At 70.8% G+C, this 188,360-nt stretch carries 189 protein-coding genes, 2 pseudogenes and 1 riboswitch (1 of these 192 only partly in view); of the genes and pseudogenes, 65 read left to right on the forward strand and 126 right to left on the reverse strand.

Annotation, left to right across the window (positions count from 1 at the left end; genetic code table 11):
- A protein-coding gene (locus tag ACGFNU_RS25670; protein WP_392597455.1) for a glutamate--cysteine ligase crosses the window boundary here: on the reverse strand, positions 1-212 show its beginning. It extends 955 nt beyond the left edge of the window; only the first 212 of its 1,167 coding nucleotides appear in the window; its start codon is at positions 210-212; the stop codon falls past the left edge of the window.
- A gap of 407 nt (positions 213-619) precedes the next feature.
- Between ACGFNU_RS25670 and ACGFNU_RS25675 the strand changes: the two genes are divergently transcribed.
- A complete protein-coding gene (locus tag ACGFNU_RS25675) occupies positions 620-1,852 on the forward strand; it encodes a D-alanyl-D-alanine carboxypeptidase family protein (protein ID WP_392597457.1) in 1,233 nt (410 codons plus the stop codon).
- Between the two features lie 119 nt (positions 1,853-1,971).
- On the forward strand, positions 1,972-2,397 hold the full coding sequence (locus tag ACGFNU_RS25680) for a nuclear transport factor 2 family protein (protein WP_392597458.1): 426 nt from the start codon (positions 1,972-1,974) through the stop codon (positions 2,395-2,397).
- A gap of 8 nt (positions 2,398-2,405) precedes the next feature.
- Here the strand turns inward: ACGFNU_RS25680 and ACGFNU_RS25685 are convergent, their stop codons facing one another.
- From ACGFNU_RS25685 to ACGFNU_RS25700, 4 genes are read right to left on the reverse strand one after another with little or no spacing between them, the layout of a single operon-like run.
- On the reverse strand, positions 2,406-3,470 hold the full coding sequence (locus tag ACGFNU_RS25685) for a YihY/virulence factor BrkB family protein (protein ID WP_392597460.1): 1,065 nt from the start codon (positions 3,468-3,470) through the stop codon (positions 2,406-2,408).
- 38 nt (positions 3,471-3,508) lie between these two features.
- Complete coding sequence (locus tag ACGFNU_RS25690) at positions 3,509-4,045, reverse strand: 2'-5' RNA ligase family protein (protein WP_392597462.1); 537 nt, start codon at positions 4,043-4,045, stop codon at positions 3,509-3,511.
- 58 nt (positions 4,046-4,103) lie between these two features.
- A complete protein-coding gene (gene trpS, locus ACGFNU_RS25695; protein ID WP_392597758.1) occupies positions 4,104-5,168 on the reverse strand; it encodes a tryptophan--tRNA ligase in 1,065 nt (354 codons plus the stop codon).
- 18 nt (positions 5,169-5,186) lie between these two features.
- Positions 5,187-6,158 carry a hemolysin family protein gene (locus tag ACGFNU_RS25700; RefSeq protein WP_392597464.1) on the reverse strand — a complete coding sequence of 324 codons (972 nt, stop codon included), beginning with the start codon at positions 6,156-6,158 and terminating at the stop codon, positions 5,187-5,189.
- 88 nt (positions 6,159-6,246) lie between these two features.
- Here ACGFNU_RS25700 and galE point away from each other — a divergent pair, with 88 nt between their 5' ends.
- Together galE and galK are read left to right on the forward strand one after the other, a co-directional pair.
- Positions 6,247-7,218: a UDP-glucose 4-epimerase GalE gene (gene galE / locus ACGFNU_RS25705; RefSeq protein WP_392597466.1), complete on the forward strand. Its 972-nt coding sequence runs from the start codon at positions 6,247-6,249 to the stop codon at positions 7,216-7,218.
- Entirely contained in the window at positions 7,215-8,351 is a 1,137-nt protein-coding gene (gene galK / locus ACGFNU_RS25710; protein ID WP_392597468.1) for a galactokinase, read from the forward strand. Before galE ends, galK begins: the two co-directional genes overlap by 4 nt.
- A gap of 24 nt (positions 8,352-8,375) precedes the next feature.
- On the opposite strand, the gene ACGFNU_RS25715 is transcribed toward galK, so the two are convergent.
- The 6 genes from ACGFNU_RS25715 to ACGFNU_RS25740 form a co-directional block, all read right to left on the reverse strand.
- Entirely contained in the window at positions 8,376-9,302 is a 927-nt protein-coding gene (locus tag ACGFNU_RS25715) for a hypothetical protein (protein ID WP_392597470.1), read from the reverse strand.
- Positions 9,303-9,430: 128 nt separating this feature from the next.
- The gene (locus tag ACGFNU_RS25720) at positions 9,431-12,106 is read right to left on the reverse strand and encodes a hypothetical protein (RefSeq protein WP_392597471.1); all 2,676 of its coding nucleotides are present in this window, start codon (positions 12,104-12,106) and stop codon (positions 9,431-9,433) included.
- Positions 12,103-13,911 carry an HSP90 family protein gene (locus ACGFNU_RS25725; RefSeq protein WP_392597473.1) on the reverse strand — a complete coding sequence of 603 codons (1,809 nt, stop codon included), beginning with the start codon at positions 13,909-13,911 and terminating at the stop codon, positions 12,103-12,105. The genes ACGFNU_RS25720 and ACGFNU_RS25725 overlap by 4 nt, the downstream gene beginning before the upstream one ends.
- Before the next feature lie 179 nt (positions 13,912-14,090).
- A complete protein-coding gene (locus tag ACGFNU_RS25730; RefSeq protein WP_392597475.1) occupies positions 14,091-15,080 on the reverse strand; it encodes a malate dehydrogenase in 990 nt (329 codons plus the stop codon).
- Positions 15,081-15,268: 188 nt separating this feature from the next.
- Positions 15,269-17,488 carry an NADP-dependent isocitrate dehydrogenase gene (locus tag ACGFNU_RS25735; RefSeq protein ID WP_392597477.1) on the reverse strand — a complete coding sequence of 740 codons (2,220 nt, stop codon included), beginning with the start codon at positions 17,486-17,488 and terminating at the stop codon, positions 15,269-15,271.
- 144 nt (positions 17,489-17,632) lie between these two features.
- On the reverse strand, positions 17,633-18,064 hold the full coding sequence (locus tag ACGFNU_RS25740) for a DUF3017 domain-containing protein (RefSeq protein WP_392597479.1): 432 nt from the start codon (positions 18,062-18,064) through the stop codon (positions 17,633-17,635).
- 302 nt (positions 18,065-18,366) lie between these two features.
- On the opposite strand from ACGFNU_RS25740, the gene ACGFNU_RS25745 reads away from it, so the two are divergent.
- Positions 18,367-19,101, forward strand: a complete 735-nt coding sequence (locus tag ACGFNU_RS25745; RefSeq protein WP_392597481.1) for an FHA domain-containing protein — start codon at positions 18,367-18,369, stop codon at positions 19,099-19,101.
- A 231-nt stretch (positions 19,102-19,332) separates the two neighbouring features.
- Here ACGFNU_RS25745 and ACGFNU_RS25750 read toward each other — a convergent pair whose 3' ends face one another.
- Complete coding sequence (locus ACGFNU_RS25750) at positions 19,333-20,187, reverse strand: bifunctional methylenetetrahydrofolate dehydrogenase/methenyltetrahydrofolate cyclohydrolase (RefSeq protein WP_392597482.1); 855 nt, start codon at positions 20,185-20,187, stop codon at positions 19,333-19,335.
- A gap of 23 nt (positions 20,188-20,210) precedes the next feature.
- Positions 20,211-20,298, reverse strand: a riboswitch (ZMP/ZTP riboswitch).
- 81 nt (positions 20,299-20,379) lie between these two features.
- Here ACGFNU_RS25750 and ACGFNU_RS25755 point away from each other — a divergent pair.
- Positions 20,380-20,976: a GNAT family N-acetyltransferase gene (locus ACGFNU_RS25755; protein ID WP_392597483.1), complete on the forward strand. Its 597-nt coding sequence runs from the start codon at positions 20,380-20,382 to the stop codon at positions 20,974-20,976.
- Between the two features lie 5 nt (positions 20,977-20,981).
- Here the strand turns inward: ACGFNU_RS25755 and ACGFNU_RS25760 are convergent, their stop codons facing one another.
- The 3 genes from ACGFNU_RS25760 to purN all read right to left on the reverse strand — a co-directional run bounded on the left by ACGFNU_RS25760 (position 20,982) and on the right by purN (position 23,624).
- Complete coding sequence (locus ACGFNU_RS25760; protein WP_392597484.1) at positions 20,982-21,161, reverse strand: hypothetical protein; 180 nt, start codon at positions 21,159-21,161, stop codon at positions 20,982-20,984.
- Between the two features lie 167 nt (positions 21,162-21,328).
- The gene (purH, locus tag ACGFNU_RS25765; protein ID WP_392597760.1) at positions 21,329-22,879 is read right to left on the reverse strand and encodes a bifunctional phosphoribosylaminoimidazolecarboxamide formyltransferase/IMP cyclohydrolase; all 1,551 of its coding nucleotides are present in this window, start codon (positions 22,877-22,879) and stop codon (positions 21,329-21,331) included.
- A gap of 43 nt (positions 22,880-22,922) precedes the next feature.
- Positions 22,923-23,624 (reverse strand): phosphoribosylglycinamide formyltransferase, encoded by a 702-nt coding sequence (gene purN / locus ACGFNU_RS25770; RefSeq protein ID WP_392597485.1) that lies wholly within the window; start codon positions 23,622-23,624, stop codon positions 22,923-22,925.
- A 151-nt stretch (positions 23,625-23,775) separates the two neighbouring features.
- Here purN and ACGFNU_RS25775 point away from each other — a divergent pair, with 151 nt between their 5' ends.
- Positions 23,776-24,402, forward strand: coding sequence for a DUF4190 domain-containing protein (locus ACGFNU_RS25775; RefSeq protein WP_392597487.1), 627 nt, complete (start codon positions 23,776-23,778; stop codon positions 24,400-24,402).
- Positions 24,403-24,438: 36 nt separating this feature from the next.
- Here ACGFNU_RS25775 and ACGFNU_RS25780 read toward each other — a convergent pair whose 3' ends face one another.
- The 4 genes from ACGFNU_RS25780 to sucC all read right to left on the reverse strand — a co-directional run bounded on the left by ACGFNU_RS25780 (position 24,439) and on the right by sucC (position 30,476).
- Positions 24,439-26,385, reverse strand: coding sequence for a DUF6350 family protein (locus ACGFNU_RS25780; protein WP_392597488.1), 1,947 nt, complete (start codon positions 26,383-26,385; stop codon positions 24,439-24,441).
- A 112-nt stretch (positions 26,386-26,497) separates the two neighbouring features.
- Entirely contained in the window at positions 26,498-28,048 is a 1,551-nt protein-coding gene (locus ACGFNU_RS25785; RefSeq protein ID WP_392597489.1) for a right-handed parallel beta-helix repeat-containing protein, read from the reverse strand.
- 358 nt (positions 28,049-28,406) lie between these two features.
- The gene (sucD, locus tag ACGFNU_RS25790) at positions 28,407-29,294 is read right to left on the reverse strand and encodes a succinate--CoA ligase subunit alpha (RefSeq protein ID WP_392597490.1); all 888 of its coding nucleotides are present in this window, start codon (positions 29,292-29,294) and stop codon (positions 28,407-28,409) included.
- 3 nt (positions 29,295-29,297) lie between these two features.
- Positions 29,298-30,476, reverse strand: a complete 1,179-nt coding sequence (sucC, locus tag ACGFNU_RS25795) for an ADP-forming succinate--CoA ligase subunit beta (RefSeq protein ID WP_392597492.1) — start codon at positions 30,474-30,476, stop codon at positions 29,298-29,300.
- 349 nt (positions 30,477-30,825) lie between these two features.
- Here sucC and ACGFNU_RS25800 point away from each other — a divergent pair, with 349 nt between their 5' ends.
- Complete coding sequence (locus tag ACGFNU_RS25800; protein WP_392597493.1) at positions 30,826-32,466, forward strand: glycoside hydrolase family 15 protein; 1,641 nt, start codon at positions 30,826-30,828, stop codon at positions 32,464-32,466.
- Positions 32,467-32,486: 20 nt separating this feature from the next.
- Here ACGFNU_RS25800 and ACGFNU_RS25805 read toward each other — a convergent pair whose 3' ends face one another.
- On the reverse strand, positions 32,487-33,251 hold the full coding sequence (locus ACGFNU_RS25805) for a TSUP family transporter (RefSeq protein WP_392597495.1): 765 nt from the start codon (positions 33,249-33,251) through the stop codon (positions 32,487-32,489).
- 200 nt (positions 33,252-33,451) lie between these two features.
- On the opposite strand from ACGFNU_RS25805, the gene ACGFNU_RS25810 reads away from it, so the two are divergent.
- Positions 33,452-34,687 (forward strand): Tm-1-like ATP-binding domain-containing protein, encoded by a 1,236-nt coding sequence (locus ACGFNU_RS25810; RefSeq protein ID WP_392597496.1) that lies wholly within the window; start codon positions 33,452-33,454, stop codon positions 34,685-34,687.
- 16 nt (positions 34,688-34,703) lie between these two features.
- Here the strand turns inward: ACGFNU_RS25810 and ACGFNU_RS25815 are convergent, their stop codons facing one another.
- Positions 34,704-35,234 carry a GNAT family N-acetyltransferase gene (locus ACGFNU_RS25815; protein WP_392597497.1) on the reverse strand — a complete coding sequence of 177 codons (531 nt, stop codon included), beginning with the start codon at positions 35,232-35,234 and terminating at the stop codon, positions 34,704-34,706.
- 48 nt (positions 35,235-35,282) lie between these two features.
- Between ACGFNU_RS25815 and ACGFNU_RS25820 the strand changes: the two genes are divergently transcribed.
- The 3 genes from ACGFNU_RS25820 to ACGFNU_RS25830 are packed head-to-tail and all read left to right on the forward strand — an operon-like array spanning position 35,283 to position 38,125.
- Complete coding sequence (locus ACGFNU_RS25820) at positions 35,283-35,873, forward strand: TetR/AcrR family transcriptional regulator (RefSeq protein WP_392597499.1); 591 nt, start codon at positions 35,283-35,285, stop codon at positions 35,871-35,873.
- A 42-nt stretch (positions 35,874-35,915) separates the two neighbouring features.
- Positions 35,916-37,325 carry a BTAD domain-containing putative transcriptional regulator gene (locus ACGFNU_RS25825; protein ID WP_392597501.1) on the forward strand — a complete coding sequence of 470 codons (1,410 nt, stop codon included), beginning with the start codon at positions 35,916-35,918 and terminating at the stop codon, positions 37,323-37,325.
- On the forward strand, positions 37,322-38,125 hold the full coding sequence (locus tag ACGFNU_RS25830; RefSeq protein ID WP_392597502.1) for a tetratricopeptide repeat protein: 804 nt from the start codon (positions 37,322-37,324) through the stop codon (positions 38,123-38,125). The genes ACGFNU_RS25825 and ACGFNU_RS25830 overlap by 4 nt, the downstream gene beginning before the upstream one ends.
- 15 nt (positions 38,126-38,140) lie before the next feature.
- On the opposite strand, the gene ACGFNU_RS25835 is transcribed toward ACGFNU_RS25830, so the two are convergent.
- The 3 genes from ACGFNU_RS25835 to ACGFNU_RS25845 all read right to left on the reverse strand — a co-directional run bounded on the left by ACGFNU_RS25835 (position 38,141) and on the right by ACGFNU_RS25845 (position 40,974).
- Entirely contained in the window at positions 38,141-38,365 is a 225-nt protein-coding gene (locus ACGFNU_RS25835; RefSeq protein ID WP_392597504.1) for a hypothetical protein, read from the reverse strand.
- A gap of 108 nt (positions 38,366-38,473) precedes the next feature.
- On the reverse strand, positions 38,474-40,735 hold the full coding sequence (pcrA, locus tag ACGFNU_RS25840) for a DNA helicase PcrA (RefSeq protein ID WP_392597505.1): 2,262 nt from the start codon (positions 40,733-40,735) through the stop codon (positions 38,474-38,476).
- On the reverse strand, positions 40,735-40,974 hold the full coding sequence (locus tag ACGFNU_RS25845; protein ID WP_392597507.1) for a hypothetical protein: 240 nt from the start codon (positions 40,972-40,974) through the stop codon (positions 40,735-40,737). Before ACGFNU_RS25845 ends, pcrA begins: the two co-directional genes overlap by 1 nt.
- 136 nt (positions 40,975-41,110) lie before the next feature.
- Between ACGFNU_RS25845 and ACGFNU_RS25850 the strand changes: the two genes are divergently transcribed.
- Positions 41,111-42,589 (forward strand): hypothetical protein, encoded by a 1,479-nt coding sequence (locus ACGFNU_RS25850; protein WP_392597509.1) that lies wholly within the window; start codon positions 41,111-41,113, stop codon positions 42,587-42,589.
- Positions 42,590-42,695: 106 nt separating this feature from the next.
- On the forward strand, positions 42,696-43,046 hold the full coding sequence (locus ACGFNU_RS25855) for a protealysin inhibitor emfourin (RefSeq protein WP_392597511.1): 351 nt from the start codon (positions 42,696-42,698) through the stop codon (positions 43,044-43,046).
- Positions 43,047-43,053: 7 nt separating this feature from the next.
- On the opposite strand, the gene ACGFNU_RS25860 is transcribed toward ACGFNU_RS25855, so the two are convergent.
- From ACGFNU_RS25860 to dhaK, 3 genes are read right to left on the reverse strand one after another with little or no spacing between them, the layout of a single operon-like run.
- Positions 43,054-43,434, reverse strand: a complete 381-nt coding sequence (locus tag ACGFNU_RS25860) for a PTS-dependent dihydroxyacetone kinase phosphotransferase subunit DhaM (RefSeq protein ID WP_392597512.1) — start codon at positions 43,432-43,434, stop codon at positions 43,054-43,056.
- A gap of 2 nt (positions 43,435-43,436) precedes the next feature.
- Complete coding sequence (gene dhaL / locus ACGFNU_RS25865) at positions 43,437-44,075, reverse strand: dihydroxyacetone kinase subunit DhaL (RefSeq protein WP_392597513.1); 639 nt, start codon at positions 44,073-44,075, stop codon at positions 43,437-43,439.
- Positions 44,072-45,067 (reverse strand): dihydroxyacetone kinase subunit DhaK, encoded by a 996-nt coding sequence (gene dhaK / locus ACGFNU_RS25870; RefSeq protein WP_392597515.1) that lies wholly within the window; start codon positions 45,065-45,067, stop codon positions 44,072-44,074. Before dhaK ends, dhaL begins: the two co-directional genes overlap by 4 nt.
- A 108-nt stretch (positions 45,068-45,175) precedes the next feature.
- On the opposite strand from dhaK, the gene ACGFNU_RS25875 reads away from it, so the two are divergent.
- The 3 genes from ACGFNU_RS25875 (at position 45,176) to ACGFNU_RS25885 (ending at position 47,444) form a co-directional block, all read left to right on the forward strand.
- Positions 45,176-45,895 carry a PIG-L deacetylase family protein gene (locus tag ACGFNU_RS25875; protein WP_392597516.1) on the forward strand — a complete coding sequence of 240 codons (720 nt, stop codon included), beginning with the start codon at positions 45,176-45,178 and terminating at the stop codon, positions 45,893-45,895.
- 63 nt (positions 45,896-45,958) lie between these two features.
- A complete protein-coding gene (locus ACGFNU_RS25880) occupies positions 45,959-46,903 on the forward strand; it encodes a nucleoside hydrolase (protein ID WP_392597518.1) in 945 nt (314 codons plus the stop codon).
- 88 nt (positions 46,904-46,991) lie between these two features.
- Positions 46,992-47,444, forward strand: coding sequence for an SRPBCC family protein (locus tag ACGFNU_RS25885; RefSeq protein WP_392597520.1), 453 nt, complete (start codon positions 46,992-46,994; stop codon positions 47,442-47,444).
- Between the two features lie 20 nt (positions 47,445-47,464).
- Here the strand turns inward: ACGFNU_RS25885 and ACGFNU_RS25890 are convergent, their stop codons facing one another.
- Both ACGFNU_RS25890 and ACGFNU_RS25895 read right to left on the reverse strand, forming a co-directional pair.
- Positions 47,465-48,094, reverse strand: a complete 630-nt coding sequence (locus tag ACGFNU_RS25890) for an NAD(P)-dependent oxidoreductase (RefSeq protein WP_392597522.1) — start codon at positions 48,092-48,094, stop codon at positions 47,465-47,467.
- 86 nt (positions 48,095-48,180) lie between these two features.
- On the reverse strand, positions 48,181-48,783 hold the full coding sequence (locus ACGFNU_RS25895; RefSeq protein ID WP_392597523.1) for a short chain dehydrogenase: 603 nt from the start codon (positions 48,781-48,783) through the stop codon (positions 48,181-48,183).
- A 165-nt stretch (positions 48,784-48,948) separates the two neighbouring features.
- Between ACGFNU_RS25895 and ACGFNU_RS25900 the strand changes: the two genes are divergently transcribed.
- The 3 genes from ACGFNU_RS25900 to ACGFNU_RS25910 are packed head-to-tail and all read left to right on the forward strand — an operon-like array spanning position 48,949 to position 51,034.
- A complete protein-coding gene (locus tag ACGFNU_RS25900) occupies positions 48,949-49,335 on the forward strand; it encodes a winged helix-turn-helix transcriptional regulator (RefSeq protein ID WP_392597524.1) in 387 nt (128 codons plus the stop codon).
- Positions 49,336-49,346: 11 nt separating this feature from the next.
- Positions 49,347-49,916 (forward strand): hypothetical protein, encoded by a 570-nt coding sequence (locus ACGFNU_RS25905; RefSeq protein WP_392597526.1) that lies wholly within the window; start codon positions 49,347-49,349, stop codon positions 49,914-49,916.
- A complete protein-coding gene (locus ACGFNU_RS25910; RefSeq protein ID WP_392597527.1) occupies positions 49,913-51,034 on the forward strand; it encodes a winged helix DNA-binding domain-containing protein in 1,122 nt (373 codons plus the stop codon). The genes ACGFNU_RS25905 and ACGFNU_RS25910 overlap by 4 nt, the downstream gene beginning before the upstream one ends.
- A 97-nt stretch (positions 51,035-51,131) precedes the next feature.
- Here the strand turns inward: ACGFNU_RS25910 and ACGFNU_RS25915 are convergent, their stop codons facing one another.
- The 3 genes from ACGFNU_RS25915 to ACGFNU_RS25925 form a co-directional block, all read right to left on the reverse strand.
- Positions 51,132-51,806 carry a DUF4190 domain-containing protein gene (locus ACGFNU_RS25915; RefSeq protein ID WP_392597528.1) on the reverse strand — a complete coding sequence of 225 codons (675 nt, stop codon included), beginning with the start codon at positions 51,804-51,806 and terminating at the stop codon, positions 51,132-51,134.
- 278 nt (positions 51,807-52,084) lie between these two features.
- Positions 52,085-52,720, reverse strand: a complete 636-nt coding sequence (locus ACGFNU_RS25920; protein ID WP_392597530.1) for a LuxR C-terminal-related transcriptional regulator — start codon at positions 52,718-52,720, stop codon at positions 52,085-52,087.
- Positions 52,717-53,943, reverse strand: a complete 1,227-nt coding sequence (locus tag ACGFNU_RS25925) for a PspC domain-containing protein (RefSeq protein WP_392597532.1) — start codon at positions 53,941-53,943, stop codon at positions 52,717-52,719. Before ACGFNU_RS25925 ends, ACGFNU_RS25920 begins: the two co-directional genes overlap by 4 nt.
- A 179-nt stretch (positions 53,944-54,122) precedes the next feature.
- Between ACGFNU_RS25925 and ACGFNU_RS25930 the strand changes: the two genes are divergently transcribed.
- The 4 genes from ACGFNU_RS25930 to ACGFNU_RS25945 all read left to right on the forward strand — a co-directional run bounded on the left by ACGFNU_RS25930 (position 54,123) and on the right by ACGFNU_RS25945 (position 57,386).
- Positions 54,123-55,511, forward strand: coding sequence for a PspC domain-containing protein (locus ACGFNU_RS25930; protein ID WP_392597533.1), 1,389 nt, complete (start codon positions 54,123-54,125; stop codon positions 55,509-55,511).
- Positions 55,504-55,737 (forward strand): hypothetical protein, encoded by a 234-nt coding sequence (locus ACGFNU_RS25935; RefSeq protein WP_392597535.1) that lies wholly within the window; start codon positions 55,504-55,506, stop codon positions 55,735-55,737. Before ACGFNU_RS25930 ends, ACGFNU_RS25935 begins: the two co-directional genes overlap by 8 nt.
- A gap of 78 nt (positions 55,738-55,815) precedes the next feature.
- Complete coding sequence (locus tag ACGFNU_RS25940) at positions 55,816-55,908, forward strand: putative leader peptide (RefSeq protein WP_392597536.1); 93 nt, start codon at positions 55,816-55,818, stop codon at positions 55,906-55,908.
- A gap of 143 nt (positions 55,909-56,051) precedes the next feature.
- On the forward strand, positions 56,052-57,386 hold the full coding sequence (locus tag ACGFNU_RS25945) for a dicarboxylate/amino acid:cation symporter (protein ID WP_392597538.1): 1,335 nt from the start codon (positions 56,052-56,054) through the stop codon (positions 57,384-57,386).
- 58 nt (positions 57,387-57,444) lie between these two features.
- Here the strand turns inward: ACGFNU_RS25945 and ACGFNU_RS25950 are convergent, their stop codons facing one another.
- Complete coding sequence (locus tag ACGFNU_RS25950; RefSeq protein WP_392597539.1) at positions 57,445-57,888, reverse strand: cysteine dioxygenase; 444 nt, start codon at positions 57,886-57,888, stop codon at positions 57,445-57,447.
- A 341-nt stretch (positions 57,889-58,229) separates the two neighbouring features.
- Here ACGFNU_RS25950 and ACGFNU_RS25955 point away from each other — a divergent pair, with 341 nt between their 5' ends.
- The 9 genes from ACGFNU_RS25955 (at position 58,230) to ACGFNU_RS25995 (ending at position 68,671) form a co-directional block, all read left to right on the forward strand.
- Entirely contained in the window at positions 58,230-59,768 is a 1,539-nt protein-coding gene (locus ACGFNU_RS25955) for an alkaline phosphatase D family protein (RefSeq protein ID WP_392597541.1), read from the forward strand.
- Positions 59,769-59,977: 209 nt separating this feature from the next.
- A complete protein-coding gene (locus tag ACGFNU_RS25960; RefSeq protein ID WP_392597542.1) occupies positions 59,978-60,469 on the forward strand; it encodes a (2Fe-2S)-binding protein in 492 nt (163 codons plus the stop codon).
- Positions 60,470-60,474: 5 nt separating this feature from the next.
- The gene (locus ACGFNU_RS25965) at positions 60,475-62,895 is read left to right on the forward strand and encodes a xanthine dehydrogenase family protein molybdopterin-binding subunit (RefSeq protein ID WP_392597761.1); all 2,421 of its coding nucleotides are present in this window, start codon (positions 60,475-60,477) and stop codon (positions 62,893-62,895) included.
- The gene (locus tag ACGFNU_RS25970; protein ID WP_392597544.1) at positions 62,892-63,749 is read left to right on the forward strand and encodes an FAD binding domain-containing protein; all 858 of its coding nucleotides are present in this window, start codon (positions 62,892-62,894) and stop codon (positions 63,747-63,749) included. The genes ACGFNU_RS25965 and ACGFNU_RS25970 overlap by 4 nt, the downstream gene beginning before the upstream one ends.
- A 167-nt stretch (positions 63,750-63,916) precedes the next feature.
- Positions 63,917-64,789, forward strand: coding sequence for an SRPBCC domain-containing protein (locus ACGFNU_RS25975; protein WP_392597546.1), 873 nt, complete (start codon positions 63,917-63,919; stop codon positions 64,787-64,789).
- Positions 64,790-64,826: 37 nt separating this feature from the next.
- Positions 64,827-65,591, forward strand: coding sequence for a class I SAM-dependent methyltransferase (locus ACGFNU_RS25980; protein WP_392597547.1), 765 nt, complete (start codon positions 64,827-64,829; stop codon positions 65,589-65,591).
- A gap of 78 nt (positions 65,592-65,669) precedes the next feature.
- Positions 65,670-67,394, forward strand: a complete 1,725-nt coding sequence (locus ACGFNU_RS25985; RefSeq protein WP_392597549.1) for an alanine racemase — start codon at positions 65,670-65,672, stop codon at positions 67,392-67,394.
- Positions 67,395-67,429: 35 nt separating this feature from the next.
- Positions 67,430-68,251 (forward strand): exodeoxyribonuclease III, encoded by an 822-nt coding sequence (locus ACGFNU_RS25990; RefSeq protein WP_392597551.1) that lies wholly within the window; start codon positions 67,430-67,432, stop codon positions 68,249-68,251.
- Between the two features lie 81 nt (positions 68,252-68,332).
- On the forward strand, positions 68,333-68,671 hold the full coding sequence (locus tag ACGFNU_RS25995; protein ID WP_392597552.1) for an STAS domain-containing protein: 339 nt from the start codon (positions 68,333-68,335) through the stop codon (positions 68,669-68,671).
- Here the strand turns inward: ACGFNU_RS25995 and ACGFNU_RS26000 are convergent.
- Positions 68,652-68,993 carry a peptidoglycan-binding protein gene (locus tag ACGFNU_RS26000; protein ID WP_392597553.1) on the reverse strand — a complete coding sequence of 114 codons (342 nt, stop codon included), beginning with the start codon at positions 68,991-68,993 and terminating at the stop codon, positions 68,652-68,654. The genes ACGFNU_RS25995 and ACGFNU_RS26000 overlap by 20 nt on opposite strands.
- Positions 68,994-69,352: 359 nt before the next feature.
- Here ACGFNU_RS26000 and ACGFNU_RS26005 point away from each other — a divergent pair, with 359 nt between their 5' ends.
- Positions 69,353-70,405 carry an NAD-dependent epimerase/dehydratase family protein gene (locus ACGFNU_RS26005; protein ID WP_392597555.1) on the forward strand — a complete coding sequence of 351 codons (1,053 nt, stop codon included), beginning with the start codon at positions 69,353-69,355 and terminating at the stop codon, positions 70,403-70,405.
- 24 nt (positions 70,406-70,429) lie between these two features.
- On the opposite strand, the gene ACGFNU_RS26010 is transcribed toward ACGFNU_RS26005, so the two are convergent.
- The 4 genes from ACGFNU_RS26010 to ACGFNU_RS26025 all read right to left on the reverse strand — a co-directional run bounded on the left by ACGFNU_RS26010 (position 70,430) and on the right by ACGFNU_RS26025 (position 74,695).
- On the reverse strand, positions 70,430-72,181 hold the full coding sequence (locus ACGFNU_RS26010) for a hypothetical protein (protein ID WP_392597556.1): 1,752 nt from the start codon (positions 72,179-72,181) through the stop codon (positions 70,430-70,432).
- Entirely contained in the window at positions 72,178-73,020 is an 843-nt protein-coding gene (locus ACGFNU_RS26015; protein WP_392597558.1) for a hypothetical protein, read from the reverse strand. Before ACGFNU_RS26015 ends, ACGFNU_RS26010 begins: the two co-directional genes overlap by 4 nt.
- 104 nt (positions 73,021-73,124) lie before the next feature.
- A complete protein-coding gene (gene pseI / locus ACGFNU_RS26020; RefSeq protein ID WP_392597560.1) occupies positions 73,125-74,198 on the reverse strand; it encodes a pseudaminic acid synthase in 1,074 nt (357 codons plus the stop codon).
- Positions 74,195-74,695, reverse strand: a complete 501-nt coding sequence (locus ACGFNU_RS26025; RefSeq protein ID WP_392597561.1) for a GNAT family N-acetyltransferase — start codon at positions 74,693-74,695, stop codon at positions 74,195-74,197. The genes pseI and ACGFNU_RS26025 overlap by 4 nt, the downstream gene beginning before the upstream one ends.
- 78 nt (positions 74,696-74,773) lie before the next feature.
- Between ACGFNU_RS26025 and ACGFNU_RS26030 the strand changes: the two genes are divergently transcribed.
- Genes ACGFNU_RS26030 through ACGFNU_RS26050 form a run of 5 tightly spaced genes read left to right on the forward strand, consistent with a single transcriptional unit; the run spans position 74,774 to position 79,511 of the window.
- Entirely contained in the window at positions 74,774-75,007 is a 234-nt protein-coding gene (locus tag ACGFNU_RS26030; RefSeq protein WP_392597563.1) for an acyl carrier protein, read from the forward strand.
- The gene (locus ACGFNU_RS26035) at positions 75,000-75,752 is read left to right on the forward strand and encodes an SDR family NAD(P)-dependent oxidoreductase (RefSeq protein ID WP_392597565.1); all 753 of its coding nucleotides are present in this window, start codon (positions 75,000-75,002) and stop codon (positions 75,750-75,752) included. The genes ACGFNU_RS26030 and ACGFNU_RS26035 overlap by 8 nt, the downstream gene beginning before the upstream one ends.
- 35 nt (positions 75,753-75,787) lie before the next feature.
- Entirely contained in the window at positions 75,788-77,200 is a 1,413-nt protein-coding gene (locus ACGFNU_RS26040; protein WP_392597567.1) for an AMP-binding protein, read from the forward strand.
- Positions 77,197-78,282: an acyl-protein synthetase gene (locus ACGFNU_RS26045; RefSeq protein ID WP_392597568.1), complete on the forward strand. Its 1,086-nt coding sequence runs from the start codon at positions 77,197-77,199 to the stop codon at positions 78,280-78,282. Before ACGFNU_RS26040 ends, ACGFNU_RS26045 begins: the two co-directional genes overlap by 4 nt.
- A complete protein-coding gene (locus ACGFNU_RS26050) occupies positions 78,279-79,511 on the forward strand; it encodes an acyl-CoA reductase (protein WP_392597569.1) in 1,233 nt (410 codons plus the stop codon). Before ACGFNU_RS26045 ends, ACGFNU_RS26050 begins: the two co-directional genes overlap by 4 nt.
- Before the next feature lie 7 nt (positions 79,512-79,518).
- On the opposite strand, the gene ACGFNU_RS26055 is transcribed toward ACGFNU_RS26050, so the two are convergent.
- Genes ACGFNU_RS26055 through pseB form a run of 4 tightly spaced genes read right to left on the reverse strand, consistent with a single transcriptional unit; the run spans position 79,519 to position 84,226 of the window.
- Positions 79,519-81,279, reverse strand: a complete 1,761-nt coding sequence (locus tag ACGFNU_RS26055) for a hypothetical protein (RefSeq protein WP_392597571.1) — start codon at positions 81,277-81,279, stop codon at positions 79,519-79,521.
- Positions 81,276-82,106, reverse strand: coding sequence for a hypothetical protein (locus tag ACGFNU_RS26060; RefSeq protein WP_392597572.1), 831 nt, complete (start codon positions 82,104-82,106; stop codon positions 81,276-81,278). Before ACGFNU_RS26060 ends, ACGFNU_RS26055 begins: the two co-directional genes overlap by 4 nt.
- A 9-nt stretch (positions 82,107-82,115) precedes the next feature.
- Positions 82,116-83,249 carry a DegT/DnrJ/EryC1/StrS family aminotransferase gene (locus tag ACGFNU_RS26065; RefSeq protein WP_392597574.1) on the reverse strand — a complete coding sequence of 378 codons (1,134 nt, stop codon included), beginning with the start codon at positions 83,247-83,249 and terminating at the stop codon, positions 82,116-82,118.
- Entirely contained in the window at positions 83,246-84,226 is a 981-nt protein-coding gene (gene pseB, locus ACGFNU_RS26070; protein ID WP_392597576.1) for a UDP-N-acetylglucosamine 4,6-dehydratase (inverting), read from the reverse strand. The genes ACGFNU_RS26065 and pseB overlap by 4 nt, the downstream gene beginning before the upstream one ends.
- Before the next feature lie 118 nt (positions 84,227-84,344).
- On the opposite strand from pseB, the gene ACGFNU_RS26075 reads away from it, so the two are divergent.
- Together ACGFNU_RS26075 and ACGFNU_RS26080 are read left to right on the forward strand one after the other, a co-directional pair.
- Positions 84,345-85,058, forward strand: coding sequence for a cytidylyltransferase domain-containing protein (locus ACGFNU_RS26075; protein ID WP_392597577.1), 714 nt, complete (start codon positions 84,345-84,347; stop codon positions 85,056-85,058).
- A complete protein-coding gene (locus tag ACGFNU_RS26080; RefSeq protein WP_392597579.1) occupies positions 85,055-86,083 on the forward strand; it encodes a PseG/SpsG family protein in 1,029 nt (342 codons plus the stop codon). Before ACGFNU_RS26075 ends, ACGFNU_RS26080 begins: the two co-directional genes overlap by 4 nt.
- Before the next feature lie 30 nt (positions 86,084-86,113).
- Here ACGFNU_RS26080 and ACGFNU_RS26085 read toward each other — a convergent pair whose 3' ends face one another.
- The 7 genes from ACGFNU_RS26085 to ACGFNU_RS26115 all read right to left on the reverse strand — a co-directional run bounded on the left by ACGFNU_RS26085 (position 86,114) and on the right by ACGFNU_RS26115 (position 95,493).
- A complete protein-coding gene (locus tag ACGFNU_RS26085; protein ID WP_392597580.1) occupies positions 86,114-89,629 on the reverse strand; it encodes a CDP-glycerol glycerophosphotransferase family protein in 3,516 nt (1,171 codons plus the stop codon).
- Positions 89,629-90,513, reverse strand: a complete 885-nt coding sequence (locus ACGFNU_RS26090) for a CDP-alcohol phosphatidyltransferase family protein (protein WP_392597581.1) — start codon at positions 90,511-90,513, stop codon at positions 89,629-89,631. Before ACGFNU_RS26090 ends, ACGFNU_RS26085 begins: the two co-directional genes overlap by 1 nt.
- Before the next feature lie 48 nt (positions 90,514-90,561).
- Positions 90,562-91,779, reverse strand: a complete 1,218-nt coding sequence (locus tag ACGFNU_RS26095) for a glycosyltransferase family 4 protein (protein WP_392597582.1) — start codon at positions 91,777-91,779, stop codon at positions 90,562-90,564.
- A complete protein-coding gene (locus ACGFNU_RS26100) occupies positions 91,776-92,285 on the reverse strand; it encodes a hypothetical protein (protein WP_392597584.1) in 510 nt (169 codons plus the stop codon). The genes ACGFNU_RS26095 and ACGFNU_RS26100 overlap by 4 nt, the downstream gene beginning before the upstream one ends.
- 106 nt (positions 92,286-92,391) lie before the next feature.
- Positions 92,392-93,300 (reverse strand): LysR substrate-binding domain-containing protein, encoded by a 909-nt coding sequence (locus ACGFNU_RS26105; protein ID WP_392597586.1) that lies wholly within the window; start codon positions 93,298-93,300, stop codon positions 92,392-92,394.
- A gap of 27 nt (positions 93,301-93,327) precedes the next feature.
- Entirely contained in the window at positions 93,328-94,896 is a 1,569-nt protein-coding gene (gene guaA, locus ACGFNU_RS26110) for a glutamine-hydrolyzing GMP synthase (RefSeq protein ID WP_392597588.1), read from the reverse strand.
- Positions 94,897-95,004: 108 nt separating this feature from the next.
- Positions 95,005-95,493, reverse strand: coding sequence for a hypothetical protein (locus tag ACGFNU_RS26115; RefSeq protein WP_392597590.1), 489 nt, complete (start codon positions 95,491-95,493; stop codon positions 95,005-95,007).
- A 199-nt stretch (positions 95,494-95,692) separates the two neighbouring features.
- On the opposite strand from ACGFNU_RS26115, the gene ACGFNU_RS26120 reads away from it, so the two are divergent.
- Entirely contained in the window at positions 95,693-96,649 is a 957-nt protein-coding gene (locus ACGFNU_RS26120; RefSeq protein ID WP_392597591.1) for a zinc metalloprotease, read from the forward strand.
- Positions 96,650-96,665: 16 nt separating this feature from the next.
- On the opposite strand, the gene ACGFNU_RS26125 is transcribed toward ACGFNU_RS26120, so the two are convergent.
- The gene (locus ACGFNU_RS26125; protein WP_392597593.1) at positions 96,666-97,403 is read right to left on the reverse strand and encodes a DNA alkylation repair protein; all 738 of its coding nucleotides are present in this window, start codon (positions 97,401-97,403) and stop codon (positions 96,666-96,668) included.
- 139 nt (positions 97,404-97,542) lie between these two features.
- Between ACGFNU_RS26125 and ACGFNU_RS26130 the strand changes: the two genes are divergently transcribed.
- Complete coding sequence (locus tag ACGFNU_RS26130) at positions 97,543-98,199, forward strand: hypothetical protein (protein ID WP_392597595.1); 657 nt, start codon at positions 97,543-97,545, stop codon at positions 98,197-98,199.
- Between the two features lie 83 nt (positions 98,200-98,282).
- Here ACGFNU_RS26130 and ACGFNU_RS26135 read toward each other — a convergent pair whose 3' ends face one another.
- The 3 genes from ACGFNU_RS26135 to ACGFNU_RS26145 form a co-directional block, all read right to left on the reverse strand.
- Positions 98,283-100,040 (reverse strand): GMC oxidoreductase, encoded by a 1,758-nt coding sequence (locus ACGFNU_RS26135; RefSeq protein ID WP_392597597.1) that lies wholly within the window; start codon positions 100,038-100,040, stop codon positions 98,283-98,285.
- Positions 100,041-100,049: 9 nt separating this feature from the next.
- Positions 100,050-101,615 carry a succinic semialdehyde dehydrogenase gene (locus ACGFNU_RS26140; RefSeq protein WP_392597598.1) on the reverse strand — a complete coding sequence of 522 codons (1,566 nt, stop codon included), beginning with the start codon at positions 101,613-101,615 and terminating at the stop codon, positions 100,050-100,052.
- A gap of 112 nt (positions 101,616-101,727) precedes the next feature.
- Entirely contained in the window at positions 101,728-102,552 is an 825-nt protein-coding gene (locus ACGFNU_RS26145; RefSeq protein ID WP_392597600.1) for an SDR family oxidoreductase, read from the reverse strand.
- 92 nt (positions 102,553-102,644) lie between these two features.
- On the opposite strand from ACGFNU_RS26145, the gene ACGFNU_RS26150 reads away from it, so the two are divergent.
- Both ACGFNU_RS26150 and ACGFNU_RS26155 read left to right on the forward strand, forming a co-directional pair.
- Positions 102,645-103,304 carry an HAD family hydrolase gene (locus ACGFNU_RS26150; protein WP_392597601.1) on the forward strand — a complete coding sequence of 220 codons (660 nt, stop codon included), beginning with the start codon at positions 102,645-102,647 and terminating at the stop codon, positions 103,302-103,304.
- Between the two features lie 213 nt (positions 103,305-103,517).
- Positions 103,518-104,240 carry a TetR/AcrR family transcriptional regulator gene (locus ACGFNU_RS26155; RefSeq protein WP_392597602.1) on the forward strand — a complete coding sequence of 241 codons (723 nt, stop codon included), beginning with the start codon at positions 103,518-103,520 and terminating at the stop codon, positions 104,238-104,240.
- Positions 104,241-104,479: 239 nt separating this feature from the next.
- Here the strand turns inward: ACGFNU_RS26155 and glpD are convergent, their stop codons facing one another.
- The 3 genes from glpD to guaB form a co-directional block, all read right to left on the reverse strand.
- On the reverse strand, positions 104,480-106,219 hold the full coding sequence (gene glpD, locus ACGFNU_RS26160; protein ID WP_392597604.1) for a glycerol-3-phosphate dehydrogenase: 1,740 nt from the start codon (positions 106,217-106,219) through the stop codon (positions 104,480-104,482).
- Positions 106,220-106,369: 150 nt separating this feature from the next.
- A complete protein-coding gene (locus ACGFNU_RS26165) occupies positions 106,370-107,479 on the reverse strand; it encodes a GuaB3 family IMP dehydrogenase-related protein (RefSeq protein WP_392597763.1) in 1,110 nt (369 codons plus the stop codon).
- 97 nt (positions 107,480-107,576) lie between these two features.
- A complete protein-coding gene (gene guaB, locus ACGFNU_RS26170) occupies positions 107,577-109,073 on the reverse strand; it encodes an IMP dehydrogenase (RefSeq protein WP_392597605.1) in 1,497 nt (498 codons plus the stop codon).
- 310 nt (positions 109,074-109,383) lie between these two features.
- Between guaB and ACGFNU_RS26175 the strand changes: the two genes are divergently transcribed.
- The gene (locus ACGFNU_RS26175; protein ID WP_392597606.1) at positions 109,384-109,773 is read left to right on the forward strand and encodes a DUF5319 domain-containing protein; all 390 of its coding nucleotides are present in this window, start codon (positions 109,384-109,386) and stop codon (positions 109,771-109,773) included.
- Positions 109,774-109,843: 70 nt separating this feature from the next.
- Here ACGFNU_RS26175 and ACGFNU_RS26180 read toward each other — a convergent pair whose 3' ends face one another.
- The 4 genes from ACGFNU_RS26180 to groES all read right to left on the reverse strand — a co-directional run bounded on the left by ACGFNU_RS26180 (position 109,844) and on the right by groES (position 113,656).
- Positions 109,844-110,686 (reverse strand): hypothetical protein, encoded by an 843-nt coding sequence (locus ACGFNU_RS26180; RefSeq protein ID WP_392597607.1) that lies wholly within the window; start codon positions 110,684-110,686, stop codon positions 109,844-109,846.
- On the reverse strand, positions 110,683-111,285 hold the full coding sequence (locus ACGFNU_RS26185; protein WP_392597765.1) for a sigma-70 family RNA polymerase sigma factor: 603 nt from the start codon (positions 111,283-111,285) through the stop codon (positions 110,683-110,685). The genes ACGFNU_RS26180 and ACGFNU_RS26185 overlap by 4 nt, the downstream gene beginning before the upstream one ends.
- A gap of 326 nt (positions 111,286-111,611) precedes the next feature.
- Positions 111,612-113,240: a chaperonin GroEL gene (gene groL / locus ACGFNU_RS26190; RefSeq protein WP_392597609.1), complete on the reverse strand. Its 1,629-nt coding sequence runs from the start codon at positions 113,238-113,240 to the stop codon at positions 111,612-111,614.
- Between the two features lie 104 nt (positions 113,241-113,344).
- Positions 113,345-113,656 (reverse strand): co-chaperone GroES, encoded by a 312-nt coding sequence (groES, locus tag ACGFNU_RS26195; protein ID WP_392597766.1) that lies wholly within the window; start codon positions 113,654-113,656, stop codon positions 113,345-113,347.
- A gap of 249 nt (positions 113,657-113,905) precedes the next feature.
- Between groES and ACGFNU_RS26200 the strand changes: the two genes are divergently transcribed.
- The 4 genes from ACGFNU_RS26200 to ACGFNU_RS26215 all read left to right on the forward strand — a co-directional run bounded on the left by ACGFNU_RS26200 (position 113,906) and on the right by ACGFNU_RS26215 (position 118,503).
- Positions 113,906-115,162, forward strand: a complete 1,257-nt coding sequence (locus ACGFNU_RS26200) for an SAM-dependent methyltransferase (RefSeq protein ID WP_392597610.1) — start codon at positions 113,906-113,908, stop codon at positions 115,160-115,162.
- Between the two features lie 160 nt (positions 115,163-115,322).
- Positions 115,323-115,529 (forward strand): zf-TFIIB domain-containing protein, encoded by a 207-nt coding sequence (locus ACGFNU_RS26205; protein ID WP_392597611.1) that lies wholly within the window; start codon positions 115,323-115,325, stop codon positions 115,527-115,529.
- Positions 115,530-115,721: 192 nt separating this feature from the next.
- Positions 115,722-117,338 (forward strand): hypothetical protein, encoded by a 1,617-nt coding sequence (locus ACGFNU_RS26210; protein ID WP_392597613.1) that lies wholly within the window; start codon positions 115,722-115,724, stop codon positions 117,336-117,338.
- Positions 117,339-117,552: 214 nt separating this feature from the next.
- On the forward strand, positions 117,553-118,503 hold the full coding sequence (locus ACGFNU_RS26215) for a phosphotransferase family protein (RefSeq protein ID WP_392597614.1): 951 nt from the start codon (positions 117,553-117,555) through the stop codon (positions 118,501-118,503).
- 26 nt (positions 118,504-118,529) lie between these two features.
- Here ACGFNU_RS26215 and tsaD read toward each other — a convergent pair whose 3' ends face one another.
- From tsaD to ACGFNU_RS26265, 10 genes and pseudogenes are all read right to left on the reverse strand, one after another.
- Positions 118,530-119,567 (reverse strand): tRNA (adenosine(37)-N6)-threonylcarbamoyltransferase complex transferase subunit TsaD, encoded by a 1,038-nt coding sequence (gene tsaD, locus ACGFNU_RS26220; protein WP_392597616.1) that lies wholly within the window; start codon positions 119,565-119,567, stop codon positions 118,530-118,532.
- Positions 119,564-120,064, reverse strand: a complete 501-nt coding sequence (rimI, locus tag ACGFNU_RS26225; protein WP_392597618.1) for a ribosomal protein S18-alanine N-acetyltransferase — start codon at positions 120,062-120,064, stop codon at positions 119,564-119,566. Before rimI ends, tsaD begins: the two co-directional genes overlap by 4 nt.
- Complete coding sequence (tsaB, locus tag ACGFNU_RS26230; RefSeq protein ID WP_392597620.1) at positions 120,061-120,843, reverse strand: tRNA (adenosine(37)-N6)-threonylcarbamoyltransferase complex dimerization subunit type 1 TsaB; 783 nt, start codon at positions 120,841-120,843, stop codon at positions 120,061-120,063. Before tsaB ends, rimI begins: the two co-directional genes overlap by 4 nt.
- 90 nt (positions 120,844-120,933) lie before the next feature.
- Complete coding sequence (locus ACGFNU_RS26235) at positions 120,934-121,887, reverse strand: hypothetical protein (protein ID WP_392597622.1); 954 nt, start codon at positions 121,885-121,887, stop codon at positions 120,934-120,936.
- 141 nt (positions 121,888-122,028) lie between these two features.
- On the reverse strand, positions 122,029-122,463 hold the full coding sequence (gene tsaE / locus ACGFNU_RS26240) for a tRNA (adenosine(37)-N6)-threonylcarbamoyltransferase complex ATPase subunit type 1 TsaE (RefSeq protein ID WP_392597768.1): 435 nt from the start codon (positions 122,461-122,463) through the stop codon (positions 122,029-122,031).
- A gap of 38 nt (positions 122,464-122,501) precedes the next feature.
- Positions 122,502-123,584 carry an alpha/beta fold hydrolase gene (locus ACGFNU_RS26245; protein WP_392597624.1) on the reverse strand — a complete coding sequence of 361 codons (1,083 nt, stop codon included), beginning with the start codon at positions 123,582-123,584 and terminating at the stop codon, positions 122,502-122,504.
- Positions 123,585-123,639: 55 nt separating this feature from the next.
- Positions 123,640-124,770 carry an alanine racemase gene (gene alr, locus ACGFNU_RS26250; RefSeq protein ID WP_392597626.1) on the reverse strand — a complete coding sequence of 377 codons (1,131 nt, stop codon included), beginning with the start codon at positions 124,768-124,770 and terminating at the stop codon, positions 123,640-123,642.
- Between the two features lie 57 nt (positions 124,771-124,827).
- Positions 124,828-126,282: an NAD(P)H-hydrate dehydratase gene (locus tag ACGFNU_RS26255; RefSeq protein WP_392597628.1), complete on the reverse strand. Its 1,455-nt coding sequence runs from the start codon at positions 126,280-126,282 to the stop codon at positions 124,828-124,830.
- The gene (locus ACGFNU_RS26260) at positions 126,279-126,677 is read right to left on the reverse strand and encodes a holo-ACP synthase (protein WP_392597630.1); all 399 of its coding nucleotides are present in this window, start codon (positions 126,675-126,677) and stop codon (positions 126,279-126,281) included. Before ACGFNU_RS26260 ends, ACGFNU_RS26255 begins: the two co-directional genes overlap by 4 nt.
- 64 nt (positions 126,678-126,741) lie before the next feature.
- Positions 126,742-127,245: pseudogene (locus tag ACGFNU_RS26265) on the reverse strand (DUF5753 domain-containing protein); the annotation flags it as partial.
- On the opposite strand from ACGFNU_RS26265, the gene ACGFNU_RS26270 reads away from it, so the two are divergent.
- Positions 127,169-127,432, forward strand: coding sequence for a DUF397 domain-containing protein (locus tag ACGFNU_RS26270; protein ID WP_392597632.1), 264 nt, complete (start codon positions 127,169-127,171; stop codon positions 127,430-127,432). The pseudogene ACGFNU_RS26265 and the gene ACGFNU_RS26270 overlap by 77 nt on opposite strands.
- 50 nt (positions 127,433-127,482) lie before the next feature.
- On the opposite strand, the gene ACGFNU_RS26275 is transcribed toward ACGFNU_RS26270, so the two are convergent.
- Positions 127,483-128,151 carry a hypothetical protein gene (locus ACGFNU_RS26275; RefSeq protein WP_392597633.1) on the reverse strand — a complete coding sequence of 223 codons (669 nt, stop codon included), beginning with the start codon at positions 128,149-128,151 and terminating at the stop codon, positions 127,483-127,485.
- A 339-nt stretch (positions 128,152-128,490) separates the two neighbouring features.
- Between ACGFNU_RS26275 and ACGFNU_RS26280 the strand changes: the two genes are divergently transcribed.
- From ACGFNU_RS26280 to ACGFNU_RS26290, 3 genes are all read left to right on the forward strand, one after another.
- The gene (locus tag ACGFNU_RS26280; protein ID WP_392597635.1) at positions 128,491-129,357 is read left to right on the forward strand and encodes a helix-turn-helix domain-containing protein; all 867 of its coding nucleotides are present in this window, start codon (positions 128,491-128,493) and stop codon (positions 129,355-129,357) included.
- 170 nt (positions 129,358-129,527) lie between these two features.
- On the forward strand, positions 129,528-129,743 hold the full coding sequence (locus ACGFNU_RS26285; RefSeq protein WP_392597637.1) for a DUF397 domain-containing protein: 216 nt from the start codon (positions 129,528-129,530) through the stop codon (positions 129,741-129,743).
- A 208-nt stretch (positions 129,744-129,951) separates the two neighbouring features.
- Positions 129,952-130,179, forward strand: coding sequence for a DUF397 domain-containing protein (locus tag ACGFNU_RS26290; protein WP_392597638.1), 228 nt, complete (start codon positions 129,952-129,954; stop codon positions 130,177-130,179).
- A gap of 102 nt (positions 130,180-130,281) precedes the next feature.
- Here ACGFNU_RS26290 and ACGFNU_RS26295 read toward each other — a convergent pair whose 3' ends face one another.
- The 4 genes from ACGFNU_RS26295 to glmS all read right to left on the reverse strand — a co-directional run bounded on the left by ACGFNU_RS26295 (position 130,282) and on the right by glmS (position 135,935).
- Positions 130,282-131,736, reverse strand: coding sequence for an alkaline phosphatase PhoX (locus tag ACGFNU_RS26295; protein ID WP_392597640.1), 1,455 nt, complete (start codon positions 131,734-131,736; stop codon positions 130,282-130,284).
- Between the two features lie 248 nt (positions 131,737-131,984).
- On the reverse strand, positions 131,985-132,965 hold the full coding sequence (locus ACGFNU_RS26300) for an ABC transporter permease (protein ID WP_392597642.1): 981 nt from the start codon (positions 132,963-132,965) through the stop codon (positions 131,985-131,987).
- Between the two features lie 4 nt (positions 132,966-132,969).
- Positions 132,970-134,016, reverse strand: a complete 1,047-nt coding sequence (locus ACGFNU_RS26305) for an ABC transporter ATP-binding protein (protein ID WP_392597644.1) — start codon at positions 134,014-134,016, stop codon at positions 132,970-132,972.
- A 74-nt stretch (positions 134,017-134,090) separates the two neighbouring features.
- Positions 134,091-135,935: a glutamine--fructose-6-phosphate transaminase (isomerizing) gene (gene glmS / locus ACGFNU_RS26310; protein ID WP_392597646.1), complete on the reverse strand. Its 1,845-nt coding sequence runs from the start codon at positions 135,933-135,935 to the stop codon at positions 134,091-134,093.
- Between the two features lie 156 nt (positions 135,936-136,091).
- Between glmS and coaA the strand changes: the two genes are divergently transcribed.
- Together coaA and ACGFNU_RS26320 are read left to right on the forward strand one after the other, a co-directional pair.
- Entirely contained in the window at positions 136,092-137,030 is a 939-nt protein-coding gene (coaA, locus tag ACGFNU_RS26315) for a type I pantothenate kinase (RefSeq protein ID WP_392597648.1), read from the forward strand.
- A gap of 120 nt (positions 137,031-137,150) precedes the next feature.
- Complete coding sequence (locus ACGFNU_RS26320; RefSeq protein ID WP_392597649.1) at positions 137,151-138,890, forward strand: hypothetical protein; 1,740 nt, start codon at positions 137,151-137,153, stop codon at positions 138,888-138,890.
- A gap of 6 nt (positions 138,891-138,896) precedes the next feature.
- Here ACGFNU_RS26320 and ACGFNU_RS26325 read toward each other — a convergent pair whose 3' ends face one another.
- The 5 genes from ACGFNU_RS26325 to ACGFNU_RS26345 are packed head-to-tail and all read right to left on the reverse strand — an operon-like array spanning position 138,897 to position 143,536.
- Positions 138,897-139,613: an ABC transporter permease gene (locus ACGFNU_RS26325; RefSeq protein WP_392597651.1), complete on the reverse strand. Its 717-nt coding sequence runs from the start codon at positions 139,611-139,613 to the stop codon at positions 138,897-138,899.
- Entirely contained in the window at positions 139,610-140,521 is a 912-nt protein-coding gene (locus tag ACGFNU_RS26330) for an ABC transporter ATP-binding protein (RefSeq protein ID WP_392597653.1), read from the reverse strand. Before ACGFNU_RS26330 ends, ACGFNU_RS26325 begins: the two co-directional genes overlap by 4 nt.
- A complete protein-coding gene (locus ACGFNU_RS26335; RefSeq protein ID WP_392597655.1) occupies positions 140,518-141,474 on the reverse strand; it encodes an ABC transporter permease in 957 nt (318 codons plus the stop codon). Before ACGFNU_RS26335 ends, ACGFNU_RS26330 begins: the two co-directional genes overlap by 4 nt.
- On the reverse strand, positions 141,471-142,538 hold the full coding sequence (locus tag ACGFNU_RS26340; protein WP_392597656.1) for an ABC transporter ATP-binding protein: 1,068 nt from the start codon (positions 142,536-142,538) through the stop codon (positions 141,471-141,473). Before ACGFNU_RS26340 ends, ACGFNU_RS26335 begins: the two co-directional genes overlap by 4 nt.
- Positions 142,539-142,573: 35 nt before the next feature.
- Positions 142,574-143,536 (reverse strand): DUF389 domain-containing protein, encoded by a 963-nt coding sequence (locus ACGFNU_RS26345; protein WP_392597657.1) that lies wholly within the window; start codon positions 143,534-143,536, stop codon positions 142,574-142,576.
- 113 nt (positions 143,537-143,649) lie between these two features.
- On the opposite strand from ACGFNU_RS26345, the gene ACGFNU_RS26350 reads away from it, so the two are divergent.
- Together ACGFNU_RS26350 and ACGFNU_RS26355 are read left to right on the forward strand one after the other, a co-directional pair.
- Entirely contained in the window at positions 143,650-144,318 is a 669-nt protein-coding gene (locus ACGFNU_RS26350; RefSeq protein WP_392597659.1) for a DUF1524 domain-containing protein, read from the forward strand.
- Positions 144,319-144,341: 23 nt separating this feature from the next.
- Positions 144,342-144,668, forward strand: coding sequence for a hypothetical protein (locus ACGFNU_RS26355; protein WP_392597661.1), 327 nt, complete (start codon positions 144,342-144,344; stop codon positions 144,666-144,668).
- Between the two features lie 60 nt (positions 144,669-144,728).
- Here the strand turns inward: ACGFNU_RS26355 and glmM are convergent, their stop codons facing one another.
- The 3 genes from glmM to rplM all read right to left on the reverse strand — a co-directional run bounded on the left by glmM (position 144,729) and on the right by rplM (position 147,352).
- On the reverse strand, positions 144,729-146,075 hold the full coding sequence (glmM, locus tag ACGFNU_RS26360; protein ID WP_392597663.1) for a phosphoglucosamine mutase: 1,347 nt from the start codon (positions 146,073-146,075) through the stop codon (positions 144,729-144,731).
- 186 nt (positions 146,076-146,261) lie between these two features.
- Positions 146,262-146,783: a 30S ribosomal protein S9 gene (rpsI, locus tag ACGFNU_RS26365; protein ID WP_392597665.1), complete on the reverse strand. Its 522-nt coding sequence runs from the start codon at positions 146,781-146,783 to the stop codon at positions 146,262-146,264.
- A gap of 125 nt (positions 146,784-146,908) precedes the next feature.
- A complete protein-coding gene (rplM, locus tag ACGFNU_RS26370) occupies positions 146,909-147,352 on the reverse strand; it encodes a 50S ribosomal protein L13 (RefSeq protein ID WP_392597667.1) in 444 nt (147 codons plus the stop codon).
- 670 nt (positions 147,353-148,022) lie between these two features.
- On the opposite strand from rplM, the gene ACGFNU_RS26375 reads away from it, so the two are divergent.
- The 3 genes from ACGFNU_RS26375 (at position 148,023) to ACGFNU_RS26385 (ending at position 151,937) form a co-directional block, all read left to right on the forward strand.
- Positions 148,023-148,781: a CAP domain-containing protein gene (locus tag ACGFNU_RS26375; protein ID WP_392597669.1), complete on the forward strand. Its 759-nt coding sequence runs from the start codon at positions 148,023-148,025 to the stop codon at positions 148,779-148,781.
- A gap of 120 nt (positions 148,782-148,901) precedes the next feature.
- Entirely contained in the window at positions 148,902-150,137 is a 1,236-nt protein-coding gene (locus ACGFNU_RS26380) for a hypothetical protein (protein ID WP_392597670.1), read from the forward strand.
- A 24-nt stretch (positions 150,138-150,161) separates the two neighbouring features.
- Complete coding sequence (locus tag ACGFNU_RS26385) at positions 150,162-151,937, forward strand: hypothetical protein (protein ID WP_392597672.1); 1,776 nt, start codon at positions 150,162-150,164, stop codon at positions 151,935-151,937.
- Positions 151,938-152,188: 251 nt separating this feature from the next.
- On the opposite strand, the gene truA is transcribed toward ACGFNU_RS26385, so the two are convergent.
- The 8 genes from truA to infA form a co-directional block, all read right to left on the reverse strand.
- Positions 152,189-153,040, reverse strand: coding sequence for a tRNA pseudouridine(38-40) synthase TruA (gene truA, locus ACGFNU_RS26390; RefSeq protein WP_392597673.1), 852 nt, complete (start codon positions 153,038-153,040; stop codon positions 152,189-152,191).
- A gap of 197 nt (positions 153,041-153,237) precedes the next feature.
- The gene (gene rplQ, locus ACGFNU_RS26395; protein WP_392597675.1) at positions 153,238-153,741 is read right to left on the reverse strand and encodes a 50S ribosomal protein L17; all 504 of its coding nucleotides are present in this window, start codon (positions 153,739-153,741) and stop codon (positions 153,238-153,240) included.
- A 191-nt stretch (positions 153,742-153,932) separates the two neighbouring features.
- Complete coding sequence (locus tag ACGFNU_RS26400; RefSeq protein ID WP_131741171.1) at positions 153,933-154,946, reverse strand: DNA-directed RNA polymerase subunit alpha; 1,014 nt, start codon at positions 154,944-154,946, stop codon at positions 153,933-153,935.
- 117 nt (positions 154,947-155,063) lie between these two features.
- On the reverse strand, positions 155,064-155,693 hold the full coding sequence (gene rpsD, locus ACGFNU_RS26405; RefSeq protein WP_392597677.1) for a 30S ribosomal protein S4: 630 nt from the start codon (positions 155,691-155,693) through the stop codon (positions 155,064-155,066).
- A 22-nt stretch (positions 155,694-155,715) separates the two neighbouring features.
- Complete coding sequence (gene rpsK, locus ACGFNU_RS26410; RefSeq protein WP_021596710.1) at positions 155,716-156,117, reverse strand: 30S ribosomal protein S11; 402 nt, start codon at positions 156,115-156,117, stop codon at positions 155,716-155,718.
- Between the two features lie 54 nt (positions 156,118-156,171).
- Positions 156,172-156,552, reverse strand: a complete 381-nt coding sequence (gene rpsM, locus ACGFNU_RS26415; protein WP_392597679.1) for a 30S ribosomal protein S13 — start codon at positions 156,550-156,552, stop codon at positions 156,172-156,174.
- Positions 156,553-156,749: 197 nt separating this feature from the next.
- Complete coding sequence (gene rpmJ, locus ACGFNU_RS26420) at positions 156,750-156,863, reverse strand: 50S ribosomal protein L36 (protein WP_018657566.1); 114 nt, start codon at positions 156,861-156,863, stop codon at positions 156,750-156,752.
- 65 nt (positions 156,864-156,928) lie between these two features.
- Positions 156,929-157,150, reverse strand: coding sequence for a translation initiation factor IF-1 (infA, locus tag ACGFNU_RS26425; protein ID WP_018657567.1), 222 nt, complete (start codon positions 157,148-157,150; stop codon positions 156,929-156,931).
- Positions 157,151-157,421: 271 nt separating this feature from the next.
- Here infA and ACGFNU_RS26430 point away from each other — a divergent pair, with 271 nt between their 5' ends.
- Both ACGFNU_RS26430 and ACGFNU_RS26435 read left to right on the forward strand, forming a co-directional pair.
- Positions 157,422-157,970 carry a hypothetical protein gene (locus ACGFNU_RS26430; RefSeq protein WP_392597682.1) on the forward strand — a complete coding sequence of 183 codons (549 nt, stop codon included), beginning with the start codon at positions 157,422-157,424 and terminating at the stop codon, positions 157,968-157,970.
- A 298-nt stretch (positions 157,971-158,268) separates the two neighbouring features.
- Positions 158,269-159,078, forward strand: a complete 810-nt coding sequence (locus ACGFNU_RS26435; RefSeq protein ID WP_392597683.1) for a phosphodiesterase — start codon at positions 158,269-158,271, stop codon at positions 159,076-159,078.
- A gap of 111 nt (positions 159,079-159,189) precedes the next feature.
- Here the strand turns inward: ACGFNU_RS26435 and ACGFNU_RS26440 are convergent, their stop codons facing one another.
- The 32 genes from ACGFNU_RS26440 to ACGFNU_RS26595 all read right to left on the reverse strand — a co-directional run bounded on the left by ACGFNU_RS26440 (position 159,190) and on the right by ACGFNU_RS26595 (position 181,661).
- The gene (locus tag ACGFNU_RS26440; protein ID WP_392597685.1) at positions 159,190-159,627 is read right to left on the reverse strand and encodes a DUF1707 domain-containing protein; all 438 of its coding nucleotides are present in this window, start codon (positions 159,625-159,627) and stop codon (positions 159,190-159,192) included.
- Positions 159,628-159,658: 31 nt separating this feature from the next.
- Positions 159,659-160,468, reverse strand: coding sequence for a type I methionyl aminopeptidase (gene map, locus ACGFNU_RS26445; RefSeq protein ID WP_392597770.1), 810 nt, complete (start codon positions 160,466-160,468; stop codon positions 159,659-159,661).
- Positions 160,469-160,497: 29 nt separating this feature from the next.
- A complete protein-coding gene (locus ACGFNU_RS26450) occupies positions 160,498-161,151 on the reverse strand; it encodes an adenylate kinase (protein WP_392597687.1) in 654 nt (217 codons plus the stop codon).
- Entirely contained in the window at positions 161,151-162,545 is a 1,395-nt protein-coding gene (gene secY / locus ACGFNU_RS26455) for a preprotein translocase subunit SecY (protein WP_392597689.1), read from the reverse strand. Before secY ends, ACGFNU_RS26450 begins: the two co-directional genes overlap by 1 nt.
- Positions 162,546-163,043: 498 nt before the next feature.
- Complete coding sequence (rplO, locus tag ACGFNU_RS26460) at positions 163,044-163,523, reverse strand: 50S ribosomal protein L15 (protein ID WP_392597691.1); 480 nt, start codon at positions 163,521-163,523, stop codon at positions 163,044-163,046.
- Position 163,524: 1 nt separating this feature from the next.
- Complete coding sequence (gene rpmD, locus ACGFNU_RS26465; RefSeq protein ID WP_358412008.1) at positions 163,525-163,707, reverse strand: 50S ribosomal protein L30; 183 nt, start codon at positions 163,705-163,707, stop codon at positions 163,525-163,527.
- Positions 163,704-164,330, reverse strand: a complete 627-nt coding sequence (gene rpsE / locus ACGFNU_RS26470; RefSeq protein ID WP_392597772.1) for a 30S ribosomal protein S5 — start codon at positions 164,328-164,330, stop codon at positions 163,704-163,706. The genes rpmD and rpsE overlap by 4 nt, the downstream gene beginning before the upstream one ends.
- Before the next feature lie 34 nt (positions 164,331-164,364).
- Complete coding sequence (rplR, locus tag ACGFNU_RS26475) at positions 164,365-164,751, reverse strand: 50S ribosomal protein L18 (RefSeq protein ID WP_392597694.1); 387 nt, start codon at positions 164,749-164,751, stop codon at positions 164,365-164,367.
- A gap of 2 nt (positions 164,752-164,753) precedes the next feature.
- Complete coding sequence (gene rplF, locus ACGFNU_RS26480; RefSeq protein ID WP_392597696.1) at positions 164,754-165,290, reverse strand: 50S ribosomal protein L6; 537 nt, start codon at positions 165,288-165,290, stop codon at positions 164,754-164,756.
- Between the two features lie 16 nt (positions 165,291-165,306).
- Positions 165,307-165,705, reverse strand: coding sequence for a 30S ribosomal protein S8 (gene rpsH, locus ACGFNU_RS26485; protein ID WP_151558944.1), 399 nt, complete (start codon positions 165,703-165,705; stop codon positions 165,307-165,309).
- 155 nt (positions 165,706-165,860) lie between these two features.
- The gene (locus ACGFNU_RS26490) at positions 165,861-166,046 is read right to left on the reverse strand and encodes a type Z 30S ribosomal protein S14 (RefSeq protein ID WP_067454638.1); all 186 of its coding nucleotides are present in this window, start codon (positions 166,044-166,046) and stop codon (positions 165,861-165,863) included.
- 2 nt (positions 166,047-166,048) lie between these two features.
- Positions 166,049-166,624: a 50S ribosomal protein L5 gene (gene rplE / locus ACGFNU_RS26495; protein ID WP_392597698.1), complete on the reverse strand. Its 576-nt coding sequence runs from the start codon at positions 166,622-166,624 to the stop codon at positions 166,049-166,051.
- Position 166,625: 1 nt separating this feature from the next.
- The gene (gene rplX / locus ACGFNU_RS26500; RefSeq protein ID WP_392597700.1) at positions 166,626-166,934 is read right to left on the reverse strand and encodes a 50S ribosomal protein L24; all 309 of its coding nucleotides are present in this window, start codon (positions 166,932-166,934) and stop codon (positions 166,626-166,628) included.
- Positions 166,934-167,302, reverse strand: coding sequence for a 50S ribosomal protein L14 (gene rplN, locus ACGFNU_RS26505; RefSeq protein WP_026414311.1), 369 nt, complete (start codon positions 167,300-167,302; stop codon positions 166,934-166,936). The genes rplX and rplN overlap by 1 nt, the downstream gene beginning before the upstream one ends.
- A gap of 67 nt (positions 167,303-167,369) precedes the next feature.
- Positions 167,370-167,639, reverse strand: a complete 270-nt coding sequence (gene rpsQ / locus ACGFNU_RS26510; RefSeq protein ID WP_392597703.1) for a 30S ribosomal protein S17 — start codon at positions 167,637-167,639, stop codon at positions 167,370-167,372.
- A complete protein-coding gene (rpmC, locus tag ACGFNU_RS26515; protein WP_392597705.1) occupies positions 167,632-167,880 on the reverse strand; it encodes a 50S ribosomal protein L29 in 249 nt (82 codons plus the stop codon). The genes rpsQ and rpmC overlap by 8 nt, the downstream gene beginning before the upstream one ends.
- Positions 167,880-168,299, reverse strand: coding sequence for a 50S ribosomal protein L16 (rplP, locus tag ACGFNU_RS26520; RefSeq protein WP_392597706.1), 420 nt, complete (start codon positions 168,297-168,299; stop codon positions 167,880-167,882). The genes rpmC and rplP overlap by 1 nt, the downstream gene beginning before the upstream one ends.
- 7 nt (positions 168,300-168,306) lie before the next feature.
- Entirely contained in the window at positions 168,307-169,161 is an 855-nt protein-coding gene (gene rpsC / locus ACGFNU_RS26525) for a 30S ribosomal protein S3 (RefSeq protein ID WP_392597707.1), read from the reverse strand.
- On the reverse strand, positions 169,161-169,538 hold the full coding sequence (rplV, locus tag ACGFNU_RS26530) for a 50S ribosomal protein L22 (RefSeq protein WP_392597709.1): 378 nt from the start codon (positions 169,536-169,538) through the stop codon (positions 169,161-169,163). Before rplV ends, rpsC begins: the two co-directional genes overlap by 1 nt.
- Positions 169,539-169,572: 34 nt before the next feature.
- On the reverse strand, positions 169,573-169,854 hold the full coding sequence (gene rpsS, locus ACGFNU_RS26535; protein WP_208260164.1) for a 30S ribosomal protein S19: 282 nt from the start codon (positions 169,852-169,854) through the stop codon (positions 169,573-169,575).
- A gap of 12 nt (positions 169,855-169,866) precedes the next feature.
- Positions 169,867-170,700, reverse strand: coding sequence for a 50S ribosomal protein L2 (gene rplB, locus ACGFNU_RS26540; RefSeq protein ID WP_358411999.1), 834 nt, complete (start codon positions 170,698-170,700; stop codon positions 169,867-169,869).
- A gap of 42 nt (positions 170,701-170,742) precedes the next feature.
- Positions 170,743-171,042 carry a 50S ribosomal protein L23 gene (rplW, locus tag ACGFNU_RS26545; protein WP_392597710.1) on the reverse strand — a complete coding sequence of 100 codons (300 nt, stop codon included), beginning with the start codon at positions 171,040-171,042 and terminating at the stop codon, positions 170,743-170,745.
- 13 nt (positions 171,043-171,055) lie between these two features.
- Positions 171,056-171,640: a 50S ribosomal protein L4 gene (rplD, locus tag ACGFNU_RS26550; RefSeq protein ID WP_392597774.1), complete on the reverse strand. Its 585-nt coding sequence runs from the start codon at positions 171,638-171,640 to the stop codon at positions 171,056-171,058.
- Between the two features lie 83 nt (positions 171,641-171,723).
- Positions 171,724-172,374 carry a 50S ribosomal protein L3 gene (gene rplC, locus ACGFNU_RS26555; RefSeq protein WP_392597711.1) on the reverse strand — a complete coding sequence of 217 codons (651 nt, stop codon included), beginning with the start codon at positions 172,372-172,374 and terminating at the stop codon, positions 171,724-171,726.
- 14 nt (positions 172,375-172,388) lie between these two features.
- Positions 172,389-172,697: a 30S ribosomal protein S10 gene (gene rpsJ / locus ACGFNU_RS26560; protein WP_018657599.1), complete on the reverse strand. Its 309-nt coding sequence runs from the start codon at positions 172,695-172,697 to the stop codon at positions 172,389-172,391.
- A gap of 108 nt (positions 172,698-172,805) precedes the next feature.
- Complete coding sequence (tuf, locus tag ACGFNU_RS26565; protein ID WP_392597712.1) at positions 172,806-173,999, reverse strand: elongation factor Tu; 1,194 nt, start codon at positions 173,997-173,999, stop codon at positions 172,806-172,808.
- A 93-nt stretch (positions 174,000-174,092) separates the two neighbouring features.
- A complete protein-coding gene (gene fusA / locus ACGFNU_RS26570) occupies positions 174,093-176,204 on the reverse strand; it encodes an elongation factor G (RefSeq protein WP_392597713.1) in 2,112 nt (703 codons plus the stop codon).
- A 43-nt stretch (positions 176,205-176,247) separates the two neighbouring features.
- The gene (gene rpsG, locus ACGFNU_RS26575; protein ID WP_151558974.1) at positions 176,248-176,718 is read right to left on the reverse strand and encodes a 30S ribosomal protein S7; all 471 of its coding nucleotides are present in this window, start codon (positions 176,716-176,718) and stop codon (positions 176,248-176,250) included.
- A complete protein-coding gene (gene rpsL, locus ACGFNU_RS26580; protein ID WP_019632621.1) occupies positions 176,718-177,092 on the reverse strand; it encodes a 30S ribosomal protein S12 in 375 nt (124 codons plus the stop codon). Before rpsL ends, rpsG begins: the two co-directional genes overlap by 1 nt.
- Positions 177,093-177,746: 654 nt before the next feature.
- A complete protein-coding gene (locus tag ACGFNU_RS26585; protein WP_392597715.1) occupies positions 177,747-179,606 on the reverse strand; it encodes a hypothetical protein in 1,860 nt (619 codons plus the stop codon).
- Positions 179,607-179,880: 274 nt separating this feature from the next.
- Complete coding sequence (locus tag ACGFNU_RS26590) at positions 179,881-180,861, reverse strand: aldo/keto reductase (protein WP_392597716.1); 981 nt, start codon at positions 180,859-180,861, stop codon at positions 179,881-179,883.
- Positions 180,828-181,661: a DMT family transporter gene (locus ACGFNU_RS26595; RefSeq protein WP_392597718.1), complete on the reverse strand. Its 834-nt coding sequence runs from the start codon at positions 181,659-181,661 to the stop codon at positions 180,828-180,830. Before ACGFNU_RS26595 ends, ACGFNU_RS26590 begins: the two co-directional genes overlap by 34 nt.
- Positions 181,662-181,695: 34 nt before the next feature.
- Here ACGFNU_RS26595 and ACGFNU_RS26600 point away from each other — a divergent pair, with 34 nt between their 5' ends.
- Positions 181,696-182,175, forward strand: coding sequence for an Lrp/AsnC family transcriptional regulator (locus tag ACGFNU_RS26600; RefSeq protein WP_392597720.1), 480 nt, complete (start codon positions 181,696-181,698; stop codon positions 182,173-182,175).
- A 60-nt stretch (positions 182,176-182,235) separates the two neighbouring features.
- Here ACGFNU_RS26600 and ACGFNU_RS26605 read toward each other — a convergent pair whose 3' ends face one another.
- On the reverse strand, positions 182,236-182,466 hold the full coding sequence (locus ACGFNU_RS26605; protein WP_392597721.1) for a hypothetical protein: 231 nt from the start codon (positions 182,464-182,466) through the stop codon (positions 182,236-182,238).
- A gap of 177 nt (positions 182,467-182,643) precedes the next feature.
- Here ACGFNU_RS26605 and ACGFNU_RS26610 point away from each other — a divergent pair, with 177 nt between their 5' ends.
- Positions 182,644-183,495 carry a hypothetical protein gene (locus ACGFNU_RS26610; RefSeq protein ID WP_392597723.1) on the forward strand — a complete coding sequence of 284 codons (852 nt, stop codon included), beginning with the start codon at positions 182,644-182,646 and terminating at the stop codon, positions 183,493-183,495.
- A 159-nt stretch (positions 183,496-183,654) separates the two neighbouring features.
- On the opposite strand, the gene ACGFNU_RS26615 is transcribed toward ACGFNU_RS26610, so the two are convergent.
- Together ACGFNU_RS26615 and ACGFNU_RS26620 are read right to left on the reverse strand one after the other, a co-directional pair.
- The gene (locus ACGFNU_RS26615; protein ID WP_392597724.1) at positions 183,655-187,527 is read right to left on the reverse strand and encodes a DNA-directed RNA polymerase subunit beta'; all 3,873 of its coding nucleotides are present in this window, start codon (positions 187,525-187,527) and stop codon (positions 183,655-183,657) included.
- 20 nt (positions 187,528-187,547) lie between these two features.
- Positions 187,548-188,360: pseudogene (locus ACGFNU_RS26620) on the reverse strand (DNA-directed RNA polymerase subunit beta); the annotation flags it as partial.

Genomic DNA, 188,360 nt, shown 5'->3' on the forward strand with positions numbered 1-188,360 from the left:
ACGGTGTGACAGATATCGGTCACGATCTCGACGGTGGACTCCATCAGCTCATGGCGGATCTTGGGGTTGTCGCCGCCCTCGCTGAGCGACGGCAGCGCGGCCAGCACCTCGCGCGCGTCCTGCCGAAGGTGCATCGTCTCCGCGTCGACGAGCTGGAGCTCCCACTCGACGCCCAGCGTCGCGCCGCGGGATGGGTTGAAGTCAATGGCCACGGCCAACCTCCGTCCACAATCCTTGCAGGTCGATGCGTGGCACGTGGCGCAATTCAGCCAGCGGGTCCCTAAGCCTGGACAAACGCCGACCCAGGCGGTTCCAGGGTCGACGTTCACCATGATGGCGCCCTGTGCCCGCCACCCTGCGGAAGTCCATGCCCTTTGCGGATCATTTGACTCGTACGGGCGGCGGCCCATCACGGCCGGTCATTATTTTCGGTCACCTTTACCCGATGATGCCTCACCCGAACGAACTAGTTCTACCCGACCCAAATAGGTGCCGGTCACGCAATGTGACGCGGCGGGCAAGGTGACGCTGGTCACTTCGTGACCGTCCGTCACTCCCGGCCGACACGTCGCGCCCTGGTTCCGATCCCCGGGACGGGTCGCCTAGTCTTCGGTGAATCATGAGGAGAACACGCCGCGCCGCCACCACGTTCACCGTGCCGCTCGCAGCGGCGTCTCTCATCGCCGCGCCCGTGTGCGCGGCCGCCCCCGCGACAGCGAGTCCGGCGACGGCGAGTCCGGCGACGGCGAATGCGGTCGCCGGCGCGGCGGCGGCCGATCCGGTCGGCGGCGCGCAGCTGGGGAGCCGGGGGGTCGTGCTCAACCCGGCCGCGGGCGTGCCCGGCGCTCCCAAGATCAAGGCCGCGTCGTGGATCATCGCCGACGGCGACACCGGTGAGGTGCTGGCCGCCAAGGACCCGCACGGCCAGTACCTGCCCGCCAGCACCCTCAAGACCCTCACCACGCTGGCGCTGATCACCAAGCTGGATCCCAACAAGATGGTGCGGCCCAGCCAGGCGGCCTGCGACGTCGAGGGCACCAAGGTCGGCATGACGCCGAAGATGCAGTACAAGGTGTCCGACCTGTTCCACGCGCTGATGATGATGTCGGCCAACGACGCGGCGGTGACGCTCGCCGAGGCCAACGGCGGCATGAAGAAGACGCTCGCCGACATGAACGCCGAGGCCCGTCGGATCAACGCCCGCGACACCCTCGCCGGCTCGCCGAACGGGCTCGACAAGGACCTCGGCCTGACGGTGAAGACCCAGCACACCTCGGCCTACGACCTGGCGCTGATCCTGCGGGAGGGCCTGCGCAACCCGGCCTACCACGGCTATGTCAGCAAGATCGACCACTGGTTCCCGGCACCGCCCACCAAGAAGCAGAAGAAGAAGGGCAAGAAGACCGGCGGCTACCCGATCCACACCCACAACCGCATGCTGCCGGGCCAGGCCCACGACTACGCGGGCATGCTCGGCGGCAAGAACGGCTACACCGAGAACGCCCGGCAGACCTTCGTGGCCGCCGCCCGCCGCGGCGGGCACACGATCGTCATCTCGCTGATGCGCGCGGACATGCCGCCGTCGACGTACGCCAAGCAACTGCTCGACTGGGGGTTCAAGGCACGCGGCAAGGCCAAGCCGGTGGGCACGCTGGTGCCGCCCGGCGACGCGCCCGCACCGCAGACCAAGAACGACGGCGACGGCGTCCTGCCCGGCGTGAACGTGCTCCCCGGCGACGACTCCGGCAGCGGCTGGGGCCTCATCGCCGCCGGCGGTGGCGGCGGTGTGCTGGCCGCGGGCGTCCTCGCCTACGTGCTCCGGCGGCGCCGGCACGACGATCCGACCAGGTGAACGGCCGGTAAGCCTTCCCTCACTGGCCGCGGGCACCTCCCGGGACTAACCTCCTCGGTGACGCCGGTCGGCAGCGCCGCAGGCTGGACGGCGGGCCGGCGTACTCGGGAGGAAACGCCGTGTCATATCGCCGTTCCCATGCTCCGCCGGACTCCGAGCATCCCAACGTCACCCTGCTGCGCGACGGCTACACCGCCTTCGCCAAGGGCGACATCGACTTCATCCGCGGCCTGCTCGCCGAACACGTCGTGCACCGTGTGCCGGGCCACGGGCCGCTCTGCGGCGAATACAGCACCCCTGAGGAGATCCTCGGCTTCTACGTACGGCTGTTCGAGCTCTCCGGCGGCACCTTCCGGACCGAGCCGTACGCGGTCATGGCCGACGACGAGCACGGTGTCGCGCTCGTCCAGACCTATGCCGAACGGCCGGGCGGCAAGGTGCTCGACAGCCGCGCGGTGGACGTCTTCCGCATCGACCACAGCCGGATCACCGAGATCCGGACGCTGGCCGAGGACCAGTACGTCGACGACGAGTTCTGGTCCTAGGACGCGCCTCAGGCACCGGCGCCCGCGGGCTTCACACTTCTGACGTCGGCGTCCTTCTCCGGCTCGGCGTCCCCCGCGGTCTGATCACGAGCGGTCTGATCACGAGCGGTCTGGTCACGGGCGGTCTGGTCACGGGCGGCCCGCGCATCGGCGGCCTGCTCGTCGGCGCTCAGGATGACCCTGCGGGTCGCGGTCCAGGCCGCGACGAAGAGCAGGAAGCGGGACACGACGTTGATCCACACCATCAGCCCGACGAGCACCGCGAACGAGGCGTAGACCGGGTTCTCGGTCGTCCTGGAGAGCAGCAGGGTGGCGACCTGCTTGAGGAGCTCCAGGCCCACCGCCCCGAACACCGCGCCCTTGATGATGCGCCGCCAGGGCGCGCGGGTGCCGGACAGCCGCGAGAAGAGCACCAGGAAGATCAGCGTGTTGAAGAGGATCGCGACCGTCAGCGACAGCAGCCGCAGCACGGTGCCCGCGCCGGTGACGTGGTCCAGGCCGAGCCAGCCCAGCACCATGTTGGTGGCCTGGGACGTGACCGTGGAGACCGCCACGGAGCAGATCAGGGTGACCCCGAGGAAGATCAGGACGGTGGCGTCGTAGATCTTCTTGAGGAAGAAGTTGGTGTCGCCGTTCGGGTCGTTCCCCCAGATGTCGCGCAACGACTCGCGCAGCACCGACACCCAGCCGAGGCCGGTGAACAGCAGGCCGAACAGCCCGATCAGGCCGACGGCCGTCTTGGAGCTGACGATCTGCTCGACCCCGAGCTCGTCGGACAGCCCGGGCAGCAGCGAGTTGATCGCCTCGACGAAGTAGTCGCGGGCCCGCTCGCTGAATTTGACCAGATAGCCGAGCAGCGCGTACGCCAGCGCCAGCAGCGGGAAGAACGACAGGAACCCGTAGCAGGTGAGCGCGGCGGCCAGCCGGTCGCCGCGGCGCTCCTGGTAACGCTCGTACGCGCGGGCGAGGTGGTCGAAACCGGGCCACCGCCCCCGCAGACCGCGCAACCAGCCCTTGCCCGTCTCCTGCAGCGCGTCGAAGCGGCGCTGCACCCCGGCGATCGCCTGCCGCATGTACCGCACGTACCCGGTGGGGCCGATTCGATGCGCAGTCAGTTGATCACTTGGCGCACGGTCTCGTGAACGGGACCGCCGCCGCCGAACGCGAAGCCGCGCCGAGGCCGCCAGACACCGTCGGCGCCGTGCTCGTACAGCGCGAACCCCTGGACCTCGAAGCTCGCCTCGTACGCCGCCAGCTCCTTGAAGGCCCGGTCCATGGCCTCGTCCGGCAGGTGATGGGCGACCGTCACGTGCGGGTGGTAGGGGAAGTCGAGCTCGCGGGCGAGCGGCCCCGACAGCACCTGCCGCTGGACCCGTTCGCACCCCGCGATGCCGTCGGCCACGGCCACGAAGACCACCGGCGACACCGGCCGGAAGGTGCCCGTGCCGCGCAGCAGGATCCGGAACGGGTGCTCCGCGGCGGCGATCATCCCGAGATGGTCCTCGACGACGTCCAGCTCGTCCTCGCCGATCTCGGTCGGCGGCAGCAGCGTGATGTGCGTGGGGATCGCCGACGCGAGCGGGTCGCCGAACGACTCGCGCCGGCGCTGCAGCTCGGAGCCGTGCGGCTCGGGGATCGGGATGGCCACCCCGATCGCCCGCCGCCCCGCACCCGGACCGCGCGATGTGGCGGCGTCCGGGGGACGCCTAGTAACCACGCCCCACGAACCCCACGCGATCGCGCACGATCTCCATGGTGCCGGCGGCGACCGCGCCGGCGCGGGCCGCGCCGCGCGCAAGCAGCTGCTCCAGCCCGGCCTCGTCGCCCAGCAGCTTCTGGGTGCGCTCGCGGATCGGCCCGAACGTGTCGAGCACGGCCTCGGCGAGGTCCTTCTTGAACTGGCCGTAGCCCGACCCCTCGTACCGCCGCTCGACGTCCTCGACGGAGCTGCCGTCGAGCGCGGCGAAGATGCGCAGCAGGTTGGAGACGCCGGCCTTGTTCTCCTCGTCGAACCTCACTTCGGAGCCGGTGTCGGTGACCGCACGCATGATCTTCTTGCGCATCGGGCCGGGCTCCTCCAGCACGTCGATGATGCCCTGCGGCGACGAGGCCGACTTGCTCATCTTGGCCGTCGGCTCCTGCAGGTCGGTGATCTTGGCGGCGCCCCGCGGGATGTACGCCTCGGGCGGGACGAACGTCTCGCCGAACCGGTGGTTGAAGCGCTGCGCGAGCGTTCTCGTCAGCTCCAGGTGCTGGCGCTGGTCTTCGCCGACCGGGACGTGGAACACCCGCTCGCCCGGCCCCGGCGCGGGCGTGTAGAGCAGGATGTCGGCGGCCTGCAGGATCGGGTACGTGAACAGGCCCACGGTGGTGGCGTCGGCGCCCTGCTTGGAGGACTTGTCCTTGAACTGGGTCATCCGGCCCGCCTCGCCGAAGCCGGTGAGGCAGCCCAGCAGCCAGGCGAGCTCGGCGTGCTCGGACACGTGGCTCTGCAGGAAGAGGGTGGAGCGCTCGGGGTCGACGCCCATGGCGATCAGCTGGGCGGCGGACACCCGGGAGCGGCGGCGCAGCGCCTCCGGCTCGTACTTGACCGTGATGGCGTGCAGGTCGACGACGCAGTAGAAGGCCTCGTGCGTGTCCTGAAGCGCGACCCACTGCCGCAGCGCGCCCAGGTAGTTGCCGAGGTGGAACGAGTCGGCGGTGGGCTGGATCCCGGACAGCACGCGCGGTGCGGTCGTGCCGGCGGTGGGTTGCTGGGGCGCTTCGGACATGTGCACGGACCGATTCTCTCAGGCCTCGCTCGAGGCGGCGTCGTGGGTGGGGGCGGAGCCGCCGGAACCGGTGTCTCCCCCCTCCGGTGGGACGCCCCCGCGGGCGGGCGTGTTCGGACTGACGCGCACCCGCTCGATGCGGCGGCCGTCCATCCGGGCGACCGCGAGCCGGCTCCCGCCGCACTCGACCCAGTCGCCCTCGGCGGGCACCTGCCCGAGGGCGGCCATGATGTGCCCGCCGACGGTCTCGTAGGGCCCCGCGGGCAGTCGGATGCCGGTCTCGGCGGCGAAGTCGTCCAGGTTGAGCAGGCCGTCGACCTCGACCACCCCGTCGCGCAACCGGCGGGCCTGCGCGTCCTTCACATCATATTCGTCGCGGATGTCGCCGATCAGCTCTTCGACAAGGTCTTCGAGAGTGACGATTCCCGCCGTTCCCCCGTACTCGTCCATGACGATCGCCAGATGGTGCCCCTCGCTCCGCATCTCCGAGAGCACCGGCAGCACCAGCTGCGACGCGGGCAGGTATTTCACCGGGCGGACCAGCTCGCCCACCGGGACCGAGCGATCCGCGACCTCCGGCACCAGCAGGTCGCGGATGTGGACGAAGCCGATCACCTCGTCGTGGGAGTCCCGGCACACGGGGAACCGCGAGTGCGGGCTCCCGGCGGCGATCCGGGCGGCCGAGGACAGCGGGAGCGCCGCGTCCAGGAACTCCACCTCGGTGCGCGGGACCAGAACCTCCCGCAGCGGCCGTTTCCCCGCCGCGAACACCTCCTCGATCAGTGCCCGCTCCTCGGCGGTGAGCTGGGTGTTCTCGGCGACCATGGCCCGCATCCGGTCCGCGGTGATCTCCTCGCGGAGAGCCTGCGGATCGCCGCCGCCCAGCCGGACGGCGAGATCGGTGGACTTGGACAGCAGCCAGACCAGCGGCCGGGCGACCCGCCGTGGGGGCTGCGGCGGCGCGGGCTGCCGCGGCTCCATCAGGTGCATTCGTAAAGCCTTCCCAGGTTCTCCTTACGGATAGCCTGTACCGGCATCGCGGCCCCGCCCAGACCCCATCAGCCAGGAGGACTCGCCAGTGAAGCTGCTCGTCACCGGAGGCGCCGGCTATATCGGCAGCGTCGTTTCCGCCCTGCTGCTGGAGACCGGGCATGAGGTGGTCGTGCTCGACGACCTGACCACCGGGCACGAGGACGCGACGCCCGAGGGCGCCCGGCTGGTGCGCGGCACGCTGCGCGACAAGGCGTTCGAGGTGCTCGACGGCGCCGGGTTCGACGCGGTCCTGCACTTCGCGGCCAAGTCGCTGGTCGGCGAGTCGGTGGAGAAGCCGGGGCTGTACTGGGACAAGAACCTGGGCGAGTCGCTGGCGCTGCTGGACGCGATGCGCCGGGCCGGCGTAGCCAAGATCGTCTTCTCGTCGACGGCGGCGACCTACGGCGAGCCGGAGTCCACGCCGATCCTGGAGACCGACCCGACCCGGCCGACCAACCCCTACGGCGCGTCCAAGCTCGCGATCGACACGGCGCTGGCCGAGTACGCCCGGCTCTTCGGCCTGGGCGGCGTCTCGCTCCGCTACTTCAACGTGGCCGGCGCGTACGGGAAGTATGGCGAGCGTCACACCGTCGAGACCCACCTGATCCCCAACGTGCTCAAGGTCGCGCTGGGCGAGCGCGAGTCGGTCAGCCTGTTCGGTGAGGACTACCCGACGCCCGACGGCACCTGCGTCCGCGACTACGTGCACGTCGTCGACCTGGGCGTCGCGCACCTGCTGGCGCTCGACGCGTGCGTCCCCGGCGAGACGGGCGGGCCCGGCGAGCACAAGATCTTCAACCTGGGCAGCGGCAGCGGCTACTCCGTCCGCGAGGTCGTCGAGGTCTGCCGCGAGGTGACCGGCCACCCGATCCCCGCGGTCGTCAGCCCGCGGCGCGCCGGCGACCCGGCGGTGCTGATCGCCTCGTCCGACAAGATCCAGTCGACGCTGGGCTGGAAGCCCGAGCGGGACCTGCGGACCATGGTCACCGACGCCTGGTCCTTCCTCCAGTCGCGATGAGCCCCGATCCCACCACGCTCGCGGCGGCCTTCGACGAGGCCTACCAGCGGGCCCCCGAGGGCGTCTGGCACGCGCCCGGCCGGCTCAACCTGATCGGCGAGCACACCGACTACAACGACGGTTTCGTGCTGCCGTTCGCCCTCGACCTCGGCGTATCGATCGCGGCGGCCCGCCGCGACGACGGCATGCTGCACCTGCGGTCGCTGCAAGCGGCAGACGAAGGAGTCGTCGTGCCGCTGGAGGGCGGCTCGGTCGACGGGTGGGCCGCCTACCCGGCCGGGGTCGCCTGGCTGCTGCGCGAGCACGGCATCGGCGGCGCCTCGCTGCTGATCGACTCCGATCTGCCGGTCGGCGCGGGCCTGTCGTCCTCGGCGGCGCTGGAGTGCGCCGCCGGGCTGGCGCTCTGCGACCTGTACGGGATCGAGATGGACCGGCGCGAGCTGGCGCTGCTCGCCCAGCGGGCCGAGAACGAGCACGTGGGCATGCCCTGCGGGATCATGGACCAGTCGGCCTCGCTGCTGGCCACCGACGGGCACGCGCTCATGCTCGACTGCCGGTCGGGCCTGTCCTCCCAGGTGCCCTTCGCCCCCGCCGAGGCCGGGCTGAGCCTGCTGGTCGTCGACACGCGCGCCGCGCACGTGCTCACCGGCGGCGAGTACGCGCAGCGCCGTGCCGAGTGCGAGGAGGCCGCCCGGATTCTGGGCGTGCCGGCTCTCCGCGACGTCAAGGATCTCGCCGCGGCGCTCGGTTCGCTGGCCGATCCGGTGCTGCGCCGCCGCGTCCAGCACATCGTCACCGAGAACCACCGCGTCGAGGCGGCCGTCGGGCTGCTGCGGGCGGGCGCGGTGACGGAGCTGGGGTCGATGCTGACGGCGTCCCACCTGTCGCTGCGCGACCAGTTCGAGGTCTCGTGGCCGGAGGCCGACGTGGCCGTCGAGGAGGCGCTGCGCGCCGGGGCCCGCGGCGGCCGCATGATCGGCGGTGGTTTCGGCGGCTCGGCGATCGTCCTGACGGCCGCCGACCGTGCCGGCGCGGTGCGGACGGCGATCATCGACGCCTACGCCGCCCGCGGTTGGACGGCTCCCACGATCTTCGAGGGGAACCCCGCTCCGGGGGCCCACCGCGTCAGCTGACGCGGGGTAACCGGCGCGGGCCCGTCAACTGGCGCGCGCCACGCGGACCTTGACGGTGGCGGTGTTGTTGGCCGGGCGGCGCTCGCCGAGCCGCTGCCACGCCGTGACCGCGTACTCCTGAACGCGGACGCGCCGCGCCGAGGCGGAGCGCGCCGGAACGTAGACGGTCCGGCGCGCCCCGACCGCGAGCCGGCCCAGCGAGCATCGCAGGAAGTGGCCGCCGGTCCGCTCGTTCGTCACCGTCACCTGGCAGCCGCCGTTCCAGCGCGGCGACGGTGCCGTGAGGCGGGCACCATGCGCGCCCAGGTTCAGGATGACGTGCCGCGCCGGACGCGGCCCGCGGTTGACGACCGTCACCGCGAGCATGATCTTGCCGTTCGCCGCGGCCCGGCGTGGCGCGGACAGGCGCACGGCCATGTCGGTGCTGGGTGCGATCTTCGTGACCGCGCGGGCCATGTTGTTGCGGAGGACGGGATCCGCCGCGCCGCGCGCGTACACCCTTGCCCGGGCACGGTACGAACCGCGCGCGGACGGTTTCACTATCCCCAGGATGTGGATGGTGCGCGACGCCCCGGCCGCGAGGGCGGCGGGCCGGCAGCTGAGGATCCGGCCGCGTTCGCGGCAGCCGGAGTCGGAGATCTGGATGACGGCGATGCCCCGGGGCAGCCGCACCTTGGTCGTGGCGTCGCGGACGGCCGCCGGCCCCGCGTTGCGCAGCGACACGGTGTAGTCGACGATGCCGCCCGCCTTCACCCGGTGCGCCGGGCCGGTGAGCCCTATCCGCAGGTCCGCCGAGGTCAGGGGCTCGGCGGCCAGGGATCCGGCGGCTTGGGACTCGGCGGTCGCCACCGGGGCGAGGGCCGCCGCCGCGATCGCCGCCGCGACGGAGACGGCCGCGGAGCTGGACAAGCTGACGCCGGCTGAGCCGTGCGTGAACGGAACCCGACGCATGGATGATCCACCCCGACTTGCGAAGGCGGCGGCCGTCCACCGAGGGCAGGAAGGGCCGCCGTCCAAATCCCCGTGTACGGAGTGCAGTCTATTGAACGCGAAGTGTCATTATCGGCGGACACGCAGAGTCATCGGAGTTCGTCCTGGATGCTGGCGCGCAAGCGCAGGGCGGCCTCCGCCGCATCTGTCTCGTCCAGCTCCGTGTAACCCTCGATGGCCTCGTCCACGCTGCGCAGCGCTTCGTCATAGCGGGAGAGGTTCGCGAGCAGACGGGCCTCGTCGTAGGCGACCATCGAGCTCTCCCAGGTCAGGGCGGCCGGATTGTCTCGCGGCAACGCCTCCAGACCGGTCCTGGCCTGCTCGATCTCGGCCAGGGCATCGTCAGCCCGGCCGCTCCACAGGTGACAGAGCGCGCCGCGCCGACGCGTCCGGACGACGCCGAAGGGGTTCCCGGCCTTCGCGAACGCATCGGCGGACTCGGCGAACCGTTCCGCTGCCAGAGCATCCTTGTCGAGCCCCGTGAGCACCTCGGCGGCCGTCTCCAGGAGCTGCGCGGCCGCGCCAGGGTCGTCCTCCTCGCGCGCGAGCTCCACGAAGAGGTCGGCGGCCTGCGGCTCGCCGAGCTCGCGCTGGGAGTGGGCGAGGATGAAGCGAAGGCGGCGTTCGGTGGCGGGGTCGTCGAGCTGGGCGAGGTTGGGCGCCGCTTCCTCGGCGACTTCGGCGGCCTCGAAGTGCCGTCCGGTCGTGTAGTAGGCCGCCGCCAGCTCCACGCGGACGAGGGCGGCCTGGAGGTGCGCGCCGTCGGCGGTGTACCCGGCCACCGCCTCCACCAGATCGGCCACCGCGTCCACCGCCCGCTCGCGCGACAGCAGGAACGTGCCGCGCTCGGCGTGGACGGCGAGCCGGAGGTCGGGCGCCTCCGCGTGCTCCAAGGCCTCGTCGAACGCCGCCAGCGCCTCGTCCAGGCCGGCCGGGTCGTGCGCCAGCAACTGCGCGAGCATGAAGGACGCCTGGGCGAGCGGCTCGCGGTCATCGACGGTCCGCAGCGCGGCGCGGGCCCGTCTGAGCACGGCCACGGCCTCCTCGTGGCGGCCGAGTCTCGCCAGCGCCTGGGCCCGGTGAAGCTCCAGGTCGCCGATGTCGTCCGGTTCGACGGGTTCGAGACCGTCGAGCGTCGCGACGGCCTCCTCCGGCCGGCCCGACTCCAGCTGGTGACCGCTGAGCCGGAGCCGCGCGGTCAGGGCGCGCCGCGTGCCGGGCGCGTGCTCGTCCAGGTAGGCGACCGCCGTCGTGAGCAGCTCGACGCCCTCGGCCGGCTGGTCGAAACCCGCGAGGACCCCGCCGACGCGGCTGAGGACGGAGTGCTGGAGGACGGGATCACCGGCCGCCGCGTACAGCTCCGCGGCGCGGCGCCATTCGGCCAGCCCGGCCTCCGGCTCGCCGCCCATGAGCAGTTCGAGCCCGCGCCCGTCGGCGCGCCGCGCGCGCTGCGCGGTGGTCGGCTCGATGCCGGTCGCGGTCACGATCTCGTCGAAGCGGCGCCAGGCCGCCCGGGCCGCCGGCAGGTCACGGGCCTGCCACCGCTGGTCGCCCGCCGCCAGGAGCGCGTCGAGATCATCGAGGTCCGCGTAGTCCGGGGCGGGCGGCGGAACGGGCGTCTTCGGCCCGGCCGCCGTCCCGGCGGCGGGACGGCGGTCGTGCGCGGTCAGCGGGAGGCGATCGACGAGCGGCTCGGCCGCGAGGATCCGCCCCATGAGCTCGCTCTGGTACGTGGTGCCGTTGCGGGCGTCGAATCGCGCGGCGAGCTCGGTGGTCAGCGCGGCCAGCTCGGCCCGCAGCGCGGCGGCGGGCACGTCCGCGGCCTCCCGGTCGCCGTGCGCGGGCCGGCGGAGCGTGACGCCGGGCGCGTGGCCGGTCTCCTCCAGCCGCCGCAGCAGCGACGCCGACGCGGCGGCGAACCGCATCGCCGCGTGCGGGCTCGGCGCCCGGTCGAGCCAGCCCAGATGCCGCTGAAGGATCTCCAGGCCGCGCGCCTCGTTGCCGGTCCGCGCGCAGAACTCGATGTGATCGGCGATATCGGCGAAGTCCGCGATGTTGGCCCGCATGATCCGGTAGCCGCGCCGGTGCGCGTCCCGCGCGTCCGCCAGCCGGCCCGTGCGCAGGTAGATCGGCAGCAGCGTGGTGAGGATGCCCTGCGGCTGCTCGGTGCAGTTGAGCTCGGCGCTCAGCACGGGCGCCGCGATGGCCAGCGCCTCCTCGTCCCGCTGCCGGCTCGCGAGGTGGTGGACCATCCCGGTCGGGTCGCAGCCCGCGCAGTCCGACAGCTCGTCGCGCGGCGCCGCCCGCCACCGCGCGTACCACTCGTCGGCCGCCGCGACGTCGCCGACGTGGCGCGCGACCACATGCCGGTAGTGGAACACCGCCTGCAAGCTGTGGCCGCTGAGCCGATAGCGGCGCTCCATCTCGTCGAGGATCGCGTACGTGCGGTCCAGAGGGACGTCGGGGAAGAGCGTGAGCGAGTTCACCATCCACTTGAACTGCCACAGCAGCCGGTGCTCCTCGGCGAAGCGGCCCGGGTCGCGGTCGTGCTCGGACAGGCACCGGCTGAACGTGGTGAACGCCTTGGCCGGCTCCCCGCCGTACTGGTAGGCGGTCGTCAACTCCATCCGCACCCGGTACGCCAGCTCGGCGTCGGCCGCGGCCTCGGCCTGCCGGAGGGCGTCCTCCACCAGCACCGTCTTGGCCTCGCCGTACGGGAGCTCCCCCGCGCGCGCCATCAGGTCATAGACGTGGTCGACGCTCACGGCGTGGCCTCCGGGTCGTGCACGGCCCAGTCGAGCAGGCCGAGGAACGAACGGTTCAGGACGGCGGTGTCGGCGGCGCGCAGCGGATGGTGGCCGAGCAGCAGCGCCTGCCCGTACAGCGCCTGGACCGCCAGCTCGATCAGCCCCTCCTCGGCGGGGCCCGGATCCCCCGGCGGGGGCGCCGCCCCGGGTTTGATCATGGTGACGCGGCGGGTGAGGGGGTTGCGGTGGTTGAGCACGAGCTGCGGACGGTCCCGTTCGACCGCGTCGTTCATCGCGCCGAGCACGTCGTTCCACAGGTCGTCGGCCAGCTCCCGAGCCTCCGCCAGCTCCGCCTGGTGGCGGGCGGCGCGGCTGGTGAGGTAGAGGGCGGGCAGCGACGGCGGGTCGAAGTCGCGCAGGACGACCTCGCAGCCGAGCCGGTCGACGGCGCGCTGCGCGGCGGCGAGGAACGGCCGCAGCGCGAGCTCGGCGGCCGGGTCCAGCACCCCGAAGTGGGTGGTCAGCTCGGCCGGATCGAGGCGGCGCAGCGCCACGTCCGGATCGATCTGCGGGAGCCGCTCGATGATCTCGGTGTCGTGGACGTAGCCGCCGTTCACCAGCCCGACGCCCTGCGCGGCGGACACCGCCGACAGCCGCCGGAACTCCTCGACGTTGGTGGTGTACCGGCCACCGGCGTGGCGCTTGCGGAACTCCGCCAAGGTCATCGGGCCCGCGGAGGTCTCGAACTCCAGCCAGCGGTCGACGATGCGCAGCATGTCGTCGTCGTGCAGGGCCATCGCCTTGACGCCGAGCTGGTGCAGGCGCAGGAACCCGCGCAACCGTGCCGGATCGGTCTCCGAGAGGCGCACGAGCCACTGGCGCAACTGCTCGCCCAGCGCGTCCCGGGTCGACTCCAGCAGCTCGTCCTCGTACAGCGCCTCGCGGCTGGCGGTGGGGCGCAGTTCCCCCGCGTCCACCACGCACCGCACGAAGAACGCCCACTCCGGCAGCAGGCCCTCGACGTTCTCGGCCAGCAGCATCCGCTTGAGATAGACGCGGTGCGCGGCGCGGGCACTCGGCGTGACGGGTTGCGGAAGGACGAAGGCGACGCCGGTGAGCCCGGCCTCGGGCACATCGAGCTCGATCACGTCGTACGGCTCGAATCCGTACAGCTCACGGCAGTAGGCGTCGAGCGACCGGCGACGGCGCGCCGGATCGGGGTGCGCGGCCTGCCAGGGCGGGCCGTCCTCGGTGATCGCCACGCCGTCGACGGTGAGGCCTACCGGCAGCAGCGAGCCGTACGCGCGGGCCAGCTCGGCGACGGTGGCCGGGGCGAGGAGATCGGCCGAGCCGGGACGGGGCCGCAGCGTGACGGTGGTGCCGGGCTCGTCGCGTTCACCGGGCTCGACCTTGTAACGGCCGTCGGCGAAGCCGGTCCACCGGACGGCCGCCCCGGTCTCGCTCCTGGCCGAGCGGGTCACGACCTCGATCTCGTCGGCGACCAGGAACGCCGACAGCAGGCCGATCCCGAACTGGCCGAGGAAGTCGTGCCGGGCGAAGCCCAGCTCGTCGCGCTTGGACGAGCGGCCGATGGTGGCGAGCAGCCGGTGGACCTCGTCCTCGGTGAGGCCGATCCCGTCGTCATGGACGCGCAGCAGCCCGTCGCCGGTCTCGATGGTGACCGTCCCGGCTTCGCCGCGGGCTGTGATCGCGTCCACCGCGTTCTGCAACAGCTCGCGCAGGTAGACCCGTGGGCTGGAGTACAGATGGCGGCTGAGCAGGTCCACCACGCCACGTAGATCGACTTGAAACGCCTGCTCCACCCGTGCGTCCTCCCGGCGAACGCCGCCACCCTCGGAACGCGCAACGGCTGACCCGCCACTTTATCGAGTGCCTGCGGGGCATCTCCGACATTTGCGGCACGACGGGGCCGTCCGGAGACCAACGAGCCCCGGGCGGCCGGCCCGGGGCTCGCGTGCCGACCTCGCGATCAGCTGTGGCGTCAGATCAGGCCCAGCTTGCGGACCGCGTCGCGCTCTTCGGCCAGCTCATTGACCGAGGCGTCGATGCGGCCACGGGAGAAGTCGTTGATCTCCAGGCCCTGGACGATCTCCCACTTGCCGTCCTTGGTCGTGACCGGGAAGGACGAGATGAGGCCCTCCGGCACGCCGTAGGAGCCGTCGGAGACGACCGCCATGGACGTCCAGTCGCCCTCGGCGGTGCCGTTGACCCAGGTGTGCACGTGGTCGATCGCGGCGGAGGCGGCCGACGCGGCCGAGGACGCGCCCCGGGCCTCGATGATCGCGGCGCCGCGCTTGGCGACGGTCGGGATGAAGTCGTTCTCCAGCCAGGCCTGGTCGTTCACGGTCTCGGCGGCGTTCTTGCCGGCGATCTCCGCGTGGAACAGGTCCGGGTACTGGGTGGCCGAGTGGTTGCCCCAGATGGTCAGCTTCTTGATGTCGGAGACCGACACGCCGGCCTTCTTCGACAGCTGGGCCAGCGCGCGGTTGTGGTCGAGGCGGGTCATCGCCGTGAAGCGCTCGGCCGGGACGTCCGGGGCGTGCTGCTGGGCGATGAGGGCGTTGGTGTTGGCCGGGTTGCCCACGACCAGGACCTTGATGTCGTCCGCGGCGCCGGCGTTGATCGCCTCGCCCTGCGGCTTGAAGATGCCGCCGTTGGCCTCCAGCAGGTCACCGCGCTCCATGCCCTTGGTACGGGGGCGGGCGCCGACCAGGAGGGCGACGTTGGCGCCGGCGAAGGCCTGGGTGGCGTCGTCGAAGATGTCAACCCCGTCCAACAGCGGGAAAGCGCAGTCGTCGAGCTCCATGGCGGTGCCCTCGGCGGCCTTGACCGCCTGCGGAATCTCCAGCAGGCGCAGGCGTACGGGCGTGTCCGCGCCGAGCAGCCGCCCGGACGCGATGCGGAAGAGCAGGGCGTAGCCGATCTGGCCGGCGGCGCCGGTGACGGTGACGTTGACTGGGGTGCGAGCCATTGCCTTCTTCATCTCCTGTTTCTGACGAGTCCGGCGTGAGCCGCCGCGGAGGTTCTCTCGTCGTCGAGATATTCCACCCGCCAGGTTATCGCGCGCCCGGCGTGCCACATCCGCCAGGTGCGCCGACCGGCATCGAACAATGCCGAAGGCCGCTCCGGATCACCGGAGCGGCCTTCGTCGCACGGGCCTCAGGCGAGGATCGCGAGGGCCTTGTTGAAGGTCTCCGACGGCCGCATGACCGCCTCGGCCTTGGCCGGGTCGGGCTGGTAGTAGCCGCCCAGGTCGACGGGGTCGCCCTGCACGGCGAGCAGCTCGTCGACGATGGTCTGCTCCTGCTCGGCCAGCGTCTGGGCCAGCGGCGCCAGCGCCGCGGCGAGCTCGGCGTCGTCGGTCTGCCGGGCCAGCTCCTGCGCCCAGTAGAGCGCGATGTAGAAGTGGCTGCCGCGGTTGTCGATCCCGCCGAGGCGGCGGGTCGGCGACTTGTTCTCGTTGAGGAAGGTGGCGGTGGCGCGGTCCAGCGTGTCGGCGAGGATCTGGGCCCTCGCGTTGCCGGTGGACGTGGCCAGGTGCTCGAAGCTCGCGGCCAGGGCGAAGAACTCGCCGAGGCTGTCCCAGCGGAGGTAGTCCTCCTTGACCAGCTGCTGCACGTGCTTGGGCGCCGAGCCGCCGGCGCCGGTCTCGAACAGGCCGCCGCCCGCCATCAGCGGGACGACCGAGAGCATCTTGGCGCTGGTGCCGAGCTCCAGGATCGGGAAGAGGTCGGTGAGGTAGTCGCGCAGGACGTTGCCGGTCACCGAGATCGTGTTCTCGCCGCGCCGGATGCGCTCGACCGAGAACTTCGTCGCCTCGACCGGCGACATGATCTCGATGCGCAGGCCCTCGGTGTCGTGCTCGGGCAGGTAGGCCCGGACCTTCTCGATCAGCCGGGCGTCGTGGGCACGGGTCTCGTCGAGCCAGAACACGGCCGGGTCGCCGGTGGCGCGGGCACGGCTCACCGCGAGCTTCACCCAGTCGCGGATCGGCGCGTCCTTGGTCTGGCACATGCGGAAGATGTCGCCGGCGGACACCGGCTGCTCCAGGAGGACCTCGCCGGCCTCGTCGACGACGCGGACGGTGCCGTCGGCGGGGATCTCGAAGGTCTTGTCGTGGCTGCCGTACTCCTCGGCCTTCTGCGCCATCAGGCCGACGTTGGGCACCGAGCCCATGGTGGCGGGGTCGTAGGCGCCGTTGGCCCGGCAGTCGTCGATGACGACCTGGTAGACGCCGGAGTAGCTGGAGTCGGGGATCACCGCGAGGGTGTCGGCCTCCGCGCCGTCCGGGCCCCACATGTGGCCGGAGGTGCGGATCATCGCCGGCATCGAGGCGTCGACGATCACGTCGCTCGGCACGTGCAGGTTGGTGATGCCGCGGTCGGAGTCGACCATGGCGAGCTCGGGGCCGGCGGCGAGCTCGGCCTCGAAGGAGGCCTTGATCGCGGCCCCCTCGGGCAGCGCGTCGAGGCCGGCGAGGATGGCGCCGAGCCCGTCGTTCGGGGACAGCCCCGCGGCGGTGAGGGTCGCGCCGTGCGCGGCGAAGGTCTCGGGGAAGAACGCGCGGACCACGTGGCCGAAGATGATCGGGTCGGAGACCTTCATCATGGTGGCCTTGAGGTGCACGGAGAACAGCACGCCCTCGGCCTTGGCGCGTGCCACCTGGGCGCCGAGGAACGGGGTGAGCTCGGATACTCGCATCACCGACGCGTCGACCACCTCGCCGGCGAGCACGGGCACCGACTCGCGCAGCACGGTCACGCCGCCGTTGGGGGTGTCGAGCTCGATGCGCAGGGACCCGTCGGCGCCGACCACGGCGGACTTCTCGGTGGAACGGAAGTCGCCGCCGCCCATCGTCGCGACGTTGGTCTTGGACTCCGGCGTCCAGGCCCCCATGCGGTGCGGGTGGTTGCGCGCGTACGCCTTGACCGAGGCGGGGGCCCGGCGGTCGGAGTTGCCCTGGCGGAGCACGGGGTTGACCGCGCTGCCCTTGACCTTGTCGTAGCGGGCGCGGATGTCGCGCTCCTCGTCGGTCTGCGGGTCGTCGGGGTAGTCGGGCAGCGCGTAGCCCTGCGACTGCAACTCGGCGATCGCGGCCTTCAGCTGCGGCATGGAGGCGGAGACGTTCGGCAACTTGATGATGTTGGCGTGCGGGGTCTCGCTGAGCCGGCCGAGCTCGGCGAGGGCGTCGTCGATGCGCTGCCCCTCGTCCAGGAACTCGGGGAAAACGGCGATGATGCGGCCCGCCAGGGAGATGTCGCGGGTCTCCACCGTGACGCCCGCGGTCGAGGCGTACGCCTGGATGATCGGAAGGAACGAATAGGTGGCGAGGGCCGGGGCCTCGTCGGTGTGCGTATAGATGATCGTCGAGTCAGTCACCCGGGACACTCCCTCTATTCTGTGCGCCATTGCTCGATATCAAGATAACTGGTGATTCATCGGGCTCATGACAAGAGACGGCGCCCGAACGGCGCCGGATATTGTTACTGGCCAGTGTTACTTGTCAGTTAGGTACGACCCGGGTCATTCGCCGCCGCTTCGGCCGGGGCGTCTCACCAGGAGCACCCTGACGACGCTGACGACCAGGGCGAGGGCGATCAACAGACCGAAGACGCCGACCACCGCCATTCCCGTCGTGTTCGTCGGCGGCACGCTGAGCGCGATGAACGCGACCATCTCCCCTAGCAGCAGCAGCGTGCAGACGTCGATGAACCGGCTGCGCACCGCGAGCAGGCCGACCTGGGAAACCGGGAGTATCACCCTTGCCAGCGCGGCGACCAGCAAGGCCGCCGCGACCAGCAGGGATCCGCGCCGGAAGTAGTTGAGCGAGCAGAGGATCAGGCCGCCCGCCACGCCGCAGAGCACGATCGCGTAGGGCAACTGGGCGAGCCAGCGCGGCGCGGCGCCGCGCCGCTTGGGTGCTTTGCGCCGGCGCCGGTGCAGCTCCGTGCTCATGGGCCTCGATCCGCGGTCGGGCGAACGTTCCGTCGGATCTCACGTTAGCCGCAACGGAGGGCCCTCACGACCGGGCCGATGATGGGCCCGTTTTCGGGGCGCCGGGTCCGGACATTTCTGACGTCCGGCAGGTCCCTCGCGGGAACCACTCACGGCGGAGCTGATACACGTGGGGCCCGATACGTGTGGATGGACACGAAAAGCCTTGTGCCACAGTCCCTACTCGCCAGTAGGAGGGTGTGACGGTGACGCGCCCGGGTAACCCGGCAGACAGGGGTCGCTAACTAGCTGGGAGGACTGCCGTGGAGGGGCCGTTCATGCGGATCGAGGACAGCGGGCTGGTGATGCCGTTGCGCCCCGACGTCACGACGGTCGGGCGAGGACGAGGAGTGGACATTCGTCTCGACGACCCGAGTGTGTCCCGATTGCACGCAGAGATCGTTCGGCGCGGCCCGTACGTATACGTGGTCGACATGGGTCTGTCACGGAACGGAACCCGCGTCAACGGCCGGCCGATCGCCCGCCGCGTACTGGAGGACGGTGACGTCGTGAGCTTCGGCACGGCGCGCTGCCGGATGGGGGGAATCCCCCGCGAGGAGGTCGATCCCGACGTCGAGCTGCGGCGAGCCGTGGCACCCGAACTCACCCGCCGCGAGGTCGACGTGCTGACCTCGCTCTGCCGGCCCGCCCTCTCGGACGAGGCCTTCGTCGCCCCCGCCACCGCGCGGGAGATCGCCGGCGACCTGGTCGTGACCGAGGCCGCGGTCAAGCAGCACCTGCTGCGGCTCTACCAGAAGTTCCGCATCCCCGAGGGCGCCAACCGGCGTACCCGGCTGGCCAACGAGGTCATCGCGATGGGCCTCGTCCGGCCACTGCCCCCGGTGCACGTCCCCCAGCAGAACCGGCCCCCCATGGACGGCCAGGGACCTGGGGGGGTCCGGCGCGCGGCTCCGCCGGGCGCCAACCACGCAGGGCACGCAGCGGGCCCGCGCGGACCGGCCACCACGAGCACGACCGCCGGCCGCAGGGCAAGCTGAGATGAGCTGCGGCCGTCCCCACGGCAGCGCAAACCCAGGGGACGGCCGCAGAACCGCCCGCCGTGATCATGTGGCCGGGTCCACCCCGGCCCCCTGATCACGGCGGGCGACCCCTTTCCCAGACCCTTCGCACTCGCCCCCCGCCCACTCCCCTAGCCCCCGCGTTCACAAGACCAGCGTTCGCAAGACCGCCGCGTTCGCTGGACGGCGCGTTCGTCAGGCGCGGCTTGGTCAGGCGTGGGGGGTGGCTTCCGCGGCTTCGACCACGTTGGCCAGGAGCATCGCGCGGGTCATGGGGCCCACGCCGCCGGGGTTGGGGGCCACCCAGGCGGCCACGTCACGGACCGACTCGGCCACGTCGCCGGCGAGCTTGCCGTCGACGCGGGAGACGCCGACGTCCAGGACGGCGGCGCCGGGCTTGATCATGTCGCCGGTGATGAGGCCGGGGACGCCGGCGGCGGCCACGACGATGTCGGCGTCGCGCACATGGGCGGCCAGGTCGCGGGTGCCGGTGTGGCAGAGGGTCACGGTCGCGTTCTCGCTGCGGCGGGTCAGCAGGAGCCCCAGCGGGCGGCCGACGGTGATGCCACGGCCGATCACCGTGACCTCGGCCCCGCGCAGCGGCACCTCGAAGCGGCGCAGGAGGGCGACGATGCCCTTGGGCGTGCAGGGCAGCGGCGCCTCCTCCATCAGGACGAGGCGCCCGAGGTTGACGGGCTGGAGGCCGTCGGCGTCCTTGGCGGGGTCGATCATCTCCAGCACGCGCTGCTCGTTCAGGCCCTTGGGCAGCGGGAGCTGGACGATGTAGCCCGTGCAGGCGGGGTCGGCGTTGAGCTCGGCGACGGCGCGCTCGACGTCCTCCTGGGAGGCGTCGGCGGGCAGGTCGCGGCGGATGCTCTCGATGCCGACCTCGGCGCAGTCACGGTGCTTCATGTTGACGTAGGCGTGGCTGCCGGGGTCGTCGCCGACGAGCACGGTGCCGAGGCCGACGGATACGCCGCGATCGCGCAGCGCCTCGACACGGACCTTGAGGTCGGCGCGGATCTCCGCGGCCGCCGCTTTACCGTCCAGGAGCTGTGCCGTCATTGGTTCCTCCGTGCGCTCAGGGGCCCGTACACCCAGGCGCGCGGTGTGCGGGCAATCCTTCGCTCCCCGGTGGTCGAATCCACCTTGACTGCGCCAGTCGCGTTGGGCCCCATGGTAGCGGCCGAGAGGTTTCCCGGAATCGCGCCAGAGTGGCTATTTCGGGCACTCCATATCCGGCCCTAGCGTGTGGCCATGACCGATGCGTGGTTCGACCGGCCGGCCTTGACCGGCCGTTATGTACGGCTGGAGCCCCTCTCCGCCGAGCATGCCGAGGGCCTGTTCGCGGCGGGGAAAGACCCGGGCGTCTGGACCTGGCTCAGCCGGCGGCAGCCCGAGAACGCCGGTGAGATGCAGGAGATCGTCGAGGCGAAGCTGGCGGCGTACGAGCGGCGCGTCCAGGTGCCTTTTGTCCAGCTCGACGCCGCGACGGGCGAGGTCGCGGGCACGACGTCGTACTACGACCTCGACCTCGAGCACCGGGGGATCTGCATCGGCTCCACCTGGCTCGGCGCGCGGTGGCAGCGCACCGGTATCAACACCGAGGCGAAGCTGCTCCTGCTGGAGCGCGCGTTCGAGGGTCTCGGCGCGCTGCGCGTGGGCTGGCACACCGACAGCCGGAACGAACGCTCGCGGCGGGCGATCGAGCGCTTGGGCGCCACGTACGAGGGCGTCCACCGCAATCACCGGATCAGGCCGGACGGGACGATGCGCGACACCGCCGTCTACTCGATGATCGACTCTGAGTGGCCCGCCGCCCGGGCGGCGCTGGCGGCGCGGCTGCGGGACTGACCCCGTCAGTCCTGGTCGGTGCGGCCCCGCCAGGCGATCAGGCGGTCGGTGCCGTGCCAGCCGAGCTGGGCGGCCAGCATGGCGGCGAGGAAGGCGGCGACGAGGCCGATCAGCTCACGGGACTCCATCAGCAGGGACGCCGTCTGCACGACGTTCCCCAGGATGAGGGTGGCCAGGAAGTCCATCACGCCTCCTTCAGCGCTTGGGCGCGCCGAAGTCATGAGGGCGTAAAGGCGCGACGATTCCCGAGGCTACCAACGCCTAAACGTAAAACTCCCCACAAGGCGCGAAACGGCCGCGAGATCGTTCTCGCGGCCGTTCCGGTACAGCGGGGACGAGGGGGACCGGCGGGTCAGTGGAAGAAGTGCCGGACGCCCGTGAAGTACAGGGTGATCCCGGCCTTCTGCGCGGCCTCGACGACCTTCTCGTCGTTGACCGAGCCGCCCGGCTCGACGATGGCCCGGACCCCCGCCTCCGTCAGCACCTCGAGGCCGTCGGGGAACGGGAAGAAGGCGTCGGAGGCGCCCACCGAGGCGGCCGCGCGCTCGGCACCCGCGCGGGTCACCGCCAGCCGGGCCGAGTCGACCCGGTTGACCTGGCCCATGCCGACGCCGGTCGTGGCGCCGCCGGCGGCGAGCAGGATGGCGTTGGACTTGACCGCGCGGCAGGCCTTCCAGGCGAACGCGAGGTCGCGCAGCGTCGCCTCGTCGGCCGCGTCGCCGGCCTTGAGCTCCCAGCCGGCCGGGTCGTCGCCGGCGGCGTCGACGCGGTCGACGGTCTGGACGAGCACGCCGCCGTCGATCCGGCGGAACTCGGCCGGGTTGGCCGGGGCGTCCGGGCACACCAGCAGGCGGATGTTCTTCTTCCGGGTGAGGATCTCCAGCGCCTCGGGCTCGAAGCCCGGGGCCACCACGACCTCGGTGAAGACCTCGGCGACCTGGGCGGCCATCGCCGCCGTCACCGGCCGGTTGACCGCGATCACGCCGCCGAACGCCGACACCGGGTCGCACTCGTGCGCCTTGCGGTGCGCCTCGGCGACGTCGGCGCCGACCGCGATGCCGCACGGGTTGGCGTGCTTGATGATCGCGACGGCGGGCTCGTCGAAGTCGTACGCGGCGCGCCGGGCGGCGTCCGAGTCGACGTAGTTGTTGTAGGACATCTCCTTGCCGTGCAGCTGCTCGGCACCGGCGAGCCCGGCGGGGCCGTCGCCGGCGGTGAAGAGCGCGGCGCGCTGGTGCGGGTTCTCCCCGTACCGCAGCACGGCCTTGCGCTGCCAGGTGGCGCCGAGGAAGTCGGGCCAGCGCGCCTCGGCGCCGACCTCGTCGGGCGCGTAGACGTTGGCGAACCAGGAGGCCACGGCCACGTCGTAGGAGGCGGTGTGGGAGAACGCGGCGGCGGCCAGGCGGCGGCGCTCCTCGATCGTGAAGCCGCCCGCCTCGACGGCGGCGAGGACCGTGCCGTACGTGGCGGGGTCGACGACCACCGCGACGCTGGCGTGGTTCTTGGCGGCGGCGCGGATCATCGTCGGCCCGCCGATGTCGATCTGCTCGACGCACTCGTCCGGCTTGGCGCCGGAGGCGACGGTGTCGGCGAACGGGTAGAGGTTGACCACCGCCAGGTCGAACGGCTCGACCGACAGGTCTTCGAGCTGCTGGACGTGGTCGTCCTTGCGCCGGTCGGCGAGCAGGCCCGCGTGCACCTTGGGGTGCAGGGTCTTGACGCGGCCGTCCAGGCACTCGGGGAACCCGGTGAGCTTCTCTACCTTCATCACCGGCACCCCGGCGGCGGCGATCCGCGCCGCCGTGGAGCCGGTGGACACGATCTCGACGCCGGCCCGGTGCAGGCCCCGGGCCAGCTCCGCCAGCCCCGTCTTGTCATAGACGCTGATCAGCGCACGCTTGATCGGCGCTTGCCCCGGGGGGCCCTGGGGGGTCGTCCCCCCAGAATTATTCGCGACCCGACTCACCGGTCGAGCTCCCCTCATCGGTCGGTCCAGCCTCATCGGTCGGTTCGGCCTGGTCGGCCGGTCCACAGGTCCGGCACTTCATGGAGACCCGCCTGCCCCGCGTGGTCCAGCCGTCGCGGGCCAGCCGTCCGACGACGTCGACCAGAAGCCGGCGCTCCACCTGCTTGATGCGCTCGTGCAGGGAGTCTTCGTCGTCGTGCCAGCCCACGGGAACGGTCTCCTGGGCGATGACGGGTCCGGTGTCCACTCCTTCGTCGACGAAGTGCACGGTACAGCCCGTCACCTTCACGCCGTACGCCAGGGCGTCCCGTACGGCGTGGGCACCCGGGAACGACGGCAGCAGCGCCGGGTGGGTGTTGACGATCCGGCCGCCGAACCGCTCCAGGAACCGCTTGCCGAGGATCTTCATGAAACCGGCGGAGATCACCAGGTCGGGCTCGTGGGCGGCGACCGCGTCGGCCAGCGCCGCGTCCCACGCGTCCCGGCTCTCGAAATCGGGGATGCGGGCGGTGAAGGTGGGCAGACCCGCGGCGGCGGCCCGCTCCAGGCCGCCGATCCGCGCGCGATCCGCGCCCACGGCCACCACACGCGCCCCGTAGGCTGGGTCCGAACACGCGTCGAGCAGCGCCTGTAGGTTGGTCCCCGCGCCGGAGACGAGGACGACGAGCCGGGCGGACACCATGACTCCCTGGTGGACGTTGGGGTTGGCAGGGACACCCGAAGCCTACCGGCCGCACGCCGGCGCCCCTTGTTCGACGCCACAGGTCAGACACCACTGACCATCGGACACCACCGATCAGACGCCAGAGTTCAGAAGGGCCAGGAGGACGAACGTGAGCGAGCAGCCCGGTCAGGGCGAGGGCGGGGTCGGCACGCCCGGCCGTCCCGGCCTCTCCGACCGCGACGAGATCCCCGGTCGCCCGGACCTGCCGGAGCGCGGCGACGCTCCAGGCGATGCCGGACGCCCAGACCTCTCCAAGCGCGAGGAGACCCCGGGTCGCCCCGATCTCCCCGAACGCGGCGGTGGCCGGCTCCCCTCCTGGCGCACCCCGGGTCAGGGCCCGGGGCCGCGCCCGGTCGAACGCCTGGGCTGGCGGGCTCTCTGGCTCGGCGCCGGCGCCCTCGTGATCACCCTGTTCTTCTTCCCGGTCGGGCTGGTCCTCGGCGCCGCCGCCCTGTGGGTCGGCGTCAAGGCGCGCCGGAGCGCCCGCCGCCAGCACGGCGTCGCGCCGGGTGCGGTCGCGGGCGTGGTGCTGGGCTCGGTCGCGCTGGCGTTCTCGGCGTTCTCGCTGGTGCTGACGGTGTTCTTGTGGCCGGAGCTGAGCGGCTACCAGACCTGCGTGGGCAAGGCCAACACCAGCACGGACGAGAAGGCCTGCCGGGACGAGTTCTACCCGAAGATCGAGGACAAGCTGAACCTCCCCGCGGGCAGCATGTCGAAGTACGGCGACCTCTTCTGACGGTCCGCTTCGGATGGTCCGGCGTGGGTCCGGTCCTCAGTCCTGGTCCGGCTCGTCCCTGAGCACGTAGATCGCTCCACCGCGGTTCTCGGTGCGTCCCGGGTCGTCCCGGTCACGGGGCTGCGGGACCGGCCGCTGCTCGTCGGCCGGAGCGGGGTCGGGCGGGACGTGGGTCTCGGCGACGACGACCTCGCGTTCGGAGGCCCATCGGGTGTCCGTCACAGGGTCGGGCTCCGGCTCCGGCTCCGCGGGGGCGAGGTCCCCGGTCTCTTCGGCGAGATCGGGCAGCGGGTCGGCGGGCCGCGTCCTGGCCCTGGCCGGTTTGCGGGGCGCCAGCACCGGCTCGGCCTCTTCGAACTCCAGCGGATCGGGCCCGAACGGAGCAGGCTTCCGAGGCGGTGAGGCCGGCGGCTCGGCCGCCGGGGGCGGCGCAGCGGGGGCCTGCACAGCGGCCTTCGCGGCCGTCTTGGCGGGTGCCTTGGTGCCCGCCTTGGCGGTCGCCGAGGCGGGCGCGGGTGAGGCGGTACGGCGCCACCGGCGCTTGTTCCGCTTGCGGGGGGCCGTCTTCGCGACCGGCCGCCGCAGGAACATCCAGTTGGCGATCCAGGCGGCGATGGCCGCGGAGATGCCCACCTCCAGCGCGGCCAGCAGCCCGACCTGCCAGGCGGACGGCCCCATGGTGGCCATCCGCCCGCCGCCCAGCGGGCCGCCCGACAGCGCGGCCAGCAGGGCGGCCACGGCGCCGGTCAGCGCCCCGGAGACGAATCCCCAGAGCGGCGCCGCCTCGTACACCGGGCTCGGCATGTTGCGGACGGTCAGCACGCCGCCGACGGCACCCGCGATGAACGGGGCGGCCAGCGCGAACAGCGACAGCGCGGGCGCCGGGCCGGGCTCGGGCAGGGCCGCGAGGGGCGGGAACGTGGGCACGATGTCGAGGAAGACCCCCGTCGGCGACACGGTCGTGCTCGCGCCGACAGAGAAGCCGGGGCCGATCGCGTACGCCATCCCCCAGATCACCGCGTTCGGCAGGTAGACCAGCTCGACCACGAGCAGCAGCACGCTGCCGATGATCCCCGGCGCCAGCATGTCGTGGAGCCGGGCGGCCTCGGACAGGTGCACGGTCAGCGAGATGCCGACGAGGACCGCGCCGGAGGCGAGGAGCACGGCCATCGAGCCGGTGACGCCGATCACCAGGGAGCGCGGCCGGTCCGGCAGGAGCCGCAGCAGCGCTCCCAGCCCCGACCGGACCCGCGCGTCGGGATCGTCGGCCGAGCCCTGCGCCACCACGGCCCGTGCCGCGCCCATCCCCCCGGCCAGGACGGCCGTCAGGAAGCACGCGACGAGCGCCTGCCAGACGGACGCCTTGACGGCCGTGGAGGCGGCGGCGAGGGCCAGCAGCCCGGCGAGGGCCGCGTAGGGCACCGCCAGCGCGACCGCCACGTGGACGACGCCGACGCGCTGGCGGCGGGCGGAGTTCATGCCGACGGCGCGGACCATCCAGCCGCCGCTGCGGTAGAGCAGCGCCCCCGGGAGGACGATCAGGCCGAGCGGGAGCAGCCCGACCGGGCCGTGGTGCGCCGAGAACCCGGCGTGGTGGGACACGAGCCAGAAGTTGACCGCCGTGCGGAAGACCCCGGGAAGCCCGGGGCCCAGCGCGGTGCGCGGCGCGCCGATCCAGCCGATGAGCGTGATCGTCGTGAGCACCGCGAGCCCGATGCCGATGCTCCACAGCGCGCCCACCAGGCCCGTCACGTACAGCGGGCGGGCCATGCCGCCCGCGAGCCCGCCGGCGGCCTGCGGTGCCGGGGCGGCGCCGCCCCGGTCGACGCTCCCCCGATCGGCGCCGCCCCGGGCGGCGTTCCCCCGGGCGGCGCTCCCCCTGCCCGGCGGTGTCCCGCCCCGGTCGGCGGCCCTCGGCGCGGCGGCCCGGGGCGGCTCCGGTCGTTCCGGTCTCACTCGCCGCGGAGGGCTCACATCGCTCACGGCGTCAATGCTGACAGCCTGGCGGCGCCGCGCGCCCCCGCTCGTCCGGCGTGTCGCCTTTGTCGTGGACGATCAAGGGCTCCCGGCGTGGACGATCAGGAGCGGGCGCGGCTCATGGGCGGCGCGGGGTGTCGAACCAGTCACAGCCGATGGGCCGGGGGTCGTCGCGTCCGTACTGCGAGCACGGCAGGCCTGCCAGGACCTTGAAGGGCTGCCCGAGCCAGGAGAACAGCGAGCCGCCTGAGGGCTTGTCGCATGTGGGCAGGTGAACCGGGTCGGAACGGACGCGGCCGTACGACGAGGTATTGGCCTGCCAGCAGTTGCCCTCCCCCTCCTCGTCCCACCACACGTCCTGGCCGTTGGGTGCTTTCCGGCCGCCGGGAGCGATACCGAAGACGTTGCCCACGTAGCGGTTGCGGTGCGAGGTGTCGCGGAACTTCGCCGGGTCGTTCTCGCCGCGCAACGGGGCCGGCACCCAGATCTGCTTGAAGCCGTGCCGCCAGTTGTCGTACAGGCGGTTGCGCTCGTAGGTGTTGTCGTTGCCGCCACCGAGGAGCAGGCCCGTGCCGACCGGTACGGGCGGGGCCGGGCAGACGACGCCGCGCTCGTGGCCGCGGTCGCGCGGCGGCTTCTTGCAGATGCCGTCCCAGATGTTGCCGTAATAGTTCACGTTGTTGCTGTAGATCAGGTTGTTCCGGAACGTGGCGTGGTTCTGCGGCAGGCCCGGATGGCCGGGGAACGCGCTGTCCATGGACACCCCGGCCGAATTGTGATGGAAGCGGTTGTCGTGGGCGAAGACCGAGTCGCCCGCCGTGCCCGAGTAGCCCAAGGTGTTGTGATGGGAGTCGCAGCGCCGGATCTCCACGGAATGCCGCTTGCCGTTCAGGGGTGACGCCGATCCCGGATAGAGCCCGGCGTCGCCGCTGCCGTAAGCCTCGCAGTCGGTGTAGAGACCGTGGTCGGTGGCGAACGTGAGGAAGCCGTACTCGTCGTTCCAGCGGGCCAGCGCGCGGTCGATGACGAAGCCGTCCTGCTCGATCACGTACACCCCGTTGAACTCGAAGAGCTGGGTGGTGATGTTGCGCAGGTAGAAGCCGTCGGCCCGGTCGGCGCGGATGCCGTTGAGCTTGGCCCACGTCCCGTCGGCCTTGAAGCCGCCCTCGATGACGACGTCCGTCATCGTCCGCCCCGTCCCCTCCATCTGGAGGTCGCAGCGCGGCCCGTCGCACGCGTAGTCGTCGTCGCCCGGCGTCACATCACCGAAAACCGCAATGAGGTTCTGGAGATTGGGGCACGCGTACTGCTGCGCGTACGACAGCAGGTGCTGCGTGGCCAGCTCCGCGCACGCACCGGTCGGCTGGGCCCGGCTGGGCTCCTCCCGGTAGGTGCCCGGCAGCACATAGATCGTCGTGCCGCGCTTCGTGACCGCGTTCACGGCCGCCTGCACATGCTCGAACGCGCACTCCTTCAGCAACTGCTCGTTGAACCGGCGCAGCGCGCCGCTGTAGCGCTTAATGACCGTGCCGGACCCGGGCTTGCAGACCACCAGCCGTGGCCCCGCCCCCGGGGCGCGATAGACGGGCACCGTGCCGTTCCCTGCCGGGAACCGCACCGGCCGCTCCGCATGCCCGAACGCGGGCAGCACCCCCACAAGAAGCGCCACAACCGCCAAAACCGCGACAACGCCACCCCTCCTCCACCACGCCAGCGCGCCACCCGCCCCCAGGCCGCCCGAGGCCGCGCCGCCCAAGGCCGCGCCGCCCAAGGCCGCGCCGCCCAAGGCCGCGCCGCCCGAGGCCGCGCCGTGCGGGGGTGCGTTTCGAGGGGTCGTGCCGCCTGGTTCCATGTCGCGAAATATGAACGACCCTCGCTTTGCCGCCCAGACCCAGGTCACGTCCGGAACAGGCCATGGGGTGGTGGAAACGTTTCCATCGCGGCGACCGGAACGCGAAAGACGCCCGGGCCGCGTGGGGCGGCTCGGGCGTCTTTTCGTCGATCCGTGGTCGGGCGCGGGCCCTGGATCAGAGGTTCTTCATGATGTCGTGCATCAGCCGGGCGGTCTCGCTCGGCGTCTTGCCGACACGGACGCCGACCTTCTCCAGGGCTTCCTTCTTGGCCTGCGCGGTGCCGGCGGAGCCCGACACGATCGCGCCGGCGTGGCCCATCGTCTTGCCCTCGGGAGCGGTGAACCCGGCGACGTAGCCGACGACCGGCTTGGTCACGTTCTGCTCGATGAAGGCGGCCGCGCGCTCCTCGGCGTCGCCGCCGATCTCACCGATCATCACGATCGCGTCGGTGTCCGGGTCGTCCTGGAACGCCTTGAGGGCGTCGATGTGGGTGGTGCCGATGATCGGGTCACCGCCGATGCCCACGCAGGTCGAGAAGCCGAAGTCGCGCAGCTCGTACATCATCTGGTACGTCAGCGTGCCCGACTTGGAGACCAGGCCGATGCGGCCGGGCGTGGTGATGTCGGCCGGGATGATGCCCGCGTTGGAGGCGCCCGGGGAGGCGATGCCGGGGCAGTTGGGCCCGATGATCCGGGTCTTGTTGCCCTTGGACTCGGCGTACGCCCAGAAGTAGGCGGTGTCGTGCACCGGGATGCCCTCGGTGATCACCACGCACAGCGGGATCTCGGCGTCGATCGCCTCGACCACGGCGTCCTTGGTGAACTTCGGCGGCACGAAGACGACGGAGACGTCGGCGCCGGTCTCGGCCATGGCCTCGGCCACGGTGCCGTACACCGTGAGCTCCTTGCCGTCGAAGTCGACGGTCTGGCCGGCCTTGCGGGCGTTGACGCCGCCGACGACGGAGGCGCCGGAGGCGAGCATGCGGCGGGAGTGCTTCATGCCCTCCGAGCCGGTGATGCCCTGAACGATGATCTTGCTGTTCTCAGTAAGCCAGATGGCCATTGCTCATGCACCTGCCGCAGCGAGTTCGGCGGCGCGCTTGGCCGCGTCGTCCATCGTCTCGACCTGCTCGACACCCGGCAGCGCCGCGTCCTGCAGGATCTGGCGCCCGAGCTCGGCGTTGTTGCCGTCCAGGCGGACCACCAGCGGGCGGTTGACGGTCTCGCCGCGCTCGCCGAGCAGTTTGTAGGCGGACACGATGCCGTTGGCGACCGCGTCACAGGCGGTGATGCCGCCGAAGACGTTCACGAAGACCGACTTGACGTCGGCGTCGGAGAGCACGATCTCCAGGCTGTTGGCCATGACCTCGGCCGAGGCGCCGCCGCCGATGTCGAGGAAGTTGGCCGGCTTCTGCCCGCCGAACTCCTCACCGGCGTACGACACGACGTCGAGGGTGGACATGACCAGGCCCGCGCCGTTGCCGATGATGCCGACGCTGCCGTCGAGCTTCACGTAGTTGAGGTCCTTGGCCTTGGCCGCCGCCTCCAGCGGGTCGGCGGAGGCCTTGTCCTCCAGCTTGTCGTGCTCCTGGCGGAACGAGGCGTTGTCGTCCAGGGAGACCTTGCCGTCGAGGGCCTTGACCTCGCCGTCGGCGGTCAGGATCAGCGGGTTGACCTCGACGAGGGTGGCGTCCTCGTCGGTGAAGACCGCCCACAGCCGCTCGATGATCTCGGTGGCGCCGGCCAGCGCGGCCTCGGGGAGGCGGCCCCGCTCGGCGATCTCGCGGGCCTTGGCCTTGTCCACGCCGTCCAGCGGCGAGATCGGGATCAGCGCCAGCTTGTCGTGCGGCACGTCCTCGATCTCGACGCCGCCTTCGACGGTGCAGATCGACAGGAACGTGCGGTTGGCGCGGTCGAGCAGGAACGAGAAGTAGAACTCCTGCGCGATGGCGGAGCCCTCCTCGATCAGGACCTTGTGGACCGTGTGGCCCTTGATGTCCATGCCGAGGATCTGGCCGGCGAGCGTTTCCGCCTCGTCGGCGTCGTCGGCGAGCTTCACACCGCCGGCCTTGCCGCGGCCCCCGGTCTTCACCTGGGCCTTGACCACGACCTTCTTGCTGCCCGCTGCGAAGAGCTCCTCCGCGTATGTCCGGGCTTCCTGGGGAGTATGGGCGACCTTGCCGGTGGGCACCGGTACCCCGTACTCGGCGAAGAGTTCCTTCGCCTGATGTTCGAACAGGTCCACGAGGGCGTCCTTTATACGGATCGACAGCCAAAGACCGCGGGAGTGGGGATCGCACGGGGTCGTCCTCCGCGCGGCCGCCACTCTGCGGTCCGCTCCGTCGATGCAGCCTAGTCAACCAGTGTCCATGGTCATGCCGCCGGGTCCGTTCACCGCCATTCCCGCGGCCTCTACCCCTCTTCCGGCGAAGGCCAACCTGGGCTTACCTCCAGCTTCCTGCCGTTGTGGCGGGGTATGGCTCCTGAGGAGGATGCCGCGTTTGGACCCTGAGGAGGATGAACCACTTGGCGGCGTTTGGTGTACTAATCCTCCACCTTGCATTAATGCGGGGTGTCAAGGGGGAGATAGGCCGGTGACCATTGACCGGGGGCGGCTCGTGGGAGCCGACGACCGGGGGGAGCCCGCGAAGGCCGGACGGGGCGTGCCGGGCCGGCGCGGCACATCCGGTTCGATCAAGCGGGGCGGGGGCTGGCGCAGGGTCCGGCGGGCCGCCGCGCTGCTCCTCGTCGCCTCGCTCACGGCCACCTGCGGCGCCACCCTGCGCGGCCCGTCCGGGCCCGACTGGGCCAGCCCTGGCCTGGTCGGCGGCGGTGGCTGGCCGTTCGCCGGCGAGCCGCTGAGCCCGGTGGACGCCTACGGCGCCGCCTACCTCCCTGACAGTTCGGTGGTCCGGCTGGCCGACGGGCGGGTCCGGTTGATCCCCTTCGGCTCCGACACCCCGATCACCGTCGACGCGTCCGACCCGCGGGTGGCCGCGGCGGTCCGTTCCGACAAGGCCTGGCTCGCGCGGGGCACGGTGCCCGGCGCGAACGCGCCGCTGCCCGGCGACGGCCTGCTGCCCAATGCCGCCCCGACCGGCTCCGCCCCGCCGAGCCCCGGCGTGACCGGCTCCGGCGCGGCGGTGGCGCGGCCGGAAGCGGCCGGATCGATCAGCCCTGACACGCGCGCGGTCTACCGGGAGATGGCGGCCCGGGCGCTGCTCGACCTGCGGCTGCTGACCCGGCCCAACGGCGCCTCGCTGGCGTCCTGGTACGACAAGTGGCGCTACTCCTGGCCGCGCGACTCGGCCTTCGCGGTCGCCGCGTTCGCCGTGACCGGGCACCAGGCCGAGGCTCGGCGGGTGCTGCGCTTCCTGGCCAGGGTGCAGAACGAGAACGGCCTGTGGGCGGCGCGCTACAACCCCGACGGCAGCGCGGTCGTCGACGGCCGGCCGCCGCAGCTCGACTCGCTCGGCTGGGTGCTGTGGGCGAGCTGGTTCTTCCGGACGCAGAGCCCCACGGCCACCACCGACCTGCCCGAGTTCTGGCCGATGGTCTCGCGCGCCGCCGACCGGCTCGCCCGCTCGCTGGACGTCGAGGGGCTCCCGCCGCCCTCGTCCGACTACTGGGAACGCGACCACGCCTCGGAACAGGACCCCCGCCGCCCGACCCTCGGGGTCGTCGCGCCCGTGCTGGCCGGGCTGCGTTCGGCCGCCGCGCTGGCCCGCGACCTGGGCAGGACGCAGCAGGCCGCCCGCTGGCAGCGGGCCACGCACCGGCTGTCGGACGCGGTCGCGCGGCAGTTCACACCGCACGGCTACCCGCGCTCGCCGATCGCGGGCGGCCGGATGGACACGTCGGTGACGTTCCTCGCGCCGCCGTTCGCGCCGGTCGACCCGGGTGTGAGCGCGGCGGTGCGCAACGCCTTCGACCGGCAGGAGCTCTCGAACGGCGGGGTGCTGCCGGGCGAACGCTGGGCCGGTGACAAGAAGGTCGCGTGGACGCCCGAGATGGGCATGTTCACGCTCGCCTCGGCCGCGTCGGGCCGCAAGGACGAGGCGCTGGCGCGGCTGGACTGGCTCGCCGCGCACCGCACCTCGCTGGGCGTCCTCCCCGAGAAGGTCGACGAGGACGGCAAGCCGGCCGGCGTAGCGCCGCTGGGCTGGACGGCCGCCACCGTGATCCTCAGCCTGAGCGCTCTCGAACGTCCCCTGCCGATCCCCAACCCGTCCTGACCGGGGGCCGCGGGCGGGGGTCAGGCGAACTGCTCGTAGCCGAGCTTGATCACGAGAGCGGACACGACGCAGAGCAGGACGACGCGCACGAAGCCCGCGCCCTTGTTGATGGCCATCCGGGCGCCGACCTGGGCACCGACGATGTTGCAGGCCGCCATGGCCAGGCCGATCGCCCACAGCACCTCGCCCTGGATCGAGAAGACGATCAGTGCGCCCAGATTGGTGCCGGTGTTGATGATCTTGGCGTTGGCGGAGGCGTTGACGAAGTCGGTGCCGAGCAGGGTGGTGAAGGCCAGCACCAGGAACGTTCCGGTGCCCGGCCCGACCAGGCCGTCATAGAAGGCGATCGCCAGGCCCGGGATCAAGATGGCCGCGGCCAGTCGCCGCCGGGTCCGCAGCACCAGCTTGGGCACCCGGCCCAGGTTGGGCTTGAGCACCACCAGGGCCGCCACCGTCAGCAGCACGACCATGATGACCGGCTTGAGGACGTCCGAAGAGATCGCCGACGCGCACAAGGCGCCGACGGCCGACGAGCAGGCCGCGATGACGCCCGCCGGAACCGCGACGGGCAGGTCGGGCTTGGCCTTGCGCAGATATGCGACGGCCGCCGACGAAGTGCCCGCGATCGAGGCCAGCTTGTTGGTGGCGAGGGCGGCCACCGGCTGGCCGGGATTGAGGACCAGCAGGGCGGGGAGCTGGATCAGTCCGCCGCCGCCGACGACCGCGTCCACCCAGCCGGCGGCGGTGGCGGCCAGCAGAAGCATGATCACGTGCTCGACCTGCAAGGGGGGCTCCGGGAGTAAGGAGTAAATTCATGGTCACGCATGACCCTACTGGAGCCCGGAGGGCGCGATCGTCGCCGGGTTCGCGGAACCCCGCGGGCGTCACACCTTTCTGTCCGGGTTAGCCCTTAATCCCGTCGCGTCAGAAAAATGGGGCGCCGCCGGAGATTGTTCACCGAAGAAAGCGCGCAAACAGTCAAAATATGCCTTTTGTGATTCTCATCGGGACGTTGGATACCAAAGGACTTGAATATGAATGGTTGCGAGAACGGCTGACCGGTCTGGGGATGGAGGTGATACTCGTCGACACCGGGGTCCTCGACCCGCCGTGTGCTCCCCCCGACGTGTCGCGCGACGAGGTCGCCCGCGCCGCCGGCACCACCCTGGCCGCCCTCCGCGCCCAGGGCGACCGCGGCGTCGCGGTGACGGCGATGGCGCGCGGCGCCGCCCAGGTGGTGACGCGGCTGCACCGGGAGGGACGCGTGCACGGGGTGCTCTCGGTCGGCGGCAGCGGCAACTCCGTGATCGCCACGAGCGCGATGCGGGCGCTCCCGGTCGGCGTGCCCAAGCTGATGGTCTCCAGCATGACCTCGGGCGACGTCTCCCCGTACATCGGCGGGACGGACCTCACGATGATGTACAGCGTCGTCGACATCGCCGGCATCAACCGGATCTCGGTGCGCGTCCTCGCCAACGCGGCCGACGCGATCGCCGGGATGGCCACGGGGTTCGCCGCCGGGACGCCCGCGCCGCCCGGCGACCGCCCCGTCATCGGCGCGACGATGGCGGGCGTCACCACACCCGGCGTGAACGCGGCGCGCGAGCTGCTGAGCGTGCTCGGGTACGAGGTCCTGGTCTTCCACACCACCGGCTCCGGCGGCCGCTCCCTCGAAGCCATGATCGCGGGCGGCATGCTCACCGCAGTCCTCGACACGACCCTGCTGGAACTGTCGAACGCGCTCGTCGGCGGCGTCGGCGTGTCAGGCCCGGACCGCCTGGAGACCGCCGGCCGCCTCGGCATTCCCCAGGTGGTCAGCCTGGGGGCCCTCGACATGGTCAAGTTCGGCCCGGAGGTGCCCGAACGGTTCCGGCACCGCCACGTTCACGTCCACAACCCGTCGGTCACGGTCATGCGGACCAACGCCGACGAGTGTTCCCGGCTCGGCCATCTGGTCGCCGCCAAGCTCCGTCCCGCCACCGCCCCGACGGCCCTGTTCATCCCGCTCCGCGGGCTCTCCACGCTCGGCGCCCCGGGCGGCCCGTACCACGACCCCGACCTCGACGCCGTCCTGTTCGACGCCGTCCGCGAGGGGCTGGCGGGCTCCCCCGTCGAGATCATCGAGATGGACACCGACGTCAACGACCCCGCCTTCGGCCGCGCGATGGCCGACCATCTGCACCTCATGCTGACCTTCGCCGTCCGCGCAGCGGCCTCCTGAACGGCCTCCCGGGCCGCTAGTCCTTCACCAGCGCCCAGATCTCCTCGTCATGCCGTTCGCCCTCGATGATCCAGGTGCTGCGCAGGGTCGCCTCGTGCGTGAAGCCGAGGCGCTTGGCCGCGGCCCGGCTGTTGGCGTTCTCCGGATCGCACCGCCACTCAACCCGCGCCATGCCGCGCACGTTCATCGCCCAGTCGACCATGTGCCGCACCGCCATGGTGACCAGCCCCCGGCCACGGGCCCCGGCGCCCAGCCAGACCCCGACCTCGCACACCCCGATCTCCGCGTTGAAGACGCGGAAGAGCACGCCGCCCGCCAGCACGCCGTCCACCCAGATGCCGTAGATCCGGCCCCCGTCGGCGGCCTGCCGGTCGGCATAGCCCTGCAGGAAGCTCCGCGCGGAGTCGACGTCCACCACCATCCGGGCGAACGGGATCCACGGCAACAGGTCGTCGCGCACCACGTCGACATGCGCGGCGAACTCCTCCGCCTGCCAGGGCTCCAGCGCCCTGAGCACGGCGTTCTCCGCCAGGACATGACCGAGCATGTGACCCTCCAAGATGCATACCAAACGTTCGTTACGTACTATAGCCGCATGCCCGCACGCGGAGATCACGATGCCCGCCGCCGCGACGTGTCCGAGGCCGTCTGGCGCGTCCTGGCCGCACGCGGCTTCGGCGGCCTGACCCTGCGCGCCGTGGCCGCCGAGATGAACGCCTCCACCGGCCTGCTGACGCACTATTTCCCCAGCAAGAAGGCCCTGATCGCCTACGCCCTCGACGTGGCCGACGAACGCACCGCCACCCGCCCCCAGGAGCTTCCACAGAAACCCGGCCTGGACGGCCTCCACACCGCCCTGCAGAACGTCCTCCCCCTCACCCCCGAGGACGCGGCGATGAACCGCGTCTGGGTGAGCTCCTGGGACGGCTCCCTGGCCGACCCCGAACTGGGCGCCCGCGAGAAGAACCGCTACGAGGGCTGGCGCAGCCGCCTCCGCCCTCACGTGGAAGCCGCCGTCAACGACGGCGACCTCCCGCCCGGCACCGACATCGACGAGGTCACCGCGACGGTCGCCGCCTTCACCCACGGCATCGTCATCCAGGCCCTCTTCGACCCCGGCCGCTTCTCGCCCGCCCGCCAGAAAGCCCTCCTTACCAACTTCCTGAACACCCTCAAAGCCCCATAAGACCGTCGCTCGCCCAGCGGAAGAGACTGGGACACTGGCGGCGTGCGGATCAGGGTTCTGGGGCCACTCGAAGTCATCGGCGATGACGGGCCCGTCGACGTGGGCGGGGACCGGGTGCGGGCGCTGGTGGCGCGGCTCGCGCTGGACGCCGGCCATCCCGTGTCCGCTGAGCTGCTCATCGACGATCTGTGGGGCGAGGAGCCGCCGCGGGGAGCGTTGAACGCCTTGCAGCGGCTCGTCTCGCGGTTGCGCGGGGTGCTGGGGAGCGACGCCGTCCGGTCGGAGCCCGGCGGGTACCGGCTGGTGGCCCGGGATGTCGATGCGCTGGAGTTCGAACGGCTGGCCAAGGCGGGGCGCCGTGGTCTGGACGCCGGGGATTTCGAGCTGGCGGCACGTGTGCTGCGGGACGCGGAGGGGCTCTGGCGTGGGGCCGCTCTGACCGGTCTGGGGGACGCGCCGTTCGCGGGGGCCGGGTCGGCTCGGCTCGAAGATCTTCGGGTGCTCGCGAACGAGGACCGGATCGAGGCGGAGCTGGCGCGAGGGCGGCACGCGGAGATCGTGGGCGACGTCGAGCGGCCCGCGGCGGCGCATCCGTTGCGGGAACGGCTGCAGGGCCAGCTGATGAAGGTGCTCTACGCGACCGGGCGCCAGTCGGACGCGTTGGCCGTCTACGAGCGCGTTCGGGGTGCTCTTGAGGACGAGCTGGGCATTGATCCGTCCGCGGAGTTGGCCGATATTCATGTCGCTGTGCTCCAGCAGGCACCTGAGTTGACGCCGGAAAGGCGTGCGCCCGGCATCGCGCCGTTGACAACGTTCGTCGGGCGAGAGAGCGAGCTTCGTGCCGTGCGGGGGCTGCTCGACGAGGGCCGGCTGGTGACCATCGTCGGTTCCGGGGGCGTGGGCAAGACCCGGCTGGCCCTCGAATGCGAGGCGGACTGGTTCGTCGAGCTGGAGCCCGTCGTGGGCTCGATGGATCTCGTCCAGACCCTCCTGGTGGCGCTCGGGGTGCGGGAGCAGGGGCTCGACGCGCTGGTGGAGGCGCTCCGGCATCGGCACGGGCTGCTGGTGCTCGACAACTGCGAGCAGATCATCGATGCGGCGGCCGAGGTCGCCGCGCGGCTGCTGGCGGGCTGCCCCGGCCTGCGGATCCTCGCCACCAGCCGGGAGCCGCTCGGGGTCGCGGGTGAACGGCGGTACGCGATCCCGCCGCTCGGCCTGCCGGATCCCGGCGTGTCCGCGGCTGAGGCGATCACCTTTCCGGCGGTGCGGCTCTTCGTGGATCGGGCGGCCGGCGTGCGTCCGGGCTTCGAGGTGACTGCCGGCAATGTGGCCGCCGTGGTCGAGATCTGCCGGAACCTGGACGGCATGCCGCTGGCGATCGAGCTGGCGGCCGCGCGGCGGAGGGCGACCCGTGGAGCCGGGCGACGGCGCGGATGTTCCGCCGTCTCGTGAGCGACGGCCACGGCGACGCCACGGCGGCGCGCGAGGATCTGACGGCCGCGCACGCCACGTTCGAACGGCTCGGTGACCGCTGGGGATTGTTCCTGAGCTCCCAGGCCCTGGGTCCGCTGCACTCGCTCGACGGCGATCCCGCGCGTGCCGCCGCGAGCTACCGCGAGGCGCTCGCGCGTCTGGAGGCGCTCGGCACCGTCGACAACGTTCCCGAGCTCGTCGGCCAGATCGGCCACGAGCTGTTCCGCGCGGGCGACCGCGAGGGCGCGCTCACCGAATTCACTCGCGCGCTCAGGCTGGCCGAACGCACTGGCAGCCCGACCGCCGTCGCGTGGGTCACCTACGGTCTCGGCAAGCTGGCGACCGACCCCGACGCGGCGCGGAGCCGCTACGAGGAGGCCCTCGCCATCGCGATGCGCGACGTCTCGACGGAGGGCTTGGCGCCGTCCATCCTGGCCGCTCTCGCCGGCGTCGAGATCAGGCGGGGCGGCCTGGACGGGGCTCGCGACCACCTGCGCGACGCGATCGAGCGGACCGTCCGTTCGGCCGACATGCCGAGCCTGGCCACGGCCGCCCACGTCCTGGCGGAGCTCGCTCTTGCGGAGGACGAGCCGGAGCGAGCGGCGACACTGCTCGGCACCGCGGTCCGGATACGCGGCGCCGTCGACCGCGGCGACCCCGACCTCGCGCGGATCGTGGCGGCCGTGCGTGAGCGGCTCGGCGACGACGCGTACGAGAAGGCCTTCCGCGAGGGCACCGAGCTGGCTCGCGAGGACGCGCTCGCGCGCCTCACCCCCTAAGCCCGGCGCGTCCGGTCATCCGTTCAGCCAGAGCTCGACGCGCGCCCACAGCCCGGCGGGCGAGTAGCCCTGGTGGCGGGCGACCAGCAGGAGGCCCACGACCAGCAGCACCACGACCAGTACCTGCCGGACCCCGCCCGCCTGGCGACGTTCCCAGTCGTCTCGTGCCCACTGATCCTTGAACCTGTCGAACGACTCCTTGTGGAATCGATGGGGATCGTTATAGGACCAATGTTTCATGTCCACTCCAGGGAGTCGCGAGGCCGCTACTCCCTGTAGGACGTCCATGTGCTTGGGCTAGTTCACACGCAGCGTCGCCGTCTGATTACCGATCTCCCGGAATCGTGGTCAGAGCTTCTCGACGGGGGCGTAGCGCAGGATCAGGCGCTTGACGCCGTATTCGCCGCCGAAGTCGACGCTGGCGGCGGCCTTCTCACCGGCGCCGTCGACCGTGACGACCGTGCCCAGCCCGAACGCGTCATGGGTGACCTTGTCGCCGGGGGCGAGGCTGGGCACGACGCGGTTGCCCGGCGACCGGGTGCCGGGGCGGGCCGCCATGCGCGACAGCGCCGGGGAGGACGCGGCGGCGGCCTCGCGTTCCCAGTCGAGGAGCGCGGTGGGGACCTCGCCGAGGAAGCGGGAGGGCGGGTTGACCTGGGGGGCGCCCCACGAGCTGCGCATGGTGGCGCGGGAGAGGTAGAGGCGCTGGCGGGCCCGGGTGATGCCGACGTAGGCCAGGCGGCGTTCCTCTTCGAGCTCCTTGGGGTTGCTCATGGCGCGCAGGTGCGGGAAGACGCCGTCTTCCATGCCGGTGAGGAAGACGACGGGGAACTCCAGGCCCTTGGCGGTGTGCAGGGTCATCAGGGTGACGACGCCCTGCTCGGTCTCTTCGGGCTGCTCGCCCGGGGGGACCGGGGCGCTCTTGGCTCCGCCCGGGATGGAGTCGGCGTCGGCGACCAGGGCCACCTGCTCCAGGAAGTCGACGAGGCGGCCCTCGGCCGACTCTCCGTCGAGCCGCTCCTCGAACTCGCGGGCGACGGCCTCGAACTCCTGGAGGTTCTCGATGCGGGTCTCGTCCTGCGGGTCTTTGGAGGCCTGCAGCTCGGCCAGGTAGCCGCTCTTGATCAGGATCTGCTCGACCAGCTCGGCCGGGGTGGCCGACTCGACGGCGGCGCCGAGCTCGTCGAGCAGGGCGACGAACTCGCGGACCGCGTTGATCGAACGGGTCGCCATGCCCGGCACGTCCTCGGGGCGGCGGAGGGCCTGCCAGAACGAGATGCGCTCGCGGGAGGCGTAGGCCTCGACGCACGCCTCGGCACGGTCGCCGATGCCGCGCTTGGGCACGTTGAGGATGCGGCGGAGGCTGACGGTGTCTTCGGGGTTGCCGAGGACGCGGAGGTAGGCCAGCAGGTCGCGGACCTCTTTGCGCTCGTAGAAGCGCACGCCGCCGACGACCTTGTAGGGCAGGCCGACGCGGATGAAGACCTCTTCGAACACACGGGACTGGGCGTTGGTGCGGTAGAAGATCGCGACATCGCCGGGCCGGGCGTCGCCGGCGTCGGTGAGCTTGTCGACCTCCTGGGCGACGAACGCGGCCTCGTCGTGCTCGTTGTCGGCCACATAGCCGATGATCTTGTGGCCCTCGCCCTGGTCGGACCAGAGCTTCTTGGGCTTGCGGTCGGCGTTGCGCTCGATCACCGCGTTGGCGGCCGACAGGATCGTCTGGGTGGAGCGGTAGTTCTGCTCCAGGAGGATCGTGGTCGCCTCGGGGTAGTCGCGCTCGAACTCCAGGATGTTGCGGATCGTCGCGCCACGGAACGCGTAGATCGACTGGTCGGCGTCACCGACCACGCACAGCTCGGCCGCGCCGACGCCCTCGACGGCGGCGGTCAGCTCCCTGACCAGCTCGTACTGCGCGTGGTTGGTGTCCTGGTACTCGTCGACGAGGACGTGGCGGAACCGGCGGCGGTAGTGCTCGGCGGCCTCGGGGAAGATCTGCAGCAGGTTGACCGTCAGCATGATCAGGTCGTCGAAGTCCATCGCGCCGGCCTGCATCAGCCGCGCCTGGTACATCTCGTAGGCCTCGGCGAGCGTCTGCTCCATGTGGGTGGAGGCGCGCGCCTTGTAGGTCTCGTAGTCGATGAGCTCGTTCTTGAGGTTGCTCACCTGCGCGGAGAACGACTTGGGCGGGTACCGCTTGGGGTCGAGGTCGAGCTCGCGGCAGACGAGGGCCATCAGCCGTTGCGCGTCCGCCTGGTCGTAGATCGAGAAGCTCGACGGGAACCCGAGCCGCTTGGCCTCGCGGCGCAGGATGCGCACGCACGCCGAGTGGAAGGTCATCACCCACATGGCCTTGGAGCGCGGCCCGACGAGCGCGTCGACGCGCTCCTTCATCTCGGCCGCGGCCTTGTTGGTGAAGGTGATCGCCAGGATCTGGCCGGGGTGCACGTCGCGCTCGCCCAGCAGGTGGGCGATGCGGTGCGTGAGCACGCGGGTCTTGCCCGAGCCGGCGCCGGCGACGATCAGGAGCGGGCCGCCGGAATGCACCACGGCGGCACGCTGCTGCGGGTTGAGGCCCTCGAGCAGGGGGTGAGCTTCGGTCTTCGACATCACGAGCGAGTGTAGAGCCAGCCGCCGACAAACACGCCCCGCCGCGAGGCAAGACCACCGTTCGCCGCCGCGCGGCGCGGCTGGAGCGACGTATACACACCGCGATGAGTGATCAACAGTCCGAAACCGGTCAAAGGGAGATCGAGGTATTTCCCAGGCCTTGACTGGCCATCCTGACGGGCGGAGCGTAGTCCGCGCAGGGCGACGAGCGCATAGGCCCGGATCAGGACATCGAACAACCACCCCGTGGCTCCGGCCAGTCACGTCCGGGCTCGGTCCGCCGGTCACACATCCGGCCGCGGTCCGCCATGTCCGCCCTCGGCCGCGGTGGGCCGTCAGAGGCTCACACCAAGTGACGGGAGAGGTGGAACGAGGATGATCCACCCGCAGGAACTCCAGCGACAGCAGGAACTTCAACGGCGCGCCCAGGGACTGGAGGTGCCCGAGTCGCGGATCGAGATGATCCCGGTGCAGCTGCGCGTCGAGGGCGCGGCGGCACCGCCCGTGCCCCAGCCGGTCCCGCATCCGGTGCCGATCCCGGTGCCCGTCGTGGCGGGCCACCGCATCCTCATCTACAAGCAGGACCCGACGGTCGCCGCGCTCGGCGTGCGCGCGGTGTTCGTCCCGACGATCGTGCTGAACGGCCCGACCGACGCGCGGATCACCACGCTGCTGCAGGGGACGACGCCGGTGGCGCGCAACACCAACGGTGACTTCATCTTCCAGCCCAACACCGCCGAGTTCGACTGCGCGCACACCTTCGCGGTCGTCCGGCAGACGCTCTCGATGTGGGAGCGGCACAACGGCGGCAACCCCATCCCGTTCGCGTGGAACGTCGGCGGCAACACCGACAAGATCACCGTCCACCCGCACGCCGGGGTCGGCGCCAACGCGTTCTACAGCCGGACCGCCAAGGTCCTGAAGTTCCTGCACTTCGTGCCGCAGGGCCAGCCGCCACAGGCCGAGGTCTTCACCTGCCGGTCGCTGGACATCACCGCGCACGAGTGCGGGCACGCCGTGCTCGACGGGCTCAAGCCCGGCTGGCTGGGCGCCGGCAACCCGCCGCAGACCGGCGGCCTGCACGAGGCGTTCGGCGACCTCACCGCCATCTTCCTGGCGCTGGCGCAGCCGGACCAGGCCGAGGCTCTGGTGGCGCTCACCCGGGCCAACCTGCACGACAAGTCGTTCCTGCCCGCCGTGGCCGAGGAGTTCGGCAAGGCCCTGGGCAAGGACTTCGGCCTCCGCAACGCCGACAACGACTTCAAGCTGAGCGAGGTCAGCAACGAGGTGCACGCGATCTCGCAGGTGTTCACCGGCGCGATCTACGACGTGCTGGCCGACATCTTCATGTTCGAGCGCGACCGGCAACGCAGGATCAAGGACCCGGCGCTGGTCCTCATCGAGGTCGCGGGCAAGCTGGCCAAGCTGCTCTTCGACGCGATCGTCGCCGCGCCCGCCAGCGGCGCCACTTACGTCGACGTGGCCAACAAGATGTTGCAGGTCTCCAGCAGCCAGGGCGACCCGGCCAACTACCGCACGTTCATCCGCAACCGGTTCGCGGTCCGCGAGATCACCACCGCGGCGACGCCGCTGACCGACCTGATGAGCGGCCGCATGAACATGACCGACGCCGACTACACCGGCAACGGCCAGGACGTCACCGAGGTCGAGATGGCCGACGAGCACTCGGCGAGCCTGCGCGCGGAGCAGGATCGTTCGCGCTGCTGCGGCACGATGCAGATGCCGGAGTACACGGCGATCGACGCCGAGAAGCTGGGCCAGCGCGGCTCGCTCGACAACGACGACATCCTGCGCAACGAGCTGGACGAGCTCCGGAGGGCGTTCAACAAGTAGAAGGATCTCCCCGAATCCCGGTCGTCGTGTCCAATGGCGGGCACGACGACCGGAGGACGACGACCGGGCCGGCGGCATGGCCCACGACGACCGGGGAGGCGAGCCCATGCGGGTGAAGATCGAGAGCACCGGCGGTTTCGCGGGCGACCAGGTGATGGTCGCGATGTACGACACCGACGACCTGCCGGGGCACGACGCCGACAGGATCCGCGAGGCGGTGGACGCGCTCGCCGCCGCCAAGGAGAGCGGCGAGCCCGGCGAGATCGGCGCCGACCTGCCCGCGTACCGTGTCACCATCGGGGACGTGGACGGCGACCAGCGAGTCTTCGAGGTCGAGGGCGCGCACCCGGACGCCCTCGACGAGCCGCTCACGGTGCTGCTCCGCGGTCCGAGCGAGCCCGAGGAGCCGCCGGAGGGCACGCCCCCCGGCAAGCCCCCGAGCCCCTCGGGCCTCTGAGGATCTCTCAGGTCTTGCGGTGGTCGCGGGCCGACTCGGCCGCCGCGACCACCGTGTCCAGCCCGGCGCCCGTGGCGGCGATGGACGCCGCCGCGACCGCGCCCTCGACCAGCGGCGCGTCGGCGAGCACGACCTCGCCGTCCGCGTCCTCGGCGTACATCTTGGCGGTCAGCACCGAGCTGCCCAGATCCGCGAGCAGCACGACGCCGTCACCGCCGTCCGCGGCCTGGACGGCCCGCTCGACGAGATCGATGCTCGTTCCGAGCCCGCCGCCGGTGTCGCCGCCCGCGCATTCGACCACCGCCTTGCCGACGCCCATGGCCCGCGCCACCTCCGCGACGCCCTCCGCGAGCAGCCGGCTGTGCGAAATGATCACCAGCCCGACCATGATCAGCTCCCTTCCCCGGCGGCGGCATCGGCCAGGGCACGCAAGATCAGCACGGTGGACGCTGCGCCGGGGTCGAGATGGTCGACGCTGCGCGCGCCGAGATAGCTCGCCCGGCCCTTCCGCGCCTGCATCGGAACGGTCGCCTCGGCCCCCTCCGCAGCGCCCTCCGCCGCGGCCCGCGCGCACTCAGCCAGCGACTCGTCCCTGCCGAGCGCCGCCTGGTACGCCCCGACCGCCGGGATGAGCGCGTCCACCATCGTCTTGTCGCCCTCGGCTGCCTGGCCCAGCTCCTGCACGCCCTCCAGGGCCGACCGCAGCGCCGCGCCGAGCAGCGCGGCGTCGATCTCCGCCGCGTCGCCCAGCGCCTTGCCCGCCCGGCGCAGCGCCGTCCCGTACAGGGGCCCGGAGGCGCCGCCGGTCTTCGACACGATCGCCCGCCCGGCCGCGATGAGGACCTTGCCCGGCGGCGCCCCGTCCGGCAGGGCCTCGACCGCCTCGACGGCGGCGGCGAAGCCACGGCTCAGGTTGAGGCCGTGGTCACCGTCGCCGATCGCGGCGTCCAGCCTGGTCAGCCGGTCGGAGTCCGCGGTGACCACCTCGGCCGCCCGGCGGATCCAGCCGGCGAGCGCGGCCCCGTTCACCGGCCCCACCGCAGGGCCGGGGTCTCGACCGGAGCGTCCCAGAGCCTGGTCAGCTCGGGCGTGAGGCGGCACACCGACACCATGCAGCCCGCCATCTCCAGGCTCGTCACGTACGGGCCGACGAGCGTGCGGGCGACGATCGCGCCATGGTCGGCGAGCCAGTCGGCGGCCGCCGCGTACGCCACGTACTGCTCGATCAGCGGCGTGCCGCCCATCCCGTTCACCAGGACGAGGACCTCGGCCCCCGACAGCGGCATGTCCGCGTCGATCGCCGACAGAGCGGCGTCCACGATCTCGGTCGCGGTGGCGGCCTTGGCGCGTTCCCGCCCGGGTTCGCCGTGGATGCCGATGCCGAGCTCGATCTCGTCCTCGCCCAGCTCGAACGTCGGCGTACCCGCGGCCGGCACCGTGCAGGGCGACAGCGCCACCCCGAACGACCGGCTGCGCTCGTTGACCTCGCGCGCGACGTCCGCGACCGCGTCGAGCGAGCCGCCCTCCTCGGCCAGCGCCCCGGCGATCTTCTCGACGAACAGCGTGGCGCCGGTGCCGCGCCGGCCCGCGGTGAACGTGCTGTCCTCCACGGCGACGTCGTCGTTCACCAGGACCGACGCCACTCCGATGTCCTCGTCCTCGGCCAGCTCGGCGGCCATCCGGAAGTTGAGGACGTCGCCCGTGTAGTTCTTGACGATGTGCAGGACGCCCGCGCCGCCGCTCACCGCCGTCGTCGCGGCGAGGATCTGGTCGGGCACGGGGCTGGTGAAGACCTCGCCCGGCGCCGCGGCGTCGAGCATCCCGTAGCCGACGAAGCCGCCGTGCAGGGGCTCGTGGCCGGACCCGCCGCCCGACACGAGGCCCACCTTCCCGGCGCGCGGCGCGTCGCCCCGGACGATGATCCGGTTCTCCGGATCGACGCGCAGGGACGGATGGGCCGCCGCCAGCCCGCGCAGCGCGTCGACGACGACGTCAGCGGGGGCGTTGATGAGTTTCCGCATGTCTCTGCTCTACCCCGCCCGTGCCTCCAGTCCCAGGCCCAATCCCACGGGAAAGATCACAGCGGCCCTCGAGTCGGAAAGCGGGCGGGGACGCATACAGTTGAAATCGTGACTAACGACGTGCGGCGGATCCTCGTGGTGATGGCCCATCCCGACGATGTCGACTTCGGTGCCGCCGGGACGGTGGCGGGCTTCACCGACCAGGGCGCCGAGGTCGTCTACCTCATGATCACCGACGGTGACGCGGGCGGCTTCGACGACGCCGTGACGCGGGAGGAGATGGCCGCGCTGCGCCGCGACGAGCAGCGCGCAGCCGCCAAGTGCGCAGGTGTGGAGGACGTGCGCTTCCTCGGCTATCCGGACGGCCGGGTGGAGGCGACGCTGGGGCTGCGCCGCGACATCGCGCGGGTGATCCGGCAGGTGCGGCCCGAGCTGGTGATCATGCCGAGCCCCGAGCGCAACTACGAGCGGATCTACCCGAGCCACCCCGATCACCGGGCGGTCGGCTCGGCCGCGCTCGACGCGGTCTACCCGGACGCGCGCAACCCCTACGCGTTCCCGGAGTTGCTGGCCGAGGAGGGCCTGGAGGCCTGGACGGCGCCCAAGGTGTGGATGGTCGGCGGCCCCACGCCCAACCACTACGTCGACGTCACCGAGAGGTTCGACCGCAAGCTCGCCGCGCTCAAGTCCCACGCCAGCCAGACCTCGCACATGGGCGAGGACGCCCTGGAGCAGATGCTGCGCGGCTGGATGACGGCGAACGCGCAGGCCGCGGGCTTCCCCGAGGGACGGCTGGCCGAGGTCTTCCAGGCCGTCGACACCGCCTGACCGGCACCGCCTGATCGCCGGTAGCCTCCACGGCGACGATCACCACCGCCCGAGGGGTTCCGCATGCCCAAGATTCTTTTCGACTGTGACACCGGCATCGACGACGCGATGACCCTGCTCTACCTGGCCTCCCTCGTGAAGGCCGGCGAGGCGGAGCTGGTCGCGGTGGGCACCGTGCACGGCAACATCGACCCCCGGTCCGGCGCGCTCAACACGCTGCGGGTACTGGAGCTGGCCGGGGTGGACGGGGTCCCGGTGGCGATCGGCGCGCCCCGCCCGATGGCCCAGGACGTGCACTACGCGCTGGACTTCCACGGCTCCGACGGCCTCGGCGACACCCGGCAGCCCGATCCGCGCGGCGAGCCGACCGCCGAGGCCGCTCCGGCCCAGATCGTCCGGCTGGCCCGGGAGCACCCCGGCGAGCTGACCCTGCTGGCGACCGGCCCCCTGACCAACCTCGCCACCGCGCTGCTCCTCGACCCCGAACTGCCGTCGCTGCTGCGCGAGGTCGTCATCATGGGCGGCGCGTTCGACCACCCCGGCAACATCACCACCCACGCCGAGGCCAACATCTGGCACGACCCGGAGGCGGCCGAGCTCGTCTTCGCGGCCGACTGGCCGGTCGTCCTCGTTCCGCTGGACGCCACCCACCCGACCGCGGTGGAGGCGCCCTGGCTGGACCGGCTGGCCGCGCACGACTCCGAGCCCGCCCGGTTCGCCAGCCGGATCCTGGAGTTCTACATCGACTCCTACGCCCCGATCCTGAAGCGCCGCGGCTGCGTCATCCACGACGCGCTCGCCGCCATGCTGATCGCCGAACCGGACGTCGGCACGTACGTCGAGCGCCCGGTCCGGGTGGAGCTGCGCGGCGAGCTCACCCGCGGCGCGACGATCTGGGACGCCCGCACCGCCCCGGCCCTGGACGAACGCCGTCCGATCAAGGTCATGGTCGGCGGCGACGTGAGCCGGTTCCAGGAGCGCCTGCTGGCCTCGGTCCTGGCCCTCTGAGAGCGTGACGCGGCCCACATCCGGTCCCGCGCCTTGTCGGCGCGGGACCGGCGTGGCTACGGTGCGGATCACGACCCCGGGAGCCGCCATGCCGTTCGAGATCGAGACGACCGCCACCTCCAGCGCGGCCGCCGAGGTGATCTTCAAGCATCTGGCCGTCGCCGAGGCGTGGGGCGAGTGGGGCAGCTTCCCGACCAGGCCGCGCCGGGAGCGGGCGGGCGACGAGGCGCCCAACGGCGTCGGCGCCATCCGCACGATCCCGCCCGCGCGCGAGGAGGTCGTGGCGTACGACCCGCCCCGGCACTACGCCTACGTCATCCTGGCGGGCCTGCCCGTCCGCGATCACCGGGCCGACGTCACGCTGGAGCCGCGGGGCCTCAACACCGTCATCCGCTGGAAGGCCAGGTTCGAGCCGAAGATCCCGGGCAGTGGTCCGGTCCTCCGGTTCTTCCTCGCCCGCACGCTGGCCTCGATGGCCCGCCGCGTCGCCCGCCATGCCGAACGGTGCGAACCGGGCTGCCCCGCCCGCCTCCCCGACTGACCGACGGTCAAGAGGCGCCGCTACGCCGAGATGCCGAGATGTGTGCGGCTGTGCGCGGGGTCGTCGATCTCGTCCAGCAGGGCGATGGCGAAGTCGGGATAGGTCAACCGGCTCTCGGCGTCGCCATGCTCGGCGATCCGGTAGGACCCCGTCCGCCCGCCGCTGTGGTCGAAGTCTCCGGCCGGGCTGATGTAGAGCCAGTCGAGCCCGGTGTCCGCCAGCGCCGCCAGGCCGGCCGCGTGCCCGAGGAGGAACTCCCGGTACTCCTGCGGGTAGCCGGGTTCGTCCATGAGCGGGACGCCGGACCGGCCCGCGAGCAGGGAGGCCAGCCCGACGAACACCAACCGGCTCACGCCCGCGTCGGCCAGGCCGGCGCCGAGGGCCCGGACCGCGCCGGTGTAGAACTCACTCGGCGGCGCGCTCAGATCGGCGACGCTGGCGATCACGGCGTCATGACCGGCCGCCGCCTTGGCGACGTCCGCCGCGTCGAGGACATCGCCCGCGACGACCGTCACCCCGTCCGTCTCCAGGCCCGCGTGCGCGGCCGGGTCCCGCACGACCGCGGTGACCTCGTGGCCGCGCCGCCGGGCCTCGGCCACGGCCGCCTTCCCCGCCCGTCCGCCCGCTCCGAAGATCACGATCTTGCCCATGGCAGCACCCCACCTCTGACCGGCCGATCCGGATGCCGGCCGCTGCCCGGACGCTATGCGCAAGGGTGGTTTCCGATGGGAAACCGTCACTCGACCACGTAGACCCGGCCCGTCTGTCGGCCCTCGATCGAGCGCACGTACGCCCGCGCCGCCGCGGCCACCGGAACGGGCTGGAAGCCGACGAAGATCTCCCCGTAGGCGGGCATCGACTCGGTGAAGACGGTCGGGCTGACCACGTTGATCCGCTGCCGGTGCGGCAGCTCGATGGCGGCGGCGCGCACGAACGCCTCGATCGCGCCGTTGGCGAGCGAGGCCATCGAGCCGGTGAGCACCGGATCCCGGGACAGCACGCCTGTGACCAGCGTGAACGAGGCGTCCTCCGCGGCGGACGCGGCGCCCTGCCGGACCAGCTCCACCTGGCTGAACGCCTTCCCGCGCAGGCCCGCCAGGACGTCGTCCGGGCCCAGTTCGGTGAGCGGCTTCCAGGGGACCCACCCCGCCGCGTTGGCCACGGCGTCGACCCGGCCGGCCTTCTCGTACATCGCGCGGATCGACTCGGGTTCGGTGATGTCGACCGAGATGTCCGAGCCCTTCCGGGACGCGGTGACGATCTCGTGGCCGCGCGCCCGCAGCGCCTCGTGCACGGCCTTGCCGAGCGTTCCGGTCGCCCCGGCCAGCAGGATCCTCATGGTGCGCTCCTCTCGTTTCCCCACGGTGAGAGCTTCGCCCGGATTCTGCTATTCAGTCCAGCTACTTGTACTTCAGTTCCTTTGAAGGAAATCTATCGCCTTGAACACGAGCCGACCGCGGATCAACGGTCGTCGGCAGAGATCGAGAGGGCTAGGGTGACGCGCATGAGAGAGCCTCTGAGCCCCGACATGTTCGACGAGCTCTGCCCCTCCTCGCTGTCGCCGATCCGCTTCGGCGACAAGTGGGCGGGGATGGTCATCCGGGTCCTCGAACACGGGCCGCGGCGGTTCTCCGAGCTGCGGGTGCCGCTGCGCGGCGTCACCGCGAAGGTGCTCACCCAGTCACTGCGCGGCCTCGAACGGGACGGGCTGATCAGCCGAACCGTCTACGCGGAGGCCGCCCCGCACGTCGAATACCGGCTGACGCCGCTGGGCCGGAGCATGCTGGCGCCCATGGCGGCGGCGTGCGGCTGGGTCGAGGAGCACTGGGAAGAACTCCTCGACGCCCGCGAGTCGTACGAGACCGCCGAACGCCTCGGCCGCGCCGGATAGGCCGCGGCACGATGAGGCGGCCACCGGTACCGGTCCTCGCCTTCCACGTCTCTCTCGTCCTGGTGTTCGTGATCGTGGGCCTCTCGGGCACGCCCGCGTTCCTGCTGGCCCTGACCGTCCTGCCCGTCTACCACCTCGCCACGAACGGGATGGAGGACCTCACTCCGCGCGCCGGCGCGCTGGCCTGCGGGCTGGCCGCCGCGGCCGCGCTGGTCTGGTGGGAGTACGGGTGGTGGTTCGAGATGACCACCATGGACAAGGGCGCGTTCGACGTCGAGCTCACCCTGCGGCGGATCCTCTTCATCGCGGCGCTGGTCCTGGCCTGCGTCCATATGACGATCACGGTGATCCTGCACCAGGGGCGGAACGGGAACCGGGTGGGGCCGCCGTCGCCGGGCCGGGCGATCGACCTGGCCGTGCTCGCCTCCCCCGCCCTCGTCCTGCTCTGCGTCGACGACGGGCAGTCGCGCTTCGATCCCGGCTGGACGGGCTGGCTCGCGCTCGCGGTGGCGGTCGCGGGAGCGGGTGTCGTCGCCGGAGCGGGCGCCGTACGTGTCCCCGCGTGGTACCAAAAATCATGATCTCTTTGCGCGGTCTCAACCGCACTTTGCTCACCCGCCAGTTACTGACGGACCGCGTCTCGCTGGAACCGGTCGAGACGATCAGGCATCTGGTCGCCATGCAGGGCCAGGAGCCCAACTGGCCCTACATCGGGCTCTGGGCGAGGCTGACGGAGTTCCAACACGACGACCTGGCCACGTTGCTGCACGATCGCAGGGCCGTCCGTTCCACCATGTTGCGCCGGACCGTGCACATCGCCGCCGCCGACGACTTCCGCTGGATCCGGCCGACCGTGGCCCCCATCGTGCACGCCGCGTTCAGCTCCCCCTACTTCGCCGACGAGACCAAGGGGCTGGACCTGGCGGAGGTGCACCAGGCAGGCCGCGAGCTGCTGGCCGGCCGGACGCTGACGCGGCGCGAGTTCGGGCGGCTGATGGCCGAACGCTATCCCGGCCGCAACGGCGGGCGGCTCGCCGCGGTGGCGGAGCTCATGTCGGCCATGGCGCACGGCCCCGAGGCCGGGGCCTGGGGACGGTGGGGCAGCCCCTCCAGCGTCTCCGTCACGCTGGCGGAGGAGTGGTCGGGGCTGCCGATGGCCACCGCGCCGGAGCCGGAACGGCTCGTGCTTCGCTACCTGGCCGCGTTCGGACCGGCCACCGTCATGGACGTGCAGACGTGGGCGGGGATCACCCGGCTCCGGGCGGTGCTGGAGGGGATGCGCGACGAGCTTCGCGTCGTGCGGGACGAGGAGGGACGGGAACTGTACGACCTGCCCGGGGCGCCGATCGCCGACCCCGATCAGCCCGTTCCGGTCCGGTTCCTGCCCGCGTTCGACAACGCCCTGCTCGGCCACAAGGACCGGCGGCGCGTGATCGGCGAGGCGGACCGCGGGCGCTACGCGAAGGTCGCGTCCGGCGGGGTGCCGATGTTCCTCGTGGACGGCTTCGTCCAGGGCGTGTGGACCGTCCGGAAGTCGACGTTGACGGTCGCGCCCTTCCGCCCGCTGCCGGACGAGGACGCCGCGGCGGTGCTGGCGGAGGCCGGACGGTTGCGCGGCTTCATCGGCGGCGACCTGACCATCGAGTTCATCGAGGACGGTTCCGCGCCGATCAACAACCTGCAGGCGGGCTCGCGGTGACGGCCGGGCCCGGCGCCCAGGGCGCCGGGCCTGCGACGGCCTGCCGCGGAGGAGGTCCACCGGCGCTCGTGCCCCTGTGACGCGCGCCGCGGACGGCTCAGGCCCGGAGCTTGCGGGTGAGCTTCGTGCCCTGCTTGGAGTGCACGGCGACGCAGGTGATCAAGCGGTCGCCGGACGCCCAGGACTGGACGGTCGGGTAGTAGTAGGAGATGTCGAGCTGGGCGCGCGCGGGGTCGCGGTTGATCCTGCGGGTGACGCGCTGCTGGCAGCCGTTGCCCGCGAGCTTGCCCATCTGGCTCTCACTGGGGAGGGTCGCCGCGGCCAGGCGGAACGTGGCCAGCACCTCGCCGTCGTGCGGGCTCGTGCAGGGGACGACCTTGACGCTGTCCACCTCGACGGGGGCGTCGGTGGCGGTGCTCGCGCCGGAGTTGTCGTTGATGCAGTCGCCGACGCGCATCTTGTTGGCGCGCACGTCCTTCGGCTTGGTCGAGGTCGTCTTGGGCGTCGCGAGCTTGTCCAGGTCGTCCTTGTCGAGCGAGCTGAGGAAGAGGTAGCTCGCGGTACCGCCCACCACCCAGAGCACGGACAGGACGATGCCGCCGAGGGCCAGGCCACGGCCCTTCTGGCCGCGCTCCTTGATCTGCTTCAGGGAGATCACGCCGAGGATCAGCCCGAGGACGCCGAAGCAGCCGAGGAGGCCTGTGATCAGGCTGGCGATGGCGAGCCCGTTGGTGGAGTTGCCGGCCGGCCGGTGCGAGGCCGGTCCGGGCATGGGCGGATCACCGGGCGCGGGATACATGGGGGGTTGGGGTGCGGCACCCGGGGCAGGATCATTGCCCGGAAAGCCGGAACCAGGTGGGTATGTCATGACGAGCGACCATCCCATGCCTGTGATCACCGTGTCGAATTTTGTGATCACGATTGAGTCACGAGGGGCGCCAGGTGCTTGCGGATCACTCGTGGTGACACTAGGGACAATTCAACTAATCGTCAGAACATCACGGGTCGGGTACGGCGTCGGACGGGACGCCGGCCGGGGCGCGCCGGCCCTCAGACGAGGCGGCGGGCGGCGGCCCAGCGCGACAGCTCGTGCCGGTTGGAGAGCTGCAGCTTGCGGAGTACCGAGCTCACATGCGTCTCGACCGTCTTCACCGAGATGAAGAGCTCCTTGGCGATCTCCTTGTAGGCGTAGCCGCGCGCGATCAGGCGCAGGACCTCGCGTTCACGCTGGGTGAGCTGGTCGAGCTCGGGGTCGACCGCGGGCGCGTCGGAGGCGGCGAAGGCGTCCAGCACGAACCCCGCCAGCCGCGGCGAGAAGACCGCGTCGCCGTCGGCCACCCGGCCGATCGCGTCGGTCAGCTCGGGCCCCGAGATGGTCTTGGTGACATAGCCGCGCGCGCCGCCCCGGACGACCCCGATCACGTCCTCGGCCGCGTCCGACACCGACAGCGCCAGGAAACGCGACTGGACGGTGCCGTGCAGCCGGCGCAGCACCTCGATGCCGCCGCCACCGGGCAGATGGACGTCGAGCAGCACCACGTCGGGCTCGGCGGCCTTGATGACCGTGACCGCCTCGTCGACGTCCCCGGCCTCGCCGACGATCTCGATGCTGGCGCCGAGCTCGGCCTTGACCCCGGTGCGGAACATCTGGTGGTCGTCGACGAGGACGACCCTGGTGTCGCTCATGACTTCTTGATCTCCAAACGCACTTCGGTGCCCTCGCCGGGGGCGGTACGGACGGTGGCCTTGCCTCCGTTGCGTTCCATACGTCCGATGATGGACCCTCGCACACCCATCCGGTCCGCGGGGATGGCGTCAGGGTCGAATCCCTTGCCGCGATCCCGGACGAAAATCGCCACCTCGTTCCCCTCCACCTCGGCGTAGACGGAGACCGACGGCGCCTCGGCGTACTTCGCCGCGTTCACCATCGCCTCCCGGGCGGCCTGCAACGCCGAGCCGAGCCGCTCGTCCAGCGTGGTGTCGCCGACGCAGACGACCTCGATCGGCACCCCGTGGTCGTCCTCCACCTCGCCCGCGATCTCCCGGACCGCCGCCGCGAACGTCTGGTCGGGGTCGGCCTTCGGCTGGTAGAGCCAGCTGCGCAGGGTGCGCTCCTGCGACCGGGCGAGCCGCTGCACCTCGCGCGGATCGGCGGCGTTCCGCTGGATCAGGGTCAGCGTGTGCAGCACCGAGTCGTGGACGTGCGCCGCGAGTTCCGCGCGCTCCTGGGACCGGATGCGCTCGTGCCGTTCGGCGTCGAGGTCCTGCCAGAGCCGGACCACCCAGGGCGTCACGATCACGGCCACCCCGGTGAGGATCACCAGCGTGGCGATGAGGACGGAGCTCGCCTGGGCCGGTTCGACCCGCTGGGCGACGACGCCCGCGATGCCGCCGATGACCAGGATCAGGCCCAGCACGCTGCGCAGCCACATCTGGCGGAGCGGGATCCGCGTCAGGCCGACCCACCGCTGCCGCTGGTCGCGGTCCGCCTGCTGCCACAGGATCGCGGCGCCGATGCCACCGGCGATGAACGGCCACAGCGCGGCCTGCCTGAGCCCGGTGCTCAGATTCACCATGGACAGGCCGACCGCGACCGCGGTGTAGGCCAGCAGCTGGCCCCAATCCCGGCGGCGACGGGGCTTGACCGCGGCGCTCTCCACCCCCGGCTCGTCAAGGGCGTCCTCGGCGGTGTCGTGGCGATCGCTCGGCACCAGGACCCAGAACGCGGCGTACGCCGCGACGCCGAGGCCGCTCGCCATGGTCAGCAGGACGAAGGCGGACCTGACGAACAGGACGTCGACGCCCAGATGGGCCGCCAGGCCACGGCACACGCCGGCCACCAGCCGCCCGTCGCCGCGCCGGACCAGCCGGCCGGCGACCGGCACGTCGGGCACGGCCTGTTCGGTCATCGTCGTCCTCACGTCATGTGCGCTGCGTCAGCTGCGATCGATCTCCACCGCAACGATCGTCACACGCGCGGGGTCACCGCGCATCAGGGCAGGCCCCCCATACCCCGCGGAGTTCCTCAGGGTCGGGTCAGGGGTGTCCCGGATTCCCCGGGGCGGCGGCGTCCGCCACGATGGGGACCATGGTCGAGGACCGCAGCGCAGCCAGCCCACCGCCGCCGCCCCCATCGCCGCCGCCCGCGACGTCCCGGCCGGGGGCCTACCAGCGGATGCCCCGCGTCACCGAGGGCCGCATCCTGGCCGGAGTGTGCACCGGCATCGGGCGCGCCACCGGGATCGACCCCGTGGTGATCAGGGTCGGGTTCGGCGTCCTGCTGCTCGCGCACGGCCAGGGCCTGTTTCTCTACATCGCCGCGGCGCTCTTCATGCCCGCCCGCCCCCAGGGCCTGGCGCCGGCGGAGCAGCTGTTCCGGCGGCGGTTCGACAAGGCCGCCGTGCTGTCGGTGCTGGGCGCGCTGATGTGCCTCGGCTTCACGCTCAACATGGCCGGGGGCGCGGTCTTCGGCGACGCCCTGGTGATCTTCACCGTGTTCGGGCTCGTCCTGCTGGTCTCCCACGCGCGCGGCGTGGATCTCGTCGCCGCCGCCCGCACGTTCCCCGAACGGCTCCAGGGCCACCCGCTCGACCAGCCGTACGCGGGCACCGCGGCCGCGGGAACGGGAGCCGCGGAGAGCTCGCGGGTCTCGCTGGACAAGCTCGAACGGGCGCCGGGCGGGCTGCCCGAGGGAATGATCGACCTGGCCACCCTCGGTGGTGGCACCCGGCCGGCGGACACCCTGCCATCAGACGCCCTGCCATCAGACACCCTGCCATCAGACACCCCGCCTGCGGGCGAACGTACCGTCCCGCCGGTGAAGGCGTGGCCGGCGGGGGCCGCCGCGGCGATCCGCAAGCAGCGGGGATCGTCGCCGCTGACGCAGGTCACGCTGCTGGCGGCCATGGCCGCCGCGGCCGGGATGCTCACGGTCGCGAACGGCTACCCGGCGCCGCAGAACGGCATCATCGTCGCGTCGACCGCGCTGGCCGTCATCGGCGGCGGGCTGCTGCTGGGCGGCTGGTTCCGGGCCCGGGGCCTCGCCACGGTCGGCACCCTGCTCACGCTGAGCCTGCTCGCCGGGTCCGCGGCCGCCGAGGTGCCGCGCGACGCCCGCTACGGCGAGATCGAATGGCGGCCCACCGACGCGACCCGGACCCAGCAGGGTTACAAGGTCGCGGTCGGCTCGGCCGTCCTGGACCTCACCGCGCTGCCGATGAAGCCGGGCGGACGCGTCGCGATCGACGTCGAGGTGCTGCTGGGCGGGCTCAAGGTCAAGCTGCCGCGCACGGTCCGGGTCGAGCTCGACGCGCGGATCGGGCTGGGCGACCTGTCGGTGGACCTGCGCACGGTCAGCGGCCCGGGCGCCAAGATCAACGAGATACTGCCGGCCACGGAGGGCACCGCCGCGAACCCGCCGGTCATCACCCTCCGGATCCGCGGCAAGGTCGGCGACATACAGGTGGATCATGTCTGAGCACTCCGAGCAGCACGCCGAGCGGCGGCCCCGCCCTCGGTTCGACCCGGGCGGCGTGATCACCGGGATCTTCTTCCTGGCCGTCGCCGGGGTGTCGCTGGCCACGGGGTTCTCGGGCGAGCCCGTCGTGCCGCTGCGGTTCCTCGTCCCGGCGGCGCTGATCGGACTCGGCCTGGTGGGCATCATCCGGGTGTTCACCCGCGGCCGGCGGCGCACCCTGCGCTGACCCGGCCGGGCCGGTGATCAAGTGTGAGGGGGATCACCGGCCGGATCCGGAACGAACAATCCGGACATTCGGTTAACTATGCCCGTGAGGTTCTCCAAGAAGAGCATTCTGCTCGTGGCCCGGCTGCACGTGGACCTGTGCCGCCTCGCCAGCGTGCTGTGTCGCGGCTGACCCGCCACCACGCCCACCTCTGAGCCTCTCCCGCTCCCCTTCACCTTTCACCCGCTCTGTTTTCCCCCGGCGCACCGCCCTGCCCTGATGTCGCAGGCCGGATGACGCCGTACGGGTGACTCGACTCCTCTGGAGAACCCTCCGTGAACCTGCGTGTCTGGAAATGGCAGTTCTGGCAGCAGATCGTGCTCGCCCTCGTACTCGGCGTGGCCGTCGGCGCCCTGCTCAACAACCTCGGTGACGGTGCCGAGCTCGCCGAGGACTGGCTCGACCCGTTCGGCTCGGTCTACACCAGCCTGCTGAAGGTCGTCGTCGTCCCGCTCGTCTTCACCGCCATCGTGGTGAGCATCGGCCGGCTCCGCAACGTCGGGAACGTGGCGCGGCTGACCGGCAAGACCCTCGGCTGGTTCGTGGTCACCTCGGCCATCGCCACCGCCATCGGCCTGATCGTCGCGCTGATCGTCGACCCGGGCGAGGGCCTCGGCAAGCTCGCCAGCGAGACCGCCGAGACCGAGCCGGTCACCTGGACGCAGATCCTGCAGAACCTCTTCCCGTCCAACATCGTGAACGCGATGGCCGAGGGCAACGTGCTCGGCGTGGTCACCTTCGCCGTGCTGTTCGGCGCCGCCCTGGTCGCGATCGGCGAGCGCGGGCAGCGCCTGACCGACCTGATCGACGACATCTACCAGGTCATGCAGAAGGTCGTCTGGTGGGTCGTGCGGCTCACCCCGATCGGCTCGTTCTTCCTGATCGGCTCCGTCGTCGCCACGTACGGGCCCAGCTCGCTGGAGCCGCTGGTCAAGTTCACCGGCGCGATCTACCTGGCCGTCGCGGTGATGCTGATCGTCGGCTACCCGACCCTGCTGCGCGTCTTCGGCCGCGTCTCGCCGCTGAAGTTCTACCGAAACTCCTGGCCCGCGCTGCAGTTCGCGTTCGTCTCATCGTCCTCCCTGGCGACCCTGCCGATCGCGCAGAAGGTGGCGATCGAGCGGAACGGCGTGCAGCGCGAGTACGCGAGCTTCGCCCAGCCGCTGGGCGCCACGATCAAGTTCGACGGCTGCGGCGCGATCTACCCGGCGGTGGCCGCGGTCTTCGTGGCCCAGTACACCGGCGCCCACCTCGGCCTCGCCGAGTACGCCCTGATCGCCCTGGCCGCCGTCATCGGCCAGCTCGGCACCGGCGGCACCCCCGGCCCGGCGCTGGTCGCGCTGACCCTGACGCTCACCACCGTCGGCCTGCCGCTGCAGGCGATCGGCTACCTGATCGCCATCGACAAGGTCATCGACATGGCCCGGACGACCCTGAACGTCGCCGGCCAGCTCACGGTGCCCGTCCTGGTCGCCCGTTCCGAGGGCCTGCTCGACGAGAAGGTCTTCAACGACACCCCGGCCGACATCACCGGCGGCCCCGCCGTGACCGAGAAGCCCGAGACGGCCGAGACGGCCAAGACCCCGGAGCGCGAGCCCGTCCCCGCCTGACCCTTCGACCGAAGAACGCCCGCCAGCTGTGAGCTGGCGGGCGTTCTCGTCGTCCGGCTCAGGGGGCCAGGTTCGCGTGGAGGCTGATCGCGTAGGCGGGGCCGGGGTTGGTCAGCTCATGGGTGCGGCCGCCGCCGTGCACACGCACCCGGTTGGCGCGCAGCGGGCGCTCGGTGACGCCGTCGGCGGCGATCCGCACCTCGGCCAGCTCGCCGGCGATGACCGTGCTGACCTCGGTGCCCGCGTGGTCGTGCACGTCGGTCCGGTGGCCGGGCGGCCAGGTGGTCAGCCACAGCTGGATGCCGTCGACCTCGTCCAGCCGTACCCGCACCGGGCCGTCGGGGGCGAAGCGCACCAGCGCCCACCAGTCGCCCGGACGGGCCGCGAGGTCGTGGATGCGGGTGGCGAGCTGCCCGACGGTCGGCGGCCGCTCGACGGCGGACCGGCCGTGCGGGTCGTCCTGACCACGCATCGTGATGTCGGGAACCATGTCGAGGTTCACAGGAAGTCCTTCGTGTGCGGCGCTGACGGCCGATGAGCCAAGGGAAGAGTCGAACGGGAGAGCGGGCCGGGGAAGACGTCACCCGGCGGGAAGATCGCTGATCAGCGACAACAGGAAGGACACAGCGCGCTGGCCACGCGGCGGAGCGCCACGGGGCTGCAGAGGGAGATACGCGCTGGCATGAGGTATAGGAGACACTCCGCTACGGAGCGCTGTCAAGTCGATGCCCAAATGATCACCAGATGTCGCGCGTTCACGGAAAAGCCACATTCGGGCCTGGTCGTGTACGCCGCGACGGGAGACCATGCGCACGTCCCGATCTCATGTGAACGGAGTCGTCGATGGCGCTGGACAGGCGGAGTCTCTTGCGTGGTGGCCTGCTGGCGGGCGGTGGAGCGGCCCTGTCGGCATATGGTGGCCTGGTCTCCCCGGCGGCACAGGCGGCACCCGCCCTGATCCGCAGCCGCCCCCGCCTCACCAGCGGCGTCCAGAGCGGCGACGTCACCGCCCACGAGGCGGTCGTCTGGGCGCGCTCCGACCGTCCCGCCCGCATGCTGGTCGAGGTCAGCCGCCGCCCCGACTTCAAGCACTCCCGGCACGTCCGCGGCCCGGTCGTCACGCCGTCCTCCGACCTGACCGGCAAGACGTTCCTCCGCGGCCTTCCCGCCGGCGAGGAGCTCCACTACCGCGTCCGGCTGGCCGATCTCGACGGCCATGCCCTGTCCGCCCCTGCCACGGGCCGCCTGCGCACCGCGCCCCGCCACCGGCAGGACGTCTCGTTCGTCTGGTCGGGCGATCTCGCGGGCCAGGGCTGGGGCATCAATCCCGAGCTCGGCGGCTACCGGATCTTCAAGGCCATGGGCGCGGTCGACCCCGACTTCTTCCTGTGCAGCGGCGACCTGGTCTACTCCGACGGCCCCCTCGCCGAGACCGTCCAGCTGCCAGACGGCCGCACGTGGCGCAATCTGGTCACCCCCGAGAAGACCAAGGTCGCCGAGACGCTCCCCGAATTCCGCGGGCAGTTCCGCTACAACCTCCTGGACGCCGGCCTCAGGGCGTTCAACGCGCGCACGCCGACCATCAACCAGTGGGACGACCACGAGGTCCTCAACAACTGGTACCCGGGCGAGATCCTCGACCTCCCGCAGTACACCGAGAAGCGCGTCGACGTCCTGGCCGCCCGCGCCCGCCAGGCCATGTTCGAGTACACGCCGATCTCGACCGCCAAGAAGGGCCGCGTCTACCGCCGCGTCTCCTACGGGCCCCTCCTGGACGTCTTCGTCCTCGACATGCGCACCTACAAGGACGCGAACGGAGCCAACGACTCACCCCGGGGCCGGATCCTCGGCGCTGAGCAACTGGCCTGGCTCAAGCGCGAACTCCGCGGCTCCCGCGCCACCTGGAAGGTGATCGCCGCCGACCTCCCGCTCGGCCTGATCGTCCCCGACGGCACCGCGTTCGAAGCCGTCGCCCAAGGCGACAATGGGGCTCCCCTAGGCCGCGAACGCGAGATCGCCGATCTGCTCTCGTACGCCAAGAAGAACCACGTCCGCAATATGGTCTGGCTCACCGCCGACGTGCACTACACGGCAGCCCACTACTACGACCCCGCCAAGGCCGCGTTCCAGGATTTCGACCCCTTCTGGGAATTCGTCACCGGCCCCCTCAACGCCGGCGCCTTCGGCCCTAACAACCTGGAATCCACGTTCGGCCCGCAGCTCAAATTCCGCCAGACGCCTCCGCGCGCCAACACCTCACCCGCCGAGGGCTACCAGTTCTTCGGCGAAGTGGACATCAGCGCCAAGAGCGGCCATCTGACCACCCGCCTCCGCGACATCGACGGCAAGGTCCTCTACGCTCAGGAACTCTCGCCGAGCTAGCACTCCCGCACCCGCAGGTCACTCGTTCAAAACGGGTGAAAAAGGCCACGTCAAGGTCTGGTACGCGATTCCGAGTAGGCATACGTTCAGAAGGTCGCCCTCCTTCCTCCGGAGGTGGCCTCGATGCCGCGGCCTGCCCAGCGCGCTCCGCCCCCAGGGACGTTCTCCCCCGTTCAACCCCTGCCCGAGAGACGCCCCTGGGAGATCGAATGCCACGAATCCGCGTCGAGGTCGACGGTGTGACGTACGAGGACGACGTCGAGCCGCGCCTCCTGCTCGTTCACTATCTCCGTGACCGGTTGGGGAAGGTCGGCACCCCGATCGGCTGCGACACCACCAACTGCGGAGCCTGCACCGTCCTGCTCGACGGGATGAGCGTCAAGAGCTGCTCCGTGCTCGCCGTCCAGGCCGACGACCGCGGGATCACCACGATCGAGGGGCTGGGAACCGACGGGACCGACCATCCGATGCAGCGGGCGTTCCATGAGGAACACGCGCTGCAGTGCGGATTCTGCACCCCCGGAATGATCTTGGCGTCGATCGACCTGCTGCGCGAGAAGGCCGACCCGTCCGAGGAGGAGATCCGGGACGGCCTGGAGGGCAACCTCTGCCGCTGCACCGGCTACCAGAACATCGTCCGCGCGGTGCGCAAGGCCGCCGATGAGATGCGGCAGCCGGCGCGGTCGGAGGTGGCGCCGTGAGCGAGATGGGCAAGGCGCGGCTCCGGAGCGAGGACGCGCGGCTCATCACGGGCCGGACGCAGTGGACCGACAATCTTCAGCTGCCCGGACTGTGCCATGTGGCTTTCCTGCGCAGCCCGCACGCGCATGCCCGTGTGACCAGGGTGGACGTCGCGGCCGCGAAGAGCCGGCCGGGCGTGCTCGCGGTGTTCAGCGGCCAGGACTTCGCCGAGGAGCAGGGCAGCCTGCCGTGCGCGTGGCCGGTCACCGAGGACATCCTGATCCCCGACCACCCGTCGATGGCGGTCTCCGAGGTGCGCTACGCAGGCGAGCCGGTGGCGTGCGTGGTGGCGCGCGACCGGTACGCGGCGATGGACGCCCTGGAGGACATCGACGTCGACTACCAGCCCTTGCCCGCCGTGACGGACATGGAGCAGGCGCTGCGCCAGAGCACCGACCTGGTGCACGGCGACCTGGGCACCAACCAGTCCTACCGGATGGTCATCGAGAGCGGCGACGTCGAGGCCGCGTTCCGGGACGCCCCCGTGACGATCGAGCGCCGGTACGTGCAGCAGCGGCTCATCCCGACCGCGATGGAACCGCGGGCCGTGGTCTGCCGGCCGGACGGCGACGAGTTCACGATGTGGTCGGCGACGCAGGTGCCGCACATCCTGCGGCTGATGCTGTCCGCCGTCACGGGCATCGGCGAGCACCGCATCCGCGTGATCGCGCCGGACGTCGGCGGCGGCTTCGGCTCCAAGCTCCAGGTGTACGGCGAGGAGGTGCTGCTGCTGTTGCTGGCCAGGCGGCTCGGCCGTCCCGTCAAGTGGACGGAGTCGCGCAGCGAGGGCAACATGACCGTCCACCACGGCCGCGACCAGATCCAGCGGCTGACGATGGCGGCGGAGGCCGACGGGCGGATCCGCGGCTTCAAGGTCGACGTCCTGGCCGACATGGGCGCCTATTTGATGCTCCTCACCCCGGGCATCCCGACGCTGGGCGCGCCGATGTTCAACTCCATCTACAAGATGGACGCCTACTCGTTCACCTGCACCGGGGTCTTCACGACCAAGACGCCCACCGACGCCTACCGCGGCGCGGGGCGGCCGGAGGCGACGTTCGGCGTCGAGCGGATGATGGACGAGCTGGCCGCCGAGCTGCGGCTCGATCCGCTGGAGCTGCGGCGGCGCAACTGGATCAAGCATGAGGAGTTCCCCTACACGACGATCACAGGGCTCACCTACGACTCGGGCAACTACGAGGCGGCCACCGACAAGGCGCTCGCGCTGTTCGAGTACGACAAGCTGCGCGCCGAGCAGGCCGACCGGCGGGAACGCCGCGACACCGTTCAGCTCGGCATCGGCGTCTCCACCTACACCGAGATGTGCGGTCTCGCGCCGTCGCGCGCGCTCGCCCAGGTGCGGTCGGCGGCGGGCGGCTGGGAGCACGCGACCGTCCGGGTGCTCGGCACCGGCAAGGTCGAGGTCGTCACGGGCACGTCGCCGCACGGCCAGGGCCATGCCACGGCCTGGGCGCAGATCACGGCGGACGCGCTCGGCGTGCCGTTCGAGGACGTGAAGGTCCTCCACGGCGACACGCTCATCGCGCCGCGCGGATGGGACACCTACGGCTCGCGGTCGGTGACGATCGGCGGCGTCGCGGTCCACAACGCCTGCCAGAAGGTCGTCGAGAAGGCCCGCAAGGTCGCGGCGCACCTGCTGGAGGCGGCCGAGGCCGATCTCGACTACGCGGGCGGCTCGTTCAGCGTGAAGGGCGTCGGCGGCGACGGGGCGTCGATGACGCTGGCCGAGGTCGCGGGCGCGACGCTGTCGGCGCACGAGTTCCCCGAGGGCGTCGAGCCGTCGCTGGACTCCGACGCCACGTTCGACCCGGAGAACTTCTCCTTCCCGCACGGCACGCACCTGTGCGCGGTCGAGGTCGACACCGAGACCGGCTTCGTGAAGATCCGCTCGTATGTGGCGGTCGACGACATCGGCTCGGTCGTCAACCCGCTGATCGTGGACGGGCAGGTGCACGGCGGGCTCGCCCAGGGCATCGCGCAGGCGCTGTACGAGGAGGCGGTGTACGACGCGGACGGCAACCTGACGACCACGACGATGGCCGACTATCTGGTGCCGTCGGCGGCCGACCTGCCCACGTTCGTCACCGACCGCACCGAGACCCCCGCGACGTCCAACCCGCTCGGGGTGAAGGGCGTCGGCGAGGCGGGCACCATCGCGTCCACGCCCGCCGTCGTCAACGCCATCGTCGACGCGCTCCGCCAGCACGGGGTGCGGGACGTGCAGATGCCGTGCACGCCCGAACGTGTCTGGCGTGCGCTCCGCGAAGCCTTCGGCGAGGAACCCGAAGGACCCGGCGGCGCGCAGCCCGGCGCGGGCGGCGGGCTGGGCTCGGCGCAGGCAGGCCAGGAAGGGGGCCAGGAATGATCCCCCCGAGCTTCGACTACATCCGCCCGTCCTCGGTCGAGGAGGCGGTCTCGGCGCTGTCGCAGGCGGGCGAGGACGCCAAGGTGCTGGCGGGCGGCCAGAGCCTGATGCCGCTGCTGCGGCTCCGGCTGGCCTACCCGGACGCGCTGATCGACCTCGACCGGGTCGAGTCGCTGCGGCAGATCCGGTCGGAGAACGGCGACCTGTTCATCGGCGCGATGGCAACGCACCACCAGGTGGTGCGTGATCCGCTCGTCCTCGAACACGCGCCGCTGATCGCCAAGGCCACGGCGACCGTCGCCGACCCGGCGGTACGGCATCGCGGCACGTTCGGCGGGTCGCTCGCGCACGCCGATCCGGCCGGCGACCTGCCCGCGGTGGCGCTCGCGCTCGACGCGGTCTTCCTCGTCCGGTCGGTCCGCGGCGACCGGGAGATCCCCGCGGCGGACTTCTTCGTCGACTGGATGACGTCGGCGATGGAGCCCGACGAGCTGCTCGTCGGCGTGCGCGTGCCCAAGCTCGGGCCGGGCTGGGGCGCGCACTACGAGAAGTTCCACCGCACCGCGCAGGCGTGGGCGATCGTCGGCGTCGCGTGCGCCGTCCGGCGCGAGCGCGGCGCGATCGAGGACGCCCGGGTGGCGCTGACGAACATGGGGCCGGCGCCCGTCCGGGCCACCGAGGTCGAACGCTTCATCGAGGGCCGGTCGGTCTCGGAGAACTCCTTCCGCGCCGCGTCCGAACGGGCCGCCGAGGGCACCGAGCCGCCCGGCGACCTGCACGGCTCGGCGGAGTACCGGACCCATCTGGCCCAGGTGCTCACCGCCCGGGCCCTGACCGCCGCGGCGGCCGTCTGACCCCGGTTCCGTGATCATGTGGCCGGGCCCACACGCCCCAGGGCCCGGCCGCGTGATCACTCAGAGCTCCGCCGTGGCCGGGCGAGCCTCACCTGCGCATCTGGCGGCCGCACGGGTGACGGTCGTAGGGTCACGGACAAACCCCCCGACGAGAAGGAATCCCCACCATGGAGCTCGACCACGAATTCACCGTTCCCGTGCCGGTGGATCAAGCCTGGTCGGTCCTGCTCGACGTGGAGCGCGTGGCGCTCTGCATGCCCGGTGCCACCCTGGACTCGGCCGACGGCGAGGAGTACGCGGGCCGCCTCAAGGTGAAGGTCGGCGCCATGACGATCACCTACCGGGGCACCGCCCGGATCGCCGTGGCCGACGAGTCCACGCGCACCCTCACGATCGAGGCCGCCGCCAAAGAGGCCCGCGGCTCCGGCACCGCCTCCGCGACCGTCCAAGCCCGCCTCCATCCTTCCCGAGGGGGGACGACCCCCCACACCCCCCGCGGGCCAGAAGAGCCGGCTTCGCCGGCGGCCACAGGCGAGGCCTCGGACGAAGGCGACGCGACCCGCGTCACCGTCCACACCAAGCTGAACGTGACCGGCCGCCCGGCCCAGTTCGGCCGCAACATCCTCGCCGAGGTCGGCGCCAAGCTCATCAGCCGCTTCGCCAAGGCGCTCGCCACGGAGCTGGAGTCACCCTCCGAAGCGGCCGAGCAGGCGGCCGGTGGGGCGGTCGACCAGCAGGCCGCCGCCGAAGAGGCCGAGCGCCGGATCACCGACACCCGCCCCGACATCCCCGTGGTGGAGGCGCAGCCCGCACCCGCGTCCGCACAGGAGGCGGCGCCCGCCATTCCGGCACAGCGCCCGGCGAGCCCCGCCGAGTCGACCGTGCGGCCGCTGCCCGCACGGCCACGGCAGGAGGAGGACGCGATCGACCTCCTCGAAGTCGCGGGCCCCTCCCTCGCGAAGCGCGCCGTCCCGGCCCTCGTCGCCGCCGTCGCCTTCCTGCTGACCGTCCGCTACCTGTTCCGGCGCCGCCGCGGCTGACCCCGCGCCGGACCATCCGCCGATCAAAAACCGGCCAATGATCCGGCCGGGCGCGGCGGCGGTGATGGCGTCCCGGCGGCCCATCGCGTGGGCTGCTGCCGTGGACACCATCGAGATCCAGCGGGTCGTCGACATCGAGGACGACAACTGGTGGTACCGCCAGCGCCGGGAGATCATCGCTCGCGAGCTGCGCCGCCTCGGCCGCCCGGGCCACGCCGTGGACATCGGTGCCGCCGGCGGCGGCAACACCCGCGTGCTCCTCGACCACGGCTGGCGCGCCACCGCGATCGACAACACCGAGACCGCCGTCGACCTCTGCCTGTCGCAGGGCATCGACGCCTACTACGCCGACGCGTGTTTCCTGCCGTTGCCCTCGGGCACCTACGACCTCGCCCTGGCACTGAACGTCCTCGAACACATCGAGGACGACGCCACCGCCACGGCTGAACTCACCCGTGTCCTCCGTCCCGGTGGCACGGCGCTGGTCTCCGTCCCGTGCGACATGAAGCTCTGGTCCACCCATGACGTGGCCTTGGGACGGGTCCGCCGCTACACCCGCCAGACGCTCACCGACACGCTCGCGACCGCCGGTCTCGCCCTCGACCGGGTGTGGAGCTGCAACGTCATGCTCCGCCCGCTCGTCAGGATGAACCGCCACCGGATGGCCCACTGCGAGGACATGGCGCACCTCCACCCGGCCCTGAACGAGGGCTTGAGCCTGCTCGCCTCGCTCGAACGCCGTCTCCCGCTCAAATCCTGGCCCGGCGTCACCCTCTTCGCCCGCGCCCATCGTCCCGCCTAGCGGCGGCGACTTCTTACGCTCGAAGGCGAGGGGCCGCGGACCGGCGCGGCCCCGCACGAGCTCGTAAGGAGGAAGGCCGTGCCGCGGGTCACGATCAGGCTGGACGTCATCGAGGCCAACGCGCGCGCCGTCACCGGGGCGTGCGCCACGTACGGCGTCGGGGTCTTCGGCGTCACCAAGGGCACCCGCGGGATGCCGCACGTCGCGCGCGCCATGCTGCGCGGCGGCGTGATCGGGATCGGCGAGTCGCGCTACGAGAACATCCGGCGGCTGCGGCAGAACGGCGTCGACTGCCCGGTCCTGCTCCTGCGCAGCCCGCCGCTGTCGCGGATCGACGAGACGGTGCGGCTCGCCGACATCAGCCTCAACTCCGAGCTCGCCGTCATCGAGGAGCTGTCCCGGATCGCCGAGCGCCGGTCCAGGCTGCACGAGGTCATCCTGATGGTCGATCTCGGCGATCTGCGCGAGGGCGTCTGGCCGGACGACCTCATGTGGACGGTGGAACGCGTGCTGCGGCTGCCCGGCGTACGGCTGGCCGGGATCGGCACCAACCTCACGTGCTTCGGCGCCGTCCTGCCGTCCGACCGCAACATGGGCGAGCTGGCCGGGTACGCGACGAAGATCGAGAAGGACTTCGGCGTCGGCCTGTCGTACGTCTCCGGCGGCAACTCCAGCAGCCTGCCCTTCCTCCTGGACGGCCGGATGCCGCCCGGCGTCAACAACCTGCGGATCGGCGAGGCCATCCTCCAGGGCGGCCGGGACACCTTCTTCGACACCCCGTGGGAGCCGCTGGACCGCGACGCGTTCCGCCTCACCGGCGAGCTCCTCGAGGTCAAGGTCAAGCCGTCGGTGCCCATCGGCGAGACGGGGGTGGACGCGTTCGGCGGCCGGCCGGTCTTCGAGGACCGCGGCGACCGGGCGCGCGGCATCCTCAACATCGGCCGGGAGGACGTCGCCGTGGAGGCGCTGCTGCCGGACGATCCGGACGTCCAGGTGCTGGGCGCCTCCAGCGACCACCTGATCATCGACCTGGCGGACGTGCGCCCGCTCCCCCGCGTGGGCGACACCGTCGGATTCCATCTGGGCTACGCGGCGCTGCTCGCCGCGATGACCTCCGAGTACGTGGAGAAGGTGCCCATGCTCGACGACGCGCTGCCGCCGCCGCGCCCGTACCGCCTGAGCGCCGACCCCGCGCGGGCCGGACTCGTCGGCGACCTCCCCGCGCGCCTCGCCGCGCTCGGCTTCGCACAAACGGACCAGGCCGAGGGCGCGATGCCGCTGCGCTTCACCGCCGCGCCCTCGGCGGATCTGCTCACCGCGCTGGCCGAGACGTACGACGCGTACGGCCTCATCTGGCTCAGCGCGCACGCCGGGCTGAACTCGGGCGAGGCGCTCAGCCAGGCCTTCGGCCACGAGCCGCACGGTCCGACGGCCCTTCCTCAGCTCGCACCGGAGAACACCGTTCTCGTCGGCCTCCGCGAGGTCTCCGCCGAGGAGTCCGAGCACATCAAGGACGCCGGGCTGGCCGCGTTCACCATCGTCGACATCGACGTCCGCGGCATCCGGGAGATCATGAGGGAGGCCGTCCGGATCGCCCGCGGCGGCACCCGCGGTTTCGCGGTCGTCTACGACACCTCGGCGACCGGCGGCGACGGCATGTCCTCGCGCGAGACCCACCAGGCCATGGAGCTGGTCGCGGAGTCCGGGGCGATGCTCGCCCTGGAGGTCACCGGGCCGGCGCCGGAGAACGCGAGCGGGGTGACCGCCTACGTCCTCTCGGCGTTCGGCAGGACGATCCTCTGAGCACCGCCACGGCACCGGAATGGCAAGCTGGGGACATGCGCCTGGCGACCTGGAACGTCAACTCGGTCAAAGCACGTCTGCCGCGGATGCTCGAATGGCTGGCCGAGGCCAAGCCCGACGTTCTCTGCTTGCAGGAGACCAAGTGCTCCGCCGGCAACTTCCCGGCGGCCGAGGTCGCCGAGCTCGGGTACCAGACCGCCGCCCACGGCGACGGCCGCTGGAACGGCGTGGCGGTCCTCTCGCGGGTCGGCCTGGAGGACGTGACCCGCGGCTTTCCCGGCGAGCCCGGCTTCGTCAACCCGCCCGAGGAGCCGTCGCCGCTCGACGAGGAACTCCCGCCGCCCGCCGCCGAGGCCCGGGCGATCGGGGCGACCTGCGACGGCGTCCGCGTGTGGTCCCTGTACGCGCCGAACGGGCGCACGGTCGGCTCGCCGCACTACGCCTACAAGCTCGCCTGGTTCGCCGCGTTCAAGGCGGCCCTCGCCGATGAACTACTGGAGAGCCAGGCACTGGTGGCCACCGGTGACTTCAATGTGGCCCCGACCGACGCCGACGTGTGGGACCCGGCCGTCTTCGCCGGCTCCACGCACGTCACGCCTCCCGAACGGGAGGCCCTGGCCGGGCTACGGTCGCTGGGCCTGCACGACGTGGTCCCGACCCCGATGAAGGGCCCGCACCCGTTCACGTACTGGGACTACCGCGCCGGGATGTTCCACAAGAACATGGGCATGCGCATCGATCTCTTCTACGCGGGCGCTCCCGTGGCCGAGCGCGTGCGGTCGGCGTACGTCGACCGCGAGGCCCGCAAGGGCAAGGGGCCGTCCGACCACGCGCCGATCGTGGTCGACCTCGATTAGGGGGGCCGCCGGAGATTCGCCCTTACGCCGTCGAGCAACTCCATCTACCTTGGACCTAGCCGCTTGGACGCGAGGTGCGAAGTGCTCGAGACACTCGGGGTGAAGGTCGAGCGGATCGGCCTGTGGACGGTCATTCACCTGACCGGCGAGCTGGACCTCTGCGGCCGGCCCGTGCTGACGAACGCGATAGACCAGGTCGGCCTTGCCCCCCGGCCGCGCGTGATCGTGGACATGACCGAGGTCTGGTTCATGGACTCCTCGGGACTGGAGTCCCTGCTCCGGTCGAACCGGTGGATCCTCGCCCGCGGCGGGCGGCTCGTGCTGCTGGGCCTGCACCACCGGGTCCGCAAGATCCTCGACATCACCGGGACGTTCCGCGCCTTCGAGATGGTCGAGAGCCTCAGCGACCTGCCGGACTGACCGGCTGCCCCTCGGTCCGGTCCGCCCACTCGAACACCTGCCGCGGCGGCAGCTGCTCGGCGCTCACGATCCGTACCGCCCGGCACGCCTCGGCCAGGGCGTGCACGGTGCGCGGCCCCGCCGCCCCGTCGGGCCGCAGCCCGGCATTGCCCTGGAACTCCCGCACCACCGCCGTCAGGGCGTCCGGCTCCATCGGAACGGTGTAGCCGAGCCCGACCAAGATCTCACGAACCACGACCGGATCCGCCGTGGGCAGCTGCTCGGCGTGCGCGTCCAGGATGACCCGCGCCACCGCCCCCACCGCCGCGATGAATTTTTGCATCTCACCGCCCTCGACTCGACAGCGGACAGGGTCCTGCGAAATTGCCCCCTCAACTGTCGTCTGCCCACTACAAGGCCACTATGAACCATTCCAGGGAATTCGCGACGGCTGGCCGGCGAGTGAGATTCCGGGCCCCTCTACGCCACATACAAAAGACACAATGACATAAAGATCTCCCACTTCTTTGCTATGCGTTCTCCCAGGCCCGGAGATTTGCTTTTGCCAGGCCATGAAAAGCCCATCAATTCGGCGACCACCCGCCGCGATTGATTGCCCGCTGTAACGTTCGCCGCGGTGTCCGCTACGCAGCGTGAGCGGACGGCGCGCGGGCCGGCGCCACGGACGACAGGAGCACCCCGATGTCCCCTCTCATGATCCCCGCGGAGACGACGATCCTCACGGGCGCCGGCGGCTGGTTCGGCCGCGCCTACCTGGCCGCGCTGGCCGGCTCGGGCGACCCCGAACACGCCCGCCAGGGCGCCGTGCGCGTGCTGGTGCCCACCGCGTCCGAAGCCGCGTCCGTGCTGGACGTCCATCCCAAGGCCGAGATCTACATCGGGGACGTGGCCGACCCGGGGATCCTGGAGGATCTGATGCGCTCGGCCGAGGGCGCGAACGTCGTCCACGCCGCCGCAGTGATCCATCCGGCGGCCGTCGCCGACTTCGAACGGGTGAACGTGGGCGGCACGCGCGCCGTGCTCGCCGCGGCCGTCATCGCCGGTGTCCGGCGGGTCGTGCACATCTCCGCCGGCTCGGCGTTCGGCGTCAACCCGCGTCGCGACGAGACCTTCCGGCACGACGAGCCGTACCGGCCCTATCTCGGCTACGGCCAGTCCGCGATGCGCGCCGAACTCTCGGTCAAGGCCGCCCACGGCAAGGGCGGCGTCGAGACCACCATCGTCCGGCCGCCGTGGTTCTATGGCGAGTGGCAGCCGGTTCGCCAGGCCACGTTCTTCACGCTCTGCCGGACGGGTCGTTTCCCCGTCATGGGCAAGGGCGGCATGCGCCGTTCGATGGTCTATATCGGCAACCTGGTGCAGGGCGTGATCCGCGCCGAGCTGCATCCGGACGCCGCCGGAAACGCGTACTGGGTCGCCGACGAGCGCCCCTACACGCTGCGGGAGATCGTGGAGACGGTCCGGCAGGTCATGCGCGACGAGGGTTATCCCCTCTCCCACCGCACCCTGCGCGTGCCGGAGGTCGTCGGCTCCGTCGCCGAACGGGCCGACAGGCTCCTCCAAGCCCGCGGCCGCTACCACCAGGAGATCCACGTTCTCGGCGAGATGAACAAGACCATCGCCTGCGACGTGTCCCGCACCATCGCCGAGCTCGGTTACCGCCCCGACGTCGATCTCGCCGAGGGCATGCGCCGCTCCATCCGCTGGTGCCGCTCCCGCGGCATGGCCCTCTGATCCCCGACGGCGGGCCGGGGCCCGTCAACGACGGCCGGGCGATCGCGTCCAGCCCGCCAAGCCCGCCAGGCGCCGGGCCGGAGCGGTGAGGACGCGGCCGGCGCGGTAGCTCACCGATCCGCGGACGCTCACCAGGTTCGCCTCCAGCTTGGCGATCTTGACCTGCTGTTTGGCCAGTTCCTTGTCCTTGCGCGCGAGCTGGCGTTCGGCCCATCCGGCACGGCTGCGCACGGCCCTCAGGCCGGCGGTCAGCTCGCGGTGCGCGGAGAGGAGCTCGCGGTGGCCCATCGGCGCGGCGGCGACGGCGACCTCGCCGCACGCCAGCGCGTTCGCGAGCCGGTCCCGGGCACTCGCGGGGAGGCCCGCCTGCGCCGCGCCGATCTCCGCTTCGAGCTGGATCGCGACACCGCGCAGCCGGGCGTCGGCGGGGCGCCCGGCCATGACGTGCAGCAGGTCGGTGAGGTCGTGCACCGTCAGCGTCGGCGGCCACGGATGCGAGTGCGCACCGGTCGCCAGCACCGCCGCGAAGCTGAGCAGCATCCGGGCCAGGACCTGTTCCGGCGGCACGGGGCCGGCGAAGGCCCAACCCGGATCCAGCATCGCGAAGCGTTCCCCGTCGAGCACGACGTTGCCGGGAGTCGCGAACGCGGCGCGCCGCCCGCTCGCTTCTTCCGCCAGCCAGTCCGCGTAGCCGGTGAGCAGGGCACGCAGCCGGACGAGGTCGGCCGCCGCGCATGCCTCGACCAGGAGATCGAGCAGCAGGTCGCCTCTGGGGTAAGGCCCGGCCAGATCGGCGGGCACCCGGGTGACCCTGCCGGACGTCCGCGGCTCCAGAGACTCCGGGCACGGCCGTCTCGACCACGGACGATCCAGCACCAGTTCGACGGGCACCGACCACTCGGCGGCACCCGGGCCCTCGGCGACGAGCACGTCGGGCAGCCCGTCCACGGGAGCGGCGGCTCCCCGCGCCACAGCGAACCACGAGGCGGCGAACCGCTCCCCCTGGCCGCCCTGAAACGCCTGACGTACAAGGGCACACGGGTCGCCGAGCAGTTCCCGTCCCGCAAGCCCCTTCCTGCATGCGGACACGGCGACGTCTTTGGCGATGTCGTCGGAAAGCGCTCCGGCGCCCAGCAGAACGCCCGGCTGCTCAGACGACGGGTAGCCCGCGTAGAGCCGGTCGACCCGTAGCCCGGCCTCGGCGACTCCTCCCACGAACAGATCGAACGAGGAAGGAGCGAGCAGGGCTTGGGCAGGCTGCCAATTGCGGACGGAGTCGAACTCGGCCCCGTCGGCGGCAAGCAACCGATGAACGCCGAAGGGGTTCTCCACGCCGAGGAGCAAGGTGCCGTCCACAGCGAGCATGCCGGTGAGCCGATCCCGGAAGCGTGCCCAGGACGACTCCGGGTGTTCGGGTGTGACGAGCCGCCGGAGTCCGTCCAGCGCGATGATCACGTCGTACGGCTCGTGAGAGCCGGAGCCGTCGAAGCGGTCGAAGCCGCCGCACACCACCTCGGCCGAGCCGTACCGGTCCGCCGCCTGCTCCGCGTCCGGCAGGGACCGCAGCACGTATGTGACGTGCCCGGCCCGCTTGACCAGCAGGTCCAGCAACGCCGGATCGTGCGGCCCCACCACCAGCGCGCGGGCCCCGTCCGGCATCGTGCGCCGGACCAGCTCGGCGAGCGGCTCACCACCGGCCGCCGGGACCCCGGAGGCCAGATCGGACCAGCGCGGCATCTCGCCGCCGAGCGCCCTCGGGCCGTTCGGTTCGTTCATCGCGCATCCTCCGTGTGCTCCGGCCAGCGGAAGAGCAGGCGGAGCTCGTCCGGGGGGACCAACTGGTCGGCACCGAGCTCGGTAGCGGTGATCTCTCTGGCCGTCGCAAGGTCGACGTCGGTGCCGTGCAGTTCCGGATACAGGCGGGGAACGAGATCCTTGCCCTCGTACAGCGGGCTCACCCGTTCCATGAGCATGGGGTCGCCGTACACCGCGGGCTCGCATCCCGCCGAGACGCCGTAGAAGACGGCCGTCGTCAGCCGGTTGGAGGCGACCCGCCGATGCTTGCGCAGCTCGGCGAGCTGCCGGGGCAGGAACTCGGGGTTGTCGTCGCGCGGGCCGTGGCAGATGACGCGGAATCCGGCCTTCTCGTAGGCCCGGCGGACACGCCTGCGGCGGTGTTCGAGCCAGTAGAGGCAGACGGTGACCGGGCCGGGCTCGGTGGCCTTGATCTCGTCGATGAGACGCCGGTGATCTCCGTTGAGCTCGTTGCGGTCCCACCCGTGGAACGGATACCAGAGCGTGCCCGACCGCTCCCGGTCAACGGGCTCAGAAGCGTCGGGCTGGAGTGCCTGGAGGTAGTTCCACGGAGCGCCGATGACGCAGAAGTCGCGCCATCCCAGTGCCCGGCCGCGCCGCAGCACCACGTCGGACCACACGAACTTGGGATAGCCGTTGACGACCTTGTGCCCCGCGCCGAAGCCGTGCACGAACGTCCAGCCGTGCTGGACCATCCCGGCGATGCGTGGCGGTGGCGGTCCCGCGTTCAGGGAACGCGTGAGCCCGCAGTACCGCGCGAATACATGGGCATGGCCGTAGTGACGATTGGTCGGATCCATCGCCGCCCTGCATACCCGTGCGCCCAGCGGGCGACGCGCGCCCGGACGTAACGGAAGCCCCAGGTCACGATCTTGGATCGCCCAAGCTCCCGGCCCCCGTCGCGTCAGAAGAGCTCCCAGCTCACCGGCGTGCCCCGGGAGACGTCGCCGGCGAAGACCCGGCCGCGGACGGACTCGAAGGCGTCCGGCGGGAGCCCGCCGGCCGGCCGGATGGAACGGACGTTGTGCTCGGTCACCGGCTGCCCGGCCCGGACGTCCTCGACGACGAAGAGCGAGCGGCGGAAGCGCAGACCCTCGCGTTCGCCGGGCCGCGGCCCGATGCGCGCGGAGCCGAGCGACTGCCAGGCGCGCTCGCTCTCCACCACGAGGGCGCCGAGCTCGGCGGGCTCCAGCGAGAAGGCGGAGTCGACACCGCCGTCCGTCCGGTCGAGCGTCACATGCTTTTCGATCAGGCAGGCGCCGAGCGCCACGGCCGCGATCGGGACGCCGATGCCCGGCGTGTGGTCGGAGTAGCCGACGGGCACCCCGAACGTGCCGGCCAGCAGCGGCAGCGCGCGCAGATTTCCGTCCTCGGGCGCGGCCGGGTAGGAGGCTGTGCAGCCGAGCACGACGAGCTGCGCGCACCCGGCGGACCGGGCGGCGCCGACGGCGGCGTCGATCTCGCCGACGCTCGCCATGCCGGTCGAGATGATGAGCGGCTTGCCGGTGCGGGCGGCCAGCCGGATCAGCGGCAGGTCGACCAGCTCGGAGGAGGCGATCTTGTACGCGGGCACGTCGAGCGACTCCAGGAACTCGACCGCGCTCGGGTCGAACGGGCTGGAGAACGCGAGCAGCCCGTGCCGCCGGGCCCGCTCGAAGATGGGCCGGTGCCACTCCCATGGCGTGTGCGCCTGCTCGTAGAGCTCGTACAGGCTGCGCCCGCCCCACAGGTCGTGACCGTCGCCGATCCTGAACCTGGGCGACTCCACGTCGATCGTGATGGTGTCGGCCGTGTAGGTCTGGAGCTTGATCGCGTGGGCGCCCGAGCCCGCCACCGCGTCGACGATGGCCAGCGCGCGATCGAGGTCTCCGTTGTGGTTGCCCGACAGCTCCGCCACGATGAGCGGCCGGCTGCCCGGCCCCACGGTGTGCCCTCCGATTCGGACGGTGTGCTCCGCGGTGTGCACGGCCCGGCTCATGCGTCCCTCCCGAGTTCCACGCGAACGACCACCTGGTCGTGACCGTCGATCTTCCGTACGTACCGGCCCGACTCGACGAATCCGCAGCGCCGGTGGAGCTGGAGGACCGCCTGGTTGGCCTCCAGCACCTCCCCGCGCAGCACCCCCAGCCCGAGCGGCCCGAAGGCGTAGGCGATCGCCGCCTTCTCCAGGCCGAGCCAGGCGGGCAGCAGCTCGTCCCTCTCGGCGAGCCCGTCGAAGTCGAGATAGAAGCCCCACCAGGCCTCGGGCCCGGCGCCGGAGCCGCCGAGGCCGGAGTAGGTGACCACGCCCGACGGGATCTCCTGGTGCTCGTACACCAGGACGTGCCGGCTCGGGTCGGCGCGCACCGCCGACCACCAGCGCCGGTGCTCGGCCTCGCCGATCTCGTGGGTGGTGAAGCTGGCCTTGCGGACCTCGGGATGGTTGCGCCAGCGCCGCAGGACGGCCAGGTCCGCGTCGGAGGTGTCCCTGAGCATCGAAGCCCCCAATGACCATCGACTCGTCGCTACACTCCGTATTCGACTCAGCACGATACGCCATCACGAGGGGGAGCCGTGATCGATGACGAGAGGCTGCGGCAGGTGTTCCGCAGCGCGCTGAACCTGGGCGACGACTTCGTGGTCGACGCGCTGGAGTACCGCGGCGTCGACAAGTGGGACTCCCTCGCGCACATGTCGCTCATCGCGGCGATGGAGGACGAGTTCGGCATCATGATCGACACGGACGACGTCATCGACATGAGCTCGTTCACCAAGGCGCGCGAGCTCCTGGCGAAGCACCTTGTCTGAGGCGACGTCCGGGGCGCCGGCGGGCGGCCGGGTCGCGCTCGTCACCGGCTCGTCGCGCGGGATCGGCCTGGCCACCGCGCGCCGCCTCGCCGCGGACGGCTACTCGGTCGTGCTGCACGGGCGCACCCACGACGCGGCCGCGGCGGCGGCGAAGGAGTTCGACGACGAGCCGCTGGCCGTCGCCGGTGACGTCGGCGACCCCGCGGAGGTCGCGGCGATGATGCGCGCCGTGTTCGGCCGCCATCGCAGGCTCGACGCCCTGGTGGTCAACGCGGGCGTCCACGACGCGGGCATGCTGGGCATGACGGGTGCCGACAGTGTCCAGCGCCTCTTCGCGGTGAACGCGGCGGGCGCCGCGCACACGCTCCAGTCCGCCCTGGCCCTGCTGCGCCGCGGCATCGCCCCCGCCGTCGTCATGCTCTCGTCGGTGATGGGCACCAAGGGGGCTCCCGGGCAGGCGGTGTACGCGGCGTCCAAGGCCGCCGTCCTCGGCCTGGCCGCCTCCGCCGCCAAGGAGCTCGGACCGGCCGGCATCCGCGTCAACGCCGTCGCGCCGGGCTTCGTCGACACCGACATGCTGGCCGCCCTCGACGACGAGGGACGGGCCGAGCGCGTCGAGGCGACGGCGCTCGGCCGGCTGGGCCGCCCGGACGACGTCGCGGACGTCGTGGCGTTCCTGCTCTCGGACGGCGCACGCTTCGTCACCGGCCAGGTCATCGGCGTGGACGGGGGGCTGGTCCTCTGATCTCCCCCGCGACTCCGCTGATCCGGCCCGCCGCCGTGGCCGCGCTTCGGGCCGACACCCTGCTCCATCCCGGCGCGCGCCTGATCGACGCGGCCACCGGTGCCGGGCTGGCGGGAGCCGCCCTGCGCGCCCGGGTCGACGAGGCGGCCACCGCCTTCCTGTGCGCCCCGACCGGGCTCGTCATGGCGCGGACGCCCATCTCCGTCGACGCCGCGGTGCGCTATCTGGGCGCCATGGCCGCCGGACGCCCGATCGCGCTGCTCGACCCCGCCCTGCCCGCGGCGACGGTGCACGACCTGGCCGCGCGCTACGAGCCCGCCATCCTGGTCGGCGGGTCGACGGCGCCCGAGGGCTACCGGCCGGTGGATCTGCCCGCGCTGGGGCCGGCCTGGACTCCGGAGCGCGCCGTCGAGACGGAGATGCATCCCGATCTCGGGCTGCTGCTCGCCACGTCCGGCTCGACCGGCAGCCCCAAACTCGTCCGCCTCGCCCGCACCGCCGTCCTCGCCAATGCCCGGTCCATCGCGGCCGCGCTCGGCATCGACGGTGACGAGGTCGCGCCGACCAGCCTGCCGCTCTTCTACAGCTACGGCCTGTCCGTGCTCAACAGCCATCTGGTCGCGGGCGCGACGGTGGTCTTCGAGTCCGGCGGCATCGTCGAGCGGCCCTTCTGGGCCGCGGTCGACGAGCACGGGATCACCTCGCTGGCGGCCGTGCCCGCCCAGTACGCGATGTTGCGCCGGTTGCGCTTCGACCCCGCCCGCCATCCCACCCTCCGCACGCTCACGCAGGCGGGCGGTCGGCTGCGCGCCGAGCTCGTCGCCGAGTTCGCTGGCCGCATGGACTCCGTGGGCGGGCGGCTGCACGTCATGTACGGGCAGACGGAGGCGACCGCCCGGATGACCGCGCTGCCTCCGGGCCTGCTGGCGGGCAAGCCGGGCTCGGTCGGGCCCGCCGTCCCCGACGGCCGGATCTCGATCCGGACGGACGGCGGAGAGACGACCACGCCGCAGGTCTCCGGCGAGGTCGTCTACCGCGGCCCCAACGTGATGATGGGCTACGCCGAAAGCGCGGCCGACCTGGCTCGCGGCGACGACTTGGGCGGTGTCCTCGCCACCGGCGATCTGGGACATCTCGACGACGACGCCTGCCTCTATCTGACCGGGCGGCTGAAGCGCATCGGCAAGGTCTTCGGCACCCGGCTCAATCTCGACGACGTCGAACGCATGGCGATGGACGGCCTTGGCACCGTCGCGGCCGTCGGCGCCGACGACCGGGTGATCGTGTGGGCGGAGGGCGCCACGGCGGCGGCCTGCACGTCCGCCGCGTCGGCGCTGGCCGGCGAGCTGCGGCTGCACCACTCGGGGGTCGAGGTCCGCGGCATCGACCGCCTCCCGCTGCTCCCGAACGGCAAGGTCGACTACCGGGCGCTGGAGGTGCTCACATGACCGCCGCCGCCGACTCCTGTGCCTTCGCCCTCACCCAAGGCGAGAAGGACGCCCGGCTCGTTCCCGAGCTCGCCGCGCTCACCCGGCACCACCGGGCCGCGTGCCCGCCGTACGCGCGGATCCTCGACGCGATCGGGCATCCGTCAGGCCGGGAGTACGGCTCCGTCGCCGACCTTCCCTGGCTGCCGGTCAGGATGTTCAAGAACCACGACCTGAAGAGCGTCCCGGACGAGTCGGTGTTCCGGGTGCTGACCTCCAGCGGCACGACGGGCGGTCCCGTGAGCCGCGTCCATCTCGACCGCGAGGCGGCGGCGACCCAGGCGCGCATGCTGTCCCGCACCATGCGCTCGGTGCTCGGCCCGCGCAGGCTCCCGATGCTCATGGTCGACAGCCGGGCGATGGCCCGCTCGTCCAGCGCGCGGGCGGCGGGCGTCCTCGGCATGGCGAACTTCGGCCGCGACCACACCTGGATCCTGGACGAGGACGACCGTCCCGACCTCGCCGGGCTCACTGCCTTCCTCGCCCGCCACGGCGACGCCCCGTTCCTGATCTTCGGCTTCACGTTCATGGTGTGGGAGTTCCTGTACGAGCCGGCGCGGGCGGCGGGCCTCGACCTGTCCCAGGGGATCCTCGTCCACTCCGGCGGCTGGAAGAAGCTCGCGGCGCGGGCGGTGGGCAACGCCGAGTTCCGGAACGCGTTCGCCGAGCACACCGGGCTCACCCGGATCCACAACTTCTACGGCATGGTCGAGCAGATCGGCACCGTCTTCGTGGAGGGGCCCGGCGGCGGCTCGCTGCACTGCCCGGACTTCGCCGACGTAATCGTCCGCGACCCGGTGACCTGGGCCGAGGCCGAGCCCGGCGTGCCGGGTCTCCTGGAGGTCGTCAGCACGCTGCCCCGCTCGTACCCCGGGCACGTCCTGCTCACCGAGGACCTCGGCGTGATCGACGGCATCGACGACGGCGACTGGCCGGGCAAGCGGTTCTCCGTGCTCGGCCGCTTGCCGCGCGCCGAGGCCAGGGGATGCAGCGACACGTTCTCCGGAGAAACCTCAGGAGCAGAGCCAGGGGCGGCGGCATGAGCATCCGGCGGCACTTCCCGGCGGGCGAGCCCGTCCCCGTCGAGCGCCTTCTGGCCGATGTGGCGGCCGTGCCCGACGAGGGGCCGCTCACCGTGGGCGACGAGCGAGTGCGCGCCTTCCTCGCCCGTCTCTCGCGCTCGCTGCTCAAGCCCTCGGTGGTTCGGCGCCACCCCGAGCTGGGCTCGCTCGGCTTCTTCCTACGGCCGAGCGAGCTTTCCCGGATCCTCGACGGGCTGGCCGAACGCTCATCAGAGCGGCTCCGCTTTCCGCGCGGCCTGGTTTTCCACATCCCGCCCGCGAATGTGGACACGGTCTTCGTCTACTCGTGGGCATTGTCGGCGCTCGCGGGCAACGCCAACGTCGTGCGGCTCTCCAGCCGGGGCGGCGGCGTCTCGGACGTGATCCTGGCCGCTCTCAACGAGGCGGCCGAAGACGCGCACCCGGCCGTGGCTCAGACGCAGCACCTCATCGGCTACGAACGGTCCGACGCGACCACCCGGGCCCTTTCGGCGGCCTGCGACCTGCGGGTGATCTGGGGTGGCGACGCGTCCGTCGAGGCGATCCGGCGCCATCCGCTCCAGCCGTCCGCCCGCGATCTGACCTTCCCCGACCGTTCCTCGCTCGCGGCGATCTCGGTGACCGGCTGGCAGGACGCCGACCCCGGCCGGCGGCGGGCGGCCGCCGACGGGTTCGCCAACGACGCGTACTGGTTCGATCAGGCGGCCTGTTCCTCGCCCCGGACGCTCTTCTGGATCGGTGACCGCGCCGCCGCGCAGGCCGCCCGAGTGGAGTTCGAGGAGCTGCTCTCGGCCGCCGTCGCGGCGCGCGGCTTCACGGTCGACGCCGCGATGGCCGTCGAGAAGCGGGTCGCCGCGTACGGCATGGCCGCGACGGGCGACGCGGCCGCCGTGCGGTTCGACGGAAACGCGATCGCCACGCTCGATCTCTCCGAGCCGGGCCGCCTCCCCCGCCGCTGGCTCGGCGCGGGGACGTTCGCGGTCGCCACGGCCGGCACGCTGCACGATCTGGTCCCCTTGATCTGCCGCAAGGACCAGACCCTCAGCGTCTTCGGCTTCGCGGCCGAGACGCTGAGGGACTTCGCCGTCGCGGCGGGCGGGCGCGGCATCGACCGCATCGTGCCGTTCGGATCGGCGCTGGCCTTCGCCGCCACCTGGGACGGCTACGACCTGATGCGCGAGTTCACCCGCCTGACCACGGTGCGCGTCTAAGACGCGGCTAGAGGCGCCGGAGGTTGCGGCGGGCGACCCGCGGCGGCGCGGTGACCATCCGGCCGAACTTGAACGCCTTCGACGCGCGGATGCCCCGGAGCTGCGTCTTGAGCTCCTTGACCTGGGCCCGGCGGTGTTCGGCGGTCTCCTTGGTGCGCGCGAGCTCGTCCTCCTTGGCGCGCAGCTTGGCGTCGAGCCACTCGGCACGGGCGCGCGCCTCGGCGAGCTCCTCGCCGAGCCGGCGCCTGGCCAGCAGGGCCTCGCGGTGGCCGAGCGGCTCGCCGGTCTCCCCCGCCTCCAGCTCCGCCAGCAACCGGGCGTGCTCCGCGGCCGGCAGCCCCCGCCGGGCGGCACCGATCTCGGCTTCGAGCCGCACCGCCGTGCCGAGGAGCACGCGGTCACCGGGATGGCCCGCCATGGCCAGGAGGGTGCTCGCGATCCCGTCGAGGTCGAGGGTGGTCGGCCAGGGATGCCGGTGGCCGCCCCCCAGCAGCCGCGCGGCGAACCGGCGGAGGGCCAGCGCGAGCGCGACGTCGAACGGCTCGTCGTCCGCCAGTTCCCAGCTCGGGTCGAGGACGGCGAACCGGTCGCCGTCCACGATGACGTTGTCCGGGGTGGCGAACACCCTGGCCGTGGCGGGCTGCCCGGCCAGCCATCCCGCGTACGCCTGGAGCAGCCGCCGCAGCCCGGGAACGTCGGACATCGCGCACAGCCGGTGCAGGAGCTCGTCGAGCAGCCGCCCGCCCGGAACGGGCCCGGCCAGCCGGGCCGCCTCGCGCTGAACGCGCCCGGTGGTGCGCAGGCCCGGATCGCGGACGGCGGCGCGTTCCCAGCCGTCCTCGCGGCCGGTCAGCGCGTAGGAGACGGCCCAGTGGCCCGGGGCGTCATCACCGACCACGGCCGCCGGAAGGGCGCCGCCCGGCCTGACCACGACGATCCACGCCGGCGCCAGCCGGGCCCCGAGCCCCTGGGCCAGTGAGCGGCGCGCCAGGCGCCGCGGATCGGCCAGGACCTGGCCGCCCGCCACTTCGCCCGTGAGCGCGGCCGCCACGAGGACGGCCACGACGCCGTCGGCCGCGCGGCCGCGGTCGAGCTCGTCGACGTCGACGAGGAGGCCGGGCCCCGCGAGGTCCGGATAGGCGGCGAAGCATCGGACGGCCGCGGCACCGTCGCCCGAGACCCGGGCGGCCAGCTCCGCCGGATCACCGGGAACGGTCGTGTCGACGCCGTGCGGCGGATGCCACTGCTCGTCGGTCCCGGGCACGTCCGCCGGGGCGGGGTCGACCAGGCGGTGCACCCCGAGCTCGTTCTCCGCGCCGATGACCAGCACGCCCCCGGGTGCGAGCGCGCGGGTCAGCCGTTCCACCCCGTCCGACCAGGCCGGCACGGCGGAGTCCGGGGTGTGGAGGCGGCCGAGCCCGCCCGCGGCGACGACGGCGTCGAACGGGCCGATGTCGCCGAGCTTGTCGAGGCCTCCGCAGAGCACGGTCAGCCGCGCCGAGTCGGCGTGCCGGCGGCCGAGGTCCTGGGCGTCCGGCAGCGACCGCAGCAGGCACGTCACGCGGCCGCAGTGCTCGATCAGCCGGTCGACGAGCTCCGCGCGGTGCGGACCGGCGATCAGGGCGCTCCCGCCGGCCGGGACGGCGCGCAGGACGAGGTCTTCGAGGGCGGCTCCGCCGGGCAGGCGGCCGCCGTCGTCGGACCAGCCGGTCATCTCGCCGCCGACGAGCTGAACACCGTGCGACTGAACACCGGGGATCGGGGTCATGCTGCTGCCTCCTGACGCCAGCCGAAGAGCTCGCGCAGCTCCGCCGGCGTGACGAGATGGTTCGTTCCCAGCTCGGTATCGGCGATCTCCCTGGCGACGGGGAGGTCGATCTCGGCGCCGTGCAGTTCCGGCCAGAGCCGCCGCAGCCGCGCCATGCCGCCGAAGATGGGATGGGCGTTGTCCAGTTCCATCGGGTCGCCGTACACCGCGGGCTCGCATCCGGCCGAGATGCCGTAGAGGATCGCCGTGCTCAGCCGGTTGGACGCCACCCGGCGGTGCCGGCGCAGCTCGGCCAGCTGCCCTGGCAGGAACGCGGGGTTGGACCTGCGGTAGTAGAGGCCGCGGAAGCCGTGCGAGATGACGCGGAAGCCCGCCGACTCGTACAGGCCGCGGATCCGCTCGTCGTCGTACTCCAGCCAGTAGAGGCAGACGGTCACCGGCTCTCGCTCGACCTCGCGGATCTCGTCGATGAGGCGCTGATGGTCGCCGGTGACGTGCTGGTTCTCCCAGCCGTGGAACGGATACCAGATCGTGCCGGTGCGCTCTTCCGGCGCGGACGCGGCGGGTTCGAGGGCGCGGAGGTAGTTCCAGGGGGCGCCGATGACGTAGTAGCCGCGCCGTCCCATCGTCCAGCCGCGCCGGCGGCACGCGTCCGACCAGACGAAGCGCGTCCAGCCGGGCTCGAAGGGCTGGTACGTCCCGTAGCCGTCGAGAACGTTCCAGCCGTGCTGCAGATAGCCGTGGATGCGCGGCGGCCGTCCCTCGGGGAGGCCGCAGTAGCGGGCCAGCACATGGGCGTGCCCGTACCAGTGATTGGTGTGATGCACGTGTCCGCCTCAGGTGAGGATGTCGCGGAGGGACTCGACGACCCGGTCCTGGTCGCCGCGGGTGAGATCGGGGAAGAGCGGCAGGGAGAGCTGCTCGGCGTAGAAGGCCTCGGCGGCGGGGCACATCCCGCGCCGGTAGCCGAGGTCTTCGAAGACCGGATGCCAGTAGGCGGGGATGTAGTTGACCTGGACGCCGATGCCGGCCGCCCGCATCCGCTCGTACACCTCGCGCCTGCGCCCGTCCAGCACGCGCACGGCGTAGAGGTGCCACATCGGGTCCGCGCCCGGCCTGGCGGCGGGCAGCGTCAGCCCTGGCACATCGGCCAGGAGCTCGTTGTAGCGCGCCACCAGCCGGGCCCGCCGCTCCTTGAAGGTGGCGAGCCTGGCCAGCTGGCTCGAACCGAGCGCGCACAGCACGTCGGGCAGCCGGTAGTTGAAGCCGAAGGTGTGCACCTCCTGGTGCCAGCCGCCCTCGTCCGGCGAGCGCAGCAGCCCGGGGTCGCGGACGAGGCCGTGGCGCCGGAACAGGCGTGCCCGCTCCAGCGACGCCGGATCCTTGACCGCCACCGCGCCGCCCTCGCCGGTCGTCGCGTTCTTCGTCGGGAAGAACGAGTACGTCGTGAGGTCGGCCAGCGCGCCCACCGGCGTGCCGTTCCAGGTCGAGCCGAGCGAATGGGCGGCGTCGGCGATCAGCGGCACCCCGAGCCGGCCCGCGACCCCGCCGAGCGCCGGGTAGTCGGCGGGATGGCCCGCGTAGTCGACGGCGGCGATGGCGCGGGTGCGCGGGGAGCCCGCCGCGGCGGCGGCCTCCGGATCGAGGTTGGCGGTGTCGGGCGCCACGTCGGCGAACACCACCTCGGCCCCGAGCAGGACGGCCATCGAGGCGGTCGCGACGAAGGTCATGGGCGTGGTGACGACCTCGGTGCCCGGCCCGACGCCGGCCACCGCGTACGCGACGTGCAGCGCGGCCGTGCCGGAGGTGACGCTCACGCAGGGAACTCCGCCCGTCCGCTCGGCGAGCGCCTCCTCGAACGCCGCGACGGCCGGGCCCGCGGTGAGCCAGTCGCCGCGGAGCACGGCGGTGACCGCCGCGATGTCGCTCTCGTCGACGGACTGGCGGCCGTAGGGCAGCACGCCGGTCACACGCAGGACGCCATGAGCGCCCGCAGGTCGTCGGCCGTCAGCCACATGTCGTTGCCGTCCGAGCGGTAGGAGAAGCCTTCGCTGACGGCCTCGCCGCCCTGCGGGGGCATGTATCCCCACGTCGCGATCGTCGGCATGACGACGTACCGGTCGGCCTGCCGGATCGTGCGGTGGCTGTCGTCGGGCGCGATCATCTCCTCGTGCAGCTTCTCGCCGGGCCGGATGCCGACCTCGTGGACGAGGCTGTCGGGCGCCACGGCCTGGGCGAGGTCGACGATGCGCATGCTCGGGATGCGCGGCACGTAGAGCTCGCCGCCCTGCATCAGGCCGAACGAGTCGACGACGAACCGCACGGCCTGGTCGAGCGTGATCCAGAACCGGGTCATCCGCTTGTCGGTGATCGGCAGGCTCTCGCCGCGCTCGGCGAGCCGCCGGAAGAACGGGATCACCGAGCCGCGGCTGCCCATCACGTTGCCGTAGCGCACCACCGCGAAGCGCGTCTGGTGCTGCGCCGCGTAGTGGTTGCCGGACACGAAGAGCTTGTCGGCGACGAGCTTGGTGGCGCCGTACAGGTTGATCGGGCTGGACGCCTTGTCGGTCGAGAGCGCGACGACCTTGCGCACGCCGCAGTCGATGGCGGCCTCGATGACGTTCTGCGAGCCGCCGACGTTGGTCTGGACGTACTCGAAGGGGTTGTACTCCGCGGTGTCGACCTGCTTGAGCGCCGCCGCGTGCACCACGTACTCGATGTCGTGCATGGCCCGGCGCAGGCGCTCGCGGTCGCGGATGTCGCCGATGAACCAGCGGATGCGCTGGTCGTCGTCGAAGAGCTGGCGCATCTCGTACTGCTTGAGCTCGTCCCGCGAGATCACCACGATGCGGCGCGGGTCGAGACGGTCGAGCGCGTGGCGCAGGAACGCCCTGCCGAAGGAGCCCGTGCCCCCCGTGATCAGGATCGATGCCCCATTCAGTTCCACTGTCGATGACCCCCCGTATCGATTGGTGACTCTGAGTGAGAATCCTGCGGTAGCGTAGCGCCTCGCCTCGATTGCCGTGCTGAGCTGGAGAAATGCCGTGTCTATCCGAATAGTCGGGATGATTCAGGCTCGAATGGGCTCGTCCCGCCTCCCCGGCAAGGTCCTCCGCCCGCTCGCGGGCCGCAGCGTTCTCGGCTGGGTCGTGCGTGCCGCGCTCGAGAGCGGCGTGCTGGACGATCTGGTGGTCGCCACGACGACGCTGGCCGAGGACGACGCGATCACCGCGGAGTGCCGGCGGCTCCGCGTCGCGTGCCACCGGGGGCCGGTGGACGACGTGCTCAGCCGGTTCATGGGCGCGCTGGAGACCCACCCGGCCGATGCCGTCATGCGCTTCACCGCCGACTGCCCGCTGCTGGACCCGGCGGTGGCGCGCACGGCCGCCGCGGCCTTCCGCGCGGTCCCCGGGCTCGACTACCTCAGCACGGGGATCCCGCACACCCTCCCGCGCGGGCTGGACGTCGAGATCATCGGCGCGGCGGCGCTCCACCGCGTGCACGCCCTGGCCACCGACCACCACCGGACGCACGTCACGTCGTACGCGTACACGCATCCGCGGGCGTTCGAGCTCATGGGCCTGACGTTCAGCCCCTCCACCGCCCATCTGCGGGTCACCCTCGACACGCCCGACGACTGGGCGCTCGTCGAGGCGGTGGCCGCGAAGTTCGGCGACGTGCCCGTGCCGCGCCGGGAGCTCGTCGACTGGCTCGACCTCCACCCCGGCGTGCGCGCCCTCAACGCCCACGTCCGGCAGAAGGAGCTCGCGGAGGCGTGAGGGTCGGCATCCGCTGCGACGCGAGGCCCCGGATCGGTGCCGGGCATCTCATCCGGTGCGTCGCCCTGGCCGAAGAGCTCGTCCGCCGGGGCACGGAGGTCGTCTTCCTCGGCGAGGTGGAGGGCCCCGCGTGGATCCGCGCGCAGCTGGACTCCCGCGGCCTGCCCCTGATCCCGGCTCCCGCGCCCGCCACCGAGCTGGCCGCGGCGGCGCGGCGGGCGGGCCTCGATGCCATGGTGATCGACTCGTACGAGACCGATCCGGCGTGCGGACGGGAGCTACGGCGGGCCGGGCTGACGGTCCTCGCGATCGTCGACGGTGACCTGCGCGGCCAGGAGGCCGATCTCTACCTCGACCAGAACCTCGGGGCCGAGGAGACCGCAACCGACCTGCCGCGGGGAGCGGTCCGGCTCGCCGGGGCGGGCTACGTCCTGCTGCGCGACTCGGTCAGGCTGCTGCGCCCCGTCCGCCCTCGGGCGGCGACGCGCGGCCCCGCCCGGATGCTGTGCGTCTTCGGCGGAACGGACACCGCCGATGCCGCCCCGGCGGTCACGAGGCTGGCGGCCGAGACCTCCGCGCCGTTCCGGGCGACGGTCGTCGCCGCCCGGGCCGGGACGGTGGCGGCGCTCGCCGCCCTGCCACTGGCGCCGGGGCAGTCGGTCACGCCCATCCCGCCGACGGACCGGCTCCCGAGGCTGGCCGCCGGAGCCGACCTGGCGGTGAGCGCCGCGGGCTCCGCCACGTGGGAGCTGATGTGCCTGGGCGTGCCGGCGGCGCTCATCTGGGTGGCCGGCAACCAGCGGCTGGGTTACGAGGCCACGGTCTCGCGCGGTCTCACCGCGGGTCTGGGAAACCCGGCCGAGTACGGCGATCCGGCCGTCCGCACGCAGGCGATCGCCACGCTGAGACGCCTCCTCCTCGACCCGGCGGAGCGCGACGCCCTCGCCCGCCGAGGCCACGGCCTGATCGACGGGCGCGGCCGCGAACGGGTGGCCGACGCCCTCCTCGGCCACCCGCGCCGCTGAGCCCGCGCGTTCACGTCCCGCCCCGCGAGGTCACGTCCCGCCGAGCTCGAACATCCGGCGGATCACCCGTCCGGCGGCATGGCCGTCGTCATGGGGGCAGAACTTCGTCACGAACGCCTCGTACGCCTCGGCGTGGCCGAGCCGGACCTCCTCGATGTCGCGGAGCGCCGCGACTACCTCCCCGGAGGTACGCGACACCGGCCCGGGAGCCTCGGCCTCGAAGTCGAAATAGAAGCCGCGTACGTGGTCGCGGTAGACCTCCAGGTCGTACGCGTAGAAGACCATCGGCTTCCGCGTGACCGCGAAGTCGAACATCGCCGAGGAGTAGTCCGTGACCAGCACGTCGGCGATCAGGTAGAGCTCCGCGATGTCGGGATAGGCCGAGACGTCCACGACGAAGTCGTCGGCCTGCGAGGCGATGCGATCGGTGACCAGGTAGTGCGTGCGCAGCAGCAGCACGTGGTCGTCGCCCAGGACGCGGCGGGCCTCCTCCGTGTCCAGCGCGAGCTCGAACCTGCGGCGGCCCGGCGCGATGTTGTGGTTGTCCCGCCACGTCGGCACGTAGAGCACGACCCGCTTGCCGGCCGGGATCCCCAGCCGCCCGCGCACCTCGGCGGCGATCCGATGACGGTCCGGGCTCAGCAGGAGGTCGTTACGCGGATAGCCGGACTCCAGGATCTCGCCCCTGTACCGATAGGCGCGGCGCATGATGGGCGAGGCGAACGGGCTGGGCGACACCAGCAGGTCCCACTGCGGAACCTCCTGCCGGATCCACTGCTCGGTCGCGGCCCGCATGTGCGGCAACGAGGGCACGTCGAGCCCGAGCCGCTTCAGCGGGGTGCCGTGCCAGCACTGGACGTACACCTGGCCCGGCCGCTTCTCGAACCACGTCGGCTGGGCTTCGTTGCTGACGACGTAACGGGCCCTCGCGAGCGCCTCATAGTGATCGCGGCTGCCGGCGAGGACGGTCCGTGCCCCGAGCGGCGCGGTGAACCGGCCGTCCTTCGTCACCCACACGCACTCCAGGGACGTCTCCTGACGCCGTAGCTCCTCATAGATCATTCGAGGGCTGCAGGAGTACTGCCTGCTGCGGTAAGAGTCGAAGACGACGAGGTCGCGCAGCGGGAGGCTCCGGTAGCGGGGATAGTCCCGCTCCTGGAGCCGCTTCTGTGCGTACGGGCCACGTTCGTCCTCGGCCAGGGCCGTGCGGAGCCGGAGGCGGAGGGCGTCCGTGCGCTGCGTCAGCACACTCACCTCAACGGCACCGACCACGCGAGGCCCGGGCAGACCCCCGAGCGCGGTGCGTTCGATCGCCAGCGGCACCTCCTCGCCACCGATAGACGTCAGGAGCTCCCAGCCGCCCACCGCCAGCGGCACGTCCGTCCCGAAGGCCGGCACCGCACCGGGCGCGAGCTCGGCCGTGAAACCGGCGAACCGGTCACCGGACCAGCTCATCTCGACGCGATGCTCCTCGTGGGAACGTTTGTGGCGCAGCAGCACATGGCTCGGCCGCTCGCGGCCGGCGGGGCCGGTGTCGTCGCCGGCGATGCGGAGCCGGTCATCGGCGGTCCACTCCACCCGGGTGACGACGGGCTGGAACGGCCGTTCCAGCCCGCAGAGACTGCCGAACTTGGTCCTGGAGAGCGCGAACTCCCGATCGCATCCGGGGTGGCGCGCCTCCGTGAAGCCCTCGCCGGCCGTCAGCTTGATCCGGTCGGTGCCGTCGGTGAGCAGCAGATCCCAGGCGATCGACTGCCTCGACCGCTCGACCGCGTTCTCCCGTCCGGACACCAGCCGGTCCAGGGGAAGGCGCGCGGTGAACGCGAACCCGCCGTCCGGCCCGGCCTCCCAGTCGACCGTGCCGCGGACCTCTTCGGGGCCGTCCCGGCGAGACGCGACCACCGACGCGTCGTCCCCCAGGTTCTTCAGGATCCACCCGTCGAGTTCGAGCAGGCCCGCGCGCGACCGGTGCGCGGTCACGACGGCCTTCGCCCGCTTGACGCGGAGTTCGAAATGATCGTCGCCCGCCACGGGCTGCACCACGAACCCGTCGCCGGCCTCCAGCGCGGGCACCCATCTCGCCTGCGGCAGCGTGGGCGCGCCGACCGGTCCGGACACCTTCAGGCCCTGGGTGGCGACCTCGGCGTGGAGCTTCCATTCGCCGGGACGCCATTGCCCGCCGGTCCGGAGCAGCGCCGGATCGATCTCCACGGCGAAGCCCGACCAGTCGTAGCAGACGGCCGCGTCCACGGAGCCGGCCGTGACGTCGGGCCTGCGCACGCGCCGCACCGGAAGCTCGACCTTGGTGTTCCGCCGTGTGTCGTGCAGCCGCACGCGGATGCGGGTGTCCTCGGCGGCGGAGAGGTCGACGCGCCCGATGTAGGCGTGGCCCTCGACCACGAGCCGCCCGCGCCGCCAGGCGACGGAGTCGGCGTTCCCCTCGATCGCCAGCTCGCCGGTCACGTCATAGACGTCCCCGGGGATGGGGCGCTCAGGGTCCTCGAAGTAGGGGTACGCGGCGTACCAGCGCGGCCTGAACCGCCCGCGCCGGACGACGGGAGCGGCGAGCAGCCGCTGCCGGTCGAACGGCGCCGACACCTCGATCAGCTCCGGGACCATGCCGTTCTGGAGGAGGTGGAGCCGGAGCCGGGTGAACGCGGGCAGCGGCCGGGCCGTCCGGCGGCCCACCTCGCGCAGGAGCTCCCCCGCCCGCGCGGCGAGGCGCGCCGCCTCGGGCTCCTCCATCTTGGGCAGCGCGTCGGCGAGGACCATGAGGTCGTCGGCGAGGACCGCGCGATGGAAATCCGGCAGCAGGGCCGGCGCGTGCGCGCGCAGGACGTCGCACACCCGCCGGATCGAGGCCAGCCGGTCGGCGAGATCGTGCGGCTGGTCGGACGACTCCGAGGCGTCCCCGGGGCGCGCTCGCCAGTAGTGGACCGTGGTGGCGAGCAGGTCCACCTTGGACGCGCGCACATGCGCGGGAAGCACCACAGAGAGGTTCTCGTGCCTGCCCTCCGGGAAGACGAGCCCGCTGCCCTCCCAGAAAGAGCGCCGGAAGACCTTGTTGCCGATGGTCCGGTCCCCCAGCAGCGCCGGGTTCCGCGAGACGTGCGTCCGCTGGGCCGTACCGTCCGCGAACATGTCCGGGAGCACGGCGGGCGGCTTCGGCTGGTCGCCGTCGATGCGCTGGATCTTCCCCAGGGCGAAGTCGGACCCGGTCGATTCGAGCGAGCCGACGAGCAGCTCGAACGCGTGCTTGGCCAGCACGTCGTCACCGTCGACGAAGGCCAGGTAGTCGCCGGTGGCGAGCCGCGCCCCGGCCTGCCGAGCACCGCCGGGGCCCTGATTGCGCTGCTGGACGAGCCGGAACCGCGGATCCTTGGCCGCCCGCGCCTTCGCGATCACGGCCGCGTTGTCGGGCGACCCGTCGTCCACCACGATCACTTCGAGGTCGCGCACCGTCTGGCGTGCCAGCGACTCCAGGCACTCGCCGAGATGCCGCTCGACGTCGTGGACGGGGACGACGACGCTGATCTTCGGTGCCATCAGCGCTCCACGTCGATGAGCGGCCGGCGCTGCCGCGGCACCTCGGTCGTGCCCGGGACGACCGCTGGCGACGGTGCTGACGTCCGGGGCGCGGTGCCGGCCGTCATGGAGCAGGCGTAGGTACGGCTGGCGCGCCAGAAGCGGTAGATGATCAGGAGTTCGAAGACGGCCAGCATCAGGCCGGCGGCCACCGTGACCGGGAGGATCGCCCCGGTCAGCGGGCCGACGATGAAGGCCGCCATCTGGAACTCGATGCCGCTGATCAGATGCATCCGCACCCGCCGGCGCAGGAGGGCCCTGCGGACGCGGAGGTAGCGCGAGGGCCGCCCGCACCGTCCGCCCGAAGGCTCGGCGGACTCGGCCGGAGCGTCGTCGTCCTCCCCGCCTGCCGCCTCGTCGGTCATCTTGCGCCGCGCCTTGGCGATCTGCGGCCCGTTGAGGTAGCGGATCATGTCCAGGGCGAGGATCGCGAAGCCGAGCCAGAGGAAGGCGGCCTGCCCGGTCGCGAGGAACTGCCCGCCGGTCAGGGCGACGGCGCACAGCGCGTCGCGGATCCGGTCGAGCATGAAGTCCAGCCAGCCGCCGAACGGCGAGCCGGTGCCCCTCAGCCGGGCAATCTTGCCGTCCACGCAGTCGAGCACGAAGCCCAGGTGGTAGAGCAGCGCGCCGAGCGCGAGCCATCCGGCGGAGGCCTGGGCGAAGCAGCCGGCCGCCCCCGTCCCCAGCGCGAAGGCCGCGAGGGTGATCTGGTTGGGAGTGATCGACGTGCGGTTCGCGACCAGCCAGGTCAGCCGGACGGCGATCGGGTCGACGAGCAGCACGGTCCACCACGCGTCGCGGTGCTTGCAGACAGCACGCACGTTTTCCATCGAGAACGTCGCCATGGACCCAAGCATGGTGACAGACGGTGGTTCGTCAGGCGCGCATCGCGATTACAGGACCATCGCCTGGCCCAGACTTGACTTCCTCTGGAGGAGGTCGGCGAGAAGCGTCTCCCAGCGGCCGCGCATCGCCTCGGGTCCGTACTCCGCCGCGGTCTCCCGCGCGGCCGCGCCCAGCCGCCGCCGGAGCGGCTCGTCCTCGATGAGGCGGCAGATCGCGGCGGCGAGACCGGGGCCGTCCTCGGGCGGTACGAGCAGCCCGTTCACACCGTCGACGATGACCTCGCGCGGCCCGGTCGGGCAGTCGAAGCTCGCCACCGGCAGCCCGCAGTTGAGCGCCTCCAGGAGGATCATGGGGAAGCCCTCGAACCTGGAGCTGAGCGTGTAGATCGACGCTTTCGCGAGTTCGGTGTCGAGCTGTGAAGTGGAGCCCATCAGGAGCACGTGGTTGTAGAGATGGTGCCGGTGGACCAGCTTCCGCAGCCGTTTCTCCGCCTTGCCCGCTCCGTAGATGTGGAGCCGCCAGTCCGGATGCCGGGCCGCCACCTGGGCGAAGGCCGGGATCAGCAGGTCGAACCCCTTCTGGGCCGTCAGCCGCCCGGCCGCCGCGACCACCCTGCTCGAATGGCCGGTCCGCGGCACGTCCAGCGAATGCAGCGGGTTGGGGATCCGCTCGGTCCGGACGCGGCCCGCCAGCGCCTCGTCGTACTCGGCCCGGTCCCTGCTCGTGAGCGAGACCACCGCGTCCAGGCGCGGGTAGGACTCGACGATCGCGGCACGCACCTCGGGCTTGTAGCGGCCGAGGTGCATGTGGTCCTGCGCGACGCGAACCAGCCGTTCGGGTGCGTGCCATGCGGCCAGCAGGTTGAGGCCCGGCCTGGTGGTGACCACCACGTCGTCGTCGAGGTCGCGCAGGAAGGCGGCGAACGCCCGCTCGACGGCACGGGTGAACACCTCCTTCGCCGCCTCGCCGGCCGGCACCTCCACACCGGGTTCGGCTTCCGTATCCGCGGCCTCGCAGGTCCGGCGCCACAGCCGGCCCTCCCGCGCCCGCGGGGCCCGCGCGTTCCGCGACGCCTCGCGCTGGTCGACGACGTCGACGAGCCGGACGCGCGGATCGATGGCGAACTGCGGCTCGGTCCTGCGGCGGACGACGCTGGCGAGGCGGACGTCGTGGCCGGCGGCGGCCATGGCGTTGGCCTGGTTGACGACGGTGCGGATCGTTCCGCCCATGCCGTACGCGTGCAGCACCGCATAGGTGATCCTCATCGGGTGCGCCGGCTCTCCAGGACGAGGTCGCCGCCGGCGCGGTAGCCGGGCCGGACCCGGAACCGCTGGCGTCCCTCGACGCGCTGCCACGGGAAGGTGATCGACTCCGCCTTCGGCGGGACGCCGCGGTGGCGGCCGACGCGCAGTTCCAGGATCTCCCCCTCGTCCTCGCAGACCAGGTGAACGTCCCATTGCGCGTCCAGGAGCGGCAGCGGCAGGGCCAGCGACCCGATCGGCACGGTCACCTCGAACCGGTCACCGGTCACCGTCGCGATGAAGGGCCCGGGCTCCCGCCAGAACGTTCTGCGGGCGCTCTGGAAGGGACGGAGCGCGTGCCCGCGCGCCGAGGCCGGCCGGCCGGCGGGCTTGCGAAGGGTCAGGCGCACCCGCCACAGGCGATCGGCGGGGACGGACGGATCCAGGGTGCCGAGGAGCCTGATCTCCTCGTCGCGCGCCCAGATCTCGTCGAGCTCGGCATACCTTCGCCTGGTCGTCGCCGTCCCCATCGTGTCCCCTCGCCGACGCGTCATCACCAGGAGTGAACCGCAGCGGTCACCGGCGACCAGGCGACGGTGACGAAGACTTTGCCTCGGGCTTGGAAGGACCCGACCTTCAGGCGCGCTGGACCCGTACGCGCGCGCCGTCCGCCGCCACGGCGGACCGGACGCTCTGCGCGAGGGCCGCGAACTCGTCGGCACGGGGTGAGGTGGAGCGGTAGCCGAGGCCGACGCGCCGGTGCGGGGCGGGCGCCGTGAAACGGCGGACGGCCAGGTCCGGGGCGCGGCGGGTCTCCACCGGGAGGGCGGTCTCGGGCACGAGCGTCACGCCCAGCCCGCCCGAGACCAGCTGGACGAGCGTCGCGAGGCTGGTGGCGTACGTGGCGGCGGCCGCGCGGGCGCCCGCTTCACGGCAGACGTCCAGGGCCTGGTCGCGCAGGCAGTGGCCCTCATTGAGGAGGATGACGTCGAGGTCGGTGAGCGCGGAACGCGGCAGGGGCTCGTCCGGGTTTCCCAGGTCATAGGCATTCGGGGCGACCAGGACGAAGTCCTCGTCGTAGAGCTTGAGCTCGGTCACGCCTTGGGCCGGGACGGGCAGCGCCAGAAGGACGACGTCCAGCCGGCCCGCGAGGAGCTCGGCCGTGATGGCCTCGGTCTGCTCCTCGTGGACCGACAGCTCCAGCTCGGGGAACTCGGCGGCCAGCCGTGGCAGCACGATGGGCAGGAGGTAGGGCGCGACGGTCGGGATCACACCCAGCCGGAGGGGCCCGACGAGGGACCCGCGAGCGGAGTGCACCTCGTCCACCAGGCGGTCGAGCTCCGCGAGCACGATCTCCGCGCGGCGGGCCACCCGTTCGCCCGCGGGCGTGAGGAGGACCTTGCGCGTCGTCCGCTCGACCAGCCGGGTGTTCAGGGTCTCTTCGAGGGCGGCCACCGCGCCTGACAGGGCCGGCTGGCTCATCCGCAGCGCGGCGGCGGCGTCACGGAAGTGCAGGTGTTCGGCGAGCGCGAGAAAGGCCCGCAACTGGGCGACCGTCGGCCTGCTGATGGCTCACTCCCATTCGATCGTGCCCGGGGGCTTGCTCGTGATGTCGACGGTCACGCGGTTGATCTCGGGGACCTCGTTGGTGATCCGGGTCGAGATCTTCTGCAGGACGTCGTAGGGCAGCCGCGCCCAGTCGGCCGTCATCGCGTCCTCGCTGGTGACGGGCCGCAGCACGACCGGGTGGCCGTAGGTGCGGCCGTCGCCCTGGACGCCCACGGACCGCACGTCGGCGAGCAGCACCACCGGGAACTGCCAGATCTCGCGGTCGAGACCGGCGCGGCTCAGCTCCTCGCGCGCGATCGCGTCGGCCTCGCGCAGGATGTCGAGGCGCTCCCTGGAGACGGCGCCGATGATGCGGATGCCGAGCCCGGGCCCGGGGAACGGCTGGCGCCAGACGATCTCGGCGGGCAGCCCGAGCTGCTCGCCGAGCGCCCGGACCTCGTCCTTGAAGAGCGTGCGCAGCGGCTCGACCAGCTTGAACTGCAGGTCGTCCGGCAGCCCGCCGACGTTGTGGTGCGACTTGATGTTGGCCGCGCCCGTGCCGCCGCCGGACTCGACGACGTCCGGGTAGAGCGTGCCCTGCACGAGGAACTCCACCGGCTCGGCCGACGCCTCACCGACGATTTCCCTAGCTGCCTCTTCGAAGACCCGGATGAACTCGCGGCCGATGATCTTGCGCTTCTCCTCGGGGTCGGTGACCCCGTCGAGCGCCGCGAGGAACCGTTCCTGCGCGTCCACCACGTGCAGGTTGACGCCGGTGGCCGCGACGAAGTCCTTCTCGACCTGCTCGGCCTCGCCCTTGCGCAGCAGCCCGTGGTCGACGAAGACGCAGGTGAGCTGGTCGCCGATGGCCCGCTGGACGAGCGCGGCGGCCACCGCGGAGTCGACGCCGCCGGACAGGCCGCAGATGGCCCGCTTGCCGCCGACCCGGGCACGGACGGCCTCGATCGACTCTTCCGCGATGTTGACCATGGTCCAGTTCGGCCGGCAGCCGGCGCCCTCGTACAGGAACCGGCGCAGCAGCTCCATGCCGTGCTCGGTGTGCAGCACCTCGGGGTGGAACTGCACGCCGTAGAAGCCGCGCTCGCGGTCCTCCATGCCGGCCACCGGCGTGACGTCGGTCATCGCGGTGACCGTGAAGCCCGCCGGGGCCTCGCGCACGAAGTCGCGGTGCGACATCCACACCGACTGGTGGACGGGCAGGCCCTTGAACAGGACGCCCGGGTCGGTCACCGCGATGGTGGCGCCGCCGTACTCGGCGACCTCGGAGTTCTCCACCGTGCCGCCGAGCGCCTGCGCCATCACCTGGTGCCCGTAACAGATCCCGAACGTGGGGACGCCGAGCTCGAACAGCCCGTCCGGGACGACCGGCGCGCTCTCGGCGTAGACCGACGCCGGGCCGCCCGACAGGATGATCGCCTTCGGCTTCTTCGCGAGCATCTCCGCCGCCGGCATGGTGGACGGAACGATCTCGCTGAACACATGACACTCGCGCACGCGCCGTGCGATCAGCTGCGCGTACTGCGCACCGAAATCGACGACGAGAACGGTGTCAAAAGACTGGTCGACGGACACCAACAGCGCCTTTCGCAGGGCAAACAGGGTTTCGGCGAAGGACCACCAGTCTAGAAGCCCTTCCCGAGGTCGCGTGTCAGCCGGGGGGTGACGTGTGCCGAGCCCTCCTCAGGAGGGGATCGCGACGCGCGCGTCGCGGTGGAGGCCGATGTCGGTGACGGCCTGCGCGGTGGCCTGCTCCATGGCCAGCCTGGCGGCCTCGGCACAGAGGGCCGAGCCCGGCGCGACGATCTGCCGCTCCGCGTTCTCGGCGGCCTCCAGGGCGGCGCCGGCGGCGAGCCGCGCGTCGTCGACGGCCTGGCCCGCCACGCACCACTCCTCGTGGGCGAGGGCCTGGAGGATGGCCCGCGAGGCCCAGGCGGAGTCGGTGGCGAGTTCCGAGAGCCTGCGGGCCGTGCCCTCCAGCGTGGAGGCGGGCTCGTCGGGCGCCAGGTCGGCCACGCCGAGAGCATGCATCTGGGCGGCGCAGGCCGCGTGGACGACCCGCTTGGCGGCCGTCGCGGCCGCCGCCCCGTCGGGCCGCGCGCCGGCCTCGGCGGTGTCGCGGGCGAACCGGGCGGCGAGCCTGGTGTAGGCGATGACGTGCTGAATCGGCATAGGGCAGAGACCTTCCTGACGGAATGTCGGTAAGTCATTTGTTTACGCCATATGACCAGATGTGTGAAGCGTTGCCGGCGGTATTTTTCCTCACGTTCACAAGCGATACCGGAACAGATAAAGCGGCTGTCTGATACCTCTTGGTCACGCTGTGCGTTCGCTCGTCTCCCGCCCGCCCCCCGGACCTCCGAGGATCGACGTGAAGCTGCTCGCCGTCGCCGTCGCGGCACTGGTCGCCGCATCCGTGCCCGCCGTCCCGACCCCCGGCACGACCCCCGGCACGACCCCCGGCACGATGAGCGCGCCGCGAGGGCCGGACGGCGGCTGCGCCCGGCCTGACGCCCGGATCCGGCCCGGCGTCCACGGAGCCAGGGAGCGCAACGAGCTCACTCCGGCCCAGGTCGTGAACGTTGAGCGCGAGCTGGGCGGGCTGCTGTCGGCGCTCGGCGCCAAGTCGCCCGGCAACGACCGGACGCGGCGGCGGTCGCTCGGCTGGATCAAGATCCCCGTTTACTTCCACGTCCTGCACGACGGCCGGCGCGGCAACCTGCCCCTGGCCCTGATCGAGCGTCAGATCGGGGCGCTGAACGCCGCGTACGGCGGCCGCCTCGGCGGTGCCGACACCCACGTCAGGTTCGCGCTGCAGAAGGTGACCCGGTCCGACAACGCCGACTGGTACGCCTATCCCGAGACGTACGAGCGCGCCTACAAGTCACGGCTGCGCAAGGGCGGGCCCGGCACGCTCAACCTTTACAGCGCCGATCTCGGCGACGAACTGCTCGGCTGGTCCACCTTCCCCTGGGAGTACAAGAAGGGGCCGCGGATGGACGGCGTCGTGATCCACATCGGCAGCATGCCGGGCGGCTCGATCGAGAACTTCAACCGCGGCTTCAGCGGCGTCCACGAGATCGGGCACTGGCTCGGGCTCTACCACGTGTTCCAGGACGGCTGCGCGAGCCGGGGCGACCGGGTGGCCGACACCGCGCCCGCGCGGGAGTCCACCGAGGGCTGCCCGCGCGGGAAGGACACGTGCCCGCACGGCGGCCGCGACCCGATCCACAACTTCATGGACTACAGCTTCGACACCTGCATGGACCAGTTCACCGCGGGGCAGGGCGTCCGCATGCACAAGATCTGGTCCGCCTACCGCGGCTGACCCGCGACCCGCCGGCTCAGCGCGCCTTGTACGCGGCGAGGAGCCGTTCGGCGTCCGCGGGAGGGAGATGGCGGACGGCCTCGCGGATGGCCACGCCGGAGATCGTGCCGGTCCGGGCCGCCACCCAGTCGCGGACCCAGTCGGCATGGCCCTTCTTGGTCAGTTCGCGGAGCACCCAGCCGAGGGCCTTGCGGATGAAGAACTCGCGTTCCCCGATCAGCGCGTCCCCGTACGCGGAGATCCGGGCGAGGTCGGGGGCGCCGGCGCGCACACCCGCCAGCAGCGCCAGCATCGCGGTCCGGCGGATCCAGAAGTCAGGGTCGCCCACCCACCGGTCGAGCACGGCGGCCGACTCGGGGTCGCGCAGCACCAGGCCGCCGACCACCTTCTCCGCGAGGTGGTCGACATAGACCCAGCTCGCCGAGTCCCTGACGAGGCGTTCGGCGAAGGCGAGATCGTCCGGCTCCAGCAGCGCGACCCGGCGGACCAGGATCTCGATCGCCGCCATGCGCGTCTCGTGGACGGGGCGGCCGGATTCGGTCGTGGTCCACAGCGCCTCGGCGAGTGCGAGCAGGTCGGCACGGCCGGGCTTGGTGCGGAGGGCCGAAACAGCGATCTTGCGAAGCGGCCCCATGGGCACGCCGATGTGCGCGAAGTCGCTCTTGAGGTAGCGCCGCTCGCTCTCCGACCGCACCGGATCGGCCTGGGCGCGCAGCTCTTTCTCGATCCGCGCGGCTTCCCGGGGGACGTCCATGGTGCCACGGTACGACTGATGATCACACTCTGATCACGGCCGTACAAGTTTGTACTAACTGAATCCCGAACGGGCAGATGATCTTGAGTAATGATCATCGGGCCTTCCCCTCGGGGCCCACCCGACGAGAGGACTCCCCATGCCAGGCCTCCGGACCCGAGCCGGCGTGCTGGGCGCGCTCGCCGCCGCGCTCACCACGCTGTCCGTCACCCCCGCCATGGCGACCACCCCCACGGCCGCCGTCATCGCGCCCAAGCCCGCCACCGCCGCTGACGCGGTCAATCCGAACGTCATCCTCTCCATCGCGGAGCGTCCCGACGTCGGCGCGCCCTGGACCGACCGCCAGGCCAAGTCGAAGGCCGACACCCTTCCCTGCGGCGTGTACGAGCGCCCGACCGGCGCCGACGCCGGCCTCACCTACTTCCACCAGGCCACGAACTACTGGGGCTGGGACACCGCGCTGGTGTTCCCGACCGCGGCGAAGGCGGACGCGGCGTACCGGCAGTACCAGGCGGACCTCCTCACCTGCGAGGACCGCAACCCCGAGACCGAGTACCCCGCGATGTACATCAAGGACCTCCGCCAGGTCGACACCGAGGACGGCGTGCCGGTCTACAAGGCGCTCTCGAACCCGAGCGGCTACCCGGGCGCCGGGTACCAGTTCGCCGTCGTCCGCCAGGGCCGGGTGCTCTACTCGCTGGTGACGTGGGACCAGCGCTGGACCGAGCACCCGACCGTCGAGTTCGGGCCGGCCATCAGGAACATCAAGAACCGGATCGCCACCTACTACCCGTGATCCGCACCCGGTGAGATGACGCGCGGCGGGCCGGTGGCCCGCCGCGCGTTCGTCTCTCCGCCGGAAACTCAGGTGATCTCGGCTCAGGTGATCTCGACGATGGGCAGCCGGAGTGCGGCCGGGGCGTCGACCGGAACGGCCGGGTTCTTCGGGGCGACGGCGGGGAGACGCCGGTAGCCGCTCCCGAGCGCCGGTCGGCTGTCGTCCTCTCCCTTGTTGGGCCAGAACGACATCGCGCGTTCGGCCTGCGCCGTGATGGTGAGCGACGGGTTCACGCCCAGGTTGGCCGAGATGGCCGAACCGTCCACGATGTGCAGGCCGGGGTGGCCGTAGACCCGGTGGTACGGGTCGATCACGCCGGTCTCGGACGAGTCGCCGATGACGCAGCCGCCGAGAAAGTGCGCGGTCATCGGGATGTCGAAGAGGTCGCCCCAGGAGCCGCCCGCGATCCCGCCGACCTCCTCGGCCAGGAGACGGGACGCCTCGTGGCCCTCGGGAATCCACGTCGGGTTGGGCTCGCCGTGGCCCTCGGCCGCCCGGACGTCCCAGCCGAACGGCCCCTTCTTCGGCCTGAGGGTGATCGAGTTGTCGCGCGTCTGCATGACCAGGGCGATGACCGTCCGTTCGGACCACGTGCGCACGTCGAAGAGCTGCACCAGGTCCCGGGGCCGCCGCGCCACCTGGCCGAGGAACTTCAGGAACCGTGGCCGGTGACGCTCGCCGGGACGGTCGCCGTCCACCAGGAGCGTCTGCAGCCCTGCCATCAGGTTCGAGCCCTTGCCGTAGCGCACGGGCTCGATATGGGTCTCCGGCGTCGGGTGGAACGACGAGGTGATCGCCACGCCCTTGGAGTAGTCGGGCCCGGGCACGCCGTTCTTGCGGCCCGCGCCCAGGATCGCCTCGGAGTTGGTGCGGGTCAGCGTGCCCAGCCGGTCGGAGATCGCCGGTAGCAGGCCCGTCGACTTCAGCTTGTGCAGCAGCTTCTGCGTGCCGTACGTACCGGCCGCGAACACCACCTGCTCGGTGGTGAAGGTCTTGCGGTCGCGGCCGAACGAGCCGGTCCGCACGATCTCCACCTCGTGGCCGCCGCCCGCGAGCGGGCTCACGCGGGTGACCCGGCTGAGCGGCATCACGCGCGCACCCGCCTTCTCGGCGAGGTAGAGGTAGTTCTCGGTGAGCATGTTCTTGGCGCCGTGGCGGCAGCCGACCATGCACTCGCCGCACTCGATGCAGCCGCGCCGCCGCGGCCCGGCGCCGCCGAAGTACGGGTCGTCGCTCTCGGCCCCGGGCCCGGCGCCGAAGTGCACGCCCACCGGGGTCTTGACGAAGGTGCCGCCCTTGCCCATCCGGTCGGCGATCTTCTTGATCTCCACGTCCGCCGCGGTGGTGGTCGGGTTCTGGACGACGCCCAGCATGCGCCGCGCCTGGTCGTAGTACGGCGCGAGCTCGGCCTGCCAGTCGGTGATGTGGGCCCACTGGCGGTCCTGGAAGAACGGCGCGGGCGGCACGTACAGGGTGTTGGCGTAGTTGAGCGAGCCGCCGCCGACCCCGGCGCCCGCGAGCACCATGACCCGGCTGGCCTTGGCACCGCGGATCAGGTGGATGCGCTGCATGCCGGTGAGCCCGAGGCCCGGCGCCCAGATGTACCGCGAGACCTTCCAGTTGGTCTTCGGCAGCCCGGGGTAGCGCGAGCCCGGCGCGCCGTCCGGCCCGCTGTCGAACCGGCGGCCCGCCTCGATGACGCCGACCTTGTAGCCCTTCTCGGTCAGCCGCAGCGCGGAGACGCTGCCGCCGAACCCTGATCCGACGATGAGAACGTCGAAGTCGTGCCTGCCGGCCACGAAGACCCCCTACTTGATCCGCAGCCGCTTCATGACCTTGACGCCGGTGGACATCAGGTCGGCGAACTTGTCGAACGAGACGTTGCCGGGCGGCTCCAGGTCCATGAAGTGCTGGCTGGCGATGGTCTGCACCTCGGTGAACTTGAGGAGGCCCTCGGCGCCGTGCCGGCGGCCGACGCCGGACTGCTTGAAGCCGCCCATCGGCGCGTCGTAGGAGGCGAAGGCGGCGCCGTAGCCGTCGTTGATGTTGACCGTGCCCGCCTGGATCCTGGCGGCGAGTGCCCGTCCGCGCGCCACGTTCTTCGTCCACACCGAGGCGTTGAGGCCGTACTGGGTGTCGTTGGCGGTGGCGATGACCTCGTTCTCGTCGCGGAACTTGTAGATCGCCACCACCGGGCCGAACGTCTCGTTCGCGCACAGGTCCATGTCGGTGCTGACGTCGGTCAGGATCGTCGGCTCGTAGAACCACGGGCCGATGTCCGGGCGGGCCTTGCCGCCCGCCAGCACCGTCGCGCCCTCCTCGACCGCCTGGTCGACGTGCTTGCTCACCACGTCGAGCTGCCGCTGGAAGGTCAGCGAGCCCATCTCCGCGTCGAAGTTCAGATCCGTGCCGAGCTTCATGCCCTTGGTCAGCTCCACGAACTTCGGCACGAACCGGTCGTAGACGTCCTCGTGCACGTACATCCGCTCGATCGAGATGCACAGCTGCCCGGCGTTGGTGAAGCAGGCGCGGACGGCCCCGCGCGCGGTCCGCTCGACGTCGGCGTCCGCCAGCACGATCATCGGGTTCTTACCGCCGAGCTCCATCGAGTAGCTCACCAGCCGGGGCGCGACCTTCTCGGTGATCGCCCGGCCGGCCCGGGTCGAGCCGGTGAACGAGACGTAGTCGGCGTTGTCGATCAGCGGGTCGCCGACCTCCGCCGGGTCGCCGACGACGATCTGCCACAGGTCCCTGGGCAGGCCCAGCGCGACCATCAGATCCAGGACCCACAGGCTGGACAGGCAGGTCTGGGTGTCGGGCTTGTGGATGACCGCGTTGCCGGCCATCAGCGCGGGGGCGATGTCGCTGGCCCCGAGCGAGAACGGGTAGTTCCAGGGGGCGATCAGCGCGACGACGCCCTTGGGGTGGCGCAGCTCCTGGACGCGGGTGACGCCGGGCATCATGCCCTGGCGGCGGCGCGGCTTGAGCAGCTTCTCCGCCCGCCGGGCGTAGTGGAGCGAGCACAGCGCCACGTCGAGGAACTCCTCCAGCGCGTGGCGGCGGGCCTTTCCGGTCTCCAGCTGGATGACGTCGAGGATCTCCTCGCGGCGGTCCACCAGGGCATCGGCCAGGCGCAGGAACGGCTTGACCCGTTCGCTCACCGGCAGCGCGGCCCAGGCGCGCTGAGCCTCCCGGGCCCGTTCGTAGGCGGTCAGCACATCCTTGGAGCTCGACACCGGGAGGGTGGCGAGGGGTTCCCCGGTGAAGGGCGCGGGGATGGTGGCGGTGTCGGCGCCCTCGGCCACGATGTGGGAGGTCAGCCGCTCGATCAGGGCAGCGGAGAGCGTGCCCTCGGAGGCCTTCGCAGATGCCATGCCAGCAGACTATGACCACCCGGACATTCGACGCTACCCGCAAGTAACGAGCCATTCCCGGTGACGTGCGCCACAGCCCGGCCAGGGCTCGCGCGCTCCGCTCCCGGCGGGGTCAGCCCTTACGCCAGCCCGCGGAGTCGAGCGCGCCGGCGGCCTGCGGTCCCATCAGCCCGAGCGCGCCGTCGACGAACAGCGACGCACCGGTGATGTAGGACGCCCCTGGGCTGGCCAGGAAGGCGATCGCGGCCGCCACCTCGCGCGCGTCCCCCGGCCGGGCGAGCGGGTACCCTGCCCGGCTCTCCGGTCGCGGTGGCTCGTCCGCCTGGCCGGTCATCGGGGTGGCGATCTCGCCCGGCGCGATCGTGTTGACGGTGATGCCGTACTGCGACAGCTCCAGCGCCAGCACCCGGGCGAGCATGCGCAGGCCGCCCTTGGCCGCGCAGTAGGGGCCCGCGCCGACCCGCGGATACTCCTCGTGGACGCTCGTCACGTTGATGATCCGGCCGCCGTGCCCGCCGACGGCCATCCGGCGGGCCGCCTGCCGGGAGCACAGGAACGCCCCGTCCAGGTCGACCGCCACCACCGAACGCCACTCGTCGTACTCCATCTCCAGCAGCGGGCGGCTGCTCCCGGTGCCGGCGTTGTCGACCAGCACGCCCACGCCCCCGAGCTCGTCCGCCAGCTCGTCGATGACCGCCGCGGCCGTCACCGGCTCGGTGAGGTCGTGCTGCCGCACCGCGGCCCGCCGGTCCTTGGCGGTCACCTCGGCCGCGGTCCGCCGGGCCCCCTCCTCGTCGGAGTGGAAGGTGATCCCGATGTCGAACCCGCTCTCGGCCAGGGCCACGGCCGTGGCCTTGCCGATCCCGGAGTCCGCCCCGGTGATGATCGCCACCTGGTCGTACCCGGTGCCTGAGATCGGTGCCTTGAAATCGCTCATGACCGGGCCCTTCCCGCCAGGTCGCCGCTCTACCGTCCGGCCCGGCGCGCGGGGCCGGGCTTGATCACCCCTCAGCGGGGTAGGAGGCGGGCATGTCGCACGCGGTGATCTTCGATGTGGACGGGACGTTGGTCGACACCAACTACCTGCATGCGGTGACCTGGTGGGAGGCGTTCCACCAGCACGACCACACGGTCGCGATGGCCGCGATCCACCGGGCCATCGGCATGGGGTCGGACAAGCTGCTCGATCACCTCCTGCCGGACTCGCGCGACAGGGACGAGGACGACGCGATGCGCGCCGCGCACCGGTCCCTGTACGCCCAGTACTGGACGCGGCTGCGGCCGTTCGACCACGCGGCCGACCTGCTGCGGAAATGCTCGAAGGCCGGCAGCACGGTCGTCCTGGCGAGCTCCGCCGCCGCGACGGAGATGCGTGCGCTCCGCGCCGCCCTCGACGCCGAGGACGCGATCGACTTCGCCACGTCCTCCTCCGACGTGGCGGAGAGCAAGCCGGCGCCGGACATCGTCCAGGCGGCCCTCGACCAGGCCGAGGTCGATCCGGGCGACGCCGTGTTCGTCGGCGACACGGTCTGGGACGCCGAAGCGTGCGGCCGCGCCGGCGTGCGGTGCGTCGGCGTGCTGTCCGGAGGCATTCCGGAGACCGATCTGGTCGAGGCGGGGGCCGTCCGCGTCTATGCCGACGTAGCCCACCTGTTGCGCGAGTTCGACGGCAGCCCGCTCGCCCGCTGAGGGCAATTCCAGAATGGCCCTGTGAATTACCGGACGAATAGGGTCTTGGAAAGACCAAGAACGTTCCATTTCGGTCCTTCTCTCGCAACCGGCGGATTGACCATGACCTCTCGGTGTATTCCGGAAAGCGGAAGTCGAATACGCCGTTGCTCCGGGGGTCTCGCTGCCGCGCCTCGGAGCGGTGGTACCGCGCGCGAGGAGGAGATCGACGACATGATCGATGCCCAGGTGGAACCGGGGCCGGAGAACGGACCCACGGGGCAGGGGAACGGCGGCAGCGACCCACAACATCCGGCACCGCGCCGCGGCGGGCAGGACACCCCCAAGGCACGGCGACGGCAGGAACGCCGCGAGATCACCCGGAGCTCTCTGCTCGGCGCCGCCGAGAAGCTCTGGGCGCAGCGCGGCATCCACGGCGCGTCGCTCGACGACGTCGCGTCGGCCGCGGGCCTGACCAAGGGCGCCGTCTACTCCAATTTCGCGGGCAAGACCGATCTGCTCCTCGCGTTGCTGGAGCGCTACACGCACGAGCGGATCGGCACCGACGTCTGCGACGAGCTCCGCGACCCGGAGCATTCCCTCGAGGAACGTTTCGAGCGGGCCGGGCAGGCCTACGCGCGCCGGCTCGCCGGGGAGGACGCGCGGCTGCTCGCGCTGCTGCTGGTGGAGTTCTGGCTCTACGGCATGCGCGACTACGCCGCGGGCTGGCGCCTCGCCGACTGGTACGCCGAACGCAGGGAGTCCATCGCCCGCGGGCTGAGGCTCGGCGAGACCGACGGCGTCTCCCGGCACGACCGCGCGGCGCTGGCGATGGCGCTCGACTTCGGCCTGGCCCTCCAACACCTCCTGGACCCCGACCGGGCGCCCGCCGAGCTCTACGCCACCGGCATGCGCCTCCTCCTAGGAGACGCCCTCCCCGGCAGTCCGACCACCTGATCCACCACCTGAATACGGCAGAGGCCTCCCAGGAATCGGGAGGCCTCTGCCCGTGAATCGGCTCAGGCGCCTCGGTCCTGTCCCCAAAGGACCCTGGCCACGCACGCGAGCGCGCGACCGGGTCGTGCAGCGAGCCGAAGGCGAAGCTGCACGAGAGATCGCGAAGCGATGTCGCGCTCGCACGCTTTTGCGGTTCGGGTCCGAGCCGCCAGGCGAGGACCCGAGGCCGCGAAAGCAAATTACGGAGTCGCTGTGGGCACGATGTCAGGGGCGCCGCGGCGGCTGGCGTCGGCCTCCTGGTCGCCCTCCTGGTTCTGGGAGTCGCGTTCGGCCTCGACGCGCTTGCGGTAGTACTCCACCTCGCGGTCGGTCTGCTTCTTGGACCAGCCGAGCACCGGCGCCAGCAGGTCGGCGGCCTCCTTCGCGACGCCGATGCCGCGGTCCCAGGCCTCTATCGAGATGCGGGTACGGCGGGCGAGGACGTCGTTGAGGTGCCGGGCGCCCTCGTACGCCGCCGCGTACACGATCTCGGCGCGCAGGTAGTCGTCCGCGCCGTCCAGCGGCTTGCCCAGGTCCGGCTTGTCCTTGATCAGCCCCAGCAGGTCGTCCACGAGCGTCCCGTACCGCCGCAGCAGGTGCTCGATGCGCGCCACGTGCAGGCCGGACTTCGCGGCCAGGCGGTGCCGGGCGTTCCACATCGCCTGGAAGCCGTCGCCGCCGACCAGCGGGACGCGGTCGGTGCACGACTCGGCGACCTTGCCGTCCAGGCCGTGCGCGACCGCGTCGATGGCGTCCTTGGCCATCACCCGGTACGTGGTGAACTTGCCGCCGGCGACGAGGACGAGGCCGGGCACGGGGTGGGCGACGATGTGCTCGCGCGACAGCTGCGAGGTCTCGTCGCGCTCGCCGGACAGGAGCGGCCGCAGGCCCGCGTAGACGCCCTCGACGTCGTCGTGGGTGAGCGGCGTGTTGAGCACCGAGTTCACGTGTTCGAGGACGTAGTCGATGTCGGCGCGGGACGCCGCCGGATGCGCCTTGTCGAGGTTCCAGGCGGTGTCGGTGGTGCCGATCAGCCAGTGCCGTCCCCATGGGATGACGAAGAGCACCGACTTCTCGGTGCGCAGGATGATGCCCGTGGACGAGTGGATGCGGTCCTTCGGCACCACCAGGTGAATGCCCTTGGAGGCGCGGACGTGGATCTGCCCGCGCCCGCCGACGAGCTCCTGGATGTCGTCGGTCCAGACGCCGGTGGCGTTGACCACCTGCTTGGCGCGCACCTCGCTGGTGGTGCCGGACTCGAGGTCGCGGACGCGGAGCCCGGTCACCCGTTCACCCTCGCGCAGGAAGCCCACGCACTGGGTGCGCGAGGCGATCTGCGCGCCGTACTCGGCGGCCGTGCGCAGCGCCATCAACACGAAACGGGCGTCGTCGACCTGCGCGTCCCAGAACTGGATCGCTCCAACGAAGGCGTCCCGGCGCAGGGACGGCGCCAGCTTGAGCGCCCCCTTCCGGGTCAGGTGCTTGTGGTGCGGCACCCCGCGGGTGCTGCCCATCGAGAACGACAGCGCGTCGTACAGCGCCACGCCGGCACCGAGATAACCGCGCTCCCACACTCGCTTGGTCGTCGGCAAAAGGAACGGGACGGGGCGGACCAGATGCGGCGCGATCCGCTGAAGCAGCAGCCCCCGCTCGGTCAGCGCCTCCCGGACGAGGTCGAAGTTGTACTGCTCCAGGTAGCGCAGGCCGCCGTGGATGAGCTTGGACGAGCGCGACGACGTGCCCGAGGCGAAGTCGCGGGCCTCCACGACCGCCACCGAGAGGCCGCGGGTCGCGGCGTCGAGCGCGGCTCCGGCGCCCACGATGCCCGCTCCCACGACCACGACGTCGAACTCCTCCTGGCCCATCCGGTCCAGGGCGGCAGCGCGTTCCGCCGGGCCGAGGCGCGAGCTGCCCAGGCCGGTCACCGGTGATCCCGTCATCGTGATTCCCCCAAGGCGGGTCGGGTCGTTACGTGCCTTACCTACCCAACAGTAGGGACGCCATTACCCTGCGGCCACCCATTCCCCCTCAGCAGGTCCGCGGGCCACCCCTGAGTCGCCCGCGGGTTCCCTCGGTTGCCCGCGGGTTCCTCAGTGGGCCTGCGGGGCGACCACGACCTGAACCCGCTGGAACTCCTTGAGCTCGGTGTAGCCCGAGGTCGCCATCGCGCGGCGCAGCGCGCCGATGAGGTTCATCGAGCCGTCGGCCACGTGCGACGGGCCGTACAGGATCTGCTCCAGGCTGCCGATCGTGCCCAGGTTGAGCCGGGTGCCGCGGGGCACGTCGCCGTGGTGGGCCTCGCTGCCCCAGTGGTTGCCGCGGCCGGGCGCCTCGGTGGAGCGGGCGAACGGCGAGCCGACCATGACCGCGTCCGAGCCGCAGGCGAAGGCCTTGGCGATGTCGCCGCTGTTGGTCATGCCGCCGTCGGCGATGACGTGCACGTACCGGCCGCCGGACTCGTCCATGTAGTCGCGGCGGGCGGCGGCCACGTCGGCGACGGCGGTCGCCATCGGCACCGCCACGCCCAGCACCGTGCGGCTCGTGTGGCCCGAGCCGCCGCCGAAGCCGACCAGCACGCCGGCCGCGCCGGTGCGCATCAGGTGCAGGGCCGCGGTGTAGGTGGAGCAGCCGCCGACGATCACCGGGACGTCGAGGTCGTAGATGAACTGCTTGAGGTTGAGCGGCTCGTGCCGACCGGAGACGTGCTCGGCCGAGACCGTGGTGCCGCGGATCACGAACAGGTCGACGCCCGCGTCGATCACGGCCTTGTGGAACTGCGCGGTGCGCTGCGGCGACAGCCGCGCCGCGACCGTCACCCCGGCCTCGCGGATCTCCTCGATCCGGCGGCCGATCAGCTCCTCCTTGATCGGCTCGGTGTAGATCTCCTGGAGCCGGTGGGTGGCGCGCGCGTCGTCCAGCGAGGCGATCTCGGCCAGCAGGGGCTCGGGGTTCTCGTACCGGGTCCACAGGCCCTCGAGGTCGAGCACGCCGAGCCCGCCCAGGCCGCCGATCGCGATCGCGGTGGCCGGGCTGACGACGCTGTCCATCGGCGCCACGACCAGCGGCATCTCGAACCGGTAGGCGTCGATCTGCCAGGCGACGCTGACCTCCTCGGGGTCACGCGTGCGGCGGGACGGCACGATGCCGATCTCGTCGAAGGCGTAGGCCCGGCGACCGCTCTTGCCCCGGCCGATCTCCACCTCAGCAGCCACTGGTGCTTCCTCTCAAGACTCCGCCGTGACCGCGAACCGGAAAGCCGGTTCTTCGGTCACGGCGGGAAAAGCCGACCTCGTCAGGTTACCGGCCCTGGTAGTTGGGGGCCTCAACGGTCATCTGGATGTCGTGCGGGTGGCTCTCGCGCAGCCCGGCCGCGCTGATCCGCATGAGCTGGCCGTGCTCCTGGAGCTCGGCGATGGTGCGCGCCCCGGCGTACCACATCGACTGGTGGAGGCCGCCGACGAGCTGGTGCGCCACGTTGGCCAGCGGGCCGCGGTAGGGCACCTGGCCCTCGACGCCCTCGGGGATCAGCTTCTCCTCGGCGCTGACGTCGGCCTGGGCGTAGCGGTCCTTGGAGTAGGAGGCGCCGCGCTCGCGGTTGCGCATGGCGCCGAGGGAGCCCATGCCGCGGTACGACTTGTACTGCTTGCCGTGGACGAAGATCAGCTCGCCGGGGGACTCCTCGATGCCGGCCAGCAGGCTGCCGAGCATCACGGTTTCGGCGCCGGCCACGATGGCCTTGGCGATGTCGCCGGAGTACTGCAGGCCGCCGTCGCCGATGACCGGCAGGCCGGCCTCCTTGGCCGCGCGGGCCGCCTCGAAGATCGCGGTGATCTGCGGAACGCCCACGCCCGCGACGACGCGGGTGGTGCAGATGGAGCCGGGCCCGACGCCGACCTTGACGCCGTCGGCACCGGCCTCGGCGAGCGCCTTGGCCCCGGCGTAGGTGGCGACGTTGCCGCCGACCACGTCGACCCGGGCGTTCGCCTTGATCTTGGCGATGGTGTCGGCGACGCCCTTGGAGTGGCCGTGCGCGGTGTCGACGATGATGACGTCCGTGCCCGCCTCGATGAGCGCCTGGGCCCGGCGGACCGCGTCCTCGCCGACGCCGACCGCGGCGGCGACGATCAGCCGGCCATCGGCGTCCTTGGTGGAGTCGGGGTACTGCTCGCTCTTGGTGAAGTCCTTGACCGTGATGAGCCCGCGCAGCCGGCCCTCGCCGTCCACCAGCGGCAGCTTCTCGATCTTGTTGGTGGCCAGCAGGGTGAACGCGTCGTCCTTGGAGACGTCGACCGGGGCGGTCACCAGCGGCATCGGGGTCATGACCTCGCGCACCGGGCGCGAGTGGTCGGTCTCGAAGCGCATGTCGCGGTTGGTCACGATGCCGACCAGCACGCCGCGCACGTCGGTCACCGGCACGCCGGAGATGCGGTAGGTGGCGCACAGCTCCTCGACGTCGGCGAGCGTGGCGTCGGGCAGGCAGGTCACCGGATTGGTGATCATCCCGGCCTCGGAGCGCTTGACCCGGTCGGCCTCGGCGGCCTGCTCCTCGACCGACATGTTGCGGTGCAGCACGCCGATGCCGCCCTGGCGGGCCATCGCGACCGCGGTACGGGACTCGGTCACCGTGTCCATCGCGGCCGACACCAGCGGGATGCGCAGCGAGATGTTGCGGGTGAGCCGGGTCGTGGTGTCGGCCTCACCCGGCTGGAGGTCGGAATAGCCCGGCAGCAGCAGCACATCGTCAAAGGTCAGGCCCTGCGGGAGGAACTTCGCGGACTCGACTGCGGGGTTCATGACGACCTTTCCAGTAGTCGTGGGCGGCATGCGCTTGGGGAACAGTGCAGGTCACGGCGGCCTGCTCCCATGGTAGGGCGTCCGCCGGCCGCGGGCCCGCCGCTTACGCGCGCGAGAAGCGTGGCGTTGATGACACCCCGTAACGCCGGGCACGGGCCCCAGAATTCCCCATCAATGCGCAAAGAATCATCCGTCCGGCCGCAAAGAATCCTTCTCCGGGGCAATTCGGAACGGGCATGACGTGGGCCCGTTCACGCTCGGAAGGGGCGGGGGGTGCACTTGGGAGGGCGTCGCGCAGTAGCGTGGGGGTGTGCACGACGATGCCCCGCTCGATCCGTTCGCCGGCGATCCCGAGGACCCGGCGGCGTCGCTCGGCGACCCCGGCGAGGAGATCGCGCCGCTCAGCGTGGCGGAACGCGAGGACGTGCTGGCCGATCTCGCCGACCTCGAGGTCTTCCGGGCCCTCCTCGAACCCCTCGGCGTGCGCGGGCTGACCGTCGACTGCGGCGACTGCGGCAAGCTGCACTACATCGACTGGGACCTGCTGCACGGCAACCTGCGGCACCTGCTCGACCAGGGCCTGCCCCGCGTGCACGAGCCCGCGCTGGCGCCCGACCCGGTCGACTACGTGAGCTGGGAGTACGCCCGCGGCTATGTCGACGGCGTCATCGACAGCGAAGAGGGCCGCGAGGACGGCTGACCCCTGACGCGGCGGCCGTCGGCCATGGCGCATCGGCCTGAGCGGCCATGCCGGTCAGCGGTGGAGACGGTCAGCGGTCACGGCGGTCGCGGTAACGGTCGAGCCGCTTCTGGGCCTGCCTGCGGATGTCGTCCAGCTTCCTGCGGGTGTCGTCACCGTCGTCGGCCTTGGGCTCCCGGAACGGCCAGTCGCCGGGGTTCTGGCGACGGGGTCTGGGCGGCAGGAGATCTTCGAGCTTGCCCTTGATGTCCTCGATCTGCTTGCGGACCGGATCGGGATCGGGTCCCTTTCCCGCCGGGCGTACCTGGACCGGGACCCCGGGCCTGGTGCCGGGCGTGGTGGCGGGCGGGCCGTCCGGTGCGGTCTGGCGGCTCTTGGGCGTGAGCCGGTCGGCGTGCGGCTCCTCGGAGACCTTGGGCGTCTTCGGGGCGGGCGCGGCGTGACCGGCCGACTCGCCCCCCGCGGCGGCGACGCCGGTGCCGGCGAGGACGACGCCCACGACGCCGAGGGCGACGAACGTGCGCGAGCCACGGCGCCGGGTGCCCGCGGCGGCTTGATCTGCCTGTGCCTGTGCCTGTGCCTCCGCCTCCTCGTCCGTGGCCTGGTCGGCGGCCTTGCCCGGCAGCGCGTCGGGCCCTGTGGCGGGGCCGATGCCCAGACCGGCGTCGACGTCGGCGACCAGCGCGTGCAGCAGGCGGACGGCGGGATCGCCGGACGCGCGGTCACCCGGCGCGCTGGACGGTGACACGGCCTCAAAGGCGGCAATGCGGCGGGCGGCCAGTTCGTCGAAGAGGGCGTCCGTACGGCGGACGGCGCCCAGATCCGCTCCCGGCGCCGGGCTCCCGGGCACCGGGGCCGCGCCGGACGTCGAAGGCTCGGCCGGATCCGGGGCGCCGTGGCTCCGCTCCGTCAAGCGATCGACTCCTCTCGTGCCATCGCGCGGAGCTGGGCCAGCGCCCGGTGCTGCGCGACGCGTACCGCCCCCGCGGACATGCCCAGCACATTACCGGTCTCCTCCGCCGACAACCCCGCCACCACCCGCAGCAACACCAGCTCACGCTGGTGGTCGGGCAGGCGGGTCAGCAGATCGCGGGCGCGCTGCGCCTCGATGTAGCGCACGACGGTCTCTTCGGGACCCGGCCGGTCGTCCGGCCCGTCCGGGAGATCCTCGGTCGGCACGGCCGCCCGCACCGCGCTGCGCAGCGCGTCGGCGATCTTGTGCGCGGCGATGCCGAACACGAACGAGGCGAAGGGACGGCCCATGTCGCGGTAGCGGGGCAGCGCGGACAGGACCGCGATGCACACCTCCTGGGCCACGTCGTCGGCGATGTGGTACTGCCCGGAGACCCGCCCCAGGCGGGCCCGGCAGTAGCGGACCACCATCGGGCGGACGTGCCCGATGAGCACCTCGATCGCCCCCGGGTCGCCCTGGACGGCGAGGCTCGTCAGCTCCTTGAGGTCGCCTTCGTCGGCCCGGCCCGGAACGGCGGCGGCCGAACGGACGACCCGCACCCCGCGTCCGGCGTCGGGAGCCGCCGGAGGGGCGTTTCCTCCGGAATGCTCGGTAGCGCGCGCGGTCGTGGTCCCGGCGAAAGCTCCCTCGGTCACGAAAGCATGATGCCCAGCGGGGTCCGGCCTGTCTCCCCCGTCCACGACAACGGAATGGTCACAGTGCGGGGACGAACCTTCTGATATGACACAACGCGGTCATTCAACCGCGTGCGGTTCGGCACACAGGCGAAAGGCCCCCACCCGGACGGGTGGGGGCCTTCGCTCCGATCGTTCAGCCGATCACCGGCGAGCCGGTGGTCGGCGGCCGTCGATCAGTTGGCCGTTGATCAGTGGCCGTGCCCGTGGCCGTGGCCGTGACCGCCGCCGGCGGCCTCGTCGGCCTCCTCCGGCTTGTCCACGACCAGCGCCTCGGTGGTGAGCAGCATGCCCGCGATCGACGCGGCGTTGGTGACGGCCGAACGGGTCACCTTCACCGGGTCGATGACGCCCTGGGCGACCAGGTCGCCGTACTCGCCGGTCGCGGCGTTGTAGCCGTGCCCGGCGGGCAGCTCCCGCACCTTGGAGACGACGACGTAGCCCTCCTGGCCGGCGTTCTCGGAGATCCAGCGGGCCGGCTCGACCAGGGCGCGGCGCAGGGCCTCGGCACCGGTGGCCTCGTCGCCGCTGAGGCCGAGGGCGTCGAAGCCCTCCTTGGCCACGTGCACCAGGGCGCTGCCGCCGCCGGACACGATGCCCTCCTCGATCGCCGCGCGGGTCGCCGAGATGGCGTCCTCGAGGCGGTGCTTCTTCTCCTTCAGCTCCACCTCGGTGGCGGCGCCGACGCGCAGCACGCAGACCCCGCCGGCCAGCTTGGCCAGGCGCTCCTGCAGCTTCTCGCGGTCCCAGTCGGAGTCGCTGTTCTCGATCTCGACCTTGATCTGGTTGATCCGGGCGCTGATCTCGTCCTGCGAGCCCTCACCGTCGACGACCGTGGTGGCGTCCTTGGTGACGGTGATCCGGCGGGCCCGGCCGAGGTCGTCCAGGCCGATGCCGTCGAGCTTGAGACCGATGGCCTCGCTGACGACCTGGCCGCCGGTGAGGGTGGCCATGTCGCCGAGCATCGCCTTGCGGCGGTCGCCGAAGCCGGGCGCCTTGACGGCGACCGACGTGAAGGTGCCGCGGATCTTGTTGGCCACGAGCAGCGCCAGGGCCTCGCCCTCGACGTCCTCGGCCACGACCAGCAGCGGCTTCTTGGTCTGGGCGACCTTCTCGGCCAGCGGCAGGAACTCCTGCACGTTGGAGATCTTGCCGTCGACGATCAGCACGTAGGCGTCCTCCAGGACGGCCTCCATGCGCTCGGCGTCGGTCACCATGTGCGGCGACAGGTAGCCCTTGTCGAACTGCAGGCCCTCGGTGAACTCCAGCTCCAGGCCGAAGGTGTGGGCCTCCTCGACGGTGATGACGCCGTCCTTGCCGACCTTCTCGAACGCCTCGGCGATCAGCTCGCCGATCTTGGCGTCCTGCGCGGAGATCGTCGCGACACCGGCGATGTCGCTCTTCTCCTCGATCTCGCGCGCGGACTTGAGGAGCTGGTCGGACACGAACTGCGCCGCCGCGTCCATGCCCCGCTTGAGGCTCAGCGGCGAGGCGCCGGCGGCCACGTTGCGGATGCCCTCGCGCACGAGCGCCTGGGCGAGCACGGTCGCGGTGGTGGTGCCGTCACCGGCGATGTCGTTGGTCTTGGTCGCGACTTCCTTGGCGAGCTGGGCGCCCAGGTTCTCGTAGGGGTCCTCCAGCTCCACCTCGCGGGCGATGGTGACGCCGTCGTTGGTGATGGTCGGCGCGCCGAACTTCTTGTCGATGACCACGTTGCGGCCGCGCGGGCCGATGGTCACCTTGACCGCGTCCGCGAGGGCGTTCACGCCGCGCTCAAGAGCCCGGCGAGCGTCCTCGTCGAATTCCAGAATCTTCGCCATACGGATAACTCCCAAACTCCGTTGTACGGCAGACACGTCATGCGAGCGCCCCGGACCCGCCCCTGTTTCGGGCGGATCCGGGGCGTCGCATCACATCTCGGTGATTACTTCTCGACGATCGCGAGGACGTCGCGAGCCGAGAGCACGAGGTACTCCTCGTTGTTGTACTTGACCTCGGTGCCCCCGTACTTGCTGTAGAGCACGACGTCGCCGACGGACACGTCGAGCGGCACGCGCTCGCCCTTGTCGTCGACGCGTCCCGGGCCCACCGCGAGGACGGTGCCCTCCTGGGGCTTCTCCTTCGCGGTGTCGGGAATGACCAGGCCCGACGCGGTGGTGGTCTCGGCCTCGAGCGGCTGGACCACGATGCGGTCCTCAAGCGGCTTGAGAGCAACCTTGGTGGCGGTCGTCACGATCTGACCTCCCCTTCGTGGTGTCCTCGACCGGCCTCGGCGAGGCCGGTCGCGCATGTGGCAGAAGAGGCGACCCTGGACCGGCCTGTCGTCGCGGGTGCCAGACCGACCTTTGTGTCGCTGTGTGGTTGGCACTCTCACGTGGAGAGTGCCAGTCATGGAGACTATGCAATCGCCGGTAACCCGTCAACACGAACACGGTCAACCCCTGGGGCGTCTTCCGGTGTTCATCGCGGCGCTACCGTCCACCGTATGGACATCGCGGCGTTCTCGAACCTTCTGACCCCGTCCGGCCAGGCGGTTCTGGCGGAGGCGGCGGGCGCGGACCTCAGCGAGAACGGGCTCATCACCACCGCCTCCCGGCTCCGTGAGCACCATCACGCCGACCTCGTCGCCGCCGCCCTCACCCAGGTGCGCCTCCGCGAGCGCGCACGCGCCAAGTTCGGCGAGGACGCCGCCCGGATGTACTTCACCCCGGCGGGGCTGGAGCAGTCCACCCGAGCCTCCGTGGCCGCGTACCGGGCCCGCCGCTTCGCCACATCGGTCTCGTCCGCCTCGACGCTGGAGCTCGGGTGCGGGATCGGCGGCGACCTCATCGCCCGGGCGCGCGCGGGGCTGCGCGGCGTGGGGGTCGAGCTCGATCCGCTGACGGCCGCGGTGGCGCGGGCGAACGTCGCCGCGTTCGGGCTCGGCGAGCTGGCCTCAGTCCGCGAGGGTGACGCCACGCGGGAGGATCCCGGCGGGTACGGGACGGTGTTCGCCGACCCGGGCCGGCGGACGGCGCGCGGGCGGGTCTTCGACCCCAGGTCGTACGAGCCGCCGCTGGACACGGTGCTGGAGCTGGCGGGACAGGTGGGCGGCGCCTGCGTGAAGGTGGCGCCCGGCATCCCGCACGAGGCGGTCCCGGCCGGCGCCGAGGCCGAATGGATCTCGGTCGGCGGTGAGGTCAAGGAGGCCGCGCTGTGGCTCGGTGACCTCGCCGGGGACGTACGCCGCCGGGCCACGCTGATGACAGAGGAAAAACTGATCACAGAGGGGGACCGGGCGTCCGTCGAGACGCTGACGCCCGACCCCGGGCTGGGCGATCCGGCCGTACGCGAGTGGGGGCGCTACCTGTACGAGCCGGACGGGGCCGTCATCCGGGCCCATCTGGTCGCCGAGGTGGCGGCGCGGGTGAACGGCGGGCTCGCCGACCCGCTGATCGCCTACGTGACCTCCGACGACCTCGTCCCGACCCCGTTCGCCGCCGCCTACGAGATCGAGGACGTCCTGGGGTTCTCGCTGAAGCGGCTGAAGGCCGAGCTGCGGCGCCGCGAGGTCGGCGTCCTCACGATCAAGAAGCGCGGCTCGGCGGTCGACGTCGACCGGCTCCGGCGCGACCTCGGTTTCGCGCGGCGGGCCCCCAGGGGCGCGAAAGAGATGACGCTCGTTCTGACCCGGGTCGCCGCGGCGCCGATCGCGCTGTTGACGCGCCCGGTGAGCCATCGGGCCCTTAATCAATCCCAATGATCTCCGCGCGGCCCGAGAATGCCAAGCGACCACGCGCAACGCGCCATGACAGAGCAAATACTGAGCACTTTCCGGCATTGCGCTGACTATCGTTCGCGGGTGACCGGCAAGCTCGTATGGACCAGGCCGGGAAACGGCACCGCTTGATCAGGAGATGGCGATGCACTGCCCCAAATGCCATGCGGGAATGGTCGGCTACCAGCGCGACGGCATCCTGATCGAGCAGTGCACGTCCTGCCGGGCCGTGCTGATAGGCGAATACGAGCTGGTCAAGCTGGTGGAGACCTGCGGCTGCACGCTGCCGCCGCCGCTCCCCACCAACGGGCACGGCGGACGGCACTATGAGGGACGCCATCGCCGGAATTAAGCAGATCACCCGAATCGCCGCACTCATGGTGATCGACGATGTTCCGCACCACTCGGGTAAGACGTCCATTCCAGCGAACGAGCAATCTTCTCCGCTCCCTCTCATAAGCACGCTGTAGAAGCACTACAGTTGGCCCCTCACGATTCATTGCCGCGTGTTATTTCACCGCGTCGGCACACGAAGGAGCAACGGGTGGAAACGAATCACAACTTCCTGCAGACGGGGGGTCAACCGGTCTCGGATCGGATGCGGGAGTTGCTCGCCCGTGCGGCGCAGGACCACGTCTATGAACAGCGCTCACAGGGTCAGGTCCTGGATGAGATACGCCAGCGACTGGAAGGTATGGAGTGGCTGCTCCGGGAGGTCCGGGAGCGGGAGCTCAACGGGCTGACGGGGCAGCTCGACAACGTGCGCGGGCAGGTCGACGAACTGACCAGCAAGCCGCCGGAGTGGGCCGAGGGCCTCGCCGAGCACATCGAGGCGGTGGGCGAGCGGGTCAAGCCCGTCGCCGAGTTGCCGGCGCTCTGGGCCGACGTGGGCGTCGTCGCCGAGAACGTCGACGAGGGCCTGACGCGGCTCCAGTCGGTGCTGGAGTCCGCGCAGAACATCACCGACGCCACCCAGCAGGCGTCGCAACGGATGGAGGAGATGACCAAGCGCCTGGACAAGCTCCAGGGCAGCATGGAGGCGGCCTCCGTCCGTTTCAACCGGCTCGACAAGTCGCTGGCCGAGCTGGGCCACCGGGCCGAGAAGCTCGAACACTCGATCAACGGGGTCACCACCCGGGTCGACCAGTCGGTGGGCGAGATGGCCGACCGGGTCGAGCAGGGGCTGGAGGCCGTCAACGGCCGGGTCGAGGGAGTCGGGGGCCGGCTGGACGGCCTCGACGGACGTCTGGACGGGCTCGATGGCCGCCTCGAGGGGCTGTCGGGCAAGCTGAACGGGCTGGACGGGCGGTTCGAGGGCATCGACGACCGGATCGACGGCGTCAACGACCGGATCGGCCGGCTCCCCGCCACCCTGGAGATCTCCGAGCTGCACCGCAAGCTGGGCGAGCTGGCCCAGCGACCGGTGATCGACCACAGCGACCGCTTCGACGCGCTGGAGAAGCATCTCGTCGACGCGGTCAATCCGCTGATCGAGGAGTTGCGCGCCCGGCCGGACCGGGACGAGGTCAAGGCGACCATGTCCCAGATCGCCGAGACGGCCTACAGCGACGTCGCCAAGCGGATGGACGAGTTCTCCAAGCGGTTCGAGAACGTTCACGAGGACGTGCGCAAGCGCATCGAGGGCATCCACGAGGAGGTCACCAAGAAGGTCGACGGCGTCCTGGAGGAGTTCACCACCCAGGTGGACATCGTCTCCCGGCGGGTCGAGTCGCTGCACATCGACGTCACCAAGCAGGTGGAGTCGGTGCACAACGAGGTCTCGCGCCAGGTCACCGGCGTGCACGACGACGTCTCCAAGCGGATCGACAACATCCACGAGGACGTCACCAAGCAGGTCGACAGCATCCACGAGGACGTCTCCAAGCGGGTGGGCGGCGTCCAGGAGGAGTTCGCCAAGCGCGTGGAGGGCATGCACGACGAGGTGACCCGCCGCGCCAAGGACGTCCAGGCCGAGGTCGGCAAGCGGTTCGAGGGCGTCCAGGAGGAGGTCGGCAAGAAGGTCGACAACGTCCACCACGACGTCAGCAAGCAGGTGACGGCCGTGCACGAGGACGTCCTCAAGCGGCTCTCGACGCTGGAGGAGACCATGCTGGCGCTGGCCGAGGCGCTGCTGCGCCCCCGCCGCGAGGGCAAGGAGTAACACGTGCCGAGACACGCCCTCGCCGGCGGTCCGCATTGATCACGGGTGGGCGGGGCGCTCAGACGGGCGCCCCGCCCACCTTCATCGCTTCGTCAAGAGACCGCCAAGGCGGCGGCACGGAAGAGATTCTTCCTCCAAGAAAGGGCGAGGACGTGCGTTTCGTTACGTTCCGTCTTCGCAAAATCACTCTCAATACCCATCGGAATCCGTTTTCATGGATGTCGTGACCCAGAGCCCGGCTGTCTACCTTCCGATCGGCGCCCCGCCCAGCCGCACCACGCTGCGCTGGGTCGAGGAGTGCCTCGGCCAGGGCGCCGAGGTCAGGATGATCCGCCCCCTGGCGGGCGGCGTCGCCCACGTCAACCACGCGCTCCTCGTCGAGAGCCGCGCGGGCAGCGCCCACCGGCTCGTGCTCCGCCGCTGGCTGCCCCCTGACCCGGCCGGCCCGCAGGACGCCCGCCCCGCCGGGGGCGGGCCGGACTTCTCACCCGAACGCGAGATCGCCGCGCTGGCCCTGCTGGCCGGCGCGCAGATCCCGACCCCCGCCCTGGTCGCCGCCGACCCCGCCGGCGCCTACTGCGACGCTCCCGCGCTGCTCATCACCCGGCTGATCGGGCACCCGCCCCGGCCGGCCCCCGACGACCTGCCCGAATACCTCATCCAGCTCGCCGCGGCGCTGCTCGGCGTGCACGCGCTGAACGGCGCGTCCACGATGCCGCCGTACGTCCCGTACAACCGGCTCGCCCTGCGCACCCCGCCCCGGCACGCGGTCCGCACCGAGCTGTGGCAGCGCGCGTACGACATCGCGTCGAAGCCCGCGCCGGACGCGCCGTCCCGCTTCATCCACCGCGACTACCAGCCGGACAACACGCTGTGGTCGTACGGGCGGCTCACCGGCGTCGTCGACTGGTCGGACGCCTCGTACGGGCCGATCGCCGTCGACATCGCGCGGATGCGGCTGAGCCTGGTGCTGCGTTACGGAAGGCCCGTGGCCGACCGGTTCCTGGCGGCGTTCGACCAGGTGTCCGGCGGCTACCCGCACGACCCGTACTGGGACGTGCGGTGCCTGCTCGACCTGCTGCCGGAGGCGCCCGGCCGGATCCTCGACGAGGCCCACGTGCCGCTCATCGAGGACTACTTGGCCGTCCTGCTCGCCGAGCTCTAGCTGAGACGGCTCGCCAGACCGGCTCGCTAGACCATGACGTGCTCGATCGGCAGGCTGGAGTCGGCCGGCAGATCGAGCTCGGACGGGGCCTTCCCTGAGGCGACCAGCTCCGAGCCCAGCGCGGCCACCATGGCGCCGTTGTCGGTGCAGAGCTTGGGCCTCGGCACGCGCAGCCGCACACCGGCGGCGTCGCACCGTTCCTGGGCGAGGGCCCGCAGCCGGGAGTTGGCCGCGACGCCGCCGCCGATCAGCAGGTCGTCCACGCCGTTGTCCTTGCAGACCTTCAGCGCCTTGTGGGTGAGGACGTCGACCACGGCCTCCTGGAACGAGGCGGCCACGTCCGCGACCGGCACCGGCTCGCCGGCGCGTTCCCTCGCCTCGACCCAGCGCGCCACGGCCGTCTTGAGGCCGGAGAACGAGAAGTCGTAGGTACCGTCGGCGTACTTGCCGCGCGGGAACGCGATCGCGGCCGGATCGCCGTCGCGGGCCATCCGGTCGATCACCGGGCCGCCGGGGAAGCCGAGGTCCAGGACCCGGGCGACCTTGTCGAACGCCTCGCCCGCCGCGTCGTCCACGGTCGAGCCCAGCGGCCGCACGTCGGTGGCCACGTCGGGCACCAGCAGCAGCGAGGAGTGGCCGCCCGAGACCAGCATGGCCACGCACGGCTTGGGCAGCGGGCCGTGTTCGAGCTGGTCGACGGCCACGTGCGCGGCCAGGTGGTTGACGCCGTACAGCGGCTTGCCGAGGGACAGCGCGTAGGCCTTGGCGGCGGCCACGCCGACCATCAGCGCGCCCGGCAGCCCCGGACCCGCGGTGACCGCGAACGCGTCGATGTCGGCGAACGCCACCCCGGCGTCGGCCAGCGCCCGCTCCACGGTGGGCGTCATGGCCTCCAGGTGGGCGCGCGACGCCACCTCCGGCACGACGCCGCCGAACCTGGCGTGCTGCTCCACGCTGGAGGCGATCGAGTCGGCCAGCAGCGTGTGGCCGCGGACGACGCCGACGCCGGTCTCGTCGCAGGAGGTCTCGATGCCCAGCACGAGGGGCTCGGAGTCTCGGATCATGATTGCTCCCGGGAGAAGCCGACGGGCGCCCGGCGCACAATTGAGAGCTCACGCCGCATCACGATGGCGTCCACATCGGACGGCTGGTAGTAACGCTTGCGAACGCCGACGCGCTCGAAGCGGAACCGCTCGTACAACCGGCGGGCCGCGTCGTTGTCGGCGCGCACCTCCAGGAAGACGGCCTCGCTGGCGCGGCGGACCGCCTCGTCGAGCAGCTCGGTGAGCAGCGCGGCCCCGATGCCGGCGCCCCGGCGGTCGGCCCGCACGCCGATGGTCTGCACGTCCGCCTGCCCGCCCGCGGCCGACAGGCCCGCGTAGCCGACGATCTCCCGGCCGTCCGTTTCGGCGACCACGTAGTGGCGGGTGCGCGGCTGGTCGGCCAGCTCGCCGCGGAGCATCTCCTCGCTCCACGCGTCCTCGGGGAACAGCTCGTGCTCCAGCCGCAGAACGGCCGGCAGATCGTCGGCGGTCATGCCGCGCAGGAGGAACGTCGTCATGGCCGCGCTCCGCTCGGCGGCGTCGCGGGGCTTGTGGGGGACGCGGGGCTCGGCGGGGACGCGGGGCTCGGCGGGGACGCGGGGCTCGGCGGCGTCGCGGGCGTCACCTTCTTGCGCGGCCCCGGCTCCTTGGCGTCGGGACGCCGCAGGTAGAGCGGCTCAGGCGGAAGCAGCCCGGGCCCGACGCCGCCCGACAGGCGGGTCACCGCCAGCTCCGCCAGCGCGGTCGCCGTGGGCAGCAGCGGCGTGGGGTCCTGGCCGGGCGTGCCCAGCACGTCGGGGTAGAGCGCCGCGCCCTCACCGATCACCGGCAGATCGTCCGGGCCGCCTTCGCGCACGTCGGTGGCCGGGCCTACGGCGGGCTCGGTCGTGCGGAGGCCCGCCGAGTCGTAGCGGGCCCAGTAGACCTCCTTGCGCCGGGCGTCGGTCGCCACGGCGAACGGCGTCATCCGGCCCGAGGCCCAGGCGATCACGTCCAGCGTGCACACGCCGTGCACCGGGACGCGCAGTGCCTCGCCCATGGCCCGCGCGGTGACCAGGCCGACCCGGAGACCTGTGTAGGGGCCGGGGCCGACGCCCACCGCCAGCGCGCTGAGGTCCTCCGGAGCCGCCCCCGCCTCGGCCAGCACGGCCGCGATCGAAGGGGTGAGCAGCTCGGTATGCCGACGCGGATCGACCGCCTCGGTCGCCGCGCGGCCGACGATCCCCTCGCCCGGAGACCACTCGTACAGCGCCACGGTGACCGCGGCGGTCGCGGTGTCGAAAGCCAAGACCAGCACGAACTAAGAGCTTAGTGCTTCCGATCGGTCACTTTCACGGCCTCGTCCCCTTCGCGGGGCGGGGCGGATCCGGCCGGCGGCGGCGCCCGGTCAGCCGGCGTTGAGGCCGGTCACCGCGCTCTTCGCGGCTTCCAGGGCGCCGTCGATGGCGTTGGACGCGCTCAGCGGCGAGCCCTTGTTGGAGCCCGAGTAGTGAACTGTCACCAGCACGTTGACGACGCGGACGTTGGCGATGGCCTCGCCCGACCCCTGGTTGTCGTTTCTGCTGTAAACGACATAGCCGTCGTCGCCGACATCGGTGAGCCGGCGCTTCTCGGTCAGCTCCTGGGTGGCCAGCAGGGCCTTGCCGGACTCGTCCGCCTTGCGCTCGTCCTCGAAGGAGGCGCGGGCGGCGTCGGTGGGGCCCTGGACGCCCGTCGCGGCGATCGCGCGCAGTTCCACGGTCAGCTGGCGCTTGCGGTCACCGAGGTAGGCGCCCCAGACGCACTGGTTCTGCCGGTCGTTGCTCTGGTAGTTGTCGGCCTGGGTGCGGTCGGCCTTGGGGGCGAGCCGGCCCGCCAGCTCGTCGCCGATCAGCTCGCACGCGTCGGGCACGAGCGACCGTTCGCCCTTGGTCATGGGCGTGCTGTCGGACGCGCCGCTGTTGGAGACCTCGCCACCGCTCTGCTCGCGGGCGCCCACGCCGAGCCCGCTCACGATCGCGACGGCGGCCAGCACGCAGGCCGCCGTGCCGGCCACCACGCCCGCCAGGGCGAAGGCCAGGCGGCGGCTCCGCTGCTTCTCCCGGACGATGCGGTGGCTCCCACTACCCGTCCGGCGACTCCCGGTATCGCGCGTCGGGCGGGGGCCGGTGTCGCCCATGCTGTTCGGTCCGGTGGCGTACATCCCCCCAGGCCCGGTCTCACGAACCCCGGCAGGGCCGGTGTCGCGCATCGGGTAGCCGCCGCTTCCCGCCGGAGGGCGCGGGCCGACATCGGCAGGGCGATAGGCCCCGCTGTCCGCGCCGTCGGCACGGTGATTCCCGTTGCGATGATTCCCGCTCACCGGTCCCACTCCCGCCCGAGGAAATCTTCTGTGTCGCGAAGGTGAGGTTCGTTCCGGCAAAGAGTACGACATGTAACCGTAAAGTGGCCCTGTCCCACTTACGGAAAATTGCGAGGGTTTCTCAGAGATCCCGAGGCCGCATCAGGCCAGATCGTCCCCCAGGTGGGCCCATCGCTCGCCCACACCGGTGATGCGCACCGACCGTTCCTCGGATCCCTCGTCATGCCCCCGAGAAATGATCACTTCTAGCCGATCTTCGGTCAGCCCCTCGGCGAGGCCCTCGCCCCATTCCACGATCGTGATCGATTCGGCCACCGACGCGTCCAGATCAAGATCGTCGAGTTCGGCGAACCCGCCCAGCCGGTAGGCGTCCACATGCACCAGCGGCGGCCCGCCGCACAACGAGGGATGCACCCGCGCGATCACGAACGTCGGCGAGGTGATCGGCCCGCGGACCTTGAGCCCCTCCCCGATCCCCTGCGTGAGCGTCGTCTTGCCGGCCCCGAGGTCCCCGGTGAGCACCAGCAGGTCGCCGGCCCGGACCAGCCCGGCCAGCCGGAGCCCCAGCTCCCGCATGTCCGCGGCGGTGGGCACGGCCACGTTCAACGGCTCGCTCACGCGGTGCGCTCCTCGCGTCGGGGCAGGACCCGTTCGATCAGGCGGCGCAGCCCGCCGGTGACCACGCCCGGGTATTCGAGCGGCAGCACATGGCCGGCGTCGCCCACCTCGACCAGCTCGGCGTCGGGATGCAGCTCGGCGATGCGGCGGCCGTGCGCGGCGGGCGTCAGCCGGTCTTCGCCGCCGACCAGGACGAGTGCGGGGACGCGGCCGATCGTCTCCAGCGCGGCCGACTTGTCGTGCGAGATCAGCGCCGGGTAGAACTCCGCGATCACGTCGATCGGGGTCGTCCTGATCATCTGCTCGAGGAAGTCGACCACGGTCGGGCTGACGTACTTGTCGGCGAACGCCATCTTGCGGGTGACCATGAAGGCGATGTCGGACCCGTACCCGCGTGCCCGGTCCACGAGCGCCGCGCGGCGGCCGAGGCCGCGCAGGGTCGACGGGGCCAGCGGCCGGATCACCTTGGCCAGCACCAGCGGCAGGCCCAGCGTCATCTCGGCGAGGTCCCCGGAGGACGTGTTGACCAGCGCCACGGCCTTGATCTGGCTCCCGAAAAGATCCGGATGCGCCGCCGCCAGCGCCATGATCGACATGCCGCCCATGGAGTGCCCGACGAGGATCACCGGTTCGTTCGGGCGGACCGTCGCGCGCAGCACCGCGTGCAGGTCGGCGCCGGTCTGGTCGATCGTGGCGTGCGTGGGCTTGCTGCGGCCGGACCGGCCGTGGCTGCGCTGGTCCCAGAAGACCATCCGCGGCTTGACGCCCTTGGCCGCGAGATCGCGTCGCTGGTAGTGCCACGCGTCCTGGTTGAGCGTGTAGCCGTGGCAGAACACCACGGTCAGCGGCGCGTCGTCCGGCCCGTCGATCTCGACGTGCAGCGGCAGGCCGTCGTCGGCCAGCACCGTCAGCCCCCGGCCGCGCAGCTCGCCGAACGGCTCGCCCGCGTCCGGGTCGGGGCGCAGCCGGACCCGGCCGACCGCCAGGTGCCGCAGCCCGACCGCGGCTCCCACGCCGGCCGCGCCGACGCCCGCCACGGCGCCGACGACGCCGATCCTGCGCCTGTTCTTGCTGTTCATCGTCTGCCTTGCCTGCCTTTCGGGGTGCGACCCCCAGACCCCCGTGACCTGCCCGTCACGTCTCGGAAACGCCGCCCTCGTACACCCTGGGCACCCGGGACCCGATGCGGGTGACGATCTCATACGAGATCGTGCCGAGCGCGTCCGCCCAGTCCTGGGCGGTCGGCTCGCCCCGGTCCCCCGGGCCGAACAAGATGATCTCGTCCCCGGCGGACAGGGTGTCGTCCCCCAGGTCGATGACGAACTGGTCCATGCACACCCGCCCGGCGATCCGGCGGCGCGCGCCGCCCGCGAACACCTCCAGCAGGCTCGAACCGTGCCGCGGGATCCCGTCGCCGTACCCGGCCGGCACCAGCGCCAGGGTCGTCTCCCGGTCGGTGACGTAGGTGTGGCCGTACGAGACGCCGCTGCCCGCCGGGACCCGCTTCACCAGGGCGGCATCCGCGGTGAGCGTCATGGCCGGCCGGAGCCCGAACGTCCCGATCTGCGGCACGGGCGTCAGCCCGTACATGGCGATGCCCGGCCGCACAAGATCGAAGCGGGCCTCCGGCAGGGTCAGGATGGCGGCCGAGTTGGAGAGGTGCCTGACCTCGGGCCGGACGCCCGTCTTCTCCGCGTGCTCGACGAGCTCCTTGAAGACCCCGAGCTGGCGCGCGACCGAGGGGTGGCCGGGCTCGTCGGCGCACGCGAAGTGCGAATAGAGCCCCACGACCCGCAGGTGCCCGGCGGCCTCGGCCTTGAGCGCCGCGTCCACGAGCGCGGACCAGTCCGCCGCCGTCGCCCCGCCGCGGCCCATCCCGGTGTCGGCCTCAAGGTGAATCCTCGCCGGCCGTCCGGCCCGTTCGGCCGCCGCGGCGATCTCCTCGACCAGCCAGGGGACGTTCGCGGTCAGATCGACGTCCAGCGCGATCGCCTCGTCGTACGGCTCGCCCGGCACGCCCAGGCAGACCATCGTCCGCGCGGTCACCCCGGCCCGCCGCAGCTCCAGCGCCTCGGCGAGCTTGGCGACGCCCAGCCAGGTGGCCCCGCCCGCCAGCGCGGCCTGGGCGGCGGGCACCAGACCGTGACCGTACGCCTCGGCCTTGATCATGGCCATGACGTCGACGCCACCGGCCCGTTCCCGCAGCAGCGAGACGTTGTGCCTGATGGCGGCGAGATCGATGCGCGCCTGCGCTGGACTCCTCATAGTCACCCAGTGTGCCGGTCCGGCGGCCGTGGATGGCCACTGTTCCCCGTGAACGCCTTATCCCCCTTGGACGCGGTCGCTCCCCGCCAGGTTCATCCGGAAGGCATCGGGCAGGGCGGTGACGACATCGAACGCGCTGATCGGCGCCGAACCCTCCGAAGCGTGCCGCGCGGCGAGCCCGTGCAGATAGGCCCCGGCCGTAGCGGCGTCCAGAGCCTGCATCCCACCGGCCAGCAAGGCGCCGATCAGCCCCGACAGCACATCTCCCGTCCCCGCCGTGGCAAGGCGCGGCGTCCCAGTGGGATTGACCCGCACCGGCCGATCCTCCTCGGCGACGAGCGTCGTCGACCCCTTCAACAGCACCACCGCGGAAAGCTCGGCCGCCGCCCGCCGGACATGCTCCAGCCGCCGCGCCTCGATGAGGCCTCGCTCGACCCCGATCAACCGGGACAGCTCCCCCGCGTGCGGTGTGAGGACGGTGGGCGCCTCTCGTCGCAGCAGATCCTTGCGCCGCGCCAGGATCGTCAACCCGTCCGCGTCCACCAGCGCGGGAAGATCCGTCCTCAGAACAGCCTCGACCAGCGCCTCACCATCCGCGCCCGTGCCCAGCCCCGGTCCCACGACCCAGGCCTGCACCCGCCCGACTTTTTCCAGGCCATCCCCAGGCTGAATCTCAGCCGTCACGACCTCGGGCCACCGATGCCTCACGACCTCCACGGCATGCGGCACCGAGGCGAACCGGACCATCCCCGCGCCCCCGTGCACGGCCCCACCCGTACTCAAGACAGCAGCCCCGGTGAACGCATCGCTCCCGGCCAGGATCCCGACCACGCCCCGCCGGTACTTGTCGGACTCCGGCCCGGCCTCAGGCGGCCGGACATCCCCCGACCAAGCAGCGACCACATCCGGATCAGGCAGATCGAGCCCGATATCGACCAGCTCCACAACCCCACAGAACGCGGCCCCGGGATCAATCAACAACCCCGGCTTATACGTCCCAAACGTGACCGTCACATCGGCCCGGACAGCATCGCCCTCCACACACCCAGTACTGGCGTCGACACCACTAGGCACGTCACAGGCCACCACGAGCCGAGCCTCCGAAGCCCGCCGAGCCAACACCGCATAAGGCTCCCGGAGACCCCCCGTCCCCCCGATTCCGGTCAGCCCGTCAATCACCAGATCGGCGTCCTCGATCGAAGCATCCCCCAACCGCCCCCCAGCCCCCCGCAAAGCAGCCAGCCCCGCCTCATGGACCTTCGAACCCGCCGCCACCGCGGTCACCCTCGCCCCCCGCCTCGCGAGCCGCGCCCCCGCAAAAAGCGCATCGCCCCCGTTGTCGCCGCCCCCCACGAGCAGCACAACGTCAGCCCCATAAACCCGCGGCAGCAACCGAACACACACAGCAGCCAGCCCAGCCGCGGCCCGCTGCATCAACGTGCCCTCCGGCACCCGCGCCATCAGGGCCTGCTCAGCAGCCCGCACCTTGCCGACCTCGTGCGCGTACCTCATCCGATCTCCCCTTCAGCGATCACGACCGCCGTGGCGATACCCCCGTCATGACTAAGCGAGACATGCCACCGCCTTACCCCCCGCTCAGCCGCAGCCGCCGCCACGGTCCCAGAGACACACAAGACAGGCCGCCCACTCTCCTCCCGCCGCACCTCAGCATCAGTCCACAACAACCCGCGAGGCGCACCCAGAGCCTTGGCCAGCGCCTCCTTGGCCGCGAACCTCGCCGCCAGCGACCGCCCCGGCAACCCCCGCTCCCCCTCGGTGAACAACCGCGTCAACAACCCCGGCGTCCGCGCCAGCGACCGCTCGAACCGAGCGATGTCCACAACATCGATCCCCACACCCACGATCACAACCCCACCCTGCCTCACCGAGCCCCCACCGCTCAGCATTGACCCGCTGAATGAATTCGACAGAGCGAACCGCGTCCAAGCTGCGCTCGACAAGCCACTCGAACTCGCGCCGGTATTCGTGGGCCACGGTCTCGTCCTGGATCTGGCTGGACGTCCGGCTCTCGGTATGGACCATCGCGGGGAACGTCATCCCGTACGCGGGGGCGTATTCCAGCAGGATGAACGTGCTCAAACCAGCGCCGTGATCCGCGTCCAGCGGCAGAACCCTGAGCTCGATATTGGGCAACGCCGCCAGCCCGACCAGCCGATCCAGTTGCTGGCGCATGACACCGCCGTCCCCCACGCGCCGCAATAGAACGGCTTCGTCGAGAACGACCGTCAGCGGCAGGGAACACGGCGGCTCGATCAGCCGCTGCCGCCGCAAGCGAACCTGCACGTACCGCTCAATGGCAGCAGGTGGACGCGGCATGACCTCGTCCCAGCCAAGGACGAGCCGGCGGGCATAGTCCTCGGTCTGGAGGAGCCCATCGATGAAGGACGCGGTCGCGGACACCGAATTGTCCGCCGAGCCCAAGCGCGTTGAATTGTCGCCCACCAGCCGGCTCACCCGCTGGCAGAGAAGTCAGGCCTGCCAGGCCAGCAATGGCTGCCTGGAACTGGCGGGCTTCACTACGGGAGTGGCCGGCGCGCGCGACAGCGTCCTTGGCGACGAAAGCCCCGCCCTCACTTTCGGGCAGGATGAGATGCGCGCGCTCTTCACTCGCATCAAAGCCGGGGAGCTAGACCTGGGCTAGCCGCCGTAGCGACTGAGGGATGGCACGGCCGCCATTCTCGTGCCGCGGTTTCAGGCGGCGGAGGGGTTTCTGTTGGGGAGGGTTGTGAAGTGGGGGTCTTCGGCTGCTAGGCGGAGGGCTTCTGTGGGGACGTGGATCCAGCCTTGGCGGCGGCGGCCGGCTACCTTGACACGGACGTCGGGCTGGTAGGTCTCCGGGGAGATGCCGTCGTAGCCGTGTTTCACGATGGTCTGGTAGATCTCCTCGGAGACGACCAGGACGAGGGGTGCCGGGACGTTTTCGAGGCACTTCTTGAGGGGGCGGGCGTCGAGGAGGCGGCAGGCCACGTCGAGGGCTTCGCCGAAGTAGCCGTAGGGGTCTCGGTGGATCTCGCCGGCGTGCACGACGGCGCGGAGGCGGAGGCCTCGGCGGGGCCATTCGTCGGGCGGGAGGCTCAGGTTGTAGTCGACCAGCTGCCGGGCGAGCTCGGGGATGAGGCGGCTCAGCAGGTAGGTCTTGGGCACCCCGTCGTCGGGCTGGATCAGGGCGAGCACACCGTCGCCGCGGTCCTCGAAGGGGTCGCACTGCCGCGGGCCGATGCCGGCATGGGCCATGGCCTGGCCCAGCATGCGGTAGACGTGGCCGCGCAGCTCTCCTTTGATCGGGTTGGTCCGGAGCGGGCTGGTCGACCTCTCCATGTCGACGGCCAGAATGCTCCGGTGCAGGGGGAGATTGTCCACCGGACCCTCCATTCTCCGGCTGGTGAGCCGGCCAACGTTCGAGGGAAGCCCGGCGAGGCTCCGTTGCCCGTCGCCAGTGGCTCAGTCGGTCGCACCGGCGCCAGCGTCCGGTGCGGCGGCGTGATCAAGCTTGTGGCCTGGTCGAACGCCGGTGCGGGGTGGCCGTCCGGGTGATCGGCCGCTTTATCTGATTGTGAACATGTGTAGGTTGCTGTGCAAGTTACAGTGTCATGTACGGACGACGTCGTAGAAACATCGCCGTCCGGCTCTTGCGCCGCCTGCCCTCTCACGGGGCAGACTGCGCACATAGCAACCCGTTGGACGGGAGAGGCCGCAGCCATGAGCGCATCCCCACGTCCTTCCGTTCGGCAGCGACGTCTGGCCGCCGAACTGCGGAGGCTGCGGGAGGATCGTCAGCTGACCGGAGACGATGTCGCGGCAGAGTTGTCGTGGAGCACGGCGAAGGTGTCGAGGATCGAGAACGCGCGCACCGGCGCGCGGCTCTCGGACGTACGAAGGCTGCTGAGCCTCTACCAGGTGAACGGCCCGCACCACGACGAGCTCATCGCCCTGGCCCAGGACGCCGCCCAGAAGGGGTGGTGGGAGGCGTATCCGTCGATCGGTCCCGACTACGCCCAGCTGATCGCCCTGGAGACCGACGCGCGGAAGGCCCTCTGCTGGGAGAACCTCGTCGTGCCCGGCCTCCTGCAGACCGAGTCCTACGCTCGCGAGGTCATCAGCGGCTGGCAGATCGTCGACACGCTGACACCGCAGGAGATCGAGCGCCGGATCGAGGTCCGGCTGCGCCGTCAGCAGGTGGTCGAGCGCGCGACACGGCCGCTGGAGCTTCAGGTCGTCCTGGACGAGGCCGTCCTCCAGCGCCGCATCGGCGACCCGGCGGTGATGATCGAGCAGGTCTCGCACCTCCTGCGGATGTCGACCCTGCCGCACGTGGAAATATTCGTGTTGCCGCTCGATGCGCAGCAAAGAATCCTGGGCGGCTCATTCACGCTGCTCGAATTTCCGTCTCTGTACGACGCGCCCTTTCCCGACACGGTGCATACGGAGAGCCTCACCCTGCACTATCTGGAGAGCGAACGCGAGACCAATATGTATCGGCTCGCCCACCATCACATGACCAAGGCGGCCCTCTCGCCCGACGAATCGCGGGTGTTTATGCAGAGCTCGATCGACCACTGGGCCTGACGTCGATGAGGCGGCACTCGAAACGGCCATGCCCGCCGCGGATCATGCGCCCTGCCTGGTAAAGTCCGGGCGAGCTCAATTGAGCGACTCCGGCTGCGCGTTATAGCGGAGGTTTTCAGGCAACCCGCCTGCTCGCTCAAAACGGACAAAAAAACCCTGGAGGATCCTCGGTGTCAACCTTGGTCGCAGACTCCGCTAAATGGCGGAAGAGCACACGATGTGGCGGAAGTGCGACGTGTGTCGAGGTGGGCCTGCTCTCGAATGGACAGATCGGCGCACGGGACACGAAAGAAGGCGTCGACGGCCCGATACTGAGTTTCGGTACGACTGACTGGCGGACATTCCTTGCGCAAGCCAAGAGCGGCGAGTTCGACCTCGGTGTCTAATATCTGGACACGCTGAGTGAGGGCGCCCGGACGGCTACACCCCGACGGGCGCCTGTCGCACCGGACCTTTTGCCTCCCGCCGCCCCCCTCCCCCTCGGCGACATGACGGTCATGTCTCGATCTCCCCCATATTCTCAGCACGCCGTGGGTACAACCTGCTTGGCAACGACGCCTGTCATCGTCAGTCCGACCCCCTCAGGAGGTGGGGATGGGAGCTGAGCAGGCATCCCAGAGTCCATGGATCAAGAGCCGGCACTGCGGCGCCAGCAACACGTGTGTGGAGGTACGCAGGTTGCCCGGCCGGAAGGTCGGAGTTCGCGCCGAAGCGGGTCCCGGCGAAGCGGCGATCCTCATCCTCACCGAGGCCGGTTGGCTCGGTTTCACCAACACCGTCAAGTCCGGCGTCCTCGACCCGGGGATCCCGCCGTCCGTCTGACCGCTCCAGCTACGAAGGCGGCCGCGGAGAGGATCCCGCGGCCGCCCCGGTATTTCTCCTGGCGACATCCGCTGCGGCGCTCGCGCGGGCAGCGGTTCTGGCTCAGAAGGGGCCGTGGTGCCAGGGGCCCCAGATCGCGAAGCTCATGCCCACCTTCGACTGGATGTTGACGAAGAGCGTCCGGCCGTCGGGCGCGAAGGTGGAGCCGGCGAATTCGGCGCCCGCGTCCTCCTTGATGGGCTCCAGCCGGCCGAAGTCGAAGAGGTTTCCGCGCACCGTGAGGCCGCGCAGGTAGTTGTCGCCGTCGCCGTCCTCGCAGAGGACGAGGGTGCCGCGCCGGCTGTGGGTGATGTTGTCGGGCAGGTCCAGCCAGGTGGCGCCGGGCGACTCCACGACGAGGCGGAGCCTGCCGCTGTGCGTGTCGTACGCCCAGATCTGGCCCCGGCCGTCGCCGAAGCCGTCCGGCGGCGGCTGGGTCACCGGTGCGCCGCCCTGGGTGGAGACGAAGTAGACGACGCCGCGGTCGTAGATCGCGCCCTCCAGGCGGGAGAAGAGCGCGGCTCCGGCGGCGCGGCCCTGCCTGCCGACCGCCTGGATCGCCTCGTCGTTGCTCGGCTTGCCGGTGAACGCGGGGTCGGGGTCGTCGATGTCGACCCACGTCGTCGCGTACACCGCGTCCTTGGGCTGGCCCACCGACAGATCGGTGCCGGGGCGGCCCTTCACGGCGAGCATCTGGAGGCGTCCGCCGTCGAGGAGGCGCCCGGTGCGCAGCGGGTTCTTCGGCGGCAGGTAGCGGTAGAAGCCCGAGGGGAAGTTGAAGTTGTCCTCGGTCAGGTAGATGGCGCCCGTGCGCGGGTCGCAGGCGGCCGACTCGTGGGCGAAGCGACCCGCTTTGCGGATCGGTCGCGCGGCGGAGCGGCCGCCGGTCGGGACCTCGAAGATGTAGCCGTGCTTCTGCTTGAGCTTGCTGTTGTCTCCGCCGGAGAAGTCGTTGCCCACGTCGGGCCCGTTGACGGTCTCCTCGCAGGTGACCCAGCTGCCCCACGGCATCGGGCCGCCTGAGCAGTTCATCTGGGTGCCGCCGAGGCTGACCTGGGAGGCGAGCACTTCGCCGTACGGGGTGACGCGGAGCGTGCAGGTGCCGCCGCCGGCGGCCGGGTCGTACGCCTTGGCCGGGTCGCCGAACGCGCCGACCGGCCCGTTGATCTCGTGGTTGCGGACGAGGATCACCGAGCCGCGGCTGCCCCGGAAGGCCGCCATGCCGTCGTGCTTGCCGGGAGTCACGGTGCCGTCGGTCAGAGCGGAGCCCGCCGGGTTGAACGAGCGGTAACGGAACCCCTGCGGCAGATGCAGCCGCACCTCGCCGTCGCGCAGATCACGTACCGGATGGAGCGGGCCATAGCTCCGCGCGCCGCCACCGCTGATCCCGCCGCCCCGTGCGCCGCTGCCGCCGCTCGTCTTGGCGGCGTGGGCGAGGACGCCTTGGAACGGTCCCGCGGTCAGCGCGGCTCCGGCGGCCACGGTCGCTCCACCGGCCAGGAAATGACGCCGTTCCATCCCGGACCCCCTTTCGTCAGCCAACGTTCCCGGAGAATTTACCGACAATTCAGCACATCAGACAGACCACGTCCTCCGATCGTGACGGCCTCGGCGGTGCGAGGACGCGCTGATCAACCGGTCCAGGCGCCCTGGTCAGGTGATCCGAACACCCAGAACAGGCGACCCGCGTGGCCCCGGCCAGGGCGACCCGCGTGCTCCGGTCAGGCGACCGGCGTGGTCCCGATGAGGGCGACCCGCATGCCCCGTCAGGCGACCCGGATGCCCTCTGGAAGGGTACGTGCCGGGGCCCGCAGCCGCCGGACGCTCACCCACACGGCTCCGCCCGCCAGCATCAGATTGAAGCCCAGCCCATAGGGCCAGACCGGCCCCACGGAGTCCTCGTCCCCGCCGCTCCCGGCCCGGACGTCCCGCACCGACCGGCCGATGTCGCCGAGCGGGTCCGAGTCGTCCCGCTGGTAGTCGAGGTTGTGGCGTTTCTCCTCGGCCAGGCGCGGCGTCGCGTCGGCGAGGATCACGACCGGGTTGGGCGCGAGCAGCCACCACACGTACTCGGTGTGCTCCTTGGAGTACCTGCCGTACCCGGTGTCCTCCGGCGCCGACGTCAGCGGCACCGCCAGCGTGAACACGATCGGCGTGATCACCAGCAGGCCGAAGACCGTCATGTACGACATCAGGACCGAGGTGATGCTCCGCGCCAGCAGCGCCGACCAGCCCTGCGAGATCGCGCACACGATGCCGACGAGCAGGCCCGCCACGAGCACCACGACCACGAAGCGCCCCACGCCGATCGCGCCTTCGAGGACGGGCAGGAGCAGCGACGGCAGCGTGAGGCCCAGCACCACCAGCCCGGTCCCCCATGCCGCCGCCAGCTTGCCCAGCGCGATCTCGCCCGCCGTCAACCGCGTGACCTGGAGCGTGGCGAGCGTGCCGCGTTCCCGGTCGCCGTTGATCGTCTGGGCGCTCAGCGCGGGCGTGACCAGCAGCGTGAGGACCAGGACGGCGAGCAGCACGCCACCGAACATGATGACGGCCTCTTCGTCGCCCCAGTCGAAGCCCTCGGAGCTCTCCAGCGCCAGCCGGAAGAGCACCGCGAGCCCGTTCACGACGACGCCCCACACCGTCAGGAGCGCCTTCCAGCGTCCGGTGCGCAGCCGCGTGCGGATCTCCTGCCGTGCCACGAGGCCGATCCCGTGCACCGTGATCGTGCTGCTTCCGTGCGCCGTCATCGTGCTACCTCCGGTTCTCCGTCATGGCGAGGTAGGCGGACTCCAGCGCGCTCCCGACCGGCCCGAACGCGACGACGCGCACGCCCTCCGCGATCAGCGCGGCGAGCAGATCGGCCGCCTCGCGCTCGGTGAGGGGGCCGACCTCCGCGCCGCCCGGCAGGTCGTCGACCTCGCCGAGCCCCGGCCGGGCGGCCAGCCGCCCCGCGAGCCCGTCCCCGTCAAGCGCCCTGACGCGCCAGCGCGCGCGTCCCATCCCGTTGGGCCCGGACGCGACGAGATCGGCCATCCGGTGTTCTCCGACGCGCCGGCCGTGGTCGACGAGCACCACCCGGTCGGCGATCTCTTCCAGCTCGCTCAGGATGTGGCTCGACACCAGGACTGCCACGCCCTCGGCGGCCAGCGAGCGCAGCAGGTCGCGCAACTCGATGCGCGAACGAGGATCGAGCCCCGAGGCGGGCTCGTCCAGCAACAACACCCGGGGCCGGTGCACCAGCGCGCGGGCCACGCCGAGCCGCTGCTTCTGCCCCCGCGACAACCCGTGGACGGGCCGGCCGAGCTGATCTTCCAGGTGGACGAGCGACAGCAGGGCCCGGACGCGGCGCGGCTTCTCGTCCTTGGGCAGCCGGTAGGCATCAGCGAAGAAGGCCAGGTATTCGTCGACCGTGAGCTGGTCGTACACCCCGAACGTGTCCGGCATCCAGCCGAGCGCCGACCGCGCCTGCTCGGGATGGGTGCTCAGGTCGTAGCCCGCCACGCTGATCCGGCCAGCGTCGGGGGCCAGCAACGTCGCCAAGATCAGCAGCAGCGTGGTCTTGCCCGCCCCGTTCGCCCCCACGAGCGCGGTCACCTGCCCGTACGGAACGGTCAGGTCGAGCCCTTGCAAAGCGGGCACCATCCCGAACGCGCGGAACACGCCGCGCGCCTCGATCCCGTGCTCCGCAGCGGGCCACGCCCCGTATTCCCCACCGGGCGCCGCCCCGTGCGCACTGCTCGGCTCCGTCCATGCCACGGCGTTCAGCTCTTGCCGTGGCACGGCGTTCGGCTCGGCCACCCGGCCACCTCCCGCGCTGCCTGTCCCCCTCGGACGCGGGGACGAAGGCGGGCGGTTCCGGGCGGATCCGGCCGTTATTCGACTGTGACCGATTTGGCCAGGTTGCGAGGCTGGTCGACGTCGTGGCCCTTGGCGGTGGCGAGCTCGCAGGCGAAGACCTGGAGCGGGACGGTGGTCACCAGGGGCTGGAGCAGGGTCGGGACGGCGGGCACGCTGATCAGCGTGTCGGCGTACGGCTCCACCGAGTCGTCCCCCTCCTCGGCGATCACGATGGTGCGGGCGCCACGCGCGCGGATCTCCTGGATATTGGAGACGATCTTGTCGTGCAGCACGTCGCGGGCGCGCGGCGGCACCACCACGATCACCGGCAGGCCCTCCTCAATCAGCGCGATCGGGCCGTGCTTGAGCTCACCGGCCGCGAACCCCTCGGCGTGCATGTAGGCCAGCTCCTTGAGCTTGAGCGCGCCCTCCAGCGCGACCGGGAAGCCCACATGGCGGCCCAGGAACAGCACGCTGCTCTCGCCGGCCAGCGACCGGGCCAGCTCGCGCACCGGCTCCATGGTCTCCAGCACCTTGTCGACCTTCTCCGGCATCCGCTCCAGGAGCTGGATCATGGCGAAGACCTCGTCGCCCCACTTGGTGCCGCGCACCTGCGCGATGTAGAGCGCGATCAGGTAGACGGCGACGAGCTGGGTCAGGAACGCCTTGGTGGAGGCGACCGCGATCTCCGGCCCGGCGTGCGTGTAGAGGACGCCGTCGCACTCGCGCGGCAACGTCGAGCCGTTGACGTTGCAGATGCCCAGCAGCTTGGCGTGCTGCTCGCGGGCGTGCCGGACGGCCATGAGCGCGTCCATCGTCTCGCCGGACTGCGAGATCGCGATGACCAGCGTGGTGCGGCTCAGGATCGGGTCGCGGTAACGGAACTCGCTGGCCAGCTCGACCTCGCAGGGCAGCCCGGCCCAGTGCTCGATGGCGTACTTGGCGATCAGCCCGGCGTGGTAGGAGGTACCGCAGGCCACGATGATGATCTTGTCGACCTCGCGCAGCTCCTGGTCGGTGATGCGCATCTCGTCGAGGGTGAGCCGGCCGTCGGTGCCGATCCGGCCGAGCAGCGTGTCGGCGACCGCGCGGGGCTGCTCGGCGATCTCCTTGAGCATGAAGTAGTCGTAGCCGCCCTTCTCGGCGGCGGACACGTCCCAGTCGACGTGGTACTCGTTCACCTCGGCGGGCTTGCCGTCGAAGTCGGTGACCGTCACGCCCTCCCGGCGCAGCTCGACGACCTGGTCTTGGCCGAGCTCCATGGCGTTGCGGGTGTGCGCGATGAACGCGGCGACGTCGCTGGCGAGGAAGTTCTCGCCGTCGCCGAGCCCGACGACCAGCGGCGAGTTGCGGCGCGCGCCCACCACCACGTCGGGGTCAGCGGCGTGCACCGCGACCAGCGTGAAGGCGCCCTCCAGGCGGCGGCACACCCGGCGCAGCGCCTCGGCCAGCTTGATGCCGTCCTTCAGCTCCTCCTCCAGGAGGTGCGCGACGGTCTCGGTGTCGGTGTCGGACGCCAGCCCGTGGCCGCGCTCTTCCAGCTCCGCGCGGAGCTTGGCGAAGTTCTCGATGATGCCGTTGTGGATCACCGCGACCGACCCGGAGCAGTCGGTGTGCGGGTGCGCGTTGCGGTCGTTGGGCGGCCCGTGGGTGGCCCACCGGGTGTGGCCCATGCCGAGGGTGCCCGCCGGTGGCGGCTCCTCCTCCAGCAGGTTGCGCAGGTTGACGAGCTTGCCCGCGCGCTTGGCCGTCGACAGCTCCCCGTCGGCCACCAGGGCGACCCCGGCCGAGTCATAGCCGCGGTACTCCAGCCGCGCCAGCCCTTCCATCACGACCTCGACGGCCTGCTTCGAGCCCACGTACCCCACGATTCCGCACATGGCGGCAAGCCTATTCGGTGTCCGGCCCACACGTGCGCGCTGGCCACCTGCGGCAAGGCCCCCGCACGGGCTGCGCGGCGGTCCCTATAGCGTGGACGGTCGGCGCAAAGCCGACATCCGCCTGATCTCGGATGACCGGGTGGTTACTGTTCAGTCATGACGAGCGGATGGGACAGCGTGCCGAGCCCCTATGTGGAACTCTCGCGGGAGGCCTGGCGAGGGCTGCGTGAGAACACGCCGCTGCCCCTCACGCCCGGCGAGCTGGACGCCCTGCGCGGCCTGAAGGACCCGATCGACATCACCGAGGTCGAGGAGGTCTACCTGCCGCTCTCGCGGCTCCTCAACCTCTTCTTCCTGTCCGACGGCGGCCTGCGCGACACCGTCAGCGGCTTCCTCGGCGAGCCGGTCCAGCCGACCCCGTTCATCATCGGCGTGGCGGGCAGCGTCGCGGTGGGCAAGTCGACCACCTCGCGGCTCCTGCGGACGTTGCTGGCGCGCTGGCCCGAGCACCCGAGCGTGGAACTCGTCACCACCGACAGCTTCCTGCACCCCAACGCCGTGCTGACCGAACGAGGGATCATGGACCGGAAGGGCTTTCCCGAGTCGTACGACCGGCGCGCCCTGGTCCGCTTCGTCTCGTCGATCAAGGCGGGCGCGGAGGAGGTCGCGATCCCGATCTACTCCCATCTGGAGTACGACATCGTGCCCGGCGCCCGGCAGACCGTGCGCCGCCCCGACATCCTCATCGTCGAGGGCCTCAACGTGCTCCAGGCCCCGCCCGCCGGATCGCTCGGCGTCTCCGACTTCTTCGACTTCTCCATCTACGTGGACGCGCGGGTCGAGGACATCCGGCAGTGGTACGTGGAGCGCCTGTTCGCCCTGCGCCGCACCGCGTTCACCGACCCGCGCTCCTACTTCCACAAGTACGCGCAACTGGACGAGGACGAGGCGGCGGCGTTCGCCCAGCGCGTCTGGCGCGACATCAACGAGATCAACCTCGTCTCCAACATCCTGCCGACCCGGGCCCGCGCGACGCTCGTCCTCCACAAGGGCCGCGACCACTCCGTGGAACGCCTGCGCCTGCGCCGCATCTGAGCGCCTCGCCACTGGGCCTGACGGGCACCCCGGGGACCAAGCTGGCGCTTGGCCGCTATCCGCCCGTTATCCGCCGCGTTCACAATCGGACTGAGGTTCGCGTACGCGGGAGGTGGCCGGGTGCGGACGGCGATCCTGGTGACGATGCGGCGCCGCTATGCCGATCTCGTACGGCTGGCCTATCTGGCGCTGGACGACGGCGCCGTCCCGTCCGAGACCGTGCTCTCGACCGCCCGCCGCGCCGTCCGGCAGTCCGCGCGGGCCGGGCCGGGGGCCTCCTATCCGCAGCTCCGCCACCGGCTGGCCCTCGAACTCCTGACCCAGCCGCCCCATCACCGGCGGCTCCGGCTCCGCCGCCTGTTCGTCGAGCCCGCGTCCACCACGCCCACCCCGCTACGCGAGGTTCTGCAACGTTCGTCGGCCCATGAACGGCTGGTCTACCTGCTCGTCAGGCTCGAAGGCCTGACCTCCCCCGAGGTGGCCGCCGAGCTGGGCGAACAGCTCCTCGTGAACGCCTGGGACATCGACCGTACCCTCGCCGACATCGACGACCGCACGGACCTCGACCCGGCCTCCCAGCAGGCCGAGCTCCAGGCCTTCGACCCCTCCCTCGTCCGCCTCCGCCCGCCGCCGTCCTTCCCCATGACGGCCCGGATCGCGCTCGTCCTCACCGCCGTCGTGCTCATCGCCGCCGGCTCCGCCACGTACGAGCGCTGGCAGAACGCCGGCCGCCCCGGCGACCCGCTCGTGGTCGGCGACGACCGCTGGAACCGGCACGACGTGCCCAGCCTGGACGACTGGCCCACCCAGGGAAAGCTGGGTGACGACCGTTCCCTCCTGCGCCGCGCCGCCTCGGCCTGGCGCGACGATCGCCGCGATCCGCCGCTCGGCCGGGTCTCGGTCATGTACGCGGGAAGGGTCGACGAGGCGACCGTCGTCGTGATGCACGACACGCCGGGCACGCGGGACGCCCCGATGGTGGCCCAGTACTTCGAACGCCCGCTCTCCAAAGGCGTCGAGTCGATCCGCCGGCTCGGCAACGACTCCGGCCAGCTGATCATGCTCGGGACGACCTGGCGCTATCTCGTGCCGCCCTGGCTCAGCGACCTCGCCGTGGCGTCCCCGAAGACGCCCCTGCCCGTCTGGCAACCGATCAACGTCCGGGACGGCGTGAGCGATCCGCTTCCCTGGCGATGGTTCGACCCCGACTGCCAGAATTACGTCGTCTTCCGCTCGCGCCACAAGGGCACCGGCTCGATTACGCAGTTCGCCAGCCACAACCCCGAGTTCGCCACCCCCGTGGTCTGGTTCCGCGACCCGGATCCGCACCGCGATGACACCGGATTCACCGGCGACCGCAACCAGTGGAACTGGATCAGCGCCCTCTCCTGCGGCGCGGGGATCGCCCTGGCCGAAACCGGTGATCTGCGCCTCGGTCGCCTGTGGTCGGGTTCCCTGCCCGACGGGGGCGGCCACGCGACCCTGATCTCGATCGACGCCTCCGTCCCGTTCGGCGCCCCCGGCATGACCGCGCTGCTCTCCGACGACGGCCGTCTCATCGCCGACCGGGGCACCACCAACAGCGACTACTCCGCCGCGACCGACACCATCGCGGGGGCCGTGTGGTGGCGTTCGCAGAAGCGCTGGCACCTTCTCGCGACCGGGGCCTCGGGCGTCGCGGACCTCAAGATGGTCGGCGAACTGGGCAACCGTGACGCCCGGCGGCACGGCAAGGGCACCCTTCTCTTCGTCGAGGGCCCGCCCGTCCGCGGCAAGTACCCCCGGCTCGCCCGCCTCCCCGTCGTCCAGATCGTCGTGTACGAACCGGACGGCGACCACAGCGTCATCAGCCCCAGCTGACCGCCGTCATTCGGCGCTGGCGACGGAGAGGGAGCGGAGGCGGACGGTGGCCAGGGCGGTGCCGGCGGCGGTGACCAGGGCCAGGAGGATCAGGGCGACCGGGAGATCGACCGTGGACTTGATCTGCGAGGCCTCGGTCAGCTTGTCGGCGACCGAGAGGGACCACGCCTGGATGGACGCCGACTTGGCACCGGGGGCGAAGTTGCCCAGCAGGATCTCCCAGATCAGGACGTAGATCAGGCCGATCGTGACGGCGTTGCGGCTGATCACGCCCAGGGCGACGAAGACGGCGGCATAGGCGATGGCGCCGAGCAGGACCCCGACGGTCAAAGCCGGGGTGAGCTGGGCGGTGGTACCGCTCATGATCAAGCCGGCCAGCAGGGTGGGCACCACGGCGAACGCGACGATGAGGACGATCGCCACCGCGAGCTTGGTGAAGACGATCACCTGGCGCGGGATCGGCTTGGTGAGCACGTACATGATCTGGCCGTCGTCGATCTCGGGGCCGATCACGCCGGTACCCGCGATCAGCGCGAGCAGCGGCAGCAGCGTGGACAGGCCGAACCGGTGCAGCACGTTCGCCGAGACGTCCAGATCGGCGTAGTCGGTCACCTTCAGCGCGATCGCCAGCAGCAGCATGATGAACGGCAGGACGAACAACAGCAGCGCCCGCTTGCGGCCCAGCATGGCCCGGAACGTGATCATCGCGATTGTGGAGTTCATCGGGCCACCAGGTAGGAGAAGACGCTTTCGAGGGACTCGTCGGCGGGCGAGACCTCCCAGAGCCGGACCTTGGCGTCGCGGGCCACCTGCGGGAGGAACCAGGTGAAGCGCTGGAAGTCCGTCGCCTCGATCTGCAGGCCCTTCTCGGTCAGCTGGACGCTGCTCGCCGAGCCGTCCGCGATGATCGCGGCGGCGAGCTTGCGGTCGTCGGTGGAGCGGACGAGGAAGATGTGCGGGCGGTCGGTCATCAGGCGCCGGATGGCCCGGAAGTCGCCGGAGGCCGCGTGCCGGCCCGCCACGACCACCTCGATGTGGCTGGCCAGCCGCTCGACCTCTTCGAGGATGTGCGAGCTGAACAGGATCGTGCGGCCCTCGGCGGCCATCGCGCGGATGAGGTCCATCAGCTGGATGCGCTGCCGCGGGTCCATGCCGTTGAACGGTTCGTCGAGGAGCAGGACGGGCGGGTCGTGCACCAGCGCGGAGGCCATCTTGATGCGCTGCTTCATGCCCTTGGAGTAGTTGCCGATCGAGCGGTCCTGCGCGTACTCCATCTCGACCTGGGAGATCGCGCGCCGGGCGGCCGCCTCGGGGTCGGCCATCTTGTGCAGCTTGGCCATCGCGAGGATGAACTGCTTGCCGGTCAGGAAGTCGTACGCCGTCTCGCGCTCGGGCACCAGGCCGATGTGCCGGTAGATCTCCGGGTTCTGCCAGAGCGGCGCGCCGTCGAGCGCGACCGTTCCCGAGGACGGTGGCAGAAAGCCGCCCATCATGTGGATGAGGGTCGACTTGCCGGCGCCGTTGGGGCCGAGCAGGCCGGTGACGCCGGGGCCGATGTCCATCGAGACCCCGTTGACGGCGACCACGTTCCCGTACCAGCGGGACACGTTCTCCAACCGCAGGACGCTCACGAGAGACCCGCCTTCCGGAACCGGCGGTACAGGACCGCGATCGAGCCGGCCACCAGGGCCAGGCAGACCGCCAGCGCGACCAGCCCGCCCATCACCCCGGACGGCGCGGCGGGCGCGGTCAGCTCCGCGCCGAGCAATCGCACTTGGACGATGTCGACCAGGTTGAACGGGGAGAACAGGCCCGCCCACCCCGAGACGGTGAAGTTGCCGGCCTGGTTCTCGGCAATGCCCTGGATGATGACCACGATCGTGCTGCTGATCATGTAGACCGCGATGACCGCCGCCACCCCGAGCCCGCGGCGCGTCGTGAACGCCGCGATGACCAGCCCGATCGCGGCCAGCACCAGCGCGAAGAGCAGGCATCCGGCGAGCCCGCCGAAGTAGTGCAGGGTGTGGTCGACCAGGCTGTCGGGCTTGACGGCCGATTCGCCGCCCATCTCCCCGTTGCCGCCGTCCGCCGGCTGGATCACCGGATCCATCTTGTCGGGCCGGGTGACCAGCGCGCCCACGTACAGCAGCGTGACCGGGACCGCCAGCATGATGAAGATCGCGGTCACGAACGCGCCGAACTTGGCGAGCACGAAGTCGAGATGGCCGACCGGCCGGGAGAAGTAGAGCGGGACGGAGTGGAAGCGCAGCTCGCGGGAGGCGATCACCGGCGCCTGCGTGGCCAGGAAGATGGCCACGACCACCTGCATGATGAGGGCGTACGAGGAGTAGCGGATGAGGACATCCGGCTCTTTGGCGAAGCCCAGGATCGCGACGCTGGCCGCGGCGGGCAGCAGCATGACCGCCCCCAGCAGGAACGGCATCACCTTGGCACGGGCGGGCCTGCCGAGGCCGAACGCCGCGCGGAGGTTGTGCACGTACTGCGAGCGCAGCACGTAAGCGCGGCCCAGGCGGCGACCCTCGTAATGCCTGTAGCCGATGTCGTGGATGGTGCTCGTCGTCATCGCGGCGCCCCCTGAGATCCCTTGGCCGGCGCGCCCTCCGCCGTCGGCGCGTTCCCTGCCGTCGGCGCACCCTCAGCTCCCGGCGTTCCCGGCGCCCCCTGCGGGCCGTACGCGGCCGGCGCGGCGGCGGGCTGGGGCTGCCCCGGGTGCGATGGCAACTGGACGGGCTGGGGCGTGGCGAAGACCTCTTCGATGTGGTGGCGCCGCTGCTCCAGCCGGACGAGGCGGAGCCCCAGCTCCGCGACGCCGTCGCGGATCAGGTCGTAGGTGGTCTCGCCGGCGATGTCGATGACCAGGAAGCGTCCCTCGGGCCGGACGCCCACGCCCTGGTCGTACAGCCGCTGCCCGAGCAGGTCGCGGCCCTCGTCCACCTCGACGGTGAGCATGCCGCTCTCGGCGGTGTACGCCTCGACCGCCTGCGAGCGCAGCAGCTTCCCGCCGTCGATGATCACGACGTGGTCGCAGATCCGCTCCAGCTCGCCCAGCAGGTGCGAGGTGACCAGGACGCTGATGCCGAACTCGGCGCCGATCCGGCGGATCAGCTCCAGCATCTCGTCGCGGCCCGCCGGATCGAGGCCGTTGGTCGGCTCGTCCAGGAAGACCAGCTTGGGGTCGTGCACGAGCGCCTGGGCCAGCTTGACCCGCTGCTTCATGCCCGTCGAGTAACCCCCGATGGGCCGGTAGCGCTCCTCGTACAGCCCCACGTGCCGCAGCGTGTCGGCGGCTCGTTCGCGCGCGGCGGTGGGCGGGAGTCCGCACATGCGGGCCATGTGGACGACGAACTCGGTCGCCGAGACGTCCGGCGGCAGGCAGTCGAACTCCGGCATGAACCCGACCTGCTCGCGGATCTGCACGCCCTCGCGGGCGATGTCGAGCCCGAGGACCGAGGCGGTGCCCGCGCTCGGCGGCTGCAGGCCGAGGAGGATCCGGATGAGGGTCGACTTGCCGGCGCCGTTGGCGCCGACCAGGCCCACGACACCGGGCTCCACGGCCACCGTGAGGTCGTCCAGAGCGGTCACCCTGGGGAACCTCATCGTCAGCCCTTGGGTGGCGATGATCGGCATGTTCACGAACCTAGTGGTTCGAACGCGGCGGCACCTCACCCAAAGGTTGTAGGACCTGCGGCTACCCTCCCCCTCCTGCGGAGGACCAGCCGCCACACCGCGCGCTGGACGAGCAGCGTCAGCACCCCCGCGATGACCATGCCGAGGAGGTTGACCCCGAGTTGCAGCAGCGAGCCGCGGATCTCGTCCCAGTGCCGCAGTGCCATGGCCACGGCGAGGTTGCCCGCCGCCGGGACGGTGGTCACGGAGATGAAGACCCCGACCAGGGCGGACGACTTGGCCGCGGTGAGCGACAGCACCCCGGCGGCCCCGGCCAGCAGGGCCACGATGAACGACCAGCGGTCCGGGCTGTAGATGAAGGCGGTCTGCGGCCGCGGCCGGTCCAACATGCCCTGATGGATGACGTCGATCCTGAGGCTGACCTCGGCGCAGACATACGTGACCAGGATGGCGACGGCGAAGCCGATCACGAGGTTCCTGGACGCCGTCCAGACCATCCGCGGACCCCGGAAGACCAGGCCGTAACAGATCGCGGCCACCGCGGCGAACTCCGGGCCGAGCACCATCGCCCCGATCACCAGCACCGGCGAGTCGATCAGCGCGGCGATGCCGGCCAGCTGCGTGGCGAGCGCCAGGAAGACGATGAACGACCACGTCAGCTCGGAGTTCTCGCGGACGTCGTTCTGGAGCTGCTCCCACACCACCGCGTCGTCGCCGTGCCCCGGCGCCAGCTTCTTGGCCCGTTCCGCCGACTCGGCGAGCGCCAGATCGATCTGCTCGATCGTGATCGCGCCCTCGCGCTCGATGCCGAGATCCTGCAGGGCCTTGATGATCTCGTTGGCGGCCTCGCGGGCGATGTCGCTGGTGACCAGGTCCCCTTCCGGCGCCCGCGCGGCGCCGGGGATGACCACGACGTTCGTCGCCCCCGGATTCTCGGCCAGCGCGGCGCAGACCTCGTCGGTCCGATCCGCTGGGACGATCGCTCTCAGGTGCAGCACGTCTGACATCGTGCCGCATGGACCGCGCCGAACCGGCGCGGGCCCCGTATCCTCGGCAACGTTTGTTTTCGGCAAAGCGGGCATATGCCACCGAGGCGACGGGCGGTGACGGCATGACGCGACGGTGGCGTACAGGCGCGGGTATCGGTGTTCTCTCGGCGTTCCTCCTCACGGGCTGCTCGGGCGGCGTCGGGCTCACCGACTCCGGTCCGAGCACGACGGCCTCCAAGCCCGCGGAACGCAGCGTCTCGCAGGCCCGCAAGGACCTCGACGGCCTGCGCGTCGCCGCCGAGGCGAGCGGGAGCGGCTACGCGCGCGACCGCTTCGGCGTGCGCTGGAAGGACACCGACCACAACGGCTGCGATCAGCGCAACGACGTGCTCGGCCGCGATCTGCGCGAGGTGAAGAAGCGCGGCCGCTGCGTCGTGCTGTCCGGCACGCTGAACGACCCGTACAGCGGCAAACGGATCACCTTCTCCAAGTCGGACGCCGCCGAGGTCCAGATCGACCACGTCTACCCGCTCGCGCTGGCCTGGCGGATGGGCGCCTCGCGCTGGCCCGAGGACCGGCGCGAGCAGTTCGCCAATGACCACGACAACCTGCTCGCGGTCTGGGGCGTGCCCAACCGCCAGAAGAGCGACTCGGGTCCCGGCGAGTGGAAGCCGCAGAAAGCCTTCCAATGCACCTACGGCGTCAAGTACGTCGAGGTCGCCAAGGAATACGAGCTGCCCGTCTCCCGCTCGGACCGCCAGGCGCTCGAAGGCTTTCTGGAACGCTGCTGATCCAGGCGAATAGGCTGCGGGGCATGAGCACGAACGACAGAGCCGCGGCCGACGGCCAGGCCGCAGCGGACCAGACGGCCGGACTCCAGCGGGTACGCACCGAACGCGGCGTGGGCGCCCGGGCGACCGGTGTCGAGGCCACAGGTGCCTCGGCCACCGGTTTCACCCTTCGCGTCGGCAACGCCTTCGGCTCCCTCGCCCTGGGCTCGATGGCCCTCGGCGCGATCGCGATCGGAGCCGTAGCCATCGGCAAACTGGTCGTGAAGAAGGCCGTCGTCGACCACCTCGAAGCCGGCACGGTCGAGATCAAGCACCTCAAGGTAGGCCGCCTGGACATCCTCGACGACTAAACCCGCGGAGACCCCGGCCCGCACGCAAGCGCGCGACCGGGTCGTGAAGCCGGCCGAAGGTCAGCCAGCCAGATTCGTGCGGACGGTTTCGGCGAGGCGTTCGGCGACGGAGCGGGCCTGATCCTCGGCGGCGGCCTCGACCATGACGCGGACCATGGGCTCGGTGCCGCTCGGCCGGATCAGGACGCGGCCGGTGTCGCCGAGCTCGGCCTCGGCGGCCTCCACCGCCGCGGCCAGTTCCGGTGAGGTCTTCGCGCGTGCCTTGTCGACGCCCGTCACGTTGATCAGTACCTGCGGCAGCCGGGTCATGACCTTGGCGAGCTCGTCCAGCGCGCGGCCGCGCCGGGCCATCGTGGCCAGCAGATGCAGGCCGGTCAGCACACCGTCCCCGGTGGTGGCGTGGTCCAGCATGATCACGTGGCCGGACTGCTCGCCGCCGAAGTTGAAGCCGCGGTCCTTCATCGCCTCCAGGACGTAGCGGTCGCCCACGGCGGTCTCGACCACGTCGAGGCCCGCGTCGCGCATGGCGATCTTGAAGCCGAGGTTGGACATCACGGTGGCGACGACGGTGTCGCCGGCCAGCCGGCCGGACTCGCGCAGCTCCATCGCCAGGATGGCCATGATCTGGTCGCCGTCGACCACCTCGCCGGCGGCGGTGACCGCCAGGCAGCGGTCGGCGTCACCGTCGTTGGCGATGCCCGCGTCGGCGCCGTGCGCGCGGACGGCCTCCCGCAGCGCCTCCAGATGGGTGGAGCCGCAGCCGGAGTTGATGTTGAGCCCGTCCGGCGCCACCCCGATCGTGATCACCTCGGCGCCCGCGCGCCGCAGCGCCTCGGGGGCGACGTCGGAGGAGGCTCCGTTCGCGCAGTCGACCACCACGCGCAGCCCGTCCAGCGACACCGGCAACGACGACAGCAGGTGCGCGACGTACTGCTCGACGGCGCCGTGCGCGTCGCGCACCCGGCCGACACCGGCGCCCGTCGGCGGGTCCCAGTCCTGGCCGAGGGCGCTCTCGACACGATCCTCGATGTCGTCGGCCAGCTTGAAACCGCTGCGGTCGAAGAACTTGATCCCGTTGTCCGGCGCGGGGTTGTGCGAGGCGGAGAGCATCACCCCGAGGTCGGCGTCCAGCGCGTTGGTGAGGTAGGCCACGGCGGGCGTCGGCAGCACGCCCAGCGTCAGCACGTCCACGCCCGCGCTCGCCAGCCCGGCCACCACGGCCGCCTCCAGGAACTCGCCGGAGGCACGCGGGTCACGGCCCACCACCGCCACCGGCCGGTGGCCCTTGAACGCCCCCTGCTCCCCCAGCACGCGCGCCGCCGCGACGGACAGGTCCATCGCGAGGCGGGCGGTGAGATCACGGTTGGCGAGCCCGCGTACTCCGTCGGTTCCGAAGAGACGACCCACAGTTCAACTCCCAGAAAGGCACGAGACCGCGCGGGCGAGGCGAGGATCGCCCGGCTTCCGTGCGGTCAAATCTAATGGGGAAAGCCCGGGGAAGGGTCCCCGGAGAACACGAACGAGCCGCCGCGCCCGGTTCGATCTGCCATGGATCGACGGGTGCGACGGCTCGTATCGGCTGTACGGCTGCGATCAGCGCTTGCTGTACTGCGGCGCCTTGCGGGCCTTCTTGAGACCCGCCTTCTTCCGCTCCGGGACGCGCGCGTCACGGGTGAGGAAACCGGCCTTCTTCAGCGCCGGGCGGTGCTCGATGTTGGCGAACTGCAGCGCCCGGGAGATGCCGAGGCGCAGCGCACCGGCCTGGCCGGTGGTGCCACCGCCGCCGACGCGGACGATGACGTCGAACTGGTTCTCCAGACCCAGCAGCACGAACGGCTCGTTCACGGTCTGCTGCTGGACCTTGTTGGGGAAGTACTGCTCAAGCGTGCGGCCGTTGATGGTCCACTTGCCGGTGCCCGGGACGATCCGGACGCGGGCGATGGCCTGCTTGCGGCGGCCGGTGCCGGCGGCCGGGCCGGTCGCGACCGGCTGAGCCAGGAACGAGTCGCCAGAGGCCTCGGGGCTCTCGGTGGTGTACTCGGACGGGGCGTTGTCCTCGTACGAGTCGTACTCGACGCCCTCGGCGGGCGTCTCGGTGCCGGTGGACTCGGTCACGGTTCTCCTCTGGGTGTTCTGGCCAGGGCGGCTGGCCCGGTCGGTCCTCGGGTGCCCCGGCGGCCGCGCGATGGTGAAGCGACCGACCCGCTCTCCGGCGCGATGCCGGATCTGCGGTGTGACGACTACTGCTTGATCTGGGTGATCTCGAACGGGACCGGCTTCTGGGCCTGGTGCGGGTGCTCGGGGCCAGCGTAGACCTTGACCTTGCCGAACATCTGACGGCCGAGGGTGGTCTTGGGCAGCATGCCCTTGATCGCCTTCTCCACCGCCTTCTGCGGGTTCTTGGCCATCAGGTCGGCGTAGGACACCGAACGCAGACCGCCCGGGTAACCGGAGTGGCGGTAGGCGCGCTTCTGCTCGAGCTTGTTGCCGGACAGCGCCACCTTGTCGGCGTTGACGATGATGACGTAGTCACCGGTGTCGAGGTGGGGCGCGTAGATCGGCTTGTGCTTACCCCGAAGCAGCTGCGCGACCTGACTGGCGAGCCGACCCAGCACGACATCGGTCGCATCGATGACGTACCACTGACGCTGGACGTCAGCGGGCTTAGGGGTGTACGTGCGCACGGTCGTCAGCCTTCGTTTCTTGTCGACTTCTCAGCGGAATCCTGCTCGCGCCGATCAGAGAATGGTCCGACCTGGCGCTCCGGGAGGCCGGGGCCCGCCTGGTGCTCAGCGCAGAGGCGCTTGGCACGCAGGGCACACCGGCAGATACAACGAACTGGCAGGATACCCAGCCGCGCGGGCACGGGTCAAAACGGCTCGTTGTGACAGTCTCCCAGCCACTCTCCAGTATGCCTCATGCGACGCGATGCCCGGGACCGAAGCGGCGGGGCCGGTCCCCCGGCCGAACCGGAGGGGCCCGCCGGCGGGCGCGATAGCGGACGTCCGTTAGCGGCGATCTTCGGAATTGCAGTGCCTTATAGGGATAAGGTGCGGCCGACCGGATCCGCCGCCGGTGAAGTCGCCGGCCAGCCTCCCGGGAGCCCCGCTGCCTTCCCCCCGCAGTTCCTCAGGCCCGTCAGGCCCCGCCGACGGCCGTCCAGGCCGTTCGGGGCACTTCGCCGCCGAACCCACCGATCATCTCGTCGCCGGTCCAGGCCGTCCGGCCGGCCGCCGCCGCGCCCCCGGAGGCCGCTCCCCGGACCGCGATGCCGTTCGCCGTACGGGCGGCCCAGGCCGATCGGGCGCGGACGGCGATACGGGCCGTCCTCCCAAGCGATCGGGCTTCAAGACCGTGTTCACCGTCACCTTGACGGTCGCGGGCGCCGTCGGCGCCATCGGAGTCGGTGTCGCGCTCGACCGTCTCGTCCTGCCCGAACTGCGTTCGGAGTCGGCGTCCGCCTCCGGCCCCGCCGCGGACGCGGCGCGGCCGGGAGCGTCGGCCGCGGGCACGGGAACGAGCGGCGGCGCACCCACTGAGAAGGACACGGGCAACGGCGCGGGCACGCCCAGGACCGACGGCGGCGGCGGCGCGCCCACCCCTGGCGTGAACGGCAGCACGCCGCCTCTCAAGCCCCTGCGAGGCACCAAGCAAGCCCCGAAGAGCCCGTCTTCCTCGCCGAGCCCAGGGACGTCCCGTCCCCCGCAGGGCGGCAACCCTCCGCCCTCGTCCGGCGGCGGGCCCGAGGCCACGGTGGTGTCCCTCACCAACAAGGAGCGGGCCAAGGCCGGTTGCGGCGCGCTCCGCACCGACCGGCGCCTGGCCACCGCCGCCGAGCGGCACTCGGCCGACATGGCCGCCCACGACTACTTCGACCACACCTCACGCAACGGCGACAGCCCCTGGAAGCGCATGGAGGACGCCGGTTACACCAGCCCCGGCGCCGAGAACATCGCCAAGGGCTACGGCACCGCCGCCGCCGTGGTGGAGGGCTGGATGAAGAGCCCCGGCCACCGCGCCAACATCCTCAACTGCAAGCTCCGCGCGATCGGCGTCGGCATGGTCGCCGGCTCCGGCGGGCCCTGGTGGACGCAGGATTTCGGCTGGCAGTAGCCCCTCCCGGCCGTACGGGCCGTGACCTTCCGCAAACCGCCGACGCCCGGTTCGCCCCCATGTCATGGTGGGTGTTCCGAAGGTCCAGAGCTCTGGAAGAGGAACGGTAAGGTCCAAGCCATGGGTTATCCGGGCGATCAAGGCAAACCCGACGGCTGGCCTCGCGCACAGTCGTCGCAAGCGCCGTACGGCTCCGGACCTGAACGACCCGACACGGCACCGTACGGCCAGGACAAGGACGAATCCCCCTTCTCACCGCGCGGCGAGGGCTTCGAGGGACCGGGCGGCGCGTACGCCCCCTGGGGAGAAGAGCCCGTCGAGCCGGGAGCACCGGCCGAGGGCCCGGGCCAGAACGACTGGTTCACGGCCTCCGGCGCGGGCGGCGGCACGAGCACGGCGCAGTTCTCGAACGAGGGCCTCGACCGCGGCTTCGGCGGCCCCGCCGGCGGCGGCTTCGGCGTCTCTGACGACCGTATCGCGGACGACCGTTTCGGCAACGACGGCTTCGGCGACGACCGCTTCGGCGGATCCGAGGGCGGCTTCGGCGGCCCGCCCCCCGGCGCCGATCTCGGCGTCCCTCCCGGGGGCGGCAGCGGACCCGTCGCACCCGAACGCAGATACAACCTCCCGCTGATCATCGGCGGCGCGGTGGTGGCCGGGCTGGTCCTGGTGGGCGGCGGCTTCGGCGTCTCGGCGATGCTCAAGGACGACAAGCCGACCAAGCCGGCGGCGACGGGCAAGAGCGCCGCGCCCAAGCAGACCACGGCGCCCAAGCAGCAGCAGCCCTCGCAGGCCCCGTTGACGCCGGTCAAGCTCAAGAGCCGCACCACCGACCCCAAGCCGCTGACGCTGAACGAGGCGTTCGGCAAGCGTTCCTTCGCCGCCGGCGGCGCCAAGTACGTGCGCACCGGCTGGAAGGCGCAGCGCGGCTGCACGGGCATCGTGAACGGCGCCTCGCTCAGCAAAGTGATCAAGAAGGGCGGCTGCTCGCAGGCACTGCGGGCCACCTTCGCCCGCGGCGACGGCAAGCTCATCGGCACCGTCGGCGTCCTGAACCTCAAGACCGAGGCCGCCGCCAAGCTCGCCGAACGGGCCGCCGCCGCCAAGGACGCCTACCTGCAGCCGCTGGCCGGCACCGGCGTCACCAAGAAGATCGGCAAGGGCGAGGCCCTCGGCACCGCCGAGATCCGCGGCCACTACCTGGTGATGACCTGGGTGCAGCGGCCGGACGGCAAGAAGATCGCCACCAAGTATCACAAGCTCGTCTCGTCGTTCGGCCAGGAGCTCATCAGGGGGAGCAACCTGAAGTTCGCCCTGACATATCGGGAAACCGAAGGCAAACCCTTCCGAAACTGACCAGCAGGAATACCCTGTTCGCCTATGTCTGGACCTGAAGAACCCCGGGAGCCCGCTGAGGAGGCGGGGGCGCCCGCCGTCCCCACCGCCTCCGCGCCGCCCAGTTTCGGGCAGGTCGCCCCGGCGGAGGCCGAGACCGCTCCCGAGGGGGAGAGTCCAGCGGGCACGATCGGCTTCTCCCCCTTCGGTCTGGAAAAGCCCTGGTGGGCGGCTGCGGAGTCCGAAGAGTCCGACTCATCGGTCAACGTCACCCGGACGGAGAGCCCGGAGGACACCGAAGACCCGAACGTCGCCGAAACCGAACCTCCCGCCGCCCCACCTCCGTCGCTCGACACGCTGGTGGCAGGTCTGGGCGTCCCGAGCGTCGACACCCGCCGCGCGGTCCCCGCGGAGCCCATCGTCCAGCGTCCGCGCCAGTCGTTCGCCGACACCGACCCCGACGGCATCCCCGTCATACGTCCGGACGCCCCCGAGCCAGCCGAAGAGCCACCCGCCCCAGCCAAAACGACCGAAGGCCCTATCGCCCCAAACGGAGCGGCCGGCAAACCCACCACCCAGAGCGAGGCTCCCGAGGAGCCGACCGACCAAGGCAAAACGGCCGAAGCGGCTGACCAAAGCGGGTGGGCCGACGAGCGACCCCATCGGGGCGAGGCGACGGACACGGCCGAACGAGCCGCCGCTGACCAGCCTGGCGCCGCTCCGGTCGAAGAACGCGGCATGGAGCACGGCCGAGCAGCTGAGCCGCAATTCATGGCGGCGCCGGTCCTGATCCCGGACGCGATCCTGCCGGCCGGCATCACCCCGCCCACCGACAGCTCGGTCGTACCGGCCGCCCCGGAAGCGGCCGAGGACGAGGGCGACGAGGACCCGCCCAGCCCGACGATCATCACGCCGATCTACCATTCCGAGGGCGGGCTGTCGATCGACGCCCACCCAGAAGGGCCGCCTGAACGCGAGCACGCCCCGTTCGAGCAGACCTCTCCGCTCAGCGTCCCGCCGCCCCCCGTCGAAGATCGCAGTGAACCCGATCCGGGCTCCAGTTCCGGCCCCATTCCCTTCGTCACCGAGGGTTACGGACAGCCGCCCTCCGCAGGCGCGCCCAACCGGAAGCCGCTGTTGATCGCGAGCGTGGGCGCCGGGGTGCTGCTGGCCATCGCCGCCGCGTTCGCCCTCATCAGCGGCATGTCCGGCGATGACGGCGAGGGCAAGGCCGGTAAGGCGACTCCGCCCCCCAGCAGGCCCGCCGCCGCGCCGAGCCCGACGGCGCCACCCGGTCCACCGCCTGTGGACATCTCCAGCGAGAAGACCGACCGCCAGCCGCTGGCCCTGGCCGAGGCCTATCCCTTGGGCGCCGTCGACCTGGGCGGCCGTTCGTACGTCCGCGACAAGTCCTCGGTGAACCACCAGTGCGCCCTCGCGGCGCGCGGGGCGATGGCCCAAGCGCTGACGGAGAAGGGCTGCCGCAGCGTCGTACGCGTCACCTACCTTGAACGCGGCAAGGCCCTCGCCGTCACCACCGGCATCGCGGCGATGCCCAACAAGGACGCCGCCCTCAAGGTCAGCAAGGCGGGCTCGCCGAGCCGGTACGAATGGTTCCGCGGTATGGCCGGGCGCCGCTCGCAGAGCATCGACCAGGCGGGCGGCTACGCGCTGAGCACGGTGCGAGGGCGCTACATCATCTACGCGTACGCGCAGTACTCCGACGGCAAGCGCCCCGGACCCGCCGACCAGACGCTCAAGACGGCCGCGCGGCAGTTCATCGACTACAGCGTCCGCCCGATCAACGCCCGCGCCACCTGACCCGCCCCCACCGCTGAGCGCTGGCAACATCTTGATCGCGCCCGACGTTTACGTCACAACGCGCAACCGGAAGGGACGACGGTCGCCTCAGAACGCACAGCTGGACGCAGCGGCGGTCGCATGAGACGCGCAGCCGGAAGAGGCGGCGGTCGCGTCAGGGCGCGGCCAGAAGGGGCGATCGCGTCAGAACGCGCGGCCGGACGGAGCGGCAGTCGCCTCAGGACGCGCAGCTGGACGAAGCGACGGTCGTGTCAGGAGGCGCAGCTGGAGGGGTCGGCGGTCGCGTTGAGTGTTCGCACCCGGCGGGTCTCCTGGGCTCGCTGGGCCAGCCCCTCGTCGTCGGGGTAGCTGATCTCCTCTAGCGAGAGGCCGTGCGCGGGCGCCACGTTCACCGCCGAGTCGCGGACGCGCGCGGCCAGCACCTCCGACGGCCACTCGACCTCGCGCCGCCCGTCGCCCACCATCAGCAGCGCCCCCACCATCGCGCGGACCATCGAGTGGCAGAACGCGTCGGCCTGGACGGTCGCCGCCGCGATGTGCCTGCTCTCGCGTTCCCACTCGTACTTCAGCAGCCGCCGGATGGTGGTCGCGCCCTCACGCTTGCGGCAGTACGCGGCGAAGTCGTGTTCGCCCAGCAACAGCGCCGTGGCCCCGTTCATGCGGTCCAGGTTGAGGGGCCGCGGGTGCCAGAGCACGTCGTGGCGGCGCAGTGGATCGACGCCCACAGGGTCGTCGCAGACGCGGTAGACGTACCGGCGTGACAGGGCGGAGAAGCGCGCGTCGAACCCGTCGGGGGCCACCGACACCCGCCGGACCCGCACGTCCGCCGGCAGCAGCCCGGCCAGGCGGCGCGGCATGGTGCCGTTGATCGCGGAGTACGCGGCGACGGGGATGACCAGGTGGGCCACCTGGCCGCGCGCGTGCACGCCCGCGTCCGTCCGGCCGGCCACGGTGAGGACCGGCGGCGGGTCGAGGCGCAGCAGCCGGGCCAGCGCGTCCTCGATCACGCCCTGGACGGTGCGCTGCCCGGGCTGGCGGGCCCAGCCCGCGAAACCCGACCCGTCGTAGCTGATGTCGAGCCGGAGTCGTACCAATGCGGTCATGTCAGCTTGGGATTCCTTCTCCAACGCCGCTGCCTCTGTCCTGCGGGATGCTCAGGTGAGCACCTGGGACATGATCCTCCGCGGGTCGTCGTCTCCATGGATCAGTCTGGCAAAGATCAGGCCCGCCGTCTCGTATCAGACGGCGGGCCTGTCGATGTCGTGCCAGGGAAGGTACGACAACCTGCGGTGTTACAGCGTCACTCGGACTTTTCGGCCTGAGCCTCGGCGTCGGTCGCCTCGGGGGCGTCGTCGGCCTTGGCGGTGTCGACCTTGGCGGTGTCGACCTTGTCCTCGGTCTTCTGCTCGGCCGGAGCCGGCTTGGCGGAGGCCGTGGAGGCGGTCAGCTCCTCCTGCACCAGCTCGATGACGGCCATGGGGGCGTTGTCGCCCTTGCGCGGACCGAGCTTGGTGATGCGGGTGTAGCCGCCGGGACGGTTCTCGAACTTCGGCGCGATCTCGGTGAAGAGCTCGTGCAGAACGCTCTTGTCGCGGATCGTCTTGGCCACCAGGCGACGGTTGTGCAGGTCGCCCTTCTTGGCCTTGGTGATCAGCTTCTCCGCCAGCGGGCGGACCCGGCGGGCCTTGGCCTCGGTGGTGGTGATGCGGCCGTGCTCGAAGAGAGCCGTGGCCAGGTTGGCCAGGATCAGCTTCTGGTGCGCGGCGCTGCCGCCGAGGCGGGCACCCTTGGTGGGCTGAGGCATGTCGTTTCCTTCCTGCACCGGCCGTGTCAGGTACCGGTGTCAGCTCATGGCCGCACCGGCCGGATGAGGTACCGGTGCAAGCTCTTTCCGCGCCGGCCGGATCAGGTACCGGCGACGGGCCGAGCCCACCGCGGCCGGGAGGGAACCCCCGGCCGCGACGGGGCCTTACGTGTCGTGCGTGATCAGGTCGATCAGTACTGCTCGGTCTCGGCGTAGCTCTGGTCGTCGTCGCCGTAGTTGTCCGCCGCCGCGCTCGGGTCGAACCCGGGCGGGGAGTCCTTGAGCGACAGCCCCATGTCGTTGAGCTTCTGCTTGACCTCTTCGATCGACTTGGCGCCGAAATTCCTTATATCCAAGAGGTCCTGCTCGCTGCGGGCGACCAACTCGCCCACAGAGTGGATGCCCTCGCGCTTGAGGCAGTTGTACGACCGCACCGTGAGGTTGAGCTCCTCGATCGGCAGGGCCAGGTCCGCGGCGAGCGCGGCGTCCGTCGGGGACGGGCCCATGTCGATGCCCTCGGCCTCGACGTTGAGCTCCCGGGCCAGGCCGAACAGCTCGACCAGGGTCTTGCCGGCGGAGGCGACCGCGTCACGCGGAAGCATCGCCTGCTTGGTCTCGACGTCCAGGATCAGGCGGTCGAAGTCGGTGCGCTGCTCGACTCGGGTCGCCTCGACCTTGTAGGTGACCTTGAGCACGGGCGAGTAGATGGAGTCGATCGGAATCCGGCCGATCTCCTGGCCCGGCTGCTTGTTCTGGGCGGCCGAGACGTAGCCGCGGCCGCGCTCGACCGTCAGCTCCATCTCCAGCTTGGCCTTGTTGTTGAGCGTGGCGATGTGGAGGTCGGGGTTGTGGACCTCGACGCCCGCCGGCGGCGCGATGTCGGCCGCGGTGACCTCACCGGGGCCCTGCTTGCGCAGGTACATGACCACGGGCTCGTCGTGCTCGGAGGAGACGACCAGTTCCTTGAGGTTCAGGATGATGTCGGTGACGTCCTCCTTGACCCCGGGGACGGTCGAGAACTCGTGCAGCACGCCCTCGATGCGGATGCTGGTGACGGCCGCGCCGGGGATCGAGGAGAGCAGGGTACGACGCAGCGAGTTGCCGATCGTGTAGCCGAAGCCCGGCTCCAGCGGCTCGATGGTGAACCGCGACCGGTACTCGTCGACCTGCTCTTCGGTGAGAGTCGGACGCTGAGCGATGAGCATGGTGTGAACCTTCTTTCCGCGGTGCCCGCTATATGACGACCGCAGTGACTATCTTTCCGCCCCGACGCCGTGATCACACCCCGTACAGGAGCATGATCACGGCGACGGAAAGAGCTCTTACTTGGAGTAGAGCTCGACGATCAGCTGCTCCTGGACCGGCGCGTCGATCTGCTGCCGGACCGGGAGGGAGTGCACGAGGATGCGCATGGCGCCCTCGGTGACGACCCCGAGCCACGCCGGGACCTGGCCCTCGCCGGCCTCCGCGCGGGCGACCACGAACGGGGTCATCTCGAGCGACTTCTGCCGGACCTCGACGATGTCGGCCTCGCTGACCAGGAAGGACGGGATGTCGACCTTCTTGCCGTTGACCTTGAGGTGGCCGTGGCGGATCAGCTGGCGGGCCGCGTCGCGGGACTTGGCGAAGCCGGCGCGGTAGACGACGTTGTCGAGACGGCGCTCGAGCAGGGTGAGAAGGTTCTCACCCGTCTTGCCGCCCTGGCGGTTGGCCTCGACGTAGTAGTTGCTGAACTGGCGCTCGAGCACGCCGTAGATGCGCTTGGCCTTCTGCTTCTCGCGCAGCTGGAGCAGGTACTCGGTCTCCTTGGGACGACCGCGGCCGTGCTCACCCGGCGGGTAGGGCCGGATCTCGATCGGGCACTTGGGCCCCATGCACTTGCTGCCCTTGAGGAACAGCTTCATCTTCTCCCGACGGCAAAGCTTGCAGTCGGCACCCGTGTAACGAGCCATTGTTCTAGATCTCCCCTGCCACTCAGACCCGGCGACGCTTCGGCGGGCGGCAGCCGTTGTGCGGAACCGGCGTGACGTCCTGGATCGAGCCCACCTCGAGGCCGGTCGCCTGCAGCGACCGGATGGCGGTCTCGCGGCCCGAGCCCGGGCCCTTCACGAAGACGTCGACCTTCCGCATGCCGTGCTCCATGGCGCGCCGGGCGGCGGCCTCGGCGGCCTGCTGGGCGGCGAACGGAGTGGACTTGCGCGAGCCCTTGAAGCCCACGTGGCCCGAGGAGGCCCAGGAGATCACGTTCCCGTTGGGGTCGGTGATCGAGACGATCGTGTTGTTGAACGTGCTCTTGATGTGGGCGTGCCCGTGAGCGACGTTCTTCTTTTCCTTGCGGCGCACCTTCTTGGCGCCGACACGGCTCTTAGGAGGCATGTGCTCTCTCTACTCTGAGGTCATCGATCCAGCTCGGACCGAGGTCCGGGCGGACTACTTCTTGCCGGCCTTCTTCTTGCCGGCCACGGTCTTCTTCTTGCCCTTGCGGGTACGCGCGTTGGTCTGCGTGCGCTGACCGTGCACGGGGAGACCGCGGCGGTGCCGGATCCCCTGGTAGCTACCGATCTCGATCTTGCGGCGGATGTCCGCCTGGATCTCGCGGCGAAGGTCACCCTCGACCTTGTAGTTCGCCTCGATCCAGTCACGGAGCTTGACCAGTTCGTCGTCGCCGAGCTGGTGCACCCGCAGGTCCGGGTTGACGCCGGTGTTCTTCAGCGTCTCCTGGGCGCGGGTACGACCGACACCGAAGACGTAGGTGAGAGCGATCTCGACGCGCTTGTCACGCGGGAGATCGACGCCGAGGAGGCGTGCCATCGTGGGCAGTTCCCTTCATTGGCGGAGGTATCGACGCATCGCGATCCGCTCACACCCTGCCCGGGTGGCGGCCTCGGCCTCCGTCCGAGGGTCTCCCTTCACACGACCGTGCCGTACGACCTGATCTTGCGACCAGATACGTACGGCGCCGTGCGAAGCTTGCGATGCGCTGGATTTACTTGTGCGTCAGGGACGCGTCAGCCCTGGCGCTGCTTGTGGCGCGGGTCGGAGCAGATGACCATGACCCGGCCGTGCCGGCGAATGACGCGGCACTTCTGGCAGATCTTCTTGACGCTCGGCTTGACCTTCACTGGGTCTCCTAGGGATCAGGGTCACCCCTGCGCCGCCACGCACAGGGAAGGCAACCCCAGTGGGATTACTTGTAGCGGTAGACGATCCGACCACGCGTGAGGTCGTAGGGGCTCAGCTCCACGACGACGCGGTCGTCCGGCAGGATCCGGATGTAGTGCATCCGCATCTTGCCGCTGATGTGGGCGAGCACCTTGTGCCCGTTGTCGAGCTCCACCCGGAACATGGCGTTCGGGAGGGACTCGATGACGGTGCCCTCGATCTCGATGGCGCCTTCCTTCTTGGGCATGTCCTCCGCGCTTCACTGATCGGCTCATTGGACTCGGACCGCGCACACCGAAGGGATGTCCCAGAGGTGAACCGGCCGCACCCATGCCACGTCACCGGAAGGTTCGGGCTGGATTCTGGCGGCCGAAAACGGACCGACATAGGAGTCTACGTCACCCGGCCACCGAATGTGAAATCAGCACATGATCCGGCACCGGAGACCGCTCCCGACCCAAGCATACAGCGCTCACGCGTTGTACCTTTCCAGGAGAGATACGACAGGGAGGGTCAGCATGCCGAGCTATGACTTCGCGCTGATCCTCAGCCGTCCGCTCTACGAGGACGAGCTTGATCCCTTGTTCGACCGCACCCACGGCCAGGTGACCGTCTCGATCATCAGCGAGCCGCACCACGCCGATCGTCCGGGCAACGCCACCTGCACCTGGCAGGGCCCGACGCTGGCCACCGCGATCATGGAAGTGATCGCGCACGTCGAGTCCAGCGCCCCCGGCCTCCACGTCGAACGGGTCGAGGCCGATCCGCTCCTCACCATCCGCGACATCGCCGAGCGGGTCGGCCGCACGACCGACTCGGTGCGCCTGGCCATCACCGGCGCCCGCGGCGCGGGCGGTTTCCCCGCCTCCGAGCTCTCCAGCGCCGGGCACCGGCTCTGGCGCTGGTCCAAGGTCGCCGCCTGGTACGACCTCGACGACCCGCAGCTCCGCGAGGCCTGGCCCACCGCCCGTGCGATCAACGGCTGGCTGGCGCTGCGCGACGTGGTGCCCGACGTCGCCCCGGCCCCCGAAGCGATCACCAACGCCCTCTCGGCGGTCGTCGCCTGAGACCCGGCCCTCGAGCGCCCAGGGGCCGGCTCCCGAGCGAGCCGGAGACCCGGCGGGCGGTACCGATCGCGGGCGCCGCGCGGGCTGTCGCTATTGTGCGGATCATCGGTTCCCCCGGGCCGGCTCCACTGACGTACGGAGCCGTCGATCTTCTTGACTCCGCGCCAAGTCGACACCGCGGTCACTCGGACGCAAAGATCGTTCCAGCACTCCGTCCGGTCCCCCGGCTCCCGACCGGTCCGGCCGCCCCGTGCGCCGCCCGTGGGTCCGTGATGTGCTTATCGAGGGGGAGGGATCAATGGCGATCATCGCGCAGCTCAGCGACATCCATCTGGCCGCGGGCAAGAGCGGTGAGGTGGACGACGACTCCGGCCCCGTGCGAGCCCTGCGTGCGGCCGTCTCCAGCCTCCTCGCGCTGCCCGCGCGGCCCGACGCCGTGGTGCTCACCGGCGACCTCGCCGACGGCGGGCGGCCCGCCGAGTACGCCCGCCTGCACGCGCTGCTGTCGCCGCTGCCGATGGCGGTCTATCCGCTGCCCGGCAACCACGACGACCGCGACGCGCTGCGCGCCGCGTTCAAGGACCACCCGGCGGTGGCCGGATCGGGCCAGGACGGCTCGCCGGTGCAGTACGCGGTGGACGTGAACGGCGTCCGCCTCGTCTGCTGCGACACCACGGTCAGCGGCAACCCGCACGGCGAGATGGACGACGAGCGCCTGGCCTGGCTGGAGGCCACCCTCGCCGCCGCGCCCGAAACCCCGACGGTCGTCGCCACCCATCACCCGCCGTACCGCATCGGGATCCGCTTCATCGACGACATGCGCTTCGCCGACACCGCCGGCTTCGCCGAGCTCCTCGCCCGCCACCCGCAGGTGGTCCGGGTGATCAGCGGCCACGTGCACCGCGGCTCGGTGGGATCGCTCGGCACGACGGTCTGCACGACCTGCCCCAGCACCTACCGCCAGCTCTTCCTGGACCTCACCCGCCCCGGCAGGGCCGCGGTGACCGGCGAGCCCGCGGGCTTCGCCGTCCACCTCATCGCGGACGGGACGGCGACAACCCACTTCGTGCCCACGGGCAACTACCGCCCCCTCATGGACGTCGAGTAGAACGCGGCGGTGAGCGGCCGGGGCACGGCAGGCCCGTAGTCGCGGCGAGGCGCCATCGTCGCCGCAAAGGGCCGGGCCTGCCGCGGGCACTGTCGTTGCCGTCGGGGAGGCTCAGTCGTTGCGGTGGGGGCCGAAGATCGTGCGCATGAGCAGGATGGCGCCCCAGGGGCCCGCCACCCACAGGAACCACGGGTAGACCGCACCGCTCGTCACCGCGACGATCAGCCAGACGGTGAAGCAGATCGCGCTGACCGAGGCCCAGCCCGCCCACATGGCCGCTGGGCCGGTCATGGAGAGGTCGCCCGAGCTCCGTTTGGCGGGCACGCGCGTCGAACGCTGAGAGGCCGGGACGGGGAGCGCGTACAGGTCCTCCTCGGGCAGGTCCGCGGTGACCCGCTGGAGGGCGCCGACGGTCCGGGCCGCGTAGGTGGCCTCCAGCCGCTCGTGGAGCTCGTCCATGGTGATGCGGCCCTCGGCACAGTGCTCGCGCAGGGACGTGGCAACACGATCCCGGTCGGCGTCCGAGGCGCGCATCTCAGGGTTCGTCATGCCCACCCCTTCGGGGGATCAGGATTCGGTCCTATTCCCCAAGCTTGGCGAACCACTCCCGGCCCTCGTCAAGAGCCGTCAGGACGCGGGGGCCGTCCGCGGTCACGGCGAACGTGTGCTCGAAGTGCGCGGAGTACCGGCCGTCCGTGGTGACCACGGTCCAGCCGTCCGCCAGCTCGGCCGTCTCCTTGGTGCCGAGGTTGACCATCGGCTCGACCGCGAAGCACATCCCGGCCTCCAGCACGGGGCCGTGGCCGGGCGCGCCGTGGTTGGGGATCAGCGGGTCCATGTGCATCTCTGTCCCGATGCCGTGGCCGCCGTAGCCCTCAACGATGCCGTAGCGGCCCTGAGAGCGAATGTAGGACTCGATCGCGTGCGACATGTCCGTGAGCCTGGCCCCGTCGACACCGGCCCTCAGACCGTGCCACAGGGACGTTTCGGTGACGTCCAGGAGCGTGGCCAGCTCCGGGGTGATCTCCCCCACCGGAACGGTGACCGCCGCGTCGCCGTGCCAGCCCTCGACGATCGCGCCGCAGTCGATCGAGATGATGTCGCCGTCCTTGAGCACCTTGGTGTCGCGCGGGATGCCGTGCACGATCTCCTCGTTCACCGAGGCGCAGATCGTGCCGGTGAAGCCGTGGTAACCCTTGAACGAGGGGATGCCACCGTGGTCGCGGATGTTCTGCTCGGCGAGCGTGTCCAGATCGAGCGTGGTGATGCCCGGCTTGACCGCCTCGCGCAGCAGCTGCAGCGTCTCGCCGACCAGCAGGCCCGCCTTGCGCATCAGCTCGATCTGCTCGGCGGTCTTCAGCTGGATGACGGGCTTGCGCCGCTTGAACATGTCTCCCCCTGGATCGTGGTCTTCAGGGGTCATTTCTCCAGAGGGCGCAGCTCGTCCAGCGCGCGCTTGGTGACCTCCTCGACCGGACCGGTCGCGTCGATACCCTTCAGGATGCCTTCATCGGCATAGAACTGGACGAGCGGGGCCGTTTGTTCCTGGTAGACCTCGAGCCGATGGCGGACGACGCCTTCCTTGTCGTCGTCGCGCTGGAACAGGTGGCCGCCGCAGTCGTCGCAGACGTCGTCCTTCTTGTCGTCGAAGTCGACGTGCCAGATGCGCCCGCAGCGCTCGCAGGTGCGCCGGCCCGACAGCCGCCGGACGACCTCGTCCTCGTCGACGACGAGCTCCAGCACGATGTCGAGCTTGGCGTCGAAGTCGGCGGACAGGATCTTCTTCAGCGTCTCGGCCTGGGGCACGTTGCGCGGGAAGCCGTCCAGCAGGAACCCGTCGCGCGCATCGTCCTCGGCGAGCCGGTCGCGCACCATCGCGATGGTGACCTCGTCGGGGACGAGGTCACCGCGGTCCATGTACTGCTTGGCCTGCCGGCCGAGCTCGGTACCGCCGCTCACGTTGGCGCGGAAGATGTCACCTGTCGAGATCTTCGGGATGGACAGATGCGATGCGATGAACTGGGCCTGTGTCCCCTTGCCCGCTCCCGGGGGGCCCACCAGCACGATACGCACTACCGGAGGAAGCCCTCGTAGTTACGCTGCTGCAACTGAGATTCGACCTGCTTCACGGTATCCAGCCCAACGCCGACGACGATGAGAATGCTCGTCCCACCGAACGGGAAGTCGTTGGTCGCCTCTAGGAGCGCGAACGCCACCATCGGGATCAGTGCGACGAGCCCCAGGTAGAGCGCACCGGGAGTGGTGATCCGGGTCAGCACGTAGTCGAGGTACTCGGCGGTCGGCCGGCCCGGACGGATGCCTGGGATGAACCCACCATACTTCTTCATGTTGTCGGCTACTTCAGTGGGGTTGAACGTGATCGCCACGTAGAAGTAGGTGAAGAAGACGATGAAGCCGAAGAAGACCGCCATGTGCCAGGCGTTGTCGGGCCGCAGGTAGGGCGCGAGCGTCTGGTTGAGGAACTTGTTGTTGGGCCACAGCTGCGTCGCGAGCTGGGGCAGGTAGAGCAGCGACGAGGCGAAGATCACCGGGATGATGCCGGCCTGGTTCACCTTGAGGGGGATGTAGGTCGAGGTGCCGCCGTACATGCGGCGGCCGACCATCCGCTTGGCGTACTGCACCGGGATGCGGCGCTGGGCCTGCTCGACGAAGACGACGCCGGCCATGATCGCGATGCCGACGAGGATCACGAGGGCGAACACGAAGGGGGTCTTGGTCTGGTAGATGCCCCAGAACTGCGCCGGGAAGACCGCGACCACCTGGGTGAAGATCAGGATCGACATGCCGTTGCCGACACCGCGGTCGGTGATCAGCTCGCCCAGCCACATGATCACGGAGGTGCCCGCCACCATCACGATGACCATGGTGATGATCGGGAACAGGCCCTCCTCGTAGAGGACGGAGTCACCGTTGCCCGCGTTGCCGAAGAGCTGGCCCGAGCTCGCCATGGCGACGATGCCGGTGGCCTGGAGGATCGCCAGGGCGACCGTCAGATAACGCGTGTACTGCGTGATCTTGGTCGTGCCGGCCTGGCCCTCCTTCTTCAGGGCCTCAAGACGGGGAATCACGACGGTCAGCAGCTGCAGGATGATGCTCGCGGTGATGTAGGGCATGATCCCCAGCGCGAACACCGACAACTTCAGCAGCGCTCCACCGCTGAACAGATCGACCAACTGGAGGGTCTGCCCCTGCGAACCCTTCTTCGCCGCGTCGGCGGTCTGCTTCAAGACCTCGACGTTCACGTTCGGCGTCGGGAGGATCGCGCCGATCCGGAACACCACGATGATGAAGAGCGTGAACAGTATCTTTTTACGCAGGTCAGGCGTACGGAAAGCCCGAGCGAACGCGGTCAGCACAATTCCTCCTGCATGACCTGCACCATTGCGGCAGAGTCGATCTGGATCCAGTCCCGGGGTGAGCGACACCGACGTCCCGCCCAGGCGCATACCTTATCTTGCCCGGCGAGCCCACTCACCCTCACCGAAGCGAGACGGCTCCGCCCAGGGTAGCGGTTCCGTGGGCCACTTCGAACCTTCGGCGCTTCCGCGGCCGAGCGGCCCGTTCCGTGCGGCGAGCCCCCGGCCGCCGGCGACTGATCCTCCGCACGCCGGCTCGCACGTCAAACGGGGTCGAGACGTCACGAAGGCGTGGCAGGGACGGCGCACGACGTGCCTGGTCATCCCCCCGAACGGGCTGATAGCACACACTCGGCCAGGGAGGGGTCCATGAGTTTCAACAGGAAACTTTGCATTCCCGCGGTCGTGGCATCTCACCGCGCCCGCCGCCCTCGCCGCCGTTTTGGATCAGACGTTTTTGTGCCGAACGAGAACACCGTGTGCCTCTTTGAGAGGATCCAGTGCCTCATCAGAGGACGGCACGGCAGGCGGCATGACGAAGGGCCTCGTGCTCCCTTTCGGGAGCGCGAGGCCCTTTGTTCGTGCTCGTTACAGCTCGTCGGTGGTGCCACCGGCTGCGGCGATCTTCTCCTTGGCGGACTTGGAGAAGGCGTTCACCTTCACCTGGACCGCGACGGAGATGTCGCCGGTACCGAGAACCTTCACCGGACGGTTGCGGCGCACCGCGCCCTTCGCCGCCAGGTCCTCGGCCGTGACCTCGCCACCCTCGGGGTAGAGCTCGGTCAGCTTGTCGAGGTTCACGACCTGGAACTCGACCCGGTTGGGGTTCTTGAAGCCCTTGAGCTTCGGAATCCGGCGGATCAGGGGCATCTGGCCGCCCTCGAACCCGACCGGAACCGTGTTGCGGGCCTTGGTGCCCTTGGTACCGCGACCTGAGGTCTTGCCCTTGGACGCCTCGCCACGGCCCTTGCGGGTCTTGGCCTTGTTGGAGCCCGGTGCCGGACGCAGGTCGTGCACCTTGAGGGGCGTGCCCTCGGTGGCCGAGTTCTCCTTGTTGAGATCAGCCATGTCAGTCGACCTCCTCGACGGTGACCAGGTGCGCCACCGTCCGGATCATGCCGAGCACCTGCGGGGTGTCCTCGCGAACGGTGCTCTGACCGATCTTCTTGAGGCCCAGGGTGCGCAGCGTGTCACGCTGGTTCTGCTTCTCCGAAATCACGGACTTGGTCTGCGTGATCTTGAGCTGGCTCATGAGGTGGTGGCCTCCGCCCGTGGCTCGCTGCCGGCGGCACGCGCCCGCAGCATGGCGGCCGGGGCGACGTCCTCGATCGGCAGGCCGCGCTTGGCCGCGATCTCCTCGGGACGCTTGAGCGCCTTCAGACCCGCGATCGTCGCGTGCACGATGTTGATCGCGTTGTCACTGCCCAGCGACTTGCTCAGCACGTCGTGGATGCCGGCGCACTCCAGCACGGCGCGCACCGGACCACCGGCGATGACACCGGTACCGGGGCTGGCCGGACGCAGCAGGACCTCGCCCGCGGCGTCCCGCTCCTGCACCAGGTGCGGGATGGTGCCCTGGATGCGCGGGACCTTGAAGAAGTGCTTCTTGGCCTCTTCGACGCCCTTGGCGATCGCCGCGGGGACTTCCTTGGCCTTGCCGTAGCCGACGCCGACGGTGCCGTTGCCGTCACCGACGATGACGAGGGCGGTGAAGCTGAAGCGACGACCACCCTTCACGACCTTGGCGACACGGTTGATCGCCACGACCTTCTCGATGTACGACTGGCCCTTGTCGGCGCCACCGCGGCGGTCGTCGCGGCGGCCGTCGCGACGGTCGCCACCCTGACCGCCACCACGCCTCTGCGCTGCCATCAGTGGTTCCTCTTCTCGTTAAGGGAAATAAGGGCCGTCACAGCTCCAGGCCCCCTTCGCGCGCACCGTCCGCGACAGCGGCGACGCGCCCGTGGTACTTGTTGCCGCCACGGTCGAAGACCACGGCGGAGACACCGGCCTCCTTGGCCCGCGCGGCGACGAGCTCGCCGACCTTGCGGGACTTGGCGGTCTTGTCGCCGGAGTCGCTGCGCAGCTCCGCCTCCATCGTCGACGCGTAGGCCAGCGTGTGGCCCGCGGTGTCGTCGATGACCTGGACGAAGACGTGCTTGGTAGAGCGGGTCACGACCAGGCGAGGACGCGCGGCGGTGCCGACGACCTTCTTCCGGACCCGCAGGTGCCGGCGCTTGCGGGACTTGGCCCGCGCCAGCGTGGCCTTTCCGGCCAGGGTCTTGGTGCCTGCCATGACTACTTACCAGCCTTTCCGACCTTGCGACGAATGTGCTCGCCCTCGTAACGCACGCCCTTGCCCTTGTACGGGTCGGGCTTGCGCAGCTTACGAATGTTGGCGGCCACCTCGCCGACCTTCTGCTTGTCGATGCCCTCGACCTTGATCTGGGTCGGCTTCTCGACGGTGAAGGTGATGCCGTCGGGCGCCTCGACCAGGATCGGGTGGCTGTAGCCCAGGGAGAACTCGATGTTCTTGCCCTTGGGAACGGCGCGGTAACCGACACCCTGGATCACGAGGGTCTTGCTGTACCCCTCGGTGACGCCGACGACCATGTTGTTGATGAGCGCACGGGTCAGGCCGTGCAGCGCGCGCACCGTGTTGACGTCGTTCGGGCGGCCGACGGTGACCGTGCCGTCCTCCAGCTGAACCTCGATCGGCTCGGCCACGACGTGGGACAGCGTGCCCTTGGGCCCCTTGACGGTGACCTCCTGGCCGTCGATCTTCACGTCGACGCCGCCGGGCACGGTGATGGGAAGTCGTCCAATACGAGACATGGTTAGAGCCCTCCCCTCACCAGACGTAGGCGAGGACTTCCCCGCCCACTCCACGCTTGCCTGCCTGCCGGTCGGTCATCAGGCCGGAGGACGTCGAGATGATCGCGATCCCCAGCCCACCGAGCACCTTCGGCAGGTTGTCCTTCTTGGCGTACACGCGCAGACCCGGCTTCGAGACGCGCTTGATGCCGGCGATCGAACGCTCACGCGTCGGACCGAACTTGAGCTCGATGTTGAGCTTCTTGCCGACCTCGGCGTCCTCGACGCTCCAGCCGGTGATGTAACCCTCCTGCTGGAGGATCTCGGCGATGTGCGCCTTGATCTTCGAGTACGGCATGGCCACCGAGTCGTGGTATGCCGAGTTGGCGTTCCGCAGACGTGTCAACATGTCCGCGATCGGGTCGGTCATCGTCATGGCCTACTGGCCCTCCCTCGCCACGGTTTCCAGGATCCGGAACCGGATCCGTGGACCTTTGGCGCGGTCGTGGGCACCTTCGTCAGATGCCCGGTGGTTATTACAGGCTGCTGCCGGCGCGGGCCGTTCCCCCGGGGGACGCGGCCCGCGGCCGATCACCAGCTCGACTTGGTGATGCCGGGAAGCTCACCGCGGTGCGCCATCTCACGGAAGCACACGCGGCAGAGGCCGAACTTCCGGTAGACGGAACGCGGACGGCCGCAGCGCGAGCAACGAGTGTACGCGCGCACGCCGAACTTGGGCTTCCGGCCCGCCTTGGCGATCAGCGACTTCTTCGCCATGCTCAGTTCTCCTTGAAGGGGAAGCCCAGGAGCTTGAGCAGCGCCCGGCCCTCGTCGTCGGTCTTGGCGGAGGTGACGAGCGTGATGTCCATGCCCCGCGAACGGTCGACCTTGTCCGGGTCGATCTCGTGGAACATGACCTGCTCGGTCAGCCCGAAGGTGTAGTTGCCGTTGCCGTCGAACTGCTTGGGCGACAAGCCGCGGAAGTCACGGATCCGGGGCAGCGCCGTGGCCAGCAGCCGGTCGAGGAACTCCCACATCCGGTCGCCGCGCAGCGTGACGTGCGCGCCGATCGGCATGCCCTCGCGCAGCTTGAACTGCGCGATGGACTTGCGGGCCCGGTTCACGGCCGGCTTCTGGCCGGTGATCGCCGAGAGGTCCTTGATGGCGCCTTCGATCAGCTTGGCGTCCTTGGCGGCGTCACCCACACCCATGTTGACCACGATCTTGGTCAGGCCGGGGATCTGCATCACGTTGGCGTAGCCGAACTGCTCCTGCATCGCCTTCGCGATCTCCTCGCGGTAGCGGAGCTTGAGCCGCGGCTGCGGGACGGGGCGCTCGGTGGCGGTCTCGGTCATGTCAGATCTCCTTGCCGGTGCGGCGCGAGACCCGGACCTTCGTGCCGTCCTCGTCGATGCGGTAGCCGATGCGAACCGGCTTGCCGTCCTCGACGAGAGCCACGTTGCTGACGTGGAGGGGCGCCTCGACCTGGACGCGCCCGCTCTCCTTGCCGGCCCGCTGGGCGTCGGCCTTGATGTTCTTGGTGATGATGTTGACGCCTTCGACGACAACACGCTCCCGGCTGCGGTCGACGCGCAGGACCTTGCCCGTGGCGCCCTTGTCCTTGCCGGCGATGACGATGACCTCGTCACCCTTCTTGATCTTCATCACAGCACCTCCGGCGCGAGCGAGATGATTCGCATGAACTTCTTCTCGCGCAGTTCGCGGCCCACCGGGCCGAAGATACGGGTGCCGCGGGGGTCGCCACCGTCCTTGATCAGGACGGCCGCGTTCTCGTCGAAGCGGATGTAGGAGCCATCGGGACGCCGACGCTCCTTGCGGGTGCGCACGACGACCGCCTTGACGACGTCACCCTTCTTAACGCCGGCGCCGGGAAGGGCGTCCTTCACCGTCGCAACGATGACGTCGCCGACTCCCGCGTAGCGCCGACCCGAGCCGCCGAGCACACGGATGCAGAGGATCTCCTTCGCACCCGTGTTGTCGGCGACCTTGAGTCGCGACTCCTGCTGGATCACGTCAACTCCTGTTCGTCACACCGGTTCTCCACCCGTTCAGCGGCGTGGAGCCTGGTGGAACCAGTAATTACTTGGCCTTCTCGAGGATCTCGACCACGCGCCAGCGCTTGCTGGCGGACAGCGGCCGGGTCTCCATGAGACGGACGCGGTCGCCGACGCCACACTCGTTGGCCTCGTCGTGCGCCTTGTACTTGGTCGTACGGCGGATCACCTTGTGGTACTTGGCGTGCTTCACGCGGTCCTCGACGGACACGACCACGGTCTTGTCCATCTTGTCGCTGACCACCAGACCCTCAAGGATCTTGCGGGTGCTCCGCTCGTCGGTCTTCTCAGTCATCGTTCTTGCCCTCCGCGGACTCCTCGGCGACCGTGACGATGCCGAGCTCCCGCTCCCGCATCACGGTGTAGATGCGTGCGATCTCGCGCTTCACGGTGCGCAGGCGGCCGTGGCTCTCCAGCTGGCCGGTGGCGGCCTGGAAACGAAGGTTGAACAGCTCCTCCTTCGCCTCCTTCAGCTTGGTGACCAGGACGTCCTCGGGCTCGGTCCGCAGATCGTCGGCGGTAAGACCCTTGGCCATCAGGACTCACCCACCTCTCGCTTAACGATCTTGCACTTCATGGGCAGTTTGTGGATCGCGCGGGTGAGCGCCTCCCGAGCGACCTGCTCGTTCGGGTAGGAGATCTCGAACATCACGCGGCCCGGCTTCACGTTGGCCACCCACCACTCGACCGAACCCTTACCGGAGCCCATCCGGGTCTCGGCGGGCTTCTTGGTCAGCGGGCGGTCCGGGAAGATGTTGATCCAGACCTTGCCACCACGCTTGATGTGGCGGGTCATGGCGATACGTGCGGCCTCGATCTGCCGGTTGGTCACGTACGCGCCCTCGACGGCCTGGATGCCGTACTCACCGAAAGTAACCTTCGTACCGCCCTTGGCCATTCCCCGGCGCTTCGGGTGGTGCTGCTTGCGGTGCTTGACCTTACGAGGGATCAGCATCGGTTATTCAGCTCCCCTCTCCAGTCGGAGCAGCCTCAGCGGCCGGCGCCGGCTGCTCGGAACTCTGCTGCTGGCGCGGCGCGCCGCCGCGCTCGCCGCCACGGCCCTCGCCGCCACGGCCACCGCGACCGCCACGGGCACCGCCACGACGGTCACCGCCGCGACGCTCGCGGCCACCGCCGCCACCGCCGCCGGCGGCGCGCTGCTGCGCGGCCTTCTGCTCGCGCTCGGCGCGGGTCGCCGCGGCCTCGCCCTTGTAGATCCACACCTTGACGCCGATGCGGCCGAAGGTCGTCCGGGCCTCGTAGAACCCGTAGTCGATGTCGGCGCGCAGCGTGTGCAGCGGGACCTGGCCCTCGCGGTAGAACTCCGACCGCGACATCTCGGCGCCGCCGAGACGGCCGGAGCACTGGACCTTGATGCCCTTGGCGCCCGACTTCATCGCGGACTGGATCGCCTTGCGCATGGCACGGCGGAACGCGACACGGCTGGACAGCTGCTCGGCCACGCCCTGCGCGACGAGCTGGGCGTCGATCTCGGGGTTCTTGACCTCGAGGATGTTCAGCCGCACCTGCTTGCCGGTGAGCTTCTCCAGGTCGCCCCGGAGGCGCTCGGCCTCGGCGCCGCGGCGGCCGATGACGATGCCCGGCCGGGCGGTGTGAATGTTGACCTCTACGCGGTCACGGGTCCGCTCGATCTCCACCTTGGAGATGCCCGCCCGGTCCATGCCCTTCTGCAGCATGCGCCGGATCTGGACGTCTTCCTTGACGTAGTCCTTGTAGAGCTTGTCGGCGAACCACACGCTCTTGTGGTCGGTGGTGATGCCGAGCCGGAACCCGTGCGGGTTGATCTTCTGACCCACTACCGGGCCCTCCTCGTCTTCTTACCGCCGGCCGCAGCGACCTCGTCCTGCGGGGCGACGACCACTGTGATGTGGCTCGTGCGCTTGTTGATGCGGTAAGCCCGACCCTGGGCGCGGGGGCGGAAACGCTTGAGCGTCGGCCCCTCGTCGACCCACGCGTGGCTGACCACGAGCGTGCCGGTGTCGAGCTTGAAGTTGTGCTCGGCGTTGGCGATGGCACTCGCGAGCACCTTGCCCACCGGCTCACTGGCGGCCTGTGGGGCGAACCGCAGCACCGCCTGCGCCTCCGCGGCGGGCAGGCCGCGGATGAGGTCCACCACGCGGCGGGCCTTCATGGGCGTGACGCGGATGAACCGCGCCTGGGCCCTGGCTTCCATCGCTGTTCCCTCTCTCCTACAGACTTCTGCCCGCTCAGCCGCGACGGCTGCGGCGGTCTTCCTTGACGTGGCTGCGGAACGTGCGCGTCGGCGCGAACTCGCCGAGCTTGTGTCCCACCATGGCGTCGGTGATGAACACCGGAACGTGCTTGCGGCCGTCGTGCACGGCGATCGTGTGACCGATCATGTCCGGCACGATCATGGAGCGCCGCGACCACGTCTTGATGACGTTCTTGGTGCCCTTCTCGTTCTGGTCGTCCACCTTCTTCTGCAGGTGGTCGTCCACGAAGGGGCCCTTCTTCAGGCTACGTGGCATAGCGAGCGACTCCTACCGCTTCTTCTTGCTGCGACGACGGACGATCAGCCGGTCGCTGGCCTTGTTGGCCTGGCGGGTGCGGCCTTCCTTCTTACCGTTCGGGTTGACCGGGTGCCGACCACCGGAGGTCTTGCCCTCACCACCACCGTGCGGGTGGTCGATCGGGTTCATGGCCACACCGCGGACGGTCGGGCGCTTGCCCTTCCACCGCATACGACCGGCCTTGCCCCAGTTGATGTTCGACTGCTCGGCGTTGCCGACCTCGCCGACCGTGGCGCGGCAGCGGACGTCCACCATGCGCATCTCGCCGGACGGCATACGCAGCGTGGCGTACTTGCCCTCCTTGGCGAGCAGCTGGACGCCGGCGCCCGCGGAACGGGCGATCTTGGCGCCGCCACCGGGCTTGAGCTCGATGGCGTGGATGACCGTACCCGTCGGGATGTTGCGCAGCGGCAGGCAGTTGCCCGGCTTGATGTCCGAGCCGGCGCCGTTCTCGACGCGGTCGCCCTGCTTCAGGCCCTGCGGGGCGAGGATGTAGCGCTTCTCGCCGTCCGCGTAGTGCAGCAGCGCGATCCGCGCGGTGCGGTTGGGGTCGTACTCGATGTGCGCGACCTTGGCCGGGATCCCGTCCTTGTCGTGCCGACGGAAGTCGATCACTCGGTACGCGCGCTTGTGGCCGCCGCCCTGGTGCCGGGTGGTGATGCGGCCGTGGTTGTTACGGCCGCCCTTCTTGGGGAGCGGACGCAGCAGCGACTTCTCGGGCTCGCGGCGGGTGACCTCGACGAAGTCGGCCACGCTGGAGCCGCGACGACCCGGAGTCGTCGGCTTGTACTTACGGATGCCCATCTTATTCGTTCATCCCTTAACTAACTCTCCGATCGTCCCGGCTTACGCCGGGCCGCCGAAGATGTCGATCCGCTCGCCCTCGGCCAGGCTGACGATGGCGCGCTTGGTGTCCTTGCGCTTGCCATAGCCGAACCGGGTGCGCTTGCGCTTGCCCTGGCGGTTGATGGTGTTCACGCTCGTCACCTTGACGTTGAACACCTCCTCGACCGCCTGCTTGATCTGCGTCTTGTTGGCGTCCGGGCGGACGAGGAACGTGTACTTGTTCTCGTCGAGCAGCCCGTAGCTCTTCTCCGAGACGACCGGCGCGATGATGACGTCACGGGGGTCAGCGATCTTGTTCACGTGGTCCTCCCCCTCACTTCTTCGTCGCGCGCGAGATGAACTCGTCGTAGGCCGCCTGGGTAAAGACGACGACGTCGTTCACCATCACGTCGTAGGTGTTGAGCTGGTCCGAGACGATGACGTGGATGCTCGGCTCGTTGCGCAGGCTCTTCCACGTCAGCTCGTCCTCGCGGTCCAGGACCAGGAGGACGCGCTTGGCGTCGGTGATGCCGCGCAGGTTGGCGAGAGCGGTCTTCGTCTTCGGGGTGTCGCCGTCGATGATGTTGTCCACGACGTGCACCAGGCCGTAGCGGGCGCGGTCGGACAGGGCGCCGCGCAGCGCGGCGGCCTTCATCTTCTTCGGCGTCTTCTGCGAGTAGTCCCGCATCTGCGGGCCGTGGACGATGCCACCGCCGGCGAACTGGGGCGCGCGGGTCGAGCCCTGACGGGCGCGGCCGGTGCCCTTCTGCCGGTACGGCTTCTTGCCGCCGCCGCGAACCTCGCCGCGGGTCTTGGTCGAGTGCGTGCCCTGGCGCGCGGCGGCCAGCTGGGCCACCACGACCTGGTGGATCAACGGGACGCTGGTCTTGGCGTCGAAGATCTCCGCGGGCAGGTCGATGTCCTGCTTCGAAGTCGTGGTCCCGACTCCGTCGGGCCCCCGACTTGCAGTGCTCTGCTTACTGGTGCCCTCGCTCCGCTCCGTCACTTGCCCGTTCCCTTCACTGCGTCGCGGACCAGCACCACGCCGCCGTTCGGGCCGGGAACCGCGCCCTTGATGAGCAGCAGGTTCTTCTCGGTGTCGATGGCGTGGACGGTCAGGTTCTGCACGGTGGTGCGGGCGTTGCCGTGCCGCCCCGCCATGCGCAGGCCCTTGAAGACACGACCGGGGGTCGCGCAGCCGCCGATGGAACCCGGCGAGCGGTGCTTGCGCTGGGTGCCGTGCGACGCGCTGAGGCCCTTGAAGCCGTGGCGCTTCATGACACCCGCGGTGCCCTTGCCCTTGCTGGTGCCGGTCACGTCGATCTTCTGACCGGCGGCGAACACCTCTACGGTGATCTCCTGGCCGAGCTCGTACTCGGTGGTGTCGTCGGCGCGCAGTTCGACGAGGTAGCGGCGCGGCGTGACGCCGGCCTTCTCGAAGTGACCCGTGCGCGGCTTGTTCACCTTGCGCGGGTCGATCTGCCCGTACCCGATCTGGACGGCGGTGTAACCGTCCTTCTCCTGCGAGCGGAGCTGGGTGACGACACACGGCCCGGCCTGGACGACGGTTACCGGAACGATCCGGCCCTCATCGTCGAAGACCTGGGTCATGCCGAGCTTCTCGCCCAGGACGCCCTTCCTCTGCGTACTCATCTCTGGTGCGTCCCTTAGAGCTTGATCTCGATGTCAACGCCGGCCGGAAGGTCGAGCCGCATCAGCGAGTCGACCGTCTTGGGCGTCGGGTCGATGATGTCGATCAGCCGCTTGTGCGTGCGCATCTCGAAGTGCTCGCGGCTGTCCTTGTACTTGTGCGGCGAGCGGATGACGCAGTACACGTTCTTCTCGGTCGGCAGCGGCACCGGGCCCGCGACCTTGGCGCCCGTCCGCGTCACCGTCTCAACGATCTTCTTCGCTGAGGTGTCGATGACCTCGTGGTCGTAGGCCTTGAGCCGGATGCGGATCTTTTGTCCCGCCATGGTGGCCTCGGTGTCCTTTACTGGTAGTGCCGCTGGTTTGCCTGATTTCGTGCTGCGGCGGCCCGGCTGCCGTGCGGGCGGCCGGGCCGCCGCAGCTACGAAAGGGTGTTACTTGGTGATCTTGGTGACGCGACCCGCGCCGACCGTCCGGCCACCCTCACGGATGGCGAACTTCAGGCCCTCTTCCATGGCGATCGGCTGGATGAGCTGAACGTTCATCTCAGTGTTGTCGCCGGGCATGACCATCTCGGTGCCCTCGGGGAGGTTCACCACGCCGGTGACGTCCGTGGTACGGAAGTAGAACTGCGGACGGTAGTTGTTGAAGAACGGCGTGTGGCGGCCGCCCTCGTCCTTGGACAGGATGTAGACCTGAGCCTCGAACTCGGTGTGCGGGGTGTTGGTGCCCGGCTTGATGATGCACTGGCCGCGCTCGACGTCCTCGCGCTTGATGCCGCGCAGGAGCAGACCGACGTTGTCACCGGCCTGGCCCTGGTCGAGCAGCTTGCGGAACATCTCGACACCGGTGACGGTGGTCTTGGTCGAGTCTTCCTTGATGCCGATGATCTCGACTTCTTCGTTGACGTTGACCACGCCGCGCTCGATACGGCCGGTGACGACCGTGCCGCGGCCGGTGATCGAGAAGACGTCCTCGACCGGCATCAGGAAGGGCTTCTCGGTGTCACGGACCGGCTCGGGGACGTTCTCGTCGACCGCGGTCATCAGCTCGATGATCGACTCGGCCCACTTCTCGTCGCCCTGCAGGGCCTGGAACGCGGAGACGCGCACGACCGGCACGTCGTCGCCCGGGAACTCGTACTCGGACAGGAGCTCACGCACCTCGAGCTCGACGAGCTCCAGGATCTCCTCGTCGTCCACCATGTCGCACTTGTTCAGCGCGACGACGATGTAGGGAACGCCGACCTGGCGGGCCAGGAGCACGTGCTCCTTGGTCTGCGGCATCGGGCCGTCGGTGGCGGCCACGACCAGGATCGCGCCGTCCATCTGGGCGGCACCGGTGATCATGTTCTTGATGTAGTCGGCGTGACCCGGGCAGTCGACGTGGGCGTAGTGGCGCGCCTCGGTCTGGTACTCGACGTGCGCGATGGAGATGGTGATACCGCGCTCGCGCTCCTCCGGCGCCTTGTCGATGTCCTCGAACGGCGTGAAGGGGTTGATGTCCGGGTACTTGTCGTGGAGCACCTTGGTGATCGCCGCGGTAAGGGTGGTCTTACCGTGGTCGATGTGACCGATGGTGCCGATGTTTACGTGCGGCTTGGTCCGCTCGAACTTGGCCTTAGCCACTGGTTGCTCCTTGGTACGTTGCGATCCTCGGCCGCCTAGACGACCGCCTCATGATGTATCTGGCTTGGATGGTGATCCGAGGCAGGCCCGGTGCTACTCGCCCCGCGCCTTGGCGATGATCTCCTGCGCGACGTTCCCGGGAACCTCGGCGTAGGAGTCGAACTGCATGGTGAAAACAGCCCGGCCCTGGGTCTTGCTGCGCAGATCGCCCACGTAGCCGAACATCTCCGACAGCGGGACGACGGCCTTCACGACCCGCATGCCCGACCGCTCGTCCATCGAGTGGACCTGGCCGCGGCGGCTGTTGATGTCGCCGATCACGTCGCCCATGTTCTCCTCGGGCGTGGTGACCTCGACCGCCATCACCGGCTCCAGGAGGGTGGCGCCCGCCTTGCGCGCCGCCTCCTTGAAGGCCATCGAACCGGCGACCTTGAACGCCATCTCCGAGGAGTCGACCTCGTGGTAGGCGCCGTCCTGCAGGGTGACCTTGACACCGACCATCGGGTAGCCGGCGAGGACACCGAACTCGGCGGCCTCCTGGCAGCCCGCGTCGACCGACGGGATGTACTCCCGCGGGATGCGGCCACCGGTGACCTTGTTCTCGAACTCGTAACCGTCGTTCCCCTCGCCCAGCGGCTCGAGGTCGATGATCACGCGGCCGAACTGGCCGGAGCCACCCGTCTGCTTCTTGTGGGTGTACTCGACCTTGGCGACCTTGCGGGTGATGGTCTCGCGGTAGGCCACCTGCGGCTTGCCGACGTTGGCCTCGACCTTGAACTCGCGCTTCATCCGGTCGACGAGGATCTCCAGGTGGAGCTCGCCCATGCCGGAGATCACGGTCTGGCCGGTCTCCTCGTCGGTGCGGACCTGGAAGGACGGGTCCTCCTCGGCCAGCCGCTGGATCGCGGTGCCCAGCTTCTGCTGGTCGGCCTTGGTCTTCGGCTCGATCGCCACGTGGATGACGGGCGCCGGGAAGTTCATCGACTCGAGGACGATGGGGTTCTTCTCGTCGCACAGCGTCTCACCGGTGGTGGTCTGCTTGAGACCCATCACCGCGACGATGTCGCCGGCGCCCACGCGCTCGATCTCGGTGCGCTTGTTGGCGTGCATCCGGTAGATCTTGCCGATCCGCTCCTTGCGCTCCTTGTTGGAGTTGAGCACCGAGGTGCCCGACTCCAGGACGCCGGAGTAGACGCGGATGAACGTGAGCTTGCCCAGGTGCGGGTCGCTCGCGATCTTGAACGCCAGGGCGGAGAACGGCTCGTCCTCGCTGGCGTCGCGGTGCAGTTCCTTGTCCTCGTCGCGGACCGCGTGTCCGTCGACACCGCCGTCGTCCAGCGGGTTGGGCAGGTAGCGCACGATCGCGTCGAGCAGCGGCTGGACGCCCTTGTTCTTGAACGCGGTGCCGCAGGTCACCGGGGTGAGCTTGGCGGCGATCGTCGCGCGGCGGATGCCGGCGTGGAGCTGCTCGACGGTGGGCTCGTTGCCCTCCAGGTACAGCTCCATGATCTCGTCGTCGTTCTCGGCGAGGGTCTCGACCAGCTTGTCGTGCCACTCGCGGGCGGCCTCGACGTGCGTCTCGGGGATGTCGACGGTGTCGTACATCTCGCCGAGCTTGGCCTCTTCGTTCCAGAGCAGGGCCTTCATCGTCACCAGGTCGATGACGCCCTTGAAGTCGGACTCGGCGCCGATCGGCAGCTGGAGCACCAGCGGGATCGCGTTGAGCCGGTTCTCGATCATGTCGACGCAGCGGTGGAACTCCGCGCCGACGCGGTCGAGCTTGTTGACGAAGCACATGCGCGGCACGCCGTAGCGGTCGGCCTGACGCCACACGGTCTCGGACTGCGGCTCCACACCCGCGACGCCGTCGAACACCGCGACCGCGCCGTCGAGCACCCGCAGGTTGCGCTCCACCTCGACGGTGAAGTCGACGTGCCCGGGGGTGTCGATGATGTTGATCGTGTGCTTGACGTCGTCGACCGGCCATTCGCAGGTGGTGGCCGCGGAGGTAATGGTGATCCCCCGCTCCTGCTCCTGCTCCATCCAGTCCATGGTCGCGGCGCCGTCGTGAACCTCGCCGATCTTGTAGCTCATCCCGGTGTAGTACAGGATGCGCTCAGTCGTCGTGGTCTTGCCCGCGTCGATATGGGCCATGATCCCGATGTTGCGGACCTTGGCCAGGTCTACACCGGTTTTGGTAGCCACTGCCGTCCTCGCGTCGTCTCGTCGTAACCAGTGATCCGCCGGATCACCAGCGGTAGTGAGCGAAGGCCTTGTTGGACTCCGCCATCTTGTGCGTGTCCTCGCGCTTCTTGACAGACGCGCCGAGGCCGTTGCTCGCGTCGAGCAGCTCGTTCATCAGCCGCTCGGTCATGGTCTTCTCGCGACGCTGGCGGGCGTAGATGACCAGCCAGCGCAGCGCCAGGGTGGTGGAGCGGGCGGGCCGCACCTCCACGGGGACCTGGTAGGTCGCGCCACCGACACGGCGGCTGCGGACCTCCAGGGTGGGCTTCACGTTGTCGAGCGCGCGCTTCAGCGTGACGACCGGGTCGTTGCCGGTCTTCTCGCGAGCGCCCTCGAGGGCGTCGTACACGATGCTCTGCGCGATGGAGCGCTTGCCGTCCAGGAGGATCTTGTTGATCAGCGCGGTGACCAGCGGCGAGTTGTACACCGGGTCGGCGATGAGCTGGCGCTTGCCAGCCGGGCCCTTGCGCGGCATTAGCTCTTCTCCTTCTTCGCGCCGTAGCGGCTGCGCGCCTGCTTGCGGTTGCGCACGCCCTGGGTGTCGAGCGAACCGCGGATGATCTTGTACCGAACGCCCGGGAGGTCCTTCACTCGGCCGCCGCGCACGAGCACGATCGAGTGCTCCTGCAGGTTGTGTCCGACGCCGGGGATGTAGGCCGTGACCTCAATCCCGCTGGTCAGCCGGACACGGGCGACCTTGCGAAGCGCGGAGTTCGGCTTCTTGGGCGTCGTCGTGTAGACGCGCGTGCAGACACCCCGCCGCTGCGGGCTCCCCTTCAGCGCGGGCGTCTTGTTCTTGGTCACCTTGTCCTGGCGGCCCTTTCGGACCAGCTGCTGGATCGTGGGCACCGCGTCTCCGTCTTCCTCGTACCGAGCCGGTAAGTCTTAGTTCTGCCTGGGTTCCGCTCTCGCGGGAGTTCCGCTCGCGCAAAACCCGTCATCACTACCTCACGGGAGGCTGTGACCTGCCGGTTTCCCGACCTCTCCGACCCCCGCGGTCGGGCGTGTCGCCCTAGCCCCTGAGCAAACAGGTTCCACAGACCGACACAGACCGCCCGGCCCCTCAAAGGGCCAGATCAAGCCGGGGAGTAGTGCGGCGCGGGCCCTGGCCTCAGCGGACTCGGCCCTCGCGCACGCATAGCGGCCCGCACACAGCGGGCACAAGCGAAGAGATTACCTACCCCCGCGCCAAAGTGCAAAGCGGCTGTGCTAATTGCTCTTGCGGCCTCGGGGCCTCGCCTGGCGGCTCAACCCCGAACCGCAGAAGCGGCGAGCGCGACATCGCTTCGCGATCTCTCGTGAAGCCTCGCCTTCGGCTGGCTCCACGACCCGTTAGCGCGCTCGCGTGCGGGCTGAGCGTGTTGCTCGCCACCTACTCTCAACTATAACCGCGGAACGCTCGGCCATTGTTCCCGTCCGAGGTGGGAGTCTTCGCTCATACCCTACCCTGGGGAAGATCGGCCCCAAAGGGAGATCGACCCCGGGGAAGATGTGGCCGAGTCTTTAGATGACGAAGGCGAGCACCGCGACGATGATGATCACGACCAGCACGGCACCGCCGATGATCATCAGGTTCTTGTTGCCGCCCTTGCCCTTCTTCTCGGACTCGCCGCCGGCCGTGTAGCCGGGGTAGCCGCCTTCGGCGCCGGGCTGCACACCGTACTGCTGCTGGCCGTACTGGCCTGGCTGGGCCTGCTGCCCTTGTTGCTGGCCCGGCTGGCTCTGCTGACCGGGAGCCTGGCCGTAGGGGGCCTGCCCGTATTGCTGCTGTTGCTGCCCATACTGCTGCTGGCCGTACTGCTGCTGGTCTTGCTGACCGTAGGACTGCTGGCCTTCTTGCTGGCCGTACGACTGCTGCTGCTGGCCCTCTTGCTGGCCGTGCTGCTGGCCGTAGGGCTGCTGCTGGCCCTCTTGCTGGCCGTACGGCTGCTGACCGAAACCCTGTTGCTGTTGGCCGTACTGCTGCTCCTGGCCGTAGGGCTGCTGACCGCCGCCGCCGTAGGGCTGCTGGCCCGGCGCGGGCGGCTGGGCGGACGCCCCCCACTGCTGGTACTGGCCCATGTCCATGCGCGTCTGGTCTTGGAGACCGCCGCCCTGCTGCTGGGACTCGCCACCCTTGGCCGCGGAAGGGTCGAACGCCTGCGTGGCCTGCGCGTCCTCCCCCTCGCGGGCCGGAGGCGTGGCCGGGGCCCCGTAACCCGGGGGCTCCTCGCCCGACGACGCGGCGCCGAAGCCGGGCTCCGGCGGCGGGACCATCAGGGTGCGGTCGGAGTCGACGGCGGGCGGCTGCTGCTCGGGCGGCGTCGCCTGCGCCTCGGGAGTCCAGGGCTCGGGTGTGGCGGGCGGGGTCGGCGCCTGCCAGGGCTCGGCCGACGGCTCCTGGGGCCGGCGCTCGGGCCCGGAGGCGACGGGGATGTCGGGCCCGGGCGACCAGGCGGTGGTCGCCTGATCGTCGACCGTGGGACGGCCCTGCTCGGGCGCCGCGCCGCCCGGACCCGGGACGATCAGTGTGCGTTCGGAGAATCCGCTCTCGCCGGAGGGAGCCTCGGGCTCGGCCGGCGGTGTGAACGGCTCGGCCGGTGAGGCGAACGGCTCCTGCGGAGCGCCGTACGGGGCCTGCCCGTACTGCTGCTGCTCCGCGGGCGGCTGCCCGTACGGCTGCTGCGGCTCGGGCGGCTGGCCGTAGCTCGGGAGGGGCGGCTGCTGCTGGCCGTACGGCTGCTGGTGCGGCTCCTGCGGGTAGCCGCCCTGCTGCTCGAACGGAGGCTGCCCGTACTGGCCGGGCTGCTCGAAGCTCGGGGGCGCCGGGGGCTGACCGTACTGTTGCTGCTGCTGGTGCTCGGGAGCGGAGGGGTAACCACCGGGCGCGGGCGGCGCACCGTACTGGCCGGGCTGCTGACCGTATTGCTGCTGCTCAGCGGGGGGCTGGCCGTACTGCGGCGGCTCCTGGCCGTACGGCTGCTGCCCGTACGGCGGCTGGGGCGGCGCGGGGGGCTGCTCGCTCCCGGGGATGGCCATCGGCTCGACCATGGTCGGCGGCGGGGGCGACGGGGCGTCCTGCTGCTGGGGGGCCGGCTCCTGCGCGGCGGGCGGCTGCTGGGCCGCCGGCGGCCCAGGCGGAGCGGGCGGCGTCTGCGGAGCGGTGGGCGCGGGCGGAGGCGGCGGCTGGGCCGCGCCGCCCAGCTGGGGCGCTCCGAAGACCACCGTGCGGTCGCCCATCGGGCGCGCGGGCGGCTCGCCCATCGGGCTCACGGAAGGCGTGTCCTTCTGCTCGGGCTGCCCCTCGACAGGTTCCGCCATGGGCGTCTCCTTGTCGTCGGGCAACGGCCACTGCGGTCCCTGCGTGCCGTCGTTCTCGGTCATCGTCGGGCTCCTTCAGCGCCGTAGTCCCGGGGATCCCCCAGGCCCGTGCCTGCCGGCTCGGAGACGCGCGGCGCATAACGCGGCCTCCGGGCCTTGGTCTCGGTCCCAGGGGCGGTGTTTTGTACCGCCCAGGGCTTGTTCCGCCTCAAGCCTGCCCCGACCGCCTGTGGTATCGCAAATCACCACCCCAGATAGACGCTGAAACCATGCCTTACGTTCCCCTGACATGGGAAGAGGCCGCCCCCAAAGACGGGGGCGGCCTCGCCGGAACCGGTTATTCGTGCCCGGAGATCGGATGCGGCCGGTAGGGGGCCTCCAGCCGCTCGATCTCCTTCTCGTCCAGCGTCAGGGCCGCGGCCGCGGCGGCGTCCTCGACGTGCCTCAGCTTGGTCGCGCCGATGATCGGCGCCGCCACGCCCCGCTTGTGGAGCAGCCAGGCGAGCGCCACCTGCGCGGGCGGCACGTCCCGTTCCGCCGCGACGGCCTTGACGGCGTCGACGACGTCGAAGTCGGCCTCCTCGTACAGGGCGTCGGCGAGCGAGTCGCTCTCGGAACGCACGGTACGGCGCTCACCGCCGCGTTCCCGGTTGCCCGCCAGCAGCCCGCGGGCCAGCGGGCTCCACGGGATGAGTCCGACCCCCTGGTCCACGCAGAGCGGGATCATCTCCCGCTCCTCCTCCCGGTAGACCAGGTTGTAGTGGTTCTGCATGGAGACGAACTTGGTCCAGCCGCCGATCTCGGCGGCGCGCTGCGCCTTCGCGAACTGCCACGCGTACATGCTGGACGCCCCGATGTAGCGGGCCTTGCCCGCCTTCACCACGTCGTGGAGCGCCTCCATGGTCTCCTCGATCGGGGTCTCGTAGTCCCACCGGTGGATCTGGTAGAGGTCCACATGGTCGGTCCCCAGCCGCCGCAGCGACGCGTCGATCGCGGCCATCACATGCTTGCGCGACAGGCCCTGGTCGTTCGGGCGATCGCTCATCGGGAAGTAGAGCTTGGTCGCCAGCACGTAGTCGTCACGCCGCTGGAAGAGCTTCGGCAGCAGCCGGCCGGTGATCTCCTCCGACCGGCCCAGCGAGTACATGTCCGCGGTGTCGAAGAAGGTGATCCCCTCCTCGACCGCCTGCCGGACGATCGGCTCGGCCTCCACCTCGGGCAGGAACCACTTGCGGTCCTTCGGGTCGCCATAGCTCATCATTCCCAGGCAGATGCGTGAGACCTTCAGCCCTGTGCCACCGAGTCGTGTCTGTTCCACGTCTTCTCCTTCAACCGTTCCGTCCGTCCACTGTGCAGGGCCACACCCGAGATCACCAAAGCGACCCCCGCCGCCTCCACGGGCGACGGCACCTGCCGCAGCACGATCACACCGATGACCACCGCGGTCGCCGGCAGCAGCGCCACCATCAGCGCGTAGGTCTCCCTCGCCAGCCGGGCCATGGCGAGCTGGTCGCACACATAGGGGATCACCGACGAGCAGATCCCCACCGCGATGCCCGCCGCGAGCACCAGCGGGTCCAGCATGGCGGGCGCCGCCACGACCAGGCCCGGCGCGGTCAGCACGGCCGCCACGGCCATCGCCGCTCCGAGCCCGCCGATGGCCGCGTCCCGCTGGGCCGAGCGGTGCGCGAGGACGATGTAGAGCGCGAACAACGCCGCGTTCAGGAAGGCCAGGACGAAGCCCACCGGCTCGCCCTCCAGCCGTACGTCCACGAGGGCGTAGACACCGCCCACCACCGCCACCAGCGCTACGGCGTTCCGTGGCGTCCGCGCCCCCAGCGCGGCCAGGCCGACGACGGGCGCGAACTCGATCGCCGCCACCGTTCCCAGGGGCAGCCGCGCTATCGCCAGGTAGAACGCCACGTTCATGCCCGCCAGGACGATGCCCCAAAGCACGACCGTCCGATCCCAGCGAAAGCGCCGCCACAACACGAACACCACCGCGGCGGTCCAGACCCGCAGCGCCGCGACCCCGACCGGCTCGACCCTGGCGAAGAGCAACACCGCGAACGCCGGGCCCAGATAGTGGAAGACCGCGCTCACGAGGAAGAACCGCATGGTCTTATCCTCGGCCGCTCCGTAAATTGAAGGAATGGCGAACCGAACGGGCAGGCCAGGTCAGGCCTACGAATCCAAGCCGCTCGACGCGACGGACCTTCGAATCCTCACCGAGCTCCAGCGGAACGCCCGGATCACTCTCGCCGAGCTCGGCCGCCGCGTCGCCCTCTCGGCCCCCTCGGTCGCCGAACGCGTCCAGCGGCTGGAGGACACCGGCGTGATCACCGGCTACCACGCCACGGTGGATCCCCGCGTCCTCGGCTTCGCGATCAGCGTCATGGTCCGCGTCCAGCCCGCGCAGCGCGAGCTGAGCCGGATCCCCAAGATCGCGGACGAGATCCCCGAGATCGTCGAGTGCCACCGGATGACCGGCGACGACTGCTACTTCTTCGTCGCCCACCTGCGCACGATCGACGAGCTGGAGCCCATCCTCGACCGTTTCACCCCGTACGCCCGGACGACGACCTCGATCCTGCAGTCCGCCCCCGTGTCCCGCCGCCCGCTCCCGCTATAGAGAAGACCGCCATAGAGAAGACCGCCCCCGCAAGCGGGAAGCGGCCTTACCAGGAACGTATTACCGGGAGCACTCGACCTCGGCGCGACGGTCGCTCATGCCCTTCTCGACCGCCCGCTGGACGCACTGCTTCTGCTGCTCGGTCAGCTGGACCTTGCCGCACACCTCAGCACCGGAGTAGGTGCGGCAGTCCTGCTTGACCTGCGGTGCCCTGGCCTGCGCCGGAGCCGCCCCCGCGGCCCCGAACACCATGACCATGCCCAGCACACCCGCCGTGATGATCTTCGTCATGAACACGTTCCCCCCGTTCAACCCGTATATACGGTAGCCATCCCACCCTCCCTAACCGGTGAGGCGCTGGCCAAAACACGGCAAAGCGCCCAAGTAGCGCGAAAATCGGCTACTAGCATCGCTCCTCAACCCGTACCGATGAGGAGACGCAGCTTGAGTTCACGGTCCATTGCCCTCTTGTTACCGGGAAGCCCGCCGCGTGGCCTGCTGCTGAGCGGCCTGCTGCCGGATGGTCTGCTGAGCGGCCTGCTGAGCGGCCTGCTGCTGGGCGTTCCCGGCGTCGCATTCGCGGAATCCCCGAGACGGCCCGCCGAGCCCGCACCGTCGGCGGCCGTGCCGGGCGAGAGCGCCGCCACGCTCGCCGGCAGCCGCCGGATCATGCAAATGAACCTCTGCAACGGCGGCTATTCGCGCTGTTACAGAGGCGGCCGGGCGGTGACCTCGGCCATCGCGGCGGTCACGAGGTGGAAGCCCTGGGCGGTGACGCTCAACGAGATCTGCGCCAAAGACGTCGCGCGCATCGCCAGGGCCGGCGGCTTCGGGGCCCGCTACACCCACTTCCCCACCCAGCGCCCGAACGGCGACTACGTCAGGTGCAAGAACGGGCAGACCTTCGGGAACGCGGTGATGACCAAGGCGGCGGCGCCGCACACGCTCTACAAGATCCTGGAGCAGCAGGACCCGACGGGCGAGCACCGCTCCATGGGATGCCGCTGGACGACGTCCATCACGGTCTGCACGACGCACCTCAGCAGCAGGTCGAGGCCGACGGCGCGCGAGCAGTGCGACGAGGCCATGTGGAAGGGCCGCGTCTTCGCCGGCAGCGGCAGGATGCTCATGATCGGCGACCTCAACCTGCGCTACGACAAGGGCGATGTGCAGGGCTGCGTCCCGCAGGGGTACGCCCGTACGAGCGACGGATCGGTACAGCACGCCATCGTCTCCGGCAGCGCCCCCATCACGGGCCATGGCCACAGACCCTTGAGCGGTACCGACCACCCGGTCTTCTGGGTGGACGTCCGCGCCTGATCGTTCGAGACGTCACGCCCGGCCGTGCGAGCGTCCGCCCGGCCAAGCGAGACGTCCGCGCCTGACCACGCGAGAGGCCCCTTCCGACCTGGTCGGAAGGGGCCTCTCGTGTTGCCAGGGCGGTGGATCAAGGAGGCCGGAGCCCCCTTGATCTACCTGCTAGCGGTTGTACTGGCCGAAGTCGTACTCCTCCAGCGGCACGGCCTCGCCGGAACCCTGACCGAAGGCGTACTCGGCGCCGTCGTCGTAGGAACCGACGGAGTAGACCGCCGCCTTGGCCTCTTCGGTGGGCTCGACCCGGACGTTGCGGTACTGCGGCATGCCGGTACCGGCCGGGATGAGCTTACCGATGATGACGTTCTCCTTGAGGCCCAGCAGCGGGTCGCTCTTGGCGTGCATCGCGGCCTCGGTCAGGACTCGCGTCGTCTCCTGGAAGGAGGCGGCGGAGAGCCAGGACTCGGTGGCCAGGGAGGCCTTGGTGATGCCCATCAGGACCGGGCGGCCGGCGGCGGGCGAGCCGCCCTCGGCCACGACCGAGCGGTTGGTCTCCTCGAAGAGGGGACGCTCCACCAGGTCACCGGGCAGCAGGTCGGTGTCGCCCGACTCGAGGATGTTCACCCGCTTGAGCATCTGGCGGACGATGATCTCGATGTGCTTGTCGTGGATCGACACACCCTGCGACCGGTAGACCTCCTGGACCTCGTGGACCAGGTGCAGCTGCACGGCGCGCGGGCCGAGGATGCGCAGGACCTCGTGCGGGTTCTGCGCACCGGCGATCAGCTGCTGGCCGACGTCGACGTGCTCGCCCTCCTTGACCAGCAGGCGGGAGCGCATCGGGACCTGGTAGGCGATCTCGTCCGAGCCGTCGTCCGGGACGATGACGACCTTGCGGGTCTTCTCCGTCTCGTCGATCTTGACCCGGCCGGCGACCTCGGAGATCGGGGCGACACCCTTGGGGATGCGCGCCTCGAACAGCTCCTGGACACGCGGCAGACCGTGCGTGATGTCGCCGCCCGCCACACCACCGGTGTGGAAGGTGCGCATGGTCAGCTGGGTGCCGGGCTCACCGATGGACTGCGCGGCGATGATGCCGACGGCCTCGCCGACGTCCACGCGCTTGCCGGTCGCCAGGGAGCGGCCGTAGCAGGCGGCGCAGACACCGATCTTGGCCTCGCAGACCAGGGCGCTGCGGGTCCGGACGCTCTCCACACCGGCCTCGACCAGGCGGGACACCACGGTGTCCGACAGGTCGGTGTCGGCGGGGAAGATGACCGTGCCGTCGACGACGACGTCCTCGGCGATGGTGCGCCCGATCAGGCCGGTCTCGGTGGTGGCCGGCTTGACCAGCGTGCCGTCGGCCAGCTTGTCGGCCACGGAGAACGGGATCGTGCGGTCGGTGCCGCAGTCCTCCTCGCGGACGATCACGTCCTGCGCGACGTCCACCAGACGACGGGTCAGGTAACCCGAGTCGGCGGTGCGCAGCGCGGTGTCGGCCAGACCCTTACGGGCACCGTGCGTCGAGATGAAGTACTCGACGACCGAGAGGCCCTCACGGAAGGACGACTTGATCGGACGCGGGATGGTCTCGCCCTTGGGGTTGGACACCAGACCGCGCATACCGGCGATCTGCCGGATCTGCAGGGGGTTACCACGGGCGCCGGAGTTGACCATCATCCAGACCGGGTTGGTCTTGGGGAAGGCCTGCTCCATGTCCGCGGCGACCTCGGCGGTGGCCTCGTTCCAGATCATGATGAGCTCTTGCTTGCGCTCGTCATCGGTGATCAGACCGCGGTTGTACTCCCGCTGCACCTTGTCGGCGCGGTTCTCGTAGCCCTGCAGGATCGTGGCCTTGTTGGGCGGGGTCACCACGTCCTCGATGGAGATGGTGACGCCCGACCGGGTGGCCCAGTGGAACCCGGTGGACTTGAGGGCGTCGAGCGCGTTGGCGACCTCGACCTTGGGGTAGGTCTCGGCCAGCTCGTTGACGATCGCGGAGAGCTGCTTCTTGCCGACCTCGTAGTTGACGAACGGGAAGTCGGCGGGCAGGGCCTCGTTGAACAGGGCCCGGCCCAGCGTGGTCTCCAGGCGGTACGGCTGACCCGGCTCGTAGCCCTCGGGCGCCTGCCAGCCGCGGGGCGGCGGGACGTCCTTGAACCTGATCTGGATCTTGGCCTGGAGGTCCAGCTCGGCGCGGTCGTAGGCCATGGTGGCCTCGGCCACCGAGCCGAACGCGCGGCCGTCGCCGCCGGTGCCCTCGCGCTCGGTCGTCAGCCAGTAGAGGCCGATCACCATGTCCTGGGTGGGCATGGTGACGGGCTTGCCGTCCGACGGCTTGAGGATGTTGTTGGTCGAGAGCATCAGGATGCGCGCCTCGGCCTGGGCCTCGGCCGACAGCGGCAGGTGCACGGCCATCTGGTCACCGTCGAAGTCCGCGTTGAACGCGGTGCAGACGAGCGGGTGGATCTGGATGGCCTTGCCCTCGACCAGCTGCGGCTCGAAGGCCTGGATGCCCAGGCGGTGCAGGGTCGGCGCCCGGTTGAGCAGCACCGGGTGCTCGGTGATGACCTCTTCGAGCACGTCCCACACGACCGGGCGGGCCCGCTCGACCATGCGCTTGGCACTCTTGATGTTCTGCGCGTGGTTGAGGTCGACCAGCCGCTTCATGACGAACGGCTTGAAGAGCTCCAGCGCCATCTGCTTGGGCAGACCGCACTGGTGCAGCTTCAGCTGCGGGCCGACGACGATGACCGAACGGCCGGAGTAGTCGACGCGCTTGCCGAGCAGGTTCTGCCGGAACCGGCCCTGCTTGCCCTTGAGCATGTCGGAGAGCGACTTCAGGGGGCGGTTGCCCGGCCCGGTGACCGGGCGGCCGCGGCGGCCGTTGTCGAACAGCGCGTCGACGGCCTCCTGGAGCATGCGCTTCTCGTTGTTGACGATGATCTCGGGCGCGCCCAGGTCGAGCAGGCGCTTGAGCCGGTTGTTCCGGTTGATCACGCGGCGGTACAGGTCGTTGAGGTCGGAGGTCGCGAAGCGGCCACCGTCCAGCTGCACCATCGGACGCAGGTCCGGCGGGATCACCGGGATGCAGTCGAGCACCATGCCCAGCGGGCTGTTGCGGGTGTTGAGGAACGCCGAGACGACCTTCAGCCGCTTGAGGGCGCGGGCCTTCTTCTGGCCCTTGCCGGTGCGGATGATGTCGCGCAGGCGCTCGGCCTCCGCGTCGAGGTCGAAGTTCTCCAGGCGGGCCTGGATCGCCGCGGCGCCCATGCCCCCCTCGAAGTACTTGCCGAAGCGATCCCGCATCTCGCGGTAGAGCATCTCGTCGCCCTCGAGGTCCTGGACCTTGAGGTTCTTGAAGCGGTTCCAGACCTCGTCGAGCCGGTCGATCTCGCGCTGCGCGCGGTCGCGCAGCTGCTTCATCTCCCGCTCGGCGCCGTCGCGGACCTTGCGCTTCTGGTCGGCCTTGGCACCGGCCTCCTCGAGCTCGCCGAGGTCGCCCTCCAGCTTCTGCTGGCGGGCCTCGACCTGGGCGTCGCGGGCCTGCTCGATCTGCTGCCGCTCCACCGAGATGTGCGCCTCGAGGGTCGGCAGGTCACGGTCGCGACGCTCGGCGTCGACGCTCGTGATCATGTACGCCGCGAAGTAGATGATCTTCTCGAGATCCTTCGGGGCGAGGTCGAGCAGGTAACCCAGGCGCGACGGGACGCCCTTGAAGTACCAGATGTGCGTGACGGGCGCGGCCAGCTCGATGTGGCCCATCCGCTCACGGCGCACCTTGGCACGGGTCACCTCGACGCCGCAGCGCTCACAGATGATGCCCTTGAACCGGACGCGCTTGTACTTACCGCAGTAGCACTCCCAGTCCCGGGTCGGACCGAAGATCTTCTCGCAGAAGAGCCCGTCCTTCTCCGGCTTGAGGGTCCGGTAGTTGATGGTCTCCGGCTTCTTCACCTCGCCGTGCGACCACTGGCGAATGTCGTCGGCGGTCGCCAGCCCGATGCGAAGCTCGTCGAAGAAGTTGACGTCAAGCAACTTGTTTCCCCTTGAGTTGATCAGACCTCTTCGACACTGCTCGGCTCACGCCGGGACAGGTCGATGCCGAGCTCTTCCGCTGCGCGGAAGACGTCCTCGTCGGTGTCTCGCATTTCGATGGACATGCCGTCGCTGGAGAGCACCTCGACGTTGAGGCACAGCGATTGCATCTCCTTGATGAGGACCTTGAAGGACTCGGGGATGCCGGGCTCGGGGATGTTCTCGCCCTTGACGATGGCCTCGTACACCTTGACGCGGCCTAGGACGTCGTCGGACTTGATGGTCAGCAGCTCCTGCAGCGCGTAGGCCGCGCCGTAAGCCTCAAGGGCCCACACTTCCATCTCACCGAAGCGCTGGCCACCGAACTGGGCCTTACCGCCGAGCGGCTGCTGGGTGATCATCGAGTACGGACCGGTCGAACGCGCATGGATCTTGTCGTCGACCAGGTGGAGCAGCTTGAGAATGTAAATGTAGCCGACCGAGATCGGATCCGTGTAGGGCTCGCCCGTACGGCCGTCGAACAGCCGCGCCTTTCCGCCCGGCTCCACCATGCGGTTGCCGTCGCGGTTGGGCAGGGTGCTCGCGATCAGGCCGGTGACGTCGTCCTCGCGGGCGCCGTCGAACACCGGTGTCGCGGTGTTGGTCCACGGCTCGGCCTCGTCGGCGCCGATGGCCTTGAGGGCCTTCTTCCAGTCGGCGTCGTCGCCCTCGACCTTCCAGCCGCGGCTGGCGACCCAGCCGAGGTGGGTTTCGAGGACCTGGCCGACGTTCATACGGCCGGGCACACCCAGCGGGTTGAGGACGATGTCGACCGGGGTGCCGTCCTCAAGGAA

Source organism: Spirillospora sp. NPDC048911, from assembly GCF_043198015.1.
In the GTDB taxonomy this organism is placed as follows: Bacteria; Actinomycetota; Actinomycetes; order Streptosporangiales; family Streptosporangiaceae; genus Spirillospora.

Excerpts from the sequence above, each read along its gene's own strand:
- ACGFNU_RS25675 (WP_392597457.1), top strand. The coding sequence starts at position 620 with ATGAGGAGAACACGCCGCGCCGCCACCACGTTCACCGTGCCGCTCGCA.
- ACGFNU_RS25685 (WP_392597460.1), bottom strand. The coding sequence starts at position 3,470 with ATGCGGCAGGCGATCGCCGGGGTGCAGCGCCGCTTCGACGCGCTGCAG.
- trpS (WP_392597758.1), bottom strand. The coding sequence starts at position 5,168 with ATGTCCGAAGCGCCCCAGCAACCCACCGCCGGCACGACCGCACCGCGC.
- ACGFNU_RS25700 (WP_392597464.1), bottom strand. The coding sequence starts at position 6,158 with ATGCACCTGATGGAGCCGCGGCAGCCCGCGCCGCCGCAGCCCCCACGG.
- galK (WP_392597468.1), top strand. The coding sequence starts at position 7,215 with ATGAGCCCCGATCCCACCACGCTCGCGGCGGCCTTCGACGAGGCCTAC.
- ACGFNU_RS25715 (WP_392597470.1), bottom strand. The coding sequence starts at position 9,302 with ATGCGTCGGGTTCCGTTCACGCACGGCTCAGCCGGCGTCAGCTTGTCC.
- ACGFNU_RS25730 (WP_392597475.1), bottom strand. The coding sequence starts at position 15,080 with ATGGCTCGCACCCCAGTCAACGTCACCGTCACCGGCGCCGCCGGCCAG.
- ACGFNU_RS25740 (WP_392597479.1), bottom strand. The coding sequence starts at position 18,064 with ATGAGCACGGAGCTGCACCGGCGCCGGCGCAAAGCACCCAAGCGGCGC.
- ACGFNU_RS25750 (WP_392597482.1), bottom strand. The coding sequence starts at position 20,187 with ATGACGGCACAGCTCCTGGACGGTAAAGCGGCGGCCGCGGAGATCCGC.
- ACGFNU_RS25755 (WP_392597483.1), top strand. The coding sequence starts at position 20,380 with ATGACCGATGCGTGGTTCGACCGGCCGGCCTTGACCGGCCGTTATGTA.
- ACGFNU_RS25760 (WP_392597484.1), bottom strand. The coding sequence starts at position 21,161 with ATGGACTTCCTGGCCACCCTCATCCTGGGGAACGTCGTGCAGACGGCG.
- purN (WP_392597485.1), bottom strand. The coding sequence starts at position 23,624 with ATGGTGTCCGCCCGGCTCGTCGTCCTCGTCTCCGGCGCGGGGACCAAC.
- sucD (WP_392597490.1), bottom strand. The coding sequence starts at position 29,294 with ATGGCCATCTGGCTTACTGAGAACAGCAAGATCATCGTTCAGGGCATC.
- ACGFNU_RS25810 (WP_392597496.1), top strand. The coding sequence starts at position 33,452 with ATGCCTTTTGTGATTCTCATCGGGACGTTGGATACCAAAGGACTTGAA.
- ACGFNU_RS25815 (WP_392597497.1), bottom strand. The coding sequence starts at position 35,234 with ATGCTCGGTCATGTCCTGGCGGAGAACGCCGTGCTCAGGGCGCTGGAG.
- ACGFNU_RS25820 (WP_392597499.1), top strand. The coding sequence starts at position 35,283 with ATGCCCGCACGCGGAGATCACGATGCCCGCCGCCGCGACGTGTCCGAG.
- ACGFNU_RS25835 (WP_392597504.1), bottom strand. The coding sequence starts at position 38,365 with ATGAAACATTGGTCCTATAACGATCCCCATCGATTCCACAAGGAGTCG.
- pcrA (WP_392597505.1), bottom strand. The coding sequence starts at position 40,735 with ATGTCGAAGACCGAAGCTCACCCCCTGCTCGAGGGCCTCAACCCGCAG.
- ACGFNU_RS25850 (WP_392597509.1), top strand. The coding sequence starts at position 41,111 with ATGATCCACCCGCAGGAACTCCAGCGACAGCAGGAACTTCAACGGCGC.
- ACGFNU_RS25855 (WP_392597511.1), top strand. The coding sequence starts at position 42,696 with ATGCGGGTGAAGATCGAGAGCACCGGCGGTTTCGCGGGCGACCAGGTG.
- ACGFNU_RS25860 (WP_392597512.1), bottom strand. The coding sequence starts at position 43,434 with ATGGTCGGGCTGGTGATCATTTCGCACAGCCGGCTGCTCGCGGAGGGC.
- dhaK (WP_392597515.1), bottom strand. The coding sequence starts at position 45,067 with ATGCGGAAACTCATCAACGCCCCCGCTGACGTCGTCGTCGACGCGCTG.
- ACGFNU_RS25880 (WP_392597518.1), top strand. The coding sequence starts at position 45,959 with ATGCCCAAGATTCTTTTCGACTGTGACACCGGCATCGACGACGCGATG.
- ACGFNU_RS25885 (WP_392597520.1), top strand. The coding sequence starts at position 46,992 with ATGCCGTTCGAGATCGAGACGACCGCCACCTCCAGCGCGGCCGCCGAG.
- ACGFNU_RS25890 (WP_392597522.1), bottom strand. The coding sequence starts at position 48,094 with ATGGGCAAGATCGTGATCTTCGGAGCGGGCGGACGGGCGGGGAAGGCG.
- ACGFNU_RS25895 (WP_392597523.1), bottom strand. The coding sequence starts at position 48,783 with ATGAGGATCCTGCTGGCCGGGGCGACCGGAACGCTCGGCAAGGCCGTG.
- ACGFNU_RS25900 (WP_392597524.1), top strand. The coding sequence starts at position 48,949 with ATGAGAGAGCCTCTGAGCCCCGACATGTTCGACGAGCTCTGCCCCTCC.
- ACGFNU_RS25905 (WP_392597526.1), top strand. The coding sequence starts at position 49,347 with ATGAGGCGGCCACCGGTACCGGTCCTCGCCTTCCACGTCTCTCTCGTC.
- ACGFNU_RS25910 (WP_392597527.1), top strand. The coding sequence starts at position 49,913 with ATGATCTCTTTGCGCGGTCTCAACCGCACTTTGCTCACCCGCCAGTTA.
- ACGFNU_RS25915 (WP_392597528.1), bottom strand. The coding sequence starts at position 51,806 with ATGCCCGGACCGGCCTCGCACCGGCCGGCCGGCAACTCCACCAACGGG.
- ACGFNU_RS25920 (WP_392597530.1), bottom strand. The coding sequence starts at position 52,720 with ATGAGCGACACCAGGGTCGTCCTCGTCGACGACCACCAGATGTTCCGC.
- ACGFNU_RS25925 (WP_392597532.1), bottom strand. The coding sequence starts at position 53,943 with ATGACCGAACAGGCCGTGCCCGACGTGCCGGTCGCCGGCCGGCTGGTC.
- ACGFNU_RS25930 (WP_392597533.1), top strand. The coding sequence starts at position 54,123 with ATGGTCGAGGACCGCAGCGCAGCCAGCCCACCGCCGCCGCCCCCATCG.
- ACGFNU_RS25935 (WP_392597535.1), top strand. The coding sequence starts at position 55,504 with ATGTCTGAGCACTCCGAGCAGCACGCCGAGCGGCGGCCCCGCCCTCGG.
- ACGFNU_RS25940 (WP_392597536.1), top strand. The coding sequence starts at position 55,816 with ATGCCCGTGAGGTTCTCCAAGAAGAGCATTCTGCTCGTGGCCCGGCTG.
- ACGFNU_RS25955 (WP_392597541.1), top strand. The coding sequence starts at position 58,230 with ATGGCGCTGGACAGGCGGAGTCTCTTGCGTGGTGGCCTGCTGGCGGGC.
- ACGFNU_RS25960 (WP_392597542.1), top strand. The coding sequence starts at position 59,978 with ATGCCACGAATCCGCGTCGAGGTCGACGGTGTGACGTACGAGGACGAC.
- ACGFNU_RS25965 (WP_392597761.1), top strand. The coding sequence starts at position 60,475 with ATGGGCAAGGCGCGGCTCCGGAGCGAGGACGCGCGGCTCATCACGGGC.
- ACGFNU_RS25970 (WP_392597544.1), top strand. The coding sequence starts at position 62,892 with ATGATCCCCCCGAGCTTCGACTACATCCGCCCGTCCTCGGTCGAGGAG.
- ACGFNU_RS25975 (WP_392597546.1), top strand. The coding sequence starts at position 63,917 with ATGGAGCTCGACCACGAATTCACCGTTCCCGTGCCGGTGGATCAAGCC.
- ACGFNU_RS25980 (WP_392597547.1), top strand. The coding sequence starts at position 64,827 with ATGATCCGGCCGGGCGCGGCGGCGGTGATGGCGTCCCGGCGGCCCATC.
- ACGFNU_RS25990 (WP_392597551.1), top strand. The coding sequence starts at position 67,430 with ATGCGCCTGGCGACCTGGAACGTCAACTCGGTCAAAGCACGTCTGCCG.
- ACGFNU_RS26000 (WP_392597553.1), bottom strand. The coding sequence starts at position 68,993 with ATGCAAAAATTCATCGCGGCGGTGGGGGCGGTGGCGCGGGTCATCCTG.
- ACGFNU_RS26005 (WP_392597555.1), top strand. The coding sequence starts at position 69,353 with ATGTCCCCTCTCATGATCCCCGCGGAGACGACGATCCTCACGGGCGCC.
- ACGFNU_RS26010 (WP_392597556.1), bottom strand. The coding sequence starts at position 72,181 with ATGAACGAACCGAACGGCCCGAGGGCGCTCGGCGGCGAGATGCCGCGC.
- ACGFNU_RS26015 (WP_392597558.1), bottom strand. The coding sequence starts at position 73,020 with ATGGATCCGACCAATCGTCACTACGGCCATGCCCATGTATTCGCGCGG.
- pseI (WP_392597560.1), bottom strand. The coding sequence starts at position 74,198 with ATGAGCCGGGCCGTGCACACCGCGGAGCACACCGTCCGAATCGGAGGG.
- ACGFNU_RS26025 (WP_392597561.1), bottom strand. The coding sequence starts at position 74,695 with ATGCTCAGGGACACCTCCGACGCGGACCTGGCCGTCCTGCGGCGCTGG.
- ACGFNU_RS26045 (WP_392597568.1), top strand. The coding sequence starts at position 77,197 with ATGACCGCCGCCGCCGACTCCTGTGCCTTCGCCCTCACCCAAGGCGAG.
- ACGFNU_RS26050 (WP_392597569.1), top strand. The coding sequence starts at position 78,279 with ATGAGCATCCGGCGGCACTTCCCGGCGGGCGAGCCCGTCCCCGTCGAG.
- ACGFNU_RS26055 (WP_392597571.1), bottom strand. The coding sequence starts at position 81,279 with ATGACCCCGATCCCCGGTGTTCAGTCGCACGGTGTTCAGCTCGTCGGC.
- ACGFNU_RS26075 (WP_392597577.1), top strand. The coding sequence starts at position 84,345 with ATGATTCAGGCTCGAATGGGCTCGTCCCGCCTCCCCGGCAAGGTCCTC.
- ACGFNU_RS26085 (WP_392597580.1), bottom strand. The coding sequence starts at position 89,629 with ATGGCACCGAAGATCAGCGTCGTCGTCCCCGTCCACGACGTCGAGCGG.
- ACGFNU_RS26090 (WP_392597581.1), bottom strand. The coding sequence starts at position 90,513 with ATGGCGACGTTCTCGATGGAAAACGTGCGTGCTGTCTGCAAGCACCGC.
- ACGFNU_RS26095 (WP_392597582.1), bottom strand. The coding sequence starts at position 91,779 with ATGAGGATCACCTATGCGGTGCTGCACGCGTACGGCATGGGCGGAACG.
- ACGFNU_RS26100 (WP_392597584.1), bottom strand. The coding sequence starts at position 92,285 with ATGGGGACGGCGACGACCAGGCGAAGGTATGCCGAGCTCGACGAGATC.
- ACGFNU_RS26115 (WP_392597590.1), bottom strand. The coding sequence starts at position 95,493 with ATGCCGATTCAGCACGTCATCGCCTACACCAGGCTCGCCGCCCGGTTC.
- ACGFNU_RS26125 (WP_392597593.1), bottom strand. The coding sequence starts at position 97,403 with ATGGACGTCCCCCGGGAAGCCGCGCGGATCGAGAAAGAGCTGCGCGCC.
- ACGFNU_RS26130 (WP_392597595.1), top strand. The coding sequence starts at position 97,543 with ATGCCAGGCCTCCGGACCCGAGCCGGCGTGCTGGGCGCGCTCGCCGCC.
- ACGFNU_RS26140 (WP_392597598.1), bottom strand. The coding sequence starts at position 101,615 with ATGGCATCTGCGAAGGCCTCCGAGGGCACGCTCTCCGCTGCCCTGATC.
- ACGFNU_RS26145 (WP_392597600.1), bottom strand. The coding sequence starts at position 102,552 with ATGAGCGATTTCAAGGCACCGATCTCAGGCACCGGGTACGACCAGGTG.
- ACGFNU_RS26150 (WP_392597601.1), top strand. The coding sequence starts at position 102,645 with ATGTCGCACGCGGTGATCTTCGATGTGGACGGGACGTTGGTCGACACC.
- ACGFNU_RS26155 (WP_392597602.1), top strand. The coding sequence starts at position 103,518 with ATGATCGATGCCCAGGTGGAACCGGGGCCGGAGAACGGACCCACGGGG.
- glpD (WP_392597604.1), bottom strand. The coding sequence starts at position 106,219 with ATGACGGGATCACCGGTGACCGGCCTGGGCAGCTCGCGCCTCGGCCCG.
- guaB (WP_392597605.1), bottom strand. The coding sequence starts at position 109,073 with ATGAACCCCGCAGTCGAGTCCGCGAAGTTCCTCCCGCAGGGCCTGACC.
- groL (WP_392597609.1), bottom strand. The coding sequence starts at position 113,240 with ATGGCGAAGATTCTGGAATTCGACGAGGACGCTCGCCGGGCTCTTGAG.
- ACGFNU_RS26200 (WP_392597610.1), top strand. The coding sequence starts at position 113,906 with ATGGACATCGCGGCGTTCTCGAACCTTCTGACCCCGTCCGGCCAGGCG.
- ACGFNU_RS26205 (WP_392597611.1), top strand. The coding sequence starts at position 115,323 with ATGCACTGCCCCAAATGCCATGCGGGAATGGTCGGCTACCAGCGCGAC.
- ACGFNU_RS26215 (WP_392597614.1), top strand. The coding sequence starts at position 117,553 with ATGGATGTCGTGACCCAGAGCCCGGCTGTCTACCTTCCGATCGGCGCC.
- tsaD (WP_392597616.1), bottom strand. The coding sequence starts at position 119,567 with ATGATCCGAGACTCCGAGCCCCTCGTGCTGGGCATCGAGACCTCCTGC.
- rimI (WP_392597618.1), bottom strand. The coding sequence starts at position 120,064 with ATGACGACGTTCCTCCTGCGCGGCATGACCGCCGACGATCTGCCGGCC.
- tsaE (WP_392597768.1), bottom strand. The coding sequence starts at position 122,463 with ATGCGGGAGCTGGGGCTCCGGCTGGCCGGGCTGGTCCGGGCCGGCGAC.
- ACGFNU_RS26245 (WP_392597624.1), bottom strand. The coding sequence starts at position 123,584 with ATGAACAGCAAGAACAGGCGCAGGATCGGCGTCGTCGGCGCCGTGGCG.
- alr (WP_392597626.1), bottom strand. The coding sequence starts at position 124,770 with ATGAGGAGTCCAGCGCAGGCGCGCATCGATCTCGCCGCCATCAGGCAC.
- ACGFNU_RS26255 (WP_392597628.1), bottom strand. The coding sequence starts at position 126,282 with ATGAGGTACGCGCACGAGGTCGGCAAGGTGCGGGCTGCTGAGCAGGCC.
- ACGFNU_RS26260 (WP_392597630.1), bottom strand. The coding sequence starts at position 126,677 with ATGCTGAGCGGTGGGGGCTCGGTGAGGCAGGGTGGGGTTGTGATCGTG.
- ACGFNU_RS26270 (WP_392597632.1), top strand. The coding sequence starts at position 127,169 with ATGAAGGACGCGGTCGCGGACACCGAATTGTCCGCCGAGCCCAAGCGC.
- ACGFNU_RS26280 (WP_392597635.1), top strand. The coding sequence starts at position 128,491 with ATGAGCGCATCCCCACGTCCTTCCGTTCGGCAGCGACGTCTGGCCGCC.
- ACGFNU_RS26290 (WP_392597638.1), top strand. The coding sequence starts at position 129,952 with ATGGGAGCTGAGCAGGCATCCCAGAGTCCATGGATCAAGAGCCGGCAC.
- ACGFNU_RS26295 (WP_392597640.1), bottom strand. The coding sequence starts at position 131,736 with ATGGAACGGCGTCATTTCCTGGCCGGTGGAGCGACCGTGGCCGCCGGA.
- ACGFNU_RS26300 (WP_392597642.1), bottom strand. The coding sequence starts at position 132,965 with ATGACGGCGCACGGAAGCAGCACGATCACGGTGCACGGGATCGGCCTC.
- glmS (WP_392597646.1), bottom strand. The coding sequence starts at position 135,935 with ATGTGCGGAATCGTGGGGTACGTGGGCTCGAAGCAGGCCGTCGAGGTC.
- coaA (WP_392597648.1), top strand. The coding sequence starts at position 136,092 with ATGACGAGCGGATGGGACAGCGTGCCGAGCCCCTATGTGGAACTCTCG.
- ACGFNU_RS26325 (WP_392597651.1), bottom strand. The coding sequence starts at position 139,613 with ATGAACTCCACAATCGCGATGATCACGTTCCGGGCCATGCTGGGCCGC.
- ACGFNU_RS26335 (WP_392597655.1), bottom strand. The coding sequence starts at position 141,474 with ATGACGACGAGCACCATCCACGACATCGGCTACAGGCATTACGAGGGT.
- ACGFNU_RS26340 (WP_392597656.1), bottom strand. The coding sequence starts at position 142,538 with ATGCCGATCATCGCCACCCAAGGGCTGACGATGAGGTTCCCCAGGGTG.
- ACGFNU_RS26350 (WP_392597659.1), top strand. The coding sequence starts at position 143,650 with ATGACGCGACGGTGGCGTACAGGCGCGGGTATCGGTGTTCTCTCGGCG.
- ACGFNU_RS26355 (WP_392597661.1), top strand. The coding sequence starts at position 144,342 with ATGAGCACGAACGACAGAGCCGCGGCCGACGGCCAGGCCGCAGCGGAC.
- ACGFNU_RS26380 (WP_392597670.1), top strand. The coding sequence starts at position 148,902 with ATGGGTTATCCGGGCGATCAAGGCAAACCCGACGGCTGGCCTCGCGCA.
- ACGFNU_RS26385 (WP_392597672.1), top strand. The coding sequence starts at position 150,162 with ATGTCTGGACCTGAAGAACCCCGGGAGCCCGCTGAGGAGGCGGGGGCG.
- truA (WP_392597673.1), bottom strand. The coding sequence starts at position 153,040 with ATGACCGCATTGGTACGACTCCGGCTCGACATCAGCTACGACGGGTCG.
- rplQ (WP_392597675.1), bottom strand. The coding sequence starts at position 153,741 with ATGCCTCAGCCCACCAAGGGTGCCCGCCTCGGCGGCAGCGCCGCGCAC.
- ACGFNU_RS26400 (WP_131741171.1), bottom strand. The coding sequence starts at position 154,946 with ATGCTCATCGCTCAGCGTCCGACTCTCACCGAAGAGCAGGTCGACGAG.
- rpsD (WP_392597677.1), bottom strand. The coding sequence starts at position 155,693 with ATGGCTCGTTACACGGGTGCCGACTGCAAGCTTTGCCGTCGGGAGAAG.
- rpsK (WP_021596710.1), bottom strand. The coding sequence starts at position 156,117 with ATGCCTCCTAAGAGCCGTGTCGGCGCCAAGAAGGTGCGCCGCAAGGAA.
- rpsM (WP_392597679.1), bottom strand. The coding sequence starts at position 156,552 with ATGGCACGCCTCCTCGGCGTCGATCTCCCGCGTGACAAGCGCGTCGAG.
- infA (WP_018657567.1), bottom strand. The coding sequence starts at position 157,150 with ATGCCCAAGAAGGAAGGCGCCATCGAGATCGAGGGCACCGTCATCGAG.
- ACGFNU_RS26430 (WP_392597682.1), top strand. The coding sequence starts at position 157,422 with ATGCCGAGCTATGACTTCGCGCTGATCCTCAGCCGTCCGCTCTACGAG.
- ACGFNU_RS26435 (WP_392597683.1), top strand. The coding sequence starts at position 158,269 with ATGGCGATCATCGCGCAGCTCAGCGACATCCATCTGGCCGCGGGCAAG.
- ACGFNU_RS26440 (WP_392597685.1), bottom strand. The coding sequence starts at position 159,627 with ATGACGAACCCTGAGATGCGCGCCTCGGACGCCGACCGGGATCGTGTT.
- map (WP_392597770.1), bottom strand. The coding sequence starts at position 160,468 with ATGTTCAAGCGGCGCAAGCCCGTCATCCAGCTGAAGACCGCCGAGCAG.
- secY (WP_392597689.1), bottom strand. The coding sequence starts at position 162,545 with ATGCGCCTGGGCGGGACGTCGGTGTCGCTCACCCCGGGACTGGATCCA.
- rplO (WP_392597691.1), bottom strand. The coding sequence starts at position 163,523 with ATGGCTGATCTCAACAAGGAGAACTCGGCCACCGAGGGCACGCCCCTC.
- rpmD (WP_358412008.1), bottom strand. The coding sequence starts at position 163,707 with ATGAGCCAGCTCAAGATCACGCAGACCAAGTCCGTGATTTCGGAGAAG.
- rplR (WP_392597694.1), bottom strand. The coding sequence starts at position 164,751 with ATGGCAGGCACCAAGACCCTGGCCGGAAAGGCCACGCTGGCGCGGGCC.
- rplF (WP_392597696.1), bottom strand. The coding sequence starts at position 165,290 with ATGTCTCGTATTGGACGACTTCCCATCACCGTGCCCGGCGGCGTCGAC.
- rpsH (WP_151558944.1), bottom strand. The coding sequence starts at position 165,705 with ATGACGATGACCGACCCGATCGCGGACATGTTGACACGTCTGCGGAAC.
- ACGFNU_RS26490 (WP_067454638.1), bottom strand. The coding sequence starts at position 166,046 with ATGGCGAAGAAGTCGCTGATCGCCAAGGCGGGCCGGAAGCCCAAGTTC.
- rplE (WP_392597698.1), bottom strand. The coding sequence starts at position 166,624 with ATGACCGAGACCGCCACCGAGCGCCCCGTCCCGCAGCCGCGGCTCAAG.
- rplX (WP_392597700.1), bottom strand. The coding sequence starts at position 166,934 with ATGAAGATCAAGAAGGGTGACGAGGTCATCGTCATCGCCGGCAAGGAC.
- rpsQ (WP_392597703.1), bottom strand. The coding sequence starts at position 167,639 with ATGACTGAGAAGACCGACGAGCGGAGCACCCGCAAGATCCTTGAGGGT.
- rpmC (WP_392597705.1), bottom strand. The coding sequence starts at position 167,880 with ATGGCCAAGGGTCTTACCGCCGACGATCTGCGGACCGAGCCCGAGGAC.
- rplP (WP_392597706.1), bottom strand. The coding sequence starts at position 168,299 with ATGCTGATCCCTCGTAAGGTCAAGCACCGCAAGCAGCACCACCCGAAG.
- rplV (WP_392597709.1), bottom strand. The coding sequence starts at position 169,538 with ATGGAAGCCAGGGCCCAGGCGCGGTTCATCCGCGTCACGCCCATGAAG.
- rpsS (WP_208260164.1), bottom strand. The coding sequence starts at position 169,854 with ATGCCACGTAGCCTGAAGAAGGGCCCCTTCGTGGACGACCACCTGCAG.
- rplB (WP_358411999.1), bottom strand. The coding sequence starts at position 170,700 with ATGGGCATCCGTAAGTACAAGCCGACGACTCCGGGTCGTCGCGGCTCC.
- rplC (WP_392597711.1), bottom strand. The coding sequence starts at position 172,374 with ATGAGTACGCAGAGGAAGGGCGTCCTGGGCGAGAAGCTCGGCATGACC.
- rpsJ (WP_018657599.1), bottom strand. The coding sequence starts at position 172,697 with ATGGCGGGACAAAAGATCCGCATCCGGCTCAAGGCCTACGACCACGAG.
- rpsG (WP_151558974.1), bottom strand. The coding sequence starts at position 176,718 with ATGCCGCGCAAGGGCCCGGCTGGCAAGCGCCAGCTCATCGCCGACCCG.
- ACGFNU_RS26585 (WP_392597715.1), bottom strand. The coding sequence starts at position 179,606 with ATGACCGAGAACGACGGCACGCAGGGACCGCAGTGGCCGTTGCCCGAC.
- ACGFNU_RS26595 (WP_392597718.1), bottom strand. The coding sequence starts at position 181,661 with ATGCGGTTCTTCCTCGTGAGCGCGGTCTTCCACTATCTGGGCCCGGCG.
- ACGFNU_RS26600 (WP_392597720.1), top strand. The coding sequence starts at position 181,696 with ATGGCGAACCGAACGGGCAGGCCAGGTCAGGCCTACGAATCCAAGCCG.
- ACGFNU_RS26605 (WP_392597721.1), bottom strand. The coding sequence starts at position 182,466 with ATGACGAAGATCATCACGGCGGGTGTGCTGGGCATGGTCATGGTGTTC.